This window comes from Affinirhizobium lemnae, from assembly GCF_022968395.1.
Taxonomy (GTDB): domain Bacteria; phylum Pseudomonadota; class Alphaproteobacteria; order Rhizobiales; family Rhizobiaceae; genus Neorhizobium; species Neorhizobium lemnae.
This window is the reverse complement of record NZ_JALJQZ010000002.1, coordinates 1-228,919: the sequence shown is the minus strand read 5'-3', so window position 1 is coordinate 228,919 and position 228,919 is coordinate 1. Positions and strand designations below refer to the sequence as shown.

At 58.7% G+C, this 228,919-nt stretch carries 217 protein-coding genes, 2 tRNA genes, 1 pseudogene and 3 riboswitches (1 of these 223 cut by a window edge); of the genes and pseudogenes, 96 read left to right on the top strand and 124 right to left on the bottom strand.

The window, feature by feature from the left end; genetic code table 11:
• From MUU53_RS02390 to MUU53_RS02370, 5 genes are all read left to right on the top strand, one after another.
• Positions 1 to 349, top strand: the 3' end of a protein-coding gene (locus MUU53_RS02390; protein ID WP_247259421.1) for an SDR family oxidoreductase. Its footprint begins 485 nt before the window's first position; only the last 349 of its 834 coding nucleotides appear in the window; the start codon falls outside the window, past its left edge; the stop codon is at positions 347 to 349.
• A 146-nt stretch (positions 350 to 495) separates the two neighbouring features.
• On the top strand, positions 496 to 693 hold the full coding sequence (locus MUU53_RS02385) for a twin transmembrane helix small protein (protein ID WP_137133715.1): 198 nt from the start codon (positions 496 to 498) through the stop codon (positions 691 to 693).
• Positions 694 to 695: 2 nt separating this feature from the next.
• Positions 696 to 1,274 (top strand): cob(I)yrinic acid a,c-diamide adenosyltransferase, encoded by a 579-nt coding sequence (locus MUU53_RS02380; protein ID WP_247259420.1) that lies wholly within the window; start codon positions 696 to 698, stop codon positions 1,272 to 1,274.
• A gap of 188 nt (positions 1,275 to 1,462) precedes the next feature.
• Positions 1,463 to 2,212 carry an electron transfer flavoprotein subunit beta/FixA family protein gene (locus MUU53_RS02375; protein WP_062556021.1) on the top strand — a complete coding sequence of 250 codons (750 nt, stop codon included), beginning with the start codon at positions 1,463 to 1,465 and terminating at the stop codon, positions 2,210 to 2,212.
• A gap of 24 nt (positions 2,213 to 2,236) precedes the next feature.
• The gene (locus tag MUU53_RS02370) at positions 2,237 to 3,166 is read left to right on the top strand and encodes an electron transfer flavoprotein subunit alpha/FixB family protein (protein ID WP_247259419.1); all 930 of its coding nucleotides are present in this window, start codon (positions 2,237 to 2,239) and stop codon (positions 3,164 to 3,166) included.
• Positions 3,167 to 3,240: 74 nt separating this feature from the next.
• On the opposite strand, the gene MUU53_RS02365 is transcribed toward MUU53_RS02370, so the two are convergent.
• The 4 genes from MUU53_RS02365 to ftsE form a co-directional block, all read right to left on the bottom strand.
• The gene (locus MUU53_RS02365; RefSeq protein WP_247259418.1) at positions 3,241 to 4,035 is read right to left on the bottom strand and encodes a lysophospholipid acyltransferase family protein; all 795 of its coding nucleotides are present in this window, start codon (positions 4,033 to 4,035) and stop codon (positions 3,241 to 3,243) included.
• 94 nt (positions 4,036 to 4,129) lie between these two features.
• A complete protein-coding gene (locus MUU53_RS02360; protein ID WP_247259417.1) occupies positions 4,130 to 4,825 on the bottom strand; it encodes a YdcF family protein in 696 nt (231 codons plus the stop codon).
• A 91-nt stretch (positions 4,826 to 4,916) separates the two neighbouring features.
• The gene (locus MUU53_RS02355; protein WP_156379304.1) at positions 4,917 to 5,867 is read right to left on the bottom strand and encodes a cell division protein FtsX; all 951 of its coding nucleotides are present in this window, start codon (positions 5,865 to 5,867) and stop codon (positions 4,917 to 4,919) included.
• Positions 5,868 to 5,967: 100 nt separating this feature from the next.
• Positions 5,968 to 6,627: a cell division ATP-binding protein FtsE gene (gene ftsE / locus MUU53_RS02350; RefSeq protein WP_062556281.1), complete on the bottom strand. Its 660-nt coding sequence runs from the start codon at positions 6,625 to 6,627 to the stop codon at positions 5,968 to 5,970.
• A 213-nt stretch (positions 6,628 to 6,840) separates the two neighbouring features.
• Here ftsE and MUU53_RS02345 point away from each other — a divergent pair, with 213 nt between their 5' ends.
• The 3 genes from MUU53_RS02345 (at position 6,841) to MUU53_RS02335 (ending at position 8,756) form a co-directional block, all read left to right on the top strand.
• On the top strand, positions 6,841 to 7,569 hold the full coding sequence (locus tag MUU53_RS02345) for a hypothetical protein (protein WP_247259416.1): 729 nt from the start codon (positions 6,841 to 6,843) through the stop codon (positions 7,567 to 7,569).
• A gap of 143 nt (positions 7,570 to 7,712) precedes the next feature.
• Positions 7,713 to 8,258 (top strand): hypoxanthine phosphoribosyltransferase, encoded by a 546-nt coding sequence (hpt, locus tag MUU53_RS02340; RefSeq protein WP_247259415.1) that lies wholly within the window; start codon positions 7,713 to 7,715, stop codon positions 8,256 to 8,258.
• 123 nt (positions 8,259 to 8,381) lie between these two features.
• Positions 8,382 to 8,756: a response regulator gene (locus MUU53_RS02335; RefSeq protein WP_062556026.1), complete on the top strand. Its 375-nt coding sequence runs from the start codon at positions 8,382 to 8,384 to the stop codon at positions 8,754 to 8,756.
• 159 nt (positions 8,757 to 8,915) lie between these two features.
• Here MUU53_RS02335 and MUU53_RS02330 read toward each other — a convergent pair whose 3' ends face one another.
• The 4 genes from MUU53_RS02330 to argH all read right to left on the bottom strand — a co-directional run bounded on the left by MUU53_RS02330 (position 8,916) and on the right by argH (position 14,786).
• Positions 8,916 to 11,648 (bottom strand): TIGR02302 family protein, encoded by a 2,733-nt coding sequence (locus tag MUU53_RS02330; protein WP_247259414.1) that lies wholly within the window; start codon positions 11,646 to 11,648, stop codon positions 8,916 to 8,918.
• A gap of 174 nt (positions 11,649 to 11,822) precedes the next feature.
• A complete protein-coding gene (gene lysA / locus MUU53_RS02325) occupies positions 11,823 to 13,091 on the bottom strand; it encodes a diaminopimelate decarboxylase (RefSeq protein WP_247259413.1) in 1,269 nt (422 codons plus the stop codon).
• Positions 13,092 to 13,106: 15 nt separating this feature from the next.
• Positions 13,107 to 13,304, bottom strand: coding sequence for a hypothetical protein (locus MUU53_RS02320; RefSeq protein WP_247259412.1), 198 nt, complete (start codon positions 13,302 to 13,304; stop codon positions 13,107 to 13,109).
• A gap of 78 nt (positions 13,305 to 13,382) precedes the next feature.
• Positions 13,383 to 14,786: an argininosuccinate lyase gene (argH, locus tag MUU53_RS02315; protein ID WP_247259411.1), complete on the bottom strand. Its 1,404-nt coding sequence runs from the start codon at positions 14,784 to 14,786 to the stop codon at positions 13,383 to 13,385.
• A 23-nt stretch (positions 14,787 to 14,809) separates the two neighbouring features.
• Here argH and tlpA point away from each other — a divergent pair, with 23 nt between their 5' ends.
• Positions 14,810 to 15,469, top strand: coding sequence for a thiol:disulfide interchange protein TlpA (tlpA, locus tag MUU53_RS02310; protein WP_247259410.1), 660 nt, complete (start codon positions 14,810 to 14,812; stop codon positions 15,467 to 15,469).
• A gap of 25 nt (positions 15,470 to 15,494) precedes the next feature.
• Here tlpA and MUU53_RS02305 read toward each other — a convergent pair whose 3' ends face one another.
• Both MUU53_RS02305 and MUU53_RS02300 read right to left on the bottom strand, forming a co-directional pair.
• Positions 15,495 to 16,367, bottom strand: coding sequence for a 3-hydroxybutyryl-CoA dehydrogenase (locus MUU53_RS02305; RefSeq protein ID WP_165134287.1), 873 nt, complete (start codon positions 16,365 to 16,367; stop codon positions 15,495 to 15,497).
• A 177-nt stretch (positions 16,368 to 16,544) separates the two neighbouring features.
• Complete coding sequence (locus MUU53_RS02300; protein WP_247259409.1) at positions 16,545 to 17,090, bottom strand: gamma-glutamylcyclotransferase; 546 nt, start codon at positions 17,088 to 17,090, stop codon at positions 16,545 to 16,547.
• A gap of 51 nt (positions 17,091 to 17,141) precedes the next feature.
• On the opposite strand from MUU53_RS02300, the gene MUU53_RS02295 reads away from it, so the two are divergent.
• Positions 17,142 to 18,146: a DUF2125 domain-containing protein gene (locus MUU53_RS02295; RefSeq protein ID WP_247259408.1), complete on the top strand. Its 1,005-nt coding sequence runs from the start codon at positions 17,142 to 17,144 to the stop codon at positions 18,144 to 18,146.
• A 15-nt stretch (positions 18,147 to 18,161) separates the two neighbouring features.
• On the opposite strand, the gene MUU53_RS02290 is transcribed toward MUU53_RS02295, so the two are convergent.
• From MUU53_RS02290 to MUU53_RS02280, 3 genes are all read right to left on the bottom strand, one after another.
• Entirely contained in the window at positions 18,162 to 19,091 is a 930-nt protein-coding gene (locus MUU53_RS02290) for a prephenate/arogenate dehydrogenase family protein (RefSeq protein WP_247259407.1), read from the bottom strand.
• Positions 19,088 to 20,194 carry a histidinol-phosphate transaminase gene (gene hisC, locus MUU53_RS02285; RefSeq protein WP_247259406.1) on the bottom strand — a complete coding sequence of 369 codons (1,107 nt, stop codon included), beginning with the start codon at positions 20,192 to 20,194 and terminating at the stop codon, positions 19,088 to 19,090. Before hisC ends, MUU53_RS02290 begins: the two co-directional genes overlap by 4 nt.
• Positions 20,195 to 20,297: 103 nt before the next feature.
• Positions 20,298 to 21,041: a class I SAM-dependent methyltransferase gene (locus tag MUU53_RS02280; protein WP_137133733.1), complete on the bottom strand. Its 744-nt coding sequence runs from the start codon at positions 21,039 to 21,041 to the stop codon at positions 20,298 to 20,300.
• Between the two features lie 88 nt (positions 21,042 to 21,129).
• On the opposite strand from MUU53_RS02280, the gene gloB reads away from it, so the two are divergent.
• Together gloB and MUU53_RS02270 are read left to right on the top strand one after the other, a co-directional pair.
• Positions 21,130 to 21,903, top strand: coding sequence for a hydroxyacylglutathione hydrolase (gene gloB, locus MUU53_RS02275; protein ID WP_247259405.1), 774 nt, complete (start codon positions 21,130 to 21,132; stop codon positions 21,901 to 21,903).
• A complete protein-coding gene (locus MUU53_RS02270) occupies positions 21,900 to 22,322 on the top strand; it encodes a cupin domain-containing protein (RefSeq protein WP_247259404.1) in 423 nt (140 codons plus the stop codon). The genes gloB and MUU53_RS02270 overlap by 4 nt, the downstream gene beginning before the upstream one ends.
• 3 nt (positions 22,323 to 22,325) lie before the next feature.
• On the opposite strand, the gene yddG is transcribed toward MUU53_RS02270, so the two are convergent.
• Both yddG and MUU53_RS02260 read right to left on the bottom strand, forming a co-directional pair.
• Positions 22,326 to 23,216: an aromatic amino acid exporter YddG gene (gene yddG, locus MUU53_RS02265; RefSeq protein WP_247259403.1), complete on the bottom strand. Its 891-nt coding sequence runs from the start codon at positions 23,214 to 23,216 to the stop codon at positions 22,326 to 22,328.
• A gap of 48 nt (positions 23,217 to 23,264) precedes the next feature.
• Entirely contained in the window at positions 23,265 to 24,041 is a 777-nt protein-coding gene (locus MUU53_RS02260; RefSeq protein WP_062556040.1) for a DUF3108 domain-containing protein, read from the bottom strand.
• Between the two features lie 250 nt (positions 24,042 to 24,291).
• On the opposite strand from MUU53_RS02260, the gene rpmB reads away from it, so the two are divergent.
• On the top strand, positions 24,292 to 24,582 hold the full coding sequence (gene rpmB, locus MUU53_RS02255; RefSeq protein ID WP_062556041.1) for a 50S ribosomal protein L28: 291 nt from the start codon (positions 24,292 to 24,294) through the stop codon (positions 24,580 to 24,582).
• A 114-nt stretch (positions 24,583 to 24,696) separates the two neighbouring features.
• Positions 24,697 to 25,332: a VUT family protein gene (locus MUU53_RS02250; protein WP_247259402.1), complete on the top strand. Its 636-nt coding sequence runs from the start codon at positions 24,697 to 24,699 to the stop codon at positions 25,330 to 25,332.
• Between the two features lie 1,939 nt (positions 25,333 to 27,271).
• Here MUU53_RS02250 and MUU53_RS02245 read toward each other — a convergent pair.
• From MUU53_RS02245 to MUU53_RS02230, 4 genes are all read right to left on the bottom strand, one after another.
• Positions 27,272 to 28,333: an esterase-like activity of phytase family protein gene (locus MUU53_RS02245; protein ID WP_247259401.1), complete on the bottom strand. Its 1,062-nt coding sequence runs from the start codon at positions 28,331 to 28,333 to the stop codon at positions 27,272 to 27,274.
• Complete coding sequence (gene cobT, locus MUU53_RS02240) at positions 28,284 to 30,185, bottom strand: cobaltochelatase subunit CobT (protein ID WP_247259456.1); 1,902 nt, start codon at positions 30,183 to 30,185, stop codon at positions 28,284 to 28,286. Before cobT ends, MUU53_RS02245 begins: the two co-directional genes overlap by 50 nt.
• A gap of 41 nt (positions 30,186 to 30,226) precedes the next feature.
• Positions 30,227 to 31,219 carry a cobaltochelatase subunit CobS gene (cobS, locus tag MUU53_RS02235; protein ID WP_062556043.1) on the bottom strand — a complete coding sequence of 331 codons (993 nt, stop codon included), beginning with the start codon at positions 31,217 to 31,219 and terminating at the stop codon, positions 30,227 to 30,229.
• Positions 31,220 to 31,291: 72 nt separating this feature from the next.
• Positions 31,292 to 31,915, bottom strand: a complete 624-nt coding sequence (locus MUU53_RS02230) for a J domain-containing protein (RefSeq protein WP_062556044.1) — start codon at positions 31,913 to 31,915, stop codon at positions 31,292 to 31,294.
• Between the two features lie 107 nt (positions 31,916 to 32,022).
• Between MUU53_RS02230 and MUU53_RS02225 the strand changes: the two genes are divergently transcribed.
• The gene (locus MUU53_RS02225; RefSeq protein ID WP_247259400.1) at positions 32,023 to 32,304 is read left to right on the top strand and encodes a BolA family protein; all 282 of its coding nucleotides are present in this window, start codon (positions 32,023 to 32,025) and stop codon (positions 32,302 to 32,304) included.
• Between the two features lie 14 nt (positions 32,305 to 32,318).
• On the opposite strand, the gene MUU53_RS02220 is transcribed toward MUU53_RS02225, so the two are convergent.
• Genes MUU53_RS02220 through MUU53_RS02210 form a run of 3 tightly spaced genes read right to left on the bottom strand, consistent with a single transcriptional unit; the run spans position 32,319 to position 35,359 of the window.
• Positions 32,319 to 33,623: an HlyC/CorC family transporter gene (locus tag MUU53_RS02220; protein ID WP_247259399.1), complete on the bottom strand. Its 1,305-nt coding sequence runs from the start codon at positions 33,621 to 33,623 to the stop codon at positions 32,319 to 32,321.
• Positions 33,623 to 34,756 (bottom strand): 3-dehydroquinate synthase, encoded by a 1,134-nt coding sequence (gene aroB / locus MUU53_RS02215; protein ID WP_247259398.1) that lies wholly within the window; start codon positions 34,754 to 34,756, stop codon positions 33,623 to 33,625. The genes MUU53_RS02220 and aroB overlap by 1 nt, the downstream gene beginning before the upstream one ends.
• A 3-nt stretch (positions 34,757 to 34,759) precedes the next feature.
• A complete protein-coding gene (locus MUU53_RS02210) occupies positions 34,760 to 35,359 on the bottom strand; it encodes a shikimate kinase (protein ID WP_244484794.1) in 600 nt (199 codons plus the stop codon).
• Positions 35,360 to 35,533: 174 nt separating this feature from the next.
• On the opposite strand from MUU53_RS02210, the gene MUU53_RS02205 reads away from it, so the two are divergent.
• The 5 genes from MUU53_RS02205 to MUU53_RS02185 all read left to right on the top strand — a co-directional run bounded on the left by MUU53_RS02205 (position 35,534) and on the right by MUU53_RS02185 (position 39,470).
• Entirely contained in the window at positions 35,534 to 35,725 is a 192-nt protein-coding gene (locus tag MUU53_RS02205; RefSeq protein ID WP_062556287.1) for a hypothetical protein, read from the top strand.
• Entirely contained in the window at positions 35,722 to 36,669 is a 948-nt protein-coding gene (gene xerD, locus MUU53_RS02200) for a site-specific tyrosine recombinase XerD (RefSeq protein ID WP_247259397.1), read from the top strand. The genes MUU53_RS02205 and xerD overlap by 4 nt, the downstream gene beginning before the upstream one ends.
• A 39-nt stretch (positions 36,670 to 36,708) precedes the next feature.
• Positions 36,709 to 37,662: an acetyl-CoA carboxylase carboxyltransferase subunit alpha gene (locus MUU53_RS02195; RefSeq protein WP_247259396.1), complete on the top strand. Its 954-nt coding sequence runs from the start codon at positions 36,709 to 36,711 to the stop codon at positions 37,660 to 37,662.
• A gap of 189 nt (positions 37,663 to 37,851) precedes the next feature.
• The gene (locus MUU53_RS02190; RefSeq protein WP_247259395.1) at positions 37,852 to 39,237 is read left to right on the top strand and encodes a L,D-transpeptidase family protein; all 1,386 of its coding nucleotides are present in this window, start codon (positions 37,852 to 37,854) and stop codon (positions 39,235 to 39,237) included.
• 8 nt (positions 39,238 to 39,245) lie between these two features.
• On the top strand, positions 39,246 to 39,470 hold the full coding sequence (locus tag MUU53_RS02185) for a sulfurtransferase TusA family protein (protein WP_247259394.1): 225 nt from the start codon (positions 39,246 to 39,248) through the stop codon (positions 39,468 to 39,470).
• A gap of 36 nt (positions 39,471 to 39,506) precedes the next feature.
• Here MUU53_RS02185 and MUU53_RS02180 read toward each other — a convergent pair whose 3' ends face one another.
• Together MUU53_RS02180 and MUU53_RS02175 are read right to left on the bottom strand one after the other, a co-directional pair.
• Positions 39,507 to 40,703 (bottom strand): CobW family GTP-binding protein, encoded by a 1,197-nt coding sequence (locus MUU53_RS02180; protein ID WP_247259393.1) that lies wholly within the window; start codon positions 40,701 to 40,703, stop codon positions 39,507 to 39,509.
• A 23-nt stretch (positions 40,704 to 40,726) separates the two neighbouring features.
• Positions 40,727 to 41,788, bottom strand: coding sequence for a D-alanyl-D-alanine carboxypeptidase family protein (locus MUU53_RS02175; protein ID WP_247259455.1), 1,062 nt, complete (start codon positions 41,786 to 41,788; stop codon positions 40,727 to 40,729).
• A gap of 202 nt (positions 41,789 to 41,990) precedes the next feature.
• Here MUU53_RS02175 and MUU53_RS02170 point away from each other — a divergent pair, with 202 nt between their 5' ends.
• Together MUU53_RS02170 and MUU53_RS02165 are read left to right on the top strand one after the other, a co-directional pair.
• Positions 41,991 to 43,154 (top strand): M20 aminoacylase family protein, encoded by a 1,164-nt coding sequence (locus tag MUU53_RS02170; RefSeq protein WP_247259392.1) that lies wholly within the window; start codon positions 41,991 to 41,993, stop codon positions 43,152 to 43,154.
• Positions 43,155 to 43,219: 65 nt separating this feature from the next.
• Positions 43,220 to 43,296, top strand: a tRNA-Arg gene (locus MUU53_RS02165).
• A 41-nt stretch (positions 43,297 to 43,337) separates the two neighbouring features.
• Here MUU53_RS02165 and MUU53_RS02160 read toward each other — a convergent pair.
• From MUU53_RS02160 to MUU53_RS02150, 3 genes are all read right to left on the bottom strand, one after another.
• A complete protein-coding gene (locus MUU53_RS02160) occupies positions 43,338 to 43,970 on the bottom strand; it encodes an exopolysaccharide biosynthesis protein (RefSeq protein ID WP_247259391.1) in 633 nt (210 codons plus the stop codon).
• Between the two features lie 181 nt (positions 43,971 to 44,151).
• Positions 44,152 to 44,499: a hypothetical protein gene (locus tag MUU53_RS02155; protein ID WP_247259390.1), complete on the bottom strand. Its 348-nt coding sequence runs from the start codon at positions 44,497 to 44,499 to the stop codon at positions 44,152 to 44,154.
• Positions 44,500 to 44,792: 293 nt separating this feature from the next.
• Positions 44,793 to 46,016, bottom strand: coding sequence for an FAD-dependent oxidoreductase (locus tag MUU53_RS02150; protein ID WP_247259389.1), 1,224 nt, complete (start codon positions 46,014 to 46,016; stop codon positions 44,793 to 44,795).
• Positions 46,017 to 46,152: 136 nt separating this feature from the next.
• Between MUU53_RS02150 and dxr the strand changes: the two genes are divergently transcribed.
• Complete coding sequence (gene dxr, locus MUU53_RS02145; protein WP_247259388.1) at positions 46,153 to 47,319, top strand: 1-deoxy-D-xylulose-5-phosphate reductoisomerase; 1,167 nt, start codon at positions 46,153 to 46,155, stop codon at positions 47,317 to 47,319.
• A 3-nt stretch (positions 47,320 to 47,322) separates the two neighbouring features.
• Here dxr and scpA read toward each other — a convergent pair whose 3' ends face one another.
• Positions 47,323 to 49,461 (bottom strand): methylmalonyl-CoA mutase, encoded by a 2,139-nt coding sequence (gene scpA / locus MUU53_RS02140; RefSeq protein ID WP_247259387.1) that lies wholly within the window; start codon positions 49,459 to 49,461, stop codon positions 47,323 to 47,325.
• 106 nt (positions 49,462 to 49,567) lie between these two features.
• On the opposite strand from scpA, the gene MUU53_RS02135 reads away from it, so the two are divergent.
• Both MUU53_RS02135 and MUU53_RS02130 read left to right on the top strand, forming a co-directional pair.
• Positions 49,568 to 49,837, top strand: coding sequence for a type II toxin-antitoxin system ParD family antitoxin (locus MUU53_RS02135; RefSeq protein WP_247259386.1), 270 nt, complete (start codon positions 49,568 to 49,570; stop codon positions 49,835 to 49,837).
• Positions 49,827 to 50,186 carry a type II toxin-antitoxin system RelE/ParE family toxin gene (locus tag MUU53_RS02130; RefSeq protein WP_247259385.1) on the top strand — a complete coding sequence of 120 codons (360 nt, stop codon included), beginning with the start codon at positions 49,827 to 49,829 and terminating at the stop codon, positions 50,184 to 50,186. The genes MUU53_RS02135 and MUU53_RS02130 overlap by 11 nt, the downstream gene beginning before the upstream one ends.
• A gap of 26 nt (positions 50,187 to 50,212) precedes the next feature.
• On the opposite strand, the gene MUU53_RS02125 is transcribed toward MUU53_RS02130, so the two are convergent.
• The 5 genes from MUU53_RS02125 to MUU53_RS02105 all read right to left on the bottom strand — a co-directional run bounded on the left by MUU53_RS02125 (position 50,213) and on the right by MUU53_RS02105 (position 55,575).
• Positions 50,213 to 52,225 carry an acetyl-CoA carboxylase biotin carboxylase subunit gene (locus MUU53_RS02125; RefSeq protein WP_247259384.1) on the bottom strand — a complete coding sequence of 671 codons (2,013 nt, stop codon included), beginning with the start codon at positions 52,223 to 52,225 and terminating at the stop codon, positions 50,213 to 50,215.
• A 4-nt stretch (positions 52,226 to 52,229) separates the two neighbouring features.
• Positions 52,230 to 52,604: a hypothetical protein gene (locus MUU53_RS02120; RefSeq protein ID WP_247259383.1), complete on the bottom strand. Its 375-nt coding sequence runs from the start codon at positions 52,602 to 52,604 to the stop codon at positions 52,230 to 52,232.
• Between the two features lie 4 nt (positions 52,605 to 52,608).
• Positions 52,609 to 52,986 (bottom strand): hypothetical protein, encoded by a 378-nt coding sequence (locus MUU53_RS02115; RefSeq protein WP_247259382.1) that lies wholly within the window; start codon positions 52,984 to 52,986, stop codon positions 52,609 to 52,611.
• Between the two features lie 73 nt (positions 52,987 to 53,059).
• Positions 53,060 to 53,953 (bottom strand): glutathione-dependent disulfide-bond oxidoreductase, encoded by an 894-nt coding sequence (yghU, locus tag MUU53_RS02110; protein WP_247259381.1) that lies wholly within the window; start codon positions 53,951 to 53,953, stop codon positions 53,060 to 53,062.
• 89 nt (positions 53,954 to 54,042) lie between these two features.
• Positions 54,043 to 55,575 (bottom strand): acyl-CoA carboxylase subunit beta, encoded by a 1,533-nt coding sequence (locus tag MUU53_RS02105; RefSeq protein WP_247259380.1) that lies wholly within the window; start codon positions 55,573 to 55,575, stop codon positions 54,043 to 54,045.
• A 131-nt stretch (positions 55,576 to 55,706) separates the two neighbouring features.
• On the opposite strand from MUU53_RS02105, the gene MUU53_RS02100 reads away from it, so the two are divergent.
• On the top strand, positions 55,707 to 57,116 hold the full coding sequence (locus tag MUU53_RS02100; RefSeq protein ID WP_247259379.1) for a helix-turn-helix domain-containing protein: 1,410 nt from the start codon (positions 55,707 to 55,709) through the stop codon (positions 57,114 to 57,116).
• A gap of 57 nt (positions 57,117 to 57,173) precedes the next feature.
• On the opposite strand, the gene hemA is transcribed toward MUU53_RS02100, so the two are convergent.
• The 4 genes from hemA to MUU53_RS02080 all read right to left on the bottom strand — a co-directional run bounded on the left by hemA (position 57,174) and on the right by MUU53_RS02080 (position 62,372).
• A complete protein-coding gene (gene hemA / locus MUU53_RS02095; protein WP_247259378.1) occupies positions 57,174 to 58,388 on the bottom strand; it encodes a 5-aminolevulinate synthase in 1,215 nt (404 codons plus the stop codon).
• Positions 58,389 to 58,605: 217 nt separating this feature from the next.
• Complete coding sequence (locus MUU53_RS02090; protein WP_247259377.1) at positions 58,606 to 59,403, bottom strand: FAD binding domain-containing protein; 798 nt, start codon at positions 59,401 to 59,403, stop codon at positions 58,606 to 58,608.
• Positions 59,404 to 59,418: 15 nt separating this feature from the next.
• Complete coding sequence (locus tag MUU53_RS02085) at positions 59,419 to 61,782, bottom strand: xanthine dehydrogenase family protein molybdopterin-binding subunit (protein WP_247259376.1); 2,364 nt, start codon at positions 61,780 to 61,782, stop codon at positions 59,419 to 59,421.
• 98 nt (positions 61,783 to 61,880) lie between these two features.
• Positions 61,881 to 62,372 carry a (2Fe-2S)-binding protein gene (locus tag MUU53_RS02080; protein ID WP_247259375.1) on the bottom strand — a complete coding sequence of 164 codons (492 nt, stop codon included), beginning with the start codon at positions 62,370 to 62,372 and terminating at the stop codon, positions 61,881 to 61,883.
• A 266-nt stretch (positions 62,373 to 62,638) separates the two neighbouring features.
• Here MUU53_RS02080 and MUU53_RS02075 point away from each other — a divergent pair, with 266 nt between their 5' ends.
• From MUU53_RS02075 to MUU53_RS02055, 5 genes are all read left to right on the top strand, one after another.
• Positions 62,639 to 62,902 carry a glycine zipper domain-containing protein gene (locus MUU53_RS02075; RefSeq protein WP_137133768.1) on the top strand — a complete coding sequence of 88 codons (264 nt, stop codon included), beginning with the start codon at positions 62,639 to 62,641 and terminating at the stop codon, positions 62,900 to 62,902.
• 182 nt (positions 62,903 to 63,084) lie between these two features.
• A complete protein-coding gene (locus tag MUU53_RS02070; RefSeq protein WP_377307165.1) occupies positions 63,085 to 65,001 on the top strand; it encodes an autotransporter assembly complex protein TamA in 1,917 nt (638 codons plus the stop codon).
• Between the two features lie 64 nt (positions 65,002 to 65,065).
• Entirely contained in the window at positions 65,066 to 71,158 is a 6,093-nt protein-coding gene (locus MUU53_RS02065) for a translocation/assembly module TamB domain-containing protein (RefSeq protein ID WP_247259374.1), read from the top strand.
• A gap of 194 nt (positions 71,159 to 71,352) precedes the next feature.
• Positions 71,353 to 71,829 carry a chemotaxis protein CheW gene (locus tag MUU53_RS02060; RefSeq protein ID WP_247259373.1) on the top strand — a complete coding sequence of 159 codons (477 nt, stop codon included), beginning with the start codon at positions 71,353 to 71,355 and terminating at the stop codon, positions 71,827 to 71,829.
• A gap of 137 nt (positions 71,830 to 71,966) precedes the next feature.
• Positions 71,967 to 72,815: an asparaginase gene (locus MUU53_RS02055; RefSeq protein WP_247259372.1), complete on the top strand. Its 849-nt coding sequence runs from the start codon at positions 71,967 to 71,969 to the stop codon at positions 72,813 to 72,815.
• Between the two features lie 116 nt (positions 72,816 to 72,931).
• On the opposite strand, the gene MUU53_RS02050 is transcribed toward MUU53_RS02055, so the two are convergent.
• The 15 genes from MUU53_RS02050 to MUU53_RS01980 form a co-directional block, all read right to left on the bottom strand.
• Positions 72,932 to 74,584 carry an OFA family MFS transporter gene (locus tag MUU53_RS02050; RefSeq protein WP_247259371.1) on the bottom strand — a complete coding sequence of 551 codons (1,653 nt, stop codon included), beginning with the start codon at positions 74,582 to 74,584 and terminating at the stop codon, positions 72,932 to 72,934.
• A gap of 163 nt (positions 74,585 to 74,747) precedes the next feature.
• Positions 74,748 to 75,092, bottom strand: coding sequence for a formate dehydrogenase subunit delta (locus tag MUU53_RS02045; protein ID WP_247259370.1), 345 nt, complete (start codon positions 75,090 to 75,092; stop codon positions 74,748 to 74,750).
• The gene (fdhD, locus tag MUU53_RS02040; protein WP_247259369.1) at positions 75,082 to 75,906 is read right to left on the bottom strand and encodes a formate dehydrogenase accessory sulfurtransferase FdhD; all 825 of its coding nucleotides are present in this window, start codon (positions 75,904 to 75,906) and stop codon (positions 75,082 to 75,084) included. Before fdhD ends, MUU53_RS02045 begins: the two co-directional genes overlap by 11 nt.
• 6 nt (positions 75,907 to 75,912) lie before the next feature.
• Complete coding sequence (gene fdhF / locus MUU53_RS02035) at positions 75,913 to 78,795, bottom strand: formate dehydrogenase subunit alpha (protein WP_247259368.1); 2,883 nt, start codon at positions 78,793 to 78,795, stop codon at positions 75,913 to 75,915.
• A gap of 210 nt (positions 78,796 to 79,005) precedes the next feature.
• Positions 79,006 to 80,562 (bottom strand): formate dehydrogenase beta subunit, encoded by a 1,557-nt coding sequence (locus MUU53_RS02030; protein ID WP_247259367.1) that lies wholly within the window; start codon positions 80,560 to 80,562, stop codon positions 79,006 to 79,008.
• Positions 80,559 to 81,038 (bottom strand): formate dehydrogenase subunit gamma, encoded by a 480-nt coding sequence (locus tag MUU53_RS02025; RefSeq protein ID WP_247259366.1) that lies wholly within the window; start codon positions 81,036 to 81,038, stop codon positions 80,559 to 80,561. The genes MUU53_RS02030 and MUU53_RS02025 overlap by 4 nt, the downstream gene beginning before the upstream one ends.
• A 120-nt stretch (positions 81,039 to 81,158) precedes the next feature.
• Entirely contained in the window at positions 81,159 to 82,094 is a 936-nt protein-coding gene (locus MUU53_RS02020) for a LysR family transcriptional regulator (protein ID WP_247259365.1), read from the bottom strand.
• 84 nt (positions 82,095 to 82,178) lie between these two features.
• Positions 82,179 to 83,111 (bottom strand): L-lactate dehydrogenase, encoded by a 933-nt coding sequence (locus tag MUU53_RS02015; protein WP_247259364.1) that lies wholly within the window; start codon positions 83,109 to 83,111, stop codon positions 82,179 to 82,181.
• Positions 83,112 to 83,326: 215 nt separating this feature from the next.
• A complete protein-coding gene (locus tag MUU53_RS02010) occupies positions 83,327 to 83,734 on the bottom strand; it encodes a F0F1 ATP synthase subunit epsilon (RefSeq protein WP_062556085.1) in 408 nt (135 codons plus the stop codon).
• 74 nt (positions 83,735 to 83,808) lie between these two features.
• Positions 83,809 to 85,239 carry a F0F1 ATP synthase subunit beta gene (gene atpD / locus MUU53_RS02005; RefSeq protein WP_062556086.1) on the bottom strand — a complete coding sequence of 477 codons (1,431 nt, stop codon included), beginning with the start codon at positions 85,237 to 85,239 and terminating at the stop codon, positions 83,809 to 83,811.
• Between the two features lie 21 nt (positions 85,240 to 85,260).
• The gene (locus MUU53_RS02000) at positions 85,261 to 86,136 is read right to left on the bottom strand and encodes a F0F1 ATP synthase subunit gamma (RefSeq protein WP_062556087.1); all 876 of its coding nucleotides are present in this window, start codon (positions 86,134 to 86,136) and stop codon (positions 85,261 to 85,263) included.
• 27 nt (positions 86,137 to 86,163) lie between these two features.
• Positions 86,164 to 87,693, bottom strand: a complete 1,530-nt coding sequence (atpA, locus tag MUU53_RS01995; protein ID WP_247259363.1) for a F0F1 ATP synthase subunit alpha — start codon at positions 87,691 to 87,693, stop codon at positions 86,164 to 86,166.
• Positions 87,693 to 88,259 (bottom strand): F0F1 ATP synthase subunit delta, encoded by a 567-nt coding sequence (locus MUU53_RS01990; RefSeq protein WP_156379294.1) that lies wholly within the window; start codon positions 88,257 to 88,259, stop codon positions 87,693 to 87,695. Before MUU53_RS01990 ends, atpA begins: the two co-directional genes overlap by 1 nt.
• A 258-nt stretch (positions 88,260 to 88,517) precedes the next feature.
• A complete protein-coding gene (locus tag MUU53_RS01985; protein ID WP_247259362.1) occupies positions 88,518 to 88,901 on the bottom strand; it encodes an AGROH133_08824 family phage infection protein in 384 nt (127 codons plus the stop codon).
• A 60-nt stretch (positions 88,902 to 88,961) separates the two neighbouring features.
• Complete coding sequence (locus MUU53_RS01980) at positions 88,962 to 91,193, bottom strand: primosomal protein N' (RefSeq protein ID WP_247259361.1); 2,232 nt, start codon at positions 91,191 to 91,193, stop codon at positions 88,962 to 88,964.
• Positions 91,194 to 91,364: 171 nt separating this feature from the next.
• On the opposite strand from MUU53_RS01980, the gene MUU53_RS01975 reads away from it, so the two are divergent.
• On the top strand, positions 91,365 to 92,300 hold the full coding sequence (locus MUU53_RS01975) for a tyrosine recombinase XerC (RefSeq protein ID WP_247259360.1): 936 nt from the start codon (positions 91,365 to 91,367) through the stop codon (positions 92,298 to 92,300).
• 183 nt (positions 92,301 to 92,483) lie between these two features.
• A complete protein-coding gene (locus MUU53_RS01970) occupies positions 92,484 to 93,494 on the top strand; it encodes a TraB/GumN family protein (RefSeq protein WP_377307178.1) in 1,011 nt (336 codons plus the stop codon).
• Here MUU53_RS01970 and MUU53_RS01965 read toward each other — a convergent pair.
• The 16 genes from MUU53_RS01965 to sdhC form a co-directional block, all read right to left on the bottom strand.
• Positions 93,491 to 93,985, bottom strand: coding sequence for a cytochrome b (locus MUU53_RS01965; RefSeq protein ID WP_247259358.1), 495 nt, complete (start codon positions 93,983 to 93,985; stop codon positions 93,491 to 93,493). The two genes, MUU53_RS01970 and MUU53_RS01965, sit on opposite strands and share 4 nt — an antisense overlap.
• Before the next feature lie 201 nt (positions 93,986 to 94,186).
• Positions 94,187 to 95,593: a dihydrolipoyl dehydrogenase gene (gene lpdA, locus MUU53_RS01960; RefSeq protein WP_062556093.1), complete on the bottom strand. Its 1,407-nt coding sequence runs from the start codon at positions 95,591 to 95,593 to the stop codon at positions 94,187 to 94,189.
• 27 nt (positions 95,594 to 95,620) lie between these two features.
• On the bottom strand, positions 95,621 to 96,373 hold the full coding sequence (locus tag MUU53_RS01955) for an SDR family oxidoreductase (RefSeq protein WP_247259453.1): 753 nt from the start codon (positions 96,371 to 96,373) through the stop codon (positions 95,621 to 95,623).
• A 22-nt stretch (positions 96,374 to 96,395) separates the two neighbouring features.
• Positions 96,396 to 96,809 (bottom strand): MAPEG family protein, encoded by a 414-nt coding sequence (locus tag MUU53_RS01950; RefSeq protein WP_247259357.1) that lies wholly within the window; start codon positions 96,807 to 96,809, stop codon positions 96,396 to 96,398.
• Between the two features lie 132 nt (positions 96,810 to 96,941).
• On the bottom strand, positions 96,942 to 98,162 hold the full coding sequence (odhB, locus tag MUU53_RS01945) for a 2-oxoglutarate dehydrogenase complex dihydrolipoyllysine-residue succinyltransferase (RefSeq protein WP_247259356.1): 1,221 nt from the start codon (positions 98,160 to 98,162) through the stop codon (positions 96,942 to 96,944).
• 60 nt (positions 98,163 to 98,222) lie between these two features.
• Positions 98,223 to 101,219 carry a 2-oxoglutarate dehydrogenase E1 component gene (locus tag MUU53_RS01940; RefSeq protein ID WP_247259355.1) on the bottom strand — a complete coding sequence of 999 codons (2,997 nt, stop codon included), beginning with the start codon at positions 101,217 to 101,219 and terminating at the stop codon, positions 98,223 to 98,225.
• Positions 101,220 to 101,406: 187 nt separating this feature from the next.
• Positions 101,407 to 102,309 carry a succinate--CoA ligase subunit alpha gene (sucD, locus tag MUU53_RS01935; RefSeq protein ID WP_247259354.1) on the bottom strand — a complete coding sequence of 301 codons (903 nt, stop codon included), beginning with the start codon at positions 102,307 to 102,309 and terminating at the stop codon, positions 101,407 to 101,409.
• A 17-nt stretch (positions 102,310 to 102,326) separates the two neighbouring features.
• Positions 102,327 to 103,520, bottom strand: a complete 1,194-nt coding sequence (gene sucC / locus MUU53_RS01930) for an ADP-forming succinate--CoA ligase subunit beta (RefSeq protein WP_062556099.1) — start codon at positions 103,518 to 103,520, stop codon at positions 102,327 to 102,329.
• Between the two features lie 33 nt (positions 103,521 to 103,553).
• Positions 103,554 to 104,516, bottom strand: a complete 963-nt coding sequence (gene mdh / locus MUU53_RS01925; RefSeq protein WP_062556100.1) for a malate dehydrogenase — start codon at positions 104,514 to 104,516, stop codon at positions 103,554 to 103,556.
• A gap of 175 nt (positions 104,517 to 104,691) precedes the next feature.
• Positions 104,692 to 105,858, bottom strand: coding sequence for a cell division protein ZapE (zapE, locus tag MUU53_RS01920; RefSeq protein WP_247259353.1), 1,167 nt, complete (start codon positions 105,856 to 105,858; stop codon positions 104,692 to 104,694).
• A gap of 219 nt (positions 105,859 to 106,077) precedes the next feature.
• Positions 106,078 to 106,620, bottom strand: a complete 543-nt coding sequence (locus MUU53_RS01915) for a protease inhibitor Inh/omp19 family protein (RefSeq protein ID WP_247259452.1) — start codon at positions 106,618 to 106,620, stop codon at positions 106,078 to 106,080.
• Between the two features lie 170 nt (positions 106,621 to 106,790).
• A complete protein-coding gene (locus MUU53_RS01910; RefSeq protein ID WP_062556102.1) occupies positions 106,791 to 107,570 on the bottom strand; it encodes a succinate dehydrogenase iron-sulfur subunit in 780 nt (259 codons plus the stop codon).
• Entirely contained in the window at positions 107,563 to 108,489 is a 927-nt protein-coding gene (locus MUU53_RS01905) for a glycosyltransferase family 25 protein (protein WP_247259352.1), read from the bottom strand. The genes MUU53_RS01910 and MUU53_RS01905 overlap by 8 nt, the downstream gene beginning before the upstream one ends.
• Positions 108,490 to 108,492: 3 nt before the next feature.
• Positions 108,493 to 110,334 (bottom strand): succinate dehydrogenase flavoprotein subunit, encoded by a 1,842-nt coding sequence (gene sdhA, locus MUU53_RS01900; protein ID WP_247259351.1) that lies wholly within the window; start codon positions 110,332 to 110,334, stop codon positions 108,493 to 108,495.
• A gap of 6 nt (positions 110,335 to 110,340) precedes the next feature.
• Complete coding sequence (gene sdhD / locus MUU53_RS01895; protein WP_062556105.1) at positions 110,341 to 110,721, bottom strand: succinate dehydrogenase, hydrophobic membrane anchor protein; 381 nt, start codon at positions 110,719 to 110,721, stop codon at positions 110,341 to 110,343.
• 11 nt (positions 110,722 to 110,732) lie between these two features.
• The gene (gene sdhC / locus MUU53_RS01890) at positions 110,733 to 111,125 is read right to left on the bottom strand and encodes a succinate dehydrogenase, cytochrome b556 subunit (RefSeq protein ID WP_247259350.1); all 393 of its coding nucleotides are present in this window, start codon (positions 111,123 to 111,125) and stop codon (positions 110,733 to 110,735) included.
• Between the two features lie 294 nt (positions 111,126 to 111,419).
• Here sdhC and MUU53_RS01885 point away from each other — a divergent pair, with 294 nt between their 5' ends.
• Entirely contained in the window at positions 111,420 to 111,890 is a 471-nt protein-coding gene (locus tag MUU53_RS01885) for a hypothetical protein (protein ID WP_247259349.1), read from the top strand.
• Here the strand turns inward: MUU53_RS01885 and MUU53_RS01880 are convergent, their stop codons facing one another.
• From MUU53_RS01880 to tsaD, 5 genes are read right to left on the bottom strand one after another with little or no spacing between them, the layout of a single operon-like run.
• Entirely contained in the window at positions 111,891 to 112,544 is a 654-nt protein-coding gene (locus MUU53_RS01880; RefSeq protein WP_247259451.1) for a class I SAM-dependent methyltransferase, read from the bottom strand.
• A gap of 7 nt (positions 112,545 to 112,551) precedes the next feature.
• Positions 112,552 to 112,995: an EVE domain-containing protein gene (locus tag MUU53_RS01875; protein WP_247259348.1), complete on the bottom strand. Its 444-nt coding sequence runs from the start codon at positions 112,993 to 112,995 to the stop codon at positions 112,552 to 112,554.
• Between the two features lie 5 nt (positions 112,996 to 113,000).
• Complete coding sequence (locus MUU53_RS01870; RefSeq protein WP_165134154.1) at positions 113,001 to 113,297, bottom strand: YciI-like protein; 297 nt, start codon at positions 113,295 to 113,297, stop codon at positions 113,001 to 113,003.
• A 24-nt stretch (positions 113,298 to 113,321) separates the two neighbouring features.
• The gene (locus MUU53_RS01865) at positions 113,322 to 114,311 is read right to left on the bottom strand and encodes an NAD(P)H-dependent glycerol-3-phosphate dehydrogenase (RefSeq protein WP_247259347.1); all 990 of its coding nucleotides are present in this window, start codon (positions 114,309 to 114,311) and stop codon (positions 113,322 to 113,324) included.
• Complete coding sequence (gene tsaD, locus MUU53_RS01860; protein WP_247259346.1) at positions 114,308 to 115,402, bottom strand: tRNA (adenosine(37)-N6)-threonylcarbamoyltransferase complex transferase subunit TsaD; 1,095 nt, start codon at positions 115,400 to 115,402, stop codon at positions 114,308 to 114,310. The genes MUU53_RS01865 and tsaD overlap by 4 nt, the downstream gene beginning before the upstream one ends.
• An 81-nt stretch (positions 115,403 to 115,483) precedes the next feature.
• Between tsaD and hemC the strand changes: the two genes are divergently transcribed.
• The 6 genes from hemC (at position 115,484) to MUU53_RS01830 (ending at position 121,462) form a co-directional block, all read left to right on the top strand.
• Positions 115,484 to 116,413, top strand: coding sequence for a hydroxymethylbilane synthase (hemC, locus tag MUU53_RS01855; protein WP_247259345.1), 930 nt, complete (start codon positions 115,484 to 115,486; stop codon positions 116,411 to 116,413).
• Positions 116,414 to 116,431: 18 nt separating this feature from the next.
• Complete coding sequence (locus MUU53_RS01850) at positions 116,432 to 117,118, top strand: uroporphyrinogen-III synthase (protein WP_247259344.1); 687 nt, start codon at positions 116,432 to 116,434, stop codon at positions 117,116 to 117,118.
• A gap of 88 nt (positions 117,119 to 117,206) precedes the next feature.
• Positions 117,207 to 118,574: a COG4223 family protein gene (locus tag MUU53_RS01845; protein ID WP_247259343.1), complete on the top strand. Its 1,368-nt coding sequence runs from the start codon at positions 117,207 to 117,209 to the stop codon at positions 118,572 to 118,574.
• An 11-nt stretch (positions 118,575 to 118,585) separates the two neighbouring features.
• Positions 118,586 to 120,202, top strand: coding sequence for a heme biosynthesis protein HemY (locus MUU53_RS01840; RefSeq protein ID WP_247259342.1), 1,617 nt, complete (start codon positions 118,586 to 118,588; stop codon positions 120,200 to 120,202).
• Positions 120,203 to 120,210: 8 nt separating this feature from the next.
• Positions 120,211 to 120,687, top strand: coding sequence for a tellurite resistance TerB family protein (locus MUU53_RS01835; RefSeq protein WP_247259450.1), 477 nt, complete (start codon positions 120,211 to 120,213; stop codon positions 120,685 to 120,687).
• Positions 120,688 to 120,700: 13 nt separating this feature from the next.
• Positions 120,701 to 121,462, top strand: coding sequence for a glutamine amidotransferase (locus tag MUU53_RS01830; RefSeq protein ID WP_247259341.1), 762 nt, complete (start codon positions 120,701 to 120,703; stop codon positions 121,460 to 121,462).
• Between the two features lie 3 nt (positions 121,463 to 121,465).
• On the opposite strand, the gene MUU53_RS01825 is transcribed toward MUU53_RS01830, so the two are convergent.
• Positions 121,466 to 122,704, bottom strand: coding sequence for an MFS transporter (locus MUU53_RS01825; RefSeq protein WP_247259340.1), 1,239 nt, complete (start codon positions 122,702 to 122,704; stop codon positions 121,466 to 121,468).
• Between the two features lie 135 nt (positions 122,705 to 122,839).
• On the opposite strand from MUU53_RS01825, the gene MUU53_RS01820 reads away from it, so the two are divergent.
• Positions 122,840 to 123,133, top strand: a complete 294-nt coding sequence (locus tag MUU53_RS01820) for a YggT family protein (protein ID WP_062556119.1) — start codon at positions 122,840 to 122,842, stop codon at positions 123,131 to 123,133.
• A complete protein-coding gene (locus tag MUU53_RS01815) occupies positions 123,130 to 123,453 on the top strand; it encodes a DUF167 family protein (RefSeq protein ID WP_247259339.1) in 324 nt (107 codons plus the stop codon). The genes MUU53_RS01820 and MUU53_RS01815 overlap by 4 nt, the downstream gene beginning before the upstream one ends.
• Here the strand turns inward: MUU53_RS01815 and ppa are convergent, their stop codons facing one another.
• The 5 genes from ppa to MUU53_RS01790 form a co-directional block, all read right to left on the bottom strand.
• Positions 123,454 to 123,987, bottom strand: a complete 534-nt coding sequence (ppa, locus tag MUU53_RS01810; protein ID WP_062556121.1) for an inorganic diphosphatase — start codon at positions 123,985 to 123,987, stop codon at positions 123,454 to 123,456.
• 102 nt (positions 123,988 to 124,089) lie between these two features.
• On the bottom strand, positions 124,090 to 124,596 hold the full coding sequence (locus tag MUU53_RS01805) for a GNAT family N-acetyltransferase (RefSeq protein ID WP_062556122.1): 507 nt from the start codon (positions 124,594 to 124,596) through the stop codon (positions 124,090 to 124,092).
• 171 nt (positions 124,597 to 124,767) lie between these two features.
• Complete coding sequence (gene typA, locus MUU53_RS01800; RefSeq protein ID WP_247259338.1) at positions 124,768 to 126,588, bottom strand: translational GTPase TypA; 1,821 nt, start codon at positions 126,586 to 126,588, stop codon at positions 124,768 to 124,770.
• 144 nt (positions 126,589 to 126,732) lie between these two features.
• Complete coding sequence (locus MUU53_RS01795; RefSeq protein WP_247259337.1) at positions 126,733 to 128,313, bottom strand: alkaline phosphatase D family protein; 1,581 nt, start codon at positions 128,311 to 128,313, stop codon at positions 126,733 to 126,735.
• Positions 128,314 to 128,473: 160 nt separating this feature from the next.
• Positions 128,474 to 130,567 carry a M3 family metallopeptidase gene (locus tag MUU53_RS01790; RefSeq protein ID WP_247259336.1) on the bottom strand — a complete coding sequence of 698 codons (2,094 nt, stop codon included), beginning with the start codon at positions 130,565 to 130,567 and terminating at the stop codon, positions 128,474 to 128,476.
• 149 nt (positions 130,568 to 130,716) lie between these two features.
• Between MUU53_RS01790 and MUU53_RS01785 the strand changes: the two genes are divergently transcribed.
• Genes MUU53_RS01785 through MUU53_RS01775 form a run of 3 tightly spaced genes read left to right on the top strand, consistent with a single transcriptional unit; the run spans position 130,717 to position 132,922 of the window.
• Entirely contained in the window at positions 130,717 to 131,160 is a 444-nt protein-coding gene (locus tag MUU53_RS01785; RefSeq protein ID WP_062556125.1) for a hypothetical protein, read from the top strand.
• Between the two features lie 51 nt (positions 131,161 to 131,211).
• Positions 131,212 to 131,691 (top strand): MarR family winged helix-turn-helix transcriptional regulator, encoded by a 480-nt coding sequence (locus MUU53_RS01780; RefSeq protein ID WP_247259335.1) that lies wholly within the window; start codon positions 131,212 to 131,214, stop codon positions 131,689 to 131,691.
• Positions 131,692 to 131,710: 19 nt separating this feature from the next.
• A complete protein-coding gene (locus tag MUU53_RS01775) occupies positions 131,711 to 132,922 on the top strand; it encodes a multidrug effflux MFS transporter (protein ID WP_247259334.1) in 1,212 nt (403 codons plus the stop codon).
• 55 nt (positions 132,923 to 132,977) lie between these two features.
• On the opposite strand, the gene MUU53_RS01770 is transcribed toward MUU53_RS01775, so the two are convergent.
• Positions 132,978 to 134,201 (bottom strand): argininosuccinate synthase, encoded by a 1,224-nt coding sequence (locus MUU53_RS01770; protein WP_247259333.1) that lies wholly within the window; start codon positions 134,199 to 134,201, stop codon positions 132,978 to 132,980.
• A 196-nt stretch (positions 134,202 to 134,397) separates the two neighbouring features.
• On the opposite strand from MUU53_RS01770, the gene MUU53_RS01765 reads away from it, so the two are divergent.
• Together MUU53_RS01765 and MUU53_RS01760 are read left to right on the top strand one after the other, a co-directional pair.
• The gene (locus tag MUU53_RS01765) at positions 134,398 to 135,255 is read left to right on the top strand and encodes an SDR family NAD(P)-dependent oxidoreductase (RefSeq protein WP_247259332.1); all 858 of its coding nucleotides are present in this window, start codon (positions 134,398 to 134,400) and stop codon (positions 135,253 to 135,255) included.
• A gap of 60 nt (positions 135,256 to 135,315) precedes the next feature.
• Entirely contained in the window at positions 135,316 to 135,957 is a 642-nt protein-coding gene (locus MUU53_RS01760; RefSeq protein WP_062556128.1) for a LysE family translocator, read from the top strand.
• A gap of 57 nt (positions 135,958 to 136,014) precedes the next feature.
• Here MUU53_RS01760 and MUU53_RS01755 read toward each other — a convergent pair whose 3' ends face one another.
• The 9 genes from MUU53_RS01755 to MUU53_RS01715 all read right to left on the bottom strand — a co-directional run bounded on the left by MUU53_RS01755 (position 136,015) and on the right by MUU53_RS01715 (position 143,360).
• Positions 136,015 to 136,809 carry an ABC transporter ATP-binding protein gene (locus tag MUU53_RS01755; protein WP_247259331.1) on the bottom strand — a complete coding sequence of 265 codons (795 nt, stop codon included), beginning with the start codon at positions 136,807 to 136,809 and terminating at the stop codon, positions 136,015 to 136,017.
• A complete protein-coding gene (locus MUU53_RS01750) occupies positions 136,806 to 137,687 on the bottom strand; it encodes an ABC transporter permease (protein ID WP_247259330.1) in 882 nt (293 codons plus the stop codon). The genes MUU53_RS01755 and MUU53_RS01750 overlap by 4 nt, the downstream gene beginning before the upstream one ends.
• A 172-nt stretch (positions 137,688 to 137,859) precedes the next feature.
• Complete coding sequence (locus MUU53_RS01745) at positions 137,860 to 138,813, bottom strand: ABC transporter substrate-binding protein (protein ID WP_165134109.1); 954 nt, start codon at positions 138,811 to 138,813, stop codon at positions 137,860 to 137,862.
• 158 nt (positions 138,814 to 138,971) lie between these two features.
• A complete protein-coding gene (gene rlmN, locus MUU53_RS01740; protein WP_479683721.1) occupies positions 138,972 to 140,198 on the bottom strand; it encodes a dual-specificity RNA methyltransferase RlmN in 1,227 nt (408 codons plus the stop codon).
• A gap of 274 nt (positions 140,199 to 140,472) precedes the next feature.
• A complete protein-coding gene (locus tag MUU53_RS01735; RefSeq protein WP_247259329.1) occupies positions 140,473 to 140,982 on the bottom strand; it encodes an invasion associated locus B family protein in 510 nt (169 codons plus the stop codon).
• Positions 140,983 to 141,264: 282 nt separating this feature from the next.
• Positions 141,265 to 141,675 (bottom strand): YkvA family protein, encoded by a 411-nt coding sequence (locus tag MUU53_RS01730; protein ID WP_247259328.1) that lies wholly within the window; start codon positions 141,673 to 141,675, stop codon positions 141,265 to 141,267.
• 58 nt (positions 141,676 to 141,733) lie between these two features.
• Positions 141,734 to 142,036, bottom strand: a complete 303-nt coding sequence (locus tag MUU53_RS01725) for a 4a-hydroxytetrahydrobiopterin dehydratase (protein ID WP_247259327.1) — start codon at positions 142,034 to 142,036, stop codon at positions 141,734 to 141,736.
• Positions 142,037 to 142,040: 4 nt separating this feature from the next.
• Positions 142,041 to 142,628 carry an RNA 2',3'-cyclic phosphodiesterase gene (gene thpR, locus MUU53_RS01720; RefSeq protein WP_247259326.1) on the bottom strand — a complete coding sequence of 196 codons (588 nt, stop codon included), beginning with the start codon at positions 142,626 to 142,628 and terminating at the stop codon, positions 142,041 to 142,043.
• Between the two features lie 87 nt (positions 142,629 to 142,715).
• Complete coding sequence (locus tag MUU53_RS01715; RefSeq protein ID WP_247259325.1) at positions 142,716 to 143,360, bottom strand: arylesterase; 645 nt, start codon at positions 143,358 to 143,360, stop codon at positions 142,716 to 142,718.
• 88 nt (positions 143,361 to 143,448) lie between these two features.
• Here MUU53_RS01715 and MUU53_RS01710 point away from each other — a divergent pair, with 88 nt between their 5' ends.
• The 3 genes from MUU53_RS01710 to MUU53_RS01700 all read left to right on the top strand — a co-directional run bounded on the left by MUU53_RS01710 (position 143,449) and on the right by MUU53_RS01700 (position 147,608).
• Complete coding sequence (locus MUU53_RS01710) at positions 143,449 to 144,159, top strand: ABC transporter ATP-binding protein (RefSeq protein WP_247259324.1); 711 nt, start codon at positions 143,449 to 143,451, stop codon at positions 144,157 to 144,159.
• Positions 144,156 to 146,702, top strand: a complete 2,547-nt coding sequence (locus MUU53_RS01705) for an ABC transporter permease (protein ID WP_247259323.1) — start codon at positions 144,156 to 144,158, stop codon at positions 146,700 to 146,702. Before MUU53_RS01710 ends, MUU53_RS01705 begins: the two co-directional genes overlap by 4 nt.
• Before the next feature lie 168 nt (positions 146,703 to 146,870).
• The gene (locus MUU53_RS01700) at positions 146,871 to 147,608 is read left to right on the top strand and encodes a Bax inhibitor-1/YccA family protein (protein ID WP_247259322.1); all 738 of its coding nucleotides are present in this window, start codon (positions 146,871 to 146,873) and stop codon (positions 147,606 to 147,608) included.
• A gap of 323 nt (positions 147,609 to 147,931) precedes the next feature.
• On the opposite strand, the gene MUU53_RS01695 is transcribed toward MUU53_RS01700, so the two are convergent.
• Positions 147,932 to 149,203 (bottom strand): MFS transporter, encoded by a 1,272-nt coding sequence (locus MUU53_RS01695; RefSeq protein ID WP_247259321.1) that lies wholly within the window; start codon positions 149,201 to 149,203, stop codon positions 147,932 to 147,934.
• Between the two features lie 183 nt (positions 149,204 to 149,386).
• On the opposite strand from MUU53_RS01695, the gene MUU53_RS23160 reads away from it, so the two are divergent.
• The 15 genes from MUU53_RS23160 to MUU53_RS01625 all read left to right on the top strand — a co-directional run bounded on the left by MUU53_RS23160 (position 149,387) and on the right by MUU53_RS01625 (position 166,016).
• Positions 149,387 to 149,509 carry a hypothetical protein gene (locus MUU53_RS23160; RefSeq protein WP_281434953.1) on the top strand — a complete coding sequence of 41 codons (123 nt, stop codon included), beginning with the start codon at positions 149,387 to 149,389 and terminating at the stop codon, positions 149,507 to 149,509.
• A gap of 71 nt (positions 149,510 to 149,580) precedes the next feature.
• Entirely contained in the window at positions 149,581 to 150,990 is a 1,410-nt protein-coding gene (gene leuC / locus MUU53_RS01690; protein WP_247259320.1) for a 3-isopropylmalate dehydratase large subunit, read from the top strand.
• Positions 150,991 to 152,602: 1,612 nt separating this feature from the next.
• A complete protein-coding gene (locus MUU53_RS01685) occupies positions 152,603 to 153,208 on the top strand; it encodes a ParB/RepB/Spo0J family partition protein (protein WP_247259319.1) in 606 nt (201 codons plus the stop codon).
• A gap of 192 nt (positions 153,209 to 153,400) precedes the next feature.
• Positions 153,401 to 153,976 carry a DNA-binding protein gene (locus MUU53_RS01680; protein WP_247259318.1) on the top strand — a complete coding sequence of 192 codons (576 nt, stop codon included), beginning with the start codon at positions 153,401 to 153,403 and terminating at the stop codon, positions 153,974 to 153,976.
• Between the two features lie 10 nt (positions 153,977 to 153,986).
• Positions 153,987 to 154,433, top strand: a complete 447-nt coding sequence (locus MUU53_RS01675) for a hypothetical protein (RefSeq protein ID WP_247259317.1) — start codon at positions 153,987 to 153,989, stop codon at positions 154,431 to 154,433.
• Between the two features lie 420 nt (positions 154,434 to 154,853).
• The gene (locus MUU53_RS01670; RefSeq protein WP_247259316.1) at positions 154,854 to 155,381 is read left to right on the top strand and encodes a hypothetical protein; all 528 of its coding nucleotides are present in this window, start codon (positions 154,854 to 154,856) and stop codon (positions 155,379 to 155,381) included.
• A 124-nt stretch (positions 155,382 to 155,505) separates the two neighbouring features.
• On the top strand, positions 155,506 to 157,785 hold the full coding sequence (locus MUU53_RS01665) for a phage tail tape measure protein (protein ID WP_247259315.1): 2,280 nt from the start codon (positions 155,506 to 155,508) through the stop codon (positions 157,783 to 157,785).
• The gene (locus tag MUU53_RS01660; protein ID WP_247259314.1) at positions 157,782 to 158,354 is read left to right on the top strand and encodes a helix-turn-helix domain-containing protein; all 573 of its coding nucleotides are present in this window, start codon (positions 157,782 to 157,784) and stop codon (positions 158,352 to 158,354) included. Before MUU53_RS01665 ends, MUU53_RS01660 begins: the two co-directional genes overlap by 4 nt.
• Positions 158,354 to 159,244 carry a Mu-like prophage major head subunit gpT family protein gene (locus MUU53_RS01655; protein ID WP_247259313.1) on the top strand — a complete coding sequence of 297 codons (891 nt, stop codon included), beginning with the start codon at positions 158,354 to 158,356 and terminating at the stop codon, positions 159,242 to 159,244. Before MUU53_RS01660 ends, MUU53_RS01655 begins: the two co-directional genes overlap by 1 nt.
• 11 nt (positions 159,245 to 159,255) lie before the next feature.
• The gene (locus MUU53_RS01650) at positions 159,256 to 160,179 is read left to right on the top strand and encodes a phage protease (RefSeq protein ID WP_247259312.1); all 924 of its coding nucleotides are present in this window, start codon (positions 159,256 to 159,258) and stop codon (positions 160,177 to 160,179) included.
• An 804-nt stretch (positions 160,180 to 160,983) separates the two neighbouring features.
• Positions 160,984 to 161,886 carry a diaminopimelate epimerase gene (gene dapF, locus MUU53_RS01645; protein ID WP_247259311.1) on the top strand — a complete coding sequence of 301 codons (903 nt, stop codon included), beginning with the start codon at positions 160,984 to 160,986 and terminating at the stop codon, positions 161,884 to 161,886.
• Positions 161,883 to 163,157 (top strand): tRNA (N(6)-L-threonylcarbamoyladenosine(37)-C(2))-methylthiotransferase MtaB, encoded by a 1,275-nt coding sequence (gene mtaB / locus MUU53_RS01640; protein WP_247259310.1) that lies wholly within the window; start codon positions 161,883 to 161,885, stop codon positions 163,155 to 163,157. Before dapF ends, mtaB begins: the two co-directional genes overlap by 4 nt.
• A gap of 16 nt (positions 163,158 to 163,173) precedes the next feature.
• Positions 163,174 to 164,721 carry a signal recognition particle-docking protein FtsY gene (gene ftsY / locus MUU53_RS01635; protein ID WP_247259309.1) on the top strand — a complete coding sequence of 516 codons (1,548 nt, stop codon included), beginning with the start codon at positions 163,174 to 163,176 and terminating at the stop codon, positions 164,719 to 164,721.
• 57 nt (positions 164,722 to 164,778) lie between these two features.
• Positions 164,779 to 165,426 (top strand): septation protein A, encoded by a 648-nt coding sequence (locus MUU53_RS01630; protein WP_165134078.1) that lies wholly within the window; start codon positions 164,779 to 164,781, stop codon positions 165,424 to 165,426.
• Positions 165,423 to 166,016, top strand: a complete 594-nt coding sequence (locus MUU53_RS01625; protein ID WP_247259308.1) for a DUF2585 domain-containing protein — start codon at positions 165,423 to 165,425, stop codon at positions 166,014 to 166,016. Before MUU53_RS01630 ends, MUU53_RS01625 begins: the two co-directional genes overlap by 4 nt.
• Positions 166,017 to 166,022: 6 nt before the next feature.
• Here the strand turns inward: MUU53_RS01625 and MUU53_RS01620 are convergent, their stop codons facing one another.
• From MUU53_RS01620 to ccmA, 5 genes are all read right to left on the bottom strand, one after another.
• Positions 166,023 to 166,631, bottom strand: coding sequence for a DsbE family thiol:disulfide interchange protein (locus MUU53_RS01620; protein WP_247259307.1), 609 nt, complete (start codon positions 166,629 to 166,631; stop codon positions 166,023 to 166,025).
• A complete protein-coding gene (gene ccmD / locus MUU53_RS01615; RefSeq protein WP_062556154.1) occupies positions 166,628 to 166,804 on the bottom strand; it encodes a heme exporter protein CcmD in 177 nt (58 codons plus the stop codon). The genes MUU53_RS01620 and ccmD overlap by 4 nt, the downstream gene beginning before the upstream one ends.
• A 3-nt stretch (positions 166,805 to 166,807) precedes the next feature.
• Positions 166,808 to 167,566: a heme ABC transporter permease gene (locus tag MUU53_RS01610; protein WP_247259306.1), complete on the bottom strand. Its 759-nt coding sequence runs from the start codon at positions 167,564 to 167,566 to the stop codon at positions 166,808 to 166,810.
• Positions 167,567 to 167,609: 43 nt separating this feature from the next.
• Complete coding sequence (ccmB, locus tag MUU53_RS01605; RefSeq protein WP_247259305.1) at positions 167,610 to 168,269, bottom strand: heme exporter protein CcmB; 660 nt, start codon at positions 168,267 to 168,269, stop codon at positions 167,610 to 167,612.
• A gap of 288 nt (positions 168,270 to 168,557) precedes the next feature.
• Positions 168,558 to 169,202 carry a heme ABC exporter ATP-binding protein CcmA gene (gene ccmA / locus MUU53_RS01600; protein ID WP_247259304.1) on the bottom strand — a complete coding sequence of 215 codons (645 nt, stop codon included), beginning with the start codon at positions 169,200 to 169,202 and terminating at the stop codon, positions 168,558 to 168,560.
• 266 nt (positions 169,203 to 169,468) lie between these two features.
• Here ccmA and acnA point away from each other — a divergent pair, with 266 nt between their 5' ends.
• The 3 genes from acnA (at position 169,469) to MUU53_RS01585 (ending at position 173,869) form a co-directional block, all read left to right on the top strand.
• Complete coding sequence (gene acnA, locus MUU53_RS01595; RefSeq protein ID WP_247259303.1) at positions 169,469 to 172,165, top strand: aconitate hydratase AcnA; 2,697 nt, start codon at positions 169,469 to 169,471, stop codon at positions 172,163 to 172,165.
• Between the two features lie 228 nt (positions 172,166 to 172,393).
• Complete coding sequence (locus MUU53_RS01590; RefSeq protein WP_247259302.1) at positions 172,394 to 173,170, top strand: DUF1223 domain-containing protein; 777 nt, start codon at positions 172,394 to 172,396, stop codon at positions 173,168 to 173,170.
• Between the two features lie 309 nt (positions 173,171 to 173,479).
• Positions 173,480 to 173,869 carry a DUF2794 domain-containing protein gene (locus MUU53_RS01585; RefSeq protein WP_247259301.1) on the top strand — a complete coding sequence of 130 codons (390 nt, stop codon included), beginning with the start codon at positions 173,480 to 173,482 and terminating at the stop codon, positions 173,867 to 173,869.
• Positions 173,870 to 173,873: 4 nt separating this feature from the next.
• Here the strand turns inward: MUU53_RS01585 and MUU53_RS01580 are convergent, their stop codons facing one another.
• Together MUU53_RS01580 and rplS are read right to left on the bottom strand one after the other, a co-directional pair.
• Entirely contained in the window at positions 173,874 to 174,431 is a 558-nt protein-coding gene (locus MUU53_RS01580) for a GNAT family N-acetyltransferase (protein ID WP_247259300.1), read from the bottom strand.
• Positions 174,432 to 174,540: 109 nt separating this feature from the next.
• On the bottom strand, positions 174,541 to 175,059 hold the full coding sequence (gene rplS / locus MUU53_RS01575) for a 50S ribosomal protein L19 (RefSeq protein ID WP_062556162.1): 519 nt from the start codon (positions 175,057 to 175,059) through the stop codon (positions 174,541 to 174,543).
• Positions 175,060 to 175,356: 297 nt separating this feature from the next.
• Between rplS and MUU53_RS01570 the strand changes: the two genes are divergently transcribed.
• Entirely contained in the window at positions 175,357 to 176,103 is a 747-nt protein-coding gene (locus tag MUU53_RS01570) for a sulfite exporter TauE/SafE family protein (RefSeq protein WP_247259299.1), read from the top strand.
• Here the strand turns inward: MUU53_RS01570 and trmD are convergent.
• The 5 genes from trmD to ffh form a co-directional block, all read right to left on the bottom strand.
• A complete protein-coding gene (gene trmD / locus MUU53_RS01565; protein ID WP_247259298.1) occupies positions 176,085 to 176,783 on the bottom strand; it encodes a tRNA (guanosine(37)-N1)-methyltransferase TrmD in 699 nt (232 codons plus the stop codon). The genes MUU53_RS01570 and trmD overlap by 19 nt on opposite strands.
• 9 nt (positions 176,784 to 176,792) lie before the next feature.
• The gene (rimM, locus tag MUU53_RS01560) at positions 176,793 to 177,401 is read right to left on the bottom strand and encodes a ribosome maturation factor RimM (protein ID WP_247259297.1); all 609 of its coding nucleotides are present in this window, start codon (positions 177,399 to 177,401) and stop codon (positions 176,793 to 176,795) included.
• Between the two features lie 128 nt (positions 177,402 to 177,529).
• Positions 177,530 to 177,883, bottom strand: coding sequence for a 30S ribosomal protein S16 (gene rpsP, locus MUU53_RS01555; protein ID WP_062556166.1), 354 nt, complete (start codon positions 177,881 to 177,883; stop codon positions 177,530 to 177,532).
• A gap of 70 nt (positions 177,884 to 177,953) precedes the next feature.
• Complete coding sequence (locus tag MUU53_RS01550; protein WP_062556167.1) at positions 177,954 to 178,274, bottom strand: chorismate mutase; 321 nt, start codon at positions 178,272 to 178,274, stop codon at positions 177,954 to 177,956.
• 18 nt (positions 178,275 to 178,292) lie between these two features.
• Positions 178,293 to 179,855, bottom strand: coding sequence for a signal recognition particle protein (gene ffh, locus MUU53_RS01545; RefSeq protein WP_247259296.1), 1,563 nt, complete (start codon positions 179,853 to 179,855; stop codon positions 178,293 to 178,295).
• 352 nt (positions 179,856 to 180,207) lie between these two features.
• On the opposite strand from ffh, the gene MUU53_RS01540 reads away from it, so the two are divergent.
• The 6 genes from MUU53_RS01540 to MUU53_RS01515 all read left to right on the top strand — a co-directional run bounded on the left by MUU53_RS01540 (position 180,208) and on the right by MUU53_RS01515 (position 186,605).
• A complete protein-coding gene (locus MUU53_RS01540; protein WP_247259295.1) occupies positions 180,208 to 181,284 on the top strand; it encodes an MBL fold metallo-hydrolase in 1,077 nt (358 codons plus the stop codon).
• Between the two features lie 104 nt (positions 181,285 to 181,388).
• Positions 181,389 to 181,519, top strand: a riboswitch (TPP riboswitch).
• A 90-nt stretch (positions 181,520 to 181,609) separates the two neighbouring features.
• Entirely contained in the window at positions 181,610 to 183,436 is a 1,827-nt protein-coding gene (gene thiC / locus MUU53_RS01535) for a phosphomethylpyrimidine synthase ThiC (RefSeq protein ID WP_247259294.1), read from the top strand.
• The gene (gene thiO, locus MUU53_RS01530) at positions 183,433 to 184,410 is read left to right on the top strand and encodes a glycine oxidase ThiO (RefSeq protein WP_247259293.1); all 978 of its coding nucleotides are present in this window, start codon (positions 183,433 to 183,435) and stop codon (positions 184,408 to 184,410) included. Before thiC ends, thiO begins: the two co-directional genes overlap by 4 nt.
• Positions 184,407 to 184,604, top strand: coding sequence for a sulfur carrier protein ThiS (gene thiS / locus MUU53_RS01525; RefSeq protein ID WP_247259292.1), 198 nt, complete (start codon positions 184,407 to 184,409; stop codon positions 184,602 to 184,604). The genes thiO and thiS overlap by 4 nt, the downstream gene beginning before the upstream one ends.
• Before the next feature lie 2 nt (positions 184,605 to 184,606).
• Positions 184,607 to 185,383 carry a thiazole synthase gene (locus tag MUU53_RS01520; protein WP_247259291.1) on the top strand — a complete coding sequence of 259 codons (777 nt, stop codon included), beginning with the start codon at positions 184,607 to 184,609 and terminating at the stop codon, positions 185,381 to 185,383.
• Between the two features lie 388 nt (positions 185,384 to 185,771).
• Positions 185,772 to 186,605, top strand: a complete 834-nt coding sequence (locus MUU53_RS01515; RefSeq protein WP_247259290.1) for an EamA family transporter — start codon at positions 185,772 to 185,774, stop codon at positions 186,603 to 186,605.
• Positions 186,606 to 186,857: 252 nt separating this feature from the next.
• On the opposite strand, the gene MUU53_RS01510 is transcribed toward MUU53_RS01515, so the two are convergent.
• The gene (locus MUU53_RS01510; RefSeq protein ID WP_247259289.1) at positions 186,858 to 188,852 is read right to left on the bottom strand and encodes a PhoX family protein; all 1,995 of its coding nucleotides are present in this window, start codon (positions 188,850 to 188,852) and stop codon (positions 186,858 to 186,860) included.
• A 100-nt stretch (positions 188,853 to 188,952) separates the two neighbouring features.
• The gene (locus tag MUU53_RS01505) at positions 188,953 to 189,495 is read right to left on the bottom strand and encodes a L,D-transpeptidase family protein (protein WP_377307177.1); all 543 of its coding nucleotides are present in this window, start codon (positions 189,493 to 189,495) and stop codon (positions 188,953 to 188,955) included.
• Positions 189,496 to 189,613: 118 nt separating this feature from the next.
• Here MUU53_RS01505 and MUU53_RS01500 point away from each other — a divergent pair, with 118 nt between their 5' ends.
• The 3 genes and pseudogenes from MUU53_RS01500 (at position 189,614) to MUU53_RS01490 (ending at position 191,953) form a co-directional block, all read left to right on the top strand.
• Complete coding sequence (locus MUU53_RS01500) at positions 189,614 to 190,297, top strand: response regulator transcription factor (protein ID WP_062556175.1); 684 nt, start codon at positions 189,614 to 189,616, stop codon at positions 190,295 to 190,297.
• Positions 190,298 to 190,309: 12 nt separating this feature from the next.
• Positions 190,310 to 190,738 (top strand): annotated as a pseudogene (locus MUU53_RS01495) (cyclic nucleotide-binding domain-containing protein); the annotation flags it as partial.
• Positions 190,739 to 190,843: 105 nt separating this feature from the next.
• The gene (locus MUU53_RS01490) at positions 190,844 to 191,953 is read left to right on the top strand and encodes a helix-turn-helix transcriptional regulator (protein ID WP_247259287.1); all 1,110 of its coding nucleotides are present in this window, start codon (positions 190,844 to 190,846) and stop codon (positions 191,951 to 191,953) included.
• On the opposite strand, the gene MUU53_RS01485 is transcribed toward MUU53_RS01490, so the two are convergent.
• From MUU53_RS01485 to tesB, 6 genes are all read right to left on the bottom strand, one after another.
• Entirely contained in the window at positions 191,943 to 192,743 is an 801-nt protein-coding gene (locus tag MUU53_RS01485) for an exodeoxyribonuclease III (RefSeq protein WP_247259286.1), read from the bottom strand. The two genes, MUU53_RS01490 and MUU53_RS01485, sit on opposite strands and share 11 nt — an antisense overlap.
• 387 nt (positions 192,744 to 193,130) lie before the next feature.
• The gene (locus MUU53_RS01480) at positions 193,131 to 193,727 is read right to left on the bottom strand and encodes an outer membrane lipoprotein carrier protein LolA (protein WP_376748627.1); all 597 of its coding nucleotides are present in this window, start codon (positions 193,725 to 193,727) and stop codon (positions 193,131 to 193,133) included.
• 218 nt (positions 193,728 to 193,945) lie between these two features.
• Complete coding sequence (locus tag MUU53_RS01475) at positions 193,946 to 196,594, bottom strand: FtsK/SpoIIIE family DNA translocase (protein WP_247259284.1); 2,649 nt, start codon at positions 196,592 to 196,594, stop codon at positions 193,946 to 193,948.
• A 266-nt stretch (positions 196,595 to 196,860) separates the two neighbouring features.
• Complete coding sequence (locus MUU53_RS01470; protein ID WP_247259283.1) at positions 196,861 to 198,285, bottom strand: ammonium transporter; 1,425 nt, start codon at positions 198,283 to 198,285, stop codon at positions 196,861 to 196,863.
• A 29-nt stretch (positions 198,286 to 198,314) separates the two neighbouring features.
• Entirely contained in the window at positions 198,315 to 198,665 is a 351-nt protein-coding gene (locus tag MUU53_RS01465) for a P-II family nitrogen regulator (RefSeq protein ID WP_062556182.1), read from the bottom strand.
• 212 nt (positions 198,666 to 198,877) lie between these two features.
• Positions 198,878 to 199,762, bottom strand: coding sequence for an acyl-CoA thioesterase II (tesB, locus tag MUU53_RS01460; RefSeq protein ID WP_247259282.1), 885 nt, complete (start codon positions 199,760 to 199,762; stop codon positions 198,878 to 198,880).
• 86 nt (positions 199,763 to 199,848) lie between these two features.
• On the opposite strand from tesB, the gene MUU53_RS01455 reads away from it, so the two are divergent.
• Positions 199,849 to 201,063 (top strand): ubiquinone biosynthesis hydroxylase, encoded by a 1,215-nt coding sequence (locus MUU53_RS01455; RefSeq protein WP_247259281.1) that lies wholly within the window; start codon positions 199,849 to 199,851, stop codon positions 201,061 to 201,063.
• 15 nt (positions 201,064 to 201,078) lie between these two features.
• On the opposite strand, the gene MUU53_RS01450 is transcribed toward MUU53_RS01455, so the two are convergent.
• The 5 genes from MUU53_RS01450 to MUU53_RS01430 form a co-directional block, all read right to left on the bottom strand.
• Complete coding sequence (locus MUU53_RS01450) at positions 201,079 to 201,267, bottom strand: Trm112 family protein (protein WP_247259280.1); 189 nt, start codon at positions 201,265 to 201,267, stop codon at positions 201,079 to 201,081.
• Between the two features lie 16 nt (positions 201,268 to 201,283).
• Entirely contained in the window at positions 201,284 to 201,946 is a 663-nt protein-coding gene (locus tag MUU53_RS01445) for an LON peptidase substrate-binding domain-containing protein (protein ID WP_247259279.1), read from the bottom strand.
• 93 nt (positions 201,947 to 202,039) lie between these two features.
• Positions 202,040 to 203,023, bottom strand: a complete 984-nt coding sequence (gene trxA, locus MUU53_RS01440) for a thioredoxin (RefSeq protein ID WP_247259278.1) — start codon at positions 203,021 to 203,023, stop codon at positions 202,040 to 202,042.
• A gap of 55 nt (positions 203,024 to 203,078) precedes the next feature.
• On the bottom strand, positions 203,079 to 203,603 hold the full coding sequence (locus MUU53_RS01435; RefSeq protein ID WP_247259277.1) for a prolyl-tRNA synthetase associated domain-containing protein: 525 nt from the start codon (positions 203,601 to 203,603) through the stop codon (positions 203,079 to 203,081).
• The gene (locus MUU53_RS01430; RefSeq protein ID WP_247259276.1) at positions 203,600 to 203,842 is read right to left on the bottom strand and encodes a hypothetical protein; all 243 of its coding nucleotides are present in this window, start codon (positions 203,840 to 203,842) and stop codon (positions 203,600 to 203,602) included. The genes MUU53_RS01435 and MUU53_RS01430 overlap by 4 nt, the downstream gene beginning before the upstream one ends.
• Before the next feature lie 152 nt (positions 203,843 to 203,994).
• Here MUU53_RS01430 and MUU53_RS01425 point away from each other — a divergent pair.
• The 5 genes from MUU53_RS01425 (at position 203,995) to nadC (ending at position 208,846) form a co-directional block, all read left to right on the top strand.
• Positions 203,995 to 204,069: transfer RNA gene (locus MUU53_RS01425), tRNA-Gly, on the top strand.
• Positions 204,070 to 204,466: 397 nt separating this feature from the next.
• Positions 204,467 to 205,399: an NUDIX hydrolase gene (locus MUU53_RS01420; protein ID WP_247259275.1), complete on the top strand. Its 933-nt coding sequence runs from the start codon at positions 204,467 to 204,469 to the stop codon at positions 205,397 to 205,399.
• A 67-nt stretch (positions 205,400 to 205,466) separates the two neighbouring features.
• Positions 205,467 to 206,441 (top strand): quinolinate synthase NadA, encoded by a 975-nt coding sequence (nadA, locus tag MUU53_RS01415; protein WP_247259274.1) that lies wholly within the window; start codon positions 205,467 to 205,469, stop codon positions 206,439 to 206,441.
• Positions 206,438 to 207,973 (top strand): L-aspartate oxidase, encoded by a 1,536-nt coding sequence (locus MUU53_RS01410; protein WP_247259273.1) that lies wholly within the window; start codon positions 206,438 to 206,440, stop codon positions 207,971 to 207,973. The genes nadA and MUU53_RS01410 overlap by 4 nt, the downstream gene beginning before the upstream one ends.
• 15 nt (positions 207,974 to 207,988) lie before the next feature.
• Positions 207,989 to 208,846 (top strand): carboxylating nicotinate-nucleotide diphosphorylase, encoded by an 858-nt coding sequence (gene nadC, locus MUU53_RS01405; RefSeq protein ID WP_247259272.1) that lies wholly within the window; start codon positions 207,989 to 207,991, stop codon positions 208,844 to 208,846.
• A gap of 30 nt (positions 208,847 to 208,876) precedes the next feature.
• On the opposite strand, the gene MUU53_RS01400 is transcribed toward nadC, so the two are convergent.
• The 4 genes from MUU53_RS01400 to MUU53_RS01390 all read right to left on the bottom strand — a co-directional run bounded on the left by MUU53_RS01400 (position 208,877) and on the right by MUU53_RS01390 (position 211,431).
• The gene (locus MUU53_RS01400) at positions 208,877 to 209,332 is read right to left on the bottom strand and encodes a hypothetical protein (RefSeq protein WP_247259271.1); all 456 of its coding nucleotides are present in this window, start codon (positions 209,330 to 209,332) and stop codon (positions 208,877 to 208,879) included.
• Positions 209,332 to 209,781, bottom strand: a complete 450-nt coding sequence (locus tag MUU53_RS01395) for a Panacea domain-containing protein (protein WP_247259270.1) — start codon at positions 209,779 to 209,781, stop codon at positions 209,332 to 209,334. The genes MUU53_RS01400 and MUU53_RS01395 overlap by 1 nt, the downstream gene beginning before the upstream one ends.
• Before the next feature lie 308 nt (positions 209,782 to 210,089).
• A complete protein-coding gene (locus tag MUU53_RS23155; protein WP_281360845.1) occupies positions 210,090 to 210,212 on the bottom strand; it encodes a hypothetical protein in 123 nt (40 codons plus the stop codon).
• 103 nt (positions 210,213 to 210,315) lie between these two features.
• On the bottom strand, positions 210,316 to 211,431 hold the full coding sequence (locus tag MUU53_RS01390) for a citrate synthase/methylcitrate synthase (protein ID WP_247259269.1): 1,116 nt from the start codon (positions 211,429 to 211,431) through the stop codon (positions 210,316 to 210,318).
• 97 nt (positions 211,432 to 211,528) lie between these two features.
• On the opposite strand from MUU53_RS01390, the gene MUU53_RS01385 reads away from it, so the two are divergent.
• The 5 genes from MUU53_RS01385 to MUU53_RS01365 all read left to right on the top strand — a co-directional run bounded on the left by MUU53_RS01385 (position 211,529) and on the right by MUU53_RS01365 (position 215,435).
• On the top strand, positions 211,529 to 212,713 hold the full coding sequence (locus tag MUU53_RS01385; RefSeq protein ID WP_247259268.1) for a citrate synthase family protein: 1,185 nt from the start codon (positions 211,529 to 211,531) through the stop codon (positions 212,711 to 212,713).
• A gap of 63 nt (positions 212,714 to 212,776) precedes the next feature.
• Entirely contained in the window at positions 212,777 to 213,325 is a 549-nt protein-coding gene (locus tag MUU53_RS01380) for a sigma-70 family RNA polymerase sigma factor (RefSeq protein WP_062556196.1), read from the top strand.
• Entirely contained in the window at positions 213,312 to 214,085 is a 774-nt protein-coding gene (locus tag MUU53_RS01375; protein ID WP_247259267.1) for an anti-sigma factor family protein, read from the top strand. The genes MUU53_RS01380 and MUU53_RS01375 overlap by 14 nt, the downstream gene beginning before the upstream one ends.
• 29 nt (positions 214,086 to 214,114) lie before the next feature.
• Complete coding sequence (locus MUU53_RS01370) at positions 214,115 to 214,825, top strand: Bax inhibitor-1/YccA family protein (protein ID WP_062556198.1); 711 nt, start codon at positions 214,115 to 214,117, stop codon at positions 214,823 to 214,825.
• Between the two features lie 34 nt (positions 214,826 to 214,859).
• Positions 214,860 to 215,435: a DUF2076 domain-containing protein gene (locus tag MUU53_RS01365; protein WP_247259266.1), complete on the top strand. Its 576-nt coding sequence runs from the start codon at positions 214,860 to 214,862 to the stop codon at positions 215,433 to 215,435.
• A 59-nt stretch (positions 215,436 to 215,494) separates the two neighbouring features.
• On the opposite strand, the gene MUU53_RS01360 is transcribed toward MUU53_RS01365, so the two are convergent.
• A complete protein-coding gene (locus MUU53_RS01360) occupies positions 215,495 to 216,664 on the bottom strand; it encodes an aminotransferase (protein WP_247259448.1) in 1,170 nt (389 codons plus the stop codon).
• A 167-nt stretch (positions 216,665 to 216,831) separates the two neighbouring features.
• On the opposite strand from MUU53_RS01360, the gene speB reads away from it, so the two are divergent.
• On the top strand, positions 216,832 to 217,875 hold the full coding sequence (gene speB / locus MUU53_RS01355) for an agmatinase (RefSeq protein WP_247259265.1): 1,044 nt from the start codon (positions 216,832 to 216,834) through the stop codon (positions 217,873 to 217,875).
• 44 nt (positions 217,876 to 217,919) lie between these two features.
• Here the strand turns inward: speB and MUU53_RS01350 are convergent, their stop codons facing one another.
• From MUU53_RS01350 to MUU53_RS01335, 4 genes are all read right to left on the bottom strand, one after another.
• Positions 217,920 to 218,939: an aldose epimerase family protein gene (locus MUU53_RS01350; RefSeq protein WP_247259447.1), complete on the bottom strand. Its 1,020-nt coding sequence runs from the start codon at positions 218,937 to 218,939 to the stop codon at positions 217,920 to 217,922.
• A gap of 70 nt (positions 218,940 to 219,009) precedes the next feature.
• Positions 219,010 to 220,191 carry a vWA domain-containing protein gene (locus MUU53_RS01345; protein WP_247259264.1) on the bottom strand — a complete coding sequence of 394 codons (1,182 nt, stop codon included), beginning with the start codon at positions 220,189 to 220,191 and terminating at the stop codon, positions 219,010 to 219,012.
• Positions 220,192 to 220,197: 6 nt separating this feature from the next.
• Entirely contained in the window at positions 220,198 to 221,118 is a 921-nt protein-coding gene (gene metA, locus MUU53_RS01340) for a homoserine O-acetyltransferase MetA (RefSeq protein ID WP_247259263.1), read from the bottom strand.
• Between the two features lie 67 nt (positions 221,119 to 221,185).
• A riboswitch (SAM riboswitch) is annotated at positions 221,186 to 221,263 on the bottom strand.
• A 57-nt stretch (positions 221,264 to 221,320) separates the two neighbouring features.
• Complete coding sequence (locus MUU53_RS01335; protein WP_247259262.1) at positions 221,321 to 222,160, bottom strand: AAA family ATPase; 840 nt, start codon at positions 222,158 to 222,160, stop codon at positions 221,321 to 221,323.
• A 118-nt stretch (positions 222,161 to 222,278) separates the two neighbouring features.
• Between MUU53_RS01335 and MUU53_RS01330 the strand changes: the two genes are divergently transcribed.
• From MUU53_RS01330 to MUU53_RS01305, 6 genes are all read left to right on the top strand, one after another.
• Positions 222,279 to 222,932, top strand: coding sequence for a thiamine diphosphokinase (locus MUU53_RS01330; RefSeq protein WP_247259261.1), 654 nt, complete (start codon positions 222,279 to 222,281; stop codon positions 222,930 to 222,932).
• 5 nt (positions 222,933 to 222,937) lie between these two features.
• On the top strand, positions 222,938 to 224,764 hold the full coding sequence (locus MUU53_RS01325) for an ABC-F family ATP-binding cassette domain-containing protein (RefSeq protein WP_247259260.1): 1,827 nt from the start codon (positions 222,938 to 222,940) through the stop codon (positions 224,762 to 224,764).
• 151 nt (positions 224,765 to 224,915) lie between these two features.
• Complete coding sequence (locus MUU53_RS01320) at positions 224,916 to 225,368, top strand: response regulator (protein WP_247259259.1); 453 nt, start codon at positions 224,916 to 224,918, stop codon at positions 225,366 to 225,368.
• A gap of 44 nt (positions 225,369 to 225,412) precedes the next feature.
• A riboswitch (TPP riboswitch) is annotated at positions 225,413 to 225,522 on the top strand.
• Between the two features lie 39 nt (positions 225,523 to 225,561).
• Positions 225,562 to 226,572, top strand: a complete 1,011-nt coding sequence (thiB, locus tag MUU53_RS01315; protein WP_247259258.1) for a thiamine ABC transporter substrate binding subunit — start codon at positions 225,562 to 225,564, stop codon at positions 226,570 to 226,572.
• A 6-nt stretch (positions 226,573 to 226,578) separates the two neighbouring features.
• A complete protein-coding gene (thiP, locus tag MUU53_RS01310; protein ID WP_247259257.1) occupies positions 226,579 to 228,195 on the top strand; it encodes a thiamine/thiamine pyrophosphate ABC transporter permease in 1,617 nt (538 codons plus the stop codon).
• Positions 228,192 to 228,848 (top strand): thiamine ABC transporter ATP-binding protein, encoded by a 657-nt coding sequence (locus tag MUU53_RS01305; protein WP_247259256.1) that lies wholly within the window; start codon positions 228,192 to 228,194, stop codon positions 228,846 to 228,848. The genes thiP and MUU53_RS01305 overlap by 4 nt, the downstream gene beginning before the upstream one ends.
• The last annotated feature ends 71 nt before the right edge of the window (positions 228,849 to 228,919 follow it).

Below are 228,919 nucleotides of genomic sequence, written 5' to 3'. Positions count from 1 at the left end.
GCGCATGGAACTGGATGGCAGCGGCATCTTCGTCAGCCTCATCGAGCCGGGACCAATCGAATCACGCTTCACCGCCAATGCGCTTGCCGCCGTTCAGGCACATATCGATGTGAAGAATTCGGCCCATGCGGAGGAATACAAGCGACAGCTCGCGCGGCTGGATGGGTCAGGCCCGGTGAACAAACACAAGCTGGGCCCGGATGCCGTGCATGAGGTGCTGCGGCATGCCTTGACCGCCCCTCGTCCAAAGCCACATTACATCGTAACGAAGCCTGCGAAGAAGGGCGTTCTGGCCAAGCGCCTGCTGCCTGCAGATCTGCTGTACCGGCTTCTTCGTAAGATGGACTGACCAAAGCAATCCAATGCAACACGGCAAAACCGGTTTTGCATCAGCAATTGACCGAAAACGAATGAGAAATACGGATCGAAGACGCGCCCCTAAACTGAAGGGCACCCTTCGTCAGCGACACCTTTCAGGGGGAAGGCTTTAAAACCATGTCGAGTTTCACCACCGTTCTGGCTCTGATCGTCATGGGCCTCGTGGTCCTTGTTCTGATCAAGGGCCTGATGAATATGGTCAAGGGTCAGGACGTAAACCGTTCGAACAAGCTCATGCAGATGCGCGTCATGCTGCAGGCTCTTGCCATCATCCTCATCATGCTGACCCTATGGCTGACCGGTGGGGGGCGCTGATCATGGTAAAGTTGAACAAGATCTACACCCGCACCGGCGACGATGGAACGACAGGACTGGTTACGGGCCCTCGGCGATTGAAGCATGACCTTCGCGTTGATGCCTATGGCACGGTCGATGAAACCAATTCGGTGATCGGCGTCGCCAGACTGCATACGGGCGCCTATGCCGATCTCGACGCCATGCTCTTTCGCATTCAGAACGATCTTTTCGATCTGGGCGCAGATCTCGCGACACCGGACACCGGAGAGAAAGTCGAGTGGGAACCGCTACGTATCGTGCAGTCGCAGGTGGATCGCATCGAGGCAGAGATCGACCAGTTGAATGCAGCGCTTGATCCGCTTACTTCCTTCGTCCTGCCCGGCGGCTCCGCTGCTGCTGCCCACCTGCATGTGGCGCGCACCGTGTCGCGCCGTGCGGAACGGTTGATGGTGGAGCTCTCGAAGGCCGACGGTGAAATTGTTAGCCCGGCTGCACTCAAATATATGAACCGGCTTTCCGACTTCCTCTTTGTCGCGGCACGGTACGTCAACGACAACGGAAAGGCCGTCATTCTTTGGGTGCCCGGCAAAAATCGCTGAGCCCCGGAAACACTGCACAGCCAGGCTCTAATGTCGCTCTTGGAATGGGAGCATGACAATTCCACATCTACGAAGAGCTGAAAACTCTTTGTGTTCGGTGCAAAAATGCGTATCCATGTCGCCCATTGACAATCAGCGGTTCGGGAGAGGCCGCATTTTCCCCATCAGTCGAATTGAGGAAGGAAGTCATGAAGATCCTGGTGCCTGTAAAGCGGGTAGTTGATTACAACGTAAAGATCCGTGTGAAGGCGGATGGTACGGGCGTCGAGCTTGCAAACGTCAAGATGTCGATGAACCCGTTCGATGAGATCTCGGTGGAGGAAGCCCTGCGGCTCAAGGAAGCCGGCAAGGCAGAAGAGATCGTTATCGTTTCCATCGGTCCAGCCAAGGCGGAAGAAACAATCCGCACGGCACTCGCCATGGGTGCCGATCGCGGCATCCTGATCGAGACGGATGAAGCCGTGGAACCGCTGGCCGTTGCCAAGCTTCTAAAGGGCGTGGTCGAAGCAGAAAATCCTGGTCTCGTCATTCTTGGAAAACAGGCCATCGATGACGATAGCAACCAGACCGGCCAGATGCTGGCAGCCCTGCTGAAATGGGGTCAGGCAACCTTTGCGTCGAAGGTCGAGATCGGTGAAGGGTCTGCGAAAGTTACGCGCGAAGTCGATGGTGGCCTCCAGACGATCGACGTGAAGCTACCCGCCATCGTCACGACGGACCTGCGCCTCAACGAGCCGCGTTATGCTTCTCTGCCAAACATCATGAAGGCCAAGAAGAAGCCGCTCGACAAGAAGTCTCCCGCCGATTTCGGCGTTGACCTCGCGCCGCGTCTCAAGGTTCTGAAAACCGAAGAGCCGGGTGGCCGCAAGGCGGGGATCAAGGTCAAGAGCGTGGCCGAACTCGTCGAAAAGCTCAAAACCGAAGCTGGCGTCCTCTAAGGATACGAAAGGGAGAAATGTAAAATGGCTATTCTTCTTCTCGCGGAACATGATGGCGCAAGCGTCTCCGATCAGACCGCAAAGGCACTGACTGCCGCTGCCAAGATCGGCGGCGATGTCCATGTGCTGGTGGCAGGCGCGGGCGCCAAGGGCGCGGCGGATGCTGCTGCGAAACTTTCCGGCGTATCGAAGGTGCTGCTCGCCGACGATGCCGCCTATGCAAACAACCTGGCGGAACCGCTCGCCGATCTCGTCGTATCGCTCTCCGGCTCCTACGATGTCATCATCGCTGCAGCGACCGCATCGGCCAAGAACGTCATGCCGCGCGTGGCCGCCCTGCTGGACGTGATGCAGATTTCGGAAATCATCGAGGTCGTCTCTGCCGACACCTACAAGCGTCCGATCTATGCCGGTAACGCTGTCCAGACCGTACAGTCCACCGACGCCAAAAAGGTGATCACCGTTCGCACGGCAGCCTTCGCTGCAACGGCCGAAGGCGGCTCAGCTTCAGTGGAAGCCATTTCGGCAGCGGGCAATCCGGGCGTCTCCTCCTTCGTGGAAGATGCTCTGTCGTCGTCCGATCGCCCTGAACTGACCTCCGCCAAGATCATCGTGTCCGGTGGCCGCGCGCTTGGTTCGTCCGAGAAGTTCCAGGAAGTCATCCTGCCGCTCGCAGACAAGCTGGGTGCAGCCGTTGGCGCATCGCGCGCCGCGGTCGACGCTGGCTATGCCCCGAACGACTGGCAGGTTGGCCAGACCGGCAAGGTAGTTGCACCCGACCTCTACATCGCCTGCGGCATTTCCGGTGCCATCCAGCACCTTGCAGGCATGAAGGATTCGAAGGTCATCGTCGCCATCAACAAGGACGAGGAAGCCCCGATCTTCCAGGTAGCTGACTACGGCCTCGTGGGCGATCTGTTCGAACTTCTGCCGGAACTGCAAAAGTCACTCTGATCCAAAATCAATTGAGACAAAAATGCCGCGTCAATGACGCGGCATTTTTTATGCAGTCCTGCAGCTTTGAAAGGTTATGGCTCGCCAGTCTGCTGACGCAGTTCCGCAACGCGCTTGGCGGCAGTCGGCGGCAGCGGCAAATTGGGGTTGCGCTCCACGGCATGTAGCAGCACCTCATCGCTGGCCTTTTCAAGCACTTCGATCAGATGTTCGAAAAAGGCATCCGGGTCCATGCCGGGCTGAATGGCAGGAAGAATACGAACTTTGAAATGGCCGGGATAGCGCATGGTGCTGCGGCGAGGCCAGAAAAGGCCCGGCTGCATGGCAATCGGCACGACCGGCACCTGTACATCGCGGTAAATCCGCGCGATGCCATAGCGATAGGCGGGCTCGGCACCCGGTGGACGGCGCGTTCCTTCGGGATAGATGATCAACTGGCGGCCTTTGTTCATTTCAAGCTTGGTACGTCGCATCACATCGACCATGACCTTGCCGCGCGCACCGCGATTGACCGCAATCATCCGCTGCTTCTTGAGATACCAGCCGAACAGCGGAATCCAGGTCAGTTCTCTTTTCAGGATGTAGACCGGGTCGCTCATCCACGGCAGCAGGGCATAGGTATCCCAGAAGCTTTGATGCTTTGGCGCGAAAATGCAGCCTGTCTCTGGGATGTTTTCAAGCCCCTCGATCTCGAAGGTCGTCCCGACGATCTTTTCCATCAGCCAGTTATTGGAACGTGCCCAGGCTTTTGGGATCGCATAGGCCTTTTTGCGCGGCAGCATAAAATACACCGGCGTCAGCACAATCATGCGGACAATCAGGTTTGCATAGAACAAGACATTGAAGAGTTGCGAACGCAGAGCAAGCATCAGGCGCTTCCGAATGGCAGAATGGCCCGTCCCTACACCATGAGCCGCCGAAGCGAAAGCAGATCCCATCAACCGCAAGGGATAATCAGAATACTCAACGCCGCGGCTGCGTGCTCTCGGTCTCGATTTGCTGCTCGGACCGCAACCCGTCGCTCTGGCTGTAGCCAATCACGGCCCGCATGCTGGCCGCTGCCATCTTGCCATATTCGGCCAGCATCAGGCGCAGGGCGTCCGGTTCCGTAAACCAGGCCTTTCGCGAGAGATCGGCATTGATGACCGGATAGGGAATGAATTCCGTTCGATGGTCGCGCCGTCGCAGTTCCAGCAAGGTTCGGGGCATGTGATAGTTGTTCGTTACGACCAGGACGGACCGATAATCATGGTCGCTGATCCAGCGGGTGATCTCGTTGGCATTACCGATGGTATCGAGTGCTTCGTAGCCGATATCCACGCAGCACCTGAACAGATCGGGCGAGGCCTGTGTCGCGCGACGGATTGATCCGGGAGAAGCTGCAGGATGCGCACCCGAGATCAACAATCTTTGCCCCGCCTTGTCCCGGAGCAGACCGACCGCCTGGTCAACCCGCTGATATCCTCCGGTCAGCACCACGATGGCATCTGCTTTCACGCCATCCGGCGCCTTCAGCGAGGTGACCGTATCAGCAAACCACAGGAATCCACCGAAGAGCAGCGCAATCACCAGAAGCAGAAAAATGCCGATATAGCGCAGCATACGCCGCAAGGGCCCATGTCGACGAAACCATCCGCGCTGCCCCGGTTGCGTTAACATCTGTGGAATCCCGGTACTCTGCTTTGCTTCGTCACCTCTCATTTTCCGTAGATAGCCCGAGTTGATTGAGGAAAACAGAGGTAATCATCTCTCACGATGACGGTATGCCATCGGAACGACCCGGGTCGGACCGGATCAGGTCAATTTCGTCGATCGTCCGCATCACCGTAAAGCGCGCCGTCAGCGTGGTCAAAAGCGCAATCACGATCATGGTTGCGACAATTCCCAGATATCCGAAAAAATCGATCGTAAAGGTTCCAAACAGGGCTGTTGCCTGATCGCTCTGCGGCGTAGCCAGCGAATTGCTCTGCCAAAGGCTGGCTGACGCAAACAGAAGCGCAGCAAGCGCCCCACCGGCAGCCGATCCCTTCAGGCTGATTTTCAGGAAATGCTTCTGGAATTCGCTGGCCACGAAGCCGCTCTCGGCGCCCACGAAATGCAGAACCTCCACGATATGGCGGTTGCCGGAAAGGGCTCCGCGCGTGGCAAAGATGACAGTCAGGATCATGGCCGTGAAAACCAGAATCAGAATGCTCATTCCGATCAGGACCGTCGTATGCGCCATGGAAACGAGCCGGTCCACCCAGGTGCGGTGATCGTCGAGAAAGGCCTGCGGCACCTCCGCCTTGAGCAGATCACGCATTCCAGCGAAGTCCGGCGGGTTTGCCTCGTCGATGGTGATGATGACGAGGCGTGGGACCGGCAGTTCCTTCAGGTCAAGCCCTGCGCCCAACCACGGCTCCAGCAGACGCGCGGTCGCCGCATCATCCATGATGGTGCCCTGCTTGGTGCCGACAAAGGTCAGTGCAAGATCCCGCGCCTTCTTGAGCGCCGCATCCATATCCAGCCCGTCCTGCGGCTTGATCTGGATGGTGATTTCACGCGAAATCTGGCTCTCCCAGCTCGAAGCGGTGGCTCGAACCATGCTGACCCCGCCGAACGTGAGGCAGGCGAGAAATGACATGATGGCAATGACGACCATCAGCGCATTGCCCTGAATATTCGACGGCGGTAATATCGGGCCGGTTGGACGAACACGCATCTCCGTTCTGCGCCCGCCGGAGCTCGAACTATGAGGCGTGGCCGTTTTCTTTTCCGGTTTTGAACCGGATTTCTTCAGCGCGTTTTTCAGGCGGTTCAGGTCATTCATAGATGTCAAGCCGCCCTTCGGTCAGAATCATGCGTCGCGCATCCACCTGATCCATCAGCCCCAGATCATGGGTGGCGATGACCACGGCCGTGCCCAGCCGGTTCAGTTCCAGAAACAGATTCAGCAGACGCCGTGCCATGGGTGGATCCACGTTGCCGGTTGGCTCGTCGGCAAGAAGGATCTCCGGTCGATCCATCAACGCCCTGGCAATGGCCGCGCGCTGCTTCTCTCCGCCTGAGAGAACCGGAGGTAACACGTTTATGCGCTCACCCAGCCCCACCCATTTCAGAAGCTCTATGACATCTGTCCGATAGCTTGCCTCATCCTTGCCCCGGACACGAAGAGGCAGAGCAACGTTTTCATAGGTCGTCAGGTGATCCAGAAGGCGGAAATCCTGGAAGACAATACCAACCCGCCGGCGCAACATGGGCAATTCAGCGCGTGGTATCTGCGAGAGATCCCGGTCGAACATGCGAATCAGTCCGCGTGTCGGCTGTAGCGACATGAACAGAAGCCGGAGCAGCGTCGTCTTGCCTGCCCCGGATGGTCCCGTGAGAAACTGAAACGATCGCCGCGGGATATCGAAGGTCAGATCCCGCAGGATTTCGGGTCCCATGCCATAGCGCAGGCCGACATTTTCGAAATGAATCAATGCGACATCCAGTGTGAGGGCGTTCGTGTTCGGGTGACGATGACTCGACCGTTCGTAAACGGCAAGGGTTGACGGATCCTTTCTCGCCGATGGCAAAGCCTGCCGTCGCCTGATCCGTTTGCAAAGCATTAACCATATGATTTTACGACTGTCAGGAAGAGGTTTCAATGCCTACGGTTCACGAAGCCGTGGATCGAGAGCACGGAGAAAGCTATGGATGCATTCCGCTCACGGCGTGCGAAGTCCGAAAACAGCTACGATATCCTGCCTCCCGATTCGCTCGGATCAAAGTCAGTCCGTCGTGCCTTGAGCCGCGGAATCGTGGAAGATGCCGAGTTTGTAACTGTACGCGACAGCGCCACACAAACATCGCGGGAGCAGGAAACCCGTCGCACCCCCACCGGCTTTCACAATGACAACGCAACCAGACCGAAGACCGCCCGTCCAAAGCCCGCCAGACGCCCTGATATTGCTGCTCGAAACCAGTCAGCGCTTTCCCCAAAGGCAAGCCTGATCGAGCGGATCGAGCAGAAACTGATGCGAATGTCAGCGGACTTTTTTTCCGCCGTTGTCGCCTTCATTTTCGTCATGGTCTTCGGCTTTTCCGGCGGCTTCTCGCTGATTTCGGCAGACACTCCCAAGGCAGCACAAGGCCTGGACATCACGAATGTCTCGCTCGCCAATCACGATAGCGGCGGCATGCAGATCCTGCAGATTTACGGCATCATTGAAAATCGCGGAATGGTGAGCCGGAAGGTACAGCCCATGCGGGCCGACCTGATGGTGGGAGACAAGGTGGTCTTTACCACGGTCATCCAGCCTCCGGCCCCAGAAATTGGCCAGCACCAAAGCCGCGGCTTCACGGCCCGGATCCCCCATCCTGGTGGAAAAAACCCGCAATTGAAGCTTTCATTCATAGAACCGGGTGCCATAGACTCCTGATTGTGCTATCCGGTGCCTTGAACGGAGCAGGAAAGGCGCAAGATGGCGCCGCCCCACCTGCTCCGATTTTCGTTTTGGAGATGCACGCCCCTTCACAGCGAGCAGATCCTCAAGAACCGCACCGGAAGTCCAAGGAGACGCTGATGCCTGTCGTTCGTGGCAAGACTATCGAGCCGCTGTTCACCGCCGAAATGATTGCCGAGCGCAACCGCAGCATGGCAAAGCAGATTGCCGAAGGCCCAACAAAAGACCTGCTGGTGATTGCCGTTCTGAAGGGCTCGTTCATCTTTGCGGCCGATCTGCTGCGCGCGCTGCATGATACCGGTCTTGCGCCGGAAGTCGAGTTCATCACCCTCTCCAGCTATGGCGCGGGCACCGTGTCGCAAGGCGTTCGGATCGTCAAGGATATCGATTCCGACGTGAAGGACCGCGACGTTCTGCTGATCGACGATATTCTGGAGTCCGGTCGCACCCTGAAGTTTGCGAAGGAACTGCTCTATGAACGCGGCGCGCGTCACGTCACAATCGCCGTGCTTCTCGACAAGAGTGTGAAGCGCAAGGAAAAGCTGGAAGCGGATTATGTGGGCTTCGAATGCCCGGATTACTTCGTTGTCGGCTACGGCATGGATGTCGCCTACGCCTTCCGCGAACTGCCATTCGTCGGCGTCGTCAAGGGCGATACAGAATAGAACAGAGGCTCGGAAAGACACGGGGCGTTAACCATCAACACCCCGTGCCGGCAAATCTTTACTCCTCGAAAAGGAAAAACAGGTCATCTGGGTCCCGAATTGATGCACGGAGTAACCCAAGCCATGGCCAAGATCCTGATCACCGAAGACGAAGATTCGCTGCGCTCCTTCGTTGCTCGCGCGCTCCGTCTCGACGGCCATGAGACCTATGAAGCTGCCGATGGTGCAGAGGGGCTGGAACGTCTGAATGAGGACAGTTTCGATCTGCTCCTGTCGGATATTCGCATGCCGGTCATGGATGGCATCGAACTGGCACACCGTGCCGCAGATCAGTTTCCGCAACTGAAAATCCTGCTGATGACCGGTTATGCCGAACAACGTGAACGCGCCGACGACCTGATGGCAAAGATCATCGATGTCGTTGACAAGCCCTTTGCGCTTCCCGATATCCGCCGCGCCGTAGCGCAGGCCTTGGCAACAGCATCCCGCGCCGCTTGATAAAGACGGATTAGCTTGAATGGCAGGAAGCCGCTGCCCGTCCGCGGCTCTTTTAGCATGTCGCGCAAAAGTGTGCAGCGGTTTTGCGATGACAACATGCGACAAACCAAAGAGATAAAAGCGTCAGGAGCGAATCTGAAAGATCGCGACCCGCTTTAATCACCGCGTCTCCAGCAAACGCTCTAGATAGCGGCGTTCCATATCGTTGAACATCGGATTGCCGATCGTGCCCTGAAGCGTATCGTTCAGCTTTTCGCGAATGGCATCGAGAATGCGCCGCGCCTGCTGCGCATCGATTTCATCCGGCACCCGCAGACGCGTATCCGGCAAGCCATCCGTACCGCCCGTCTCGCGACCGAGTGGATCACGACCCTGCTGGTTGCCCTGGCCAGCCTGTCCCGGACCTTGGCCCTGCCCCTGGCCCTCGCCGGGCTGCTGTCCGCGCATGGCCTGCATCATCTGGTTCATCATGTTCTGGGCGCCCTGCCGCAAGGCGTTCAGCGCATTGCCCTGGCCTTCTACGGCCTGATCACCCTCGGCATTGCCAAGCGCCTTGCCGGCATTGCCCATTTCTTTCTGGGCCTGACCAAAGTTCTGGCCGGGATCCATGCCGAGTTCCTTCAGGCCCTTTTGCAACTGATCCAGCTTCTGGCCGAGCCCCTCCTGCTGCGCCCGCAACTGCTTCAACGCCTCGCGCAACTGCTGCTCGGTCATTTGCTCCGGTTGCTGCTGCCCATTCTGGCCCTGTTGGCCCTGCTGCTGGCCTTGTTGTTGACCTTGCTGGTTCTGGCCCTGCTGGTTTTGACCCTGCTGATTCTGCCCTTGATTATAGGGCTGGTCCGGGTTGCCGCGCTGCATGCGATCCCGCAGGGCCTCATTCAGGCGGTGCGTCTGGTCCATCAGCCGCTGCTGCTCCTGCATGATCTCGCCGAGACGGTCGATCTGCTCACGCATCGGATTGCTTTGCTGCTGTTGACCCTGCTGCGGGCGCTGCATCCGCCCAGCCTGCAGATTGTTCATCATCCGCTGCAATTCGGAAAGCATCTGCTGCGCGGCGTCGCGGTTGCCGGAACGGGCGAGATTTTCGATCTGGTCCATCATCCGTTGCAAATCGCGCTGGCGGATCGTGTTCTGCGCCTGCATGTTCTGCTGCGACTGCGGCATGTTCTGCATGCGCTGGGCAAGCTCGTTCATGAAATTCTGCATGGCCTGACGCAGTTCCTGCATCAGCTTTGCGATTTCCTGTTCCGAAGCATTGTTCTGCAATGCGTCCTGAAGCGCCTGCTGCGCATCGCGCAACCTGCGTTCCGCCTGCGAGAGATCGCCATCCTCGATACCAAGCGCGATTTCCCACAGATAGGCTGCGGTATCCTTCAACTGCTCTTCCGTTCGGGCAAGCTTCATGCGCTCGCGGGCTGAACGAATGAGCAGATAGTGGCTTAGGTTCGGTATCGTTTCGTCCGGACGCAGCGAAAGCGCCTGGTTGAGCGCCAATGCGCGCGGCATCTGTCGCGTATCGAGCGCGAAGACTTGCCTTTGCTCTGCCACCGCTGCGGCGAGAGGCTCCACAAAGCGCTTGCCGGGCATGATCATTTCCACGGACGCACTGCGCCCTTCCTGCCCTGCGCCGTCCGTTGCAACGAGCGTGATGCGAACCCGCTTGCCTGCGAGCGGATGTTCCGTCAGGTCCCGGCTCGTGGTGCTGCGGATCTCCGGCTCCTTGCCGCGCCGGGGCAGCGTCAGCCGGAATTCTGGTACAGGAAACAATGGCTTCGCGCCTTCTGCGGGCCGTTCGACCGGTTCAATCTTGGCCTCGGCCTTGACGATCCCGTAATCATCTTTCGCCACGGCCATCACCTCCAGCGCACCGTTGACGGCGCGCCTCGGCGGCTTGTCGAAGGCGATTTCCGGCACCTTGTCCGGAATGACGTCAAACAGCCACTGCTGACCGTTGACAGAGAGATCGCCGCTTTCATTGATCTTCATGGCATATGTGCGTGGCGCATTCACAGGGCTGGCGGGCGCGGGGGTCGCCTGTGCTGTCGACTGCGGTTGCGAACCGGGTGCAGTCTGGCCCGGCCTTGCCTGCTCATCCTGCAAGGGAACCGGACGCTGCGCGCCACCTTCCACGGGCAGGAAATTGACCGACTCGGCACCTTCGCCACCGGTTACTCGAACGGTCAGCTGCGAAAATTGCGGCACCATGATCTTGTCCAGCGTCGGCGATTGGTTGCCCGTCAGGAAGATCGGGGCGCGACCGGTATAGGACGGCGGCGTCAGCCACGCATCGATGCGCAGATCCGGATCCGTCTTGGCGGGCGGAGCAGACGGACTGACGATGTCTGCAACAGAACCGCCGCCATTCGAATAGGAATAGGCAAAGGCCACGAAAACCAGAAGCGCCGGAATGGCGCGCAGCGCATAGCGGTCATGGCTTGCGATATCCGGCTGCGGCAGTCCGGCATCCAGATCCGCAATCCTTTGCGCCATGCGGATCTGGTGTTCTTTCCAGAGCGCCCGGGCAAAGGGAGAATCAAAGGCCGGTTCATCTTCCTGCACGCCCACGGGCTGGTGCGGCAGATGATTGCGCTTTTCCAGCAGCCGGTCAGCATCCGCAGCGGCAGGCCAGCGAAGGCGCGAGAGCGGCAGAAGAGATGTCAGGAAGGCAAAAATGAAGATGAAGAAGACGGCCCAGCGTGCAATGTCTGGCATAAGCCGGAACAGGCCAAACCACGCAACAGACAGCGCCAGAGCCAGAATGGAAAGCGGCGCGAGAAGCTTTGGCGCCAGCCGTTCGAGGAAGAGAACGAGCCGCGCAAAGAAGCGCTTGGTTGCGACTCGGCGCGCCAAGGCCGGATGCGTTTCAAAGGCGCCCTTGCGGGAAAGGCTCATGCGGTCCGTCTCCTGAAGCTGGCGGCGTCAACCGGCGATTAGCGACGCAACCAGAGCGCCGCCGCTTGGCCAGAAGATACCAGCCTTTGTGGCGAAGACGAGGGGAAGCGCCAAACTTGATGCCGCTTTCCCGCCATTTCTCTGAAATGTGAACGGTCGGACAGAAAAAACCGCTCAGGCCAGCCAGGCCGGAACACTGTCCAGGCCGATCAACTCCTCATAGGTTCCGCGCGGTCGAATGACGTGGAACTGATCACCCTTGACCAGAACCTCTGGCACCAGCAGGCGTGAATTATAAGTTCCCGCCTGGACTGCGCCATAGGCACCGGCAGAGCCAACCGCGAACAGATCGCCCGGATTGGGCTTCGCAATATCGCGATCAAGCGCCAGATAATCCCCCGTTTCGCAGACAGGACCGACCACATCGGCCTTGATATGTTCCACATCGGCGGCGGGAAGCACGACCGGGCGAATGCCGTGATAAGCTTCATAAAGGGTTGGGCGAATAAGATCGTTCATCGCGCCATCCACGATGACAAAGGTCTTCTCGCCCGCATCCTTCACGAAGATAACTTCGGTGACCAGGATACCTGCATTGCCGACGATCAGACGACCGGGCTCAGTCACGATCCTGCAATTGAGGCTTCGCAGTTGCGCCTTGACAATATCGGCGTAGGCATCCGGCAGCGGCGGTGGCGAATTGTCTTCGCGGTATGGAATGCCGAGCCCACCGCCAATATCCACGTGCTCGATCGCGTGACCGTCAGTTCGCAGCGTCTCGACGAGTTCGCGCAGGAGACGGAACGCATCTTCAAACGGCTGAAGCTCGGTGATCTGGCTACCGATATGCATGTCGATGCCGCTGACATGAATGCCGGGAAGCGTTGCCGCATGGGCATAGACTGCACGCGCCCGCTCATAGGAAATACCGAACTTGTTTTCCTTCTTGCCGGTCGAGATCTTCGCATGGGTGCGCGCATCGACATCCGGGTTGATGCGGAAGGAGACATGCGCCTTGCGGCCCATTTTCTGCGCCCGGACGTTCAGGATTTCGAGTTCCGGCTCCGATTCCACGTTGAAGCAATAGATGCCTGCCTCAAGCGCCAGATCCATTTCCGCAGGCGTCTTTCCGACGCCGGAGAACATGATGCGGCTCGCCGGAATTCCAGCCGCCAAAGCGCGACGCAATTCACCGCCGGAAACAACATCGACGCCTGCCCCCAGCCGACCGAGCGTCTTCAAGACCGCCTGGTTGGAATTGGCCTTCATGGCATAGCACACCATGGCATCCACATCGGCAAAGGCTTTCGAAAATACCTTGTAATGCCGCTCCAGCGTCGCCGTGGAATAGCAATAAAAGGGTGTGCCAACGGCCTTGGCGATGTCCGGAATGGCAACGCCTTCGGCGTGCAACACGCCGTCGATATACTGAAAATGGTTCACGGCAATAACTCGGATTTAGAGAAGCGGATCAAGCAGGAAGGGACGATCCGGAGCCGTATTCTGCTGCGGCTGGCTGCTGTTTTTGCGCAGGTTCTGCTGCTCGATCGGCGTGCTGGGTTTGTCCAGATTGCCCTTTCGGCCACAAGCGGTCACGACGATACCAGCAATGCACATCACAGCGGTGATGCGAACGATTACGCGCAAGGTGGACATTCCAAATCCTTCAAAACAGCAGTTTCAGCCTGTTCATAGCGAAGTTCTTGCCGCTTGTGCAGTCACTTCTTCACGTCTTCAGTTGCGTCCGCGCCACCAGGCAATCTGCTTGCGCACTTCCGACGGAGCGGTTCCGCCGAAGCTGATGCGGCTTGCCACGGAGGCATCGACCGTCAGAACGTCGAAAACCTTCTCGGTAATAGCCTCATGGATCGACTTCAGGTCTTCGAGGCTGAGATCGGCGAGATCGCATCCCTTCTGTTCCGCAAGCGCCACGGCGCGACCGGTCACGTGGTGTGCGTCGCGGAACGGCAGACCCGCCTCCCGCACCAGCCAGTCGGCAAGGTCGGTCGCGGTCGAAAAGCCCGAACCGGCGGCAGCCCGCATGCGGTCCACACGCACCGTCATGTCACGCACCATGCCAGCCATGGCCGCAACGGCAAGTTCCAGGTTCTCGGCGGCGTCGAACACCTGCTCCTTGTCTTCCTGCATATCCTTGGAATAGGCGAGCGGAAGTCCCTTCATGATGGTGAGCAAGGCCACCAGCGAACCATTGATGCGGCCGGTCTTGGCGCGCACCAGTTCGGCGGCATCCGGGTTCTTCTTCTGCGGCATGATCGAGGAGCCGGTCGAAAATGCATCCGACAGGCGGATAAAGCCGAACTGCGGCGTCGACCAGATGACGATTTCCTCGGCAAAGCGCGACAGATGAACCGCGCAGATGGAGGCGACCGAGAGGAACTCCAGCGCGAAATCGCGGTCGGACACCGTATCGATCGAATTGCGGGTCGGCGAACGGAAGCCGAGCGCTTCTGCCGTCATGTGGCGGTCGATCTTGAAGCCGGTGCCGGCCAAGGCGGCGGCACCGATCGGGCATTCGTCCATGTGGTCGATGGCGTGGCGTACACGCGAACGGTCGCGGCCGAACATTTCCACATAGGCCATGCAGTGATGACCGAAGGTAACCGGCTGCGCCGTCTGCAAATGCGTGAAGCCTGGCATCACGGTATCGGCGTGTTCTTCCGCCTTGTCGAGGAGCGCTGTAATGAGGTCCGTCAGCGCAGCATCCGTCTTGACCAGCTCTTCCTTCACCCAGAGGCGGAAATCCAGCGCCACCTGATCGTTACGGGAACGCGCAGTGTGCAGGCGTCCGGCCGCCGGGCCGATCAGCGTTGCAAGGCGTGCCTCGATGTTCATGTGAATGTCTTCGAGCTTGCGCGAGAATTCGAAACGGCCCGCCTCGATCTCTGACAGGATCGTGTTCAGACCTTCGACGATCTTGTCTTTATCTTCGCCGGAAATAATGCCTTGTTTCGCCAGCATGGTGGCATGCGCGATTGAGCCGCGGATATCCTGAGCGTAGAGCTTCTTGTCGAAGCCGATGGAGGCGTTTATCTCCTCCATGATGGCATCTGGACCGGAGGCAAAGCGCCCGCCCCACATCTGGTTGGAGGAACCCGCATCCTTCGTGCCGTCAGCCATGATTATCCGTCCTGGAGTCGTAAATGTCGAACAAAAGACCCTTGGGTCTACCATCCGCCCGCTTGGTTATCGTCGCAGCCATCGCCGGGATCCTGGCGGGTGCGGTTGCGGTATACGTGAAGCATGACCCCTCTGGCAATGCCACAGAAATAGCAGGTGGCCAGTGCGAAGGAGCAATCGAACAGGCAAAGCTTGTCTCTGAGCTGGCGACGGGCGAAATCGCGGCCATGAAGGGCGTCGATAGTCCAAGGCCGTTGCAGTCACTCGCCTTCAAAGGGCCAGCGGGGCAGGATCTGAAACTGCCGAATTTCGAAGGCAAGACGGTTCTCGTCAACCTCTGGGCAACCTGGTGCGTGCCCTGCCGGGAAGAAATGCCGGCACTCAACAATCTGCAGAAGGCCAAGGGTAGCGATCGGTTTGAAGTCGTTGCCATCAACATCGATACCGGCAGTGATGAAAAACCAAAGGCCTTTCTTCAGGAAACAGGCGTGCACGATCTGGCCTATTACCGGGATAGTTCCATGGGTGTCTTCAATGCGCTGAAAAAGGAAGGCCTTGCTTTCGGCCTGCCTGTCACACTCATCGTCAACAGGAAGGGCTGCCTCATCGGCGCCATGAATGGCCCCGCCCACTGGGATAGCGATCGGGCCAAGGACATGATCGCAAAAGTGTCGGCGCTCTGAAGCGCCGACACTTTCAGCTGAAAAGTCAGCGCGTTGGAACCGGCACTTCGCCACGGTAATCGTAGAAGCCGCGACCGGACTTGCGGCCAAGCCAGCCAGCCTCGACATATTTGACCAGCAGCGGACACGGACGATACTTGCTGTCGGCAAGGCCGTCATAGAGAACCTGCATGATGGAGAGACAGGTATCGAGACCGATGAAATCCGCCAGTTGCAGCGGTCCCATCGGATGGTTCGCGCCCAGTTTCATGGCCGTGTCGATCGCCTCGACCGAGCCGACACCCTCATAAAGCGTATAGATCGCCTCGTTGATCATCGGCAAAAGTATGCGGTTGACGATGAATGCCGGGAAATCTTCCGCAACCGTAACTGTCTTGTCGAGAGAAGCTACGAATTCCTTGGCCTTGGTGAACGTTGCCTCGCCGGTTGCAATACCACGCACCAGTTCCACCAGCTTCATAACCGGCACCGGATTCATGAAGTGAATACCCATGAAGCGTTCGGGGCGATCGGTTGCGGAAGCAAGCCTCGTAATGGACAGCGACGATGTATTAGTTGCCAACAGGGCTTCGGGCTTCAGAACGGGGCAGACTTGCGCGAAAATCTTGCGCTTGACGCTCTCGTCCTCTGTAGCCGCCTCGATCACCAGATCGGCGGAAGCGAAGTCGTGCACATCGCCAGTCCCACGAATACGGGACAGGGTCGCGCGGCGATCCTCGTCGGAAAGCTTGCCATTGCTGACCTGCCGCGCCAGGTTTCCGTTGATGGTGGCAAGACCTGCCTCGATCCGCTCGGCGGAAAGGTCATAAAGCGTGACTTTGTAGCCTGCCAGCGCGCAGACATGCGCAATGCCACACCCCATCTGTCCCGCGCCGACAATTCCTACATTCGTGATCATGATGCCCCATTCTCATTGAAAGCGGTTTTGAAGAGACCCGCATGTGATGCGCAGCCGTACAACTTGCGTGCGCAGATAAGCTTTTGGCCCCTGTACAAGTGATAATGCCCGAACCAGCAATTTACCAGCCCTGTTGCAACGCCGCATGAACAACAAGTCGTATTGTTGGCGCCATGATTAAAATGATAAAAGATCACCTTTCATGGTCCGGGTCACACAATGCGCCACCCCTTCCAGCCAGGCATCGCGAATCCCCATGTCACGCATGTGCTCCACTGTATTCGTCACGTAGGCGTGGTTCGGACCCGACTTGCCTGTTGCCCCTGCAATGATCCGGGCCGCCTCATCGATTTCGAGCGAACCGGCATATTGGGGGTGAGTTCTGTCGATCACGTAGCCCGTCGCGCGAACCTTTCGTCCATCGAGCAACACGAGCGGCAGTGATTTTTCGAGATAGACGTTGGTCACCAGCTCTCGCTCGCGAAGATAGGCCAGCACCTCCGGCCAGTCGCCCTCAGCCACCCGGAAAGCCACGCCCTTGCAGGAACCACCCCGATCAAGCCCCAGCACCAGCCCCGGCTGCTCGGGCGTTCCCCGGTGAACATAGGAGCGAACGCAGAGCGAGCGGCGATAGCCGAAGGTCAATGCATTGATCCGCTCTTGAAAGGCAAAGCCGGGGTTCCACATCAGGGAGCCGTAGCCAAAGACCCAAAATTCGTCCATATCGCACGCCACATCGCATAATTATTTTGCAAAGCACCATTGGAGATCATCATGGCAGCGTCAAGCCGAAGCAACGTGAGTGCAAAGATTTGGGCGCTCGCAGCCGGCATTCTCCTGGTGATCGGGCTCTACACGGCCGGGTGGTTCTATGCGGCATCAATGCTGAAGGAAAAGACGCTTGCGCTACTTGGCGATCAGCAGCGCCATGGCGTTACTGCTGTCTGCCAGGATGCGGAATATCGCGGCTATCCGTTCCGGATCGGCCTGTTCTGCTCAAAGGTATCCATCGATGACAAAACTAACGGTGTTGCGGCCACCTTTGGTGCATTGCGCTCCGCAGCACAGATTTATCAGCCAAGCCACATCGTTTGGGAACTGGATGGTCCGGCGGAAACACGCACCGGCACCGGCATTGCGGCATCCTCGCAATGGGAAAGCCTGCAGTCCAGCCTCGTCACCACGCTGGGCGGTGTAGATCGTAGCTCCACAGTCATCAAGGGTCTGATGACCGGTATCGTTTCGACCCAGACAAGCCAGGCCTTCGACGTCAAGGTCGGCCATACTGAAGCCCACCTGCGCCAGAACGGAAACGACCTTGATGCGGCCATTACGCTGCAGGATACGGATGTCTCCGCAAAGGGCGTCCCGCAGATCGTGCCGCGCTTTACGGCAGTGGGTGATGTGACGCTTGCCGGAAAAGCAGCCCTGCTCGCCGGTCAGGATCCGGGTCGAGGTATCTATGGCACCAAGGGCGAAATGCGCCGCCTTGGCATCGACCTTGGCAATGGTCAGGCGCTGTCGATCAGCGGGCCATTCTCCGTGGGTGACGATGGCCGCATTTCCGGAAAACTGCGGGTGGAAGTCGACAAGCTGAGCGCCTGGCGTGACCAGATCAAGGCTAGCGCCCCGCAATTGGCCAAGACGGTCGACACGGCCACCAAGATGCTCTCCGCCATGACCGGCGGCGGCGACAGAGCTGCCATCGATCTTACACTGAACAATGGCAAGGTCATCCTCGGCGGGTTCATCGCGATTGGCGAGATCCCGCCGCTATAACGGCTTCGTATCTCGTCAGGCCTTCGGGTCCAGCGCGTGGCGGCCAAAGTCGGGCGCGTCCACGTCCTGGCCCGCCTGAACGATGGAACGGCGAATGGTACGGGTGCGCGAGAACAGTTCGAACAGCTTGTCGCCCTCGCCCCAGCGGATTGCCCGCTGCAGATAGGCCAGATCCTCGGAGAACCGCGCCAGCATTTCGAGGATGGCATCCTTGTTATGCAGGCACACATCCCGCCACATCGTGGGGTCTGACGCCGCCAGACGGGTGAAGTCACGGAAACCGGACGCGGAATATTTGATGACTTCCGATTCCGTTACGGTCTCCAGATCGTCCGCCGTGCCCACGATATTGTAGGCGATGATGTGCGGCAGGTGAGAGACAATCGCCAGCACCTTGTCGTGATGCTGCGGATCCATCTCGTCGATCTTGGAACCGAGCGCGATCCAGAAATTCCGCAGACGTCCCAGGGCCGCCTCATCCGTCTCTGGCAGAGGTGTAAAAATGCACCAGCGTCCGCGAAACAGGCCTTCGAAACCGGCGTCCGGACCGGATTTCTCCGTACCCGCCAGCGGGTGACCCGGAATGAAATGAACGCCTTCCGGCACATGCGGTGCCATCTGCGCGATCACGGAGGCCTTTGTCGAGCCGACATCGGTAAGGATCGCACCGGGCTTCAGGTTCGGCGCGATCTGCTCCGCCACAAGGCCGGAAGAACCGACCGGAACGGAGACGACAATGAGATCCGCATCGCGAACCGCCTCTGCCGCTGAGGTCGTGTAGCGATCGCCGAGTGCAAGCTCTTCGGCGCGCTTCAGCGTTTCGGGGCTGCGGGTGGAGATCACCACTTCGCCCGCCAGACCCAGCGCCTTGATGTCGCGCGCAATCGATGAGCCAATCAGACCGATGCCGATCAGCGCGATCCGGTCAAACAGAAGGTCGCTCATGCCTTGCCCAGAAATTCGCGCATTGCGGCAATCACACCGAGATTGGCTTCTTCCGAACCCACCGTCATGCGCAGCGCATTCGGGAAACCATAGCCCTTTACGGCACGCAGAATGTAGCCGCGGCTGGTGAGGAACTCATCGGCGTCCGGCGCACGCTTGCCATCGACATCCGGGAAATGGAGGAGAACGAAATTGGTCACCGACGGCGTAACAGTCAGCCCCATTTCCTCGAAAGCCTTGGTGAGCTTGGACAGCCATTCATCGTTGTGAGCAACAGCCTTTGCGATGAAGGCCTGATCGCGCATGGCAGCGGACCCTGCGGCAATGGCAGGCGCATTCATGTTGAACGGCCCGCGAATACGGTTCAGGGCATCGAGGATATCGGCAGGGCCGTACATCCAGCCCACGCGCAGTGCGGCCAGACCGTAAGCCTTGGAGAAGGTGCGGGTCATCACAACATTCTGGCTGGACGAAACGAGCTCGATACCCGCTTCGTAATCATGCTCGTGTACATATTCAGCATAGGCGGCATCAAGAACCAGAATCACATTCTTCGGAAGGCCCGCATGCAGACGGCGCACTTCCGCAGCAGGAACATAGGTACCGGTCGGATTGCCGGGATTGGCGATGAACACCATCTTCGTCTTCGGCGTGACGGCTGCAAGAATGGCGTCCACGTCAACGCGGGCCTCTTTCTCCTTCACCGTGACCGGCGTGGCACCGGCACCCATAATCTGGATCTTGTAGACGAGAAAGCCGTGCTCGGTGATGATCGCCTCATCGCCCAGGCCGAGATAGACGTGGCACAGCAAGCCCAGAAGCTCGTCCGAGCCGTTGCCGCACATCAGGTTCGCCGGGTTCAGGCCGTGCGTTTCGGCAATCGCGCCGCGCAACTGGTTCGCCTGACCGTCCGGATAGATTTCCAGATGGCCCGCTGTCTGACGAAACGCATCGATGGCGCTTGGGCTGGCACCCAGCGGCGTCTCGTTGGAGGAAAGCTTGAACACGCGGGCCACGCCCGGCGCATGTTCCTTACCCGGCACATAGGCGGCGATATCCATGATTCCGGGGCGGGGAACGGGCTTCAGCACGGCTGTATCCATGGGACAGGAACCTTCCATAAATTAGACCCTTCGCCCTTAATCCCGTCAGCCGCTTTTGTCGAGGCCAGACGAGGCCGGGGCCGACTTCAACTCAGGCATGACCTCAACTGCGGCTTCTGGTCGTCGGAACGCCCTGTGCGCCAAGCACGGGCACGAAGACGCGACGGGATGCGCGTGCCGCGACAGGAAGCCCCTGATAGAGGCGCTTCTGCGCTTCCAGAATGAGAACGCCGGAAAAAGCAGGCCAGAGCCTCCGGCCAATGCGTTCCAGACCGTGACGAAGCTTGAGGACGGCTCGCACTTTCGACGGCGGAAAGAATAGCGCTTCTGCACTGGCGGCGGGGGTGAAATTCGTCTCCCGCAGCAGGTTCGTCAGTTGCCGGCGGGAATAGGGCCGTCCGGAACCGAAGGGCGTATGCTCCATGCGCGCCCAGACCCCGCGACGGTTCGGCACGACGATGACCAGCCGCCCACCCGGCGCCAGCACCCGCCACATCTCCTTCAGGGTCTCGCGCGGATTTTCGGCAAATTCCAGCGAATGCACCATCAGGATCCGATCGATGGAGGAATCCGGCAACGGCAGCTCCTCCTCGAAAACCAGCGCCGTCGAGGAAAGATCGCCGACCGGCCAGTTTACCGCCCCCTGCCCTGCCGGCATGAAGGCAAATGTCCGCTCCGTATCGGCCTTGAAGCGCTCGATATAAGGCACCGCGTAGCCAAGGCCCACCAGCCGCTCTTCCGGAAGCCGCGCCCAGAGCGAACTCAGGGCCATACCGATGGAATGCTCGGCAAAGGCACCCAGGGGCGAATGATAGAATTCTCTGAGATCGACAATATCGGCGTGCATTTCCCAAACCTGACCGATGGGAGGTTGGACTTCAAGTCGTCTGTCTCTACATTGTGTCGCAAACAGTGCAGCGCAACGGGTCTGGCGAATGAAACCTCTGGAAATCGAAGTCTTTACATGCCGAAGCGATAATTATGGCGTTCTGGTTCACGATCCCGAAAGCGGATTGACGGCCTGCATTGATGCTCCCGAGGAAGGGCCGATCGTCAACGCAGCAGAAAAACGCGGCTGGAAGATTACCCACATTTTCACCACCCATCACCACACCGATCACGTCGAGGCCAATCTGGCGCTGAAGGAGCGCTATGGCTGCGAGATCATCGGCCCGATCAACGAAGCGGTTGCCATTCCGGGCCTTGATCGCACGATAGGGGATGGCGATGAGTTTCAGTTCGGCGAACATCCGGTGCGGGTGTTCGAAACGCCGGGGCACACCGCGGGCCACATCTGTTTCCATTTCCCTGAAGACAAGATTCTGTTTGCCGCCGATACGCTTTTCGCGCTGGGCTGCGGGCGCCTGTTCGAGAGAACCGCCGCCGATATGTGGCATTCCTTCCAGAAGCTGGCCGTGCTGCCGGATGAGACGGCCATCTACTTTGGCCATGAGTATACGCAATCCAATGCCCGCTTTGCGCTCAGCGTGGATGCTGGCAACGAGGTGCTTCAGCGACGCGCCCGCCAGATCGATGAATTGCGCGCCGAGGGGAAGTTCACGATACCCACCATGATGGGGCTGGAAAAGGAAACCAATCCCTTCCTGCGCGTGGCAGATCCCGATATCCGCCGCCATCTGGTGATGGAAGGCGCCACCAATGAGGATGTCTTTGCCGAACTGCGCAAGCGCAAGGACAACTTCAAGTGACAGCAGCCGAGATCATTGAGACACTCGGCATGCAGCGTCACCCGGAAGGTGGCTGGTATGTCGAAACCTTCCGAGACACGAATGGCGGGCAGCGAGGACACTCGACTGCCATCTACTATCTGCTGGAACAGGGTGAGCGTTCGCACTGGCATCGGGTCACGGACGCAGTCGAAGTCTGGCATTTCTATGCGGGCCATCCGTTGAAGCTTCGGCTGGCAAAGCATGGCGAGAACCCGCGTGAAGCCATTCTCGGTCTGGATCTGCAACAGGGCCAGAGACCTCAGGTCATCGTCGAGGCCAATGAATGGCAGTCGGCCGAACCCATGGGTGCCTTCACCCTCGTCGGCTGCACCGTTTCACCCGGCTTCGAATTTTCGAAATTCGAGATGGCCGCACCCGGCTGGGAGCCGGGCACATAACGTTTATTCAGCGGGGGCTTCGCTTAGCTTAGGCTTCCGCCGGATCATCTCCTTTGCCGCCAGCATGGCACCACCGGTAATCAGCAGGCAGGCGAGACCAATCCTGAGACTTGGTTCCGCAAAGCCGAAGAGCGTGAGGATGAGGGTCGAGAGCAGTGGTGCTGCATAGCTGGCTGCACCCAGAATCTGGATATCGCCGTTTTTCACGCCGTAATCCCAGGCGTAGAACGCAGCGCCGACCGGCAGAAGACCAAGGCCGATGACGGCGGCCCATTCGCTGCCATTGGCAGGCCAGACGGTCGTTTCCAGAGCCAGATGGCAGAGGAAGGAAAGCGCTGATGTGGCGAGGCAGAAGCCGGTCACGACATCGGTGGAAACCGCCTCGAAACGCCGGGTCAACAGCGAATAGCCGGACCAGGTGAAGGCGCAGAGAAAGGCCGCACCATAGCCCACGAGATAGGCCTGATCGAAATTGAGGCCCGAGCGGGAAATGATGGCGAAGGTTCCGGCAAGACCGGCAATCGCACCGGCCACATGGAACCAGCGCAGGCGTTCACCCGGCAGAAGCGCCGAACCCACCACGATCAGCAGCGGCCAGAGATAGGCGATCAAACCCGCTTCGACCGCCGGAGCGTTTCGAAGCGCCGTGAAATACAGCGCGTGATAGCCGAACAGTCCGCCAATGCCGATGAGCCAGACCTTTGGCGGCTGCCTCAAAAGCTTGATCCGCTCCGGCTTGACCGCCAGCAGCAAGACGCCCGGCAGGCTGCCGATGGCAAAGGTGATTGCAGCCAGTTGAAACGGTGACATGGTGCCGGAGGCGGCAGTCATCAGCGCCAGCAGCGACCACATGATAATGGCCGTAAAGCCAATCAGCGTTCCCCGAACCTTCATCCCCGCCCCTTCGATCTGCCCCATCAGGCGGAACGGGCACAGGCACCCTTAACCGCCGTATTTCGTTGCCGTGACATAGACATCGCCGACCTTGGTCGGAATGCGTGCATAGACGGGAGCATATACATTAGCGCCCTCTGCCTTTGCAAACCAAACTTCCATGCGCTGCTTCTTCAGGAACTCGATATCGCTGCGCCCCTTGCGATAGCCCGCTTTCGGTTCATAGCGCACCTCGCAAACCAGCGCATCGCCCTTGAAGCCCTTGGTCGAGAACGGCTTCGAACCCTTTGGCGAAAGCACGAGATCCATGCGCGACTCACCGTCATAAACCTGCATGCGCGATGGGCAGACCGATGCACCATCCGGGAAAATCAGACCCGAAATCGGGTCCATGACCGAACGAAGGTCCGCTTCGGTGACCGGCACCCAACTGGCCGGGCGCGTGCCCGGTTCAGGCGAAATGGAGGTGGAGACCACATCGCCATTCCGATAACCCACATTGTAGATGCGGGTTTTCTTCCCACGCGTATAGGTGAGTTTGTAGCTGCCGGTCTGCAGCTTCTTGCCCTGCACAACCCCCGTCACATCGGTATCGGCGGAGATGCGGCTGAACAGGTTAACGAGCCCCGCAGACTTGAAGGATCCGGCGATCTTGTAGTCTTTCGCGTTGAATTCGCTGGCAAAAGATGCAGTCGCAATCGGCAGCAGGCCAAGCGAGATGTCGTATTCGCTGACATGGCGGATGGAGGCGGGCACCGCCGGTTGCGCAGCCAGACCCAAGGCAGCGACAGTCAGGATGAGAATGCTTCGGCCTTGCTTGAGCATGGTCTACTCTTCAAAAACGGATGATGTTAACAATTCTATAACCTTTGCACTGTGGCAACAAAATAGCGAAGCGAAGCGGCCAAGTGCCGGATTTCTGAGTCATTTAAGGATGTTTGTGCCCAGGAATGACTTGACGGCACCGCACCCACTGACTATAGAACCGCAACTTTCCAATCAGGACCAGTTGGATCGGCAGGCCGGATTTTGTCCGAAACCCCATTCAATTGCAAAGAAGAACAAAGGTGTACCCATGTCCCGTGTTTGCGAATTGACCGGTAAGGGCGTCCAGTCGGGCAACAATGTCAGCCACGCCAACAACAAGACGAAGCGTCGGTTCTTGCCGAACCTGTGCCACGTTACGCTGATTTCCGATGCTCTCGGCCAGCGTTACCGTCTGCGCGTTTCTGCCCATGCCCTGCGCTCTGTTGAGCATCGTGGCGGCCTCGATGCTTTCCTTCTGAAGGCTGACGAGACAGAGCTGTCCATGCGCGCTCGCCTGCTGCGCCGCCAGATCGTGAAGAAGACGGCTGAAGCCGCTTAATTCACGTTCGCGATAGCATCCGAATTTCAGTGAAGGCTTGGCGGTTCGTCCGTGCAGGCCTTTTCTGTTGTCTATTGTCGTCCTCCAGCTGGTGGCATCACCCAGGGTAAAAAAATGCAGTATCTGCGCGCGACCTCCATCTACATTGCCCTGATGACGCTTGTCGTCGTCTCGTCGAATTACCTCGTCCAGTTTCCGATGCCGGGCACAGTCCTCGGCATCAATCTGAGTGACCTTCTGACCTGGGGCGCTTTCACCTACCCCGCAGCCTTCCTCGTCACAGACCTGACGAACCGCCAGTTCGGGCCAAAGATTGCCCGCCGCGTGGTGTTCGCCGGTTTTGTGGTCGGTGTTGCGCTCTCCTTCTACACATCCATGCCCCGTATCGCGATGGCATCCGGCACGGCCTATCTGGTCGGGCAATTGCTGGATATCTCCGTGTTCAACCAGCTGCGCCGTCAGAGCTGGTGGCAGGCGCCGCTGGCCGGTTCCATGTTGGGTTCGGCGCTGGATACGCTGCTGTTCTTCTCGCTCTCCTTTGCGCCGGTCTTCGGCTTTCTGGGCGCGAATGATGACTTCGCTATCGGCTCCGCGCCGATTCTGGGCGTCTTCGCCACGGAAGCACCGCGCTGGATCTCCTGGGCCATTGGTGACTTTGCTGTGAAGCTGATCGTCGGGCTCCTGATGCTCCTGCCCTATGGCGCCCTGATGAGCGTCCTGAAGCCCATGCCTCCGGCAAAGACTGTCTGAACAGAACTGGCGATCCCTGACTTCGGGAATAGCTTCTGGATCTGTTGTCTAAGAACCCGCGTCCATTCCGGGCACGTTCTCGTATTCACGCGGCAGAACCTGCCCGTGGTGTGAGGGTCAGTTCGGGCCCGTATCCGTGTGAGTGATACGGGTTATGCGGTCGGGGCGCTGAAAGCTGCCTCGTAGAAGTAGTATAGGTGACACCTCTCAGCGCCCCGTTCAGCGGTTTATGCCCGCGACTTCGGTCTCTCTGCCTAGAATGATGATTTAAGCTCTTAACCACCGCCTGCCCGGATAAAACCGGACGGACCACAGGCGGCGAAGCCCAAACCACCATTCCCCATGTGTGCCACACAGGCACGCCTGACGCGCCAGTTCGGAGATGAAACGGGAGGCTGACGTCCGAAGCCCTGCCATTTCCCCCGTGTCGTCAGAGGGAGACCATTTTCCGCGAACCCGGAGGTGAAGGTTTTGCGTCTACCCCTTCACGCCCGCGCCGGTCCCGCATCGCCAGCACGCCTGCTGGTGTAACCGTTGCGGAACGGGAGCAGTGAAACATGAGTGCGAGGGGGTGGCGGAGTGAGGGGCGAAAAAATATTGGCGAAGGGCGACGATTTTTTCAAACGTCGGTGGGTCGGATCGGATCAAGGCATGTCGATGCGCGATGAAGATCCCCTCCCCAACCCTCCCCACAAGGGGGAGGGAGCAGGTTGAGTACGCCGCAGCCATGGTAATTTACGAAAAGAAAACGGGGGCTTGCCCAGGATGCGAGTGGACTCCCTCCCACAAGGGGGAGGGCGCAGGTTGAGTACGCCGCAGCCATCGTAATTTACGAAAAGAAGATAGGGGCTTACCAAGGATGCAGGTGAACTCCCTCCCACAAGGGGGAGGGCGCAGGTTGAGTACGCCGCAGCCATGGTAATTTATGAAAAGAAGACAGGGGTTTGCCAAGGATGCAGGTGAACTCCCTCTCACAAGAGGGAGGGAGCAGGTTGAGTACGCCGCAGCCATGGTAAATTACGAAAAGAAAACACGTGTTTGCCCAGGATGCGAGTGGACTCCCTCCCCCTTGTGGGGAGGGTTGGGGAGGGGCCTTATCTAAAAGCCAAGCCATTCGGGCCGTGTACCATGGGGCTGAACCTGCCTCCATCTCTCAACCAACTGATTGCATGCGCATGCACGGAATAAATCCCCCACATCTTGCAATTGCAGCTGCAACCTTGGCGGCATAGACTGACCGCGGGACCGGAAGTAACGGGCCGGTTCCGGGGTGTCGAAACCTCTCGTACGTTGGACTGGCATCCGCTAAACGAGATGTCCTCTCAGTCACTGGTTGGTGGCTGAGTGATTGAGCTTGGCTTATAAGCTATCCACCTTCTATGGCTGGGGAGGCCCTGACGTATGTTCAAGGTGCTTGCACCTAAAGGTCAGGGCAGTCGTACGTACGCGATTTTCGAACTCCCCGGCCGCCAGAGGCCACGGCTACGTCAGCCCTCAGTCGGAAACGATTGAGGGCTGACGTAGCCTGTCTGTCGTTCACGGTGTCCTTTGCGCGAATGGATCTCGCGCGGCACCTTGGGCAACCTTGGCCTTTGGCGCGCCATCCCCCCGTTTCAAACGATGCGATGCGGCGTGTCGGTGGGCGGGCTTTTGATCGTTCACCGGCTGCCCGCGCTCCACGCCTTGAAGACGCAGAGACCGGGAGGCGTCAAAGCCATGGACAATTACAATCTCGCTGCCGACCTGCTGGCCACTTTCCGAGCCTCGCCGGATATCATAAAGGCGCTGCTGGTCATTATACCGCCTGCCTTCTGTCTGGCTCTTTTGAAACTTCTGCTTTCCGCGCGAACCAGAAAAAGGCCGGTTGTCACTACGCCAAAGGCAGAGGGTCTGGACGGGGAAATTCTGCTGCCCGCAATTGACCGGGACCGTTTCCCTCTCAGCCCTGTTCGGCCAGACGAAATTCCAGAAGCAGATTGCGCTGAAGGATGGAGTGATTGTCGTCCGAAATCAGGATCAGATGCGGGCGGCCATCCGGGCCGGTGACCACATCGAGCCCCTCCATATTGTCGATCTGGTCGTTCTGATCGGCCTCCAGAAGCACCGGCCCATCGATAACGGCACCGGGCCTGATGCTATCCCCGGCAATGCGGCGAATGCGCATGCCGACACCACCGATGAAACTGAACCGCCGCTCCAGAAGCAGCAGATCGCCGCCGGGCAGAAACGCGCCATCCGTGACATCCCACGGCTCATCGCGCTTCACCTTGAACTGCCCCTTCAACGGGCCTTCAAGGATGGCGGCGTAAAGACGGCCCTGCTTGTCCACGCTGCGCTCGGCAATCGTCAGAACGGCGCCCTTGAGCGGACTTGGCTCCGGTGCCACGACAACCGTTTCCAGAGAGCCATTGCCGCGCAATTCACCCTTGGGAATGAGAATGTCGAGCGTGCGAGACGGTTTCGCCGCTTCAAAACCGGGATCAGGATAGATATCGACGCGGTGCCTTCGCTCGAAACTGACGATAACCTGGCCATCCCGAAGCGTTACGCCTTCGGCATCGATATCGCCTTTGCCGGAGGGCTCGTCACCGCTCGCGTCCCGCATCGCCGTGATTTTGAAATTGGACAGTCCGGAAGGCCGACCATTGCCGTCACGATCCAGCTCACCCGTCAACCAATGGCCCGTATCGAGAACGGAGACGAAGCTCTTGCCATCCGGGCGAAAACGGATGCTGGATATGGAGCCCAGCAGGGATTCCTTCGAGGTGAACTCCAGACCGCCGACGAATTCAAGGCCTCCGAAGCGTGTCTCGGTCGATCCCGGCTTGAACGTCGCGATCTGGCGCACCTGCACCGGCGCATCCACCGCTTCCGCCGCCTGCCCTGCCAGCGGGAGAACCAAACCCAGTAAACCGGCCAGAAGAGCGAGCGGTTGCAACCCGCGCTTCTTCTTAGCCTGCACGGCGCACGCCGCGACCACGTCCACGTCCGGAATTCTCATCGAACAATGCCGCCAGCTGCTCGGTCATGGCACCGGCCAGCTCGTCCGCATCCACGATGGTGACCGCGCGCTGGTAATAGCGTGTGACATCGTGGCCGATGCCGATGGCCAGAAGCTCGACCGGCGACTTCGTCTCGATCTGCTCGATGACGGCCCGCAGGTGGCGCTCCAGATAATTGCCCGGATTGACCGACAGCGTGGAATCATCCACCGGCGCGCCATCCGAAATCATCATCATGATCTTGCGCTGCTCGGGACGACCGATCAGGCGATTATGCGCCCACATCAGCGCTTCGCCATCGATGTTTTCCTTCAGCAAACCTTCGCGCATCATCAGGCCGAGATTGCGGCGCGAACGACGCCATGGCGCATCTGCCGACTTGTAGACAATATGGCGCAGATCGTTGAGACGGCCCGGTGTCGGCGGCTTGCCGCTGGCCAGCCACTGCTCACGGCTCTGGCCACCCTTCCACGCCTTCGTGGTAAAGCCGAGAATTTCCACCTTGACGCCCGAACGCTCCAGCGTGCGCGCCAGAATATCAGCGCAAGTTGCCGCAACGGTGATGGGGCGTCCGCGCATCGAGCCGGAATTATCGATGACCAGCGAAACAACCGTATCGCGGAACTTCGTATCGCGCTCGCGCTTGAAGGAAAGCGGCTGCATGGGATCGATCACGAGGCGCACAAGGCGCGCCGGATCGAGATAGCCCTCTTCCAGGTCGAATTCCCAGGAGCGATTCTGCTGTGCCATCAGGCGGCGCTGCAGCCGGTTTGCCAGGCGGCCCACAGCACCTTGCAAATGGGCAAGCTGCTTGTCGAGGAAGGCACGCAGACGGTCGAGTTCCGCCTCGTCGCAAAGTTCTTCCGCTGTGATTTCCTCGTCGAATTCCTGCGTGAAGATGTTGTAATCCACCTTCTCGTTGAAATCGTCGAATGGCAGGTTCGGACGCTTGGTTTCTCCGGGCGTTTCCGACTGGTCCGCATCTTCGTCGGTCATGTCGTCGTCGGAAATTTCCGCGCCGTCCATTTCGCCTTCGTCGAGCTGCTCCTCCGCGGCCTGGCTTTCCTCAGCAGGGGCGGCATCGGAACCAGCGTCTTCTTCTACCTCTTCGTTCTCGGTCTCGTTGCTGCGCGGCTGCTCTTCATCATCCGGATTTTCCATCTGTTCCGGATCGTTTTCCTCGTCGCCATAGTCTTCCGCCATCTGCATGGAGGACAACATGTGGCGCACCAGCTTGCCGAAGGCCTGCTGGTCGTCGATGACCGTTTTGAGATTATCAAGATCGCCCGCAATCGTCTGCTCGAAATACGGACGCCAGAGATCCAGCACCTTGCCAGCGGAGGCGGGCGGAGCGGTGCCCGTCAGCTTTTCGCGCACCAGCATGGCCATGGCTTCGCCGATCGGCGCATCTTCCTGCCGCTGCACGCCTGAGAAATTCGCCTTCGAATATTTCTCGGCATTCATGCTGTTGATGTTGCTGGCAACGCCTTCCATCCGCAGCGAGCCGATGGATTCAACGCGGGCTTGCTCGACGACATCGAACACGGCGCGCGCATCCGTGCCCTGCGGCGACATGGCCGCATGCACGCTCGTATCGTGGCAGGCAAGCCTGAGCGCCATGGAATCGCCCAGGCCACGGGTCACGGCCAGTTCATGCGCGGTAGGCCGCTTCGAAAGTTCGGGAAGGCGGATACGATCTCCCGCCATGCCCGGACGTTCATTGGCGAAGGAAACCTCCACCTCGCCATTGCCCGCGATGGAGCGCACGCAACCGGTGATCGCGCGACGCAACGGCTCGGTATCCACCGGTCCGCCCGTCTTCGCCTTGGTGTTGTCGCCGCGGCCTGCCATGCTCATCTACCTTGCTGCCTGCGCTACCTGCCTCTCGGCACTCAAGCCCCGAGAACGATGTTCGCGGCGCTTTCCTTCAGTTCGACGCCGAAGGCACGCTGATATTGTTCTGCCACCAGCGTCCGCTCCAGCTCATCACACTTGTTGAGGAAGGTGATGCGGAACGCGAAAGCGACGTCGCCGAAGATGGCCGCATTTTCCGCCCAGGTGATGACCGTACGCGGGCTCATGACCGTGGAAAGATCGCCGTTCATGAAGGCCGAGCGCGTCATGTCCGCCACGCGCACCATCTTGGATACGGTTTCGCGACCCTGCGCCGAACCACCGAATGCCTTGACCTTGGCAGCGACAATATCGACTTCCTTGTCATGCGGCAGATAGTTCAACGTGGTGACGATCGACCAGCGGTCCATCTGCGCCTGGTTGATCTGCTGCGTGCCGTGATAGAGGCCCGTGGTATCGCCGAGGCCGACCGTATTGGCGGTTGCGAAAATGCGGAAGGCGGGGTGAGGACGGATGACGCGGCTCTGGTCGAGAAGCGTCAGGCGACCCGAGCTTTCCAGCACGCGCTGGATGACGAACATGACATCGGGACGGCCCGCATCATATTCATCGAACACCAGTGCCACATTGTGCTGATAGGCCCAGGGCAGGATGCCATCCTTGAACTCGGTGACCTGCTTGCCATCCTTCAGGACGATTGCGTCCTTGCCGACGAGATCGATACGGCTGACATGGCTATCGAGGTTGATACGCACGCACGGCCAGTTGAGGCGCGCGGCGACCTGTTCGATATGGGTGGACTTGCCGGTGCCGTGATAGCCGGACACCATGACGCGTCGGTTATGAGCAAAACCGGCCAGGATTGCAAGCGTCGTATCCCGGTCGAAGAGATAGTCGGGATCGAGTTCCGGCACGTAGGGGTCGCCATTCGAATAGGCGGGAACCTGAAGGTCCGTGTCGATGCCGAAGACATCCCGGACAGAAACGGTGGTATCCGGAAGATTGGTTATATCAAGATCGATTTTGCTCATCACCACTCCACGCCGAACCGGCTAAGGTCCGGTCGCAATCCTCTCTGTCATGTTGCCTTGCACCAGAACGGCTTAGCAGAAACCGGACTGCTTTAACAATTGGTAGGCCTGTATCACAGCCCTAAATCGTTCTTCCGAACCGCGATCGCCGCCATTTGCGTCCGGGTGGTGCTTCTTGACCAGTTCCTTGTAGCGGCTCTTGATTTCTGCCGCTGTTGCGGCTGCCGTCAAGCCCATTGTGTCAAAAGCTTTCGCTTCCAGCGTCTTTACCTTGCGAACCGCAGTCTGCGCACCCGCAGACGCACCGCCGTCACGGACGAAACCGAACGGATCCTTCACCCGGTTGAAGCTGGCCGCTGAACCGGATCGCGTGGACGCATGACGCGGCGCATCCTTCGCCGCCTTGTTGACGCCGATGGTCCAGGTCGGGCGATGGCCAGTGATCGCTTCCTTCTGATAGCGCGCAATCTCGCTGTCCGACAGGCCGGAGAAATAGTTGTAGCCCTTGTTGTATTCCTTCACATGCTCAAAGCAGAACAGAAAGAACTGGTTCTCGGCGTTGCGTCCCACAGGCGCACGGTGAGCCCCCGGCTTGTCGCACCCGTCCCACTGGCAGGTCGGCGTTTGCGGTGCCGCATCCTGCTCACGTTTCCGGCGCGTCCGGATGCGGTCGAAATATTTGGAATCGAGTTTCATATGGCCACATTATGGGGTGCGCGACGGGTCAGAACAAGAATTGACAAACCCCTTTGTTGCTGCTTTTTGGACCGCCCTTTTTGTACGTTCACACGAGGTTTTGGATCATGTCCGTTCGCGTCCGCATTGAAGCCGTTCTCACACAAAACCTCACTCCCCAGCGGCTGGAAGTGATCGACGAAAGCCATCATCACGCAGGTCACCAGCCGGACATCACCGGCACAGGAGAGACGCATATGCGAGTGCGGGTGATCTCAGATCGTTTCACGGGCATGACCCGCCTTGCAAGGCACCGGCTGGTGAACGAGCTTCTGAAACCGGAGCTGGATGCGGGCCTGCATGCGCTGGCGGTTGAGCCTGCCGCACCGGGTGAAGCGACCCGCTGGTAGCAATGCGACGGTGATTACTGGCCGGGGGGCAGATCTTCCGCCGGCCGGATGCGCAGCTTGGTAATGCGGTTCTTCTCGCGCTTCATGATGATGAAACGCTTGCCGTGGAAGGTGAAGGTCTGCCGCTCCTGCGGGATCAGCTTTGATTCGTGGATGACGAGACCGGCGATTGTCGTCGCCTCCTCATCCGGCAGCCGCCAGTCGAGCGCCCGGTTGAGGTCGCGAATCGGCACCGAACCATCGACGACAATCGATCCGTCCGCTTCCTGACGAACGCCCTGGATTTCCAGATCGTGTTCATCGGCAATGTCGCCGACAATTTCCTCCAGAATATCCTCCAGCGTCACGATGCCCTGAACCTCGCCATATTCATCCACGACAACGGCGAAATGGATCTTGCGCCGAAGGAAGGCGTTCAACTGGTCCTTGAGGCTCGTCGTATCCGGCACGAACCACGGCTTCTGCGCGATTTTGCCGATGTCGAGGTCACGCGGCTCCATGTTCGGTTCGGCGAGCGCGCGCAGCAGATCCTTGGCATGCACGATGCCGATGATGTTTTCCGTGGAGCCGCGCCACAGCGGCATGCGCGTGAACGGACTCTCCAGCACCGTGCGCACGATGACTTCCGGTGGATCATCCGCATTGATCGCCCGCATCACCGTGCGGTGCTTCATGACGTCGGAAACTTCTAGCTCTTCCAGATCCAGCAATCCGCCCAAACGGTCGCGATCCGCTTTGATGACTGAGCCTTCGCGATGCAGGAGGTCGAGAGCGCCGCGCAGTTCCTCATGCGCCGTCAGCATCGAAACGCCACGCGACAGATTGATGCCCAAGAGCGACAGGATGAAACGGACGATAGCATTGACAGCGCTGGAAAGCGGCCCCGCGACTGCAACGAAAAGACGGACAGCGGGCGCAACGGTGATAGCAAAACGGTCCGGTGCTGAAATCGCCCAGCTTTTCGGCAGAACCTCGGAAAAAATTACAAGCAGGACGGTCATCACGATAATTGCTATCACCACGCCCGACTGACCGAGCAGACCGAGGAAGAAGCTGGTGGTGAGAGACGAGGCCAGGATTTTGACGAGATTGTTGCCGATCAGCAGCGCACCGATCAGCCGGTCACGGCGCTCGATCAGTCGGCTCACGAGCCCTGCGCGTTCGTCGCCATTGGCTTCCAGCGTATGCATGCGGGAACGGGACGCCGCTATCAGTGCCGTTTCGGAGCCGGAAAAGAACGCCGAGAGCCCGATCAGCAACAGGATCGAGATCAGCGTCAGCCAGTATTGCGCGAGGAAGCCATACAGCTGGTCAAACATTACCGCGCCAAGGTCTCCTTCAGGAAGAGCTCGACCTCCGATGCCGCAACATCATTGGCCACGAAACTCTGGCCGATCCCATGGGTCAGGATGAAGGTAAGCTTGCCGCTCTTGACCTTCTTGTCCTGTGCGATCGCATCCATCAGCACTTCCCTCGGTGGCAATTCGCCCGGAATATCTGAAATCTCTGTAGGCAGTCCAACGGCCTTCAGATGTGCTTCCACGCGTTTGGCGTCATCGGTGCTGGCAAGATTGAGGCGCGCCGAAAAACGATGTGCCAGAACCATGCCGATGGCAACACCCTCGCCATGCACGAGACGGCTGCTGTCATACTGCGTGGCCGCTTCCAGAGCATGGCCGAAGGTATGCCCAAGGTTCAGCAGCGCGCGGCGGCCGGTTTCGCGCTCGTCCTCCACGACGACATCCGCCTTGGACTGGCAACTGATGGCAATGGCCTCCGCCCGCGCAGGTCCACCCGCGAAGACGTCGCGCCAGTTCTTTTCCAGCCACTCAAAGAAGTCTGGCCGATCGATGAGACCATATTTGGCAACTTCAGCGTAACCGGCGCGAAATTCACGCTCGCTGAGGCTATCGAGTGCACTCGTATCCGACAGCACGAGATCCGGCTGATGGAAGACACCCAGCAGGTTCTTGCCGTGGCGCGAATTGATGCCGGTCTTGCCGCCGACGGAGGAATCCACCTGCGACAGAAGCGACGTCGGGATCTGCACGAAGCGAACACCGCGCCGCACGATGCCCGCCGCAAAGCCCGCAAGATCACCGATCACGCCGCCACCCAGCGCGATGATGGCATCGTTGCGCTCGATGCGGGCCGAAAGCGCCATGTCGCAGACGGCGGCCAGCGGCTCAAGGCTCTTGGTCTTTTCGCCCGGCGGCAATGTCAGCGAGACAGTCTCGACGCCATCGGTCTGGAGGCTGTCCACCAGCCGGTCCAGATACTGGCTTGCGACATTCTCATCCGTCACGATGGCTGCCTTGCGAACCTTCAGGCGCGACGTGATTTCACCACCGGCATGACTGATGAGATCCGGGCCGATCAGGATATCGTAGGCCCGATCTCCCAATGGCACATGAACCACACGCTCGTTTTCACGCGATAATGTCACAGTCACTTCTCAACGCCCCTCGCCCAGCGACGCAACCGCCGCCAGCACTTCATTCGCAACGATTTCCTTGCGCACATCGCGCGATTCCACCGTCAGATCGGATTCGGAATAGATCGGGTAACGCTGGTTCATCAGGTTTTCCAGCGTCTGCTTCGGATTTTCGGTTTTCAGCAGCGGACGATGATCGCGCTTGTTGACACGCTCCCAGAGAATGTCGAGATCAGCCCGCAGCCAGACGGAAACGCCACCGCGCTTGATAACACCACGCGTCCGCTCATTGATAAAGGCGCCGCCGCCCGTCGAGATCACGCGCGGTCCGCCTTTCAGCAGTCGCTCGATCACACGGGTTTCCAGCGCGCGAAACTCCGGCTCGCCATAGCTCGCAAACAGTTCGGAAATCGTCATGCGCGAAACGCGCTCGATTTCCACGTCCGTATCGATGAAGGGCAGCGACAACTGCTGGGCGACCATGCGGCCGATGACGGACTTACCAGCCCCCATCAAGCCGATGAAAATGAGATTGCGACGACCGAGAGCCGCGCGCGCCTGCTCGACCAGCGGATTGATGCCGAGGGCAGGCTTCGTGATATCGGGCATCGAATTGGGCATGGGCCTCTCAATAGTCCACAAGATCAGAACCCTATCGACAAATGATTGTTCAGCGTCAAGCACCGGCACAGGGCTTCAGACCATAATCACGCCAAAACTCTCATATCTTGCATGTGGCCTTGCACCTTTGGGCATCAATGCCGATAAATGCGCGGCGACAATCCGGAGCGCTCCATGCCAACACTCTTCCGCTTCCTGTTCACCATTGGCGTCATTGTCGGCCTCGTCTATGCGGGACTTTTTGCCTTAGCCATCTTCGTGGAACCGCGCGAACGTGACGTGACGGTGCGAATTCCCTCGGAGCGGCTGAACCCTGCCCAGACGCCACCCGCGGCACCGGCAACGCCCGCCACAGGTTCACCATGAGCGATCGCTCCCACGCGCATCTGGAAGCCTTTCTGGAAATGATGAGCGCCGAGCGAGGCTCGGCTGAAAACACGCTGTCTTCCTATGAGCGCGATCTGGATGATCTCTCCTCGTTTCTTTCCGAGAAGAAGACCTCTCTTCTGAAAGCAGACAGCAACGATCTTGGCGCCTACATCGCTCACCTCGCCAAACAGGGCTTTGCTGCATCCTCACAGGCGCGACGGCTCTCGGCCATACGGCAGTTCTACAAGTTTCTGTTTGCGGAAAATATTCGCGGCGACGACCCGAGCTCCATTCTCGATGCGCCGAAAAAACCGCAGTCCATTCCGAAAGTCCTGAGCGAGGCCGATGTGAGCCGCCTTCTGGAGCGGGCGCAGGCAGAAGCATCCGAAGAGGGACCGGGCAGGCTGCTTCGACTTCGCATGCTGGCGCTTCTGGAACTTCTCTATGCCACGGGCATGCGCGTGAGCGAACTCGTGTCTCTCCCCGCAAAGGTGCTAGATCAGGAGGGCCGTTTCCTCATTATCCGCGGCAAGGGCAACAAGGAGCGGCTGGTTCCGTTATCGCGATCCGCGATGAAGGCGCTGGCTGACTATGCAGACGCACGGCGCGCGGCGATTGCGGCCGGTGATATCGACAGTCCTTGGTTGTTCTCAGCCAAAAGCGAACAAGGCTTCCTTCCCCGCCAGATTTTTGCCCGCGACCTGAAGAGTCTGGCCGGACGGGCGGGCATCCGGGCCGCATCTATCTCGCCACACGTACTGCGCCATGCCTTTGCCAGCCATCTTTTGCAAAACGGTGCAGACCTGCGCGTTGTGCAGGAACTCCTTGGACATTCAGATATTTCAACCACTCAAATCTATACGCATGTACTGGAAGAAAGGCTCAGAGAAGTGGTTGAAACGCATCACCCTCTTGCAAAAGGCGCGAAAAACCCTGATTAGAGCGCGGCACGGCCGCCAAACGATCGGAAAACGGAGCTCATGCATAACGATCTCGACTTCGAAAAGCCCATCTCTGACCTGGAGGCGAAAATCCACGAGCTGAAGAAGCTCGCGGCGGAAGATGAGAGCATCGATACGTCCGAAGAAGTTCAGCGCCTGGAACAACGCATCCAGGAAGCGACACGCGACGTGTACTCCAAGTTGACGCCTGCGCAGAAGACGATGGTGGCCCGCACGGCCCGCCGTCCGCATTTTCTGGATTATGCGAGCCGGCTGTTCACGGAATTTACGCCCCTAGCCGGCGATCGCTCTTTCGGCGAAGACGCAGCCATCCAGGCAGGCCTTGCCCGTTTCCATGGCCAGCCCGTTGCGGTGATCGGCCAGGAAAAAGGCAACGACACAAAATCGCGCATCAAACATAATTTCGGCAGCCCCCGTCCGGAAGGATACCGCAAGGCAATCCGCGTGATGGAAATGGCAGACCGCTTCGGCCTGCCGGTGATTTCACTGGTCGATACGGCTGGCGCCTATCCGGGCGTCGGCGCTGAAGAGCGCGGACAGGCGGAAGCCATCGCTCGCTCGACCGAGATGTGCCTTGGCATCAAGGTGCCTATGGTATCGGTCGTGATCGGCGAAGGCGGCTCCGGCGGCGCAATCGCCATTGCCGCGGCCAACAAGGTCTACATGCTGGAACACGCGATCTATTCCGTCATCTCGCCGGAAGGTGCAGCCTCGATCCTGTGGCGCGATGCGACCCGCGCACGCGAAGCGGCAACGGCCATGAAGATCACCGCGCAGGATCTGAAGGCGCTCGGCGTGATCGATGACATCATCCCGGAGCCGCTGGGCGGCGCACATCGTGATCCGGAAGCCGCCATCGATGCGACGGACGACGTGATCAAGGCTGCTCTCGCGGATCTTGGCAAGCTTTCGCCCGAAGCCGTCCGGAAAGCACGTCGCGAGAAATTTCTGGCTATTGGCCGCAATCTTTGATGAAATATCGGAAAGATCCGGGAAACCCGGGTCTTTCACCCTGCCCGGGCGAAAGCTTGCAAGCATGTCAGCACACTTAACCGTGCTGAAGCGGTTAAGAGAATGTAAAGCTTACCGCTTTATTATCGTGAAAATACTGGGTATTAGGATGAACCTGTACCTGTAGCCCGATTGACGTGATCAGTTCCGATGCGCTTGAAACATATCGCCTACATTCTCCTGATGGCCACCGCGCTGGCTGGTTGTAACGATACGATCGATACGGCCACCATTGACCTGTCGAAGGTCAAGAACAAGACGGAGCAGCCTCTGCCCGACCGCCTCGTTGCGGAAATGCAGAAGCGCAACATGCCGCGCAATTCCCCCATCATGATTCGTGTCTTCAAGGAAGAAGGCAAGATGGAGATCTGGAAGGCGCGCGCGGACAACCGCTTCGAGAAGATCACCGATTACGACATCTGCGCCTGGTCCGGCAAGCTGGGCCCCAAGGTGAAGGAAGGCGACCGGCAGGCGCCTGAAGGTTTCTACAACCTGACGCCTGCGCACCTGAACCCGAATTCCAAATATTATCTCGCGATCAATACCGGGTTCCCGAACCGTTATGATGCAGCCAATGGCCGCACCGGTTCGAACCTCATGATCCACGGCGCCTGCTCGTCTTCGGGCTGCTATTCGATGACCGATGAGCAGATCCTTGAGATCTACGCCTTCGCCCGTGACGCCTTCAAGGGCGGCCAGTCCAGCGTGCAGTTGCAGGCCTTCCCCTTCCGCATGACTGCGGAAAACATGGCGCGGCATCGCACCAGCGAGAATTATGATTTCTGGAAGATGCTGAAGGTCGGCTACGACAATTTCGAGGTCACCAAGCGTCCGCCGGACGTGGACGTCTGCGGCAAGAAATACGTCTTTAACCAGGAAATGCAGGGAACGCCGTCCGCCAGTGCCGCCTGCCCGCCAATGTCGACCCCGCCTGCCCTGTCTGCGGCACTGTCCGCCTACGACAAGCAGTATGAGGTGGCCTATGCCAAAGCTGTCGAAAAGCTTGACGGCATGGTGTGGTACGAGCCGACGGAAGCAGAACGCAAGGCCGTGGTTGCAGACAAGCGCAAGGGCAAAGATATCGCCTATGCGCCGACCGGCACATCGCTTGCAGCCGGAAAGCTGGTCAAGCAGGAAGAGTTTGACGTGCTGATGGCCGCTCGCCTGAACAAGGCGGCAAAGCCTGCACCGGGCACCATGCTTGCTTCTGCCCAGCCGGGCGGGGCTGCAGCAAAGCAGGGCCGCGTGACGATGACGGGTTCGGTTCCCGGCCAGCGCTCCACCATGAGCGTAGCGAGCGCCATGGGCACGGGAACTGCACCTCAAGCGGCGAGCCCTATTGCGGTCAGCGGACCCTCGAACGCACAGCTTGCCTCCATGCAGAAGCAGCCGGGTGCCGGACAATCGTCCGGTAACGCCGCCGCCAGGTCCGCAGGCCAGGTGCCGGTTCCAGCGCAGAACCCGATGGCCTATGCCTCGGTTCAGCAGACAGCCACGCAGGAAGACGCCAAGAAGCCGTTCTGGAAGTTCTGGTAAGCACCTCGATGCCGGGAGAGATCTACGATCTGCGCGGGCTGAAATGCCCGCTCCCGGTACTCAAGGCCCGCAAGAAGCTCTTACGCATGCCAAGCGGCAGCGAACTCATCATTGACACGACAGATCCATTGGCCGGGATTGATATCCCGCATTTCTGCCGCGAAGACGGTCACATCCTGCTCTCGACCGAGCGGACCGAGGGCGGCCATCGCTTCATCATCCGCAAGGCCTGATCGATAGCCGACCATCCTGTCTGCCGACCTGGACTATCAGAAGCGCATTCCGGGCACAGCGAGCGGATTATCCTCAAGCGCTGCGCGATCCGGCCGGTCAATCTTCGGCTGACCCGTAAAGGCCGCGAAAAGATCCTGAACGAATTCTTCCGCCAATCCTTGCGTGATCAGAACCATCCGCGTGCGCCGTTCTGCCCCTTCCGGCCAGCGGGCAAGCCGCTGCGGCGGATGGAAGATGCTCTGCACGCCGTGCAAGACCAGCGGACGCTCCGGATTGTCGGAAAGCTGGACGATGGCTTTCATGCGCAGGAGTTTGTCCCCATGCGCGGAGCGCAGGAGATCGACGAACATCTCCACTGCCAGAGGGTCGATAGGCTCATCATGGAGGATCGAGAAAGAGCGGATATCGTCACCATGCCTGTTCACATCATGATGGTGATGATGCGCGTGGCCATGTTCATGGCCGTGCCCGTGCTCATGAGCGTGATCACCATGATCGTGGTCGTGGTCGTGGTCGTGGTCGTGGTCGTGGTGGTCATGATGCTCGTCGCCGTGCTCCCGCTCCTCCTGCAGCCAGCGGGCAACATCTGGCACCTTGCTTTCGGGATCGTAGAGACCGTTGACGAGAAGATCGATGGTGCTTGCGGCATGCAGATCGCCGTCGAGAATCTGCGCTCGCGGGTTCAGGTCGTTCAGGCGGCGAAGAACAGCGGAAATGGTCGCGGCATCCGCGAGCGTCTTCTTGGTCAGAACGAGTCGGTCGGCGACGGCCACCTGCTTCACCGCCTCGGGATGGCGCTGGATCGTGGAAACGCCATGCACCGCATCCACAACGGTCACGACGCCATCCAGGCTGAAGCTTTGCGCGATGACGGGATTGCCCATGACCGCCTGCATGACGGGGGCGGGATCGGCAAGACCTGTCGTTTCGATCACGACGCGGCGGATAGGCTTCAGGCGACCGGTCTGGATCTGATCCACCAGCGAGGCGAGCGTCTCTACCAGTTCACCGCGCACCGTGCAGCAAAGGCATCCGTTCGACAGTTCAAGCAGCGTATCTCCCGAAGACTCCACCAGGAAGTTGTCGATACCGACTTCGCCAAACTCGTTGATGATCACGGCCGTATCGGACGCAGCCGGATCCTTCAGGATCCGGTTCAGCAACGTGGATTTTCCCGCGCCCAGAAACCCTGTGAGAATGGAGACCGGAATAGGTTGGCGCGGGGAGGACATCGGCAAGTCTTTCTGGAACACCGTCACAGCGCGGCTGGACGGGGAATGGGAACAGGTACGCTGGCAGGCTGACCCTTCGCGCCTTTTGCAGGCTTCTCGGGCTCCACGACTGGCACAACGCCTGCAAAAGTGAACTGCGGCGGACGTGTCATCTCGTGCACATAGGGCGAATGCAGAACCATGCGACCGGCATCATCGCGCCCTTCACTGCGCACCTTTGCTGCCTTCGGATTGCAGATTTGCGCACTGATGTCCACAACCTGATCCTGATCCGGCCCATAGGGAGCAAGCGATGCCAGCGGCACGCCCTCGTTGGCAGGCGCCGTCAGCCCCGCCTGCAAAAGTTCAGCAGAATCGTCAGCCCGTCCTCCTAGACTGTCCGAACCCAGCACGACCGAGATCACGCTGCGGCCATTGCGCGTGGCGGACGAGACCTGATTGAAGCCCGACGCACAGATGAAGCCTGTCTTCATGCCGTCGGCACCGTCAAAACGGCCAATCAGCATGTTGAAGTTCGGATATTCCTTGGCGCCGGTCGTGACACCTTCCAGAGAGAAATAGCTCTGATATTCCGGAAAATCGCGCTTCAACTGCAATGTCAACACAGCGAGGTCGCGCGCCGTCGTGTACTGGCCCTGACCTGGAAGCCCGTGCGGATTGACGAAGCGGCTGGAACGCATGCCCAGTTGCTGTGCCTGCGCGTTCATCATGGCGACGAACTGATCGTTGGAACCGCCGACTGTTTCCGCGACCGCGACCGCAACATCATTGGCCGACTTCACCATCAGGATCTTCAGGGCTGCATCCAGCGTCATGGATGACCCCGGCTTCAGAAACAGCTTGCTTGGCGGCTGGTCCGCCGCCTTCTTGCTGAAGACGACCGGCGTATCCATGGACACCTTGCCCGACTTGATGGCCTTGAAGGTGACATAGATCGTCATCAGCTTGGTCAGCGAAGCGGGATACCATTTTCGGAAAGCATCCTGATGCGAGATCACGCGGCCACTGCGCACATCCACCACGATCTTGGGGTTGGCGAGCGCCTGCGTGCTGGCAATGCAGGTGGAAAGAGCCAGCGACAGCATCAGGGAAATTGGCTTCGGGAAACGAAGAAGGCGAGTGGACCGGTTCGGCAAGGGATCAGACCTCGTCTGGGACTACGCGTGCGACGTCTTCGCTTGGAACGCGTGAATGAGGCCTAGCAATGGCAAAGATGATTGATTCCGTCAATTCCGCGGCGCAATATGCGCGCTTCGATACTATCGTCACAGTCCTACAGGAAGCGTAATGCCCGTTCTCAATAGAGCAGCCGAACTGCAGCACGAAGTTACCGAATGGCGCCGCCATATTCATGAAAATCCTGGTATTCTTTATGAGGTCGAGGAAACAGCGGCTTTCGTGGAAGCCCAGCTTCGAGCATTCGGCGTTGACGAGATTGTGACAGGGCTCGGACGTACGGGCGTCGTGGGGATCATCCGCGGGCGTCATCCCGGGCAGGGCGTGATCGGGCTCCGGGCCGACATGGATGCGCTGCCGCTGGAGGAAATTACCGGAAAACCCTATGCATCGAAACTGCCCGGGAAGATGCACGCCTGCGGTCACGACGGACATACGGCCATGCTTCTGGGAGCGGCCAAGTATCTGGCGGAGACCCGCAACTTCGCAGGCTCTGTCGCCCTCATCTTCCAGCCTGCCGAGGAAGGCGGTCGTGGCGCGCTGGCCATGGTGGAAGACGGCATGATGGAGCGCTTCGGCATCCGGGAAGTCTATGGCATGCACAACATGCCGGGCATGCCGCTTGGCACCTTCGCAATCCGCAAGGGTGGCATCATGGCGGCTCCGGACAAGTTTTCGATCAAGATCACCGGCTGCGGCGGTCACGCGGCAGAGCCCCATCGAACTGCGGATCCGATTGTGATCGGATCGCAGATCGTCAACGGCTTGCAGATGATCGCGGCACGCAATGCCAATCCCCTGCGCTCTGTCGTGGTTTCCATCACGCAGTTCCATGCCGGAACCACGCACAACATCATCCCCGAGGAAGCCTATCTCACCGGAACCGTCCGCAGCCTGGACGAGCAGGTACGTGATCTTGCCGAAAAGCGGATCCGCCAGATTGCGGAAGGTATCGCGAGCGCCAATGATGCGATTGCCGAAGTTGACTACGAGCGCGCATGCCCTGTGACGGTCAACCATCCGGAAGAGACCGTCCATGCCGCGCGGGCAGCAATTGATATCGTCGGCGAGGCGAATGTAAACACCGAGGTCGACCCCAGCATGGCGGGCGAGGACTTCGCTTTCATGCTGCAGGCCCGCCCCGGCGCCTATATCATGATCGGCAATGGCGATACGGCAGCACTCCACAACCCCGCCTACGACTTCAACGACGACGCAATCGCCTACGGAATTTCCTATTGGGTGAAGCTGACCGAACAACGCCTTGCGGCATAAGCGCCGATGTAAGCCTCAATCCGGGCTTGTTCCCGGGAATAGGCTGCGGTATGACGAAAGAGCGTGTCCACGTAGCTCAGCAGGATAGAGCACAGGATTCCTAATCCTGGGGTCGGAGGTTCGAATCCTCTCGTGGACGCCACTTCTCCAACTGTAGAAACTATCGAAGCAGTTCACGGTGAATTAGGCTGGCGGTGGGGATGCGGCGCCCCAGCCGAACCAATCGCTGATCAGCCACCAGCCACCCAGGAACAGGAATGCGGTAAAAACCAAAGCGCCCAGGCCGAAGCCCCAACCAATGAGCACTGTTGCCCCGTCCCTCTGCGCCAAACCTATGCCGATGAGAAAGATGGCAACTCCCGGAAGCACGTTGCCGAACGGAATGGGAAGCGCAATCAGAACCGCCATGACAAACACGAACAATCCGTGCAAACGCAAGACACCATCGTGACACAACAACGGCATACGGGGCCGCATCCAATTCTCCAACCAGGCAAGCTTTGGCACCAGCCACGCTAGCATACGCTGCAGCAGGCCCTGCGGCAGGGTCGTGCTTGCCAGTATTTTCGGCAGCAAAAACTCGCGCCCGCCAGCAACGAGTTGGAGAGAGAACACTGCAAGTGCGCTTCCAAAAATCATTCCCGCCGGAATACCCGGCGTCGGGATAATCGCTGGAATGGCAAATATAACGAGAACTACAGCCGTAGCTTGGTGACCCAGCCGGTCTAACAGATCGCCCAGCGTTACGTTTCGACCGTCAAAAGCCGCAATTAGATCTGCCAGGACGACGGATATCGGCTTGTGTCGGTCAAACAAAGTCAAAATCCGTGAATTTCACCGGAGAATCGATTTGCGTCAGATCTAACGCATGCGAACGGGTATGGGAGGGCAAGTGTATCTTCATACGAGCGATGTAGTGTCGCTCAAGACGATCCGCCAGAGGAAACGGTATCCCACACGCCGATGAATCAAAATGACAGCGCTATCATAATCGACATCAAGGTCGGTCGGCGGCGCGCAATGCTTCCATGAATGCCCTGCTCTGCTCACTCAAGCGCGCTTCATCCATAAATGCATCCAGGCACTCAAGAAGACGCCCACGTCGACGGGCAACCTCCAGCTCCGGCAGCGGGCTGCGGTTGAAAGCACCGATCCCCATAAGGAAAGCCTGTGCTGCCGCGCTCAACGAAGGGAGGAGATCGATGAGGTAAACATTTGGTTCACGGCTGCTCAGCACGGAGCTGATATAGGAAAACAGGGCCTTGGGAACATGGGTTGCATCCTGAAGGTCACAGGAGGCAACCAGTTGGCGAACCAGCGCGCCATCAAAATGATCTACGCTCATTGAAATCCCTCAGCATGGACTACGCAAATCAAAAACACATCCACGTTTGAAGCCTTTCATTGCTTCAGTTACCGGTTCTCGCCCGCCTTCCAAAGAAGGACGGCAAGACGATTGAGAGGCACCATTTTACACAATGGTAAATAATTCAGAAAAATATTAGTATTACAAAGTGGGTGTATGTCAATAACATACTACCTCAAGGTCTATATTAAGTGATTATCGTGTCAAAATAGAACATACTCGTCACCACTGCCCGTTTTGTTTTAAATCAAAGCGCCTCAGGATTGTACATTTCAAAGTAAAGACTTCGTTCGTACGTGCTCCATTCGAAAGCCAAGGCCCATCAAGCGACCCGCAAGATGAGCCAACAATGGAAAGCGGGCAATATTGCGGATGAAGGCAGGTGGGCCTTTCTTACGCTCCTCCTGCACCAACTCCTTGCGACGATTGGAGCGCATCATCAGTTGTAATTTCTGGGTTGCTTTCGTAGGGAAGAGGCGCCGCTTCTCCACAGCTGCGAGATGCGCATCCTGCAAACGATGCCCTGCCAGCGGTTCCGCGAGAATGTTGGCGGCGGCAACGGCGTCCTGAATCGCAAGATTGACGCCCACGCCGCCAATAGGAGACATGGCGTGCGCCGCATCACCGATCGCGATCAATCCGGGTTTCCACCACTGCTTCAGCCGGTCGATACGCACCTGCAGCAGACTGACATCGGACCAATCCTGAAGTTCATTCATCCGCTCGGCTGGCAAGGGAGAGACGGCGCGCACCTTGTCGCGGAATTCTTCCAGATCCCGATGCCTGATTTCTGCGAATGTCTCGCCGCGGACGATATAGCCGCATTGCCAGTAATCGCCGCGATCAATCAGCACGAAACCCTGGCGCGGACCTGCATGGCCCATGGTTTGCGCCGGATCACCCGCCTGCTTGGAAAGCTTCATCCAGACAACTTCGCTGGGGCTGCCGAAGCTTTCTACCTCAAGCCCTGCCTTCTCCCGAACCACGGAATTGCGGCCATCGGCGGCAACGACCAGATCGCTTTGTAGTGTCAGAACTCCCTCATCGGTTTCCAGACGCAGGCCACGCACCCGACCGTCCTGTTCCAGCACGTCAGTGACTTTGGCGCTCATCAACAGCCGGAAATTGGGATAGCGCGCGGCGTGGGCAGCCAGGAAATTCAGAAAATCCCATTGCGGCATGAAGGCAATGAAGCGGTTGCGCACGGGAAGGCGCGAGAAATCCGCCATGGTAATGGTCTGGCCACCCATCTCAGCGGAAAGCTTTGGCGCGCGTGTGTGTGGAAGCTTGAGAAATTCCTCTTCAAGACCCAGTTCGTAGATCACCTCCAGCGTAGACGGGTGGATCGTATCGCCGCGAAAATCGCGCAGGAAATCATTGTGCTTTTCGAGAACGGTCACATCGACGCCGGCGCGCGCCAGAAGAAGCCCCAGCATGAGACCGGCAGGGCCGCCACCTGCGATGGCACAGGATGTGTTCAGAACTTTTTCCACCATGCACGATCTCCCGATTCGCTTGCGGCCCAACTCTGCCATCTGGCAATGAAACAGGGGAAATTCAATGCGACTTGATAAGCTCTTGTGAGGGGCATGCGCCGCCTGTAAACGGGCAGGTGAATGAGGACGGGAAAGAATGACTTCTGCCAGACGCAGCATTTCCATCTTGGGTTCGACGGGCTCCATCGGCACCAATACGCTGGATGTGCTGACGCACCTCGATGAGGCGGACGGTTTCGAGGTTGTCGCCCTAACTGGCGCAGGAAACATCGAGCTTCTGGCCGAACAGGCAAAGGCGCATCGGGCAAAGCTCGCCGTCACGGCCGATGAAAGCCAGTATGTGGCGCTGCGCGATCTGCTTTCCGGCACCAGCATTGAAGTGGCCGCCGGGCAGACCGGGCTTCTGGAGGCCGCCAGTGCTGAGGCCCAAATGGTGATGGCCGCTATCGTCGGCACGGCAGGGCTTGGCCCCACGCTGGCAGCGGCCAAACGGGGTGCCGATATCGCGCTCGCCAACAAGGAATGCCTCGTTTCTGCCGGTGACCTGTTCATCTCAGCCGTCAAGGCTGGTGGCGGTCGTCTACTGCCCGTCGACAGCGAACATAATGCCATTTTTCAGGTGTTGGAGGAGAACCAGCGCCACGCCATCGAGCGCGTCATCCTCACCGCATCCGGCGGGCCGTTCCGCACCTTTACGCGCGAACAGATGGCGGGCGTGACGGTGGAGACGGCACGCGCGCACCCCAACTGGTCCATGGGCCTGAAGATTTCGATCGACAGTGCCTCCATGTTCAACAAGGCGCTGGAGATGATCGAAGCGAAACACCTCTTCGGCCTCTCGCCGGAACAGGTGGAAGTGATCATTCACCCGCAGTCCATCATCCATTCCATGGTGGGTTATGCGGATGGCTCGGTCCTTGCGCAACTTGGCTGCCCGGATATGCGCCACGCCATAGGCTATGCCCTGCATTATCCCCGCCGTGGGAAGCTGCCGGTGGAGCGGCTGGATTTCGCCAAGCTCTCGCGGCTGGATTTCGAAGCACCCGATGAGACCCGTTTTCCGGCGCTCCGTCTGGCGCGGCTTGCCATGACGCGCGGCGGCGTGCAGGGCGCTGTGCTGAACGGTGCCAAGGAAGTGGCACTGGAGGCCTTCATTGCAGGCGAGCTTCCTTTCCTCGCCATGGCGGAGATTGCCGAAGCCGTGATGGAAGAGCTGGTGCAGCTGCCGCCAGCCACAACCATGGACGATGTGTTTGCTGCCGATCTGGAAGCGCGCCACCGGGCGAAGGCGAAGTTACCGTAAAGATCAGGCGTTGCGCCGCCGCCCTTCCATCAGGTCCAGAATGGCACGCGCCGCATCCAGCACATTGGTGCCCGGTCCAAAGACGGCAGCAACGCCGGAATCCAGCAGGAACTGGTAATCCTGCCGGGGAATGACGCCGCCAACCACAACGATCACATCTTGTGCACCCTTGGCCTTCAAGGCCTCGACAAGCTGCGGCGCCAGCGTCTTGTGACCGGCCGCCAGCGACGACATGCCGACCACTTGCACCTTTTCCGATACGGCAAGAGATGCCGCCTCTTCAGGTGTCTGGAACAGCGGACCGGCAATCACCTGAAAACCAATATCGCCGAAGGCAGAGGCAATGACCTTCGCGCCGCGATCATGCCCATCCTGCCCGAGCTTCGCGACCAGCATCTTCGGCTTGATGCCCGTTGCCTTGGCAAATTCCGAGAGACGCCCGGTCAGCGTCTGATATTCGGGATCATCCGCATATGCCGGACCATAGATATCGGTGACCACTTCCGGTACCGCCGTATGATCTCCGAAGACGGCGCGCATGGCATCGGAAATTTCACCGACACTGGCGCGGGCGCGGGCAGCCTCGACCGCCTTCTCCAGAAGATTGCCCTCTCCGGTTTCCGCAACTCTGGTCAGCGCTGCCAGTGCTTCCTCAACGCGTTTCGGATCGCGTTGGCGACGGATTTGCTCAAGCCTCTTGAGCTGCGAATTGCGGACAGCGGTGTTGTCGATGTCGAGAATATCGATTGGCTCTTCATTCTCCAGCCGGTACTTGTTGACGCCGACGATGATCTCCTCGCCGCGATCCACACGCGCCTGACGTCGCGTTGCCGCCTCCTCGATCAAGCGCTTCGGCAGACCGTCAGCCACGGCCTTGGTCATGCCGCCGAGGGCCTCGACCTCTTCGATCAGCGCCCAGGCCTTGTCCGCCAGTTCCTTCGTGAGGCTCTCGACATAGTAGGAGCCAGCCAGCGGATCGACCACCTTGGTGACGCCCGTTTCATGCTGAAGAATAAGCTGTGTGTTGCGGGCAATACGCGCAGAAAACTCGGTTGGCAGGGCAATCGCCTCATCTAGCGCATTGGTGTGGAGAGACTGCGTGCCGCCGAGCACCGCCGACAGCGCCTCATAGGCCGTACGGATGACGTTGTTATAAGGGTCCTGCTCCTGAAGCGAGACGCCCGAGGTCTGACAGTGGGTGCGCAGCATCAGCGAACCCGGCTTCTTGGGTTCGAACTCTTCCATGATGCGCGACCAGAGCAGGCGCGCGGCACGAAGCTTCGCCGCTTCCATGAAGAAATTCATGCCGATGGCGAAGAAGAAGGAAAGACGCCCGGCGAACTCATCAACGTTCAACCCACGCGCCAGAGCGGCCCGCACATATTCCCGACCATCCGCCAGCGTGAAGGCCAGTTCCTGCACCAGCGTCGCGCCCGCTTCCTGCATGTGATAGCCGGAAATCGAGATGGAGTTGAAGCGCGGCATTTCCTTGGCCGTATAGGCGATGATATCCGCAATGATCCGCATGGAAGGCTCCGGCGGATAGATGTAGGTGTTGCGGACCATGAACTCCTTCAGAATATCGTTCTGAATGGTGCCCGAGAGCAGATCCCGCGAAACGCCCTGCTCCTCCCCCGTCACGATGAAGTTCGCGAGGATCGGAATGACCGCGCCGTTCATGGTCATGGAAACGGAAATATCCTGCAAGGGAATGCCGTTGAACAGGATCTTCATGTCCTCGACACTATCGATCGCCACGCCAGCCTTGCCGACATCGCCCACCACACGCGGATGGTCGGAATCGTAACCGCGGTGGGTGGCGAGATCGAAGGCGACGGACACGCCCTGCTGACCGGCGGCCAGCGCCTTGCGATAAAACGCATTGCTTTCTTCCGCCGTCGAAAACCCCGCATATTGGCGGATCGTCCAGGGACGGCCCGCATACATCGTGGCGCGCGGACCGCGTACAAACGGCTTGAAGCCCGGCAGGCTCTCCAGATGCTCGACACCGTCAAGATCTTCGGCCGTATAGAGCGGCTTCACCGGAATGCCCTCCGGCGTGTTCCAGACCAGTCTGTCCGATGATGCTTTTAGTTCCTTCTCGGCCAGCACCTGCCAGTCTGCAACGGTTTTCTTGCTCATCGGGCTGATCCTCCAGAGGCCGACATCACAGTCAGCGCGGCGTTGAGATTGACGAGATTGCTACTCAGTAGCATATTGAACGCATTCTTCACGGGAGCCTTGAGCCATGACCGTAAAAGCATCCGTTTCCATTTCCGACCAGCAAGACGCCTTTGCCCGCCGACTGGTTGAAGAAGGCCGCTATTCCAGCGTGAGCGCCGTGGTGCAGCAGGGGCTGGAATTGTTGCGCGAGCAGACGGAGATGAAGGAAGCGGAATTGGCGGCTTTGAAGGCTCTTCTTGATGAGCGCCGCAAAGGCCCCTTCCTGACAATGGAAGAGAGCCGCGTTCAGATTCAGGAGATGCTTGCAAGAAAGAAGGCCGCTCTTGGTCTATAAAATCAATCCGGCAGCGGCGGTTAGTACCGACTTCGACCACATCTTTGATCATTTCTTGGCCGCCTATCTGGGAATTGGCGATTCGGTTGAAGAAGCCTATAACCGAGCGGCGGGACGCGTGAACGCCATTACTGACGACCTGGCAAAACTTGCGCGGCAGCCCCATCAAGGAACGCTCCACAATGACCTTCAACCGGGTCTGCGGCACGTCACGAAGGACCGAGCGATCTTCTATTTCTGGATCGATGAAGAAAATCACGTCGTCAATGTTCTGGCCGTTTTCTTCGGCGGACAGGATCACCGACGTCATATGCTGGAACGGCTGAGCAAGCCGACGACAAACGCCTGATTGCCTGGACGCTCCTGCACTCCACATTACTCGAACTCCATGATCAGTTCGTCCACCGCCAAACTCTGACCGGCACTGGCGGCAACACGCTTCACCACGCCTTTGCGCTCGGCTTTCAGAACGTTTTCCATCTTCATGGCTTCGACGGTGGCGAGCGTCTGTCCGGCTTCCACCGTATCGCCAACCTTGACCGCCACAACAGTAATGACGCCCGGCATGGGGCAGAGCAGCATCCTGGAGGTATCCGGCGGCAGCTTGACCGGCATCAGCTTTGCCAGTTCCGCCACACGTGGGCTGCGGACGCGAGCCGAGACATCTATGCCGTTGGCACGCAGGCGAATGGCGGATCCGACAAGATCCACCTTCACGCCCAGCTTTTGCCCGTTCAGCAGAAAATGCCCGTGCGTCTGGCCCGGATTCCAGGAACCGACGACCGTGACGCTTTCGCCGCCTTCGGTGAACGTGACGACCTGCGCATCCGCACCGCCGGAGAGCGAAACGGCATGGCTGACATCGCCCAGCTTCACCACCCAATCCTTGCCGACCTTGCGGGCATGGTTGCCGATGGTGCCGGAAATCTGCGCCGCACGGCTCTGCACATGGGCATTGATGACGGCGGCGATGGCGGCCAGTTTCTGCGAGGAGGCAGCATCCGGCGTGACACCGGAAAAGCCCTCGGGAAATTCCTCCGCGATATAGGCTGTCGTCAGCTTGCCGGAACGAAAGCGCTCCTGCCCCATGACGGCGGAGAGGAACGGCAGGTTATGGCCAATGCCTTCCACCTCGAAATCATTCAGCGCCGCCTGCATGGCATCAATCGCCACCTCACGCGTTTCACCCCAGGTGCAGAGCTTGGCGATCATCGGATCGTAATACATCGAGATCTCGCCGCCCTCATAGACGCCGGTATCGTTGCGCACCACGGTGCCATCAGCCTGCTTACCCTCGACAGGCGGGCGATAGCGGCTGAGACGACCAATGGAGGGCAGAAAGTTGCGGAACGGATCTTCCGCATAAAGACGGCTCTCGATAGCCCAGCCGTTCAGCTTCACGTCGTCCTGAGCGAGCGCCAGCTTCTCACCGGAAGCGACACGGATCATCTGTTCCACGAGGTCGATGCCGGTGACGAGTTCCGTGACCGGATGCTCCACCTGCAAACGGGTGTTCATCTCGAGGAAGTAGAACTTGTTGGCCTTCCCATCGACGATGAATTCCACCGTGCCCGCCGAGTGGTAACCGACAGCTTTCGCCAAAGCCACGGCCTGTTCGCCCATGGCGCGACGGGTCTCAGGTGTGAGGAACGGCGACGGAGCCTCTTCGATAACCTTCTGGTTACGGCGCTGGATGGAGCATTCGCGCTCGCCAAGATAGAGGCAGTTGCCGTGCTTGTCGCCCAGCACCTGGATTTCGATATGGCGTGGTTCGGTGACGAATTTCTCGATGAAGATGCGGTCGTCGCCAAACGAGCTTTTCGCCTCGTTCTTCGAAGACTGGAAACCTTCGCGGGCTTCCGCATCGTTCCAGGCAATGCGCATGCCCTTACCGCCGCCGCCGGCAGAGGCCTTGATCATGACCGGATAACCGATGGAGGCGGATATCTTCACGGCCTCATCCGCATCCTCGATCAGGCCCATATGGCCGGGAACGGTGGAAACACCAGCTTCCGCCGCTATCTTCTTCGAGGTGATCTTGTCGCCCATGGCCTGAATGGCACCAACCGGGGGACCGATGAAAGTCACGCCTGCCTTTTCCAGCGCTTCGGCGAATAGCGGATTTTCAGAGAGAAAGCCGTAGCCGGGATGCACGGCATCCGCACCGGTCTGGCGGATCGCCTCCATGATCTTGTCGATCACGATATAGGATTGCGAAGAGGGTGCGGGGCCAATATGCACCGCCTCATCCGCTTCGCGCACATGCAGCGCGTTGGCATCCGCATCGGAATGGACGGCAACCGTCTTGATGCCCATTTTCTTCGCCGTGCGGATAACGCGGCAGGCGATTTCGCCACGGTTCGCAATCAGGATCTTCTGGATCGGCATCGTGTCACCCCTGACCTAAATCTTCAAATGCACTCGGGAAATTTTTCCGTGCGGCGGCCTCGTTGATCTTCAGCAGCGCCGTATAGGATGAGGGATCGAAGCCACGCTCGGCGGCAATGACTTCCCGTCCGAACAGACGGCCGAGCCGCTCGCCATCCAGATTGCCGCGCTCGAAGGGTTCCGCTCCGAAAAACTGCCACAGCGCTTGCAGGAAACCGGCATCCGCCAGCGCCACCGTCTGGTCCATGGTGCGATGGCGCGGCATGGCCGTGAGCTTGGTCACCTTGGAATTGGCGCGGCGCAGCGTGTACTGCCACTGTGTTCCGGGAAGGCCCAGCGGGAAACCGCGATGCTTCGGCATTTCAGGGGTCTTGGCCATGGCTCTAGACCTCAAACACGTCTTCGAAGGATTCGGGGAAATTCTGACGCGCCACGCGTTCATTGATCTGCAGCAGCGCCTCATAGGATTGCGGATCGAAAGCCTTGTCGACAGGCACAACTTCGCGCCCGAACAGCAGGCTGAGGCGGGCGGCATCCAGATTGCCGCGCTCAAATGGCTGATCGCCGAAATGATGCCACAGCGCATGCAGGAACGCCGCATCAATGCGGTGTTCCTTGGTGCCGGGGCGGGCCTTGCGCGGGATAGCCTTCAGCGGTGTCACGCCCTTCGGGTTCGCGCGTCGAATGGTGAACTGCACGCCGGTGCCCGGCATTCCGCCCGGAAAGCCTCGGTGTTTCGTCATTTCGGGCAGGTTGGCCACGGGCAGTCTCCAGTTTATTCTTATGTGTCGATGGCCTGCCCGTTCCGAGGAAGAGGCAGGCCGATGTGTATGATCAGACGTTTAGACCGTTGAAGTCGGATGCATCGTGACGCTCAGGCAGGAAGGAGCCCGGATCGCCCGAGGCCTTGTTGACGATGCCGCCGCGTTTGACGCCCGGACGTGCCGCCAACTGCTTGGCCCAGCGCACCACGTGTTCGTATTCAGCGGTTGACAGGAATTCGCCTGCATTCGGATAGGACGAATCCAGCGCAAGGCGACCATACCAGGGCCAGATGGCCATATCGGCAATGGTGTATTCGCTGCCACCGACAAACTCATTCTCGGCCAACTGCCGGTTCAGCACATCCAGCTGGCGTTTGGTTTCCATGGCGTAGCGATCGATGGCATACTGGATCTTCATCGGAGCGTAGGCAAAGAAGTGGCCGAAACCGCCACCGACGAAGGGTGCTGAACCCATCTGCCAGAACAGCCAGTTCATGGCCTCGACACGGGCCCGCAGATCGCTGGGCAGAAACGCGCCAAACTTTTCCGCCAGATAGACGAGAATGGAACCGGATTCGAACAGGCGCACAGGCTCGCCGCCGCCCTTCGGCTGATGGTCCATCAAAGCCGGGATCTTGGAATTCGGATTGACGCCGACAAAACCGGAGCCGAACTGGTCGCCTTTGCCGATATTGATCAGCCAGGCATCATATTCGGCCCCCGCGTGACCCGCTTCCAGCAGTTCTTCCAGCAGGATCGTGACCTTCTGGCCATTTGGTGTGCCCAGCGAGTAAAGCTGCAGCGGATGCTTGCCGACCTTCAATTCTTGCTCGTGCGTGGACCCGGCGATGGGTCGATTGGTGCTGGCAAAGGCGCCGCCATTTCCAGGCTCCCAGGTCCAGACCTTGGGCGGTTCATAGCCGGCTGGCAGGTTCTTTTCCGGCGGAAATTTGGAATCACTCATGGAATTGAAATCCTTGTTTCAAGAGGCTGACGCCGTGGAGGAAGGGCGTAACCCGCAAGATATAAGTGTTCACACTGGATACGCGAGCCTCAAAGCGGGATCGTGTCGTGCTTTTTCCAATGGGTGTTAATCTGCTTGTTGCGCAGAGAGGCGAAAGCCCGCGCAATGCGGCGGCGCGACGAATGCGGCATGATGACCTCGTCGATGAAGCCGCGCTCCGCCGCCACGAAGGGATTGGCAAACCGCTCCTCATATTCATTGGTGCGCGCCGCAATCTTGTCCGCATCGCCCAACTCAGAGCGATAGAGAATTTCGGTTGCCCCTTTGGCTCCCATCACGGCAATTTCCGCGCTCGGCCAGGCATAGTTGACGTCGGCGCCAATATGCTTCGAGGCCATAACGTCATAGGCGCCGCCATAGGCCTTGCGGGTGATCAGTGTCACCATCGGCACAGTCGCTTCCGAATAGGCGAACAAAAGCTTCGCGCCGTGCTTGATGACGCCGCCATATTCCTGCGCCACACCCGGCAGGAAGCCAGGTACATCCACCAGCGTCAGGATCGGGATCGAGAAGGCATCGCAGAAGCGCACGAAACGTGCCGCCTTACGCGAGGCATCGATATCAAGGCAGCCCGCCAGCACCATCGGCTGGTTGGCGACGACGCCCACCGTCTGTCCTTCCAGACGGATGAAGCCGGTGACGATGTTCTTTGCAAAGGCTTCCTGAATTTCGAAGAAATCACCCTCATCCGCAATCGCGTAGATGAGTTCCTTCATGTCGTAAGGCTTGGTGGCCGAATCCGGGATCAGGCTATCGAGCCGCATTTCCACCCGGGCCGGATCATCGAAGAAGGGCCGCACCGGTGGCTTGTCGCGATTGTTGAGCGGCAGGAAATCGAAGAGCTGGCGTACCGCTTCCAGCGTTTCGATATCGTTCTCATAGGCTGCGTCGGCCACGGAAGACTTCTTCGTATGGGTGGATGCACCGCCCAGTTCTTCCGCCGTCACGATTTCGTTCGTGACCGTCTTCACCACGTCCGGGCCAGTGACGAACATGTAAGATGAATCGCGCACCATGAAGATGAAGTCGGTCATGGCAGGCGAGTAGACAGCGCCACCCGCGCAAGGTCCCATGATGACGGAGATCTGCGGAATGACGCCGGAGGCTTCCGCATTGCGGCGGAAGACTTCCGCATAACCGGCCAGCGACGCCACGCCTTCCTGAATGCGAGCACCGCCCGAATCGTTCAGGCCGATGACCGGCGCGCCGACACGTACCGCCATATCCATGATCTTGCAGATCTTTTGCGCATGGGTTTCAGACAGCGATCCGCCGAGAACGGTAAAATCCTGGGAGAACACGTAGACCTGCCGCCCGTTGATCGTGCCCCAGCCGGTGACGACGCCATCGCCCGCGACCTTCTGGCTTTCCATGCCGAAATCGACGCAGCGATGCGTGACATACATATCATATTCTTCGAAGGAGCCTTCATCGAGCAACACCTCGATGCGTTCACGCGCCGTAAGCTTACCCTTGGCGTGCTGCGCATCGATTCGCTTCTGGCCGCCACCAAGGCGTGCCTCTGCCCGCCGTGCTTCCACTTCGCTCAAAACTGCGCGCAATGCCGCCTCCCTTGAATTTGTCTTGCTCTTGTATCGCGTTGACCCTGCAGGCGAAACATGGATTTTGGTTGAAGAGGTGGCAATGTGTAATCTATAAATATGCAAACTGCATTTTGCGAAGTTGCAAATTCATGGCGATTGGCAAGCTCTATATCGGTCGAAAAGTTCGGGATGTGCGGGAGGGCGCGCGGGCAACGCAATCACAATTCGCGGAACGGCTTGGGATTTCGACCAGCTACCTGAACCAGATTGAGAACAATCAGCGTCCCGTATCCGCTGCCGTTCTGCTGGCGCTGGCGGAAAAATTCGGTGTCAGCATTGCTGATCTCTCTTCCGGCGAAGGGGACCGGCTTCTATCGGCCCTGTCTGAAGCACTGTCCGATCCGTTGTTCGAAGGTTATACCGGCAGCCTTCAGGATCTGAAGCTGGTGACGCAGAACGCACCGGCCATTGCCCATGCACTGATTGCCGCGCATCAGGCCTATCGCCGCTCCAGCGAGCAACTGGCCAGCATGGATGACCGGTTGGGTCGCGCGGCACTGAGCGAGACTACGCCCTATGACGAGGTGCGCGACTACTTTCATTTCGTCGACAACTACATTCACGAACTGGACGTCCTGGCCGAGCGCCTGGCGGAGGAAATCGGTCTCGGCGGCGGCGAAAATCATGCGGCGCTTCAGCACTTTCTGCTGCATCGCTTCGGGGTTCGCGTGGAACGAACGGCCCTGAAGGATGAACTGATCCGCAGCTTCGATCCTGCGACAAGACGGCTTTCCCTCAACGCCTATGCGACACCCGCCACCCGTGATTTCCAGATGGCGCTTCAAATTGCCCAGCTCTTCGCGGCAGAACCGATTGATCGCACTGCCCGCGAGGCCGGTTTCCGAACAGCCGAAGCGGTGGAAATCTGTCGCATCGGCTTGGCAAACTATTTCGCTGGCGCACTGCTTCTTCCTTACGAAAGCTTCCTGAAACGCGCCCGCGATCTGCGCCATGATCTCGACCTGCTCTCGGCCCATTTCGGCGCCAGCCTTGAACAGATCTGCCACCGGCTGAGCACGCTGCAAAGACCGGGGCAGAAGGGCATTCCGATTTTCTTCGCGCGGGTGGATCGGGCGGGAAACATTACCAAGCGCCATAGCGCCGCCAAGCTTCAATTCGCGCGCTTCGGTGCCGCCTGCCCCTTATGGAATGTGCATCAGGCTTTCGAGATGCCGGGACGCATTATTCGGCAATTGGCAGAAACGCCGGACGGCGTGCGATACCTCTGTCTCGCTACGCAAATCACCAAGGGCAGCGGTGGCTTTCGCGCCGTGCAGCCACGCTATGCCTTGGCGCTCGGCTGCGAGATTTCCTATGCGGACAGCTTCGTCTATGCCGACGATCTGGATCTCGACAGCCGCGCCGCCTTTGAGCCCATCGGTATTTCCTGCCGCATTTGCGAGCGTCATAACTGCCCGCAAAGGGCCATGCCACCGCTCAAAAGCAGGCTCGCCGTGGACCACGACAACCGGTCGATCGTGCCTTATCGGATTGTGTGAAACGAAAAGCGGACCGCGCTGCCACGATCCGCTTCTGAATTTCAGATCTTCGAATGCTCAGGCCACCGCACGCGCCAGTGCGCAACGCGACCAGAGCTGATGCAATGCGCCGACCAGGTGCTCGATATCAGCATCTGAATGCAGTGGCGTCGGCGTGATGCGCAGACGCTCGGTCTTGCGCGGCACCGTCGGGTAGTTGATCGGCTGAACATAAATGTCCGAGTGATCGAGCAGCAGATCCGAGATCCACTTGCACTTGGCCGCATCACCCACCATGACCGGCACGATATGGCTCGGGTTCATCATGTGCGGAATGCCACGGGCATCCAGCGAAGCGCGCAGCTTGCGGACGCGATCCTGATGGCGAGCGCGCTCGAACGGGCTGTTCTTCAGGTGACGAATGGAAGCGACCGCACCGGCAGCCAGCGCTGGCGGAATAGCCGTCGTAAAGATGAAGCCAGATGCAAAGGAGCGGATGAAATCGCACACAGCGTTTGAGCCGGTGATGTAACCACCCATGACGCCAAAGGCTTTGCCCAGCGTACCTTCGATGATCGTAATACGATCCATCAGACCTTCGCGCTCGGCAATGCCGCCACCACGAGGACCATACATGCCAACGGCATGCACCTCGTCCAGATAGGTCATGGCACCGAATTCATCGGCAAGATCGCAGATTTCCTTGATCGGCGCGATATCGCCATCCATGGAATAGACGCTCTCGAATGCGATGAGCTTCGGAGCCTTCGGATCCGAAGCGGCCAGCTTGGCGCGCAGATCATCCAGATCATTATGCTTCCAGATGACGCGTTCGCATTTGCCGAAGCGAATGCCTTCGATCATCGAAGCGTGGTTCAGAGCATCCGAGAAGATGATGAGGCCCGGAATCTTGGCGCCCAAGGTGCCGAGCGTTGCCCAGTTCGAGACATAGCCCGAGGTGAAGATCAGAGCGGCTTCCTTGCCGTGCAGATCGGCAAGTTCCTGCTCAAGCAGAACGTGATAGTGGGTGGTTCCAGAAATATTCCGGGTGCCGCCAGCACCCGCGCCACAGTGATCGATCGCCTCATGCATGGCTGCAATCACCGCCGGATGCTGGCCCATGCCGAGATAATCGTTGGAACACCAGACGGTGACATCGCGTTTGCCTTCCGGAGTGTGGCGCGTTGCCCGCGGAAAGTTTCCACGGTGACGCTCGAGATCGGCGAACACACGATAGCGGCCTTCCTGATGAAGGCTGTCCAGCTCGCCCTTAAAAAATGCCTCGAAATCCATTCTTACACTCCAGAACCTGCAGCCCGTTTTGGGTGTTGAGGTTTGTCCCGTCAAGCCTGCAACCAGCGATTCCATGCCACCTGCGGCATTTGGCGCATTTTTTTGAATCATTCCAATATGAATTTATGAAAGGTGTCATAAGAAAAAATTGATTCACATCAAGCAAAGATAAAAAAGGGGCGGTTTTCACCGCCCCAAGTGGTTTTAAGCGAAGAAATTACCCCGCGGCCTGCACCGCCCGCTTCGCCATGACCTTGACGAGATTGGCGCGGTAGTCCGGCGTGGCGTGCATATCTTCCATCATCTGGCTCGCATCGACAGTGACAGACGACACTGATTCGGCAGACCAGTTTGCCAAAAGTGCAGCCTCCAGATCCTTTACGCGGAACACACCGTTAGAGCCCGCCCCGGTGACGGCAACGCGAACGCCGGAGCCACTCTTAGCGACAAACACGCCGGTCAGGGCATAGCGCGAGGCCGGATTGGGGAACTTTGCATAACCAGCTTTTTCCGGCGCTTCGAAGGTGATGGCGGTGATCAACTCGCCCTCTTCCAGTGCCGTATCGAACATGCCCTGGAAGTAATCGTCGGCCGAAATCTCCCGGCGATCCGTCACGACCGTGGCATTGAGCGCGAGCACGGCGGAAGGATAATCCGCCGCCGGATCGTTGTTGGCCACGGACCCGCCGATCGTTCCCATGTGGCGCACATGCGGATCACCGATCATGCCAGCCAGATGGCAGATAGCGGGGCAGACGGCCCGAAGCGCCGACGACGAAGCGACTTCCGCATGGGTTGTGGCGGCTCCGATACGCACCTTGCGCCCTTCGACCGAGATCCCCTTCATGCTGGCCACATGCCGCAGATCCACCAGGTCGGAAGGCGCGGCAAGCCGCTGCTTCATGGTGGCGATCAGCGTCATGCCGCCGGAAAGATAGCGGGCCTCGTCCTGCGAGGACCGCAGCTTCACAGCCTCTTCGACCGAGGAGGCGCGGTGGTAATTGGTATCATACATGCCTGATCCCTCCCCTTATTCGGCAGCCATGCGCGGCTCAGCAGATTGAAGCGCCTGCCACACCTTGAGCGGCGTTGCTGGCATGGTGATCTCCACACCGATGGCATCGGTAATGGCATTGATCAGCGCAGGAGGCGAACCGATGGCACCCGCCTCGCCACAGCCCTTGATGCCAAGCGGATTGCTGGGGCACGGCGTGTTCTGATGCGAGAGCTTGAACGAAGGCAGATCGTCGGCCCGCGGCATGGCGTAATCCATGTAGCTTGCCGTCAGAAGCTGGCCGCTCACCTCGTCATAGCGCACCTCTTCCAGAAGCGCCTGACCAATGCCCTGCGCCAAGCCCCCATGCACCTGCCCCTCGACGATCATCGGATTGATGATGTTGCCGAAGTCGTCGGCGGCCACGAACTGGATGATTTCCGTCTTGCCGGTATCCGGATCGATTTCCACCTCTGCTATGTAGCAACCCGCCGGGAAGGTGAAGTTGGACGGATCGTAGAAGGCGGTTTCCTTCAGGCCCGGCTCCATGCCCGAAGGCAGGTTGTGGGCAGTGTAAGCGGCAAGTGCTACCTGGAACCAGGGCAGCGTCTTGTCGGTGCCCGCTACCTTCAGCTCGCCATTTTCGATGACGATGTCGCTCTCGTCAGCTTCCATCAGATGCGCGGCAATCTTCTTCGCCTTCATCTCGACCTTGTCGAGCGCCTTGACGATGGCCGACATGCCGACGGCACCGGAACGCGAGCCGTAGGTGCCCATGCCCATCTGTACCTTGTCGGTATCGCCATGCACGATGTTGACGCTGGCGAGCGGTACGCCGAGCCGATCCGCAACCAGCTGGGCGAAGGTGGTTTCGTGGCCCTGCCCATGGCTGTGCGAACCGGTGAGAACCTCGATGGTGCCAACGGCATTCACCCGCACTTCCGCCGATTCCCAAAGGCCGACACCGGCACCAAGAGAACCGACTGCTTGCGAGGGTGCGATGCCGCAGGCCTCGATATAGCAGCTCATACCGATGCCGCGCTTCTTGCCTCGCCCCTCTGCCTCGGCACGACGCGCGGGGAAGCCGTTCCAATCCGCCGCGTCCATCGCCGCTGTCAGGGATGCATCATAATCGCCCGCGTCGTAGTTCATGATGACAGGGGTCTGGTACGGGAAGCTGCGAATGAAGTTCTTGCGGCGAAGCTCAGCGGGTGAAACGCCAAGTTCTCGCGCCGCCACTTCCATGGTGCGCTCCAGCAAGTACGTCGCTTCTGGACGCCCTGCCCCACGATAGGCATCGACCGGAACCGTATTGGTGTAGACCGTGCGGACATTGGCATGGATGGCGGGAATGGCGTACTGGCCCGACAACAACGTCGCATAGAGATAGGTCGGCACCGCCGACGAGAAGAGCGACATATAGGCGCCGAGATTGGCGATCGTATCCACCTTCAGACCGATGATCCGGTGATTCTTGTCGAAGGCCATCTTGACCTTCGAAACATGATCGCGGCCATGGGCATCTGTCAGGAAGGCTTCGGTACGGTCCGACGTCCATTTCACCGGAACGCCGGTCTTTTTCGAGGCCCAGAGACAGACGATTTCTTCCGGATAGATATAGATCTTGGAGCCGAAACCGCCGCCGACATCCGGCGCAATGACGCGCAGCTTGTTTTCGGGCGCGACATTATAGAAGGCGCTCATGACCAGACGCGCCACATGCGGGTTCTGGCTGGTGGTGTAGCAGGTGTAATGGTCCTCCGCCTCGTCATAGACGCCGAGCGCCGCGCGCGGCTCCATCGGGTTGGGCGATAGACGATTGTTCAGGATCTCAATTTCGGTGACATGGGCCGCTTCGGCAATGGCCTTGTCGGTCGCCGCTCCGTCGCCGATCTGCCAGTCGAAGATCAGATTACCTGGTGCTTCCGGATGAATTTGCGGCGCTCCTGCTTCGAGTGCCGCTACGGACGTGATGACAGCGGGAAGTTCCTCATAATCGACCGTTACGACTTCCGCCGCGTCGCGCGCTTCCGCAACGGAATCGGCCACCACGATGGCGATGGCATCGCCCACATAGCGCACCGTATCCACAGCCAGCGGACGCCATGCGCCCATTTTCATCGGAGACCCATCCTTGGAATGGATCATCCAGCCACAGATGAGATTGCCGATCCCGTCTGCCTGCAACTGCTTGCCATCCAGAACATCAATGACACCCGGCATGGCCTTGGCTGCTGAAACATTGATGCCGGTAATCTTCGCATGCGCGTGCGGACTACGCACGAAATAGGCATATTTCATGCCCGGAACGACCATATCGTCAGTGTAGCGACCCTTGCCCGTGAGGAACCTCTTGTCCTCCTTGCGGGCGACGCGCGCACCAATCCCTTCCATACCCATGTCATCTCCTCCAGATGAAAGCGATAGAACAGCATTGAAAGGCCACGGCGAAAGCTGCCATCGAGGCAGGAAAGATCCGCCGGATGCCGGTTCGAAATCTACTCGGCAGCCTGGCGCGATGCGCCATGCATCTCTTCATTGGCGGAGAGCACGGCCTTGACGATATTGTGGTAGCCGGTGCAGCGACAGATATTGCCCTCCAGTTCGTGCCGAACCGTCTGCTCGTCCAGTTGTCCACCGTGACGATTAATCATATCGACCGCCGTCATTACCATGCCAGGCGTGCAGAAGCCGCACTGAAGCCCGTGGTGCTGGTTGAACGCCGCTTGTACAGGATGCAACTCGCCCTGAGATGCAATGCCTTCAATGGTGGTGACGGTGGAACCTGCGGCCTGCACCGCCAGAATGGAACAGCTCTTGACCGACTTTCCATCCATATGCACCACGCAGGCACCGCATTGAGTCGTATCACATCCCACATGGGTGCCGGTCAGGCCCAGTTTATCCCGGATGAAGTGTACGAGCAGAGTGCGATCGTCACACTCGCTCGACATCGTCCGGCCATTCACCGTCAACGTCACTTTCGCCATGATTTCCTCCCAAAATCCCCGAACGGGGTACATGTCTCCTCAAACACGTGGGGTGCATCATTGGTCTTTTTTGAGCAGTGAGCAACAGATAGTTTTTTCCTGCGACATCAAATCAATGCGGATCGAACAAACTTCTTAAGAGAACCTCTAGACTTCCTGGATTTGAGTCATATCCTCCCGTTCAAGCTGGGTTAATCTTGGCTGTTGTTAGCCTGGACGGGACCGGCCTAAGAGCTGGAAACGATCGTTCAAAGTTGGAGAAAGTAATGAAGAAGGCAATTATGCTTCTCATGGTGGGCGCGACCCTTGCAGGCTGCACCGCCACAGAACGCGGCGCCGGCATTGGCGCGGGCGCAGGTGCCGTCATCGGCGGTCTGGCGACCGGTAATGTTCGCGGCGCCGCCGTCGGCGCTGCCATCGGTGGCCTTTCGGGCGCTGTCATCGGATCCGTTTCCGAGCAGCCTGGCCAGTGCTATTACCGCGACCGTTATGGCCGCCGCTATGTGGATGCCTGCCCGCGCGGCTACTGAGTTCTTCAGCGGCAGCTCGTTGATCAAATGGATTGGCCCCGGATTCGATCCGGGGCTTTTTTCTGACAGTGTGACATATAAGCGGTACCCTAGGATACCGAATACAGTTACGTTAGAGAATTAGAGTCTGGACGCTCGCGTCTGAACGGGTGGGAAGAGCCGAACTGATTACGAGCAAGACGATGTGCGTACCGGTCCGCATGATGGTGCAGCGGAAAAGAAGTCTCGCAGTTCTTCTGGCGGCGGGCGTAGCCATGACTTTGGGATTCGCCGAACCGGCCCATGCTTTCAAGCTATTCGGAATACATCTGTTCGGAAGCGATGAGGAAGAAGTCGGCGGCGTCATAGACCCTGTCCGTTACAGCACCACCTTGAACCTAACGACGGCAACCGGCGACCTGAAGGATCGGCTGGAGACGACGAGCGCTCTCAAGTCGGACGAGAAGCAACCGGTCTCAGGTGATCTCGGCCTCGTCATCAAAGCGCGCGAAGATCGCGACCGGCTTGTGGCCGTTCTTTATGAAGAGGCACGTTATGGCGCCGTCGTGCGCATAACGATTGCGGGCCAGGAGATCGACAGGCTTCCGCCGGTTCCCGTGTTCGACCACAGCCGGCCCGTCCCTGTTGTCGTGACGGTCGAGCCTGGACCCGAATTTGCACTTGGCAAGGTAACGCTGGAGGGTGATGCAGCCGGGATCGATCCGAAATCCGTAGGCCTGGAACCGGGCAACAAGGCGGGCTCCGTATCTATCATTCAGGCAGGCGAGCGGATCGTTCGCGACCTCAAAAAGCAGGGAAGGCCGCTTTCGAGGATTGGCAAGCGCGACGTCATCGCCGATCATGCGACGAACACCGTTGCGGTAAAAATCAGCGCCACAAGCGGGCCTGTCGCACCCTTTGGTACTGTGACTGTACGAGGCTCTGAGGGTGTCGATCAGGACTTCATCCGCCGCTATTCCCGCCTCGACAGACGCGAGACCTATTCCCCGGAACAGCTTAAAAAAGCTGGTGACCGATTGCGGGAACTCGGCGTTTTCTCGAGCGTGACCATCCGCGAGGCCGATGCACTGGCGCCAGACGGTTCACTGCCGCTCAGCATCGAGGTTGCTGACGGAAAGTTCCGCTACTTCGGTTTCGGTGCCGATTTCTCTTCCATCGATGGCGCAGGCGTTTCCGGTTACTGGGGACACCGCAATCTGTTCGGCCAGGCGGAATCGCTGCGGATAGAGGGACAGGTTTCCGGCATTGGTGCGACGACCGACCTCAACACCTTCGATTACTCGGCAGGCATCATCTATTCGGAACCGGGCTTCAAGATACCGGAGATGACCTTTGATGCCAGCCTGCGGGCAAAGCGCGAGACGCCGGACGTCTATACGGCCAACACCATTACCGCACTTGCGACCCTGACCTACGAACTGAGCGAGCAGGACAAGGTGAAGGGTGGCGGCGAAATTGCCTGGAGCGAGAGCGAAGACGTGTTTGGCCGCAACCGTTACCTGACCTTTTCGCTGCCCATCGAGTTCGAACGTGACGCCCGCGATAACAAGTTGGAGCCGACCGAAGGCTATCGCCTTACCGCATCGGCAAAACCAAGCTACGAGACCTATCGCGGCTCGATATTCTCCTCCTTCGAAGGATCGATTTCCGGATATCTGGGACTGGGCGAAGAGAACCGGGTTGTTCTGGCAGGCAGGCTGTCGGCGGGCACGATCGTCGGCACCGACAATCTGCAGGATATTCCGACCATCAGGCGCTTCTATATGGGTGGCGGCGGATCGGTGCGTGGCTACACCTTCCGGGAAATTGCGCCCTATGATGCACAAAACCGTGCGCTCGGTGGCCGCTCCTATACGGTTGCGAACCTGGAAGCACGCGTCAAAATTAACGACAAGATCGGAATTGTGCCATTTTTTGACGTTGGAACCGTTTCCACCGAAATCGCGCCCGATTTCTCCGATATCCGCATGGGCGCCGGAATCGGGGTTCGCTACGCAACTCCGTTCGGCCCTCTGCGGTTAGACATCGCATTGCCGTTGAACCGCTATCCGGGCGGGAGCCAATACGGTATCTACGCTGGCATTGGACAATCATTCTGATGTCGCCAAACAACGAGGATCAGGATAAGGAATCCTGGACCGTGCCAAGGATGAACCCGCACCAATGACATCGTCATCGCGTGCCAAAAGCTGGATATTGCGCACCGCGCTTGCCGTGGTAACGATCCTGCTCGTCAGTATCCTGGGATTCGTAGTGTTCCTGGGCTTCGTCCCAGCGGGCAACCGTATGGCCGGAAACCTTATCTCCTCCGCGATTTCGTCGCCCGACCAATCCATTTCCGTATCCGGCCCGAAAGGGTTGCTGACGGGCCAACTGAAAATCGACCGTATCGCACTGTCGGACCGAAACGGCGTGTATGCCGAGGCAAGCAATATACAGGTGGACTGGTCTCCGCTTTCGCTGTTGCGGCGTACCTTTCACGCGGACCGGATCGAGATCGCCGAGCTTAAGGCAATTCGTCCTCCGGTTCCGGCGCAGCAGCAGCCCGCAACAGGCTCCAGCAATGGCGGCTTCTCATTACCTGTGGCCATCGAAATCGATCGCTTCGCCCTGCCGGATATCGAGCTTGAGCCTGCGATTACCGGGCGTCGCTTCGAGCTTTCCGCAGAGGGCTCTGCAAACGCGACCGGCGAGAGCGTGGCGCTGCAGCTTGCCGCGCGGCGCAAGGATGTACCAAACGCACTTGCAAAGACAGACCTCGTCTTCGCGCCGCAGCAGAACGAACTGAAGCTTCAGGCCCTTGTTTCGGAACCGCAGGGCGGACTGCTGGCGCGGCTCCTGCATTTGCCGGGTGCACCTTCGCTCGCGCTGGCGCTGGATGGACAGGGACCGTTATCGAACTGGTCCGGGCAATTGCGTGGCACGGTGGACAACAAGCCGGTGATCAGCATCGATGGTCGGCATGAATTGTCTGCTCAGGGTGTGCACCAGCTTCAGATCCATGGCGGCGGCCAGCTTTCCGAGCTTCTGCCCCCGGCATTTCGTCCGCTTTTCATCGGTCGCACGGATGTCAATCTGGGCGCCCTGATCAGCCAGAGTGGGCGGATCGAAATCAAGAAGGGCGAACTGGCAACCGGTTCCATGAAGGTGCAGGCATCGGGAGCGCTGGACCCTTCTGGCGACAACAGCCTGACCGGCAGCGCGACGGCGACCAATGGCTCGATCAATCTCGAATGGCCTATGCAGCCGCAAGCCGCGCGCTTTGCGATCGACAACCTGAACTTTACATTGACCGGACCGGCTGAAGGATCGCGTTTCAATGCGACGGCGGCGCTAAAGTCTATCAATGCAGCAGGAGCTTCACTGGCTCAGGTGCGGCTTCAGGCGGAAAGCGAAGACCTGAACCTTGTCGAGCAATCCGGCAGCGTTCGCACACGGCTCAGCATCGCCCAGGCCGATTTTGAAAATCCAGATCTGGACCGTCTGATTGAGGGACCGATCCGGCTTGACGCGCCGATAAGACTGGCGCCGCCAGCCATCGGCCTTGATGCATCGACTTTTGAAAGCAGCAAGGCATCCGGCACTATCAGCGGCGCTTTCAATACGGCGAAGCAGTCGGTGACAGGCAATATCCGCATATCGCTGAACCCAACCGGTCTGCCGATTGCCGCAGCGCGTTACTTCGATGACGGGATCGGTGTCGAAGGCTATGTCGATGGCGTCATCGGCGGCCGGATCAGTCTCGAAAACCTTGTCGTCAAATCCAGCACGATCGAAGGCCACGGCAATGTGCTGTGGGACGGCACGAAACTCAATGCGCATCTAGCCGGGCGCGTGCCCGAGATTGGACGTTTCCAGCCTAATGCCAAGGGCGCAGCAGGCTATGACGTTGTGCTCGACGGTCCGCTGAACGCGATCGGCGTCAAGGCGGTCGTGAATTCCGCAGAGGCCCGCTACAGCGGCCGGACGCTGGAGGCCGTCAGTGCCCGCTTTGACGGTACGGTCGGCACGTCTTCCATTGGTGGCATGGCGCTCGTATCGGGCCGCGTGGACGGCAAGCCGCTGAAACTCGATGCTGAGGTGCGCCGCGAAAATGGCACCATTCGTCTGCCGAGACTGGCGCTGGATGCCGGTGCGAACCGGCTGAGCGGAAACATTGCTTTATCTCCCGACTTTCTGCCGCAAGGGCAACTTGCATTCGATTGGCCGGATATCGGTCTGCTTGCTTCACTGGCAGGCCAACAAGCGGGCGGCGACCTTCGCGGCTCCTTGAGCCTCGGCCAGTCGAACGGCAAGATCTCCGCGACGATCAACGCGACGGGTCAATCCGTTTCTTACGGCACGACGGTGATCGAGGGTCCTGCTCTCAACATCACGAGCAAGGATCTTCTTGGACTGTCGGTCGATGGTGTCATTCGCGCGGCCAAGCTGAACGCAGGCGGACAAATACTGGCCGATACGGCGCTGACGCTCGCCGACAGGTCTGGCATTCTCGGCTTTAACCTTGCAGGCCGCTATTCCGACGCGCCACTCGTCATGACGGGCACCTTTGATCGCTCTCATCCGGACGGCATGACGTTCGCCCTGGATCGTCTTGAGGCAAAGCCCTCCGGATTGAATCTTGCACTGGCGAACCCGGCGCAGGTGACGATTTCCGACGGCGTTGCAAATCTCGGCAGCATCGTCCTGAACGCAGGCGGTGGCCGTCTCGTCATTGAAGGCAGTGCAGGTCCCCAATTGAATGTGGCGCTCCGGCTGAGCGACCTGCCAGCGGCCATCGCCGACGAATTCCGTCCGGGCCTCGGCGCGGAGGGCATGATCGGTGGCGCAGTCACAGTCTCCGGCGCCACGTCCAGCCCCGTCATTCGATACAGTCTGGGTTGGCAGAACGCGCAAATCGCGGAAACAAAGGGACGCGGCATAGATGCCTTGTCGATCTCCAGCCGGGGGCGTTTCCAGAACGGCACGCTGACGCTGGAACAATCGACATTGACCGGCGGTAACGGTCTTTCCATCAATGCCGGTGGAACGCTGGGAACCACGACGCCGCAGAGTCTCGATATCCGCGCCAATCTGGTTTCGGTACCCGCAAGCCTTGCCAATGCTTTCGTTGCGGATTTCGACGCACGCGGTCAATTGACGGGCACCGTCACGATTTCAGGTTCGGCAAGCGCTCCCGAAGCCGCCTTTCAGGCGAAGCTTGCCGATGCGTCAGTCGCTCAAACGCGTGCTGCCAAGATAAACCGTATCGACTCCGATCTCTCGGGTCGCTTCTCCGGCAATATCGTCATGATCGACCGGCTGTCAGTAACCGGCGAGCAGGGCCTTTCGGCGGAAGGGAGTGGCACGATTGCCGTGAGCAACGGCAATGCCTTGGAGCTCCAGGCAAAGCTGAATGCAATTCCGGCCAGCCTTTTGAATGCCTTGCGCCCTGACATCGGCGCAGAGGGCGTGCTAACCGGGACAATCAACGCAAGCGGTTCATTGAGCACGCCTGCCGCTATCTTCGAGATGGCTGTGAAAGACCTGACGCTCAAGCAGACCCGCGATGCTGGAATGTCACCGCTTGGCTTGACCGCAAGCGGACGCCTTGAAAACCAGGTTTTCAACCTGTCGAACGCCAACCTCACCGGAGCCAACGGGCTCTCCCTGAGAGCTTCCGGAACAGCAGTACTGGCAGGCGACAAGGCGCTCAATATGACGGCAAATATCGCCAATTTGCCGCTTTCACTCGCCGATGTGCTGCGTCCGGGTCTACAGGCCGGGGGCCTGTTGAACGGCTCCATCACGCTATCCGGCCGCATCGATGCACCCGCGGTTCAATATCAGCTGCAAGGTTCCGACCTTGCAATTGCCCAGAGCCGCCAGACCGGCGTTCGCAACATGACGTTGCGCGCTACCGGCAGCTTCGAGAATGGTACTCTTACCCTCGGCGATACATCCCTGACCGATCCTTCAGGCCTTTCCGTCAATGCCAAGGGGCGCGTCGTCGTCACTGGTACGCAAGGACCGGCCATCGACGTGAACGCATCGATCGCTGCCCTGCCTGCAGCCTTGGCGAATGCATTTGCACCCGGTCTTGATGCCGGTGGGATCATTTCCGGCACTGTTTCCTCGACCGGCACCCCTGAAGCGCCTATTGCCAACTTCAAGCTGCGCTGGGCGGATGTCGCAACAGCACAAACACGCACAGCTGGCCTTGGCGGGCTTAACCTCGACGCAGATGGACGTCTGGCCGAAGGAATGTTGAGCCTGAATGATGTGCAACTGACAGGGCCGCAAGGACTATCAGCGTCCGCAAAGGGTACGATTGGCCTGGCAGGCGAGCGTCCGCTGGATCTGACCGCCGAGCTTGCCGCACTTCCAGCAAGCCTCGCCAATGCCTTTCTTCCAGGCGTGCAGGCATCCGGTTTAGTGTCCGGTTCGGCAAACATTGCCGGAACTGCTGCCTCACCGTCCGTCCGCTATGACGTTCAGTGGGCTGACGGCGCAATTCGGCGTCAGGGTGACGCCGCAGTTGGTCCCCTCAATCTGCGGGCAGAAGGCTCCTTCTCAAACAACCGCCTGACACTTGGCACAACGCGTCTCACTGGCCCCAGCGGTCTTTCGGTCACCGCTGGCGGTGATGTATCGCTGCCGCAGGGCGGTCAGGGAGCCCCTGCCCTCAACCTTAACGCCGACATCAATGCGCTACCTGCCAATCTCGCCAATGCCTTTGTGCCGAACCTCGGCGCTTCCGGCACCATTTCGGGGAAGGTTTCGGCGCTTGGCAGTGGCGGCATGGGCGCCCGGTTCAATCTTGCCTGGAATGATGCATCGCTTGCACAAACCAGAAGCGCCGGGCTGCAAGGGTTCCGCATCACCACGGACGGTACGTTTACCGACAATCGCGTCAGCTTCCAGACGACGCTTGGCGGCGCTGGCGGTTTGAACCTGTCCGGCGGCGGAAGCGTGGGACTGGCCAGTGCAAAGCCGCTGGATCTGCGCTTTCAGGGCACACTGCCCTTTGGCCTTCTGGCGAGCCAGCTTTCAGCACAGGGCTTTGTTCCGGAAGGCACGGGCACCATCAACGTGTCGGTCTCCGGAACCGCATCGGCGCCACAGATAACCGGCAACGCTTCCACCAGCGGAGCCCGCCTCATCGATGTTCGGCGGAACCTGGCTCTCAACAACATCAATGCCCAGGTGAATCTCAATCGCGATCGTGCAGAAATCGCGACAATCTCTGCATCGCTGTCGACGGGCGGCACAATTTCAGCACAGGGCAGCGTTGGGTTGAAGGACGGCTTTTCCGCCGACCTTCGCATTGCATTGAATAACGCCACCTATGTAGACGGAACCTTGTTCAACGCCACCGCCAACGGCAATCTGACTGTGACCGGTCCTTTGCTGCAAAATCCGACGCTCGGCGGAACGGTGACCCTCACGCGTGCAAACATCACGGTTCCTGCAAAGCTTCCGGCTTCTCTGGCAGAAATCAATGTCAAGCATCGCAACACGCCGCCAGATGTGCGAGCACTTCTCGCTGCACTGGCGCCGAAGGGGGGCGAAGGCACAAAAAGCAATCTTTCCCTCGATCTGGTTCTGAATGCTCCGAACGGGATCTTCGTGCGAGGACGCGGGATCGATGCGGAACTTGGCGGCAATCTCACCATTCGTGGCTCTGCGTCAGACCCTGTCGTCGCCGGTGGTTTTGAAATGCGCCGCGGGCGTATCGTCATCCTCAGCAAGCGCCTCGATTTTACCAGCGGCAAGATTACATTTGGCGGCAGTCTGATCCCCGTACTGGATATGGCCGCCGAAACCAGTTCGAACCAGACGACCATCACCATTACCGTGACCGGTGTCGCCAACGATCCAGATATCGCCTTCACCTCTTCCCCCTCCCTTCCGCAGGATGAAGTTCTGGCGCGCCTGATCTTCGGCCAATCCATGTCGCGTCTTTCTGCCCTTCAGATCGCCCAATTGGCGGATGCCGTCAGCCAGCTTGCCGGCGGTGGGGATAGTTCGCTGTTCCAGACCTTGCGCGGCAAGCTGGGTGTGGACGACCTGGACCTTAAAACAGACGATAATGGCCAGACCAGTGTCTCACTGGGACGGCGCCTGAATGACAAGACCTACTTCCAGGTAGAACAGGGCGGCAGCAGCGGAGCCAAGGCCAGCATCAACCTGGATGTGGGCCGTGGCGTGAAGCTCAAGGGCTCCGCCGGGAGCGGAGGCGGTTCGGCCGGCATCTTCTACGAAAAAGAATACTGATGCCGCACGTCCGAGCAATCATTGAACTTGAATTTCGGTCGATTGATTCAGCATTAAGAAACAATCTTCCCTTAATTTTAACGAAAGGCCGTCGCGAGACAGAGATTCGTCCCGCTCAAGGCGATCATTTTAACAGCTTGCTGCACTCACGAGGGGTGAGTGCAGGCTTACGGCAACGCTTAAGGAAATCCGGAATGGCGACGATCACTTCCAACAGCTTTAGCTGCGACACACTTGAGATCATTGCATTCCGCCTTCACGATCAAGAATTTTGCGTGAAGACGACAACGATCCGCGAAATCCGCGGCTGGGCTCCCTCCACACCGATACCGCATGCTCCGGCAGATGTCATCGGCGTCATGAACCTGCGCGGCTCCGTCATTCCGATCATCGATCTGTCCTATAAGCTCGGCATGAAAAGCACTGTTGCGAACGAACGATCAGCGATCGTTGTCACGGAGGTTCACAATATGGTTATCGGCATGCTGGTGGATCGCGTGTCCGACATCCTGACAATCTCCTCCAGCCAGATACAGCCTGTCCCGGAAGTCTCTGCCTCGTTCGACAAATCGTTCTCCGAAGGAATTATCGCATCGGAAAGCGGTATGATCTGCTTCTTGAACCTCTCAAAGATGTTTAAGGGTAGTGAAATCGACGATCTAGCCGCTTAATTTAGAAGTATCGAAAGTATAAAAGGCAGCTAGTGGGCTGCCTTTTATTATTAACGTTATTTTAAGCTTGATAAACAATGTATTGATATTGCCTAGAGTGTTCGATACGAAACTCCTGGGTTCAGGAGGATGATCCGTTGAGCAAACTGCTTCTCATTCATACCGGTGGCGCAATCGGAATGGCTCCAGGTCCTAAAGGCCTGACGCCGATGAGGGGACTCGTTGAAAGCGCACTGAGCGCTCGGCTTCCCGCGGATATGAAGCTGGTTGCCAATGTTTTCAGCCCGCTGCTCGACAGTGCGAATGTCGGTCCAATCCACTGGAACGCCATGTTGGAAGCGATCCGCACCCATCCCGGATTGCCGGTTATCATCACCCACGGGACGGATACGATGTCTTTCACCGTTGCCGCCCTTTCCCAGACACTGGTAGGCGAAGGCAGACGCGTGATCCTGTGCGGATCAGTCGTACCATTGGGCGAAGATGGAGATGCGGAGGCAAACCTGACACTGGCGATTGAAGCGGCCATGCAGGAGGGCGAGGGCGTCTTCCTTGCTTTTGGTGGCAAGCTCCTGCCTGCCGATGGACTGGTGAAACATCAGAGCGCGAATTCCGTTCATCGCAACACCCAACAGAATGAAAAGCTCGAACCTCCCCGGTTTCGTACCTTCACAGAGCGGAGGCTGGCGATCCTGACACTGACACCCGGCATGCCGGGGGAATTTCTGTCTGCCGCACTCGCGACTTTGGACGGTGCAGTCCTGCGCGTCTTCGGATCTGGCACCGTGATGGCCAATCCTCTCGTGCTCGAAGCGATCAAACAGGCCATTGCTGACGGCAAACGCGTCCGCGCCGTGAGCCAATCTGAGGATGGCGGCATCATTCCGGGCTATTTCGCAGCAGGTGCTGCGCTTTGGGATATCGGCGTTGAGAATGGTGCCGATGAAACACCGGAAGCAGCTCTGATCAAGCTCTGGCTGAACTGACATCATCCTGCGGCTATGCAGAAAGGGCATCTTTGTTGAGAACGCCCTTTTGCTGCGATCCAGACATGCCAGCAAGCGACTGCTCGGTCTCGCTGGCACGACGTGTTTTCAAAACCTCATCCAAACAGCGCGAAGCTGCTTCTGAGCGTCACCCACACACCCCACAGAAGCGGAAGCCCAACCACCGCCCAGGCAAGTATGGCCTTGGCATCCAGTCCGCCCTTGCCGATCCCAAAAGAACCTGTCGGACCAGCATTCGCTGCGGCTGATTTGGCTTGGAGGGAGGCTACTTCCTCATCCGACATGAACCACTTGTCAGACAGTGGCTTGACGAAAGCATTGGCGACGAGACCCAGCGCCAGCATGCCCGCGAGGATGTACATGGTGCTGGTGTAGAGCGCAGGGCCCGGTGCCACGCCAGCGGCGATCTGCGCTTCACGGATGTAGTTCACCACCACCGGACCAACGATGCCGGCCGTCGCCCAGGCGGTCAGCAGGCGTCCATGGATCGCGCCAACGAACTGCGTTCCAAAGATATCGGCGAGATAGGCGGGGATGGTTGCGAAACCGCCGCCATACATTGACAAAATGATACCGAAGGCGAGAACGAACAGCGCCTTGGAACCCATCATGGCAAGTGTTGGTGCCAAAGCATAAAGCACGATGCCGAGAATGAAAAAGCAGAAATAGGTGTTCTTTCTACCGATCTTGTCGGACATCGAGGCCCAGAAGAAGCGACCACCGATGTTGAAGAGCGAGAGAAGACCGGTGAAGCCTGCGGCGATTGCGGCAATCTGCGCCTTCTGCGCCGCGTCGAGCTGGGCGAATGCAACGCCTGGCTGACCAATCAGCGAACCCGCAAAGATTTCCTGAAGCATGGGCGAAGCCATGCCGATAACGCCGATGCCTGCCGACACATTGAGGCAGAGCACCGCCCAGATGAGCCAGAACTGCTTGGTCTTGTGTGCATCACGCAAGTGAACGTGGCGGGTCGTGATCATCGAGCTTTTCGCGACAGGCGGGGTCCAGCCTTCAGGACGCCAGCCAGCCGGAGGAATGCGGTATCCGAACGTGCCGCCCATCATGAAAACGAAATAGATAAGCGCCATGACGACGAAGGTCTGCCAGACACCCGCTGAACCATCCGTCTTGAAATAGGCCATCAGCAGGTTCGCCAAGGGCGCGCCAATCATCGCGCCGCCGCCAAAACCCATGATCGCCATACCGGTCGCCATGCCACGCCGATCAGGGAACCACTTGATGAGAGTGGACACCGGCGAAATGTAGCCGAGACCGAGGCCAATACCACCGATCACACCGGCACCAAGCCACATGAGCCATAGCTGGTGGAACATGACGCCGAGTGCTGCGACGAGAATACCGCCGCACCAGCAGCAGGCCGATACAAAGGCCGCCTTGCGCGGACCGACCCTTTCCAGCCAGCCACCCCAGATGGCCGCCGAGCAGCCAAGAAGCACGAAGAACAGCGTGTAGATCCAGCCGAGATCGGCCACGCGCCAGTTGCAGGCGGTGGTGAACAAGGCTCCGGCCAAGGTCAACGTCGAGCAGCTTGGATCCGTTGTTGGTAGCGCCTTGCTGAGCGGCAGCCAGAAGACGCTGAAGCCGTAGGCCATTCCGATGCAAAGATGAATGGCCAAAGCGGCTGGCGGAACCAGCCATCGATTGAAACCCGGTTGAGCGATGATCCGCTCGCGATCAAGAAGACCGGCCTGCGCCACGCCTCCGCCAGTTACGCCTGCTACCGCCATTGCGAAAACCTCCCTTGCAATGTCAGAACAAAGAATATCGATCCGGCACACGCCAGTGCGCCGGTTCGGATGATGTGACGATACGCACTACGTTGCTCGTCTATGGCTTCGGAAGCCTGCTCCCCGATCCGCAATCCCCACTGCGGATCTCATCAGGGAAAAGTCAGGTAGAGCCCGCCGGAATACTTGGTTCCGACAGGGATTCGCCGGCAATCGGTCCACGACCTCGGGGTGCGCCATGAGCCGCATCCTGGCCGAGGCCGACAGCATTTGTAGTAACAGCGTTTGGCCGCTTGATCTTCGAGGAGGCCTGGACGACAAGCGGAAGAAATCCGCCGATACCCTGGTCGACCATCTCGAAGAACCGGCGGCGCATACGAGGTTCCCAGAACTTGTTGATGTGGGTGGCAACGCCATCCACCCGCATATCCTCCGGCTGCGACAGGAAGAAAGTCGCGATCTGGTTCGCCATCCGAACCAGCTTTTCATCGGTGTGATTAAGCGACATGGGCAGCCTCCCCGGACATGAAACGATCGGGCCTTGTAAACACTTCGAATTCATCTCCCCGGGCGATTCCAATCAGGGTCATGCCCGCTTCATTTGCCGTATCGATTGCAAGCGCTGTGGGTGCGGAAATCGCAATGAGAACCGGACAGCCAAGTATGGCGGTCTTTTGCACCATCTCCACCGACAGACGGCTGGTCACCACTACGGCGCCATCGCGCGCCGCCTCGCCTTCGCGGACGAGAGAACCAACAAGCTTGTCCAGCGCATTATGCCGACCGACATCCTCCCGCAACGCTATCAATCCTCGACCCGGGCGATAGAAACCTGCGCCATGCACTGCGCGTGTTGCGCGGTTGAGTTTCTGGGCGTCGCCAAGCATCCGCACTGCCGAGGCAACATGATGGGCGGACAGCCATGGCAAAGGCTCCGGAACCGTCACGACCTGCCGCGCAGCCTGCTCTATGGATTCGATGCCGCACAGACCACATCCAACCGGCCCCGCCATCTTGCGCCGGCGCGCGGTCAGAGCATCGGCAGTGCTCTCCTTCAGGGTGATCTGGACATCGATGCCAGCGCCAGCTTCGACACTCTCGACGGCGACGATATCCTCCCTTGAGCGAATGATCTCTTCCGCCAGCGAAAAACCGTAGGCGAAATCCACCAGATCGGACGGGGTCGCCATCATGACCGCATGGGTGGATCCGCCATAGGAAAAGGCGACCGGAACTTCCTCAGGCACCAGACGAGAGGCTTCGGAAAGCCGCCCCTGCCGGAAGCTCAATACGCCTATTCTGCGGCTCGTCTCTCCCGCCATCAAAGCTTACTCCGCCGCTTCAAGCTTGCCGGCAATCCGGCGTGACTTGCGGCTGAGTTCCTCATATTCCTCCTGCCATTCCGTCGGCCCATTGGACGGCGAGATCTGCACTGCCGTGACCTTGTATTCCGGACAGTTCGTCGCCCAGTCCGAGAAGTCCGTGGTGATGACATTGGCCTGTGTCGTCGGGTGGTGGAAGGTTGTGTAGACGACCCCTGGCGCAACACGATCCGTAATCAGCGCCCGCAACGTGGTATCGCCTGAACGGCTGGCGAGCTTGACCCAGTCACCATCCTTGATGCCACGCTGTTCGGCATCATGCGGATGGATCTCGAGCAGGTCCTCCTCATGCCAGACGACATTGGCCGTGCGCCGCGTCTGCGCACCGACATTATACTGCGAGAGAATGCGGCCGGTGGTGAGAAGCAGCGGAAAACGCGGGCCGGTGCGCTCATCCGTCGCCACATATTCTGTACGTATAAACTTACCTTTCCCACGCACAAATCCGTCCACATGCATGATGGGCGAACCGTTCGGAAACTTCTCATTGCAGGGCCACTGGACCGAGCCCTTTTCCTCAAGATAGGCATAGGAAACACCGGCAAAGCTTGGCGTGGTGGCCGCAATCTCGTCCATGATCTCGGATGGATGGCTGTAGGCCCATTTCAAGCCCATGGCTTGCGCCATCTTCTGGGTTACTTCCCAATCCGCATAGCCGTTCTTTGGCGTCATTACTCGGCGCACGCGGTTGATACGACGTTCGGCATTGGTGAATGTGCCATCCTTTTCCAGGAAGGTCGAACCCGGCAGGAAGACATGCGCATAGTTGGCGGTTTCGTTCAGGAACAGGTCGTGCACGACGACACATTCCATGGCCGCCAGACCGGCAGACACATGCTTGGTATCCGGGTCGGACTGAAGAATATCCTCGCCCTGGATATAGATGCCCTTGAACGTGCCTTCGACGGCGGCATCCAGCATGTTCGGAATACGCAGGCCCGGCTCGTTGTTCAGCGTAACGCCCCAGAGCTTTTCGAAGATCTCGCGCGTGGCATCATCCGAGATGTGGCGATAACCGGGAAGCTCGTGCGGGAAAGAGCCCATATCGCAGGAGCCCTGCACATTGTTCTGGCCACGCAGCGGGTTAACGCCCACGCCCGGACGACCGATATTGCCTGTCGCCATGGCAAGGTTGGCAATTGCCATCACGGTGGTTGAGCCCTGGCTGTGCTCGGTCACGCCGAGACCGTAATAGATCGCGCCATTGCCACCCTTGGCATAAAGCCTCGCGGCTCCACGCAGGTCGTCGGCCGGTACGCCGGTAAACTTCTCCGTCTCTTCCGGAGAATGCTGTGCTTCGGAGACGAAAGCTGCCCAATCCTCGAATTCGGACCAATCGCAGCGTTCGCGAATGAACCGTTCGTCAAACAGGCCCTCGGTCACGATGACATGCGCAAGCGCCGTCAGCACTGCCACATTGGTACCGGGCTTCAACGGCAGGTGATAGGAGGCTTCGATATGCGCAGAGCGAACGAGATCGATACGGCGCGGATCGATGACAATCAGCTTCGCGCCCTGACGCAGGCGCTTTTTGAGGCGCGAACCGAAAACCGGATGACCGTCTGTTGGATTGGCGCCGATGACGATCACGACATCCGTATGCTCGACGCTGTCAAAATTCTGCGTGCCCGCCGATGTACCGAAGGCTTGGCCCAGACCATAACCGGTTGGCGAATGGCAGACACGGGCGCAAGTATCGACATTGTTGTTGCCGAAACCGGCGCGGATCAGCTTCTGGACGAGGTAGGTTTCCTCATTCGTGCAGCGCGACGATGTGATGCCGCCAATGGATTCGCGGCCATACTGATACTGGATGCGCCGGAATTCGGACGCAACATGGGCAAAGGCTTCCTCCCATGTCACCTCGCGCCACGGATCAGAGATCTTTTCGCGGATCATCGGGTTGAGGATACGGTCCTTGTGGCTTGCGTAACCATAGGCGAACCGACCCTTGACGCAGGAGTGACCGCGATTGGCCTGGCCGTCTTTCCACGGCACCATGCGCACCAGCTCTTCACCGCGCATTTCAGCTTTGAAGGAGCAGCCCACACCGCAATAGGCGCAGGTGGTCACAACGGAATGTTCCGGTTGGCCGATCTCGATAACGGATTTCTCGGTCAGCGTGGCTGTCGGGCATGCCTGCACGCAGGCACCGCAGGATACGCATTCCGACGAGAGGAACGCCTCATGTGCGCCGGGAGAGACGCGGCTGTCGAAGCCGCGACCTTCAATCGTCAGTGCAAACGTACCCTGGACTTCCTCGCAGGCACGAACGCAGCGCGAGCAGACGATGCACTTGGAAGGGTCATAAGTGAAATACGGATTGCTCTCATCCTTCGGCATCCACTGGGCGTTGACCTCGCCCACCGCAGATCGTGCCTTGACGTGGTTTTCGCCTTCATAGCCATAGCGAACATCACGAAGACCGACCGCGCCCGCCATATCCTGCAACTCGCAATCGCCGTTGGCGGCACAGGTCAAACAGTCCAGCGGATGGTCGGAGATATAAAGCTCCATCACGCCCTTGCGGATCGCCTTCAGCCGCTCCGTCTGTGTGTGAACCACAAGTCCGGCAGCAACGGGCGTCGTGCAGGAGGCGGGGGTGCCGTTGCGGCCCTCCACCTCGATGAGACAGAGGCGGCAGGATCCAAATGCATCGACCATGTCGGTCGCACAGAGTTTAGGCACCTGGATACCGGCCTCCATGGAGGCCCGCATGATGGAGGTTCCGGCTGGCACCGTGACCTCGCGACCATCGATGGTCAGCGTTACCATCTCGCTGGCTCTGGATGCGGGTGTACCGTAATCTATTTCAGGAACGAGGGGCATGGTTGGCCTCCTGAGCAAAATAGGCAATGACGCAAGACGAACGAGAGAAAATTCCCCCTCTGGCCTGTCGGCCATCTCCCCCACAAGGGGGGAGAAAACCAGCCGCACCGCCGGCACTCAAAAACAGGCGAGCGGGTGCTGCGCGCTGAGCCCTCCCACCTGTGGGGAGGGCGGCGAGCAAAGCGAGCGGGAGGGGTCGAGAACCATCACTCATTCTGCCGCCTCCCTCACTGGTGCAGGTGCGAAATCGTCCGGGAAATGTGTCAGCGCGCTCATGACCGGATAGGGCGTGAAACCACCCAGCGCACAGAGCGAACCGAACTTCATGGTGTTGCAGAGATCTTCCAGCAGCACCTTGTTTTTCTCTGGCTCGATGCCGCGCGCGATCTTGTCAACGGTCTCGACGCCGCGGGTCGAACCAATCCGGCACGGCGTGCATTTGCCGCAGCTTTCAACCGCACAAAATTCCATCGCAAAGCGGGCCTGCTTGAGCATATCCGCCGTATCATCGAAGACGACCACACCGGCATGACCGATCAAGCCGCCTGCCACCGCAAAAGCCTCATAATCGAAAATGGTCTCGAAGAGCGACGGCGGGAAATAGGCACCCAAAGGCCCGCCGACCTGCACTGCCTTAACCGGACGCCCGGAGATCGTCCCGCCACCGATTTCGTTGATCAGTTGGCCGAGCGGCAGGCCAAACGCGGTCTCGTAAAGCCCGCCATGCTTCAGATTGCCGGCGAGCTGGATCGGGATCGTACCATGGGAACGACCGACGCCGAAGTCACGATAGAAAGCGGCGCCCCGGTCCATGATGACCGGGATCGATGCAAGGGACATGACATTGTTGACGACAGTGGGCTTACCGAACAGGCCCTGAAGCGCTGGCAATGGAGGCTTGGCACGTACGACACCGCGCTTGCCTTCGAGGCTGTTCAGCAGGGATGTTTCCTCGCCGCAGACATAGGCTCCCGCGCCAACGCGCACCTCCACGTCGAATGCGTAAGCAGATCCTAACACAGACGTGCCAAGAATGCCTTCCTGGCGGGCGATTTCGATTGCCTCGCTCATGATTGCAATCGCATGCGGATATTCGGACCGGGTATAGATGTAACCCTTGGTCGCTCCTACGGCGATGCCCGCGATCACCATGCCTTCGATCAGGACGAAGGGGTCTCCTTCCATGATCATCCGGTCAGCGAACGTGCCGCTATCACCCTCGTCTGCATTGCAAACGATATATTTCTGGTTGCCGACAGCATCCGCAACCGTCTTCCATTTGATACCCGTCGGAAAACCTGCACCACCTCGACCGCGCAGGCCACTATCGGTTACCTGTTTCACGATATCTGCAGGCGCCATCGCAAGCGCGTTGGCCAGACCCTTCATGCCCTGGTAATGCCGGTAATCCTCCAGCGACAACGGATCCGTCACACCACAGCGGGCGAAGGTCAGCCGCGTCTGGCTTTTGAGGAAAGGGATCTCCTTGGTCAGCCCATGAGACAGCGGATGATCTCCGCCACTCAGAAAATCGGCATCGAACAGTGACGCCACGTCGGACGCTTTTACCGGTCCATAGGCGACGCGGCCCTGGGAGGTGCGGACCTCAACCAGAACTTCCAGCCACAGCATGCCGCGCGAACCGTTGCGGACGATACGGATATCCACGCCACGCGCGGCAGCTTCCTTCTCAATTGCCGCAGCAACCCTGTCAGCACCAACAGCCAGGGCGGCAGCATCGCGAGGAACGAAAACGGTGACACTCATCGGCGTGCCTCCGTCAGGATTTCGCCAAGACAGTCTTCGTCCAGGCGGGCATAGACATCGCCATCCAGCATCGCGGCAGGGGCCTGCGCACAGAGGCCAAGGCAGAAGACCGGTTCAAGCGTGATCGCACCGTCCGAAGTCGTCCCATGCCAATCCACGCCCAGCTTTGCCTTGATCTGCTCCGCCAGAGACTCGCAGCCCATCGACTGGCAAGCCTCGGCGCGACAGAGCTTCAGCGTATGCCGTCCGGCAGGATGATCGCGAAAATCATGGTAGAAGGTCACGACACCGTGGACCTCGGCCCGTGAGAGGTTGAGGGCTTTGGCAATGACCTGCTTTGCGCTCTCGGGAATGAAACCGAATTCAGCCTGCACCTTATGAAGAACAGGAAGAAGCGGCCCTTCCAGATGGCGACAGCTTTCAACGATCTCGGAAACCCGTGCTGCCTCATCCACGGCAACGGCACGAATGTTCATCAGTCAGTCCTCCCAAACCGACAAGACCCAGGTCGTCTCGGAGAGCTTCCTGTTAAGTCGGCTCGCTCATCTGCGACGACGTATATTTGTCTTTTGCGAAGAATGGCGAATTTGCCGATACTAGGTCAATAACGGCTTTCCGTCGCTCGATAGGAGATTTCTATCAAAATCCAATGCTGCAGCGCGCAATCGCGCCTCGTGCAGCAGGGCAGAGACCAGCGGAGTATGTGGTTCGCGATGCGTTGCAACCAGCCCAACCAGATGTTCGGCATCTGGTTCCACGATCGGAACCATGCGGATCTGCTCCGGAAAACCGAATGATTCCGCGACGTTACGCGGCATGATCGATGCCCATTGGCCGGTTCTAATATGGGAAAACAGCACGATCATCGAATTCGATTCAAGCGTTGGCTTGGCCCAGACACCAGCCTCCGCCATGTGCTTATTGATGATGCGGCGGTTTTGCATGTCGGGCGTCAATAGGCAAAGCCGAAGAGTGGAAACTTCTTTCCAGGTCACCGATTCCTGGTCTGCCAGTGGTGTTCCGGTTGCGGCAATCAGGTGATACCGCTCCGAATAGAGCGGAACCGTCGTCACGCGGCCAAGTGGTTCGTTGTCAAGGTAGGTGATGCCGGCGTCGATCTCGAGATTTTCCAGCTGGCTGAGAACCAATAGCGAAGTGCGCGACGTGACCGAAAATGTCACGGCCGGATGGCGCGCCTGAAACGGCTCCGTGAGGCGTGGCACCATGGCCAGCGCTGTGGGAATAACGGCAAGCCGGATATGACCGGCGAGACCCTTCCGCGCGGCCCGCATCTCTTCGCGCATGGTGCGCGTATCGCTGACGATCCGTCGCGCCCATTCCAGCACGCGCTGTCCCTCGGGTGTAAGGCCCTGATAGCGGGAACCGCGCACGACGAGAATGACGCCCAACTGGTCTTCAAGCTGGCGAATGGCCGCCGAGAGCGTTGGCTGGGAGATCCCACACTCCTCCGCGGCGCGACCGAAGTGACCAGCACCGGCCAGGGCAATGAAGAATTCGAGCTTATCGATCATGCCTGTCTGGACCCCATTCGCTTCCTGACGCAACAGTTCCACACGGTGCCAGGATCGACAACAGAAGAAGTCGCCGTTTTCGCGCTACAATGCGAGCTTTCCAGACAAATCCTTCAACATCTCGGCACTTCTCCTGAGCCCTTCCCTCTCCTCGTCGTCCAGGTCGGGATGAAGATCGAGATGGACTCCGGCCCGACCGATCACGCGGGGCAAGGATAGCGTGACATTCTCGATGCCCTCGACAACATCTGTGGTGGTCGAGACAGAGAGGATGGCCTGCTGATCCTGCGCTATGGCTTTCACGATCCGGGCAAGGCCACCGCCGATCCCATAATAGGTAGAACCCTTCCCCTCAATGATGCGATAGGCCGCGTTACGGACATCGTGATCGATTGATTGACGCAGCTCCCGTGTCAGAGGACGGCCGACCTGTTCGGCGAAAGCACTGAGCCCGATGGAACCGGCACGTGCATTCGACCATGTCAACACCTCGCTGTCACCATGTTCCCCCAGCACATAGGCGTGCACGGATTGAGGGGAGATGCCGAGGTGACGGCCGATGAGGCTCCGGAAGCGCGCCGTATCCAGAATGGTTCCAGACCCGATGACCTTGCTTCGCGGCAGGCCGGAAAGCCGAGTTGCAACATGGGTCATGATATCGACCGGGTTCGACGCGATCAAAAGAATAGGCTCAGAAACCACAGCCAGCACAGCGCCGACGACAGCACGAAATACCTCCGTATTCCGTTCGAGGAGGGCCAGACGCGTCTCACCCGGCTTCTGGCTGACGCCGGCTGCGAGGATGACGATGTCGGCGCCTTCCAGCGCGTCATAACCGCCCGATGTGACCTTGGTCGCCGAATGGAACGGGGTCGCGTGGGAGATATCTTCTGCCTGCGCCAGCGCAAGTGCGCGGTTCTGATCGACGAAAACGATCTCGCTGGCGGTCCCTGCGAGCGCGAGCGCAAAACCTGCCGCACTGCCGACCATTCCTGCCCCCACGATGCCGACTTTCATGCCCTACCTCTCATACTGACCATGGGGATAGGTACACGAACGGCGGCGGATGACAACCAAAGGATGGATAGTGCTTTCACTGGCAGTCGCCGCCCCGATCCTCGACAGACAATCCGGCGCGCTTGGCCTGGCGAAAGTTCAATAAAGCGAATCCGCCCAAATGAAAAAGGCGGCCCAATGGACCGCCTTCACAACAATCAGACTTGCTCCGCCCATCAACCAGGCAGAATCGAATGGTTGAGATGCGTGAGTTCGGCCAGCATGTGCTCGAGCTTCGTGCGATGCTCGTCCGTGGGCGCATCCGAGATATCGGCGCGCAGAGCTTCAATCCGCTGCTGGAAGAGATCGCGATTAGCGTCTTCCTGGGCAACAGCAGACTCCGCCAACACGGTGCAGCCCGAAGGCAAAATGTCCGCGAACCCGCCGAACACGACGTACTTCTTGACCTGGCCAGAAACCAGCTTGACGGTCAGCACGCCTGGCTTGATCGTCGTCATCGTCGGCGCATGCTTCGCCAACACGGTCATCTCACCGAGAGTTGCCGGAATGATGACTTCCGTCACCTTTTCCGAAACCAGCAGGCGCTCGGGAGACACCAATTCAAAATCAAAAGAGTCGGCCATGACGGTCCACTTCTCCGGGCGTTATGCAGGATGGAGAAGCGCGCCCAATCAGGGCGCGCCTTCCGTCGATGACATTAGGCAGCAGCTGCCAGCTTCTTCGCCTTCTCGATGGCTTCCTCAATGGAGCCAACCATGTAGAAAGCAGCTTCCGGCAGGTGGTCGTATTCGCCGTTGACGAGACCCTTGAAGCCCTTGATCGTGTCTTCCAGGGCAACCAGCTTGCCCGGAGAACCGGTGAAGACTTCAGCAACGAAGAACGGCTGCGACAGGAAGCGCTCGATCTTACGGGCGCGGGCAACCGTCATCTTGTCCTCTTCGGACAGTTCGTCCATGCCGAGGATGGCGATGATGTCCTGAAGCGACTTGTAGCGCTGCAGAGTCGTCTGCACCTTACGGGCAACTTCGTAGTGCTCTTCGCCGACAACCATCGGGTCAAGCATACGGGACGTGGAGTCCAGCGGATCCACAGCCGGGTAGATGCCCTTTTCAGCGATCGAGCGCGACAGAACGGTCGTTGCGTCCAGGTGGGCGAACGAGGTCGCCGGAGCCGGGTCGGTCAGGTCGTCGGCAGGAACGTAGATAGCCTGAACCGAGGTGATCGAGCCCTTCGTCGTGGTCGTGATGCGCTCCTGCATCTGGCCCATGTCGGTCGCCAGCGTCGGCTGATAACCAACGGCCGAAGGAATACGGCCCAGAAGAGCCGACACTTCGGAACCAGCCTGCGTGAAGCGGAAGATGTTGTCGACAAAGAAGAGAACGTCCTGGCCCTTGTCACGGAAGTCTTCAGCGATCGTCAGACCCGTCAGAGCAACACGTGCACGTGCGCCCGGCGGTTCGTTCATCTGACCGTAAACGAGAGCAGCCTTGGAGCCTTCGCCACCACCGTGCTTGTTAACGCCGGACTCGATCATTTCGTGATAAAGGTCGTTTCCTTCGCGGGTACGCTCACCAACGCCGGCGAAGACCGAGTAACCACCGTGCGCCTTTGCGACGTTGTTGATCAGTTCCATGATGAGAACCGTCTTGCCAACGCCGGCGCCGCCGAAGAGACCGATCTTACCGCCCTTGGCGTAAGGAGCGAGAAGGTCTACGACCTTGATGCCGGTGACCAGGATCTGGCCTTCCGTCGACTGCTCCACGTAAGCCGGAGCTTCCTGGTGGATGGCGCGGAGCGTGGACGTGTCCAGCGGACCAGCTTCGTCAACTGGCTCGCCAATGACGTTCATGATACGGCCGAGCGTCTGGTCACCAACCGGAACCGAGATCGGAGCGCCTGTGTCCTTGACCGGCTGACCACGAACCAGACCTTCGGTCGAGTCCATAGCGATGGTGCGGACAGAGTTTTCGCCGAGGTGCTGCGCAACTTCGAGAACAAGGCGGCTGCCATTGTTGTCTGTTTCAAGCGCATTCAGGATCGGCGGCAGGTCGCCATCAAATGCGACGTCAACGACGGCGCCGATAACCTGCGTCACCTTGCCGAGGGACGAGCCCGTTGCGATAGCCATGATTCTTACCCTCTTTGTTCCTTAGAGCGCTTCCGCGCCCGAAATGATTTCGATGAGTTCCTTCGTGATCTGCGCCTGACGCTGACGGTTGTAAGACAAGGTCAGCTTATTGATCATGTCGCCAGCATTACGTGTCGCGTTGTCCATGGCGGACATCTGCGCACCGTAGAAGGAAGCGTTGTTTTCCAGCAGGGCACGGAAAATCTGGACCGCGATGTTGCGCGGCAGCAGTTCTTCCAGGATCTCCTGTTCGCCCGGCTCGTACTCATAAAGTGCAGCAGTCGCTGGCACTTCCGCCTGATCGAACTTGGCCGGAATTATTTGCTGCGCCGTCGCCACCTGCGAGATCACGGAAGCGAAGCGGGCATAGAACAGCGTTGCGACGTCGAACTCGCCGGCGTTGAAGAGGGCCAGAACCTTCTGGGCCACTTCATTCGCCTGTACGAAGCCAAGCTGCTTGACTTCGCGGAACGTGACGTAGTCGACAATGTTCTCACGGAAGCTGCGGCGCAGGATATCGTTACCCTTGCGACCGACAGTCAGGATCTTGACGGTCTTGCCTTCCGAAAGAAGCTTCAGCGCATGGTCACGAGCCAGACGGATGATGGAGGAGTTGAAACCTCCAGCCAGTCCACGCTCACCCGTGGCAACGATCAGCAGGTGGGTCTGGCTCTTGCCGGTACCGGTCAGCAGCAGCGGTGCCTCTGCGCTATTGGCAGAGGCGGCGCTGAGGCCGGCAAGAACGCGGTTCATCCGTTCCGCATAGGGGCGGGCCGCTTCGGCCGCCTCTTGCGCACGGCGCAGCTTCGCCGCGGCGACCATTTTCATCGCCTTGGTGATCTTCTGCGTCGCCTTGACGGAGGCGATCCGGTTTTTCAGATCCTTAAGTGAAGGCATCCGTTATCGGTCCTTGAGCTTGTCCGTTCAGGCGAAAGTCTTGGCGAAGGTATCCAGCGCCGACTTCAGCTTTGCACGGGTGTCGTCAGACAGCTGCTTTTCCGCACGAATAGCGTCGAGGATCGACTTGCCGTCGTTGCGGAGGTAAGCGAGCAGGCCCTGTTCGAACTTGCCGACCTGGTTGACAGGCAGCTTGTCGAGGTAGCCGTTGACGCCAGCGAAGATCACTGCAACCTGCTCTTCCGTCTTGAGCGGAGAGAACTGCGGCTGCTTGAGGAGTTCCGTCAGGCGCGCACCACGGTTCAGCAGGCGCTGGGTGGAAGCGTCGAGGTCGGAACCGAACTGAGCGAAGGCCGCCATTTCGCGGTACTGGGCCAGTTCACCCTTGATGGAGCCGGCAACCTGCTTCATGGCCTTGATCTGCGCAGCAGAACCAACGCGGGAAACCGACAGACCGACGTTAACGGCCGGACGAATGCCCTGGTAGAACAGGTCGGTTTCAAGGAAGATCTGACCGTCGGTGATCGAGATCACGTTCGTGGGAATGAACGCCGAAACGTCGTTACCCTGCGTTTCGATAACAGGCAGAGCCGTCAGCGAACCAGCGCCACGCTCGTCGGAGAGCTTGGCAGCGCGCTCGAGAAGACGCGAGTGCAGATAGAAAACGTCGCCCGGATAAGCTTCGCGGCCCGGAGGACGACGCAGCAGAAGCGACATCTGACGGTAGGCAACAGCCTGCTTGGACAAGTCGTCGTAAGCGATGAGAGCGTGCTGGCCGTTGTCACGGAAGTACTCGCCCATGGCGCAACCTGCGAATGGGGCGAGATACTGCATCGGAGCCGGGTCAGAGGCAGTCGCGGCAACAACGATCGAGTACTGCAGAGCGCCACGCTCTTCCAGAACCTTCACGAACTGCGCAACAGTCGAACGCTTCTGGCCGATAGCCACGTAAACGCAGAACAGCTTGTCGTTCTCGGGACCATTGTCGTGAATTGCCTTCTGGTTGAGGAAGGCGTCGAGAATGATCGCGGTCTTGCCGGTCTGACGGTCGCCGATGACCAGCTCGCGCTGACCACGTCCAACCGGGATCAGGGCGTCGATAGCCTTGAGGCCCGTCGACATCGGCTCATGAACCGACTTGCGCGGAATGATGCCCGGAGCCTTCACGTCAACGCGCGAGCGGCGCGAAGCATTGATCGGGCCCTTGCCGTCGATCGGATTGCCGAGTGCGTCGACAACGCGGCCGAGCAGTTCCGGACCAACCGGAACGTCCACGATAGCGCCAGTCCGCTTGACGGTGTCGCCTTCCTTGATGTCGCGGTCGGAACCGAAAATAACGACACCGACGTTATCAGCTTCGAGGTTGAGCGCCATGCCGCGGATGCCGCCGGGGAACTCGACCATTTCGCCGGCCTGAACATTGTCCAGACCATAAACACGGGCGATACCGTCACCTACGGAAAGAACCTGGCCGACTTCGGAAACCTCAGCCTCCTGGCCGAAGTTCTTGATTTGATCTTTGAGAATTGCGGAAATTTCCGCGGCGCGGATATCCATCAGCCAACCTCTTTCAGTGCAAGCTTAAGCGTGGAAAGTTTGGTGCGGAGAGACGTATCGATCTGACGCGAACCGACCTTGACGATCAGCCCACCCAGGATCGACGGATCAACGGATACGTCGAGAGTGACATCCTTGCCCGTTACGCCCTTCAGCGTCGATTTCAGTTCATCTTCCTGCGCCGAAGAAAGCGCATGGGCCGAGACAACCTCGGCAGTCACTTCGCCCTTATGCTGGGCGACGAAGTCGCGATAAGCGCGGATCATGCCCGGCAGGGCAAACAGGCGGCGGTTGCCCGCAACGACCTTGACGAAGTTTGCAACGAGACCGGAAATTCCAGCCTTGTCGCAGAGGGCCGCGATGGCACGCGCCTGATCTTCCGAAGAGAAGACCGGGCTGGCGATCAAACGCTTGAGATCATCGCTTTCGTCGATCATTGCCTGAAAACGGTCAAGATCGGCGCGCACTGAATCGATGGAATTCGACTGCAGAGCAAGCTCGAAGAGCGAAGAAGCGTAGCGTTCCGCTACGCCGGAAGTCCGATGGGATGTGTCAGCCACGGGCACGAATTCCCTGATTTCTATTCAAATTACCAGCCAGTTTTCGGAATTCAGGCAAGCATCTGAATTTGCTTCTTTTTCTCAACACGGCCAGAGGCCCCCCTCCGCCGTTCTCCGAAATTCGCGGTTCGTCTAGCATAGGAGTTCAACAGGCGCAACACGCCGAAGGGCGCAAATCGCCTGAGAGGCAAGGCGTTAAAACGATTTTCTCGCTTTTCACAGCGTCCGGTTCCCTTACCGGACGATACCTCTCAAATGCCTTGCTTAGAAATAACCGAAGACATAGCCCAATGGCAGAGCCGCAATCACAATCTGGGCGAGAAACTGCACAATATTTCTAGCGGTCACGCCCCGATCAAAGATCAGTGAGATGAGCCGCCCAAGTGCCGCCACTCCGGCAGAAACGCCAAGGGCCAGATAGGTCCAGTCCTGAGCCAGAAAAAGCGCCGTCAGGCCAAGGCCGAGCTGCAAACCGCCATTGGACCGGATTGCAGCATAACCTTCAGGTGTCACTTCTCCGACGGTAAATCCGAAAAGCTTGAGCGCCGTTGAAGGCAGGGCGAACTGAAGGAGGCCATGCAGCGCAAGAAGACACGCACCCAGATAGGCCAGCCGTTCAGGAAGTTCGGTTGGAAAGTAAAGTTCCATGTCATCCTGCCATGTTTAAAGAATCGCAAGCCTGCGAAATATCAGGGGAAGCCCGGATTTTCAAAGAAAGCTTTGCGGATCCACATCCAGCTGAACCTGCACCGAGCCGCGTGGCTTCGGTCCGCTGGACAGCATCGCTCTCAGGAAGCCCTGCATGTCGCTGTTGCGGCGTCCATGCACCAGCAGACGGAACCGGTGGCGCCCACGCACGATGGCAAGTGGCGCCTCGGCAGGTCCAAGCACGGTGACGCCAGACATCTTCGGCGCAGCATTGCGAAGTCCTCGCGCATGTGTTTCGGCATCGAGGCGCGTGTCGGCGGAAACGATGATGGAGGCGAGGCGCCCGAAGGGAGGAAGCAGTGCCTTTTCCCTCTCGCCAATCTCGCGCTCGTAGAACGCCGAGGCATCGCCGGATGCAATTGCCTGCATGACAGGATGCTGCGGCTGATAGGTTTGCAAGAGCCCGTAGCTCTTCAGTCCGGTTCTCCCGGCGCGACCGGTGACCTGACTGAGCAGCTGAAACGTGCGCTCGGCGGCGCGCGGATCGCCATTGGCAAGGCCAAGATCCGCATCGACAATCCCGACAAGCGTCATCAGAGGAAAGTTGTGACCTTTGGCAACGAGCTGCGTACCGATAACGATATCCGCCTCCCCCTTGGCGATGGCTTCCAGTTCCAGTCGCATGCGCTTCACGCCACCGAGGAGATCGGACGACATGACGATGGTTCGGGCATCGGGAAAATGACGCTCCACCTCCTCGGCAATCCGCTCAACGCCCGGACCGCAGGCGACCAGGTGATCGAAGGTGCCGCATTCGGGACAGGCCTCCGGCGTTTTCTCCGAATAGCCGCATTGATGGCACTGGATCTGGTTGCGGAACCGATGCTCAACCAGCCAGCTCGAACATTGCGGACACTGGAAGCGATGCCCGCACACACGGCAGAGCGTCAGCGGCGCATATCCACGCCGATTGAGAAACAGAAGCGCCTGCTCCTTCTTCTCAATCGTCTTTCCAATGGCCCGCAGCATGACGGGCGAGAGAAAGCCGCCCTTGGCAGGTGGATGCCGCCGCATGTCAACGAGATGCAGGTCCGGCATGGCCGCATCGCCAAATCGCGTCGGCAGGTGAACGACATGATATCGACCGCTCTGGCCGTTGACCTGGCTTTCAACGGACGGCGTGGCCGACACAAGAACGATTGGAAACAGGCCAATGCGGGCCCGCACGACAGCCATGTCGCGCGCATTATAGAAGATACGGTCTTCCTGCTTATAGGCGGGATCATGCTCTTCATCGACAACGATCAGACCAAGCTCCTCGAAGGGAAGAAAGAGAGCGGACCGCGCTCCGGCCACGACACGCACCTCGCCGGTCACGACACCGCGCCACACTTTCTCACGCATGCGGGGCGCAAGATCTGAATGCCACTCGGCAGGCTTTGCCCCGAAGCGATCCTGAAAGCGTTCGAGAAAGCTGGAGGTCAGCGCAATTTCCGGCAACAGGATCAGAACCTGTTTTCCCAGACGCAGGGCTTCGGCAATCGCTTCGAAATAGACTTCCGTTTTCCCCGACCCGGTCACGCCATCGATCAAAGAGGCCGAGAAGCCAGCCGTCTGAACCGCTTCCACCAGTTCGGAGGCCGCCTGCTTCTGCGGTCCATCGATCCGCGGCGCGACATAGTCCGGATCGGGAACAGCAACGACCGGCGGTGGCGGAAGAAAAACAGTCTCGAACAGTCCCTGTTTCACCAGACCGTCCACGACGCTCAGCGAAACACCGGCAGCATGCGCAAGGCCGCTCCTCGTCCAGGGAATATCCTCTTCCAAGGTCTGAAGCACGCGTTGACGTGCCGGGGTTACGCGATCAGGTTCACCGCCTGTGAACCGCAACGCCTCGATCATCGGCTCTGGTTCCAGTGCCGCAGGAGCACGGATCGCCATGCGGGCCACCAGTCCGGGCGGAGACAGCGTATAAGCCGATACCCATTCGATGAATTCCCGCATGTCTTTCGTCAGGGGTGGACAATCGAAAACCTGCTCGATCGCCCGCAGCTTCCTGGGATCGAAAGACTTGTCGTCACCTCGGGCCTCCGGCTCGTCCCAGACGACACCAATGTGCTGGCGCGGGCCGATCGGCACCTGCACGACAGAACCGGCTTCGACCGCCATGCCTTCCGGCACGGCATAGCTGTAGGCTTCCGGCACCGGCAGAGGCACCAGAACGGGTACAACGCGCTTGGACGCTGGTGTGTCAAACAGGGCGCCGAACAGGCTATGCGAATCTTGCGTCATCGGGCTGGACCATGCCCCGAAGAAGAACAAAAGGGAACCATGACAAGGCCGCTTTTTCCACCGGGGACTGAGGATCGACCCAGGCAGCAACGGCAAATTTGAAATGCTTAATCAAATTGTAATGCTCAATTGTGACTCTGCGAGCCAATGTCGGACACATACGGAGCGACGATGAACGAGATCCTCATTCTGGCGACGCCCGAACTTCTGGACCATCGGCGGCAATGGCTGGACAGCCTCGCCAACGAGAAACGCTTCTCTGAAAACACGCTGACGGCCTATGAGCGCGATACACGTCAATTCCTTCAGTTCCTGACCGTCCATTTCGGCAACCCACCGGGCCTTGCCGAGATTCATACGCTGCGCACGGCGGATCTGCGCGCTTTTTTGGCACAACGGCGAAGGGATGGATCGGGTGCCCGGTCCCTTGGGCGTCACCTCGCCGGTCTGCGGTCGTTCCTGCGCTATCTCGAGCGAAAGGGCCTTATCAATGCAGCGGCCGCTGGCGCCATCCGGGCGCCGCGCCAGCCCAAATCGCTTCCCAAGCCCCTCACCGATCGGCAAGCCCTTGAAGTGGTCAGCACACAGGCGCAGTTGCAGGAAGAGGGTTGGATTGCCGCGAGAGATTCAGCGCTCCTGACACTTCTCTATGGCTGTGGCCTGCGCATTTCCGAAGCCCTTTCGCTGACGCCCATCGACCTGCCACCGGACGCAAAATCGATCCGGATCACCGGCAAGGGAGGCAAGACCCGGCTCGTTCCGCTGCTGGAGATCGTTCTGGATGCCATCGCGCGGTACAAGACGCTTTGCCCCTTTGAGCTGGAGGCAGAGAAACCACTGTTTCGTGGCGCACGGGGTGGACCGCTGCAGCCCGCAATCATTCAACGCGAAATGCAGAAGCTGCGCGGAGCCTTGGGACTGCCGGACAGCGCAACGCCCCACGCCCTTCGCCATTCCTTCGCAACACATCTTCTGGCCGGCGGTGGCGATTTGCGAACGATCCAGGAATTGCTGGGCCATGCCAGCCTTTCCACCACCCAGGTGTATACCGGCGTGGATGCCGCTCGTTTGCTGGAAGTCTATGATCGTGCGCATCCTCGCGCATGAATTTTCTCGATTCCTGCGCGGATGATCGCGTGGCCACGGCATTAACCATATCCGTTAAGACTGCAGCGATCTTGGGACACTAGGGTGACGATCATGAACACGCGCGCACCCCATTTCTTCGTCCTCCGTCGTCTCCTGACCCGGGGTCTGCATCAATCCGTCATCAGCAGCGGTGCCCTCGGCATGATCGCCCTGATCCACGTATTGGCTCTGATTTCCTTCTTCGTCGTGCTGGGTTTCGCCGCCCAGGCAAGATCGGCAGAGGACATTTGCCGGGGTAGCAATCTGCTCACCGAGATGGAGCGAACTGATCCGGCACGTTACCGGTCCATTCAGGCCGAAGGTGCCGAGGTGGCGAACGGCAAGGGTGTCTTCTGGAAGGTAGAGAAGCCGGGTACCGCACCGTCCTGGCTGCTGGGCACCATGCATGTGACGGATCCGAGCGTCCTGAAGCTGCCGACAGGTGCGCCCTATGCGCTCTCCAAGTCCAAGGTCGTCATCATCGAGTCCGATGAAATCCTGGATGAAAAGAAAGCCATGGCGGGAATGCTGGCACGTCCGGAACTGACGATGATGATGAATGGAAAATCCATCCAGGATTTTCTCGCGCCGGAAGACAAGGCGAAACTGGAGGCGGCTCTCAAGGAGCGAGGCATACCGCTGGCGGCCGTATCGCGCATGCAGCCGTGGATGCTTTCCAGCTTTCTGGCGCTGCCGGCCTGCGAGCTCAGCCGGAAAGCAAAGGGCGCCGCCTTCCTGGACAAGAAGATCGCCGACGACGCGATGAGGGCCAATATCCCGGTCAAAGGCCTTGAAACCATGCAGGAGCAGCTCTCCGCGATGGCGTCTATCCCGACCGACTTCCATATCAAGTCGCTGATCGAGATGATCGGGCTTGGCTCCAAGATGGATGATGTCAGCGTCACGATGCGCGACCTGTATCTGGCAGGCGACATTGGCATGACGATGCCGATGCTGAAATCCCTGGCCCCCGACGGAGCCGAAGGCGAAGGCTATGCCGAATTCGAAGAACGGATCGTCCGTCAGCGCAATCACACCATGGTGGACCGCGCCCTTCCCATGCTGAACGCAGGCGGTGCATTCATGGCCGTTGGAGCCCTGCATCTGGTGGGTGACGAAGGCCTCGTTTCTCTGTTGAGAAAGCAAAGCTTCACCGTCACCCGCGCGGACTAAACACCCCGCGTCATTCGAGCCAGAACATTGGTCTTCCAATAGAACTGATGGACCAGTGCGCCAGCAATGTGCGCGCCGAGCAGAAGCCACAGAACCACCTTCAGCACGTCGGCATGCAAGTCACCCGCTGAACCGATGTTGAAGTAATAGGCAGCAGCACCACTCAGCGGCATGGCGAAAAGAAGCACGTAAAGTAAGCCATGCGTCGCCTGCGCCACGAGTTTGAGCAGCGGTGGCTCTTGCGCAGGCGGCTGCGGCGCGCCCTGCACCAGACGCAGACCAATGCGCACGACAGCCAGCACCAGAATGGCGATCCCGACGTAAGCGTGAATATTCGCGCTTGCCAGATCATCCGGCGTTACAGTCTGGCCTCGTTTCACCAGGTGGTGCCAATGCTCCATGCCTTCCGTGAAAAGCAGATTGAAGAAAATCAGCGCTGCCATGCCCCAATGAAGCGCCCGCTGGGGAATTGAATAAGAAACCGGGTCCATACATCACCTTTACAAATACAGTCGATGTCTCTCGGAGCCAGAACCAGACGCCCAGCGCCGGAAGGCGCAGACGATTGGTTGGCTTCAGCAATCGGGTTATGGCCGTAAAACCTGCAATCTGGCTGAACGCAGAACGCAAAACACCCCGCCTGCGTGAGCCGGCGGGGTGTCTGGCATATGACCTTCGATGAGGCCGGTCGATTACATGTGGAGCGGCTTGAAGAACGTGGCCAGGGCCGCTTCCTTCACGGCTTCGGACATGGTCGGGTGCGCGTGGCAGGTACGACCCAGATCTTCGGACGAACCGCCGAACTCCATCAGCACGGCTGCTTCGTGGATCATTTCACCCGCACCGAAGCCGATGATGTGAACACCCAGAACGCGATCCGTTTCCTTGTCGGCCAGAACTTTCACGAAGCCTTCAGTCGCCTGCATGGCGCGCGCACGGCCATTGGCCGTGAACGGAAACTTGCCAACCTTGTAGGAAGCACCGGCGGCCTTCAGCTCTTCTTCCGTCTTGCCGACCGAAGCCACTTCCGGCTGGGTGTAGACGACGCCCGGAATGACGTCGTAATTCACATGGCCATGCTGACCAGCGAGAATTTCAGCCAGTGCAACGCCCTCGTCTTCCGCCTTGTGCGCCAGCATCGGTCCCTTGACGACATCGCCAATGGCATAGATGCCGGCAACATTTGTGCGGTAGTGAGCATCGATCTCCACGCGACCGCGGTTATCGAGAGCAACGCCTGCCTCTTCCAGACCAAGGCCAGCCGTGTAGGGCTTGCGGCCCGTTGCAACGAGCACGACATCGGCATCGATGGTCTGCGCTTCACCGCCCTTGACAGGCTCGAAGGTGACCTTTGCGCCAGCTTCCGTCTTTTCAACGCCGGTAACCTTGGCACCGAGATTGAAGGTCACGCCCTGCTTACCGAGGATGCGCTGGAACTGCTTGGACACTTCACCGTCCATGCCGCCGAGGATCGTGTCGAGATACTCGACGACCGTTACCTTCGCGCCGAGGCGAGACCAAACGGAACCAAGCTCGAGCCCGATCACGCCACCGCCGACGACAACCATATGGCCCGGCACCTTTTCGAGCGCGATACCGCCCGTGGAGGACACGATAACTTTCTCGTCGATTTCGACGGCAACGCCCGGAATGCCAGCCACATCAGAACCGGTCGCGATGACGATGTTCTTCGTCTCGATCTCCTGGACCTGACCGTCGGCGCCGGTGACAGACACCTTGCCAGCGGAAACGATCTTGCCGGTGCCGATGAAGCTATCGATCTTGTTCTTCTTGAACAGGAAGGCCACGCCATCGACGTTCGCCTTTACGGTCGCGTCCTTGTGACCCATCATCTTTTCAAGGTTGAGGGTTGTGCCAGACACTTCGACACCCAGATCCGCCATGCCGTGCTTGGCATGCGCGAAGACTTCGGAGGCATGCAGCAAGGCCTTGGAGGGGATGCAGCCGACATTGAGGCAGGTACCGCCAAAGGTCGCGCGCTTTTCGACGACGGCCACCTTCATTCCGAGTTGTGCTGCCTTGATTGCGCAGACATAGCCGCCAGGGCCCGTACCGATAACGACCAGATCATATGCCATTGATCAAATTCCTCTGCTTAAGACGGCTTATCTGCCGCCGCTCACGTTCATGATTGTGCCAGTCACATAGGATGCCTGAGGCGAGAGCAGGTATAGAACCGCCTCCGCCACTTCATCTGCCGTTCCGGCGCGTTGCATTGGCACGCTGGGTGCCAGATCTTTTGCGCGATCCGGTAGCCCACCGGATGCATGGATATCAGTATCGATAATACCGGGACGGATTGCATTGACCCGCACACCCTCGGCAGCAACTTCCCGCGCAAGGCCCACGGTAAACGTGTCCACCGCGCCTTTGGCAGCGGCGTAATCCACATATTGACCCGGACTGCCGAGAACCGCCGCCATCGAGGACAGATTGACGATGCTGCCGCCCTGCCCGCCATGACGCGTTGACATCCGCTTCACCGCTTCCGAAGCACAACGGATCTTGCCCACCACATTAATCGCAAACATGCGGTCCAGCCGCTCGCGTGACATCTCGTCGACTCGGGCCGTCTGATCGACAACGCCTGCATTGTTGGCGAGGCCGTCGAGCCTGCCAAATCTCTCGTCAACCGCACGAAAGATCGCCGCTATTCCATCTTCAGTACCGGTATCGCCCTGTACGATCTCGGCAGCCCCACCCAGGCTACGGATCTTCGCAGCAACAGCATCTGCTGCCTGAGCATTCGAGACATAGTTGATGAGCACGGACCAGCCCTGTTCGGCAGCCTTCAGCGCAACCGCAGCACCAATACCCCGGCTTCCACCCGTGACCAGCAGAACTTTTTCGTGCGTCATCATCGCTCCTCCAGACTGAGTTCTAGACCATCAGTCCGACGACCATCATGGCGATACCGAGCAGCGAGACCATCCAGATCAACGAGCGGACTTTTGGAATACCTTGAAGGTAAAGCGGGATGTAAGCGATGCGCGCCAGGAACCAGACCCATCCACCGATCAGACCGATACCGCGGGCATCGCTGTAAAAGGCCAGAGCCAGGATCAGTGCCACAACGGCTGGATAGGTTTCGCGGTAATTCAACGAGGCACGCTCGGCGCGACCGGCGATCGGAGCCTTGGGCTTCAGACCTTCATCGCGCGGACCGGCATTCCATTTCGGCCCCAGTTCACGGGTCGCGAAGAAGCCTTGCAGCATGACATGAACGATCAGCAGCACGACGCTGCAAACCAGAAGCGCCATGTAGGGCGTTGCATGCGCAGCAATCGGATCCATTCTGTCTACCTCGTTTTCGGCGTTCGAACGACCATGAAGCCCGCAGCAGGCGCAGCTTCTTCGATATCAGACAATCGAATTGAGAATGACGAGACGCCCGCGAACACTCTTCGCGGGCGTCTTATTCAAAGATTAGAGATCGAGAACCAGACGCTCCGGATCTTCCAGGCTTTCCTTGACGCGTACGAGGAAGGTCACCGCTTCCTTGCCGTCAACGATACGGTGATCGTAGGACAGCGCGAGATACATCATCGGACGAATGACGATCTGGCCACCGACCACGACCGGGCGATCCTGGATCTTGTGCATGCCCAGGATACCGGACTGCGGCGCATTCAGGATCGGCGAAGACATCAGCGAACCGTAGACGCCACCATTGGTGATGGTGAAGGTGCCGCCCTGCATGTCTGCCATGCCCAGCGAACCGTCGCGTGCTGCCTTGGCGAGACGACCGAGTTCCTTCTCGACGCCGGCAATCGACAGCTGGTCCGCATCGCGGATGACCGGAACGACAAGACCCTTGTCCGTGCCGACAGCCATGCCGACGTGGCAATAGTTCTTGTAGATGATGTCCGTGCCGTCGATTTCGGCGTTGACGGCTGGCAGTTCCTTCAGGGCGTGCGTGACAGCCTTGGTGAAGAAGCCCATGAAGCCAAGCTTTACGCCGTGCTTCTTTTCGAACACGTCCTTGTAACGGTTGCGCAGGTCCATGACCGCCTTCATGTCCACCTCGTTGTAGGTGGTCAGCATGGCAGCCGTGTTCTGCGCATCCTTCAGACGCTTGGCGATCGTCTGGCGCAGACGGGTCATCTTCACGCGCTCTTCGCGAACGGCATCGTCCGTGGAAGACGGTGCGCGCGGAGCAGCAGCAACCGGAGCCGGTGCGGAAGCCACCGGACCCTTGGCAATCGCCGCCAGCACATCGCCCTTCAGCACCTGGCCGCGCTTGCCGGAACCATCGACATCCGCCGTGTTGATGTTGTTGTCGGCAGCAAGCTTTGCAGCAGCCGGAGCAGCAGGCATCGAGGACGTTGCAGGCGCAGCTGCGGCTGCAGGCTGGGCAGCCGGGGCCGGAGCCGCGGCAGCGGCAGGCTGAGCCGAAGCAGAACCGGCAGCACCTTCGGCAATCTGGCCGAGCAGCGCGCCGAGACCGACGGTCTCGCCGGCCTGAGCGACGATTTCCGTCAGAACGCCGGATGCCGGCGCCGGAACCTCGACAGTAACCTTGTCGGTTTCCAGTTCGACGATCGGCTCGTCAGCCTTGACCGTGTCGCCCACCTTCTTGAACCAGGTGCCGACGGTTGCCTCGCTGACGGATTCGCCAAGAGTAGGGACGCGAATTTCGGTGGCCATGATCTGTTTCCGTTTTAAATCCGATATCGTGTTTTACGAGTGAAGGCGGGGCGGCTGAAATCAGCCGCCGAGCGCGTCTTCGAGGAATGCTTCAAGCTGTGCGAGGTGCTTGGACATCAGGCCCGTTGCCGGAGAAGCGGCTGCCGGACGACCCGTGTAGCGAACGCGCTGGTACTTGGCGTCGATATGCGCCAGAACCCATTCGAGATACGGATCGATGAATGCCCACGCACCCATGTTCTTCGGCTCTTCCTGGCACCAGACCATTTCGGCATGGCGGAAGCGGGACAGCTCGTTGATGAGCGCCTTGGCCGGGAACGGATAGAGCTGTTCCAGACGCAGCAGGTAGATGTCATCAATGCCGCGCTTTTCACGCTCTTCCAGCAGATCGTAATAGACCTTGCCGGTGCACATCACGACACGGCGGATCTTGTTGTCCTTCTGGAGCTTGATCGGGCCGTCCTTGATCACTTCCGCATCATCCCACAGCAGACGGTGGAACGAGCTTTCGCCCGCCATTTCCGCCAGTGAGGACGTTGCGCGCTTGTGGCGCAGCAGCGACTTCGGCGTCATCAGGATCAACGGCTTGCGGAAATCACGCTTCAACTGACGGCGCAGGATGTGGAAGTAGTTGGCAGGCGTCGTGCAGTTCGCGACCTGCATGTTGTCTTCCGCGCACATCTGAAGCCAACGCTCGAGACGTGCCGAAGAGTGTTCCGGACCCTGACCTTCATAGCCGTGCGGCAGAAGGCAGACGAGACCGGACATGCGAAGCCACTTGCGCTCACCCGACGAGATGAACTGGTCGAATACGACCTGCGCACCGTTGGCGAAGTCACCGAACTGGGCTTCCCAGAGCGTCAGGGCGTTCGGGCGTGCCAGCGAATAGCCGTACTCGAAGCCGAGAACCGCTTCTTCCGAAAGCATCGAGTTGATGACCTCGTAGCGGGCCTGGTTTGGAGCCAGGTTTGCCAGCGGAATGTAACGCTCTTCCGTGTCCTGATCGTAGAGAACCGAATGACGCTGCGAGAAGGTGCCGCGCTCGCAATCCTGACCGGACAGACGGATCTTGTGGCCTTCCGTGACCAGCGAACCGAAGGCCAGCGCTTCCGCCATTGCCCAATCGATTCCTTCGCCGGTCTCGACCATCTGCGAACGGTTTTCCATGAAGCGCTTGATCGTGCGGTGCGCGTTGAAGCCGTCCGGAACGGTCGACAGCTTGCGACCGATTTCCTTGAGGCTCTTCATCGGCACGGCCGTCTTGCCACGACGCTGTTCATCGGCATTGTCAGCCGAACGCAGGCCGGACCACTGACCATCCAGCCAGTCGGCCTTGTTCGGCTTGTAGCTCTGGCCAGCCTCGAATTCCTGCTCCAGATGGGCGCGCCAGTCGGCCTTCATCTTCTGGAATTCGCCGTCGGTGATCAGACCCTCCGCAATCAGACGCTCGGCATAGAGTTCCGTCACCGTCTTGTGGGCGCGGATGACCTTGTACATCTTCGGCTGCGTGAACGCGGGCTCATCGCCTTCGTTGTGGCCGAAGCGGCGGTAGCAGAACATGTCCACAACAACCGGCTTGTGGAACTTCATGCGGTATTCGGTTGCGATCTTGGCCGCGTAGGTCACCGCTTCCGGATCGTCGCCGTTGACGTGGAAGATCGGGGCTTCGATCATCTTGGCAACGTCGGACGGATAGGGCGACGAACGGGAGAAGGCCGGGTTCGTCGTAAAGCCGATCTGGTTGTTGATGATGAAGTGCATCGTACCGGCCACGCGGTGACCGCGCAGGCCGGACAGGCCGAGAATTTCAGCGACGACACCCTGACCAGCAAACGCCGCATCACCGTGGATCAGTAGCGGCAGAACCTTGGCGCGCTCCTTGAGCGGAATGATGTCGCCATCCCAGCTCTTGGTCAGCATGTCCTGCTTGGCACGCGCCTTGCCCATGACGACCGGGTTGACGATTTCCAGGTGCGACGGGTTGGCCGTCAGCGACAGGTGAACCTTGTTATTGTCGAACTCACGGTCAGAGGAAGCGCCGAGGTGGTACTTCACGTCGCCGGAACCTTCGACTTCATCCGGCTTGAAGGAACCGCCCTTGAACTCGTGGAACACAGCGCGATGCGGCTTGTGCATGACGTTCGTCAGAACGTTCAGACGGCCACGATGCGCCATGCCGAGAACGACTTCTTCCAGACCGTCCTGGCCGCCGCGCTTGATGATCTGCTCAAGAGCCGGAATGAGCGCTTCACCACCGTCGAGACCGAAGCGCTTCGTGCCCTTGTACTTGACGTCGATGAACTGCTCGAAGCCTTCGGCCTCGATGAGCTTGGACAGAATTGCCTTCTTGCCGTTCGCCGTGAATTCGACGCCCTTGTTGGGGCCTTCGATGCGCTCCTGAATCCAGGCCTTTTCCTCGGGGTTGGAGATATGCATGAATTCAACGCCGAGCGTCGAGCAGTAGGTCCGCTGCAGGATCTCCAGCATCTCGCGGATCGTGGCATATTCCAGACCCAGCACATTATCGATGAAGATCTTGCGGTCGTAATCGGCTTCCGTGAAGCCATAGGCCGTGGGGGACAGCTCGTTGTAATCCTCGACCGGTGCGGCAAGGCCAAGAGGATCGAGCTTTGCATGCAGATGGCCGCGCATGCGGTAGGCGCGGATCATCATGATGGCGCGAACGCTATCACGCGTTGCCTGCAGGACTTCCGTCGCATCCACTGGCTTTCCGGCGGCGGCTGCGGTTGCCTCGGCCTTGGCCTGAACCTTCTTCTCGATGGCCTTCTCGACGACCGGCCAGTTTCCATCCAGCGCGGAAACCAGTTCCCCGTTTGCCGGAATAGGCCAGTTCTTGCGCTGCCAGGAGGCGCCCTTGGCGGCCTTTTTCACGTCTTCCGGATTATCGGCAAGCGCCTTGAAAAAGGACTGCCATTCCGGACCGACCGAATTGGGATCGTCCTCGTACTTCGCATAGAGCTGCTCGATATAGGCAGCATTCGCGCCGTCGAGGAACGAGGTGATAAGGAACTGCTCGTTGGCTTCTTGCCGTGCCATGGTGCTACCGCGGACGTAACGCCCGCCTCCTGACGTAATCTTGAAACCGGATCTTCAAGCGCCGGTTATCGCTTTCCTTCGTAGTGCCGCGGGCGTAACTGCGGAACAGGCCCTTTTTGCGGCTGAGGCAGGCGAACCATCGACTGATTCGCCTGCCTAAAGCTTGATACTCGCAACTTATCTGGCGTTAGCCCTTGAGGACTTCAACCAGCGTCTTGCCGAGACGTGCCGGAGAAGGCGAAACCTTGATGCCAGCCGCTTCCATCGCAGAGATCTTGGATTCCGCATCACCCTTGCCGCCGGAGACGACAGCACCGGCATGACCCATGGTGCGGCCCTTCGGAGCGGTGCGGCCTGCGATGAAGCCAGCCATCGGCTTTTTGCGGCCCTTCTTGGCCTCGTCGATGAGGAACTGAGCTGCATCTTCTTCGGCCGAACCACCGATTTCGCCGATCATGATGATCGAGGTCGTGGCTTCGTCGGCGAGGAACATTGCCAGCACGTCGATGAACTCGGTGCCCTTGACCGGGTCGCCGCCGATGCCGACAGCCGTCGTCTGGCCAAGGCCTTCATTCGAAGTCTGGAACACGGCTTCGTAGGTCAGCGTGCCGGAACGGGAAACGATACCGACCGAACCCTTGCGGAAGATGGAGCCCGGCATGATGCCGATCTTGCACTCTTCCGGTGTCAGGATGCCCGGGCAGTTTGGTCCCAGCAGGCGCGACTTCGACTTGTCGAGCTTCGCCTTGACGCGCACCATGTCGGCAACCGGAATGCCTTCGGTGATGCAGGTGATGAACGGGATTTCGGCATCAATCGCTTCGATGATGGCGTCGGCTGCGCCTGCTGGCGGAACATAGATCACGGTCGCGTCAGCGCCGGTCTTTTCCTTGCCTTCGGCAACGGAGGCGAAGATCGGCAGGGTTTCACCCTTGGAACCGGTCCAGTTGCTGCCGCCCTTGGACGGGTGGATGCCGCCGACCATCTGCGTGCCGTAATAGGCCAGCGCCTGTTCGGTGTGGAAGGTGCCGGTCTTGCCGGTCAGGCCCTGTACGAGGACCTTTGTGTTCTTGTTTACAAGAATGGACATCGAATAGGTTCCTCAGATTAGCCGTTGATCGCCGCGACGATCTTCTTGGCCGCATCGTCCAAGTCGTCAGCTGCGGTGATGGCAAGGCCGGATTCGTTCAGCAGCTTCTTGCCGAGTTCGACGTTCGTGCCTTCGAGGCGGACGACGAGCGGAACCTTCAAGCCCACTTCCTTCACGGCGGCAATCACGCCTTCCGCGATGACGTCGCACTTCATGATGCCACCGAAGATGTTGACGAGGATGCCCTCGACCTTCGGGTCAGCCGTGATGATCTTGAACGCAGCCGCAACCTTCTCCTTGCCGGCGCCACCGCCGACGTCACAAAAGTTTGCCGGCTCCTTGCCGTACAGCTTGATGATGTCCATGGTTGCCATGGCAAGACCGGCGCCGTTGACCATGCAGCCGATGTTGCCATCGAGAGCGACGTAAGCGAGATCCCACTTGGACGCTTCGATTTCCTTGGCGTCTTCTTCCGTTTCGTCACGCAGTGCGCGAACGTCTTCGTGGCGGAACAAAGCATTGCCGTCGAAGGAAACCTTGGCGTCGAGAACGCGCAGATTGCCGTTGGTCATGACGATCAGCGGGTTGATTTCGAGAAGGGCCATGTCCTTCTCGACGAAGGCCTTGTAAAGCGCCGGGAAAAGCGACTTCGCATCTTCCGCAGCAGCGCCGTCGAGGGCGAGAGCGGCAGAAATCTTCGCCACATCGTCAGCTGTTACACCCGTTTCCGGGTCGATGGCGATCGTGTGGATCTTCTCGGGCGTATCATGCGCAACCGCTTCGATATCCATGCCGCCTTCCGTCGAAACGACGAAGGCAACGCGACCGACCGAGCGGTCAACCAGCAGCGAGCAGTAAAGTTCGCGGGCAATGTCGGCACCGTCTTCGATGTAGAGACGGTTGACCTGCTTGCCGGCTTCGCCCGTCTGCGCCGTTACCAGCGTGTTGCCGAGCATGTCCTTGGCGTGGGCGACGACTTCGTCGATCGACTTTGCAAGGCGAACACCACCCTTGGCGTCAGGGCCGAGTTCCTTGAACTTGCCCTTGCCGCGGCCGCCAGCGTGGATCTGGCTCTTCACGACATAAAGCGGACCCGGAAGCTGCTTTGCAGCCGCTGCGGCTTCGTCTGCGGAGTGAATCGCCACACCCTGGGCGACCGGCGCACCAAAGCCCTTCAGGAGAGCCTTGGCCTGATATTCATGAATATTCATCGTCTGGTCCTTAAATCCTGGTCCGCGAACGGATTACTTCAGAGAAGGAGCGATGTTGGTGCAGGCTTCGCAGAGACCGGCGACAGCACCGACGGACTTTTCGAAGGCTTCCTTCTCGTCCTTGTTCAGGTCGATTTCGATGATGCGCTCAACACCGCCAGCGCCAATGATTGTGGGTACGCCGACATACATGTCGTTGACGCCGTACTGGCCGGAAAGATGTGCGGCGCATGGCAGAACGCGCTTCTTGTCCTTGAGGAAGGACTCAGCCATCTCGATAGCCGATGCAGCAGGTGCGTAATAGGCAGAGCCGGTCTTCAGCAGGCCGACGATTTCCGCACCGCCGTCACGCGTACGCTGAATGATCTGCTCCAGACGCTCAGCCGTGACCCAGCCCATCTTGACGAGGTCGGTCAGCGGGATGCCGGCGATCGTGGAATAGCGAGCGAGCGGCACCATGGTGTCGCCGTGACCACCCAGAACAAAGGCCGTCACGTCTTCAACGGAAACGTTGAATTCTTCAGAGAGGAACAGGCGGAAACGAGCGGAGTCGAGAACGCCAGCCATGCCGACGACCATGTTCTTCGGAAGACCGGAGAACTTCTGCAGAGCCCAGACCATTGCGTCGAGCGGGTTGGTGATGCAGATGACGAAGGCGTTCGGTGCGTACTTCTTGATGCCGGCGCCGACCTGCTCCATGACCTTCAGGTTGATGCCGAGCAGGTCATCGCGGCTCATGCCGGGCTTGCGGGCCACACCAGCGGTCACGATGCAGACGTCTGCGCCTTCGATGGCCGCATAATCGCTGGCGCCGGAAAGCTTAGCATTGAAGCCTTCAACCGGACCGGACTGGGCGATATCGAGACCCTTGCCCTGCGGAACGCCGTCGGCGATGTCGAACAGGACGATGTCGCCCAGTTCCTTCAGGCTGGCCAAATGCGCCAGCGTGCCACCAATCATGCCGGAACCAATAAGTGCAATCTTCTTGCGAGCCATTGAGATGCTTCCTCTCTATTCGAAGGCACGGCCGGCATGAGACCTGTCGACCGATCTGGGCATCCGCATAGCTCTAATGCTTGAAATTGGCAAACGATTATTTCGGAGCCAGTATTTTCAATCGGTTAAAGCATTAAATTCTTACGTAAACGTAAGATATTTCGTCATGATCCCGTCAGATTTGCTTATGCTTTTCCTGATGAAGTGCCAGATAATCACGGCTACGCATTTCGAAGAGACGAGAAACCGTTCGGTCGAACTCGAAGCCTTCGGTGCCATGGCGTTCCACAAGTAAGGATTCCGCAGGCGCTTCCGCTGTGATGAACACCCGAACTGTCCGATCGTAGAATGTATCGATGAGATTAATGAAGCGCTTGGTTTCGTTGCGCTTGTTGAGACCGAGCCTCGGCACACGCTCGATGAAGACGATGTCGAAGCGCTTTGCAATCTCCAGATAATCGGCAGCACCCAGAGGCTTTTCGCAAAGATCGGAGAAGCTGAAACGGGCAACGCGCCCGACCGCACAGGGAACGGGGATCACTCGCCCCTTGCGCGGAATTTCCGTCGCCTCGAGCTTCCTGCCATCGGTTATCTGATGCCAGGCCGATTCCATCGCTGCTTCCGAGCGCCCATCAAGCGGTGAAAGATAGACCGGCAGGCTCGCTGTTTTTTCCATCCGGTAATCGGTCGGTGAATCGAGCGTCACCACGTCGACATATTGCTTCAGGAGCTCGACGAAGGGCAAAAACAGCGAACGATTCAGGCCATCCTTGTAGAGATTATCCGGCGCGACGTTGGACGTTGTCACGAGAATGCAGCCCAGTCGGAACAGTTCCGTAAAGAGGCGCCCCAGGATCATTGCATCGGCAATGTCCGTGACGGAGAATTCATCGAAGCAGAGCAGTTCCGCCTCGGCAAAGATACTGGCGGCAACCGGCGGAACCGGATCCGTTTCCTTCGTTTCCCCATTCTTCAGCTTCTGCCGGTGGGCATGGATCCGTCCATGCACATCCGCCATGAATTCATGAAAGTGGCAGCGTCGCTTGGCGGCAACCGGAGCCTTGGCAAAGAACATGTCCATCAGCATGGTCTTGCCACGACCCACCGAGCCGTGAACATAAAGACCGCGTATTGCCTGATCCGAGCGCTTGCTCTTCTTGGCGAACAGCCAGCCAAGTGCGCTCGTCTTTTTCGCCGGCACGCGACTGCGCAACTGCGAAAGTACCCGATCCAGATGACCGGCAACAGACAACTGCGCCCTGTCAAGTTGCAGCGAACCGGCAGCCGTGAGACTTCCCAGTTCATCAGTTACGCTGTTGTTGTAATCAGGCAGTTTGGCCATGCATGTTGCTCATTGCGCCAACCAAACCAGCGATCTCAAACATCATCGGACAAACACAGCCAGAGCAGGTCCAGCAAAAGTGCGTCAGCGGTTTTGCGTCCGGGCTACGTAAAGCAGAAAGAGAGAGCATTTCAGGCGATCCCGTTTTGCCGAAATGCTCTAGTCGGATGCTCAATGAGACGGCAAGCGGTGGCGTTTGTCCGATCTGGTCAGATTTGTTTATCGGCTCAGGCTGATCGCCTGGCCGGAATTCGTTGTGCCGTCAAAACGTGTATCGGCGCTTTTGTAGACGCGGCCGATGACATCACCATTGCGGTTCTTGAACAGCACGTTCTTGCCGGAGACTTCCCACGAGCCCATGGTGGTGAGTTCGCCTGCACAGCCACGTGTGCCGCCGCGCGAACCACTGCCGAGGTTGGTGAGCGTGAGGAACATGTCGCAGCTCGTTCCGCCGCTGTTGACACGCCAATTGCCGACCATCGACTCCTTGGTCACGTCAAGCGCAGTAGCAGGTGCCTGCCCACCGCCCGGCGGCAAGGATGCAACAGCTGTGCCTGCTGCGCCAGTGTTGGGGGCCGCCGGGAACTGCGACGGATCCGATGCACCCGGAGGAGGCAACTGGTTGGCCTGTACCGATGGAACCGGCTGCGCCTGCAAGGGAGCGGGGCCAGGCAGATTGCTGTAGGGGCTTGAAGAGGTTCTCTGGCAGCCGGCCAAGGACACTGCGACCAAAACGCCGGTCACCACATATCTGAACTGCATCATTAAGCTCCCAAATCTCCGCTTCGCTCAACCGACACCTGTGCGGCGCACAAGGATTATCGCTGATGATTGTCTCAAATCAAGTCATTGCGCATGAATGAACCATGCATTCATGCGTTTGCCTCGCCCAAATGGTGCATTTGAGGGCGAGGTCAACCATGAAGACAAATCTAGATACGGCGCTCGACCATCATCTTCTTGATCTCGGCAATTGCCTTGGCGGGGTTTAGACCCTTCGGACAGGTTTGCGCGCAGTTCATGATGGTGTGGCAACGGTAGAGGCGGAAGGGGTCCTCGAGATTGTCGAGACGCTCACCCTTGGCTTCGTCGCGGCTGTCGATCAGCCAGCGGTAGGCCTGCAGAAGGACAGCCGGACCGAGGTAACGGTCGCCGTTCCACCAGTAGGACGGACACGAGGTCGAGCAGCAGGCGCAGAGAATGCACTCATAGAGACCGTCGAGCTTCTGGCGGTCTTCATGGCTTTGCTTCCACTCCTTGGCAGGGGTCGGCGATACCGTCTTCAGCCACGGCTCGATCGAGCGATGCTGCGCATAGAAATTCGTCAGATCCGGCACCAGATCCTTCACCACCGGCATATGCGGCAGCGGGTAGATCTTGACCGTCCCGTTGATGTCGTCCATGCCCTTGGTGCAGGCCAGCGTGTTGGAGCCATCAATGTTCATGGCGCAGGAACCGCAAATGCCTTCACGGCACGAACGGCGCAGCGTCAGTGTCGGGTCAACCTTGTTCTTGATGTACAGAAGCGCATCCAGAACCATCGGCCCGCAATCGTCGATATCGACGAAATAGGTATCGATCCGCGGATTCTGGCCATCATCCGGATTCCAGCGATAAATGCGGAATTCGCGAACATTGGTAGCACCGGTCGGCTTCGGCCAGACCTTGCCTTCGGTCATCTGGGAGTTCTTTGGAAGAGCGAGTTCAACCATTTTTGGACCTTCGATCCTCGGCGGTAACCGCCTGACTGTTCATCTTGATATAATCATTCGGCGCCCATTGCGCCAATGCTGCATTTGCCATCTTCCAGGGCTTGCCATCGGTGGCAGACCAAAGAAGCAGAAGTCTTTCCAGGCCACGGCGCACTGCCATCCAGACATTGCGTCCTGGCGGAGGCACCCGATCCGCCTTCTTGGCAGCGCGATCGGTCGCAATGACGCTCGCCGCACCGGATTGCATCACGACCCACGGAGAGAGATCAGCGATCTTCAATCCGTGCCAGGACGGCGCCCAGAGGAAGTCATCCGCTGGCAGAAGCACATCACCGATACGATCCAGCAACCGCTGTGCTGCCTTGCGCGTCAGCATATAGGCTGCTGCCCCCGAACACGGACGCAGAGAACGCACGAGCACCCGATCTCCGGCATTGCCGAGTCTGAGCGCTTTTCGCGCACCCGGCCGGTAGATGCCCTCAAGCTTGACGATATCCACATCAAATCCCTGCCGGAGCAGAGCCTCGATAGCGGCCTCGAACCCTTGCTGCGGCATGGCATCGTCTTCAAGGACGATGCCGTGGTCGAAATCGGATTCCAGAAACGTTCGCCATGCCAGAATGTGTCCGGCCAGGCAGGCCTCCTCCGTCAGCATGAACAAGCGGTTGCGATGCGCGTTCCATCCCAGAGCATGGGGCGGAACCCGCAACGGCAAACGTCTGACGGCCAGAACCGCTGCCGGGTCAAGCCGGGCGTCGATCCCCGCAATCCGCTGCAAGGGCCATGGCAGGCTGCCGAACCCTGCCTCGATCTGCCGCCAGCGATCCGGCGACCGATCGAGATTGATTGCGAACAGGCCAAGTGGCCTCCCACCAGAAGCGCTATTCACTGTTCCGGGAAAGGAGACCACCATGCTCATCGATCAGTACACACGCGCCTTTGGCGCGATCTTTGCATCATCGATGCCGTCGGCGATCAGGTCTGTGTGAACCGGACGATAGTCCAGCTTCACATCACCGTTGTCGGCAACCCAGGCCAGTGTATGCTTGCGCCAGTTTTCGTCATCGCGACCGCCCATCGGACCATCCTTGTAGTCCTCACGGGCATGCGCGCCGCGGCTTTCCTTGCGGGCTTCCGCGCCATAGACCGTTGTGATGGCATTGGCCATCAGGTTCTGCAGTTCCAGCGTTTCCACCAGATCCGAGTTCCAGATCATCGAACGGTCAGTGACCTTCAGATCCTTCATCTCGCCCCAGATCGCAGAGAGACGCTGGCAACCGCTTTCGAGCGATTCCTGTGTCCGGAACACGGCCGCGTCTTCCTGCATGGCGCGCTGCATCTTGTCGCGCAGCACCGCCGTCGGCGTCGCACCGGAGGCATGACGCAGCGCGTCGAAGCGATCCATGATCTTGTCGCAGGCAGCAACATTCAGAGCCGGGATCGGCTCGTCGCGATTGACGACCTGTGCTGCACGGATCGCAGCGGCGCGACCAAACACCACAAGGTCGATCAGCGAGTTGGAGCCGAGGCGGTTGGCACCATGAACCGATGCGCAGCCGGCTTCGCCAACAGCCATCAGACCGGGCAAAATACGATCCGGATTATTGGAGTCGGCGTTCAGCACTTCGCCCCAATAGTTCGTCGGAATGCCACCCATGTTGTAGTGGACCGTCGGCAGAACCGGGATCGGCTCACGCGTCACGTCAACACCTGCGAAGATCTTGGCGCTCTCGGAAATGCCCGGCAGACGTTCATGCAGTACAGCCGGATCGAGGTGGTCCAGATGCAGGAAGATGTGGTCCTTGTTCTTGCCAACGCCACGACCTTCACGAATTTCCAACGTCATGCAGCGGGACACCACATCACGCGATGCCAGATCCTTGGCGGATGGGGCATAACGCTCCATGAAGCGCTCGCCTTCGGAGTTGACGAGGTACCCGCCTTCGCCGCGCGCACCTTCGGTGATCAGGCAGCCTGAACCGTAGATGCCGGTCGGGTGGAACTGAACGAATTCCATGTCCTGAAGCGGGAAACCGGCGCGGGCCACCATGCCGCCGCCATCGCCCGTGCAGGTGTGCGCAGAGGTCGCGGAGAAGTAGGCACGGCCATAACCGCCGGTCGCCAGCACGACCATCTTGGCTGCAAAACGGTGAATCGTGCCGTCATCGAGATTCCAGGCCACGACGCCGGTGCAGCGACCGTCATCGGACATGATCAGATCGAGCGCGAAGTATTCGATGAAGAATTCCGCATTGTTTTTCAGCGACTGGCCATAGAGCGTGTGCAGGATGGCGTGGCCCGTACGGTCAGCGGCCGCGCAGGTACGCTGCACCGGCGGACCGGCGCCGAAGTTCTGCATGTGGCCGCCGAACGGACGCTGGTAGATCTTGCCTTCCTCGTTACGTGAGAACGGCACGCCATAGTGCTCAAGTTCATAGACCGCCTTTGGCGCTTCCATGACCATGTACTGCATGGCATCCACGTCGCCCAGCCAGTCGGAACCCTTCACGGTGTCGTAAAGGTGCCACTGCCAGCTGTCCGGCGTCATGTTCTGCAGCGAGGCCGCAATACCGCCCTGCGCCGCAACGGTGTGGCTGCGGGTCGGGAAAACCTTGGTGATGCAGGCCGTCTTGAAGCCCTGCTCGGCCATGCCGAGTGTGGCGCGAAGACCGGCGCCGCCAGCGCCCACGACAATCACGTCATAGGAGTGATCGACGTAGGTATAGGCCTTACCGTTCTGCGCAATAGGTGTGATCGAAGCCATTGGATGTTATCCTGCGAATGCGATCTTCAGGGCGGCGAAAAGACAGAGTCCACCGGCCAGAAGCGAAAAGAAGGAATTGAGGATCAGAAGCGCAAACTTTGTGCCTTCGGTGTGAATGTAATCCTGAATGATTTCTTCCATGCCGAGCTTCATGTGGACGATCGAGGCAATGATCGTCAGCGCATTGATCGTCGCGATGAACGGGTTGGACAGGGCTGAAACAACCTCTGCGTAGGGCTTGCCCGCATACATGATCAGAAAGCCGACATAAAAAAGCAGAAGCGGAACCAGTGCGATCGACGTTGTCCGCACTTTCCAGAAGTGCTCCGTGCCGCTCTTGGCGGAGCCAAGCCCGCGAACCTTGCCGAGTGGAGTACGCATATCCATAAGGTGTTTCCTTACCGTACGATCAGAACCACGATCCACACAAGAACCGTGAGCGCGATCGAAGCAACCAGATTGGCCTTGGCGAGCTTTGCCGAGAATTCCTTCTCGAAACCATAGCCCAGATCCCACATGATGTGGCGCAGGCCACCCAGAAGATGATGCAGCATGGCCCAGGTGTAACCGAACAGGATAAGCTGTCCTACGATGGAACCGAAGAACCAGTTCACCTGATTGAAGGCGTGCTCGCCGGAGGCGGCGGCAACGAGCCAGGCAGCCACCAGAACCGTGCCGAAATACAAGGCGCCACCGGTAATGCGGTGGACGATCGACATGGCCATGGTAGGAATAAAACGATAGACCTGAAGGTGCGGCGACAGTGGCCGCTTGTTTGTTACATTCGCCATCATAATCCTCGCGGCGTTCGTGCGTGATTGAAACGGGCACGGTCCCGGCGCAGCATGCTCACCATAGAGTATGTGCATCGCATCATCGGCTGATTTACCCATCGATGTGGCATATCACAAGCCGGATTCAGAAGGTTTTTAAATTTAATCGATTGTGGAGACTGCGCATTCTGTCGCAAGCATCATGCTTCCCATCACCTCTTTCTACGATCGAACGAGATGACGGGTTGATCAATGCAACTTTCTGCCAATACTATGGTTAACTTACTCTTAAATTCGAGAGGAAAAGCCATGATGGCTGGACTGATAAAGCATGCGCTTATTGTCGCAATCTGCCTGACAGCGCCGCTGGCGAGTGCGCGGGCAGATACGGTCTGGGGATCTTCACCCAACACCCTCGCAAAACAGTCTGGTTCGTCTGATCGTCACGGAAGCTGGACAAACCACCGTTCACCGCGAAACGAATATCGCTTCAGCGCTCAGAATACCTATCATTATCAATCCGGCCATCAGCGGCGTGACATCGTGGGCGGCAACGGTCTGCCTTCCTACGTCCGCGGCCTCGGCACATTCGCAGGCGGGCTGAGCGCCGTTCGCTTCCGCGGAAACGGCATCTACTTCTTTGCAGATGGCATCGGGAATGGGAGCGCATCCAATGTTGGCCCCGGCGCCAAGATCATCACTGTGTCCCCGACGGGCAAAACAAACGGGAAATCGGCCTGCGCCATGGAACATGGGGTCTGCGTGGTGCGCGGCTCGCCGTAATCATTCGGAAGGCAGAAATCGCCATACCGTCGTCCGCTTGATCTCGCTGTCTTCCAGCGCCCGCGTAACCGGCACCTCATAGGTGCCGAGCGCCTCCAGTCGCCGCTTGGGGAGGTAGTAGCGACCGGGATCGCCGACGATGATATCCTTTCCCTGCGCCAGAAGGTCATCGAACCAGACGGTTATGCGCGCCGCAAATTCGCGATCATAGAAAACGTCTCCGGCAAGCACGACATCCTGATCGATCGGGTGTCCCACCAGATCTTCAGCGGAAAAATCAAGCTCGACGCCATTGACCTCAGCGTTCAGCGCGATTGCACTTTTCGCCCAAGGGTCGATATCGACAGCGAGTACGGATCTTGCTCCCGCCATGGCCGCCGCTATTCCCACCAGCCCCGAACCCGACGCAAAATCGAGAACAGACTTGCCCGACACACAGTCCGGATGATTGAGCACATGCCGCGCGAGCCCCTGCCCTCCCGCCCAGGCAAAGGCCCAGAACGGCGGCTGCAGACCTATCTGCTGCAGCTCATCCTCTGTTTTCAGCCATAGATCATGCGCTTCATCGGCAAGATGCAGGCGTATCTCCGGCACATGCGGCGGCGCCGTCAGGCTGGTATTGGCAAGGATGAACTCAACCGGGTCGGTTTTCAGGCGTCACCTATTCAGAAGGAGAAAGCGGCGGATTATCGAGCCCGCCCATCCGGCAAACCTCGAACCACTCCTCTTCCGTCACGGGCTGCACGGAGAGCCGCATGGACGTGACGAGAGACATCTTGGCGAGCTTCGGGTTCGCCTTGATATCCTTGAGCGAGACGGGCTTCGGCATATCGCAGACGGCGCGTATATCCACGCAGTCCCAGCGCAGATCGCCCTCGGCAGTCGAATCCGGATGAGAAAGCGCGCAGACCTCGGTTATGCCGACGACTTCCAGCCCTTCGTTCGAGTGATAGAAGAAGCCTTTGTCACCAATCTTCATGGCCCGCATATTGTTGCGCGCCAGATAGTTGCGAACGCCGGTCCATTCTTCGCCTTCTGCGCCCTTGGCCTTCTGCATCTCCCAGGACCACTTGAAGGGTTCGGACTTGTACAGCCAGTAAGCCATGCCGCTTACGCTCCCGGCTTGTTGAAGACCCAGTTATAGGGCTTCACCTCGACAGAGGAAAACAACCCAGCCTTGGCATAAGGATCGGCATCAGCAAGCGCCTGCGCCTCTTCAAGCGTCTCCGTTTCGACAATGATCAGGCTGCCATTCGGCTTGCCTTCAGCATCCAGAAACGGACCGGCGATCTTCAGGATGCCCTTGTCATTCAGCGCATTGAGGTGATCGAGATGCGCCGGACGCGTCTCCATGCGCACATTCAGGTGGCCGGGTTTATCGGTGCAGAGAAAGGCGAAAAGCGCCATGGTTCATGCTCTCCTGTCGAAAAATCATTCGGTTGTAATGGGGCGGCTCATCAGCCGCTCCAGCGCAGTGGTGACATCCAGCCTGCCCTCGATGATGGCGGCAACTGCATCGGTGATTGGAAGCTCGACGTGATGGCGCGAGGCAAGATCCGAGGCAATCGCGGCGGTAAACGCACCTTCCACCAGCGCACCGCCAGCCATATCCGCCGGATGCCCCTGCCCCAGCGAAATGCCGAAGCGCAGGTTGCGCGATTGATGGCTGGTGCCGGTCAGCACCAGATCGCCCAGACCGGAAAGCCCGCGGATCGTCTCTCCCCGACCGCCAAGCGCTTCCGCAAGGCGTGACATTTCCGCAAGCCCACGCGAGATGAGCGCGGCTCGTGCCGATTCACCCAGACCCGCCCCCTCTGCAATGCCGCAGGCAATCGCCAGCACGTTCTTCAGCGCTCCACCCAATTGCACACCAATCGGATCGGCTGACGCATAAAGACGGAAGGTGCGACCGGAAATCACGCGTGCCAATCGCTCCGCCAGCGCCGGATCGGCAGCAGCGACGGCCATTGCAGTCGGCAGACCGCGGGCAATATCCGCCGCAAAGCCTGGACCGGAGAGAACGGCAGCCGAGTGATGCGGCAATTCATGACCCAGCACCTCCGTCAGCAAACGCCCCGAAGAACGCTCGATCCCCTTGGCGCACGAAACGATGACGGTCTCGGACCGGATATAGGGCCCATAGTGGCGTGCCGCATCCGCATGCGCCTGGGAGGGCATGGCAAACAGCACGATGCTTGCCTCTTCCAGCGCATCGGGCTCAGCGGAAAAGACAAGATTATCCGGCAGCGGCACGCCGGGAAGCGCTGAATTGTGGACCCGATCATTGCGCAGATCCGCCATCAGGGATGGATCCCGTCCGATCAACGTCACCGGCACGCGGCCTTCCAGCGCCACAACCGTTGCCAGCGCCGTTCCGAAGCTGCCTGCTCCGACGACGACAATGTTTTCCCGTTCGCTCATGCCTTTGCTCCCCGCTTGCCGGACCCGATAAGGGCGGCCGCTTCATTGTCGAGTGGCCAGCGAGAGCGCGGAGCAACAGAAATCGGATCGGCGGGAAGACCCGCCGCCATACGCTCCAGCCCGGCCCAAGCAATCATGGCGGCATTGTCTGTACACAGGTTCAATGGCGGCGCGATGAAGGCAAAGCGATGCTCGTTGCACAGATCCTGCAGCGTGGACCGGATAACCTGATTGGCCGCCACGCCGCCCGCCACCACAAGCGAAGGCTCGGAAAGCGTGGGAAAACGCTCGCGAAAGCGCGCAAGCCCACGTCCGATACGGTCCTTCAAGGTTCGTGAGATGGCGCGTTGGAAAGAGGCACAGATATCGGCGATATCCTGCTCCGTCAGCGGCTGGATGGCGGTCGCCGCCTGCCGCACCGCCGTCTTCAGACCTGAAAACGAGAAATCGAGCCGCGCTTCTCCGACGAGCGGGCGTGGAAAATCAAATCGCGTGGCATCGCCGTTGCGTGCTGCTTTCTCCACTGCCGGACCGCCGGGATAGGGAAGCCCAAGAAGCTTGGCCGTCTTGTCGAAGGCCTCGCCGAGCGCGTCATCGATCGTCGTACCCCAGCGCTCGTAATCGCCAACGCCCTTCACCAGCACCAGCTGGGTGTGACCGCCGGAGACGAGCAGCATCAGATAGGGAAAACCGAGACCATCCGTCAAACGTGCCGTCAACGCGTGGCCTTCCAGATGGTTGACCGCATAGAGTGGCTTGTTGGCTGACATGGCAATAGCTTTGCCGGTCATCAGCCCCACCAGAAGTCCGCCGATAAGGCCAGGACCGGCCGTCGCTGCAACCGCATCGACATCTGACAGTTTGATACCCGCGCGGGAGAGAGCTTCCTCGATCAGGCCATCAAGAGCCTCGACGTGGGCACGCGCCGCGATTTCAGGCACCACGCCTCCGAAAGCGCTGTGCTCTTCCAGCTGCGACAAAACGACATCGGAGATAATCTCGCCGCGCCCATCCGCATGGCGCACCACAATGGAAGCAGCTGTCTCATCGCAGCTTGTTTCGATGCCGAGAATGCGAAGAGGGCGTATCATAAAGGCCAGACGTCTTTGGATGAATTGCGATGCGGGCGAAACCTGTTTACGAAGCTATCGCGTAACAATGGATGACGACAGATGCAAACAAAACCTTTCCGCATTGGCACCCGCGGCAGCCCGCTGGCACTTGCACAGGCTTCCGAAACGCGCGCCCGCCTGATGGCTGCGCACAACCTGCCGGAAGAGATGTTTGAGATCGTCGTTCTCTCCACCAAGGGTGACCGCATCACCGACCGGTCGCTGGCGGAAGTCGGCGGCAAAGGTCTGTTCACCGAGGAACTGGAGGCACAACTCCTGACCGGAGAGCTGGATTTTGCCGTGCATTCCTCCAAGGATATGCCAACTCTCCTGCCTCCCGGGCTTGAGATCTCGGCCTATCTGCCGCGCGAGGATTTTCGCGATGCCTTCATCGGTCGCACGGCACCGACGCTGATGGAACTGCCAGAAGGTGCAACCATCGGCTCCTCGTCGCTGCGCCGTCAGGCCCTAATTCGCCGCCGCCGTCCGGATATCTCGGTCATCGTCTTCCGCGGCCTGGTGGAAACGCGTCTGCGCAAGCTGGAGGAAGGTCAGGTGGATGCGACGCTTCTGGCACTCGCCGGATTGAATCGTCTGTCCATGCCGGATGTTGCCACCGAATTGATGAACCCGGCCGAATTTCCGCCAGCACCGGCGCAAGGCGCGATTTGCATCGAAAGCCGCATCGGCGACCGGCGTGTGCTGGAACTGCTCGATGCCATCAATCATCGCCCCACCTGGGATGCCGTTTCCTGCGAACGTGCCTTTCTTGCCGCACTGGATGGCTCCTGCCGCACACCCATCGCCGGCTATGCGATTTGCGATGGCGATAACCTGAAGTTCTCCGGCCTGATCCTGACACCGGATGGCACGAAAGAGCACGCTGTTCAGATGGAAGGTCCGCGCATCGATGCGGGCACCATCGGCGTCAAGGCCGGAACGACGGTACGCGAAGCGGCTGGCACCGGTTTCTTCGAAGGCTGGGTATAGTCCGATATGCGGGTATTGGTGACCCGACCACGGCAGAGTGCTGAACGCACGGCAGAGAGACTGCACAAGCTTGGTCATCAACCTCTCATCCTGCCGCTCACACGCCCGCATCATCTGCCTGAAGACGCAGGAAAAGCGCTCGCCCGCCCCTATTCTGCGCTGGTCGTCACCAGCGCTGAAGCGGTACGGGCGATTTCCAAACTCGACCTTTCCGCATATCTCGGCGTTCCGGTGTTTGCGGTCGGCTCTGCAACGGCAGAGGAGGTGCGTCACGCCGGATTTCGCACCGTCACGGTGGCATATGGCACCGGCGAAGGCCTTGCCCGTCTGCTGATTGACCTCAACCGTCAGGATCTTCTCTATCTGGCAGGGCATCCGCGTTCACCGGATCTTGAACAGGGCCTCACCACTGCGGGCATCCGCTTCTCCACCACCGTCTGCTATGAGATGCTACCGCGTGTCTGGACACGTTCTGAGGAGCAAGTGCTGGAAACAGCCCCCGATGCGGTGCTTCTATATTCCAGCGAAGCAGCGCGGCTGTTCATGGAGCAACCATTGGTTAGGGATAATCCTGACTTCTGGCAAAACTGCCGCGCAATATGCCTCAGCCGTAAAGTTGCCCGCAGCCTTGGCGAAGCGACGAAAATGAAGGTTTCGGTTGCCAGCCAACCAACGGAAGAGGCGCTGTTGGCTCTCCTTTCTTGAACAACCGGAACCAAAATCCCTCGAGCCCCTTTCCATCATCCATCCGGCTGACTAGTTTTGAGCTGGAACAGTTCTAGAAGAGGTTGCCATGGTTTCGGATAAGCCGCCCCGCCGCTCCCGTTCGGGAAAGACCCCAGTCACACTTGATCTGGCGGCCGAGGACAAGGGCATCATCGCCGAACCCGTGCGCGCCAACGACACGGACGAGCCGACTGCGAGCATACCGGTCGACCCCGTGGCCGACCATGCGACCGCCGACACCATCACGCAAACCACGTCGGCAGCAGACGATGCGCCTGCACAAAGCGCTCCGGCAGCAGGCGAAGCAACGGCTCCTGACGCACAACCGGCAAAACTCGGATCAGACGCCGATCCGGCCTCCTCCGCCGACGCGCCAGCAACGTCGAATGACACGCTGAAGTCTGCGGACATCCCCTCCGCCGAGCAAAATCCGTCGCCCTTCAGCCAGGCCGCGGAAACACAGCCTGAAGCGCCGGTGTCGCCTGCATCACCGACGACTGCGCCTCTGGCTTCCAATCACGCAGGCGAGACCTCGAAAAAATCACCCTCCACATCTGCCATGATCGCCGCTGGCATTGCAGGCGGTCTTGTTGCGCTTCTGCTTGCCGGAAGCATGCAATATGCGGGCATTATTCCGGGTCTCGGCCCGCAAGGGCGTGGCGATGCAGCGGCTATCGACCAATTGCGTCAACAGGTCGCCGCTCTCCAGACCGCCAAGCCTCCGGCAGATCTGACCGCGCGCATTGCGGCACTTGAAAAGAACGGTGGCGGGAATGCGCAGCTTGCCCAACAGGTGGAAAGCCTGCAGCGAGATCTGGCTGCAGCCAAATCCGCCAGTGCCGCCATGGGCGATAACAGCGCCAAGCTTGGCCAGCGCATGCAGGCGCTTGAACAGCGGATCACCCAGCCGGGCCGGGAGCAGGCCATTGCCCGCGCACTGGCTGCGGCAGGACTGAAGGCCGCAACGGACAGAGGCGGCTCGTTCAAGGCTGAACTCGATACCTTTGCGAGCGTGGCAACCGACGATCCGGCAGCCTCGAAACTGCAAGCCTATGCGGACAAGGGTGTACCGACCCGCGCCGATCTGGTCCGTCGCTTTCCTGCCGCTGCAAATGCCATGATCGATGCCATTCACCAGCCCGCCGCTGACGAAGGCATACCAGCGCGCCTGATGTCCAGCGCCATGCGCGTGGTGAAAGTTCGTCCGGTTGGCGATGTCGACGGCGATACGCCGGAAGCGCGCGTGGCCCGCATGGAGGAGCGCATCAAGAATGGCGACCTGAAGGCGGCAGCAGCGGAGTTCAACGGCCTGCCGGATGCAGCGAAGCAGGCAGCCTCAGCCTACAAGCAGGCACTCGATGCGCGCATAGACGTGGATGAACTCGCTGCCGGCACGCTGACACGTGCCATGGCTGCCAGTGGTTCGAACGGTTGAGGAGCATCTGAATGATCCGTCTGTTTATCTTCGCGATCGTTACTCTTGCCCTCGGTTGGGGCTTTTCCTGGCTGGCAGATCGCCCCGGCCTGATTGCCATCACCTGGCAGGACCAGTTGATCGAAACCAGCATCATGGTTGCCGCCACGGCGCTGGTTGCGCTGATCGGCGCGGTGATGTTCGTCTGGTGGCTGATCCAGACCATCTGGACCTCTCCGCATTCGGTGCGCCGCTTCTTCCGCGCCCGTAAGCGGGATCGTGGCTATCAGGCGCTCTCGACCGGCCTCATTGCCGCCGGTGCTGGCAACGCCCTTCTGGCGCGCAAGATGACCGCTCGCGCCCGTGGCCTGCTGCGGGCGGATCAGGAGCCGCTCATTCACCTGCTGGAAGCACAGACGGCGCTCATCGAGGGTCGTCACGAGGAAGCCCGTGAGAAGTTCGAGCGAATGGCCGATGATCCCGAGACGCGGGAACTGGGCCTGCGCGGCCTTTACATGGAAGCACGTCGGTTGGGCGCCAACGAGGCGGCGCGGCAATACGCCGAAGCAGCCGTCGAGAATGCCCCCTATCTGCCCTGGGCCGCTGAGGCGACCCTCGAATACCGCTCGCAGTCTGCCCGATGGGAGGAGGCCATTCGTCTGCTCGACCAGCAGAAGGTGGCCAATGTCATCGAGCGCAAGCGGGCAGACCGTCTGAAGGCCGTGCTCCTGACGGCGCAGGCGACAGAGCGTCTTGAAGGCGACCCCAAGGGGGCAAAAGACGATGCAAATGCTGCTTTGAAGCTCGCGAAGGATCTTGTTCCGGCGGGCATTATCGCCGCCAAGGCTTATCTGCGGGAAGACAATCTGCGCAAGGCTGCAAATGTCCTTGAGGGTCTCTGGAAACACCAACCCCACCCGGATGTGGGCATGCTCTATCTCCGCGCCCGTCCCGGCGACAGTGCGGCGGATCGCATGTTGCGCGCCGAGCGGCTGGAGAAGCTCAAACCCAACAACCCGGAATCGCTTCTGATCATGGCGCAAGCCGCGCTGGACAAACAGGATTTCAAACTTGCCCGTGAGAAGGCGCAAGCAGCACTTCGCATGGATCCGAGAGAAGGCATCTATCTGCTTCTGGCCGATATCGAGGATGCAGAAACCGGTGATCAGGGCCGCATTCGCCATTGGATGGCGCAGGCGGTTCGCGCCCCGCGCGACCAGGCCTGGGTGGCAGATGGTTTTGTATCGGATCATTGGCTGCCGGTCTCGCCCGTAACCGGACGGCTTGATGCGTTCGAATGGAAGCGTCCCTTCGGACAACTCGAAGGCCCGGTTGAGGAAGGCACGGTCACAGCCGAAACGGCCATCGCAAACCTTCCGCCGGTCATTGCTGAATCGAGCAACGGGGAGCAGACACCCGAATCCGAACCGTCGACGGTATCTTCAGCCATCAAGCCAGCACCACAAAAGCCGGTCAAACTGGAGGTCATCCAGCCTTCCGCCGCAAGTCCCGCCCATTCAAAACCCTCGACCCAACCCGTGGAAGAGGTAAAGGCGCCGGATCCGTTCAACGGTCGTCCGCCAGATGACCCGGGCGTCAAGGATGAGACGGCTTCCACTTCAAGCGCAACCAGACTGCGGCTGTTTTGACCATGCTGATGTTCGAGCGAATTCAGGAATTTTTTCAGGAACTCGGGGTTGGGCGTCCGGAGGATGCCTATTCTCCAGACGATCCGCGTGTGGCCTTCGCAGCCCTCTGCTTCCAGGTGATGGAGGCCGATGGCTCCATTTCAGACAAGGAGAAACTGCGCCTGGAAGATATGCTGCGCGAACGCTACCAGCTGGACAAGTCGCATCTCGATAGCCTGATGGAGGCAGGGCGCTCCGCAGGGTCGGAAGCGGTTGACTATTATCGTTTTACCTCCGATCTTAAGCGACATCTAAATCCCGACGAATGCGTCGCACTGATCGGAGCCCTCTGGGATCTGGTCTATGCCGATGGCGAGCGCAGCGAGATGGAGGACCATGTGATCTGGCGTATTGCCGATCTTCTGGGGGTCTCCGCGCGGGATAGAGTAACGGAGCGGCAGAAGGTTGCCGCTAGAACTGTTGGGAGAGACGCGGGAGGAGATTGAGGATTCGTATTCCATGCTGATGGTGCCTGACCGTCGAACTGAAAAGCAACCCATTCTCGTCGTTCTGCATCAGGAACGCTCTTCTCCCGGTCGCGTCGGCCAGATGCTGACGGAAAAGGGCTACACTCTCGACATTCGCCGGCCAGTTCTTGGCGATCCGCTGCCTCATACCTTGGCCGCCCACGCAGGCGCGGTCATCTTCGGCGGCCCGATGAGCGCCAACGATCCGGAACCTTTTGTAAAGACTGAGATCGACTGGATCTCTGTTCCCCTGAAAGAAAACAAGCCCTATCTCGGCATCTGTCTCGGCGCGCAGATGATGGTGAAAAACCTGGGCGGACATGTTGGTCCGGACCGGGAAGGCATGACCGAGATCGGCTGGTATCCCATCCGCCCCACAGCGCATGGCCGTCTGCTGATGGACTGGCCATCCATGGTATACCATTTTCATCGAGAAGGTTTCGATGTCCCACGCGGGGTCAAGCTTCTGGCAGAGGGCGATGCCTATCCGCATCAGGCCATCCGCTATGGCGAAAACGCCTGGGGCGTCCAGTTCCACGCAGAACTGACACGGGCCATGATGCACAGCTGGGTGGTGCGCGGCGCATCGCGATTCACCATGCCCAATGCGCAGCAAGGCCGGGAGCATCTGGAAGGCCGGATGATCTTCGATGCACCCTTACGCGCATGGCTCTGGAATTTTCTCGATCTGGTCTTCGATAAGCCCGCTTTTGAGGCATCCCGCTCAATCAAACCAAAACTGGAAAACGTGTAGGCGCTACCGATCGCTCGGAGCATCGAGATTATCGATCCGGCGCAGTTTCGGGAAACCAAGCGCCCAGATAACGGCGACCGCGAGAGTTCCGAAACCGCCGACCACGACCGCCGGGACAGCGCCGATCAAATGCGCCATTGTGCCCGCACGGAATTCGCCAAGCTCGTTTGAGGCACCGACAAAGACCATGTTCACGGCGTTCACCCGGCCGCGCACCTCATCCGGCGTCCACAGCATGATGAGGCTCTCACGCACATAGACTGAGATCATGTCCGACGCACCCATCAGCATCAGCGCAGCGATCGAGAGCCAGGCGACTTGCGACAGACCGAATACAATGGTCCCTGCCCCGAACAGTCCGACGCCGACAAACATCAGCAGGCCGGCATGGTGGCGGATTGGGTAGGCAGCCAGAAGCACGGCGACCACAAGCGCCCCGATGCCGGGAGCTGCGCGCAGCAAGCCTAGACCCCAGGGTCCGAGCGCCAGAATATCCCGGGCGAACACTGGCATGAGAGCAACAGCACCGCCCAGGAGAACCGCAAACAGATCGAGCGATATCGCCCCCAGCACCACCTTTTCGCTGAAGATGAAGCGGAAACCTGCAAGGATCGTGTTCCAGCTGACCGCCTTCGACGCCGTGCGCTGGTTCGGCTTCGGGATGCTGATGATCAACACCATTCCCGCTGCCATGAAGAAGAGAGCGACGCTGTAGGCGGCAACCGGGCTGACACCGTACAGCAGGCCACCGGCGACAGGCCCAAGGATCGAGGCCGTCTGCCAGGAGGAAGAGTTCCAGGCAACAGCATTGGGCAGGTCCGCCTCCGGCACAAGGTTCGGCGCGAGCGACTGCACCGCAGGCCCCATGAAGGCGCGCTCTATACCGAACACCACCAGGATCCCGAAAACAGGCCAGGGCGAGAAGCTGTGCGTCAGGGTCAAGCCCAGCAAGGCCGCCGTGCACAAACCACCAATCCCGAGGCAGATCGCGACGATGGCGCGTCTGTTGTAGCGATCTGCCACGGAGCCCGTTACGAGGATCAGCAAAAGCGACGGCAAGAACTGGAACAGGCCGATGAGCCCGAGATAGAGAGCATTGCCGGTCACATCATACATCTGCCAGCCGACGGATACGCTGACGATCTGGATCGCAAAGGCTGCCAAGAAGCGCGAAAAGAAGAAGCGCGCATAGGCGGAATGCCGGAATGCGGCAAAGCGATCAGCTGAGGCGGTAATGGACATGGATGCTTGGCTTTCGCAACGCTCCCGACAGAAACGGAACGCCGTTCACTATGATTCGCAATGGGCCGAGGGTCAGCCCTTGTGGCTTAAGTCGTCAATAGCTAAATGTCTGTCAACCGAGAAATGGAGATATGAATGCTCGCGCTGTTTCAGACCATCGATCTGGCTTTGAACCTTTATACCTGGGTCCTGATCCTCAGTGCCATCTTCTCGTGGCTGTTTGCGTTCAACGTCATCAATTCGAGCAATCAGGTCGTCAATACCATCGGAACGATGCTGTATAACCTGACCGAACCGGCTCTGCGTCCCATTCGTCGCTTCATGCCGAACCTCGGCGGTATCGACATCTCGCCGGTGATCCTGCTGCTCATCATCTTCTTCCTCCGCTCGCTGCTCTGGACATCCATCGCTCCGATGTTCATTCGGTGAGAGAGGCAGGCCATCCGGTCAGCGCCTATGCTGACCACATTCGTCTGAGTGTGAGGCTGACGCCCAATGCCTCACGCGATGCCGTCGAGGGGCGAGAGACCGGCGATGGTGGCGAGTGCTGGCTGCTCGCCCGCGTGACTTCGGTCCCGGAAGATGGCAAGGCCAACAAGGCGCTGGTCCAGCTGCTTGCCAAATGGCTTCGTGTTCCAAAAACCTCGATCTCATTCATTTCCGGCGAAACAGCGCGCAAAAAAATCCTTCGGATCGAAGGCGACCCGGAGGATTTGCAAAGCAAGATCAAGAGCCTTCTGGCTGACTGATCACTTCTGTGCGTTGTAACGCTCGATCGCTTCGACGATCAGCCGCTTGGCAACCGTCACATCCTGCCAGCCACCGATCTTCACCCACTTGCCGGGCTCCAGATCCTTGTAGTGCTCGAAGAAGTGTTCGATCTGCTTCAGCGTGATTTCCGGCAGATCGGTGTAGTTCTCGATCTTGTCATAACGGCGGGTCAGCTTCGGCACCGGCACGGCAATGATCTTCTCATCCTTGCCGCCATCGTCTTCCATGATCATGACGCCGATCGGGCGAACATTGATCACGCAGCCCGGGATCAGCGGGCGAGTGTTGCAGATGAGAACGTCGACCGGATCGCCATCTTCAGACAACGTATGCGGCACGAAACCGTAGTTCCCCGGATAGGTCATCGGGGTGTAGAGGAAGCGGTCAACGATCAAAGCGCCTGCATCCTTGTCCATCTCATACTTGATAGGATGGCCGCCGACTGGCACTTCTACGATGACATTCACGTCGTCCGGCGGGTTCTTGCCGATCTTGATCGCATCGATACGCATGGTTCTCCCCGAGTGCGTTGAATAGTGACGCCTCGATACTGGGAAAACCGCCGCATTGCAACACGACCATGTGCGAAGAAGCGGCTTTGAACCGCTGCAGTGTCAGGACCAGACGAAGCCCAGCTTTCGCAGGTTCACCTCGCCGAAACCTTCCATGCCTTCGACCATATCCTGGCCTCCGTGCCGACGGAAGAAACGCACGGCATGCTCGCTATCTTCAAGGCACCAGACCACGAGACCCTTGCAGCCCAGCGAGCGCAGAAGACGGCAGGATTCGCCAAACAGCTTGCGGCCCATGCCGATACCCTGAAACTCAGGACGCAGATAGATCTCGTAGATTTCACCGTCCTGCGGCAGTGCCCGTGCGCGATTGAGACCAACCGTTGCATAGCCTGCAATCGTACCTGCAACGTCCAGCACCAGTAGCGTTGCCGGTCCCCGTGTCGCCCGACGCCACCAGGCTTCACCGCGACGCTCCAGCATCTCCGTCAATTGCCTGTGCGGAATGAGGCCTGCATAGGCCTGGGACCACGCTTCCCGGTGAACCTCGGAAACCGCTGTCGCATCGTTGGGTTCTGCGCGTCGGACGTCAATGGTTAGTGTCTTCATGACCGTGCTCACTCATTCTGACGCATTCCAGGTGCGCCGCACGCATCATCCGTGCCCCATGAAGTTAACGCATTCTTAACCGTCCCCACAAGACGGGAGCGACCACTGCCCACGAAAAAGGGCTCCGGTTGATACCGAAGCCCTTCCACAATTCAAACCTGTCGAAATCGATCAGGCGATCTTCTGCTTCTCGAAACGCTTGCGATCGTTCGGGTCGAGATACATCTTGCGCAGACGGATCGACTTCGGCGTCACTTCCATCAGCTCGTCGTCCTGGATCCAGGACAGCGCGCGGTCCAGCGTCATGCGGATCGGCGGCGTGAGCTTGACGGCTTCGTCCTTGCCGGCAGCGCGGATGTTGGTCAGCTGCTTGCCCTTCAGCACGTTCACTTCCAGATCGTTGTCGCGGGAGTGAATGCCGATGATCATGCCCTGATACACTTTTTCACCCGGCTCGATGATCATCGGGCCGCGATCTTCCAGGTTGAACATGGCGTAGGCAACCGCTTCACCGGAACCGTTCGACAGAAGAACACCGTTGTTGCGGCCAGCAATGGCGCCCTTGAACGGCTGGTAGCTGTGGAACAGGCGGTTCATGATCGCGGTACCGCGGGTATCCGTCAGCAGTTCCGACTGGTAGCCGATAAGACCACGGGTCGGTGCCAGGAATTTCAGGCGGATGCGGTTGCCGCCGGAGGGGCGCAGTTCGGTCATTTCGGCCTTGCGCTCGGACATCTTCTGCACGACCACGCCGGAATGCTCTTCGTCGACGTCGATAACGACTTCTTCGATCGGCTCCATCGTTTCACCGGTCGCTTCGTCCTTGTGCATGACGACGCGCGGACGCGACACGGCCAGTTCGAAGCCTTCGCGACGCATGGTTTCGATGAGAACGGCGAGCTGCAATTCGCCGCGGCCGGACACGAAGAAGGAATCCTTGCCTTCGGCTTCTTCGATCTTCAGGGCGACGTTGCCTTCGGCTTCCTTCAACAGACGGTCGCGGATGACGCGGCTCGTCACCTTGTCGCCTTCCGTGCCAGCCAGCGGGCTGTCGTTGACGATGAAGGACATGGTGACGGTCGGCGGATCGATTGGCTGGGCCGTCATGGCTTCCGTGACCGACGGATCGCAGAACGTGTCGGCAACCGTTCCCTTGGAAAGACCGGCGATGGCGACGATATCGCCCGCATGGGCTTCGTCGATTGCCGTGCGCTCGATACCACGGAAGGCCAGAATCTTGGAGATGCGACCGGTTTCGATCGTCTTGCCGTCCTGACCCAGAACCTTCACCGCCTGGTTCGGCTTGATGGAACCGGACGCGATACGGCCGGTGATGATACGGCCGAGGAAGTTGTTGGCTTCCAGGATCGTGCCGATCATGCGGAACGGACCTTCTTCGACGGTCGGCTCCGGCACGTGCTTCAGCACGAGATCGAGAAGCGGTGCGAGGCCCTCATCCTTCGGGCCTTCCGGATTGAAGTTCATCCAGCCATCGCGGCCCGAACCGTAGAGAATCGGGAAGTCGAGCTGCTCGTCCGTTGCGTCCAGGTTGGCGAACAGGTCGAACACTTCGTTGATGACTTCCTCATGGCGGCCATCCGGACGGTCGATCTTGTTGATCGCCACGATCGGACGAAGACCAACCTTCAGAGCCTTGGAAACGACGAACTTCGTCTGCGGCATCGGGCCTTCGGAGCTGTCGACCAGCACGATCGCGCCGTCCACCATCGAGAGAATACGCTCGACTTCACCGCCAAAGTCGGCGTGGCCGGGGGTGTCGACGATGTTGATGCGAACACCCTTCCACTCGACGGAGGTCGCCTTGGCAAGAATCGTGATGCCGCGCTCTTTTTCCAGGTCGTTGCTGTCCATCACGCGTTCGGCAACGCGCTGGTTTTCACGGAAGGAGCCCGACTGTTTCAGGAGTTCGTCGACGAGGGTCGTTTTCCCATGGTCAACGTGCGCGATGATCGCGATGTTGCGTAGTGCCATATCAAAAATCTCTGAAGCTGCGGCGCTTGAACCATCAATAATGAGAACGCGCCAATTTTCGTTGGCGCGCTCATAGCCTGTTTTTCGCAAACGCGAAAGGGGGCGGGACCGGAACAGTTAATTCCGGCCCGTCCGCCCGCTAAATCATGCCCTGCGAACCGGATCGAGCGTCACCTTGTAGAGTTCCACGTCGTCACGATCCATCAACCGCACGGTCAATTGCTCGGTCTGGCCGTCCACGTCCACAAGGCCAAAAAACTGCAGACCGGCGGATGGCGGCAGGTTCTGTCCCTGTTCGGCGGTCGGTGCCTTGATGAACTTCAGCTCAGGACCGAACGTCATGTCGAGGTCGTTCGGGCCGAATGTTCCCGCATGCAACGGACCGGAAATGAATTCCCAGAAGGGTTCGAAATCCTGGAACTTCGCCTTGTCGGGATTGTAGTAATGCGCGGCGGTGTAGTGCACATCCGCCGTCAGCCACACGGTGTTGGAAATCCCCGCCGTCTTGATGAAGCGGAGCAGATCGGCGATCTCCAGTTCGCGGCCCTTCGGCGCGCCATTGTCACCCTGGGCAACCGCTTCCGTACCCTTCCGGTTGGCAAAATCATCCCAGACGATGACACCGAGCGGCATGTCCGCAGCAATGATTTTCCATGTCGCTTTGGAAGCGGAAAGCTCCTGCTTCAGCCAGGCCACCTGTTGCTCGCCCAGAATGCGCGATTCCGGCGTCTGCTCCGTCTCCATGCCGTCGTGGTTCGAACCGCGATAGCTGCGCATATCGAGGAAGAAGACATCAACCAGCGGACCATAGGCAATCTTGCGATAGACCCTGCCCGGTTCGGCGGGCGTATAGCGGATCGGCGACATTTCGTGGAAAGCACGGGCGGCGCGCGCCGTCAGCAGGGAAACCGATTTTTCCTTGTAGCGGTCATCCGCCATCAGGTTCTTGCTGGAGGACCAGTTGTTGACGACTTCATGATCGTCCCACTGGTAGAAGGTCGGACAGACGGCGGAAAGCTCCCGCACATGCCGGTCCATCATATTGTATTTCCACTGGGCACGGTATTCGTCCAGCGTCTCTGCCACCTTGCGCTTTTCGTCGATCAGCACCGTGTTTTTCCAGGTGGTCCCGTCCTTGAAGGCGACCTCGTCCTTCATCGGGCCATCGGCATAGATCGTATCGCCCGAATGGATGAAGAAATCCGGCTGATGCCGCGCCATCGTCGCATAGGTCTTCATGCCCGTTTCGTCGATACCCCAGCCCTGACCGGCCGTATCGCCCGACCAGACGAAGCGCACGGAACGGCGCGAAGACGGCGCCGTGCGGAAACGTCCGGTGATCGGCTCGGAGACGCTGTTTATGTGAGCAAGGTCGGCTGCAACGAAACGATAGAAAATGTCCTGATCGGACGGCAGGTCGGCAAGCAGACGTTTGACTGCAAAATCCGTTTCGGCCAGCGCGTCCATTGGCGCAAGTCGCACCGAGTTCTTGAAGCTCTCGGTGGTGGAATATTCCATCATGATGCGCGACGGGCGATCGACACGCGTCCAGATCATGCCGGATGACACATCGACATCACCCGATTGTACGCCATGGGTGAAGGTCGGGCGATCGGCGCTACGGGCATAGAACGGAACAGCGAGACCTGAGCCTGCGACAAGCCCGGTTGCAGCTGTGGAAACGAGGAAGGAACGGCGTGACACCTGTCCGAGTGTGTTGCGCATGAAACTCTCCTGGAATTTGATCGGTGAAAGCGGTCGGTGCGAAAACTCGCTGACCGGAACCCACCATGCGCACGTGTCAGATTCATCATGCCTAAATGAAGGTTTGTTGATGTTTCCGTGACGGCCAGAAATGCCGCCACGGAAGCGCAGCCTCAAACCGTCAGGCGTCGCTGCCGGAAAGTTCTCCCACCATGGCAAGGCCCTTCTTCTTCAGCATGGCCTCGGGATCCGGAAGCTTGCCGCGGAATGCCTTGTAAGCCTCTTCCGGATCGATGGAGCCGCCAACGGAATAGATGTTGTTCTTCAGCTTGCGCGCCATGACGGGATCAAACGCATTGCCTGTCTCCTCGAAGGCCGCAAAGGCATCCGCATCCAGCACTTCCGACCACATGTAGGAATAGTAGCCAGCCGAATAGCCGTCGCCAGAAAAGACATGCTGGAAGTGCGGCGTCGCATGGCGCATGACGATCGAGGACGGCATGCCGATGTCCGAAAGAATCTGAGCCTGCACCTTCATCGGATCGTCTACCGCCCCACGCGTATGGAAGGCCATGTCCACCAGGGCCGACGAGGTGAATTCTACCGTATTGAACCCGGCATTGAAGGTGCGAGCCGCCAGCACCTTGTCCAGCAGCGCCTTTGGCATGGGTTCACCGGTCTCGTAATGAACGGCATAGCGGGTGAGAATTTCCGGTACCGTCAGCCAGTGTTCGTAGAGCTGCGATGGAAGCTCGACGAAATCGCGCGAGACACCCGTGCCCGAAACGGAAGGATAGGTCACGTCCGACAGCATGCCATGGAGACCGTGGCCGAATTCGTGGAACAATGTGCGCGCATCATCCAGCGAAAGAAGCGCGGGCTTTCCGGGCGCGGGTTTCGCAAAATTGCAGACATTATAGATGATCGGCAGTTCGCCCTCGGCACCGTTCTTCAGAGGCAGCTTGTGCTGGCTCTGGAACGAACTCATCCAGGCACCCGAGCGCTTGGAGGAACGCGCGAAATAATCGCCCAGGAACATCGCCTTCAGTGTTCCCTCCGCATCGCGAACCTCGAAGACTCGCACGTCTGGATGATAGGCGGCAATGCCCTTCGTTTCGGTGATGGTGATACCGAACAGGCGATGCGCAACGTCAAAGCAGGCTTCGATGATCTTTTCGAGCTGCAGATAGGGCTTCAGTTCCGACTCGGAAAAATCGAACATACGCTCGCGCAGCTTCTCCGCATAATAGCGCCAGTCCCAGGGCTGAACCTTCCCGTTGATGCCATCTTCCGCCATCAGACCCTGCAGCGATGCCTCTTCTTCTGAAGCCTTGGAGCGCGCCTTGGCCCACACCTTCATGAGAAGATTGTTCACATTGGCGGGTGTCTTCGCCATTGTATCATCCAGCTTGTAGGCGGCGAAATTCTCGTAGCCCAGCAGCTTGGCCTTTTCGAGCCGCAGCGCCAGCACCTGCCGGACGATAGCGACATTATCCCGCTCGCCACCATTCTCGCCACGCTTCACCCAGGCATGAAACGCCTTCTCGCGAAGGTCGCGGCGGCTGGAAAACGTCAGGAATGGCTCGATAATCGAACGCGACAGCGTTACCGCATAGGCACCTTCAGGCGCGCTGCGCTCGCGGGCGGCAGCCGACATCGCATCCTTCAGGAAGCCCGGAAGACCGGCCAGATCCTGCTCCTCGGTCAGAACCAGCGACCAGTCCTTCTCGTCACCCAGAACATTCTGGCCGAACTGCGCGCCAAGGCCCGCCAACGTCTCGTTGATGGAAGCCAGACGCTCCTGCTGTTCGCGCGAAAGCTTTGCACCGGCGCGTACGAAACCCTTCCAGTGGCGTTCCAGGACCCGTACTTCCTCGACGGTCAGGCCAAGCTCCTGGCGCTTTTCCCACAGGCTGTCGACACGGCGAAACAGGGCCTCGTTCATGGCGATGCGCGAATAATGCCGGGACATTTTCGGCGCGATCTCCCGCTCCAGGGCCTGGATCGCATCATTGGTATGAGCGCCTGCGCGGTTCCAGAACAGCGCCGATACGCGCGACAGCTCGTCACCCGCAATCTCAAGCGCCGTGATTGTATTCGAGAAACTCGCCGCCTCTGTATTGTTTGCGATCGAATCAATTTCAGCATCATGCAGTTTCAACGCAGCATCGAAGGCCTGTCCGAAGTCTTCGTCCCGCACACTCTCGAAGCGTGGCAGACCGTTCGGACCGCTCCATTCGACAAGAGCCGGGTTGATTTGCGAAGCCATAGTCATCGATCGATTTCCTTCTTGTGAAGCATGCCATCATCCTCGCCAAAATGGCGATTCTGGGAAGCGAAACAACAAGGAATAGAAGAAATATTAACTAATTATTGACAGTTGACCGATTCGTAACTGGCGCTAGTGTGCGGCATACTATCCAAATGATGATGGATATGGCCGACGTGGAAATCACTTCCCTTCACTGGTCGAGCGGTTTGTTTCATCGCGATCAAACTCGTGACGCCAGGGCAGAAAAACCGCAGTTCTCCGTACCCTCGGAAGCAACACCTGCTTTCGAGGTGCCTGCCGTTGACGAGAAGGCACTGGATTATTCCGCCATAGCACCGCGTCTGCTTCGGGAAGTCGCCCTTCAGCACTATGTTGCGGGCGACATCGACCAGAACACCTACATCGCGCTGGCGCAAGAACTGCCCATGCAGATTTCTGATACTGCTGGAAACGTTCTCGACCTCTCGTCTGTGACCGATGACACGGAGTTCGATTTCGCGGCCTATTATACGGATCAACGCGAACTGGCTATTTCGCTGGGCGATGATGAGAAGGCAGCGACGCTGACCTCCGTCCTTAAATTTCTGAATTCCTGAACTTCTTTCGGCCAGCGGCTGTCATGTAATCCCTGTTGGTGATATTAAGTCATGCTTATTATCACAGGTCAGGGCATGACAGACAGTATCGGCATTCACGGTTTGGGCTTCCTGTTGATCGACAGCGCACGCTGGTTGAGGCTCGCGTTCGAACGCCGTATCGCGGAAGCTGGCTTGGGCATTACGGCTGGCGAAGCAAGGACGATCCTCAACCTGCATGCCATGCAGGCCTGTCGCCAGATGGATCTGGCACAGCGCATGGGCGTAGAACCCATGACCGTCTGCTCGTTTCTTGATCGTTTGCAGAACCTCGGCTTCATCGAACGGCAGACAGATCCGACGGACCGGCGTGCCAAACGCGTCACGCTGACCGAGCGCTCGCAGCCCTTGATCGCAGCGCTGGAAGAAGAGCTCGACCATCTGCTGACCCAGGCAACTCAGGGATTGGATGCTCAGGAAACATCGGCCCTGAAGCGCGCGCTTCAAATGGTGATCACCAATTTGCAGGGCGAACTTGCCAATTCGATGTAAGAGGCGAAATCAGCCTGACATGCAGGATATCACAAGGCCCACTGCCGTGATGAGCGAACGGCGCGTGACATTCGTCGGCGCGCTTCTGACCACGCTCGGGCCGATTTCCATGGCCATCTATACGCCCGCCATGCCGCAACTCGTGCAGGCTTTCGGCACGACGGAAGCCGCGATCAAACTCAGCCTGTCGCTCTTCTTTGGCGGTTTTGCCGTCGCACAACTGGTGGCAGGCCCGCTGTCGGATGCGCTTGGCCGTCGAGCGGCAACGCTGATCTTTCTGGCGATCTATCTGGTCGGCTCTGCGCTCGCCTTCGTCGCGCCAACGGTAGAGGCGATCCTCCTTGCACGGCTCGTGCAAGGAATTGGCGCCTCGGTCGGCGTGGTGATCGGTCGGGCTATAGTCCGCGATCTCTACACGGGCGCCAATGCGGCACGTATTCTCAACATGATCGGCATCTTCCTGGCCATAGGTCCGGCCCTTGGCCCGACACTCGGAGGCCTTGCGCTCGCCGCCTTCGATTGGCATGCCGTTTTCGTCCTGATGATCGCCTTCGGCGTGGTAGCGACAGCCTGTACCTTTTTCCTGCTGAAGGAAACGGTCGTCCCGGACCCCTCACGGCTGGAACCGAAACAGTTGATCGGGAACTATGCGGAAGTGGTTCGAAAGCCGATCTTCCTTGCAACCTCTCTCGTTCTCAGCGGCACCATCGGCGCGCTTTACGCACAAGCGACCATGCTGGCCTTCATCCTGATCAACCGCGTCGGACTGACACCGACCCAGTTCGGGATCGGCATGCTGATGCAATCCGGTTTCTTCCTGCTTGGCTCGATCACGCTGAAGATGCTGTCTGCCAGACTGGGCAATCTTGTCTGTGCGAGAGTGGGGATCACGCTTTGCGGTATCGGCGCAATTGTCATGGCGCTTTCGGTCGCGTGGCTTGAGCCGTTCTTCCTGTCGATCATGGGGCCGGTCGCGATCTGCGCCTTCGGGCTGGCGCTCGTATCGCCCTATGTCGTGACCGTCGGGATGGCGCCCTTCCCCCATATTGCCGGATCCGCCTCCGCCCTGACCGGCTTTCTGCAGATGGCGGGCGGCTTCGTAGGCGGTTTTCTCGCCGCATCCTTGGGCGATCCTCTGACGGCGTTCGGGATCATCATCCCCGCCATGGAAATAATGGCCTGCGCCGCATTCCTCTGGCTGACCTATCTTCTGAAGCACCAGAAGGCATAGAAAAACCCGCCTCCAACACTGAAGGCGGGTTAAAGATTCTCGCGAGATGCAGGCGTTACTTGCCGAGATTGCGCTTGGCCAGCGTGCGAAGACGCAGAGCATTGAGCTTGATGAAGCCCGCCGCATCCTTCTGGTCGTAAGCGCCCTGATCGTCTTCGAAGGTCACGAGCTTGTCGGAGTAGAGCGACTTGGCAGACTCGCGACCGATGACCATGACATTGCCCTTGTAGAGCTTCAGCGTCACTTCGCCTTCCACATGCTCCTGGCTCTTGTCGATCAGAGCCTGCAGCATTTCGCGCTCCGGCGAGAACCAGAAGCCGTAATAGATCAGCTCCGCGTAACGCGGCATGATCTCATCCTTCAGGTGCGCTGCACCCCGGTCGAGCGTGATCGATTCGATCGCGCGATGGGCCGAAAGCAGGATCGTGCCGCCGGGGGTCTCGTAAACGCCACGGCTCTTCATGCCGACGAAGCGGTTCTCGACCAGATCGAGACGGCCGATGCCGTTGTCGCGGCCGTAATCGTTCAACGTCTTCAGAAGCGTTGCCGGGCTCATCTCCACACCGTTGATCGAGCAGGCATCGCCCTTGCGGAAGCCGATCTTGATCGTGGTTGCCTGATCGGGTGCCGCTTCCGGCGAAATCGTGCGCATATGCACGTATTCCGGCGCTTCCTGTGCCGGGTCTTCCAGAACCTTGCCTTCGGAGGACGAGTGCAGGAGGTTGGCGTCGACGGAGAAAGGTGCTTCGCCTTGTTTGTCCTTGGCAACCGGGATCTGGTGCTGTTCAGCGAAGTTCAAGAGATCTGTACGGCTCTTGAAGGTCCAGTCGCGCCATGGAGCGATGATCTTGATATCCGGGTTCAGCGCGTAGGCCGAAAGCTCGAAACGCACCTGGTCATTGCCCTTGCCGGTGGCGCCATGCGCGATGGCGTCTGCGCCAGTCTTCTTTGCAATGTCGATCAGATGCTTCGAGATCAGCGGGCGTGCGATAGACGTGCCGAGCAGGTAGACACCTTCATAGACGGCATTGGCGCGGAACATGGGGAACACGAAGTCACGGACGAATTCTTCGCGCACATCCTCGATGAAGATTTCCTTGATGCCCAGCATCTCGGCCTTCTTGCGTGCAGGCTCAAGCTCTTCGCCCTGCCCGAGATCGGCCGTAAAGGTCACGACTTCAGCGCCAAGCTCCGTCTGGAGCCATTTCAGGATGATCGAGGTGTCGAGACCGCCGGAATAGGCAAGGACGACTTTCTTCACGTCTTTCGGGAGTGCCATATCGAAAACTTCCGTCTGGAGGGGGCGGTTTGACTGGCAAATCCGCCTTCAGGTTTTGAATGGCGGCACTTTTAGCGAGTTTGCGGCGCGGTTCAAGTGCAGGCAGCCAGATGGCCGGAACTTCGCTCCTTCCGTTGAAACCCCACGGAAAGGCCCCATATGCCTTTGCCGACCCTATCGTTCGAAGAGGATCACCATGAGCATTCAACATCCTGCATTTGCGAAGGGCCATGTGGCCGTCATCACGGGTGCCGCCTCCGGCATCGGCCTTGCTGCGGCCAAGGAATTTGCACGCAACGGTTTGTGTGTCGTGCTGGCAGATCTGGAGGGCGACAAACTCGATGAAGCCTGCCGAGATGTGCAGGCTCTGGCCGAAGGCGGCGAGGCCGATGTCGTGGCAATCGCGACCGACGTGTCGAAGCCGGATCAGCTCGAATCTCTGGAACGGGCAGTCATCCAGCGGTTCGGACGCGTTCATGTCCTCATGAACAATGCAGGCATTCAGCCGGGCAGCAGCCTGTTCGGGCCACAGGCCAATTGGGATAGCGTTTTCGCCGTCAACCTGATGGGCGTCGTTCATGGAACCCGGATTTTCGCCAACGACATGATGGCGCACAACGACCCGGCGGTCATCATCAACACCGGCTCGAAACAGGGCATTACAACACCACCCGGCGATCCGGCATACAACGTGGCAAAGGCAGGCGTGAAGGCGTTTACCGAGGCGCTTCAGCATGAGCTGCGCAACACCGAAGGCTGCCATGTTGAGGCTCATCTGCTCATTCCGGGCTTCGTCTACACCGGTCTGACAGCAAACGGCCGAACAGAAAAGCCATCCGGTGCCTGGACGCCGGAACAGACCGTCGACTTCATGCTGAGAAGCATCGAACGCGGCGACTTCTATATTCTCTGCCCGGACAACGACGTGGACCGTCAGACAGACGAGCGTCGGATTGCCTGGGCCGCAGGCGATATCATCGAAAACCGCCCGCCCTTGTCGCGCTGGCACAAGGACCACGCTGAAGCGGCAAGCGCCTTCATCGCCAAGCGCTGATTGGCAAATTAGGCAAGGCAGGATAAAGCTTCGGAACAATCACTGTTCCGAGGCCGTCCCATGGATTTTCTGCCCAGCGCCGCCACCCTGATCACATTCACCGGAATGTGCCTGCTGCTGGCCATCACGCCCGGTCCGGACATGACACTGTCCATCAGTCGCGCGCTTTCCCAAGGCAGCAAGCGGGCACTTTATGTGGTGCTTGGAACGACCATCGGCATCATGATCCATACGCTGCTGGTCGCCTTCGGCGTTTCGGCGCTCATCACCGCTTCGCCAACAGCCTTCTTTCTGCTCAAGACAGGCGGCGCAGCCTATCTGCTGTGGCTCGCCATACAGGCTGTTCGCTATGGCTCGAACCTGAAGGTGGAGGCCGTCGAAGGCGAGAAGACATCCGTCTGGAGCAATATCTCGACAGGCCTCTGGGTCAATCTGCTGAACCCGAAGGTCATCATCTTCTTCATGACCTTCCTGCCGCAATTCGTGACGGCAGGGGATCCGGCGGTAACGCAGAAGCTGATTTTCCTCGGCTTCTTCTTCATCTTCGTGGGTAGCCCCATCAACGTCCTGGTGATTTTTGCCGCCGACCGTCTGGCAAAATGGCTGCAGGCCAATCCGAAAATCCTGCGCGGCATCGATTACACCTTTGCCGGTGTGTTCTCGGTCTTCGCGCTCAAGATCTTCATGACACAGGCAAAGTGAGGAAAAGGGCGAAGTGACAAGAGATGGGTCGCAAGGCGGAAGACCCGCCTCGCCGTGTCATCCAATCAGCAGCTCGTCGTCGTCCAGCTTCTGGCCACGAATCTTGCGGAACATCTCGATCAGGTCTTCCACCTGAAGATCCTTCCGGCTGCCTCCGGACACATCGAGAACAATCTCGCCGCCATGCAGCATCACGGTGCGGTCGCCGTAGTCGAGCGCCTGACGCATGGAATGCGTTACCATCAGCGTCGTCAGCTTGCGCTCTGTGACCACCTGATCCGTCAACTGCATGACGAATTCCGCCATGCCCGGGTCGAGCGCCGCCGTATGCTCGTCCAGCAGCAACACGTCTGACCCGGCAAGCGTTGCCATGACGAGCGATACCGCCTGACGCTGCCCGCCGGACAGAAGATCCATGCGGTCCTTCAGCCGATTTTCGAGCCCCAGGTTTAGCGAGGCAATGCGCTCCTTGAAGAATTCACGCCGCTTTGAGCCGAGCGCAGGCATCAGCCCCCGCACCTTGCCACGCGCCGCCGCCAGCGCCAGATTTTCCTCAATGGTCAGCGCGCCGCAGCTTCCGGCCAAGGGATCCTGAAACACGCGCGCCACCTGTCCGGCGCGCGCTGCCGTCGGCTTGCGGCTCACATCCACATTGCCGATGGTTACGCGGCCTGCCGTTGGCAGAACATCGCCCGCCAGCACGCCCAGCAGCGTGGACTTGCCGGCGCCGTTCGATCCGATCACGGTTACGAAGGAACCTGTTTCGATCGTGAGTTCAATCTTCTTCAACGCCTGCTTTTGCAGCGGCGTCCCGCGACCAAACACCACCTGGATATCGCTGAGCGAAATCATGCGGCACCTCCCGAGCGCCGCAGGCGCGGCAGAATGAGGGCGATGGCAACCAGCACGGCCGTGACAAAGTTGAGATCGGAGGCTTTCAGACCCAGCGCATCGCTGGACAATGCAAGCTGGATGGCCAGACGATAGGCGATGGAACCAAAGACACAGCCAATCAGCGCCAGAAGAATGCCACGGGCACCCAGCAGCGTCTCACCTATGATGACGGCAGCCAGACCGACGACGATTGTTCCGACACCGGACGTAACGTCAGCAAATCCGTTGGTCTGCGCGAACAGCGCGCCGCCGAGAGCGACGAGGGCATTGGAGAGCGCCATGCCGAGATAGATCTGGCCGCCGGTATTGACACCCTGTGCCCGCGCCATGCGGGAATTGGCACCTGTCGCCCGCATGGCAAGGCCCGCATCGCTTTCCAGAAACCGCCAGACGAGAACCACCGCCACGATAACCAGCAGCCCGACAAAGATGGGACGCACGAGATATTCCGGCACGCCCTGCCCGAAAAAGGCCGAGAGCATCGTATCCTGGTTCAGCAGCGCGACATTCGGTTTGCCCATGACACGCAAATTCACAGAGAAAAGCGCAATCATCGTCAGGATCGAGGCGAGCAGGTTCAGGATCTTGAAGCGCACATTCAATGTGGCTGTCACGAGACCGGCAGCCGCACCGGCCACCATGGCAACCGCAGTCGAAAGCCACGGGTCGAGACCGCTGATGATCAATACCGCAGCAACAGCGGCACCGAGCGGAAAGGATCCGTCCACGGTGAGGTCCGGAAAATCGAGAATGCGGAAGGCGAGATAAACCCCGATCGCGACGAAGGCGAAGACGAGGCCCAGTTCGACAGCGCCCCAGAATGCAATTTGGCTCACAGTCAAGTCCTTGATGGGCAGGAGGAAGAGGCCTCGGGTAAGGACCCAAAGCCTCTTCTACAGCATGTTGCGTTCAATCGTCCTCGATTGAACGATAACGTACATGCGGCAAGAAAAGATCGAAAGTGCGGCTCTGTTGTATCCAATAAGGTGCGCCGCGCTTTAAAGTCAGTTATTCGATGATCTTGGTGGCGCGCTTGGTGGCACTTTCCGGGAAGGTGACCCCGATTGCACTGGCGGCCTTCTTGTTGAGAACGAGATCGGTACCAACGGCAACCTTGGCCGGAATGTTACCCGGCTTTTCGCCCTTCAGAACCTTGACGACGATGGCGCCCGTCTGCTTGCCGACATCGAAGTAGTTGAAGCCAAGAGCAGCAATTGCACCGCGCGCAACAGAATCCGTATCGGCGGCATAGAGCGGAAGCTTCGCTTCTGCGGCAACGCCGGCGGCCGCTTCGAACGCGGAGACGATGGTGTTATCGGTCGGCACGTAGATGACATCCGCCTTGCCGACGAGCGCACGCGTTGCGCCCTGCACTTCGGCAGATTTGGTCGCAACCGATTCCACAACCTTCAGGCCGGACTTTTCAGCAGCAGCCTTCAACGCAGCAAGTGTCGAAACGGAGTTGGCTTCGGCGGAATTGTAGATATAGCCAATGGTCTTCGCGTTTGGCGTAATTTCCTTGATCAGCGCCAGATGATCGGCAACCGGCAGCATGTCGGAAAGTCCGGTCACGTTGCGACCCGGCTTTTCCATGTCCTTGACCAGTTGGGCGCCAACCGGATCAGACACGGCTGTGAAGACGATCGGAATATCGCGTGTTGCCCCGACGACAGCCTGCGCGGACGGTGTGGAAATCGGCACGATGACATTGGGAGCATCGCCGACGAACTGGCGTGCGATCTGCGCAGCCGTTCCAGGATTGCCCTGTGCCGACTGATAGACAAACTTGAGATTTTCGCCTTCCTTGTAACCGGCTTCGGCAAGGGCCTGCTTCACGCCATCACGAGCGGCATCAAGCGCCGGATGCTCGACGATGGCAGTCACGGCAACGGTCACATTTTCCGCATGGGCGGGAAGGATAAAAGCAGTTGCGGCTGCAAGAGCCAGGATCAGGCGGCGCATGGGTGTCCTCCGGTTGTTGTCATTGCGGCTGTCTTTTAGGCCGCAAGACAACCGGAGGAAAGCGGTTTCACCTCACCTTTGCGCGATATCTGCACAAATTTGCCGCAGCGCGCCTCAAGAAGGAGCACATCAGGAAGAGCTACAGCAATTTACTGCAATCAATCGTCGTCTTCGCCATGACCGGCAATCATCATGGCCTCGAAGGCAAGTCGCTCCGTCTTGCGCATGCGTTCCGATTCGGACTTCAGCTGTCCGCAGGCCGCAAGGATATCGCGACCACGCGGCGTGCGGATCGGCGAAGCATAACCGGCCTGATTGATGAAATCGGCAAACTTCTCGATCGTCGCCCAGTCGGAGCACTGGTAATTGGTACCCGGCCAGGGGTTGAACGGAATGAGGTTGATCTTCGCCGGAACACCCTTCAGCAGCTTGATCAGTTCCTTGGCATCTTCGAGACTGTCGTTGACGTCCTTCAGCATTACATATTCGAACGTGATACGGCGAGCATTGGAGAGGCCGGGATAGTTGCGGCAGGCTTCGATCAACTCCTTCAGCGGATACTTCTTGTTGATCGGCACCAGCATGTCGCGCAATTCGTCACGCACGGCATGAAGAGAGATGGCGAGCATGACGCCGATCTCGTCACCGGTGCGATAGATTTCCGGAACGACGCCCGAGGTCGAAAGCGTAATGCGGCGCTTGGAAAGCGAGAGGCCGTCTCCGTCGGATGCGATCAGCAGCGCGTTCTTCACGTGCTCGAAATTGTAGAGCGGTTCGCCCATACCCATCATGACGATGTTGGTGACCTTGCGATCCCCCGTTGGCACGAAGGCGCCCGGCGGCGTATCCGCACCAGGAAAATCACCCAGACGATCGCGCGCCAGCAATAGCTGGGAAAGAATTTCTTCAGATGTCAGGTTGCGGACCAGCCGCTGGGTCCCCGTGTGACAGAAGGAACAGGTCAGCGAACAACCAACCTGGCTGGAAATGCACAGTGTGCCGCGACCTTCTTCAGGGATATAGACGGTCTCGACCTCGACCGGACGCCCGGCACCGCGCGGTGGAAAACGCAGCAGCCATTTGCGGGTGCCATCATTGGAAACCTGCTCTTCCACGACTTCCGGACGGGCAATGGTGAAATGCTGCTTCAGCATCTCGCGCATGTCCTTGGCCACATTGGTCATGGCATCGAAATCGGAAACACCGCGAATATAGAGCCAGTGCCAGAGCTGGCTCACCCGCATGCGCACCTGCTTGTCCGGCACACCCTTTTGCCGCAAGGCGTCTGCCAACTGCTCACGTGTCAGACCAATCAGCGAAGGTTTGCCGGACAGAAGATCCGGGTTCGCCACCAGCGGTGCCTTCACGAGATCCGCAACTGCCATCACGTTGGAAACAGTCATTCCAAAAATCCTATCCGAGCGGGCCAAATCATAACCCGGTTGCGGCCAGCCTGCCAGATGCGCAGCCAGACGCATTGCGTGACCCGATGTCGTGAGTGAAATGCGAACGAGTTCCGCTCCGCGCAAGGGGAATTCACAAGAACCCCCGCAGATTGGCTCGCAGGGCCGCGCTTTAGCACTGTTTTGACCATTCGTCACCCCCAACGCAAAAAGGCCGGAGCGACCGGCCTTAAAGCAAAAAAGCGGGAATAGAGGCTTACTTGCAGGTTTCGATCTGCTTGAGCGCTTGCGAGAGGCCTGCCAAGGAATAGGAATAGCTGGTGCCTGTTCCGCGGAGCGAGGTGGCCTTGACGGTCATGTTGGATCCGCTTTTCATGGCAGCGACGAGTGCAGGTTCTTCGGCGGCATTTTCCACCCAGGCAGCCTTATCCTTCACGAACATTACGAAGTTCTTCTTGTCGACGGTGACATTCACCTTGGAGTCGGCCTTGAGGGGGTATCCCATCATGGCCTGTGGCTCGTAGGAAATGTTCTGACCCGGACGCTGGGAGATAATGAAGAATATATCGCCATGATCAACGCTTGCCGGCTCCTTCGATGTCGGAACGGACAAGACATAGCAGACGGTGGAATTGCCGGACTTGTAGGAATAGGCGCCCCAGGCCTTGAATTGCTGGATACGCGTCGGAGACGGTGCCTGCGCTGCAGCGACACTTGCGCCAGCGAGCAAGAGAGTCGACGCGATGGCGATCTTCTTAAGAAACATGTTGTCCTGCCAGTGTTCTGATGAAAGGCCGACCGCACGACATGGCCGGGCCTCAGGGGTCGCGATCAGTTAGACTTTGACTTAATTCTGGTTACCAAACCGTCAACGCCGCATTCAATAAAAACAGCTATCCCGGCTCGAAAGGCTGATCACGAACCAAACCGAGGCATTTGCCTCCATTATGTCCCGTAATCTCTCCCGCTAACGAAAGATGCGATGATTAGGGCAGGAATTTGACATCATGAACCAGCAGCACACACGACGCCGAAAATGCAACCCCGGTCAGGGTCTGGAGCCGTCTGATGTTGTCGCCTCAGCCATGGCGGGATCGGGGGCGAGAGCCTCATCGGCCGCCTCGTAATGACGATCCTTGATATGCGTCTGTATCATTCGAAAAGCGGCCGCCAGAACAGCCACATCGTCCGTAAAGCCGACCACCGCCAGGAAATCCGGCACGACATCGATGGGGAGGACGAAGTAGCCGAGGGCTGCGAGCAGCACGCCGCGAACACGCGTGGGCGTCGCCGGGTCCGTTGCACAATAATAGGCAGCCACCACATCGCGGCTGAACGGAACATAGCGGGCGGCACGCTTCATCGTTGGCCAGAACTTCGAGCGGACGGACTTTTCCCGTTTGGTTTGCGTCGCTTCGTCACCGGGAAGCAGAATCTCGCCAATCTTGACATCGTCCATCGTGATCTCCGCTGAAGCCTTGCACGTGCCTCCTATATGGGTTCGCCCATCCCGGCATTCAAATCCGGTGCATGCTGGCCTGCTCCATGGCCTGAGCCAATTTCACATCCAGCTCCGTCACCCCCTGCGCATCATGGGTGGTGAGCGTCACATCCACACGCGAGTAGACGTTGAACCATTCAGGATGATGATCGAGCTTTTCGGCAACCAGCGCACTTTCCGCCATGAAGCCGAAAGCTTCGACGAAATTGCGAAATTTGAAGGTCTTGGAGATAGCAAGCCCGTCCTCCCGCAGCTTCCAGCCGGACAGGGAGGCAAGCGCCGTTTCGATTTCCGATGATTTCAGTCTCGATCTGGACATAGGATCAGAACACGCTGCTTTCGCTGGCCAGTTCACCAGCCGCGTAGGATGCCAGACTTTCTTGAAGCGGGAAGACCTCTTCCGTCAGATAAGGCCCGCCGCCAACCGATTCCTTGGACGACATCAGCACGAAACGCGGAACCGTGAATGACATTGTATGAAAGTTTCCGCGCCCTGACAGGTATTGCACTACGTCGTCCAGACGGGAGTTTTTGAGGCGGGCCAGCGTTACATGCGGCGTGAATTTGCGCGGATCCGGCGCAAGCCCCACCCGCATGCAGATGCGGTCGATCTCGCCTTGCAAGGCCTGAAGTTCCGGAGATGGAGAGACGCCAGCCCAGATCGAATGCGGCTTCTTCGATCCGAAAGAACCAATTCCCGTCAGCGTCAGTTGGAATTCCTCGCGATCGATACGATCCAGACGATCGACGATCTCATCGGCAGTTCGTCCGTCGACGTCGCCGATGAAACGCAAGGTGATGTGGTAGTTATCGACATCGATCCAGCGCGCTCCTGGCAATCCGCCCCTCAGCAGGGAGAGGCTGAGGGCAATATGGCGCGGGATTTCGAGGGCGGTGAAAAGTCTCGGCATACGCGAACCTCCTCGAATCTAATGCAGTATCAACAGCGGAACACGCAATTGCGTTCCGTGCAAGCCGCTTTTTTTGTCCCGCAAAAATCACCTGTGGGCGGGAAGCGATTTTATAAAGCTTTCAATGGTAGGAAGACTGCGCTCAACCATCACGGCCACGCCTTTTGCGTTGGGATGCATGCCATCCTCCAGCTGAAGATTTGCCTGCGTCACGACTCCATCCAGAAAGAAAGGATAGAGCGGCACGCCGTATTTTTGTGAAAGCCGCGGATAAATACTGTTAAAGCGATCCTGATACTCCTTGCCGAGGTTTGGCGGCGCCAGTATGCCCACCAAAACCACCGGAATATTGCGCTCCTTCAGCCGCGCAAGCATGGCATCGAGATTCTTCTCGGTCTGGTCCGGCGAGATACCGCGCAGGGCATCATTGGCACCCAGTTCGAGAATGACACCCTTTGTGCCGTCCGGGATAGACCAATCGAGCCGCGCAAGACCTGCCGATGTGGTATCGCCGGACACACCGGCATTGGTAATCATGACGTCGATCCCCTTGGCCTTCAATGCCGCCTCAAGCTGTGCGGTGTAGGACTCATTCTGGGGCAGTTGATAACCGGCCATGAGGCTGTCGCCGAAGCCCACAATCTGCAGGCTTTCTGCCCGCGCAGAACCGAGCCCGCCGAGAACGGTCGAGACGATGACAATCACGTGAAGCAAAGCCGCTTTGAATTTCATGAACCCACTTCCTAGATTGGTCAGGTTGCCGCGAGGCGACAAACCTTGCTGAATAAGATGTTCCCGCCTCGATATAGGACCGATTTTCGTGAGCAACACCATCATCGAATTGAAGAAGGCCGATTTGACCCTGGGCAGTGCTGCCGCCTCGGTCCACGTTCTGAAAGGGATCGACCTCAAGATTGATGAGGGTGAAGCCGTTGGTATCGTTGGCCCTTCTGGATCGGGAAAATCGACTCTTCTGATGGTCCTTGCGGGTCTTGAGCGGCTCGATTCCGGCGAGATTCACATTCGCAACACGCCGCTTCACAATCTCGGTGAGGATGCGCTGGCGGATTTCCGAGGCCGCAACATCGGCATCGTATTCCAGTCGTTCCATCTCATTGCCAATATGACGGCACTCGAAAACGTCGCCGTGCCGCTGGAACTGGCCAATGTTTCCAATCCCTTCGACATTGCCAAGCGAGAGTTGACGGCCGTCGGTCTCGGTGAGCGGCTGAACCATTATCCAGGGCAGCTTTCCGGTGGCGAACAGCAGCGTGTGGCGATCGCCCGTGCCTTGGCGCCCTCTCCGGCCGTTCTCATCGCCGATGAGCCGACAGGCAACCTGGATACGGAAACCGGCAAGCAGATTGCGGACCTTCTTTTCTCCAAGCAGACGGAACGCAAGATGACGCTGCTGCTGGTGACCCATGACAATGCGCTCGCCGCCCGTTGCTCTCGTCAGATCCGCGTTCGCTCGGGCGAGATTGCAGGCGACAGCCGGGAACCCTCCAAGCCTGTGGCGGCATTCGCATGACTGCGGCAAAACTCCCTCGCTTTTCCATTGCGTTGAAGCTTGCCTTGCGCGAACTACGCGGCGGCCTGTCGGGCTTCTACATTTTTCTCGCCTGCATTGCGCTCGGAACAGGCGCGATTGCTGCGGTGAATTCGGTATCCCGTGGCATCACCGATGCCATTGCCAGTCAGGGCCAGACCTTACTGGCGGGCGATATCCGGTTTGAGCTCAACAATCGTCTCGCCAATGATCAGGAGCGCGCCTTCTTGGAAAGCCTCGGACAGGTTGCTGTCTCCACCGGACTTCGATCCATGGCCCGGATGCCGGACGGTTCTCAGCAGGCTCTTGTCGAGGCGAAGGCCGTCGATGGCGCCTACCCGCTCTACGGCACCGTTGAAACCGAACCGAAGGCCCCGCTGAAAGACCTCCTCGCCAGCGCTAATGGAAGCTTCGGGGCTCTTGCTGCACCGCTTCTGCTGGAGCGGCTGAACGTGAAAGTGGGCGACGAACTCCTGCTCGGCAGTGTTCGACTGCGCATTTCAGGCATTCTGGTCACCGAGCCGGATGCCCTGTCTGAAGGTTTCGGCTTCGCGCCGCGCCTTCTTCTGTCGCAGGAAGCGCTGCAGGCATCGGGTCTTATCCAGACCGGAAGCCTGGTCGAGCACGCCTACAAGATCAAGCTGAATGATCCGTCGATCCGCAACACGCTGGGGGCGCGTGCCAACCGCGAGTTCCCGGCAGCGGGATGGTCCATTCGCACCGCCGATCGCGCCGCACCGTCGCTGACGGAGAATGTCGACCGGTTTTCGCAATTTCTGACATTGGTGGGCCTGACAGCGCTCATCGTTGGCGGTGTGGGCGTTGCCAATGCCGTGCGCGCCTTTCTGGACTCAAAACGGACCAGCATCGCCACCTTCAAGTGCCTTGGCGCCCCTGCTTTCGTCGTAACCCTCATCTACCTGTTCCAGATCATGCTGATCGGCTCGCTGGGCGTCATCATCGGTCTGGCGCTTGGCGCTGTCGCTCCCTTTGCGGCGTTCGGCTTCCTTCGGGAATTTCTGCCGATTTCCGCCGACGCCACCCTCTATCCCGGAGCGCTTGCTCTGGCCGCCGCCTTCGGTCTGCTGACGACCTTTGCCTTTGCGGTCCTGCCGCTTGGCCATGCCCGTGAAGTGCCTGCCACAGCGCTTTTCCGCGAACAGAGCTTCGACCAGACCAGATTGCCGTCCTGGCCCTATCTGCTGGCAGCAGCCGTCGCGCTCGGCGGTCTGGCAGCCCTGGCGATCTTTGCCGCAGACGACCGCCGCATTGCCGTGATCTTTCTTGCCGCCGTTGCAGGCGCCTTCGTCCTGTTGCGTCTTGTTGCAGCAGCCATCTCCGCACTTGCCCGCCGCAGCCCTCGCGTCAACTCACCTGCCCTGCGACTTGCCATCGGCAATATTCATCGTCCCGGCGCTCTCACGCCGTCCGTGGTGCTGTCGCTCGGTCTCGGTCTTGCGCTCCTCGTGACGCTGGCTCTGATCGACGGCAATCTGCGCCGCCAGCTGACCGGTGCGATGACCCAGAATGCGCCGAACTTCTTCTTCGTCGACATCCAGAGCAATGAGAAGGAGGGCGTGGTCGAAACCGTCAAGCGATTGGCGCCGGACGGAAAGATCGTTCAGGTTCCCATGTTGCGCGGGCGGATTCTCGCCTTCAACGGCCAGGATGTTGCCCGGATGAATGTGCCGCCTGCCGGTCGATGGGTGCTGCGCGGCGATCGCGGCCTGACCTATACCCAGAACCTGCCGGAAGGCTCCAGCCTTGTCGAGGGAACCTGGTGGGATAAGGACTACAGCGGCGAACCGCTCGTCTCCTTCTCGGAGGAAGAAGGCAGGGAGCTTGGCCTGAAGCTGGGCGATACGGTCACCGTCAATGTTCTGGGCCGCAACATAACCGCCAAGATCGCCAATTTCCGCAAGGTCGAATGGCGCTCGCTGTCCATCAACTTCGTGATGGTCTTCTCGCCCAACACCTTCAAAGGTGCACCCCATGCCTGGCTGGCGACCCTGATGGACAGCACCGCCACACCGGCCAAGGAAGGCGAAATTCTGCGCGCGGTCACCACCGCCTATCCCACCGTCACCACTGTCCGCGTGAAGGATGCGCTTGATATTGCAAGCCAGTTGCTCGGTCAGCTGGCCACCGCCATTCGCGCGGCCGCAGCCGTCGCACTGGTCGCCTCCGTCCTCGTTCTGGCGGGCGCGCTCGCCTCGGGCAATAGGGCCAGAACCCATGATGCGGTCATCCTCAAGACACTGGGCGGCACCCGCTCCATGCTGATGCGTGCGTTCAGTTACGAATACATGATCCTGGGCTTCGCCACCGCGGTCTTTGCGCTTGTGGCGGGTGGAATTTCCGCCTGGTTCGTGGTCAGCCGCATCATGAAGATGCCGGCCACCTTCCTGCCGGATGTGGCAATCATGACGGTGATCGGTGCACTCGTCCTCACGGTCGGCATCGGACTCGCCGGCACCTGGCGCATCCTCGGACAGAAGGCGGCACCGGTTCTGAGAGAGCTTTGACGGACAAGATCGGCGGATTAAATTTTTGTCACTTCGCGGAATGGGGCGCAAAGGGCTTGAACCATTCCGGCTAAGCTCGCATATTTGGATCATGCTTGCTGAGCTCCGCAGCGGCGACCGGGATGTTCCCGACACCGTAGCAACACCGGAGCTTGAGAGGACAAACTGATGTCTGACCGTTTCAACTACGACAACCGAGCAGTACGCGGCGGCGTGCAGTCCGGCGCAATGATCGATGAAGGCCTTCGCTCCTACATGCTGAAGGTCTACAATCTCATGGCCTTGGGCTTGGCTATCACCGGTATCGCGGCTTACGCCACTTTCGCGCTTGCCACCACCAGCCCTGCTTTCGCAACGGCAATCTACGGCTCGCCGCTTCGCTGGGTCGTGATGCTGGCTCCGCTCGCCCTCGTCTTTTTCCTGAGCTTCCGCATCGACAAGATGAGCGTTGGCGCGGCACAGACGACATTCTGGATCTACGCCGCCCTGATGGGTCTTTCCCTGTCGTCGATCTTCCTGGTCTACACGGGCCAGTCGATCGTGCAGACCTTCTTCATCACGGCAGCTTCCTTTGGTGCCCTGTCCCTCTTCGGCTACACGACGAAGCGTGACCTGTCGGCCATGGGCTCGTTCCTGATGATGGGTCTGTTCGGCCTGATCATCGCCTCTGTCGTCAACATCTTCCTTGCCTCTTCGGCCCTGGCCTTTGCCGTGTCCGTCATTGGCGTGCTGATCTTCGCCGGTCTGACGGCCTATGACACGCAGAAGATCAAGGAAATGTACTATGTCGGCGATGATGCCTCCATGGCGGGCCGCAAGGCAATCATGGGCGCCCTCACCCTCTACCTCGACTTCATCAACCTGTTCATGTTCCTGCTGCAGTTCCTCGGCAACCGTAACAATTGATCTGGGTCGGCATTCTGTGCGAAAGGCGGTCTTCGGGCCGCCTTTTTCTATTGCCCGCGGTCCAGACGACATGCTGCCAGCAAACCATGGTCCCGAAGCAGCGCTTCGAATTCTGGGCAAAAAAAAGGGCCAGCGGAAAACCGCGGCCCATAAAGTTGTGAAGGTTAAAACCTCCAGAGGGGAACAGCTGCTGCGGCGGAACTGGGAGGAAGACCGCCATGTGCATCAGCTGTGGGCATTATGCTGAATTTTTGATCTTTTGGAAAACATTTATTGTGCAATGCAGCTATGCAAAATCATTCAGTTTTGCAATGCAGCAAACTTCACGCTGCCCGTGCAGACAGCATGCGCCCGACGATGATGACCAGAACGCCTGCCAGTGCCAGGCAAACGGACAGGAAGAACATCGGCGCGATGGTGCTTCCCGTCGAGTCCTTGATCCAGGGTACGACGTTCTGGGCAATGAAGCCGCCGAGATTACCGACCGAATTGATGGCGGCGATCCCGGCTGCGGCTCCGGCCCCTTTCAGGAAACGGCCGGGCAGGCTCCAGAAGACTGGTTGTCCGGCAAAGATACCGACCGCGGCGATGCATAGAAGCGCAAATTGCAGGATCGGGGCTGAAATCACTGCCGAGAGGGCAAGGCAGATCGCGCCGATGAAGGCTGGACCGACGATATAGGGCGTCTTGTTCTCCGTCTTGTCCGCGGCGGAAGGAAGGATCCAGAGCGCCAATGCCACGATCAGCCAGGGGATGATGTTGATGACGCCGTTCATGCTGTTGGAGACGCCGAAGCCCTGCACGATGGTGGGCAGCCAGTAGCTGAGCCCGTAAGCAGCCAGCGGAAAGCCGATATAGCAGAGCGACATCAGAAGAACGCGCGGATTGATCAGCGCCTTGAAGCCATTGTCGGCATGTTCGTCCATGCCTGCATTTTCCTGTGCCAGACGGTCAGCCAGCCATTGCTTTTCTGGCTCGGTGAGAAACTTCGCGCTCTGCGGCGTATCGTCCAGATAGAGGAACGTCGCGATGCCGGCGATGACCGCAGGAACACCGGTTGCAAGAAACACCCATTCCCATCCGGCCAGCCCCAGCACACCATCCAGATCCAGCAGCATTCCGCCCAGCGGTGCGCCAAGTGCGTTGGCAAAGGCGCTGAAGATCATGAACAGGCCAACCATGCGGCCACGGTAGTCCTTCGGGAACCACAGCGTCAGCAGATAGAGAACGCCGGGGAAAAAGCCTGCCTCCGCAACACCCAGCAGAAAGCGCAGGATGTAGAACATCGTCGGGCTCTGGGTGAAGGCGAGCGCAATGGTGATGAGACCCCAGGTCACCATGATGCGGGTGAACCAGACACGCGCGCCGAAGCGGTTCAGGAACAGGTTACTCGGCACCTCGAACAGGAAATAACCAACGAAGAACAGCGAGGCACCCAAGCCATAGGCATATTCGCTGAGACCCAGCGCATCCACCATCTGCAGCTTCGCATACGACACGTTCTGGCGGTCGATATAGGCGATGAGATACAGAAGGCCGAGAAAGGGCATAAGCCGCCAGGTGATCTTCGCGATCAGCGATTTTTCAGAAACCACGGGGTTCCTCCAGAGAATGCGAAACAGGGAAAGAGGCTCCCAAGCCTTCCGGTTGCACATAGAGGATCACTCTCGTGAAACAAGATTGATTGTCAGTTTCAGGGAGGCGAATGGTCACACAGCATTAGCTGCCGCTCGCGCTTCATGTTGCCCGCGGCTTCGAAAACTGCTAGATAATATGCCATGGGATCGAAATTCGGATGTCTCGCGAACCAGTTTATCGTGCTGCAGGACCACAAGCGTCTGCCGGCACGTTTCTTCGCGCGCATTTCCGGTGCTCTGAACAGCCGACTTCGTCGCGTCTGACACTTCGTCGTCGGTGGCCGATGCTGCCGAATTCATATCCCCTCATTTCCAAAATCAAATGGATGGCAGCCATGAGCGCACCTCGTACTCTCTATGACAAGATCTGGGATGATCACGTCGTCTCGACCGATGAAACCGGCACCTGTCTTCTCTACATCGACCGTCACCTCGTGCATGAAGTGACGAGCCCGCAGGCATTCGAAGGTCTGCGCATGGCGGGTCGCAAGGTTCGCGCGCCGGAAAAGACACTGGCCGTGGTAGACCACAACGTTCCCACGACCATGGATCGCTACACCGGTATCCAGAACGAGGAAAGCCGCATCCAGGTGGAAGCGCTGGCCCAGAACGCCCATGATTTCGGCGTCGAATATTACTCGGAAAAGGACAAGCGCCAGGGCATCGTCCACATTGTGGGACCAGAGCAGGGCTTCACGCTTCCGGGCATGACCATCGTCTGCGGCGATAGCCACACCTCCACGCATGGCGCGTTCGGCGCTCTGGCGCATGGTATCGGCACGTCGGAAGTCGAGCATGTTCTGGCTACCCAGACACTGGTGCAGAAGAAAGCCAAGAACATGCTGGTGCGTGTGGATGGCAAGCTGCCGGCAGGTGTTACCGCCAAGGATATCATTCTCGCCATCATTGGCGAAATCGGCACGGCAGGCGGCACCGGCCACGTCATCGAATTCGCAGGCGAAGCCATCCGTTCGCTCTCGATGGAAGGCCGCATGACGGTCTGCAACATGACGATTGAAGGCGGTGCCCGCGCCGGTCTCATCGCGCCGGACGAAACCACGTTCGAATACATCAAGGACAAGCCGCGCGCGCCGAAGGGCAAGGCCTGGGACATGGCGCTCGACTACTGGAAGACGCTGCATTCCGACGAAGGCGCGCATTACGATCGCGTCGTCGTTCTCGATGCCGCCAACCTGCCGCCGATCGTGTCCTGGGGTTCTTCGCCGGAAGACGTTATTTCCGTTCAGGGCGTCGTGCCGAACCCGGACGAGATTGCCGATGAAACCAAGCGTACCTCCAAGTGGCGCGCTCTGGAGTACATGGGCCTGAAGCCGGGCACCAAGATCACCGATATCGCGGTCGATCGCGTCTTCATCGGTTCCTGCACCAATGGCCGCATCGAAGATCTGCGCGCTGCTGCAAAGGTTGTCGAAGGTCACAAGGTGGCGTCCACCGTGTCCGCCATGATTGTTCCGGGTTCCGGCATCGTGAAGGAACAGGCGGAAGCTGAAGGTCTGGACAAGATCTTCAAGGAAGCCGGTTTCGAATGGCGCGAGCCGGGTTGCTCCATGTGCCTGGCCATGAACGACGACCGCCTGAAGCCGGGCGAGCGTTGCGCCTCCACCTCGAACCGCAACTTCGAAGGCCGTCAGGGCTACAAGGGCCGCACGCACCTCGTTTCGCCTGCCATGGCCGCAGCTGCTGCCATCAAGGGCCACTTCGTCGATATTCGCGAGTGGAAGTAAGCGGCTAACGCTTCAGTCTGATTGACCAAATGCCGGGTTCGGAAGAGTCCGGCATTTTTGTATGTCGGCAAAACAGCACATGATGGAGTTAAAAGATCCCCTCCCCAACCCTCCCCACAAGGGGGAGGGAGCAGGTTGAGTAGGCTGAAGCCATTGTAATTTACGAAAAGAAAACGGGGGCTTGCCCAGGATGCAAGTTGACTCCCTCCCCCTTGTGGGGAGGGTTGAGGAGGGGATCTTCATCGCGCATCGACATGCCTTGATCCGATCCGACCCACCGACGTTTGAAAAAATCGTCGCCTTCTCCAATATTTTTCGCCCCTCACTCCGCCACCCCCTCGCACTCATGTTTCACTGCTCCCGTTCCGCAACGGTTACACCGGCAGGCGTGCTGGCGATGCGGGACCGGCGCGGGCGTGAAGGGCAAGACGCAAAACCTTCACCTCCGGGTTCGCGGAAAATGGTCTCCCTCTGACGACACGGGGGAAATGGCAGGGCTTCGGACGTCAGCCTCCCGTTTCATCTCCGAACTGGCGCGTCAGGCGTGCCTGTGTGGCACACATGGGGAATGGTGGTTTGGGCTTCGCCGCCTGTGGTCCGTCCGGTTTTATCCGGGCAGGCGGTGGTTAAGAGCTGTAACCCGCAATATCAGATGGCATTTATGGGATTACGTTGGATTATCCGAGATCCTGTGGTTTAAGCTGGTGATTTGGCGGAAGAAAATCAAAAAAATCGGGAATTTCTGAGTGCAGGTAAGAGGGTGGCGGACGCAAGATCAAATGGCAGGCTGATCGAAAATTGACGCCGTAAAACAGCCTTGAAGCCGGTGAAGTCCGAGCCACATTCGGACTTATCTGGGAACATTGTTCCTAGAAGAAAATGCAATAGAATCAATTACAAGAGAAATATAACCGGGAACGGTTTACGTGTGAAAACTCCGAAAAGGGTCGACCAGTAACTCTGTCCTGAGGACACAGTTAGCGTAAAGGCGCTTTACGCTAAGCAAAATGCGGCCAAGATGATTTAAAAAATCTTTATTTTCATTGACATAAATGGTTAACGGAAAGGGTGACTTACATCAGGAAATGTAAACTCTAACAGTGACCTACTCTTGCATTAATTCGTTGCAACATTGTTGGAACAAATAGGGCCATCTTAGCGGTACATTCTGCTGCCCCAAATGTGGCGTTACAGTGTGAATAAATTAGGGTCAAATCTGACCCCAATTCGTGCGTCGGAATTAATAGCACATCTGCTACCAATTAAGATTCGCAATTAGGGGCAAGCTTGCCCCTAATCCGCTGAAGTCGGCATTAACGATTGTATCTTGGCAAATCGGCCTGCCCGCGCTATGTCTGTTTCCAGAGCTTGAAAACTCTATGCTGGTGGTTTGCGCTACCAAGGCCGGTTTCAGTGGAAGCCATGCCCGAACGGCGCTTTTTTTTATACCCGATTTACGGGTTCGGCTGCTATTGCGGCCGGGAGGACATGGCGTATGTCCAGGGCGTAAGCCTAAAGGTCATGTTGCCGTCCAGCACGGTTTTCAACTCCCGGTCCCTGCGCCGTCCGCAGGGTTTCGAAGTGCCTTGAAAAGCACGCTGGAGACAAAGTTATGCCAACCGACATTCATAAATCTGACGCACTATTTCGGTTCGAAATGACGCGGGCCTCTTTGAATGCACTAACTTCCATGATTAGCGCCACGATGTCTCAGGGTGATGGTCTCGATGCTATTGCCATGGGTGTTTACAATCTTCTCAGCGACCAATGCGATGAACTCCAGACAATCGAAAACGCTTTCAGAGAGGACTTCCGTCGCATACGGCAAGGTCTTGAAGCCGTACAGGAGCTACCGGGCGCTGAGTATTATGAGCAGACAATGGCGCTTGTAGCGAAGCTGATGTCGGAGGGAAAAACTTTGACCCAAATCGAAGCTTTGACGAAGTTGAGCAAGAGCACGATTGTCGAATTTATAGATGACATGCCTGATTCAATGAAAGAACAGGCGATAGCGGAATCTAAGAAAGCGGACCCAAGAGAACTGCGCAAGGATTTCATCGCCTCGAAGGTCAATGATGGCGTGGATGCTGGTGCAATTGCCAACGCTCTGAATCTGAAACGAGAGACCGTCGAAAAGGTCATTCGACAATTGAAGGCAAGCACCGACTCTTCGGCGATCTCTAACAGTTCCAGCGACCAACGCAGCGCCCACGGTTGAAGCGCCGGTAATATCGTTCTGATTTCGAGCGGCGCGGGATGCTGCGCCGCCGAATGCCGAGAGGCTACTAAGGTCCGTTTAAACAGCGTTTCAATCAGGTTTGCAGCGACGGTTACTCATCTGGAAAGTTGAGTCTAAAAGACCAGTCTAAAATTTAGACTCGCGGTCTGCCGTGCGCCGGGAGTGTGTAGCATGCGTAATTCCTTAGACCTTCATGTATCGGTTCCAGCCGATGAATTTGCCTATCTCAAGCGCCGCGTGGTGTATCTTGAAGCCGTGTTGATGCGGGTCGTTCGCGATAGCGAACTGATGCGAGAGTGGTTTGCACCGGCAGAGATTGCGGGAATGGGGCTTCCCGGTTTGCCGGATACGCCGGAAGGCGTGACCCGGAAGGCAAACAAGGAACGATGGCGGCGGCGCAAGACGCGGGTTCGCGGATCGTGGATGCAGGTCATTCACGTGACAAGCCTTCCGGCCCGCGCATTCGATGCTCTTGTGTCGATGATCCTTGAGTTACCCGATATCAACGAGACTGCCCCACTGGTGGATGTTCTGCCACCGCCGCCGATACCCAAGCCAGCCATCAGCGATGCTAACACAGCGCCGCCGTGGGTGCTGCCGCTAATGCGGATCATGAAACGGGAAACATCTGGCAACCTGTCCGAGGCATGGCAAATACTACCGGAACGCTTGCCCCCTGACGTGGCTTTGCCGACTGTGGAAGAGGCAGCGGCGGTGCTGGTGCGATTCGGTTTGGCAGGCAAATGAAGGAGCAAGCATGCAGGTAGTGAGACGTGAGCATTCGGGAATGGCGGGCGGCACGGAATGCCTGATCTGGCTGACGCCGCGCCCTGACGAAGACTTTCCCAACCGGCTACTGAATGAGCTTCTGGCGATCTCCAGTCCCGTTGGTCTTGGCAATATTGAAGCCGCTAGTCGCAGGCGCGATGCCTTGAACGCAATCATCATTCAGGGCGTTGGAATAGCCAGTCTCAATAATCACGGGGAACGCCGCTCGGATGAAAGCTATTATTTCGACTATGTGAATGGTCACCGGATCAAGGTCTTTTACTACCCGAACGGAATCCCCGTGACGGGGGATGAGACCGACGAAGATATGCTCTATCTGCTGCATAAGGGACAGGCTTGCATCGTGTCTCTGGAGTTCGAAAAAAGCTATGGTGAAGGTGCGCTTGAGAACGCCGTACGGTTGGCACTGATGTAAACGCTCACCCGTCAAAGGGCGTTGCTTGACAGGTGGGTGCGCGGTTGGTGGAATCGCGCATGCACGTGAAGAAATCTCTGCCAGCGGCAAAAGCGGGCGAGGACATGGCTTCGAAATCGTTTTTGAAGCCGATTTGAAGGCCGCTGACGCGGAGTCAGCCCCAAGGGCGGGCAATGCCCTGTATCAATCAGGCAAAAGCGCCTGATGATGCGCCTTCGCAAAGCTTCCAAATCAGCCATTCATTTTTGCCGCAGGTAGACCCTGACAGCCGTCATCAGTGACATTTGTCACCCTGGTGTAAAACCGTTTCTGCAAGGGCTCGTCGGGTTTCCGAGTCCTTTGGGAGTTCTCCAGCTCCCCTCAGAGGCGGCGGTTGATGGCACTGGGCCGCCGCCTCTTTCACTTTCAAAGAGGCGACAGATGGACACTCCCGCAATCAAAGCAACCGTTTTAGAACCGCAGTCGAAGGATGATCGCAGCGACCTCAAGGCGCTTGAAATTACGCTGCCTCCACCGGAAATGTGGGCAGAGCTTGATAATGCGACACCAATCGCCGCCAAGTCGGAACAGGCTGCCCAGGCAACTGCCGTTCAGGCGGAAAAGCCTTCGCGCAAGATCGAACGTCTCACATTTGTCGGTGCGCAGGCCACGCGGGAAATTCCGCTGGAATATCCTTTCGAGCACCCCTCTACGGGTATTGTGGAAGCGATCACGGTTCGCCGTCTGACGGTTGGCGAAGTCGGAAACCTTCTCGACAACCGCAATCCTGACGAACCCGACAATTTCGATATCTACGCGATCATGACGGACATTCCCGCCCCGATCCTTCGCGGCCTTGTCGATATCGACGGCGAGGAGGTATCGCAGGTCTGCTTTGATTTTTTGCCCCGCCTCTTCCGTCCTCAGAGGATCGAGCCTTCATCGACCTCACCAAATGGCGAGACGTGATCGCGCTCATGTCCGCACTTTCGCATACACCCTTGCCGATTCTGCTTTCGATGTACTGGGATGATGCCTTACGCTGGTATCCGTCCATTCGTGCGGCATGGTCTCAGACATGGGGACTGGAACGATGACCGGTATGGACGTTTCCTTACGCCTTCGCCTTGAGAACCAGCTTTCCCGCCCAGCAGATCAAGCCAGGCGCGATCTGAACGAGGTACGCCAAACGGCGGAACGGCTTGGACGTACCAAAGCCGGTGAACAGCTTGGCCAAGGTTTGAGGCAAGTTGGAAGCGATGCCGACAAGGCGCGTGAACGCCTTGGACAACTGGAAAGGTCGGCCCGCGCCGTTGATAAGGCCACCGGGCAGATTTACGGCGGCTCACTTGCCAAGCTGAAAGTGGATGCGGGACAGGCCGAATGGGCGATCCGGTCCATAAAGTCGGAAGCAACCGAACTAAAGGCCGCATTGGGCAATGTGGATAATAACGCATTCGCGGGCCTGAAAAGCGATGCAACACAAGCAGAAACGGCGATTGGCCGTGTTGCGCAAGCCGTCGCGAACCTGAAGCAGAAACTCACAGGCGTGAATGCCGGTGGACAAGTCGCCCCGCATACCGGTGCTCCCTATCGTCAAGGTGCAAGCGTTGCGCCGCGCACTGGTATCATGTCCGCCATTGAAGGTGCCGCTGATCAGATCGCCGTCCCTTTGGCTGTGACGGCAGGCGGTGCTTACCTTATGGGGGCAGTTCCGGCAGGCGTGGCCGTTGCCGGTGTCGCGACGGTCAAAGCCGCCGCCAACGATGAACAGCGAAGCGATGCGTTGCGCGTGACTGGTGAGTACGATGCAGCCGAACAGCGCCGCATTGATGCCATTCTTGGCCGCGCCGGTGCAGTTTACGGCGTTGGCACAGCAAAAGCGCAGGAAACATTCGGCACACTGATCAGCAATGGTGTTGAGGCCAAAGATGCCGCGACGATGACGGAAGGCGTGATCAAGGTCGGTAAGGCCACAAACGCCGATCCGGTTGACGTTGCCGGAACAACCGTTTCCATGCGGGAGATCATGGGGCTCAAACCGTCTGACATGCCCGCTGGTTACGAAAGCATCGCGGTCGGCGGCAAAATGGGCAAGTTCGAAGTGAAGGACATGGCACAGCATGGGCCTTCGCTCTTCGCTGCTATGGCCGGACAAGGCTCAACGGGCCTCAGAGGCGTTCGTCTTACATCTGCCATGGTGCAGTCTATTGCCCGTGAAGCCGGGAGCAACGATCAGGCCAAAACGTCCTATGAAGCCATGCTGACCGATATGGTTTCGCCTGATGTGGCTGGCCGCTTCGAAGAGGAGTACGGCCAGAACATCTACCAAATCCGCAAGGATGCTATCGCGGCTGGGAAAGACCCGGTTCTGGAATCCTTGCGCGCCTATCAAAAAGCCGTCCAGGGAGACGAAGAGAAGACACGCAGCCTCTTCCGGAACTCCGAGGCTTACAAAGGTTACAATGCGGTCTTCAAGGATTTGGACCTCATCGTCAAACGCAGGGAGCAAATGGAAAATGCTGGCGGCGTTATCGACGGTGACTATGGGACCAATACCGACAACCTGAACTCCCAAACCGATAGGGTAACCGCTGCAATCGCCTACCTTATGAAACGGTTCGCGGAGCCTGTCCTGCCCGTTTTGACGGAAGCAATGCGAGGTACTGCTGACAACCTGATGCGTGAGGGTGAGCGGCCCAGCAATCAAGACCTCTTCATGCAGGAATGGCGCAGGCGCTACCCGAACGGGGCGAATAAGAACGGGCCAAGCCTTTGGCAACGTTTTCTATACGGCAAAGGTGCTGATGCAGACTTCAGTTTCCGCGATCATCTGGGCATCAGCAGGGGTGGCGTACCCATTCCAACCGAAAGGCCAGAGCGTCCGGGAGACCTTGGCCGTTCAACCGGGCAAATCCCTGTTCCTTTAGCGCGTCCGCAAGACGCGGCTTACAGCAAATCCGGCGATGTTTCCGGTGTGGCATCAGGCGTGAAGGAAAAACTTGGCATCGACATGAAGCCCGCTGCCGAACAGTCTATGCAGGCTTATCGGGACGGATTGATTGAACAGGGTAAGATTGCGGAAGGCGATGCTCGCGGCATTGTCGAGCGTCTTATGGGCATTTTGAACTTCCACGTTAGCCCGACGATCACACCGACGATTGTTGATCCCGGCCAGCCGCGACAGGCGCAAACCGCCGCCGATCCGCAGAAGCATACATCGCTGCAACAGTCATCGAACATCAGGCTCACACAGAACATCACCACACCGAACCCGAAGCTTGCGGCGCTCAAAGCGCGGCGCGATCAGGCACGCGCAATTCAGCAGGCGAGAGCGCGCTCTCTGCACGATGTGGGAAGGGGCCTCGCATGACAAAGAAAAAACTGGTCTCCTTTGTAGGCCAAGATGAAGATGACAGTGTTTTCGCTCAAATCAGAGATGTGTGTGGCGAGGAAGTAGCCGATCAACTCTCCGCTGTGTTTGGGGGAGAACGCCTCTGCATTCCTTCCATACAGATCTTCCATCCAGAGCACGTGTTTGCGATCAGGCTTGGTTACGATCTGGCTTCAAAGGTGGTCGAAGCTGCCGCCACCTGGAAGCCGTCGGGATGGTTTTTTGTTCCGATGAATACGGATAAGCGCATCCAAGCCTTGCTGGAACAAGATGGTCTATCGACGCGAGAAGTCGCGCAGAGGACAGGTGTTCACATGCGCACTGTATGGCGGCACAAGCAGCGGATGCGCGCACAAGGTCGCCGTTTGGGCTGCCCCTACTCTCCCCGAACCTATGTCCATTCGCCGGAAGAGCAGAAAGGGATCGAGTTCGTTCGAACCCTTCTCCTCGAAGGTCACTCACCCTCTCAAATTCGCGACATCCTCAATGTGCCTGGAACAGTCGTTTTGACGATCCGGGCGGAACTTCTCAAACAAGGTAAAATCTGATGCTGATCAGCAATGAAAATCTCGACCTCGTCTTCAAAGGCTTCAAAACGATCTACACAGAGAGCTTTGACGCCACACAGAGCTACAAAGACACTCTGGCGATGACGGTAAGCAGCAACACCAGCGAAGAGCAATACGGCTGGCTTGGCCAGTTTCCTGACCTTCGCGAATGGGTTGGCGACCGTCAAATCAAGGAACTGGCAGCCCACGGCTTCAGCATCAAGAACAAGAAGTTCGAAAGCACCGTAAAGGTGAAGCGCGACGATATCTCGGATGACAAGGTCGGCATCTACAAGCCGATGGTCCAAGAGATGGGCCGCGTTACAAAAATCCACCCGGATAAGCAGCTATTCTCCCTGTTGTCTTCCGGCTTTTCCACTACGTGTTTCGATGGTCAGAACTTCTTCGACACAGACCATCCTTATGCCCGAACCGAAATGGTGACCGAGTCGGTTTCCAATATGCAGGCCGGGACGGAATCACCTTGGTTCCTGCTTGATCTGTCCAAGGCAATGAAGCCGATGATCTGGCAAGAGCGCGAAAAGTACGAGTTCCAATCGATCACAGACCCGCATGATTCTCGCGTCTTCATGACAGATGACTATGTCTATGGCATCCGCGCCCGCGTGAACTGTGGCTTTGGCCTGTGGCAGCTCGCCTTTGGTTCGAAGCAAGAATTGACGGCGGCAAACTATGCTGCTGCACGCCAACAAATGGCAGCATTTGCCGGGGATCGCGGCCAGAAGCTCGGCATCACGCCAACGCACCTGGTCGTACCTGCAACGCTGGAAGCGCGGGCACGAACTCTGCTTCTTTCCGATCAGATCGAAGGTTCTTCCAATATCTGGAAGGGAACCGCTGATCTGATCGTTACGCCCTGGCTGAGTTAAGGAGCACGTCCATGCAAGTCATCTCCAACGTGGTCACCTTCGCAACCACTGGCACAGAAGCAGGACCGCCCGACTGGATAAAGGTTGCTCCTCGCGGGCGCTTTACTGCTCGCGATGGCCGGACATTCGAGGTAGTACCCGAACTCCTGATAGAGCGGTTCAAGTCGGATGCTATCTCCATCCCGGTAGACATCAACCATTCGACCATCCGTAAAGCGGCGACCGGCGATGAAACGCCTGCATATGGCTGGATTGAAGAACTGGAAGCGCGGGAGGATGGCCTATACGCCCGCGTAAATTGGCTTGATCGCGGGAAAACGGTGCTAGCCGAGAAGTCTCACCGCTACATCTCTCCAGCCTTTGGGTCTTTGGACGCCCAGGATAGGGCAACATGGCTTCATTCCGTCGCGCTCGTGGCAACGCCAGCGGTTGCTATGCCAGCCCTTGCTTCCGCTGAAACCAATCACAAGGAACCGCTCACAGTGTTTGAGAGCAAGATAGCCGCCGCTCTGGGATTGGACATCGACGCGACTACGGAAGAGATTGCTTCCAAGGTTGCCACGCTTACCGCGAAGGCGGACGGCACTGAGGCCATCATAACCGGCCTTCAAGGCGTCATGAAAACCCTTTCAACAGAGGTTATAACGGCGCGAAACAGCCGCGTAGAGGCTAAGGTTGAACAGGCTATAAAGCTCGGCACGGTAACGCCAGCATTGAAAGACTTTTGTGTCACCATCGCAAATTCCAGCGAGACGCTCTTCGATGAATTTTGCACAAAGATGGGTACGCCGTTCGCCTATCTTTCCAAACCTGCAATCACCCGTGAAATGGAAGTCGCGGCGAATGGCTTCGTTGCTGAAAAACCGGTGACCCTAAACACAGAAGCGAGTCGGCTTGCGGCACAGCTTGGCATTGACGTGAAGAGCCTGCTGTAGCGAAGGCAGACGGAAGACACCCACAGTGAACAGGCAATCCAAGAGCAAAGCAGTCGTGGAAGATATCGGAGGCGTTCGTGTCGTAACGATACCGATAAGCGACTACGCCGACCTTTTGGATTGCAAACGCCGTCTAACCGAGAGTACGCTTAGCAATAACCTCATGTTGACGCCGTGCAGGTCGCCCATAGAGCGGGATGGCGAAGTAGCCAACTTCCTTGCGCAGCAGTTTGGTCTAATGCCACTCGCGGAGATTTTGAGGCAGTGCAGACGCGAATTCGGTAAGCAGCGAACCCCATCAAGATCAGCCGCTCACCGCTATTGGGAACGGCTCAGAATCCGCGCTCGAAGAGGCTCAAGAATCGATCCAACTGAGAGCCCAAAACGAGTGATAAATAGGCGGCAAAAAGGCAGCCAGAATCGCTCATAAAGTTGCTGCCAATCGATTTTGCGCGTCCTGCCAGCCGATTTTGCGCGCTACAAGAGCTTAAATCATCATTCTAGGCAGAGAGACCGAAGTCGCGGGCAAAAACCGCTGAACGGGGCGCTGAGAGGTGTCACCTATACTACTTCTACGAGGCAGCTTTCAGCGCCCCGACCGCATAACCCGTATCACTCACACGGATACGGGCCCGAACTGACCCTCACACCACGGGCACTCTGTGCCGCGTGAGCGCGAAGTCGCGTCTGCGTTCTGACGGCGCTGTTCTGGTGCCGATTTCCGGGATGGACTGGAAATAAATGTCAATTTCCGCCATATAGGCATCAATATGCAGGAAAGCCCGCAAGACCAAGGTGGCGTCGATGGCTGATACGGTAGAATTCGCGAAGATGAACGGGCTTGGCAACAAGATCCTCGTCGTCGATATGCGTGGCCGCAAAGATCGCGTTACCCCGGAAGCGGCCATTGCGCTGGCTGCCGATCCGGCAACGAACTTCGATCAGATCATGGCGATCCACGATCCGAAGCTTGCCGGAACCGATGCCTATATCGATATCGTCAATTGCGATGGCACGCGGGCGCAGGCTTGCGGCAATGGCACGCGCTGCGTGGTGCAGGCGCTTTCCGCTGAGACGGGTCGCAAGGCTTTCACCTTCCAGACGCTGGCGGGAATCCTGAATGCGCAGGAGCATCAGGACGGCACAATTTCCGTCGATATGGGCAAGCCGGTATTCCAGTGGGACAAGATTCCCCTGTCGGAAGAGTTTCACGATACCAGCCGCATCGAATTGCAGATCGGGCCGATCGATAATCCTGTGCTGCATTCGCCTGCCGTCATGTCCATGGGCAATCCTCACGCCATCTTCTGGGTGGGTCGCGACCCGATGTCCTTCGAACTGGAGCGTTTCGGTCCTCTGCTCGAAAATCATCCGATGTTCCCGGAAAGGGCCAATATCACCCTGGCACAGGTCATCTCGCCAACGGAAATGGTCACCCGCACCTGGGAGCGTGGCGCGGGCCTCACGCTTGCCTGCGGTTCTGCTGCCTGTTCAGCAGGTGTTTCCGGGGCGCGCACAGGCCGCACCGAGCGCAAGGTCGATATCGTCGTCGCCTCCAGCCCAAATCGCGGCAAACTTTCCATTGAGTGGCGGGCCGACGATCACGTCATCATGACGGGACCGGCTGAATGGGAATGGTCGGGCACGCTCGATCCGGTTTCCGGCAGTTTCACACGGGATGCGGAGCCTGAGGTGCAGGCGCAGTGAGTGGTGTCGAAGTCATCACCTTCGGCTGCCGTCTGAACACTTACGAATCCGAGGTCATGCGGGCAGAAGCGGAGAAGGCAGGGCTGAACAATGCCGTGCTCGTCAACACCTGCGCTGTTACCGGGGAGGCCGTGCGTCAGGCGCGCCAAGCCATTCGTCGTGCGCGGCGGGAAAACCCGCATGCCCGTATCATCGTCACCGGTTGCGCGGCCCAAACGGAAGCGGCAACATTCGGCGAAATGCCGGAAGTGGATGCTGTTCTCGGCAATGAGGAAAAGCTGAAAAGCGCCTCCTACCGTGCCTTGCCGGATTTCGGCGTGTCAGCCGAAGAGAAGCTGCGCGTCAACGATATCATGAGCGTGAAGGCCACCGCCCCGCAGATGGTGAAGCACATCGACGGGCATGTGCGGGCTTTCATTCAGGTGCAGAACGGCTGTGATCACCGCTGCACCTTCTGCATCATTCCTTATGGCCGCGGCAATTCCCGCTCGGTGCCCATGGGGGCCGTCGTCGATCAGGCGCGCAAACTGGTGGCGGAAGGCTATCGCGAAGTGGTGCTGACCGGCGTGGATGCCACCAGCTACGGTGCCGATCTGCCGGGCACGCCGACCCTCGGGCTTTTGGCCAAGACACTGTTGAAGCAGGTTCCGGAGATCCTGCGGCTGCGACTTTCATCCATCGATAGCATCGAGGCAGACAGCCATCTGTTTGACCTTCTGGCCGATGAGCCGCGCTTCATGCCGCATCTGCATCTCTCGCTTCAGCATGGCGATGACATGATCCTGAAGCGGATGAAGCGGCGGCATTCCAGCGCCGATGCATTGGCTTTCATCAATCAGGTGCGCAGCCTGCGGCCCGAGGTCAGCTTCGGTGCCGATATGATTGCAGGCTTTCCGACCGAGACCGACGAGATGTTCGCGAATGCGGTTCGTCATGCGCAAGACTGCGGGCTTTCCTTCCTGCATGTCTTCCCCTACAGCCCGCGACCCGGCACACCGGCGGCGCGCATGCCGCAACTGGATCGGGCGCTCGTGAAGGAACGCGCGGCACGAATGCGGACCGTTGGCGAAGGTCTGCTTGTCAGCCATCTCGACAAGATGGTGGGAACGCGCCACATGATCCTTGTGGAGCAGAGCGGCTTTGCCCATACGGAAAACTTCTCGCTGGTTGCGGCTCCCGGTTTGAAGCCGCGCAATATGGTGCCGGTGAAGATGACCGGTCACAACGGCAAACATCTGACAATGCAGGTCGACGCTGCCGCTGCGGCGTGACGGAACGGAACATTTTATGGCGCTGGGGTTCATCAAGAAGGTCTTCTCGTTCGGCAAGGAAAAGCCTGCGGAGGAGAGCAAGGCATCGGACGCTCTGACGGCTGACGACAAGGCGTCCATAGAGGCGGAGCTTGAGCCGCATTCGCGCGAAGAGGACCTCCCGGTTTCGCCTGTCGATCCTGTCGCCCCCGTCGAGATGGAAACCGCAGGCGGCCCCGCTGATGACGCGGCAGAGGTTGATGAGCCGGTGCTGCTGGCGTCCACAGAGATGCCGGGTGAGCTGGGCGTCGTTCCGCTTTCGCTGCTAGAGGCTGAGGCTGAAGCTGAAAGCTCTGATGGCGATCAAAGCCCACCCCCCTCTGTCCTGCCGGACATCTCCCCCTCAAGGGGGGAGATCGACTCGCTGCGAAATGACCATCCTCTCGTTGATGTTGCGGATGCTGAACCGCGCTTACAAGTAGGGGGTTCTTCTCCTAAGCAGGATGTAGGACAATACAGAAGCTCGGAATCGATCTCCCCCCTTGAGGGGGAGATGTCCGGCAGGACAGAGGGGGGTAAGGTCACAACCTCCACCGAACCCGTCCTTCCCAAAGGCTTTGCCACCCGCAAGGAAGCCGCTCCGGTCGAAGCTGCGCCAGAGGTGAAGCTTTCCTGGTTCCAACGGTTGCGCGAGGGTCTTTCGCGCACATCCGCGCAACTGACCGGCCAGATCGCGGCCCTCTTCACCAAGCGCAAGCTGGATGAGGCGACGCTGGAGGAGTTGGAAGATTTGCTTATTCAGGCGGATCTTGGCGTAGAAACGGCGATGCGCATCACCGATACGCTGTCGTCCGAACGCTATGGCAAGGATGTGACAGGCGACGACGTGTCGCGCATCATGGCGAGCGAAATCACCAAGGTTCTGAAGCCGGTGGCAAAGCCGCTCGAGCTGGATCTTTCCCACAAGCCGCATGTCATTCTCGTCGTCGGCGTCAATGGCACCGGCAAGACCACAACCATCGGCAAACTAGCCGCCAAGCTGTCCGGTTCGGGCCTCAAGGTCATGCTGGCGGCGGGCGATACCTTCCGTGCCGCTGCCATCGAGCAGTTGAAGATCTGGGCGGATCGTACGGGCTCGGAATTCATCGGCACCAAGCTTGGCGCGGATGCGGCCGGTCTCGCCTATGATGCCTTCGAGCAGGCCAAGGCGAAGAAATGCGACGTTCTGATCATCGATACGGCCGGACGTCTTCAGAACAAGGCCGAGTTGATGGCCGAGTTGGAAAAGATCGTCCGCGTTCTGAGCAAGCTCGACCCGGATGCGCCGCATACGGTCCTCCAGACCCTTGACGCAACGACCGGCCAGAACGCGATGAACCAGGTGGAAATTTTCCGCAACGTGGCTGGCGTCAGCGGTCTCATCATGACCAAGCTGGACGGAACAGCACGCGGCGGCATCCTCGTTGCCATTGCCGCCAAGCACAAGCTTCCGGTCTATTTCATCGGTGTTGGCGAGGGGATCGACGATCTTGAACCATTTGAGGCGGAAGATTTTGCAAGCGCCATTGCGGGTGTGTCGCATTGATGCCACAGAAAACCGCTTTGCACCTATTCTTTCAACACCTTCATAAAGACGCGCCCAATGCCAAGCCTTGAAAGCGATACGACGCCGACGCGTCAGGAAAAGGAAAATCCGGGCCTGAAAATGGCGCTGGAACTCGGGCCTTTGCTTGTGTTTTTCTTCGCCAACCTGCGGGGCGAATGGCTGGTGTCCAAGTTTCCTGCGCTCTCAGCGCTGGGCGGGCCGCTGCTGGTGGCGACAGGTCTGTTCATGGCGGCAACGGTTATTTCGCTGATCGTCTCCAAGATCGTTTTCAAGCATCTGCCGGTCATGCCCTTCGTCTCCGGTATCGTGGTCATGATCTTTGGCGGCCTCTCCATCTGGCTGCAGGACGAGACCTTCATCAAGATGAAGCCGACCATCGTCAACACGCTGTTCGGCGTTACGCTGCTGATTGGCCTGTTGTTCGGCAAGTCCCTTCTCGGCTATGTCTTCAACGCAGCTTTTCAGCTGACGGATGAGGGCTGGCGGAAGCTGACGCTCCGTTGGGGCATTTTCTTCCTGTTTCTTGCCGTGCTGAACGAAGTGGTCTGGCGCAATTTTTCCGACGCCGTCTGGGTCAACTTCAAGGTTTGGGGCACCATGCCCATCACCATCGCCTTCACGCTGGCGCAGATGCCGCTGATCATGAAGCATTCGCTTGAGCCGAAGTCTGAGGATGGCAAGTGAGCACGGCGGACGCCTATCCCGCCCGCAACGGCAGCAGCGGCCATTACTGGTTTGCGGTCGCACTCATCATTCTGCTGGCACAGATCGTCGCCGAGCATTTCATGGGGCGGGTGTGGATCTGCACCTGCGGAACTGTGAAGCTGTTTGAGCCGGGTGTGAACACGCCGGGCAATTCCCAGCATCTGGCGGATTGGTACACGCCAAGCCACATCATCCATGGCTTCCTGTTTTATGGCCTCGGCTGGCTGGTGCTGCGCAAGGCTTCGTTTGCCAAGCGTCTGACGCTTGCCACCTTCATCGAGGCGGCCTGGGAGCTTCTCGAAAACTCCCCCATCATCATTGACCGCTATCGATCCGCCACCATGGCCATCGGCTATGAAGGCGATAGCATCCTCAATTCGGCCATGGACACTATCTTCATGGCGCTCGGCTTTCTGTTTGCCGCACGCCTGCCGGTCTGGGTCACGGTACTTGTCGCGATCATTTTCGAGATCTTCACCGGCTGGCTGATCCGCGACAACCTGACCCTCAACGTGCTGATGCTGGTCTACCCGCTCGATGCAGTAAAGGCGTGGCAGGGGGCGTTGTAAGCACTATCAGCTATTGGACTTGAGGGCTTTTTCGATGGCGGGCAGTAGATCCTGGCTGACACTGCGCTCATCGAAAGGCCCGACGCGCTTGTAGAGGATCGTGCCATCCGGAGCGACGAGATAGCTTTCCGGAATGCCATAGACGCCCCAGTCGATCGCGGCCTTGCCGTTCGGATCAACGCCGATGGCCTTATAGGGATTGCCGAGTTCGCCGAGGAAGCGTAGCGCGTTGTCGTTACGATCCTTGTAATTGATGCCGACGATGGTGAGGCGCTGATCCTTCGCGAGCTCCTTCAGGAGCGGATGCTCCTGACGGCAGGGTACGCACCAGGACGCAAACACATTCACCAGTGTCAGCCTGCCTTTGATGGCGGCATCGGTAAGCGCAGGCGTCTGCGATCCTTCCAGCGGCGGCAGGGCAAGTGAAGGCGCGTGTTTGCCGATCAGAGCCGAAGGAATGGCAGACACATCGCGTCCATTCACATCCTGATCATACAACATTTTTCCCGCCACTGCGGCAAAGCCTGCGAAGATCACCAGCGGAATGAGGGCAAAGGCATAGCGTCCGAGGCCACGCTTTTCCGGCGTTTCCTCCGTTTGCAGGGGAGCCGTCATGCCTGTTTGCCCTCAGTCACGGGAGGAGAGGACCGACGACGGATGCCAGCGGCTTCCAGCTCAGCCATTTCCCTCCGGCGGGCGCGGCCATCCAGAAGGGTCCAAGCTATAACGGCAAGCGTAATCAGCGCCGTCACACCGTAGGAGGTATAGATATAGAAAGCGTGGCTCATCTCTCATACCTCCCGGCTGGCCGTGCGGGCTGCCAGACGCCGCTGGGTCGCAATGCGACGACGCCAGATTTCATTGCGCATAGCCGTGATATGCAATGTGAAAAACAGCAGCGTGTATGCCATGGCCATGACCAGCAGCGGACGCAAAAACTCTCCGTCGATGGTCGGTCCACCCATACGGATGACGCTGGCTGGCTGATGCAGCGTGTTCCACCAATCGACCGAGAACTTGATGATTGGAATATTTACAAAGCCCACGAGGATCAGCACCGAAGAAACCCGCGCAGCCTTGGACGGATCGTCCATGGCGCGGTTGAGCGCAATGATACCGAGATACATCAGGAACAGGATGAATACGGATGTGAGCCGCGCATCCCACACCCACCAGGTTCCCCACATGGGTTTCCCCCACAGCGAACCTGTAACCAGCGCGATCAGCGTAAAAGCGGCACCAAGCGGAGCCGCGGCCTTATGGGAAACATCGGCCAGCGGATGACGCCAGACCAGCGTGCCAATAGCCGACAGCGCCATGACGGAATAGCACATCATCGAAAGCCAGGCGGCAGGCACATGGATGTACATGATCCGCACCGTATCTCCCTGCTGGTAATCCCCCTCAGTCGTGAAGGCGAGGTACAGCCCGGCTGCAAAGAGCAGGCAACAGAGGCCAGCCATCCACGGCAAAAGGCGTTCCGCAAGCGCAAGGAACCGCGTCGGGTTGGCAAGGTCGCTGAATTTGCGGATGGCGAGGCTTTCGGTCATGGAATCCTTTTAGGGGTGGTTCCCCGGCTTTCCTTGATTCTAGTCAATCCCCGGCATTGCGCAACGCCAGCGCAGCACCGAGCGGGCCAATGACTGCAAAAAACATCGTGATGGCAACAAGAATCAGAAAAGGCGGCAGGAAGGGTGCCGGATCTTCCACCGCTGCATAGGATGCGCTGACGCCAAAAATCAGCACGGGGATCGTCAATGGCAGAACGAGGATCGAAACCAGAAGCCCGCCTCTTGGCAGCGTTACAGCAACGGCGGCTCCGACCGCACCAATAAATGCCAGCGCCGGAGAGCCGACCAGCAGGGTCAGCATGACGGCACCGATCGCCACCTCGCTCATATTCATGAACAGGCCGAGCAACGGAGAAGCGATCACCAGTGGCAGAACGTTGGCCAGCCAATGCGCCAGGCATTTCACCAGAATAGTTAGCACCAACGGATGCTCCTGCATCAGGAGCAGATCCAGCGAACCATCATCGCGATCAGCCTGAAACAACCGGTCAAGGCCAAGGAGTGCAGCAAGCAGCGCGCCGATCCAGACGATAGCAGGGCCGATGCGCGATAGGAGGTTGAGATCCGGCCCGACACCAAAAGGGATGACCGCCACGACCGTCAGAAAAAACAGAATACCGATCAACGCTCCACCGCCAGCGCGGAATGACAGTTTAAGATCGCGGAGCAGGAGGGCGGTCATAGGTGTTGCCCTTCGGAAACAACAGGCTTCTCTGGTTTACCGAAACACCCCCTCTGGCCGGCCGGCCATCTCCCCCACAAGGGGGGAGACCAACCGCAGTTCCGCCCCGCAGAAATTGGGGTGCTGAGGATGCGGCAGATTAAGCCCCTCTCCTTTATGGGGAGGGGTTGGGGAGGGGTGAGGCTGTTGTACGATGGGCTCGCCTCTTGCTGATCTCCCCCCTTGTGGGGGAGATGCCCGGCAGGGTAGCGGGGGGTGCAGTGAGTGGTCCAGATTTTTGAAGCCATCTTAATCCTCATCCCCCGCCGCGAACTCGAAACCCTTCATTTCCAACCTCTTCACATCGAGAAGCTCAAGCGGCTGATGGGTCGCGGCGAGAATCACGCCGCCTCTGACCTGATGTTCTCGCATAAGGCGAGCCAGCAATGCTTCAGCGCTGACATCCAGCGCTGCGGTGGGTTCGTCGACGATCCAGACCGGGCGGTAGCCAACGAGGAGCTTGGCAAAGCTCATGCGGCGCTGCTGGCCAGCCGAGAGATAACCAAAGGGGAGATGCAGAACCTGTTCGAGTTCGACGGCCCGCGCCGCATCGACAACAGAGTAGCCCGTGCCGCCTGCGGCATCGCGCAAAAAGTCCTTCCAGAAAGCGAGGTTCTCGCGCACCGTCAGTTCGGTTTTCATCGCATTGCGATGGCCGAGATAATGCGCGACCTCGCCGAGATTATGGGCCTTGCGCGCCGCATCGTACCAAAAGCTAATGGTGCCGGAAGCAGGCCGCAAAAGCCCCGCCATAACCCGCAGAAGGGTGGATTTCCCGGATCCGTTTCGACCTGTAAGAATTAGTGCCTGACCTTCCTTTAACTCAAAGGAAATATTGGAGAATATCAGATCTTCGCCACGGTGCGCAGACAGGTTTTCGGCCAGCAGCCGCATGGGTAAAGCCTTTGGTTACTCGGTTGCGCGTCCACCCGAAAAAAATCGCGTCGATGACCGCGGATGGTCTGGAACACTTCTTAGAAATTATCTATAAGCTTCGCAACCACGCCAGCGGCCGGCGTGATTTTCACTTTGCGCCGGACCTGAAGATTTATCTTCTCGTGCGGACAGCGGAAATGGTCGTACCCGCATCCTGATGTGCATGAAGTGCATAGGCGTCCGCACGCGCGTGTTGGCTCTTGATATCAGCGGGGTTACTTCTCGTGTCTAAATCTCTCGACAGCTTCAATTGCCGGTCTGTACTGACCGTCAATGGCAAGGATTACGTCTATTACAGCCTGCCGAAGGCAGAGGCCAATGGTCTTCCGGGCGTTTCCAAGCTGCCCTTCTCGATGAAGGTTCTGCTGGAAAACCTGCTGCGCTTTGAAGACGGCAAGTCGGTCACCAAGGAGCACATCCTTTCGGTCGCCGAATGGCTGAACAACAAGGGCAAGGTCGAGAACGAAATCGCCTATCGTCCGGCTCGCGTTCTGATGCAGGACTTTACGGGCGTTCCGGCAGTTGTTGACCTCGCCGCCATGCGCGACGGCATCAAGGCGCTAGGCGGTGATCCGGAAAAGATCAACCCGCTCGTTCCGGTCGATCTCGTCATCGACCACTCGGTTATCGTTGACGAATTCGGCAACCCGAACGCTTTTGCCCGCAACGTGGAACTGGAATACCAGCGCAATGGCGAGCGCTACCGCTTCCTGAAGTGGGGCCAGCAGGCATTCAAGAACTTCCGCGTCGTTCCTCCGGGAACAGGTATCTGTCACCAGGTGAATTTCGAATATCTCGGCCAGACGGTCTGGACGAAGGACGAAGACGGCGAAACGGTCGCCTATCCTGACACCTGCGTCGGTACCGATAGCCACACGACCATGATCAATGGTCTGGGCGTTCTGGGCTGGGGCGTTGGTGGTATCGAAGCGGAAGCCGCCATGCTCGGCCAGCCGGTTTCCATGCTTCTGCCGGAAGTCATCGGCTTCAAGCTGACCGGCACGCTGAAGGAAGGCGTGACCGCGACCGACCTGGTTCTGACGGTCGTCCAGATGCTGCGCAAGAAGGGCGTGGTTTCCAAGTTCGTCGAATTCTACGGCACGGGCCTCGACACGCTTCCGGTTGCCGACCGCGCGACGATCGGCAACATGGGTCCGGAATACGGCGCGACCTGCGGCTTCTTCCCGGTCGATTCCGCCACCGTTGGCTACCTCGACATGTCGGGCCGCACGAAGGACCGTATCGCTCTCGTTGAAGCCTATTCCAAGGCTCAGGGCATGTGGCGTCAGGGCGATGGATCCGACCTCGTCTTCACCGACACGCTGGAACTCGATCTCGGCGACGTTGTGCCGTCCATGGCTGGCCCCAAGCGTCCAGAAGGCCGTCTGCCGCTCGAAACCATTGCTCCGAACTTCGCAACCGCTCTCGAAGGCGATTACAAGAAGCCGGGTCAGCTCGATACGCGTTGGGCTGTTGAAGGCACAGATTTCGATCTCGGCCATGGTGACGTTGCAATCGCCGCCATCACGTCCTGCACCAACACTTCGAACCCGAGCGTTCTGATCGCGGCAGGTCTTCTCGCCCGCAACGCCGTTGCAAAGGGTCTGAAGTCCAAGCCGTGGGTCAAGACCTCGCTTGCACCGGGATCCCAGGTTGTTGGGGAATATCTCGAGAAGTCCGGCCTGCAGAAGGAACTGGACGCGCTCGGCTTCAACCTCGTCGGTTTCGGCTGCACCACCTGCATCGGCAACTCGGGCCCACTGCCAGCACCGATCTCCAAGACGATCAACGACAAGGGCATCATTGCCGCTGGCGTTCTCTCCGGTAACCGCAACTTCGAAGGCCGTATCTCGCCGGACGTTCAGGCGAACTACCTGGCTTCCCCGCCGCTGGTTGTTGCCTACGCTCTCGCCGGTACTGTCCAGAAAGACCTGACCAGCGAGCCGCTCGGTGAAGACCGAGATGGCAACCCGGTTTACCTGAAGGACATCTGGCCGACCTCTGCCGAAGTGCAGGAGTTCATCCAGAAGTACGTGACCCGCGAACTGTTCGAAACCAAGTATGCAGACGTCTTCAAGGGCGACGCAAACTGGCAGGCTGTGCAGGTTCCGGAAGGCCAGACCTATGCCTGGGACGACCAGTCGACCTATGTACAGAACCCGCCCTACTTCGTCGGCATGCCGAAGCAGGCTGGTGTCGGCACCGACAACATCGTCAACGCCCGCGTTCTCGGTCTCTTTGGTGACAAGATCACCACCGACCATATTTCTCCGGCCGGTTCGATCAAGGCGCAGTCCCCGGCTGGTGCCTACCTGCTCGGCAACGGCGTATCCGTTGCGGACTTCAACCAGTACGGTACGCGCCGTGGCAACCATGAAGTGATGATGCGCGGCACGTTCGCCAACATCCGCATCCGTAACTTCATGCTCGGCCCGAACGGCAAGGAAGGCGGTTACACCGTCCACTATCCGTCCAAGGAAGAGATGTCGATCTACGACGCTGCCATGAAGTACAAGGCCGAAGGCACGCCGCTGGTCATCTTTGCAGGCGTTGAATACGGCAACGGTTCTTCGCGTGACTGGGCTGCCAAGGGCACCAACCTGCTCGGCGTTCGCGCTGTCATCGCGCAGTCCTTCGAGCGTATTCACCGCTCCAACCTGGTCGGCATGGGCGTTATCCCGTTCGTCTTCGAAGAGGGCACGAACTGGCAGACGCTGGACCTGAAGGGTGACGAAACGGTCACGATCGAAGGTCTCAACGGCGAAATCAAGCCGCGCGAGTGGAAGACGGCCAAGATCACCTATGCAGACGGTACGGTGAAGGAGATCAAGATCCTTTGCCGCATCGACACGCTGGACGAAGTGACATACGTCAACAATGGCGGCATCCTGCAGACGGTTCTGCGCGATCTCGCGGCCTGATCGGCTTTGGATTGCGCTGCTCGAAAGGTGGCGCAATCTCTTGGCCTGATGCAGGGTTCACCGTCTGGATAAGACGAATATTCAAGGAAGCCGCCGGACAGGCCTTGTCCGGCGGCTTCTTTATGCGCAAATCTGCACATACAACTCTCACCCGCTTGTGACTTCCGCTTGATGGAGGTTGGGGGGTAGGTTGCAGACCAGACCCGCTTCTCATGCCCCAAAGACACCATGCGCAACACACAAGTCCATCATTGGCATACACTGACATCCGCCTTCTGGCTCACCGTCAGCTTTCTGGTTGCAGGTACTGCATTGGCGGGCGACATTTCGTCTCCGAAAGGTGTGGTGGAACTGTTTACGTCGCAAGGGTGCTCCTCCTGTCCGCCCGCCGATGCCGCCCTGAAGCAGATCGTCGATCAGGGAGATGTGGTGGCGCTGTCTTACCACGTCGATTACTGGAACTATCTTGGCTGGACCGATACGCTGAGCTCCAAGGAAAACACGGAGCGCCAGTACGGCTATGCGCACAGCATGGGCCGCAGCGGGGTCTATACGCCACAGGCCATCATCAATGGCAGGGCGCATGTCAAAGGCACCGATGTCGCAGCAATCAATGGGAAGATCAGCCAGTTGCACGGAGAGGGCCAAGGCCTGACCGTTCCGATTACAGCCCGAATGAACGGCGAGGAAATGGAAATCTCCATCCCGGCCGGCGAGGGTCGAGCAGACGTGGTTGTCGCCTATTTCACCAAGAAGGAGGCAGTCACCGTCGAACGTGGCGAGAACAGCGGGCGCCAGATGGAATACTGGCATAATGTCTATGATGTTCAGACAGTCGGCATGTGGGAAGGCAAGGATCTGAAGATCACCCTGCCTGCCAAGGCCATGGGTCGCTCCAAGAAGGATGGATGCGCGATCCTTCTCCAGGCATCGGGGCCGAAGGGCGAACCTGCTGCAATCATGGGTGCCGCCGTCTTGATGGCAGGACGAAAGCGTCCTCAATAGCGGTGTTTTTCGTCAAAGAAGGTCCGGCCCGAAGCGTCGGGGGCTGGGGGTAAGGTCAACGCCTGGGACCGGACCTGATGGCGCTGTGCGCCAACTGCATGACACTAATCTGGCGCGCGATTCGGGCACGGGTTTGTTCGAATTCAGGCGGAAAACGGCATTTAAGAAAAATCAAATAATACAGATAGGAGCGCTGAAACTCCGTCGGGGAGAATGCGTTTGCCTGTCGAACGCGCTTGCTTTTTGGCAGGCGTAGGGCACACTGTCACGCAGCCGTCATCAAAAACGGCCTTGGATTGAGGAGCTTTGATGAGCGATCAGCCAGAGACAGGAGGGCGGCTTTCCAGTTCGGATGGCGCCAACGTGATCGAACTCAACCAGTACCGGCAGAGCAATGACGTCATTCCCGTGATGTTCCATCGCCGGGAACTGGATGCCATCTTGAGAATTTACGGACGCATGGTTGGAGAGGGTGAGTGGAAGGACTACGCCATCGATCAGTTGCGGGACCGGGCAGTTTTTTCAGTTTTCAAGCGTTCGGGGGAGATGCCACTATACCGGATCGAGAAGAATCCAAAGCTCGCGGCCAAGCAAGGAGCCTTCAGCGTTACCAATACCCATGGCATGATCCTGAAGCGTGGCCATGACTTGCAGCAGGTTCTGAAAGTCTTCGACAAGGTATTGAAACTGATCGACTAGAACGTCAGCCCACGAAAAGTGTACCAGGATAGGCGCCAAGATCCGGCGGTGTTGTGGTACCATCCCCCAGTTCCCGCTGCATGAAGATCGTATCGAGCCACTGGCCGTGCTTGAAACCGGTCCCTTTCATGGTTCCGACCATTTCGAAGCCGAGCGCTGCATGCAGGCCGGTAGAGGCAGAGCTTGCGCCGCCGATGACCGCTGCCATCTGCCGGAAACCGAGACCTGTACAGCGCTCTATGAGTTCCTTCAGGAGCACCTTGCCTAAGCCGCGGCCTCTGGCGAAGGGCGAAAGGTAGATCGAATCCTCGACCAGCCAGCGATAGGCAGGGCGGGTCCTGAACGCTGAGGCATAGGCGTAGCCGAGAAGCGTGCCGTCGGCATCTTCGGCCACCACATAAGGATACCCCTTCTCAGTGATCGCCCTGAAGCGCTGCAGCATTTCCGCCTCGTCTGGAGGCGTGATCTCGTAGCTGGCGCTGCCGTTCAGGACGCTATCGCGATAGATGTCTGTGATGGCGGGTATATCGGTGGGGCTCGCGTCGCGCAGATGATAGGTCATATCAGTTCAATCCGGATAAGGTCTTGCCTTGATAAGATCCATCAAGACTGAACTGCAACAAAAAAGGCGAGCCGAAGCCCGCCTTTTAAATCCAGAATGCGCAGAACTATTATTCTGCTGCACCTTCCGAAGCTGCTGCAGCGGCGGCTTCTGCTGCTGCCTTTTCGGCGGCGAGAGCCTGTGCTGCTGCAACCTTTTCCGCTTCGATACGTGCACGCTCTTCAGCAGCAGCAGCGCGTTCAGCTTCGTTGAGCTTGCGGGCGCGGGTGTTTGTGTTCTCGACGATACGAGCAGACTTACCGCGACGGTCGCGCAGGTAGTACAGCTTCGCGCGACGAACCTTACCGCGACGAACGACTTCAACGCTGTCGACCAGCGGAGAGTAAACCGGGAATACGCGCTCGACGCCTTCTCCGTAGGAGATCTTGCGAACGGTGAAGCTCTCGTTGATGCCGCCGCCGGAGCGGGCGATGCAAACGCCTTCATAGGCCTGAACGCGGGTACGGTTGCCTTCGCGAACCGTTACGTTGACGCGCAGCGTGTCGCCCGGAGAAAATTCCGGCAGCTTGCGCTTTGCTTCGATCTTGGCAGCCTGTTCGGCTTCCAGCTGAGCAATGATATCTGTCATGTTAACCTCTAGGTTCTTCTGAAACGACCAGAGCGCTCGACATCGGACCTTCGGACTTGCCTTGGAGCCGTGCTGGGAACCAAAAAAGGGAGTTCACAAGCAGGAGCGGATTCGCCATTCTTTGTTACGGTCAACGGGAGAAACTCCCATGTCCGCGTGGGCCTTTACACCACCAATCGCCATTTGTCACCCCTGTCGCGCAGGAATCTGAATTCAAGATCATCCTGATATGGCCTTGCAGCAGAACCCTGCAACCGATAAGCCGCTCGATCATCAGGTTGCAAGGGAGGGCACCGGGTGTCGATTTCGATTATTGTTTTACTGTTCGTCTCCGGCTTTTTATCGGGAGCGGTCAACGCCATTGCAGGCGGCGGCACATTCCTGACCTTTGGTGCGCTGACACTTGCTGGCCTGCCGCCGATTTCGGCCAATGCGACCTCGTCCATCGTGCAATTTCCCGGCTATGTGACCTCGACGCTCGCCTACAAGACCGAGCTGATGAAACGCTGGCGAAGCGCCGTCGCCCTGACCATTATTTCGGCGGTCGGCGGGCTCGCGGGTGCACTCATCCTGCTAGCGCTCGACAATCCTTCCTTTCGCGCCATGGTGCCTTGGCTACTGGCGGCGGCAACGGCCATCTTTGCGGCCGGTCCGCTCTTGAAGCCCAAAGCGTCTGCGGAAAGAACCGGCACATCGGCATCCTCGGCCATTGGCCAGTTTCTGACGGCGATCTATGGCGGTTTCTTCGGTGCAGGCATGGGCATCATGATGCTGGCCGTGCTGGGCCTGACAACCGGCGGAAGCTATCATCACCTCAACGCGCTGAAGAACCTGCTCGCCATGGTGATTGCTGCTGTCGCCATCATCGTCTTCGTCGGCGGCGGCGTCGTGGGCTGGGCGCAGGCCGTGATCATGATTCCCGCAGGCGCTGCCGGTGGCTATGCGGGTGTCTGGCTCGCACGGCGGGTTCCGCAAACCATCATGCGAATGCTGGTGGTTGCTGTCGGCACAGCGCTGACGGTCTATTACTTCGTCACCGGCTGAGCGTCTTGCTTTAGGAGATCGGGCCTGCGCGCCTTCGTTAGCGCCAGCGCTTGTTCATGGCGCCATTTTTCGATCGCGGCATGGTTGCCGGACGTCAGTACGGACGGGATGGCAACGCCTTCGAATTCCTGCGGACGCGTATAGTGCGGATGTTCCAGCAGGCCAGTCTCAAAGCTCTCATGCGTTCCGGACAATACATTCCCCATGACACCCGGCAGAATGCGCACGACGGCATCCAGAACGGTCAAGGCCGCCGGTTCGCCTCCGGATAGGATGTAGTCGCCGATCGAGACCTCTTCGAGCTGGCGACCGTCGATAACCCGCTGATCCACCCCCTCGAAACGACCGCAGACGATGACGACGCCCTCGCCTGCCGCCAGCTCTCGCACCCGTTCTTGAGTCAACGGCTTGCCGCGCGGGCTCATCAACAGGCGAGGACGCGAATCCTGAGCCAGCGAATCTATGGCTTGCGCCAGAATATCCGGTTTCAACACCATGCCCGCGCCGCCACCGGCTGGCGTATCATCCACCGTGCGGTGCTTGTCCTTGGCGAAATCACGGATCTGAACCGCTTCCAGCGACCAGTCGCCCCGCTCCATGGCCTTGCCGGAAAGGGAATAGCCAAGATGGCCCGGAAACATTTCAGGATAGAGCGTGAGAACCGTTGCGCGGAACGTCATGGCTGAAGCTCAATCCCGCTTCTTTTTCGGCGGGGACTTCTTCTCAGAAGCATCCGGCTTGCCATCGGGAATCTCGCCCTTCAGATCCTCGTCCTCCGGCAGATCAATCAGACCAGCAGCAACCGGATCAACCAGAAGCTTGCCGTTTTCCAGATCGATTTCCAGAACCGCAGCCTCCGTGAACGGAATGAGCGTCGGGCGCTTGTTGGGTGCCTTCAGCTCCAGGAGATCGCCAGCGCCGAAATCGAAAACACTGCTGACGACACCATAACTGATGCCATCGGAATCGACCGCCTCGAGGCCTTCGAGATCGGCATAGAAGAACTCGTCTTCGTCCAGTTCCGCATCGGGCAGGTTTTCGCGATCGATGAAGAGCTCTAGCCCATTCAGCGCTTCGGCGGCATTGCGATCATTGATGCCGCGAAAGCGCACGATGACGACATTTTTGGCTTCCCGGATTTCCAGAATTTCGAAGACCCTGCCATCCTCGCTGTGAAGATTGCCATAATCACCCAGCGCCAGCGGATCTTCCGTGAAGGAGCGCACCCGCACTTCGCCGCGCAAGCCCTGCGCCGCACCGACGGTCGCCATGAGGATAGGGTTTTCGAGCTTTGCCATGGTTTTATCCTGCCTGTCTTCGTCACTGCTCTAACCCGGATCAATGATCTTGAAAACACAAAGACCGGAAAAACAAAACGGACGACATGTCGCCATGCCGTCCGTTCTGTCAAATCTGAGGTAGACGCTTATTCAGCAGCGGCTTCAGCAGCCTTCTGAGCCTTCTCGGCAGCGCGCTCCTGAGCCTTCTTGCCCGGCTTGCCCTTTTCAGCGTTGTTGCGAGCAGCGCGCTCTGCAATGCCAGCTTCTGCCATGAAGCGCAGAACGCGGTCGGTCGGCTGTGCGCCCTTGGCAACCCAGGACTTGATACCTTCAACGTCGAGCTTCACGCGCTCAGCATTGTCCTTCGGCAGCATCGGGTTCCAGGAACCGAGCGTTGCGATGAAGCGGCCATCGCGCGGTGCGCGGGCATCAGCAACAACAACATGGTAGTAAGGACGCTTCTTGGAACCACCACGGGCCAGACGGATCTTCAGGGACATTTCAAACTCCTTCAGTTTTTTTCGGTAAGGGCCGTCTTCCTCGACGGTCCTGTTGTGTTAGAGGCCGCGCTCAGGCGGTCTTTTCAGTAACGCCGCCGTGTTCGGCAGCAATGGCTTCATGATGACGGATGACTTCCTTGATAATGAAATTCAGGAACTTCTCCGCAAAATCCGGATCAAGCTGCGCATCCTTGGCAAGGCGACGCAAACGCTCGATCTGGTATTCCTCGCGCGCCGGGTCTGCCGGCGGCAAATCGAACTGAGCCTTCAGAATGCCCACTTCCTTCGTGCAACGAAAACGCTCTGCCAGCATGTGCACAAGTGCCGCGTCGATGTTGTCGATCGACTGGCGGTACTTTCCGAGCTGTTCTTTGACCTTTGGATCAACCATGGCTTTGAGCGCCTCCCCTCACTTCTTTTTCGGAAAGCCCGGAAGACCCGGCAGGCCACCCAGACCCGGAAGCTTGCCGCCCAATCCTGGCATACCGCCGGGAAGACCCGGCATGGAACCCGACTTGAAGCCTGCGGCTTCCGCTTGCTTTGCCAGCGCTTCCAATTGCTTGGGGTCCATCTGCGACAGATCAGGCATACCGCCCATTCCACCGCCCATACCACCAAGACCCATTTTGCCGGCCAGACCGCCCATCATCTGTTTCATGATGCCGCCTTTGCCCTTGCCACCCATAGCCTTCATCATGTCCGCCATCTGGCGGTGCATCTTGAGAAGCTTGTTGATTTCGGCGGCATCGGTGCCGGAGCCGGCGGCAATACGCTTCTTTCGGCTGTGCTTGAGAAGATCGGGATTGGCGCGTTCGGCCTTCGTCATCGACGAGATGATGGCAAGCTGGCGGTCAAACACCTTGTCGGTCATGCCGGACGCTGCAAGCTTGTCCTTCATGCCCGCCATGCCAGGCATCATTCCCATGATGCCACCCATGCCGCCCAGCGATTTCATCTGCTTCAGCTGCTCGGCGAGATCGTTAAGGTCGAACTTGCCCTTGGCCATCTTTTCGGCCATGGCGCGCGCCTTTTCGGCGTCGATATTTTCGACAGCCTTTTCGACCAGCGAAACGATATCGCCCATGCCGAGAATGCGGTCGGCGATACGGCGCGGATGGAACTCGTCGAGTTCCGACATCTTTTCGCCGATACCGATGAGCTTGATCGGCTTGCCGGTGACAGCGCGCATGGAAAGGGCGGCGCCGCCACGGCCATCGCCATCCATGCGGGTCAGCACGAGGCCGGTAATGCCGACGCGCTCATCAAAGTTGCGGGCGAGGTTGACGGCGTCCTGACCGGTCAGCGAATCCGCGACCAGCAGAATTTCGTGCGGCTTGGAGCGGGCTTTGATCTCAGCCATCTCCGCCATCAGCGGCTCGTCGATATGCGTACGGCCTGCCGTGTCGAGAATGACGACATCATGGCCGCCAAGCTTCGCAGCCTGCACGGCGCGCGAGGCAATATCAGTCGGCGACTGGCCAGCGATGATCGGCAAAGTATCGACGCCCGTCTGAACGCCCAACTGACGCAACTGCTCTTGCGCGGCCGGACGGCGCGTATCGAGCGAGGCCATCAACACTTTCTTGCGGTCACGATCCGTCAACCGCTTGGCAATCTTGCCGGTCGTCGTGGTCTTACCCGAACCCTGCAGACCGACCATCATGATGACGACCGGCGAAGGAGCGTTCAGATCAATCGAAACGCCTTCTGAACCCAGCATCTCGATGAGTTCGTCATGAACGATCTTGACGACCATCTGGCCGGGCTTGATCGACTTCAGGACGGAGGCACCAACGGCCTTTTCACGAACGCGATCAGTGAAGGAGCGAACGACTTCCAGCGCCACGTCCGCTTCCAGAAGCGCACGGCGAACCTCGCGCATGGCCGCCGAGACATCCGCCTCGGAGAGCGCGCCACGGCCGGTCAGTCCACTCAAGATGGAACCAAGACGGTCCTGGAGGTTTTCGAACATCGTTTCATCCTTCTTGACGTTGCACAGTTCTGGCTGAGGCAAACGTCGGGTCTTTGCCGCCGAAAAACAAGACGCAAAGCCAAACGACACCCGAGGGCGCCACGCGCTGTCGAGTGTTGACCTCCGGGATCTCTTTATACCTTTACGGGTCCCGGTCGGCGGCTAAAGTTCTTGAAACTTTCAGCAGATGGCGGGCTTAAACAGCAACTGGCCCGCAAAGTCAAGACTGCCGGGGGTTTTTGCCATCTAGACCTGTCTGCACTATCAACCGACTGTGATGCCGCTGATCCGACATGCCACCCTATCGTAACGCTTCTTGATAGGTTCAACCGGGATACTTATAGATTTTATTATGAAGCGACGCAGTTTCCTGAAATGGTCAGCAATCGGCAGTCTCGCGCTTCTAGGCGGCGGGGTTGCAGCAGGGAGAGCCATGGCAGCCAACAAATATTACACGGGGCCGGTGTCCGACCATTTCGACGGAACGCGCTTCTTCAATCCTGGTGGCGAAGCGCCCAAAGGCTTTCTCAACCTTCTGAAATGGCGCTTCAACGGCAAGAGCATAGACTGGCCAGAGGCTTATCCAAGCCCCTTCGCCGGGACCGTGCCGGAAAAGCGCGTGACGGGCAATCGGATGGTGGTGACCATGGTCGGCCATGCCTCCATGCTGATCCAGGTTGCGGGACTGAACATCCTGACCGATCCTGTCTGGTCGGACCGCACCAGCCCTGTATCATTTGCAGGCCCGAAACGGGTGAACGAGCCGGGTATCAGGATCGAAGATTTGCCGGCTATCGATATCGTCATCGTCACCCACAATCACTATGACCACCTCGATATAGATACGCTGAAGCGTATTCACGCCGCCCATCGTCCGCGCTACATCACGCCTCTGGGCAATGACAAGATCTTCGGCCCCGAACTGGATGATCCGCGCATTACGGTCATGGATTGGGGGGCGAAGGATTATGTCGGCAAGAATGTGACGATCCACTGCGAGCCATGCCATCACTGGTCGGCCCGCGGGCTTGGAGACCGCAGCATGGCGCTGTGGGGTGCTTTCGTGATCGAGACGCTGGCGGGCAAAATTTATCACATCGGTGATACGGGCTTCCATCAGGGCATCAACTACAAGGCGGCGCAGGAAAAGCATGGCTCTTTCCGTCTCGCCATCCTGCCGATCGGCGCCTATGAGCCGCGCTGGTTCATGAAAGCGCAGCACCAGAACCCGGAAGAGGCGGTTGCTGGAATGCAGCTCGCCAAGGCTTCTTACGCCATTGGCCACCACTGGGGTACGGTAAAGCTCACCGATGAAGGCATTGAGGAGCCGCTGGCGGCGCTGCGCAATGCGCTTGCAGCGGCACAGATCAAGCCGGAACGGTTTCGTCCGCTTCGCCCGGGCGAAGCCTTTGACGTGCCGGAAGCGTAAGACCCTACATATGTTCGAATATTTCAATTTTTGAGCGATATGAAAATTTTCTGATCGCGAAAGATGCATCGTTGACTCTTGCCGCAGTTGGCTTCAGAATCCTGCGCATTCACCAGGGGTGTCCCGCAAGGGGCTGAGATTCCGCTGGGCTTGCCCGTTTAAGGGCGAGCAGCGCGGTGACCCGTTGAACCTGATCCAGTTCATACTGGCGTAGGGACGGTGCACGCGCGATTTCCGCAGGGTTATTCTATGCCTTGCGTCGGCGTATATCCATCTTTCCGGCTGACGTGACTGGATCTCCAAATTTAAATATTGGAGTTCCACGATGAACATTGCCCCGAATTTTCCACGGCCTGAAGTCACCACAGGGCCGCTGCCCGCTTCCACGAAAATTTATGTGCCCGGCGAACTGCATCCTGACATCCGGGTGCCGCTTCGACAGATTGCGCTTCATCCCACCTCCGGCGAGCCGCCGGTGAACGTTTATGATTCGTCCGGCCCCTATACCGATCCTTCTATTGCAATTGAGATCGAGAAGGGCTTGCCGCGCCTGCGGGAGAGCTGGGTGGCTGCGCGGGGCGATACGCAGCTTTACGACGGACGCGAGGTGAAGCCGGAAGATAACGGCTTTGCCAGCGGCGAGCGCCTGACGCCCGCCTTCCCCGTCCAGCCAAGGCCTCGTCGCGCAACGGGCGGCAAGGCGGTGACACAGTTGGCTTACGCGCGGGCGGGCATCATCACACCGGAAATGGAGTTCGTGGCAATCCGCGAAAATCTGGGGCGGAAAGCCCTCAAAGAAAAACTGGCGCGGGATGGCGAAAGCTTCGGGGCCTCACTCCCGGATTATGTGACGCCGGAATTCGTGCGGCAGGAAGTGGCGCTGGGGCGCGCCATCATCCCCGCCAACATCAACCACCCGGAACTCGAGCCGATGGCAATTGGCCGTAACTTTCTGGTCAAGATCAACGCCAATATCGGCAATTCCGCCGTCACCTCGTCCATGGCCGAAGAAGTGGAAAAGATGGTCTGGGCTATCCGATGGGGCGCGGATACGGTGATGGACCTTTCCACTGGTCGCAACATTCACAACATTCGCGACTGGATCATCCGCAATGCGCCGGTGCCAATCGGCACAGTTCCGCTCTATCAGGCGCTGGAAAAGGTGGGCGGCATTGCGGAAGACCTGACCTGGGACGTGTTCCGCGACACGCTGATCGAACAGGCGGAGCAGGGCGTCGATTACTTCACCATCCATGCCGGCGTTCGGCTTCACTACATTCCGCTCACCGTCAATCGTGTGACGGGCATTGTCTCGCGCGGCGGTTCGATCATGGCCAAGTGGTGCCTGCATCACCACAAGGAAAGCTTCATCTACGAGCATTTCGAGGAAATCTGCGACATCTGCCGTGCCTATGATGTGTCCTTCTCGCTGGGCGACGGCTTGCGTCCCGGCTCGATTGCCGATGCCAATGACGCCGCGCAGTTTGCAGAACTGGAAACACTCGGCGAACTGACCAAGATCGCCTGGGCGAAAGATTGCCAGGTGATGATCGAAGGTCCCGGCCATGTTCCCATGCACAAGATCAAGGAGAACATGGACAAGCAGCTGAAGGTGTGTGGCGAGGCCCCCTTCTACACGCTTGGGCCGCTGACGACGGATATCGCGCCTGGTTACGACCACATCACCTCAGGCATCGGTGCGGCTATGATCGGCTGGTACGGCACGGCCATGCTCTGCTACGTCACGCCGAAGGAACATCTGGGCCTGCCAGACCGCGACGACGTCAAGGTGGGTGTCATCACCTACAAGATTGCCGCCCATGCAGCCGATCTCGCCAAGGGACATCCGGCAGCGCAGGTGCGTGACGATGCTCTTTCCCGCGCGCGGTTTGAATTCCGCTGGGAGGATCAATTCAACCTCTCGCTCGATCCGGAAACCGCCCGTTCCTATCACGACGAGACCCTGCCGAAGGAAGCGCACAAGGTAGCGCATTTCTGCTCCATGTGCGGGCCGAAATTCTGCTCGATGCGCATTTCGCACGATATCCGTGCAGAAGCACAAAAAGAGGGGCTGGAAGCCATGGCGGCGAAGTTTCGTGAGGGCGGCGATCTCTATATGCCGATTACGGAAGATGGAGGGGCTGAGCTATGAGCATTCTGATCAAGGGGGCCGGCGTTGCTGGTCTCGTACTTGCCTATGAACTGCGCCGCCGCGGCCTGAACGTGGTGCTGAACGATGCGGCGCCACAGGCCGGTTTGGGCGCATCTCACTATGCGGGCGGCATGCTTGCCCCCTGGTGTGAACGTGAAGCAGCCAACGAGACAATCTTCGATCTCGGTCTATCGGCTGCCGACTGGTGGGATCAGGCTTTGCCCGGCATGGTCCAGCGACGGGGTACGATAGTCCTGGCACTGAACCGCGACCGCGCAGAACTCGAGCGGTTTGCGAGGCGCACCCATGGCTATCAATGGCTAGATGAAAAGTGCATCGCGGCGCTCGAACCGGCGCTGGAAGGACGCTTCACCCGTGCTCTCTATTTTGCCGGAGAGGCCCATCTCGACCCTCGAAAAGCCCTTCTCGCTTTGGAAGAAAAATTGGTGCACGCAGGGGTCACGCTTTCCTTTGGCCAGCCAATGACATCCCCCTTGCGTCGCTTCTCAAAGATTGTGGATTGCACAGGTCCATCCGCCATCGGCAACATCAAGGGACTGCGAGGCGTGCGAGGCGAAATGCTGATGCTGGAGACACAGGAAATCCAGTTGACGCGCACCATCCGCGTTCTGCATCCGCGCCACCCGATCTATCTCGTCCCGCGCGGCGAGGGCCGGGTGATGTTGGGTGCAACCATGATCGAAAGCAATGATGCAGGACAAGCTTCGGTTCGATCCACCATGGAACTGCTGAATACCGCCTACGCACTACACCCTGCCTTTGGCGAGGCTCGCATTCTGGAAACGGGTGCTGGCGTGCGGCCCGCCTTTATCGACAACACGCCCCGCATAGTCAAAACCAGAGACGGCATCGCCATAGCCGGGCTTTATCGTCACGGCTTTCTTCTGGCACCGGCGCTGGCCAGACAGGCAGCGGACATGATGCAACGCGACCGACGGAAGGGGGCCGCATGAAGGTAATCGTTAATGGTGAGGCTCTCGTGATTGCCTCCACGAACCTCGCAGACCTGTTGCAGGAACTGGACTACGAAGGCGAGTGGCTGGCAACGGCCGTCAATGCAGAACTTATCCATCGCGAGGAGCGGGGGACCCTGAAACTGAAACCGGATGACCGGATCGAAATTCTCTCACCTCGACAGGGAGGCTGACGATGGCATTAACGCTCTATGGAACAACGGTCCGTTCGCGCCTGCTGCTTGGAACCGCACGCTACCCCTCCCCGCTGGATCTGTCGGCTGCGGTGCGCCAATCCGGCACGGAGATCGTGACAGTTTCGCTCAGAAGAGAGACGGCAGGCAGCCGAACCGGCGGCACATTCTTCGAGCTCATTCGCGAACTCGGCGTGCATGTGCTGCCCAATACGGCAGGATGCCATACGGTTTCAGAAGCGGTGTTGACGGCAAAGATGGCACGCGATCTGTTTCGTACCAACTGGATCAAGCTGGAACTGATCGGCCATCAGGATACGCTGCAGCCGGATGTTTTTCAGCTGGTGGAAGCTGCCCGACTTCTGAGCGACGATGGTTTCGAAGTGTTTCCCTACACGACCGACGATCTGGTGGTGGGAGAACGATTACTGCGGGCGGGCTGCCAAGTGCTGATGCCCTGGTGCGCGCCCATCGGAAGTGCCATGGGGCCGCAGAACATCCTGGCACTTCGGTCCATGCGCGCCGAGTTTCCCGAGGTTCCGCTGATCGTCGATGCTGGTATGGGGCGTCCATCGCATGCGACGACCGTGATGGAACTGGGCTACGATGCAGTTCTCCTAAATACCGCCGTCTCTGGTGCAGGCGATACCGCCACGATGGCAAGAGCCTTCGCATTGGCAATAGAGGCGGGAAAACTTGGCCATGATGCAGGCCTTCTGGAACCACGAGACATGGCGGTGCCTTCCACGCCCTTGATTGGCAAGGGTGTGTTTGCGTGAGAGAATTGGACGCGCGATTTACCCCCCTCTGTCCTGCCGGACATCTCCCCCTCAAGGGGGGAGATCGACCAGACGTTGAACTTTCACCCTCAATTCTCTGAAATTCGAGCACATTCCCCGGTTTTCGAGGGATTAAGCGGGTCAGTCTATCCGATCTCCCCCTTGAGGGGGAGATGCCTGGCAAGGCAAAGGGGGGTGAGCTGCAGATTAAAAGTTTGCGTCGCATACGGTGAAGCTGAAAGATCGAAGTCAGCTGAAAACGGATCTGACCATAATGACTTACTGTCACCTGATTGACATAAAACAGCGGGCGTCACAGTGTTGGGGAAATCACTGGTTCCCCGATGCTCGCAATTCCAAGCTACCCATCATTTTCTGTGGCCATCCCATGAGCCCCGCCGTCATAGCTCTGGCGCTGACGGCTGCCGTCATGCACGCCAGCTGGAACGCGTTCCTGCGTTCCGGCGCCGACCGGCTGTGGTCCATTACCGTCATGGGCGTGACCGGCATTGCCGCAACCCTGCCGCTCATCCTCTTCTATTTTCCGCTGCCCAGTCTGACAGGCTTCGGCTTCATCCTCGCCTCATCGCTGCTGCAGGTGGCCTATAGCGTGTTCCTCGTTTTCGCCTATCGGCTGGGCGATCTCGGTCAGGTCTACCCCATCGTACGCGGCTCGGTGCCGCTGCTGGTCTCACTTGGAACTTTTCTCCTGACGGGTCAGATGCTGAGCTTCAGCCAGCTGATCGGCGTGTCACTGGTGGCCATCGGCATCATGAGCCTGTCCATCGGGCGGCACCGGGCACCAACCTCCTCCATTCTCTGGGCACTGCTGACGGGCGTGATCATTGCAACGTATGCCACCGTCGATTCGACCGGGGTTAAACATTTTGCTGATCCGAAGGCCTATGCGGCCTGGGTGCTGTTTACTTACGGCGTGTTGCTGATCGTGGCCTACATAGCCATGCGCGGGAAGTTCACCATGAACCTTTCCGACCGCGAAGGCCGCAAGGCGCTGCTGGCGGGCATTTTCGTACTGATCGCCTATGGTGTCGTGATCATCGCCTATTCCATGGGACCGGCCGGGCCGATCACCGCCATTCGCGAGACAAGCGTTGTCTTCGCCATGATCATCGGGCGGCTATTTCTGGGTGAAACACTCACGCCCAAGCGCATTATCGCCTGCCTGATCGTGGCGGCTGGGGCGATTGCGATTGGCAGGTAAGCCGACATCGAAGAAAAGACAACGATCCTATGCAAGAGAACACCCCTCCCCAGCCCTCCCCACAAGGGGGAGGGAGTTCGTTGAGAACCTGGCAAGCTCCTGTTTCAAATCAACAATCCTTGATGCCGCAACGTTGGCAACGGTTTCAACCTGCTCCCTCCCCCTTGTGGGGAGGGTTGGGGAGGGGATTTTTTGATTGGTTCTATGCCTCAAGGCCACACGAAATGATCGCGAGGCCCCTCAATTCAAATCTTATACAGCGATCTTGCCGCCGCCGATCTTGGTGATGGCGACGACCGCCGGACGGGTCGGCATATCCGGCTTGAAATCCGGCCAGCGGGTGGAGAGATCCTCGTAATAGGACGGACGGCCATGGCCTGCCCAATCTTCACCGCCATCACCCGGATGCTGCACGGCAACGAAGGCCGTCTCATCATCCGGCGTAAACAGCGGGCCGCACATTTCCGCACCGACAGGCACACGGAAGAACAGCTTGGAGGTGGCGCGGGCTGAACCTTCCGTATCGACGGCCCACAGACCATCGGTCCGGCCCGTACCCTTCGGGCTGTTGCCATCGGTCGCGACCCATAGGCGACCGGCGCTATCCACCGCACAGTTATCCGGCATACCGAACCAACCGTTCTTCGTGGTTTCCGTCGAGAAGGTGGCACCCACTGCCGCAACGGAGGGATCCCCACACTTCAACAGAACTTCCCATTTGCCAGCAGTCGCTGCGAAATCGCCATCCTTTTCGGTGATCTCGATGATGTGGCCGAAGGCGTTTTCCGCGCGCGGATTGGCGGCGTTGACCTGATCGGCCTTGCGCTTGGTGTTGTTGGTCAACATAACATAGACCTTGCCGTTCACACCGTTCGGCTGGATGTCTTCCGGGCGGTCCATCTTGGTGGCCCCCAGGAGATCGCCCGCCTTGCGGGTTTCGATCAGCACATCGGCCTGGGACTTGAAGCCGTTCGCCTCCGTCAGCGGGCCTTGACCATGCACGATCGGCAGCCACTGCATGGAGCCGTCTTCGCCGAACTTGGCGACATAGAGCGTGCCCTTGTCGAGCAGATCCATATTGGCCTTGCGATCAGCAGGGTTGAAAGTGCCATCGGTCACGAATTTGTAGACATAGTCGAAGCGCTCGTCGTCACCGAGATAGAAGACGACCTTGCCGCTTTTCGCCACGATGCTTTCCGCACCCTCATGCTTGAAGCGACCGAGAGCCGTGCGCTTCTTGGGCCTGGAGGTTGGGTCCATGGCGTCCACTTCCACGATCCAGCCGAAGCGGTTCGGCTCGTTCGGCTCTTTGGAAAGATCGAAACGATCGTAGAAATTGCCCCATTCGTAGGAGCCTTCCGGCACGCCATAGCGCTTGTAATTGGCGGCTTCCGCATGGCCTTCTGGTAGTTTGCCCTGGAAATAGCCGTGGAAGTTTTCTTCCGCCATGATGTAGGTGCCCCACGGGGTGACCCCGCCCGCACAGTTGTTCAGCGTGCCGAAAACTCGTGTGCCAGTCGGATCGGCAGCAGTCTTCAGGCGATCATGACCGGCAGCCGGGCCGGTGATCTGCATCGGCGTATTGGAGGTGATGCGGCGGTTCAGCTTACCATCGGCAATGACCTGCCACTTGCCGCTCTGCTTGCGGATTTCAACGATGGTGCCACCATGGGCCGCCATCTCCACATCCACCTGCTCCTTGGAAAGCTTGTTTTGGCTAACCTTGCCGTCGACGATCTTCACGAGGCCCGGAAACATCAGATGCGGATTGGTGTATTCATGGTTCACCACCAGCAGACCATGGGTGGAGGAGCCTTCCAGCGGGATGAAGCCGACGTAATCATTGTTGTAGCCGAACTGCTTGGCCTGCGCCTCTGCCGACTGCTTCAAGGGGTCAAAGCTCGGCGCGCCCGGCAGAACCGCATCGCCCCAGCGCAGCAGCACATCTGCATTATAGCCATCCGCTACGTGATGCTTGGCATCGACGCCAGCTTCGATCTCGTTGAAATTGAAGGCAGAGCTGGCTTTGCCTGCCGCGCGCGCCTCATCGGCGCTCATCAGCGCAACGGGGCTAACGGTCGCTGCGATGGCGGAAACAGCAAGCGATCCTTGCAGGAAGTTACGGCGCGAAAACCGCTTCGAGATGATTTCACCCATCGTGGCGTTGTCGCTGGCATTGTGGCCTTCGCCATCGGCCTCTTCCAGAAGCGAGGTCGGAAAGGGGTTTTGCGTCACATGTTCGTTCATCGAACCGTCTCCTGATTGTTCTCTTTTAGAGGTTTTCCAATCTAGGCATGCCATGTTTCAGGGATACGACAGTTTCCCCAGACCTCCTCCCTCAAGGTGTCTATAAAACCCGCAGCCTCGTCCCCTTACGGATATGTGGCAGAAGTCGCTGCATGTCTTTCAAGGACACTGCGATGCAGCCAGCCGTCGGCTCGTAGCCCGGTCGAATAAGGTGGAAGAATATCGCCGAACCCCGGTAACGGGCGCGCGACCGAATGTTCCAGTCGAGCACCAGACAGATATCGTAAAGCCCGTCCTTGCAGCTCATCTCTTCGTGACTGGGTTTGAAAGGCGCCCTGACGAGCCGATTGTAGCTGGGGTGACGTGGCTCATCGCACCACACCATGGATTTCGCGATGCGTCTCATAGGCAGCGCGGTCCCCAAACCCTTCAGCCGATCGCCCCGCAGGAAGCCATAGAGAACCTGCATTTCGGCTATGGGCGTTGCCCCATCCCCCTCCCGTTTGCGGCTTGTGCGACCGGACCTTCCGATGGCCGCAGGCACCGTCACATTGCCGAATGACACCATGGCGCGGGAGCGACTGACGGGGCTGTGATGTACCGTGATGATGGCACCCTTGCGGTTGGCCTTTTTCCCACCCATTTTCTCTCACACAGAATTGCTTTGGATATGATTTCGGTCGGAATCATAGCATGATGGAAGATGAATCGAAGCCTGCCGAATTTCTTCGGCGATCAAACCAAGGAAGGCGTAGATATCGATGGCAGCGCGGACTGTACTGCTGGTGGATGATGATAACGATCTGCGTGAAACGCTGGTCGAGCAACTTTCACTGTACGAGGAATTCAGCCTCTTGCAGGAAGCCACGGCAACAAAGGCCATGGCAACCGCCAAGGCAGCCCAGGTCGATCTTCTGATCATGGATGTCGGCCTTCCCGATATGGATGGTCGCGAAGCCGTGAAGCTGATGCGCAAGGGCGGCTTCAAGGCGCCAATCATCATGCTGACTGGCCATGATACGGATTCCGATACCATACTGGGATTGGAAGCGGGCGCCAATGACTATGTCACCAAGCCGTTCCGCTTCGCCGTGCTTCTGGCCCGCATGCGCGCACAGCTTCGCCAGTACGAACAGAGCGAAGACGCCACATTCACCGTCGGCCCTTACGTCTTCAAGCCGAGCCAGAAACTTCTGACCACTGATGACGGCAAGAAGATCCGTCTGACGGAAAAGGAATCGGCGATCATCCGCTACCTCTATCGCGCAGGCCAGAAGGTCGTGACCCGCGATATTCTTCTCGAAGAAGTCTGGGGCTACAATTCCGGTGTCACGACGCACACGCTGGAAACCCACGTCTATCGTCTTCGCCAGAAAATCGAACGCGATCCTTCCAATGCCGAAATTCTCGTGACAGAGAACGGCGGCTACAAGATCGTGCCCTGAAGGTGAATTGAAATGGCGCTCAGCGATGATATCCAGCTTCTGGCCCAGGTGCCGCTTTTCCAAGGGCTGGACAGCGATCAGTTGCGGCTGATCGCCTTCGGTGCCGAGCGCCGCAACATCCAGAAGGGCCAGGCGCTGTTTCGCGAACATTCGCCAGCGGAATGCGCCTTCGTCGTCTCCCGGGGCCATTTCGACCTTTACGTTGAAAGCCGAGCGGGCGAGCTTGAATTCCGGGATCGCGCCGGTCCCGGAACCCTTCTCTCCGAACTTGCTCTTGTGACCATGGTGGAGCGCAAGTTCACGGCCATCGCCTCGGACGATGGTGAAGTGGTACGCATTCCCCGCACGCTGTTTCATCGCCTGCTGGAGGAATATCCGCAGGTCGCAGGACTAATGGAATCACGCATTCGCCAGAACATTGTGGATCTGGCGCTGGCCGCCACCCGCATGGCGGGCCGGTTTGGGTGATAAAACAAGGTTTAACTAAATTTACATTTTAATATAGTGGAGCAATGATCAAAGAGGTCGAGATAGAGTTACTTAGTGATGGATTTACCGACAGCAGATCAGTTTTACGAAGCTGTTTTTTTACCAGAACTATGGCCGTCCGCCTGTGAGGCACTTGCAAAAGAGGTTGATGCATCCACAGCGACCATATTCGCCATAGATGAAAAAGGAGGCTATCGCTTCGTGTGTACCCCAAACATCTGGGAAGGCATTATGCGTTTCTCTTCAGATCCTCGTCGATTTGACAACCCGCGCCCAGCGCGTGCGTTGGAGCGATTTCCATTCACGTTCACAAGAGAACTCGATCTTCTTTCCGAAGAAGAATACGAAAATGATGTAGTTTTAACTGAATTTATACGCCCTGCCGGCATGAACTGGTCAGCCGGCTGTGTATTTCAGGAGCCATCAGGACATCTGATCATGTTTGATTTGCTCCGTCGGAAAGGGATGGAGCACTATAGCGATGGCGAGATAAACCATCTGAACGCATTGAAGCCAGATTTAGCTCGGGCCGTCTTTCTGGCATCTCGTCTTGCTTTCTCAGAAGCCAAAGTGATGTCCAACACTCTTTCCTCGCTCGGACTAGCTGCCTTCGTACTTGGGGCAGATATGAAGGTAATGGCGATGAACGGAGAAGCCGAAGTCCTGTCACCGCGGATTACAACCGGATATCGTGAACGGCTCGTCCTTGAGAGTAAGGCTACAACTTCGTTGCTCACTGCCGCTTTCCTGGCTGTAACCTCATCAGTAATGGGCACAGTCCAATCCTTGCCATTGATGTCTGCGAATGGACAGGAGCCTCTGATCCTCCATTTGCTACCCGTGCGGCGGGCTGCACATGACGTTTTCGGCCGCGGCTTGGCCATACTTGTTGTTACCGCGCCAGGTAAGCAAGGTGCGCCCGATATGCGGGTTCTATCGGGTCTCTTCGACCTGACACCTTCCGAAGGAAAGATTGCCCGTGAGCTGGCAAAAGGTCTTTCAATTGAAGAAATTTCAAAGCTGCATAGTATATCGATGGATACGGTCCGTACACATGTAAAACGAATCTTAACGAAGACGGGCACGAATAGACAGCCGGAACTTGTGGCTTTATTGCTTGGCCTGTCGTTACCCCAGCAGGAAAGCAATCATAGTCTCAGAACTTGAATGTTGCCGTTACCGGCACGTGGTCTGAGGGGCGGTTCCAGCCTCGGGCCTCTTTCAGCACTTCGATCTTGTCGAGGAACGGGCCGAGATCGGGGGAAGACCAGATGTGGTCCAGTCTGCGGCCGCGGTCTGCGGCTTCCCAATCCTTGGCGCGGTAGCTCCACCAAGTGTAGAGCTTTTCGGACGCCGGAACATGCTGACGCATGAGATCCAGCCAGCCGCCCTTCTCCATCACTTGCGTCAGGCCTTCCGTCTCGACCGGCGTATGGCTTACGATCTTCAGCATCTGCTTGTGCGACCAGACATCATGCTCCAGAGGTGCGATGTTGAGATCGCCGACGAGGATGGAGGAAACGCCGGGGGACGAGGCCTTCAGCGCCTTCATCTCTTCTACGAAATCCAGCTTGTGGCCGAATTTCGGGTTGATGCTGCGGTCCGGCTCGTCGCCGCCGGCAGGCACATAGAAGTTATGAATGCGGATGCGGCGAGAACCGCGCTCGAAGATCGCCGAGATGTGGCGCGCATCGCCCACCCCGCAGTAATCCTGACGATGATCTTCGCTCAGCGGCACTTTTGAAAGAATGGCAACGCCGTGGTAGCCCTTCTGTCCGTGCAGGATGATGTGCTCGTAGCCCATGGCCTTCAGCGGCTCGAGCGGGAACTCCTCCGCGCGGCACTTGATTTCCTGCAGGCAGAGAATGTCCGGCTTTTCGCCCACGATGAACTGCTCGACGATCGGCAGCCGCAGGCGTACCGAATTGATGTTCCAGGTGGTGACGGAAAAGCGCATACGAAAAGACCTCAGACGTTACGGGCCGAGGTTTAGGCTGTTTTGATGGTCGAGGGCAAGGGGAGAGAAGGCCCCCTCTGGCTGCCGCCATCTCCCCCACAAGGGGGGAGACAGAAGGAGGCGAAGTCTTGCCATCCCATTGATAAAAATTATTTACAGAGTACTCGACCAAACCTGATCATCCCGCAACCGTAACCCTAACTTTCTCCCCCCTTGTGGGGGAGATGGCGGCAGCCAGAGGGGGTTTGATGACCCGCCAGCCGCAGCCAGAATTTCTGATGGCGTGGCGAAAATGGTGATTTCGAGAACCGGAGCGGAGCGTACTTAAATGTCGTCAAGCACCGGAAGCGAAGAAATTGCCATTTGCAGCCCGCCAGCAGGAATTCTTTAAAGCTTGTGGACTTCGTTATAGGGAATGGTGAATACCTTATCGTCGAAACGAACGCCGTTCTGGACGTTGTAGATCATGACGGAGGTGTCCTTGCCCTGCACGTCGGTGATCGTCCATTGACGCAGATCGAAAGTTTTCGGGTCGAACATCATGGTGATGGTCGAATCGCCGAACACCGTCTTATTGCCAAGCACGATCGTGACGAGGTCAGACTCCTGCTTGACGTTGCGCACCATCTGGTTTGACAGATCGATCTTGTTGGCCAGAAGCAGGCTGAGCGGTGTCTTTGAGAGCGGGTAGATGTCCCAGGTCTTGAGCTTCAGATTACCAATGACGACATTGTCGCCATCCGAGATCACGCGAATCGGAGACGGATCCTCAAAGTTGAAGCGCAGCTTGCCCGGACGTTCGATGAAGAATTTGCCACCGGTCTGCTCACCCCGCGGACCGAACTGCACGAACTCACCCATCATGGTTTTTACCGATGAGAAGTGATCGGCAATCTTCTGCGCGGCTGCAGCACCCACGGCATCCTGAGCCAGCGCTGGCAGACCGGCAAATGCGGTGACACCGAGGCTCGCCAGGCCTATCATGAGGTTGCGACGATCAAGAACTGCGGTGGACACACGGGTCGACATGTTTCTTATTCTCCTTCACCTGCCTTTTCGCCAACAAAGGCGGCGTCTCTATGACGCGACATAGCGATTGAACCTTGAGCCAGACCTGTTCCCTCACATTTTCGAGCGGGAGCGGATACTGCAGAGCCACGGGAACGGCTGAACTTCATCCGGGTTCCCGGCAAAATCGAGGATTACCGATCGATGATATCGGCTTCCGTCGGCACGAGGATCTCGCGCTTGCCCGCATGATTGGCGGGCCCGATCAGGCCTTCGCTTTCCATTCGCTCGATCAGCGAGGCAGCCCGGTTATAACCGATGCCCAGTCTTCGCTGGATATAGGACGTCGAAGCCTTGCCGTCGCGCAGGACGATAGCGACCGCCTGATCGTAGGGATCATCGGAATCGGACAGGTTGCCGGTTCCGGCTGGACCGCCACCGCCCTCATCGTCCTCGTCATCATCCGCCGTAATGGCATCGAGATATTGCGGCGCGCCTTGTGTCTTGAGGTATGAGACGATCTCTTCCACTTCCGTATCGGAAACAAAGGGGCCGTGAACGCGCTGGATGCGCCCGCCTCCCGCCATGTAGAGCATGTCGCCCATGCCGAGGAGCTGTTCTGCACCCTGTTCGCCCAGGATGGTGCGGCTGTCGATCTTGGAGGTAACCTGGAAAGAAATACGTGTCGGGAAGTTGGCTTTGATCGTGCCGGTAATGACATCAACAGACGGGCGCTGCGTTGCCATGATGACGTGGATGCCCGCCGCACGCGCCATCTGCGCCAGACGCTGGACTGCACCTTCGATGTCCTTGCCCGCCACCATCATCAGGTCGGCCATTTCGTCGATGATGACGACGATATACGGCATGGGCTTCAGGTCGAATTCTTCTGTCTCGTACATGGCCTCGCCCGTCTGGCGATCGAAACCGGTCTGCACGGTACGGGTCAGCACTTCACCCTTGGCAATGGCCTGCTCCACGCGGCTGTTGAAGCCATCGATGTTGCGAACACCGATCTTGGACATCTTCTTGTAGCGCTCTTCCATCTCGCGCACGGTCCATTTCAGCGCAACGACCGCCTTTTTCGGATCGGTGACGACCGGCGAGAGCAGGTGCGGAATACCGTCATAGACCGACAGTTCCAGCATCTTGGGATCGATCATGATCAGTCGACACTTCTCCGGCGAAAGGCGATAGAGCAGCGACAGGATCATGGTGTTGATGGCAACGGATTTACCGGAACCGGTGGTCCCGGCGACCAGCAGATGCGGCATCTTGGCGAGATCGGCAATGACAGGTTCGCCACCGATGGTCTTGCCCAGCGCCATGGCAAGCTTGGCCTTGCTGCTGTCGAAATCCTGGCTGCCGATCAGTTCACGCAGGAAAACCGTTTCACGCGTCTGGTTAGGCAGTTCGATGCCGATGGCATTACGGCCCGGGACGACAGCCACGCGTGCGGCGATCGCGCTCATCGAGCGGGCGATGTCGTCAGCCAGGCCGATGACACGGGAAGATTTGATGCCCGGAGCAGGCTCGAGCTCATAAAGCGTTACCACGGGGCCAGGACGCACATGAATGATCTCGCCCTTGACGCCGAAATCCTCCAGCACGCCTTCCAGCATTCGCGCATTCTGTTCCAGTGCATCGGCGGAAAGGGTCGCATCGCGCGCCACGTGTCGCGGCTCCGCCAGCAGATGAACGGATGGCAGCTCGAAACCTTCAGGATCGATGAACGAGCGCTGACCTTCCCGCATGGTACGGCTCGCTTGCCGGGGCTGGGATGCAGCAGGCGTCACACGGGCAGAGGCCCTTAGGCCGCGCGGCGCGTCGTCCTCATCGTCGGGGAGGATGCCGAACGGACGCATCGGCATATCGTCGTCCATGTCCTCTTCATCCTCAGCGACAAGCGAGGCTGGAGACAGACGCCGTCTGGCCGCCATGACGCCGGACATGGAATTATCGAGCGACGGCTCCATGCGTCCGCCTGCCCGAGCCTTTGGCCGAACAGGCTCGTTCAGCTTACCGAACTCGTCCTCGTTGAAATCATACGGTGCCTCGAAAGCATTGGATGTCGCCTTCGGCTTCAGGCGGAACAGGCGGCGCAAGCGCGCCTGCGTCGTGTACCACATATGCGCAAGAGCACCGAAGGCGACAAAATCGGTGAAGCGAAACCCTTCTTCCTCATCGCCAAAGTCCGCGGCTGTCGGCACGCGACGGCGGGGCTCCTCCGGCATGTCGTCTTCATCCTCTTCCTCGATAAGCAACTCTTCGTTGCCAATGAGACCCGCAGCAAAGGCGAGAAAACCTGCCGTCGGCAGTATAAAAATGCTGCCAAGGACAATCGCGACCATGCCGGTCGGATAGGTACCGACGAACAATGCGGGAAAGCGCAGGATCATATCCCCGATCACCCCACCGATGCCATTTGGGATGGGCCAGGTCAGGGGAGCGGGAAAACATCCAAGCGTTGCCGCACCCATGAAGGTGCCCACGGCCCAGGCGGCAAGGCGCGCCGGGATGCGCGTAATTGGACGCCCCACGATCAGGGCAAGCGCCCAGGCCAGCAAAGGCATCAAAGCCAGAAGGCTTGCAAGGCCCAGAAACTGCATCATCAGATCGGCAAAGGCAGCTCCGGGAAAACCCAGGATATTGGTCGGAACGTTGTCCGTGGCATAGGAAAAGCTCGGATCGGCCACATTCCACGTCGCCATGGCTGCAACAGCCAGCGCCAGAAGGATAAAGATTGCAAATCCGCATAGTGCAAGGATCTGTCGCACGAAGAACGCGACGAGCGCATGGCGGGTTGAGGTGTGCGCCATGACTGCTGAACTGCTTCTGCTCATCGTTTCTTGCCCGAACATCCCGTTGAGGAGGGTGGACACCAGGCGCGTGGCAGAATCCACGCGCAAAGCAGCCCTGTACGGGAAGGGTACCCCTGTTTGGTTAACGAGCCTTTAACCAAACCTGGAAGTCGACCGTTCACCGACAACAAAAAAAGCCCGGCATTGGAGGGGCCGGGCAAAGTGAGCGGTAAACCGCCATGGAAGGAAGTAGAGAACCGGCGGCGAAACCGCCGGTATAATGCCTGGAAACCCGTTTCCCCTGGTGATCAGGAGTGATACGCAGCCTCGCCATGCGAGGCGAGATCTAGACCTTCGCGCTCTGCTTCGACTGGAACACGCAGGCCGATGACGACGTCAACGATCTTGTAGAGGATTGCCGAACCGATACCTGTCCAGAGGATCGTCACGAGAACACCCTTCAGCTGGGCGTAAACCTGCGTTGCCGTGCCGGCGTAAGTGGCTGCGAAGTCAGCCGTGGAATAATCCACGATGCCTGCGCCGCCGAGAGCAGGGTTGACGAAGACACCGGTGAGCAGCGCGCCGATGATGCCGCCGATGCCGTGGATGCCGAACACGTCAGCCGTATCGTCGTAACCGAACTTGTTCTTCACCGTGGAGCAGAAGAAATAGCAGATCGGCGAAACGGCGAGACCCATGACTATAGCGCCCATCGGACCAACGAAGCCGGCAGCAGGCGTGATGACGACGAGACCGGCAACGGCACCGGACACAGCGCCTAGCATGGAAGCCTTTCCGCGCGTCATGGCTTCGACCAGCGACCAGGACAGAAGAGCCGCCGCGGTTGCGACGAAGGTATTGATCATGGCAAGCGCCGTATAGGCGTTGGATTCAAGGTTAGAACCAGCATTGAAGCCGAACCAGCCAACCCACAGAAGACCGGCGCCGATCAGCGTCATGGTCATCGAGTGAGGAGCCATCATGTCCTTGCCGTAGCCTATACGCTTGCCAATCATGATGCAGCCGACGAGACCTGCGATACCAGCATTGATGTGAACGACGGTGCCGCCCGCGAAGTCGATAGCGCCGAAGCCATAGATCAGGCCGGTCGGATCGGTATAGGCGCTCGGGCCACCCCAGAACCAGACCATATGGGCAATCGGGAAATAGATGAAAGTAAGCCACAGGGCCGTGAACAGGATGACGGCGGAGAACTTGATACGCTCTGCAAAGGCGCCGATAATCAGAGCTGGTGTAATGGCCGCGAACGTCATCTGGAAGCAGACAAAAACCAGTTCCGGGATGGCCACACCCTTGGTGAAGCTCTCCGTCATTGTGGTGACATCAACGCCCTTGAGGAACATCTTGGAGAAGCCGCCGACGAAGGAGTTGAGGCCACCACCGCTGGTGAAGACAAGCGAATAGCCGTAGATGACCCAGATGATCATGGCGACCGCTGCGATCGTCGTTACCTGCATGAGAACCGAAAGCATGTTCTTTGCACGGACAAGACCGCCGTAAAATAGGCCGAGACCTGGCACGGTCATCAACAGGACCAGCAGGGCCGATACCAGCATCCAGGTGGTATCACCCTTGTTGACCGTCATGGCAGGTGCCACAGCTGCGGCAGCGGCTGGTGCCGCATCCTGTGCGAAAGCAACGACCGGCGCGAGAAGCGCAACCGACGCCGCTCCGAGCCGCACGAGCGTGGTTTGGAACGTGTTGAACGACATGTAGAAAAACTCCCCTGGATCAACCGTGCTTAAAGCGCTTCTGTATTGGTTTCGCCGGTACGGATGCGCACGGCCTGCTCGATCGAGTAAACAAAGATCTTGCCGTCACCGATCTGGCCTGTCTTAGCGGCCGATGCGATGGCTTCCACGGCCTTGTCGACGACGTCGGACGCGACCGCAATCTCGACTTTCAGCTTTGGCAGGAAGCTGACGGCATATTCGGTGCCACGATAGATTTCGGTATGTCCCTTCTGGCGCCCGTAACCCTTAACCTCGGTTACGGTCAGGCCCTGAATGCCGACAGCCGTGAGGGCTTCGCGCACCTCATCCAGCTTGAATGGCTTGATAATGGCCATCACGATTTTCATGTGGTTTCCCATCCTTTGTTAATCGGCGAGCAGCCGAACTCTCCTGGCCGCTGGCTGAAGCGTGAGCAGCGACTGAGCGATTACATTCAAGGGCCGTGCCAGATTCTCGCCACAAAAATAAGTTATTGAATTATAAAGAGAAGATCGTTGTCGAGGCAACAAAATGCAAATGAGCGCCAAATAGGCGCTCATTTAATAGGCGAATTTTTTGATTTGCATAAATTTTATTCAGTTGCTCGTTTCCGAATCAGACCTTCCTGCGCAACCGAGGCAATCAGCTCACCGGAACGGGTAAACAACTGCCCGCGCGTCATGCCCCGCGCCCCGGAAGAACTCGGACTGTCCTGCGTATAAAGCAGCCAGTCATCGAGCTTCGAAGGCCGGTGAAACCACATGGCATGGTCGAGACTGGCCGCCTGGATGGACGGATCGAAAATCGTTCTTCCATGCGGATAGAGCGAGGTATCGAGCAATGTCATATCCGAGAGATAGGCAAGAACTGCCGCCTGATAATGCTGATCATCCGGCACCTCTCCGGTCGCCCGCACCCAGATGTGCTGCTCGGGTTTGAGCTTTTCCTGTGACACATAATGCACGAGCGAAACGGGACGGATCTCCACCGGACGCTTGCGGCCCCAGTATTTTTTCACCGGCTCCGGCGCATGGGCCAGAAACATCTTCTGGAACTCATCTTCAGACATCAACTGCTCTGGCTGCTTCACGTCCGGAATGGTTGCCTGATGCTCGTAGCCGGGTTCTTCCAGCTGGAAGGACGCAGACATCGCAAAAATGGCCTTGCCGTGCTGGATGCCGGTAACGCGCCGCGTGGTGAAGCTGCCGCCGTCGCGCAAGCGCTCGACCTGATAGACGATCGGCACCTTGGGATCGCCCGGCAGCAGAAAATAACCGTGCAGCGAATGGACCAGCCTGTCGGCGGTGACAGTACGCTGCGCCGCCATCAGGGCCTGGGCAATGACCTGCCCGCCGAAGACACGCTGCCAGCCGATCTGCGGGCTCTCGCCCCGAAACAGGTTTTCCTCCAGCCGCTCAAGGTCCAGTGTTTCGATCAACTGATCGATTGGCGATAGATGTTCGTTTGCCTGCGGCATTTTTAACTGTCTCCAGCGGTAGGAAGCGCGTGTTCGATGATCTATATACCCATCAGACCATTCTCAAGTGCGGCAGGAGCGAACCCATGCTGGATATGCTGATTGTTGGCGGCGGATATGTTGGCCTCTCGGTTGCTGTGGCCACGAAGCAGGCGGCGCCGCATCTCAGCGTCGAAGTGATCGAAGCCGCGCCGGAAAGCGTGTGGCAGAAGGACGAGCGCGCCTCGGCCATCATTGCCGCTGCAACGCGCATGCTGGAAGTGCTGGGCGTATGGGATGAAATTCTTCCTCATTCGCAGCCCATCACCAGCATGATTGTGACTGATTCGCGCACGTCCGATCCCGTTCGTCCGGTCTTCCTGACCTTCGATGGCGAAGTGGAAGAGGGCCGACCCTTTGCCCATATGGTTCCCAACGTCGAAATGGTCCGCGCCCTCCGCGGCGCCTGTGAACGGCTCGGCATTACGATCCGTCACGGTGTGTCGGCCACGGGCTTTGCTGCGGGTCCGCATTCCGCAAACCTGACGCTTTCCAATGGCGAGGTTCTGGAAACCAAGCTTGTGGTGGCTTGCGATGGCGTGCGCTCCAAGCTGCGCGACATGGCGGGCATCAAGACCGTTCGATGGGATTACGGCCAATCCGGCATCGTGACCACTGTCGAGCATGAGCGCCCGCATAACGGCTGCGCAGAAGAACATTTCCTGCCCTCCGGCCCCTTCGCCATTCTGCCGCTGACCGGCAATCGCTCCTCGCTGGTGTGGACGGAGCGGACAGGCGATGCCGACCGCCTCGTTGCCTCCGACGACCTGATTTTCGAAGAAGAACTGCAGCGCCGCTTCGGCCGCAAGCTGGGCGCAATCACGGTGGTGGGCGGACGCAAGGCTTTCCCGCTTGGTCTCACCCTGTCCCGCGCATTCGTAGCGCCCCGCCTTGCATTGGCAGGGGACGCAGCCCATGGCATTCACCCGATTTCCGGACAGGGCCTGAACCTTGGCTTCAAGGATGTGGCCGCTCTTGCAGAAACGATCGTCGAGGCGGACCGTCTGGGCCTCGACATCGGCGCCGTGCATATCCTGGAACGCTACCAGTCGTGGCGTCGTTTCGATACATTTCGTATGGGCGTGACGACCGATGTGCTGAACCGCCTGTTCTCCAACGACATTGCGCCGATCCGGATTGCCCGCGATTTCGGTCTGGGCGTCGTCGAGCGGTTGCCGAAGCTGAAGTCCTATTTCATCGGAGAAGCAGCTGGCACCAAGGCCAAAAACAGCCCCCGCCTTCTGATGGGCGAAACAATCTGAATCCCACGAACCATTTCAGTCTTCGAGGCGACGAGCCTCGGAGACCAGCATGATGGGAATGCCGTCGCGGATGGGATAGGCAACCTTCGCGGCCTCGGAGATAAGTTCGTTCGTCTCGCGATTGTAGACGAGCCGTGATTTTCCGAGCGGACACACCAGAAGATCCAGCAGCTTCGGATCAACTTTCGCCAGTTTCTCGTCCATCCTGAAAGCCTGCCGATTATTGTAGCGTTGTCTCGGAACCGCCGCTGGCGAGGAAGATCTCGGTTATGGCGATGAGCGTATCCGCCCGCGTTTTAAGGTCAGGCGCTTCAAGCAAAGCCTGCTTTTCAGCAGGGCCGAAGGGCGACATCATCGATAGCGAATTCACGAGCGTCCTGTTGCCGGCTCTTTCCACACTGTCCCAGTCAGCCTCAAGCTTGTTGGCATCGAGATAGGCCCGGAAAACGCGTAGGAGTTCCGGGCGATCAACGGTCGAATCATCTTCCTCAGAGGAAAGGTCGCTCATAAACGGCATGAAGCGCACGGTGCGATAAGGATGGCCTTCGCCGACCTCCTCCATCAGCCGGAAACGGCACACACCACTCAACGACGTGATGTAGCGACCGTCGCCCGTTTCTGCAAACGAGGTAATCCGCCCGATGCAACCCACGGAACTGAGAGCCGGGCGAATACCTTCGCCACCCTCGCCGAGAACCGGCTGGATCATGCCGATCAAGCGGTTACCCGCCAGTGCCGCATCGAACATGGCGAGATAGCGCGGCTCGAACACGTTGAGCGGCAATTGACCACCGGGGAGCAAGAGCGCCCCCGTCAGCGGAAAGACCGGGATGGTTTCCGGCAGATCCTCGCGTTTGACGTATCTGGCGTTGCCGACATGCATGAGCCCATCTTCCTCCAGAACCGAATAAATTCCACACCCTATCTGGGGCGCCAAGCCTGCTTTCACAAGGCTTTGTGCCGATATCGAAGCCGATCAGGAAAACAGGATGGACGAAAGCTTGCGCCGGGCCGCAATCGTCGCCGGATCCTTGACACCCCAGGCTTCGAAGAATTCCAGCAACTGGCGGCGCGCGCCGTCATCATCAAAGGCACGATCCTTACGCATGATGTAGAACAGGTGCTCGGCGGCTTCGTTGCGATCACCTTGGACGTTGAGGATCTTCGCAAGCTTCATGCGCGATTCGTGATGATCCGGATTGAGTGACAGCTCATGCTCCAGCGCCTGTGGATCACCCAGCTTACGGGCTTCGGCAATCTGGTTGAGCTTCAGCGAAACAGCCTGCACCTCCGGCTGCTTGGAAATGTCTTCCGGCAGCGAATCCAGCATTTGCTGCGCCCGTTCCGTCTGGCCAAGGTTGAGAAGGCACTCGATCATGCCGGCAACTGCTTTGCCGTTTTCCGGATCCGCCTGCAGAACCGCCGCGTAAAGCTGGGCCGCACCATCCGTATCGCCAGAAGTGAGAAGCCCCTTCGCCTCTTCCAGGACGGATTCGATTTCTGCAGCCTCATCCGCGCCGGCGGGACCGCCGATCTTGTCGATGAACTGGCGGATCTGGCTTTCGGGAATGGCACCCATGAAGCCATCCATCGGACGACCGTTCACGAAGGCGATGACCGCCGGGATGGACTGAATGCCCAACTGACCGGGAATGGACGGGTGATCATCGATATTGAGCTTGACCAGCTTGACCCGGCCCTGCGCTTCGTTGACCACCTTCTCGAGCGCAGGCGCGAGCTGCTTGCAAGGACCGCACCAGGGCGCCCAGAAATCAACCAGCACTGGCTGACGACGGGATTCTTCCAGCACGTCCTTGGTGAAGCCTGCCGTCGTCGTATCCTTGACGAAGCCGCCGGCAGCAGAACCGGCAGGCGTTGCCGCCGGGGAAGATCCAAAACTCATCGTTCCGGTCATCTGGCTGCCATAGCCATTGCTATACGGATTGTTCGGACCGCTCATGAATGTCTCCCCAGACGGTAAGTGTCATGCGACTTGTGCTTGAACAGATCGTATGTCAGTCCGCGACTTTCAAGACAAGCGGATCGTGACCCGTCGCCTTCAAGAAGCAAATGAGGTCGTCCCGCCCGATCGAGGTCGTCGCGTCATTGCGCAGAGGGTGGCCGTTGATGATGTCGTACTGCATCAAGCCCTCATCCAGCACGAATGTAACCTTGTTTTGCGTATCGTTGATGGCGCCGAACACGGTGACCGACCCCGGCACTACGCCCAGATATTCCAGCATCTTTTCCGGGCTGCCGAAGGACACGCGGCTGGAAGCGCCGATAATCTTGTGAATCTGCTTCAGATCCACCGTCGCACGCTCTTCCACTGTGACGACGAAGAACTGGTCCTTCTTGTCCTTCACGAACAGGTTCTTCGTATGCCCACCCGGGATCTCATCGCGCAGACTTTCCGACTCGGCGACGGTGAAAACCGGCGGATGGTTCTTGGTGCTGTGCTGAATGCCAAGCTCATCCAGAAAGGCGAAAAGCTGCTCGGCGGTCTTGGGATGGTCGGCGGTCGGGGAAGGCGTGATCATGACAAATGCAATCCGAACTCATTCAAGGGTGTCGTGGGCAGGAAGAACCTGCCGCTTTGCGCCGGACTATAGAACATCTCGCTGACGACGCCATCAGGAGAAGTGTCATATGACAGGCGCCAAACCGGCAAAATCGCAGGAAGGAAGTTTACGATCTTCGAGAACCGTCTCAGAGCGGCCAAACCTTGATTTGGTGACTTCATAAAAGCACCAGCCCGATTGATGCGAAAAATATTCATTAGTTTCAATTTCTTAGAAGAAAAAAACAAAAAATCACGCCTCGATGTCATTTCCCTGTTGCATTCAAAAAGCAGTTAGGCCATATAGCCCTCGTCGCCGCAAGACAGCGACCAACGGCCTAGCGATCTACCCCAGGCTGTTGAATTGGTGAGCGGGTGTAGCTCAGGGGTAGAGCACAACCTTGCCAAGGTTGGGGTCGAGGGTTCGAATCCCTTCGCCCGCTCCAATCCTCTCATAGGTTAAAATAAGATTGAATTGGACCTCCGCCTGAGCGGGGACTTTGCTATTTGCTCCAAACTGCTGAACCTGTAGGGTGAGGACCCCATCATCTTGTTGAAATGGTGTGAGGCGATCCGGATGAGATACGAGGCGAAAAACGCAGGCGATACTAAAGTATCGGCGAGGCTTTTCAACGATGTAGATCGCCGGATCGCCCACATTCGAAGAACGCGTGAACGGCTTCGATCTGCTGTGTCGAAGCCCTTGAATGGGTCTGGAACCCATCCATGCGTGCTTCTCCTTGCATATCTTTGCCGTTCATCGCGCCATTTCAAAAATATGATGAGGTCCTCACCCTAATCAACGTAAGCTCTCTTCTGACCCAAGATGACGACTGCCGTTGAATGACGGTTCATTTTGCCTTGAGGTTTTTCGTGCCGACCGGACTTGCCCATGCCGAGCTGATTGCCGTGCTTGCCGCCGTCACTGGTGATGAGCCGCGCGTGATGACGATTCGGTCTGGTGACGCCCTGCCCTCCGGTCCGTTTGAGCTTGCACATCGCAGCCTTCAGGCAGGACTTCGCGAATGGGTGGGCGACCAGACGGGCCATCCCGTTGGCTATCTCGAACAGCTCTATACCTTTGCAGACCGTGACCGCACCCAGGACACGGGCTACTCGCGCACCATTTCCATCAGCTATCTGGGCCTTGTGCGCGAACAGGCAGCGCCCGGTGCCGGAAAACCGGGCTGGCACGGCTGGTATGAGTATTTTCCATGGGAAGACCACCGCAAGGGCGCACCTGATTCCCTGCAAGCAATCGCGGAACATCTGCAACGCTGGGCGGAACGGGACACCTCCCGCCGAGACCATCGCCGCCGCCGTATTGAATTTGCCTTCGGGCTGCACGGCGCCGCCTGGAACGAAGACCTGACGCTTCAACGCTACGAGCTGATGTATGAGGCGGGGGTGGTTGCCGAATCAGGCGGCGAAGAATTCGTTGCAACCGGCCGGTCCATGTTTGCCGATCATCGTCGCATTCTCGCCACCGGCATTGCCCGTCTGCGTGCCAAGATCAAATATCGCCCCGTTGTCTTTGAACTCATGCCGGAAAGCTTCACTCTGCTGCAATTACAGCGCACCGTGGAGGCCTTGGCGGGCCTTACCCTGCATAAACCAAACTTCCGCCGCCTGATCGATTCGCAAGACCTCATAGAGGAAACCGGTGACGTAACCAGCGAGACCGGTGGACGCCCTGCCAAGCTTTTCCGCTACCGCCATGCGGTTCTGGAAGAGCGTGCTTTTTCCGGCTCGAAACTTCCCATCTCCCGCAATTGACATAAACTCCAAATGAGAATATCTCTGCGCCCGCGATATACTCAAGTCGAGTATAAAGGAGGTCGCGATGAATTCTCCCGTTTCCGTTTCTACGCTGTATGAGCGGGTCAGCCGGATCATGCCCAAGGCCGAATGGATGGCGCATGAGGCCGACGTTGGAGCCATCCTTGAATTGAAACGCACGAAGAACGCGGTCATTCTGGCGCACAACTATCAGACGCCCGAAATCTTCCACGGCGTGGCAGATATCGTAGGCGATAGTCTGGCGCTGGCCCGCAAGGCCATGGACGTCGATGCCGATATCATCGTTCTGGCGGGCGTGCATTTCATGGCGGAAACCGCCAAGCTGCTGAACCCGTCGAAGACTGTTCTGATCCCGGATATGCGGGCTGGCTGTTCGCTGGCCGATTCCATCAAGCCGGAAGATATCGCCCTTTTGCGACAGGCACATCCGGGCGTTCCCGTCGTGACCTATGTGAACACATCGGCTGCCGTAAAAGCCGCTTCCGATATCTGCTGCACCTCCGGCAATGCCAAGGAAGTGGTGGAATCACTCGGCGTTCCGAAAGTCCTGATGTTGCCGGATGAATATCTGGCGCAGAACGTGGCCCGACAAACCCATGTCGAACTGATTGCCTGGAAGGGCCACTGCGAGGTTCACCAGCTTTTCACGCCGCAAGATATTCGCGACCTGCGCGAGGCGCATCCGGGCGTTATCGTGCTTGCCCACCCGGAATGTCCGCCAGAGGTGGTGCTGGAAGCGGATTTTGCCGGATCGACCGCTGTGATGTCCGATTATATCGCCAAAGAGAAGCCGCCGCGCGTGGTACTTCTGACCGAATGCTCCATGAGCGACAATGTGGCGGCCAACAACCCGGATGTGGAATTCATACGCCCCTGCAATCTCTGCCCGCACATGAAGCGCATCACGCTTGCCAATATTCGCGAGGCGCTGGAAACCGGCACGCATGAGGTGACCGTGGACCCGGCGGTCGCGGACAAGGCGCGCCTTGCGGTCGAGCGTATGCTGGCCGTGAAATGAGCACGCAAAGCCCAGACCTTCCGGTCATCGTCGTTGGCAGCGGCATTGCGGGCCTGACGACAGCCCTGGCAATGGCACCGCGCAAGGTTCTGCTGATCACCAAGGCAGGTCTTGGGCAGCAGACCTCCAGCGCCTGGGCGCAAGGGGGCATTGCCGCAGCCGTCGGCCCTGATGACAGCGCAGAGCTTCATCTCTCTGATACGCTGGCCGCTGGCGATGGTTTGGTGGACGAAGAGGCGGCACGCTTCATTCTCACCCGTGCTGCCGATGCCATCCACTGGCTGGAACGTCAGGGGGTGCAATTCGACAGAACGTCAGATGGCGAATTCTCGCTCGGGCTCGAAGCCGCCCATTGCCGTCGTCGTATTGTGCATGCCAGCGGCGATGCCTCCGGAGCTTCCGTCGTCAATGCCTTGATCCGACAGGTGCTGGATACGCCTTCCATAACCGTGATGACAGGAGCGCAAGCGCAGCGCCTGCTGGTGGCGGAAGGCCGGGTTGTGGGCGTGGAAATTTCCGCTGGCGGTTCAACCGAAACGCTCCTCGGCAGCACCGTGGTGCTGGCAACCGGCGGCATTGGCGGGCTTTACGAGGCAACGACCAATCCAACCGGCAATTTTGGCCAGGGCATTGCGCTTGCCGCGCGCGCCGGTGCCACGCTTGCCGATATGGAATTCGTTCAGTTCCACCCCACCGCACTTGCCAGCCCGCGCACGCCGCTTGCTCTCATCAGCGAGGCGGTGCGCGGCGAAGGTGCGGAACTGCGCAACGAACGGGGCGAGCGCTTCATGGCCGACGTGCCGGGTGCTGAACTTGCCCCGCGCGACGTGGTGGCGCGTGCCATCAGCGCGGAAATTGCCCGTGGCGGGCGCGTGTTTCTCGATGCGCGGCCAGCCCTGGGAAATCGCTTCGCGGCCCGTTTCCCCGGCATTACAGCCCTCTGCCATGAGGCCGGTATCAATCCTGCACGGGAGGCAATCCCCGTCCGCCCCGCTGTTCACTACCACATGGGTGGCGTGGCAACCGATCTCGCCGGACGCACCAGCGTGGAAGGTCTGTGGGCCGTGGGCGAAGTGGCGGCAACCGGCCTGCATGGCGCAAACAGGCTGGCCAGCAACTCGCTGCTGGAAGCAACGGTGATGGGACTTGTAGCGGCAGGAGACATCGCCCGCACCCCGCCGCATCCGGCACCGGCCTATCTGGAACCGCTGGAGGCCCGGCGCGTGGCACCACCCGATGCAAATCTTCGCGGATTGGTCTCGCGCAGCCTCGGCGTGCTGCGGCATGAGACGGGATTGAAGCAGGCGCTCCACCAGCTCCGGCCACTGGCGCTGGCACAGGGTTCGGATGCTGCGCTTGTTGCACTTGCTATCGCCGCCTTCGCGCTCAACCGGCGGGAATCGCGTGGTGCCCATGCGCGGACGGATTTTCCGCAAACCTCGGACCAACCAACCCGCCAGTTCCTCACCCTGCCCGAAATCATCGAACGCACGCGGACGCTAGAAAACGCACCGCTACCACTCACCGCCTGAGACAAGGTTTTCACAATGCAGCTTGCCCCCCTGCCCCGCCCGGTATTCGAACCGGCTGTTCGTCTGGCGCTTCAGGAAGATCTGGGCGCTGCGGGTGACATTACCTCCGCCGCCGTCGTACCGGCAGGCCACCGCTCGCGGCTGGAATTTCGCGCCCGTCAGGCCGGGTGCCTTGCGGGCGTGGATGTGGCAGCGCTCGCCTTCGAACTCATCGACCCCACCATTCGCATGCTAAGCCATGTAAAGGACGGTGAGCGGCTGGAACCCGGCACGCTGATTGCGACCGTCGAAGGTTCATCCCATGCGCTTCTAACGGCGGAGCGCACGGCTCTGAACTTCATGGGGCATCTTTCCGGCGTGGCGAGCGTCACGCGCTCCATCGTCGATACGATTTCGGGCACCAAGGCAAAGCTTGCCTGCACACGCAAGACGACACCGGGCCTGCGGGCGCTGGAAAAATACGCCGTGCGGGCGGGCGGCGGCATCAACCACCGCTTCGCGCTTTATGACGCCATCCTCATCAAGGACAATCACATCGCCATTGCAGGCGGCGTGAGAGCCGCGATCCACAGCGCCAAGGCCGCCGCAGGCCACATGGTTAAGATCGAGATCGAGGTGGATACGCTCGATCAGCTGCGTGAGGTGCTGGACGAAGGCGTCGATGCCGTGCTGCTCGACAACATGACGTCTGCGCAGCTTGCGCAAGCCGTGGCGCTGGTGGATGGCCGCGCACTCACCGAAGCCTCCGGCGGCATCACACCCCACACCGCCCGCGCCATTGCCGAAAGCGGCGTCGATCTTCTCTCCGTCGGCTGGATCACCCACAGCGCCCCGACACTCGATATCGGGCTGGATTGGCAGGCGAATGGGTGAGAAGACATGGGCGGACGCCGATACAATAAATCAGTTCGAGGGAGTAGCCACGGTTTTGATCGCCTCTGCCATCAAGCTTGGCACATTCACGTTGTCCATATCCTCATCTTTAAAACGCCTAAACGCACCAATCATTAGCATGATTGTTATAGCGCTTATCGAAAGAAGCGGAGCAACAAATAGGCTCACCATTACTAGGCCCGGAACGAACACGACGGGACCCACAAGCAATTGCTTAAAGACGTGATACGACATAACTGACATACCTACAATCACAAGAATAGCTATCGACACTGCCATATAGCGCATCAAGATACGCTGACGGATCTCGCGAATTACAAGAATGCGTTGATGGGCATCGGCATCTAGGGACGTCGCTTCTAAGCGGGACTCTATCTCGTTCAAACGCTTTTTGAGCCCGACCAACTCTTGCGAATCAGTTGGCGCAGTATCGACAGGCAATTCAACAGGGAGGTCGCTAGCCATTACCGGGGATTTGCCCGTTTAAATTCGTAATGAGCTTGAATGAGGTCATTCGGGATCGGCGCGAAGTAACCCCATCGCCTTGTTGACATGTCCCAAGGACCATTTGGCTCATGGGTTAGATCTGAAAGCCTCATGGCGGTCATATGTCCATAAATTCTGTAAATCTGCTCTAGCAGATTATCGTCGTGAGGCGCAATCGGTGCCTGCGGGACAGCAACCTCAGAAACGGCATCAATACCTTGTACGCGGAAGGCGTTATAAACATCGGGTATTACAGGCCCATACTTCCAGGCTTCAATTTTATTATAGATTAAAGGTGCCTTGCGCATTTCAAGATGCCAACCATGAGAAATGTAAACCAGCTTTAGAAGCTGCATGATAGACAATACCCGACCATCGCGTTTCGCCCGTTCAACGAACCAGTTGGCTATCTGTCGTGCGTCGTACATCTAACCCTCCTGTTCAAGATCGCAGTTTATCGATTTATATGGTGTACATGGTGAACACTTCAAATCACCATTCAACACGAACGATATGCGTCCGCAGCCGTTCACCTCTAACACCTTTCATATACCCTTTGAAGTATCAGGACACATATTGCGAAGAACTCATATGGACTACTCTCTTTCAGTCCGCCCTCTGCCCACATAACGCGATTGCCGGCGAATGCGGCGGCAGGTCTGTTCTTGCTCCAGCACATGGACCTTCAACAGCGCCCAAGCCATCGCAGGTCATATTACCCCTCGAGAACTTGCTATTACTTCTTCTTCGCCTGATCGTGGTGCCATTTGATGGCGTAGAACATGCCGATGCCAAGAACGAGGATCTTGAACGGAAAGAAGACGTAAGGGAACCAATCCCAGACAGAGGCGGATTGCATGCGCATATCTCTGCACTATTGAGTACGCGGACCAGTAGCCCGAAACATCAGCCTTCGACATTGGCCATGTTGACGCATATCAAATCCAGGACGGTAGGGAAGCCTAGAAGCTCCCCGCCCTTTGCCCGATGTAACGCGATTGCGGGCGAATGAGGCGGCCGGTCTGTTCCTGCTCCAGCACATGGGCCGTCCAGCCTGCCATGCGGCCAGCGGCAAACACGTTCGTGAAGCTTTCACGCGGGAAGCCGACCGCTTCCAGCACCAGGGCTGTGTAGAACTCCACATTGGTTTGCAGCGGGCGAAGCGGCTTCTTTTCCTTCAGAAGTTCCAGTGCAACAGCCTCCACCTTGCCCGCAAAACCGATGCGCTCTGATCCCTCCTTGAGCCTCGAGACAGCACCCTTCAGCACATTGGCGCGTGGATCGCGCACGCGGTAGATGCGGTGCCCGAAGCCCATCAGCCTCTCGCCGCGTGCCAGCGTATCTGTCAGCCAGGGCCGGATGTTCTTCTCCGTGCCGATAGCGTCCAGCATATCGAGAACCGGCCCCGGCGCGCCGCCATGCAGAGGCCCTTTCAGAGCACAGAGCCCACCAACGACGGAAGAGAACATTCCGGCCTTGGTCGAAGCAATGACCCGCGCCGTGAAGGTGGAGGCGTTCAGACCGTGATCCGACACGGTGGCGAGATAGGTGTCGAGCGCTGTAACCTTGTCGCTCGTGGGCATTTCATTGCGCAGGAGCTTGAGAAAATCCTCCGCATGCGAGAGGGAGGCATCCGGCGCGATGGGTTTGAGGCCCGATGCTTGCCGCGCAATGGCCGCCGTGAAAACCGGCACCGCGCCAACCGCCATGACGTGATGCGGCAGGTGTTCCTCATCTGGTAGGGCAGAGAGCAGAAGGCGCAAGCGTTCGACCGCGTTGAGGTGGGCGAGACCCGGCAGAAGCGGCTGCATCAGCGTGTGCGCCCGCACCCGCGCCTTGCCGAGAGCCTCCCGTATGCGAGCCGCATCCATTGGCTCCGGTGTCAGGTCGCGCCACAAGAGTTCCAGCACCTGCTCGAAGGACCAGTCAGCAAGCTGATGAAGATGAAAACCGCTGATGATGAGTTCACCCGCCTGCCCATCCACATGGCTGAGGCGGGTTTCCGCCGCCACGACATCATCCAGACCCGCAGCAACCGACTGACCTGCAAGGGTTTGTGCAACAGCGTTGATCGTCATCTCTCTACTCCTCAAACATATCGAATTGCCTTGAGGATGTTGCAGTGCAACTATATGGTCAATCTTGATCGATATAATCAATGTCAGAATATTTATCATGGCCGACAAGTTCATCACCGCCGATGCCGCCGCCGCCGAACTCGGCATAAGCCGCGCCACGCTTTACGCCTATGTGAGCCGCGGCCTGGTTCAAACGAGTGGAACGGCGGATGATCCACGCCGCAGGCTCTACAGCGTGCATGACATCGAGGCACTGAAGAAGCGCAAGAGCGTGGGCCGCAAGCCGAAGGAGGCGGCAGCGCAGGCTCTGGATTGGGGCCTGCCGGTGCTGACATCCTCCATTACGCGGATTTCCGATGCCCGTCTGGCCTATCGCGGGCAGGATGCGGTGGAACTCGCGGAAAGTGCTGCGCTGGAAGATGTGGCTCGCCTTCTCTGGCAGTGCGGTGAGTTCGATCCCTTTGAAGATACGAAGGCGCAGCCGAATGCCTGGGAGCCGGAGCTTCTGGCGCTGACCGAGCCTCTGCCACTGACGGAACGCTGCCAGACTCTGCTGCCTTTTCTGGATGCAGGCCGCATGACCGCCTGGAAGCGGGACAACCGTCGCCTATGGCCCAGTGCGAGCGCCCTTTTGCGCGGCATTGCGGCAGCGTCCGTCAATGCTCAGTCAAGTATCAAACCTCTCCATCTGTTTCTCGCAGAACACTGGGGCTTAGATGATAAAGAGGCCGATCTGATACGGCGAGCTCTCGTTCTTCAGGCCGATCATGAGCTGAACGCCTCCGCCTTTGCCGTGCGGGTTGTCGCTTCTACCGGTACATCCCTCGGTGCCTGCCTTAATGCCGGGCTTTCCGCCCTGAGCGGCCCCATGCATGGCGGCATGACCAGCCTTGTGGAACTGCTGTTCGATGAGCTGGAACGGGTGGGCAATGCGGAGCAGGTGGTGGAGGAGCGTTTGCGGCGGGGCGAAAGCATTCCTGCCTTCCACCACCCGCTTTACCCCAATGGCGATCCGCGCGCGGCTGCCCTTTTGCCGCATCTGCCTGCCGATCCTTTGAGAGACGATCTTCTGCGGGTCATGCTGGAAACGGCGGGCCAGCTGCCCACCTGCGATGTGGCGCTGGTGGCCCTGCGGCGCAGCCTCAGGCTTCCGCGCGGTTCCGCCCTGGCGCTTTTCGCCATTGCCAGAACCGTGGGCTGGATTGCCCACGCGCTCGAACAGCGGCAGGATGAGAAGCTCATTCGTCCCCGCGCTCGCTATGTCGGCCCGGAAATTTCGTAAGCACTGCGAAAAAAATCGCATCCGCTTCGGAATAAATTTCATTGCCGCTGCGTATATTGGGGCATGAGCGACAAGAGAAACCCGTTCGATGTTCTAAACCAGCTGGCAACGCTTCGGCGTTATGCCCGTTCGCTCGTTCGCAACGCGGACGATGCGGAAGATCTGGTGCATGATGCATTGGTGCGCGCCTACGAGAAGAAATCGACATTCCGCACCGGCGGCAACCTGCGCAACTGGCTGCTCTCCATCGTTCACAACACGCATATCGACCGGCTGCGCCGTCAGCGTTCGACGGACAACCGGCACAATGCAGCAGCCGAGGTGGCGGAAACCGCGCATCATCCGGACCCGGATCAATCCATCCGGCTGAAGCAGTTGCGGGAAGCCTTCTTTGCTTTGCCGGAAGAGCAGCGCGATGCGCTGCATCTGGTGGCCATTGAAGGGCTTTCCTACCAGGAAGCCGCCAATGCGCTGTCCATTCCCGTCGGCACGCTGATGTCGCGCATTTCCCGCGCACGCCAGCGCCTGCGGGAGTTCGAAGAAAGCGGCCGCAAGCCGCTGGATGCCAATCACCTGAGACTAATTGAAGGGGGCCGCGATGACACCCGTTGACCCGATCCAGAGTTCCGATCTCGAAGCCTATATCGACGACCAGCTGACAGCCAGCCGTCGGATCGAGGTTGAATCCTATCTGTCGGAAAACCCGGATGTGGCCGCGCGCGTCATGGCGGATCTGGCGATCCGTGGCGAACTTCGCCTGGCTTTGTCGAGCGGGCGTAACCATGGTCGGGCCGAAACGCGGGAGGCTGCACGCCGCCTTCAATCTGCCCTTTCGCGAGGTGCCTACCTGCGCACGTTTCAGCGAATGGCGGCAACGGTGGCGCTGGTGGCGGCAGGATGGATGCTGAGCCAGCATTACGGCCCGCTGACCATTTCCAAGGTAGAGGCTTCCACCCCGGCACCGGCCTTCGTGGAAGAGGCCATACGGGCGCATGATACTTCGCAGCTGCGGGAAACAATGCCCTCCCAGGCAGGCTCGTCGCGCTACGATGCGGCGGAAATCCGCTCGGCAACCGCCATTGTGATCCCGCAGATCCCGAAGGAGTGGAAGGTCAGCGACGTGCAGATTTTCCCATCCGCCTTCGGTCCGAGCGTCGAGATGTCGCTGACGGATGAAGAAGAGAGGAAGCTTTCGCTCTTTGCCGTGCGTCCCGGCTTTTTTGCCGTGCAGCAGGTGGCGCAGGCCCGAGAAGGCGGCACGCAAGCCTCCTACTGGCAGATTGGCGAAGTGGCCTATGCGCTGGTTTCGGAGCGGCAGGATGCCTCCCGCCTCAACCAGGAGGCGGAGCGCCTTGCCCGCTCTCTCTACTGAACATGAAGAACAACCAACAGGAGTAAGCCATGAATCCGCGTTTTGGATACAATCCGGCCATCCAGTCCCAGGCCGCCTTTGACGAGGGACTGCGCAAGCACATGCTGCGCGTTTACAACTATATGGGCCTCGGCCTCATCATCACCGGTATCGTTGCCTTCATCGTCGGCACGACGCCTGCCCTGTACGTGCCGATCTTCTCCAGCCCGCTGAAGTGGGTGGTGATGCTGGCCCCGCTCGCCTTCGTCTTCTTCTTCTCCTTCAAGCTGCAGACGATGTCGGCCTCCGCCGCGCAAATGACCTTCTGGGCCTTCTGTGCCGTCATGGGCCTGTCGCTCGCTTCCGTGTTCCTCGTGTTCACCGGCGCCAGCATCGCACGCACCTTCTTTATCGCCGCCACCATGTTCGGCGCAACCAGCCTCTACGGCTATGTGACGAAGCGTGATTTGGCAAAGTTCGGTTCGTTCCTGATCATGGGTCTGATCGGTGTGATGATCGCCTCGATCGTCAACATCTTCCTCGGCTCCAGCGCGCTACAGTTTGCTGTCTCCGTTATCGGCATCATCGTCTTCGTCGGCCTGACTGCCTGGGACACCCAGAACATCAAGGAGCAGTATGCCGAAAACTTCGACCAGGAAAGCCAGCAGAAGCTTGCCGTGTTCGGCGCTCTCTCGCTCTACCTGAACTTCGTCAACATCTTCCAGCTTCTGCTGAGCCTTACGGGTCAGCGCGAAGAGTAACCAAGTCCAAACAACCTCAAGGAGGAACTCTACAATGGACTACAACGACCGCCAGGCGATCGAGGGTTTGTTCGGCAAGCTTTCCCACGTGGAAAGCCAGTCCGGACCACGCGATGCGGAAGCGGATGCCTTCATTCGTGATCGCATCGCCAGCCAGCCCGGAGCACCCTATTTCATGGCGCAGACGATCGTTGTGCAGGAACAGGCGCTAGACCAGGCGCAGCGGCGGATCGAGGAGCTGGAATACCAGCTTTCGTCCCGCCCTGCGTCGGGCGGCGGCTTCTTCTCCAGCCTGTTCGGCAGTTCGCAGCCCGCACGCACTGCACCGCAAGCATCGCATCAGGGCATGATGCCAGGTGGCATGCAGGCTGGCCCCCGCAACCCCGGCAATCCCTGGGGTGGCCAGCAGCAGGGCTATGGTCACGCGCAACCGGCCCGTGGCGGCGGCTTCCTCGCCGGTGCTGCACAGACAGCCATGGGCGTGGCTGGCGGCGTGCTTCTAGGTAACGCCATTGCCGGCATGATTGGCGGCGACGAGGCGCAGGCAGCCGAAACTCCCACCGAGGAACCGGCAGATGATGCAGGCATGGAAGAAGACATGCAGTTCTGATTTCTATCCCTCTTGATAGACGGACTTGAACTTGCCCGGACTGAAAGGTCCGGGCATTTTTATAGCGTGAAACCGCTCAACCTTTGAGCCAGCATCGTGAGCCCGTCCACATCGGCATTGGCAACGGCAAAGCGTAGATACTGCTCCTGACCGGGCCCGAAATAGCTGCCTGGAATGCAAGAAACACCAGCCCTTTTGGCGAGCGCTTCAGCGACCTGTGCCGATTGCATACCTTCGAAAGGGTGCCGCACGAAGGCGAAATAGGCCCCCAACGCATCGAGCTTCCAGTCCGAAACGCTGTGCATGACGTAGGACAGGGCCCTTGCGCGTCTCAGAATTTCCTGTCTGTTCTCCTCCCGCCAATCGGCAAGAAGCGGCAACGCGGTAGCCACGGCAGCCTGACCCGCGCGCGGCGCACAGATCTGCAGATTATCCATGACCTTCGCCACCTGCGCGATGAAAGCGGGACCAGCCGTGATGGCACCGAGCCGATGGCCGGGGATACAGAAGCTCTTTGAGAAACTGTAGAGCGAGACGATGGAACTTTCCCAGTCCGGACGTGAGAAAAGCGCATGGGGTGCGGCACCGGCTGAGGGCAGAAAATCCCGATAGGTTTCATCGAGGATCAGCCAGATACCACGGGAATGGCAGAGATCCGCAATCTCGGCCAACAACTCGGGCGGATAAATGGCACCCGTCGGATTATTGGGTGAAACGAGAGCAAGCGCCTTTACATCCGGACCAATCTGCGCCTCGATATCCGCCGCCGTCGGGAGGAAGCCGTTCTCCGCCCGGCACTCGACAAGCTTGGTTGCGATCCCCAGCATGGCGAGCGTGGTCTGGTGGTTGAAATAGTAGGGATTGGTCATCAGGACGGTATCGCCTGCACCAGCAACAGCCATGATTGCGCAGATGAAGGCCTGGTTGCAGCCGGACGTGATGTGCACATGTCCCGGCGAGAGAGACGCCCCGTAAACCTCGCTGACATGCGCAGCGTAAGCCTCCCGCAAAACACCATCGCCCTCGATTGGGCCGTAGCCGGTCGAGGCGCGCGAGGATGCCGCTTCGCCCAGAAGCTGAAGCATTTTCGGGTGCGTAGGATAGCCCGGTACCGCCTGCGACAGGTCAATCAGTGGACCTTTTGCACCATCATAGGCCCGCGCCCAGGCCTGCACGGAGGGTACTGGCGGAGGTGAAATCTGTTCGATCAAAGGGTTGAAGGCGGGCACGGATGACATGGTGTTCAGCAATCTCAGTTCAGACTCTCTGGCCAGCACCAGCATGGCTCAACGCCAAAATGTCAATTGATTTAGAAGATCTTTTCGTTCGATATTGCTGAAAGCGAAGGCAGGATAGTCCGTCGCCCATTTTTACAGCAGCAATCGGGATTGTGGTCATGGTCTGGAATGATGAGAAACTGGCGGCACTGCGGGCAAAGTATGGAGAGGGCAGCGAGATCTTCGATCCGGCCTTTGCCAAGGTCGGCACCAAGGTTTTCAAGAACGGAACGCGGGCCGCTCCCTATGCCGGCATCCCCACTCTCCTCTACGCACCACACCTTGCCGTCGCAGCCGACAACCCGGATTTTCAGGATCTTCAGGTCGCCCTGATCGGCGTCCCGATGGATCTTGGCGTCACCAACCGTCCCGGCTCACGCTTCGGGCCACGCGCACTCCGCTCGATCGACCGCATCGGCCCCTATAACCACGTGCTTGGCTGTACACCGGTGCACGAGTTGCGGGTTGCCGATATCGGCGATGTTCCCTTCCGCAGCCGATACCGGCTCGAGATGAGCCACGAGGATATTGAAAAGCGCTTCAACCAGATCGTCGATGCAGGTGTTGTACCGCTCGCCGTTGGCGGCGATCACTCGATTACCCATTCCATTCTCAAGGCAGTCGGCAAGAACAGGCCCGTCGGACTGATCCATATCGATGCCCATTGCGACACCGGTGGCTCTTTCGACCAGACGAAATTTCATCATGGCGGGCCGTTCCGCAATGCCGTTCTGGATGGCGTGCTGGATCCAACCCGAACGATACAGATCGGCATTCGCGGTTCATCGGAATATCTCTGGGAGTTTTCCTACGAGAGCGGGATGACGGTCATTCATGCCGAAGAGGTGACCGGGCTCGGGCTTCCAGCCATCATCGAAAAGGCGCGCGCCATCGTCGGCGACGGCCCAACCTACATGTCCTTCGATATCGATAGCCTCGATCCGGCTTTTGCACCTGGTACAGGCACGCCGGAAGTGGGAGGCCTGACGACGCGCGAAGTTCTGGAACTACTGCGCGGCCTGAAGGGCATCAACCTTGTCGGCGGCGACGTGGTGGAAGTGGCGCCCGAATATGACGCCACTCACAATACGGCTCATGCGGGGGCACAGGTTCTGTTCGAACTGCTGAGCCTGATGGCCTTCAGCCCTGCATTGAAAACCTGAAAAGGAAGCTGGCCGTTGACCGAAACGGCCAGCTTGATCCTCAATCAGCTCTTGGAGAAGACGTAATCGGTTTCCTGGCGAAGCACTTCGCCGGGGCGCAGCACCGCATTCGGGAAGCCCGGGTGATTGATGGCATCCGGCCAGATCTGCGTTTCCAGGCAAAGCCCCGCATAAGGACCGTAGAGCTTGCCGGAGAGACCGGGAACGGTCGGCTTCAGCTTGAAGCCGCCATAGAGCTGAACCCCCGGCTCCGTGGTGCGGACTTCCAGAGAAACGCCGGAATTGACGCTGCGTACCAGCGCGACAGACCGCTTCTCCACACGTTGGCTGGAGAGGCAGTAATTATGGTCGAAATCCACCTGCGCGCCGTTTTCATCCGTGCGGCGCAATGAGCCAAGCTGTCGCAGATCCATAGGGGTTCCTGCCACAGGCAACTGCTTGCCTGTCGGCACCTGATGTTCGTCGAGCTCCAGATAATGATCGGCGGCAATCATGATGTCGTGGCCCAGCGTATCGTCCCGGCCATCGAGGTTGAAATAGGTGTGCTGGCAGATATTCGCGAGCGTCGGCGCGTCCGTCACGCTCTCATAGACCACGTTCAGAACACCCTCATCCTTCAATTCATAGGTCGCGGTGACCGTGCAATTGCCGGGATAGCCGCCGCGGCCATCGGGATCGGTGACTTGCAGGATAACCTTGTTTTCGGCATGCGCAACAATCGTCCAGTTGGTCTTGCCCAACCCATCGCTGCCGCCATGCAGATGCGTATTGCCGTTCTGGTTCAGATCCAGCTGATAATGCCTGCCATCCAGCGTGAACTGGCCTTTGCCGATGCGATTGGCGACACGCCCCGGTGTCGCACCAAAATAGGAGGAATACTTAGGATAATCATCGAAATTGTCGAAGCCCAGCACCAGCGGTGCGTCGTGTCCTTCAAGGCGCAGATCCTGAATGACAGCACCCCAGGTGATGACATGGGCGGTCAGCCCGCCGCCGGAAATCTTCACCCGGTAAACCGTTTCGCCCTTGGGAGTGGTGCCGAAGATTTCGCCCTGCGTCGTCATCATTATCGTCCTTTCGAATTTGCGCGGCAAACTGCGTCAAAATCCTGCGCTTCGCAATCCTTGAAATATATCAGCGGGCGAGTTGCCGCGTTGCCTGCTCCAGCCCCTGCAAAGTCAGCGGAAACATGCGGTCATTCAGCAGCTGACGCATGATGACAAGCGATTGCGTATAGTCCCAATGCCCCTGCGGCACCGGATTGATCCAGGCGACACGATGAAAATGCCCGGTCATCCGGGCGATCCATGCGGCTCCCGGCTCCTTATTCCAGTGCTCGACGGAACCACCCGCATGGGTGATCTCATAGGGGCTCATAGTGGCATCACCGACGAAGATGACCTTATAGTCCGGGCCATAGCTGCGCAGGATATCGGTAACCGGCAGACGCTCGGACCGGCGGCGATTGTCGCGCCACACGCTCTCGTAGAGGCAGTTGTGGAAGTAGAAATGCTCCAGATGCCGGAACTCGGAGCGGGCCGCAGAAAACAGTTCCTCGACCACCATGACATGATCGTCCATTGAGCCGCCGACATCGAAGAACATCAGCAGCTTCACAGCGTTGCGCCGCTCCGGCCGCGTCTGCACATCGAGATAGCCGTGTTCAGCGGTAGAGCGAATGGTGCCGGCAAGATCCAGCTCGTCCGCAGCCCCTTCGCGTACCCAGCGGCGCAGGCGCTTCAAAGCGATCTTGATGTTGCGGGTGCCGATTTCGCGGCTATCGTCGAAGTCGAGGAACTCGCGTTTGTCCCACACCTTCACCGCCTTGCGGTGGCGCGAGCCTTCCTGGCCGATCCGAACGCCTTCCGGGTTATAGCCATAGGCACCGAAGGGAGAGGTTCCGGCGGTGCCGATCCATTTGGAGCCGCCCTGATGGCGGCCTTTCTGCTCTTCCAACCGTTTTTTGAGCGTTTCCATCAGCTTGTCGAAGCCGCCAAGCGACTCGACGAGCGCCTTCTCTGCCGGCGTCAGATGCTTCTCGGCCAGCTTGCGCAGCCAGTCTTCCGGCAGCGTTTCGACATCGACGCCATCTGCACCTGAGATAGCCGTCAGACCCCGAAAATGCTGAGAGAACACCTGATCGAAACGGTCGATGAACCGCTCATCCTTCACAAGCGCCGTTCGCGCAAGGAAATAGAAGGCTTCGACATCGAAATCCGCAAGCCCTGCTTCCATTCCTCCCAGCAGATCCAGGAATTCCCTGAGCGTCACCGGGACCTTCGCTTGTCTAAGCTTCAGGAAGAAGGGGATGAGCATGATGCCTTACCGAATTCCAATCTGCTCCAGATCATAATGCGTGGTCTGGTAGATCTCGTTGATCCAGTTGCCGAAAAACAGATGCGCATGGCTGCGCCAGCGGTTCTGCGGCGTCAGTGTAACATCGTTATGCGGGAAATAATTGTGCGGCATCTTGATCGGCACGCCCGCGTTCACATCCCGGAAATATTCGTCCGCCAGCGAGGTGGAGTCATATTCCACATGGTTGAACATATAGAGCCGGTTGCCGCGCTTCTCGTGCACGAGGCAAACGCCCATCTCATCGGATTCCATCAGGATTTCCAGACCCGGCACCTTTTCGATATCGGCTCGGCGCACCTCCGTCCAGCGGGACACCGGCACCTGGAAATCATCCGAGAAGCCATTGAGATAGATGGAGGACGGGCAGAGATTGCGGTGACGATAGACGCCGAACGCCTTGGTCTTCAGCTCATGCTTCGGCACCTTGTGGAAGTGGTAGATGGCCGCCATCGCGCCCCAGCAGACATTCAGCGTTGAATGGACATTGGTCTCCGTCCAGTCGAAGATCTGCTGCATCTCGTCCCAATAGGTCACATCTTCATATTGCAGCGTTTCGACCGGCGCGCCGGTGATGATGAAGCCATCGAACTTGCGGTGCTTCACCTCTTCCCAAGTCTCGTAGAAGGATAGAAGGTGCTCTTCAGAGGTGTTCTTTGCCTTGTGGCCACCGATCCGTACAAGAGACAGCTCTACCTGCAAGGGAGAAGCGCCGACCAGGCGTGCCATCTGCACTTCGGTCTTGATCTTGTTCGGCATGAGATTGAGCAGGCCGATCTGCAGCGGGCGGATATCCTGCCGCACGGCCACCGTCTCGGTCATGACCCGAACGCCTTCATTGACCAACGTCTCAAAAGCGGGAAGCGTATCTGGAATCTTGATCGGCATGGTTCGAACTCGACAAAAACAAAAAAACCGGTGGCGATAGTCGCGACCGGTCCGGGGAAAAGGATTTGTCTCTCTTCTCGCGGCCCTTTAGCGACTTATTTAACGTGGCTGCAAGCCGACCGGCCAAATCACCACGATGAGCCTTCTAAATAGGCCCTTATTCCGCCGAGGTCAATGAGGGGGTGGGAGACGCACTCCCCGCCTACCGCTCGCGCCTCGCCATGAACGCCAGCCGCTCGAAGAGATGCACGTCCTGCTCGTTCTTCAGAAGGGCACCGTGCAACTTTGGCAGCGCGTTCTTCACGTCGGCGCGCAGATCGTCCGGATCCACATCGTCGGAAACCAGAAGCCGGATCCAGTCGAGCGCCTCGGATGTTGAGGGCTTCTTCTTCAGCCCCGGCATCTCGCGGATCTCGTAGAACTGGGTCAGCGCCGCGCTCACCAGTTTCTGCTTGATGCCGGGATAGTGCACTTCCACGATGCGCGACAGCGTCTCGGCATCCGGAAAGCGGATATAATGGAAGAAGCAGCGACGCAGGAAGGCATCCGGCAGCTCCTTCTCGTTATTGGAGGTAATGATGACAATGGGCCGCACCTTGGCTTTCACGGTCTCGCCTGTCTCGTAGACGTGGAATTCCATGCGGTCGAGTTCCTGAAGAAGGTCGTTCGGAAACTCGATGTCGGCCTTGTCGATCTCGTCGATCAGAAGCACGATCTTTTGTTCTGCGGCGAAGGCCTGCCACAACTTGCCGCGCCGGATATAGTTGGAAACCTCGTTGACACGCGGATCGCCCAGCTGGCTATCGCGCAGGCGCGAAACGGCATCATATTCATAGAGCCCCTGCTGCGCCTTGGTGGTGGATTTGATGTTCCACTCGATCATCTCCAGACCGAGCGCCGCCGCCACCTGTCGCGCCAGCTCGGTTTTGCCGGTGCCGGGTTCACCTTTCACCAGAAGCGGGCGTTCCAGCCGGATCGCGGCATTGACGGCGACCATCAAATCCTTGTCGGCAATGTAGTCGGCGGTTCCGGTAAACTGCATCTCTCATTCTCCCTGCTGGCCGCGAACCTAATAAGTGAGATGACGTGAAGCAAGAGTGCCGGAAAACCGGCGAATCCCGCTTTCCTTCTACGCCGCGAATAGGCTATGGGCAGACCCCATGAGCACACCGACATTTTCCATTCTTCTGGGCGGCAACATTACCGTGACGGACCGGCTGCGTGCCGTGACGAAAGGCAGCCGCGTGATCGCCGCCGATAGCGGCATTCGCCACGCAAGCGCGCTGGGCCTGATACCGGAAATATGGGTCGGGGATTTCGATTCCAGTGACGATGCGCTGAAGGCCGCCTATCCGAAGATCGAGCGCCGCGCCTACCCCGCCTCCAAGGCCGCGACGGACGGAGAGATCGCGATTGCGGAAGCGATTTCACGCGGCGCGGAGCGGTTGATCCTCGTTGGTGCGCTGGGTGGAGAACGGTCGGACCATGTGCTGCAACACTATCTCTCGGCCCTCAGCCTTGCTGAAGACAATTTCGAGGTCATGCTGACCTCTGGCGAGGAAGAAGCCTTCCCGCTGTGCAATGATGCGGGAATGGAGCTGGACCTGCCCAAGGGTTCGCTGTTTTCGGTGCTCGGCTTTACGGTGCTGGAAGGATTGACTGTCCGCAACGCGCGCTATCCTTTGAAGAATTTCAAACTGACCTTCGGCTCCTCCCGGACCATCTCGAATATTGCAGAAGGGATGATTTCGGTCACGCTCTCCAAGGGTCGCGCCATGCTGCTGGCCCGCCCCTATGACATGTCGGGAGCCTGACGCACATGGCACCTCCCATTCTCAAGCTCGATGACATTCGCTTAAGCTTCGGTGGCACACCGCTGCTCGACGGCGCCAACTTTCAGGTTGAGCCCGGCGACCGTATCTGTCTTGTGGGACGCAACGGTTCAGGCAAATCCACCCTGATGAAAATCGCTGTGGGGCTTGTGGAAGCGCAATCGGGCGAAGTCTTCCGCCACCCTTCCTCCACCATCCGCTATCTGGAACAGGCGCCGGATTTTGCCGGATACACGACGGTGCAGGCCTATTGCGAGGCGGGACTGGGGCCGGGTGACGACCCGTACCGCGTGACCTATCTGCTCAGTCATCTGGGCCTGACGGGTGAGGAAGATCCGCGCCGTCTGTCCGGTGGCGAAGCACGCCGTGCGGCACTTGCCCGTGTCATGGCGCCGGAACCCGACATCCTGATGCTGGACGAGCCGACCAACCATCTGGACCTGCCGACCATCGAATGGTTGGAAGGCGAAATGCTGAAGAGCCGCAGTGCACTGGTTCTCATCTCGCACGACCGCCGCTTTCTCGAAAAGGTTTCGACCGCCGTCGTCTGGCTGGATCGCGGCACCTCGCGCCGCATGGATCGCGGCTTTGCCCATTTCGAAGCCTGGCGCGATGAGGTGCTGGAAGCGGAAGAGCTCGAACAACACAAGCTGGGGCGGCAGATCGAGCGCGAGGAGCATTGGCTTCGCTACGGCGTAACCGCGCGCCGCAAGCGCAATATGCGCCGTCTGGGCGAACTGCAGAGCCTGCGAGCGGAATACCGCGGCCATCGCGGTCCGCAAGGCACCATTCAGGCGAGCGCCACCGAGGGCAAGGAAAGCGGCAAGCTGGTGATCGAGGCGGAAGCCATCACCAAGCGGTATGAAGAGCGCCAGATCGTCGCGCCTTTCTCCATCCGCGTTCATCGTGGCGACTGCATTGGTCTTGTCGGCCCCAATGGCGCAGGCAAGACGACGCTTCTAAAGATGCTGACGGGACAATTGGAACCGGATTCCGGCACGATCAAACTCGGCACCAATCTGGAAATCGCAACGCTCGACCAGAAGCGCGAGGACCTGAACCTTGATGACACGCTGAGTCACTACCTGACAGATGGACGCGGCGAGAACCTGCTGGTGAATGGCGAGCAGCGCCACGTCGCTGGTTACATGAAGGACTTTCTGTTCCAGCCGGAGCAGATGCGCACGCCGATCCGCAACCTTTCCGGTGGCGAGCGCGCGCGCCTCATTCTGGCCCGCATCATGGCACGGCCCTCGAACCTGCTGATCCTCGACGAACCGACCAACGACCTCGACATCGAGACGCTGGATCTCTTGCAGGAAATCGTCTCCGGCTTCAGCGGCACCGTCATCCTTGTCAGCCACGATCGTGACTTCCTCGATCGCACCGTGACATCCACCATCGCGCCGGCAAATCCGGAAGCGCCTGACGGACGCTGGATCGAATATGCCGGCGGCTATACGGACATGATGGCGCAGCGCAAAGGCGCGCTGGAGGAAAAGCGCAAGGCCGAGAAGGAGAAGGCCAAGGCGGAAGCCGCTTCCGCACCGGCTCAAGCCTCGACACCCAAAGCGCAGGGCAAGCTTTCCTATAAGCAGAAATTCGCGCTCGAAAACCTGCCAAAAGAGATGGACAAGATCGGCAAGGACATTGCCGCCCGCGAGGCGAAGATGGCCGATCCCAACCTCTTCACCAAGGATCCGGCCGCCTTCAACCGCCTCGCCTCAGAGATGGAAGCCCTGCGCACCAAGCTGACAGCCATAGAAGAAGAATGGCTGGAGCTCGAAATGCTGCGGGAAGAGCTGGAAGGCTGAACTCGCTTAAGTTTGTGTTAAGATTAATGTTTCGTTAGTTTTCCGGAATTGAGTCACGTCCCGGAACAAATCCCATATTGGCACGTTCGGAGGCTACAGGGTCGGAAATGCGGTTCCGGCTATGTTAGCGTTCAACGAAGGGATGTCCCCCATGTCGGCTCAAGTTATGCGTCGTCGGCTGGAAGATACAGCCATGGATCAAAGAGTTCTGATTGTCGAAGATGAATTTCTGATCGCTCTCGATATCGCCGAGACCATTGAGGAAATGGGATTGACGGTAGCCGGTTTTGCCAGCGGTCGAGACCATGCTTTGGCGCTGGCCCCGCACGCGGATATCGCCTTCGTCGACGTTAACCTGTCCGACGGTGCGACCGGTCCCTCCATCGGACGCGAGCTGGCAGAGCGGTTCGGGATCACCGTTGTCTTCATGACGGCTAACCCGGAACAACTGGAAGGTCAGGACGTGCGCCCGCTCGGTGTCCTGACGAAACCCGTCATGCCGCATATCCTGCAGGATACCGTTTCCTATGCCATTGCAAACCGCATCGGCAGCATTGCGGCTATGCCACAGCAGTTGCGGACTTTGACTGCGGCCAACCGTTAAGCGCGGACCGCTTGCCAAACAGCGAGCCGCCCGATACATGTTTCGACGCTCTAACGGGGTGCCATGAAGATGGCTGAGAGGTTTTCGATCTGGAAGCCAACCCGCGGAACCTGATCCGGTTAACACCGGCGGAGGGATTAGACCGTTCAAATCGACGCCTATTCCCTGAACTCTTTTGGTCGAGGTGGCGTTGATGAAATCTCCCCTAGGAATTTTTTGTGGTCTTCTCGGTCTGTTGCTGGCACCAACCAGCAACGCTCAGGAAGCGAAAAGCCTCACAGTCTATACCTATGAAAGCTTCATCTCGAAGTGGGGCCCCGGACCGAAGGTCAAGGCGGCTTTCGAGAAGACATGTGGCTGCACGGTCACCTTCGTCGGCGTTTCGGATGGCGTGGCGCTGCTGACGCGGCTGAAGCTGGAAGGTCAGACGTCGAAGGCCGATATTGCCCTCGGCCTCGACACCAATCTCATCGAGGAAGCCAAGCAGATAGGCCTTTTTGCACCCCACGGCATCGATACGGCCTCCGCCAAGGTTCCCGGAAGTTTCAAGGACGACGTCTTCGTTCCTTATGACTACGGGCATTTCGCCGTCGTCTACGATACACAAGTCCTGAAAACGCCGCCAAAGAGCCTGAAAGACCTGGTTGAGGGCGATGCCTCACAGAAAATCGTGATCCAGGATCCACGCACGTCAACGCCCGGTCTCGGCCTGCTTCTCTGGGTCAAATCGGTCTATGGCGACAAGGCACCGGAGGCCTGGGCAAAGCTGAAGAACCGCGTTCTGACAGTCACGCCCGGCTGGTCGGAAGCCTATGGCCTGTTTACCAAGGGCGAGGCGCCGATGGTGCTCTCCTATGTCACCTCGCCCGCCTATCACATGGTCGAGGAAAAGACGGATCGCTATCAGGCTGCCAAGTTCGAAGAGGGACACTACATTCAGATCGAAGTGGCGGGCATGCTGAAGGCAAGCCAGAATCAGGATCTGGCCCGCAAATTCCTCTCCTTCACGCTATCGCCCGAGTTTCAGGTGATCATTCCGACGACAAACTGGATGATGCCAGTGGCGCCGACATCGAGCCCCCTGCCGGACGCCTTTTCCAAACTGCCGCAGCCGGAAAAAACCTTCCTGATGCCGTCAGCCGAGGTTGCCAAGAATCGTCAGGCCTGGATCCGAGAGTGGCAGACGGCCATGAGCGCAAAGTAAGACCGAATGCTGACACGGTCTGAACAGCAGCGCGGGCTGGCGGGTGGCGTTGCGGCACTGACCGTCATCGCTCTGCTCGTTCTGGTGCCCGTGGCCGTTCTTCTGGCATTCGCTCCCACCGGTCTTGTCCAGGGCAGTGTGGTGGACGACTATACCCTCAGCCTGCTGCGTTTCACTTTATCGCAGGCTATCCTCTCCACTGCGCTTTCCCTGTGTCTTGCGCTGCCGGTCGCCTTGGCGCTGGCTCGGCAGACGAAATTCCCCGGGCGTATCTGGCTCGTGCGCCTCATGGCCTTGCCCATGGGACTGCCTGTTCTTATCGGTGCGCTCGGCCTCATTGGCATCTTCGGGCGACAGGGACTTGTGAACAAGGCGCTTCTAGCTTTGGGTCTTGAGCAACCCATCAGCATCTATGGCCTGAGCGGTATTCTGATTGCCCACGTCTTTTTCAACCTGCCGCTTGCAACACGCATGATGCTGGCGGCCTTGGAGCGACTGCCCCAGGAATACTGGCGGTTGACGGCAAGTCTCGGCATGAGGCGCCTGTCTATTCTTCGCTACGTGGAGCTACCCGCTCTCATGCGTGTCATTCCGGCGACCGGCGGGCTTATCTTCATGCTCTGCGCCACCAGTTTCACGCTGGTGCTGGTTCTGGGCGGCGGCCCTGCCGCCACGACGCTCGAAGTGGCCATCTATCAGGCACTGCGTTTCGATTTCGATCCGCCGCGCGCAATTGCACTTGCTTTGATGCAGATGGCGGTGACTACGATCATATTACTCTGCTTAAACCTGCTGCCGAAGGCGAAAGACACGGCCGTCGGCGAAGGGCGATTGTGGAACCGCTATGATGGCCGCTCGCGCCTTGCCCGCAGCAGCGACGCCATCATCATTCTCCTGGCCACCGCTTTTCTGATTCTGCCGCTTGCGATGATCCTCGTGTCCGGACTGTCGGCTGACCTTGTGCGGCTCGCCCTGGAGCCAGATTTCCGGCAGGCACTGCTCACCAGTCTTTCTATCGCTTTCTGCGCAGGCGCGTCAGCGGTCACCATCGGTTTCGGGATCATTGGCGCCGATCATGTGCTTAGCGCTCGAAGAACGAACTCCCGGTCCTCTCGCGTGCTTGGGTCAAGCCTTTCGGCAGCATCTTCCCTCGTGCTGCTCGTGCCGCCGGTGGTGCTGGGAACCGGCTGGTTCCTGTCACTGAGGCCCTTCGGCGATGTCAATCTCTTCGCACCGGCGATCATCGCCGCCATCAATATGCTGATGGCGCTTCCTTTCGTGATCCGCGTGATCGAGCCTGCCATTAGGGCGCATGCAGCACAGACGGACAGGCTCTGCGCCCATCTTGGCCTGACAGGGTGGGCCCGCTTCCGGATCGTCGATTGGCCAATCCTTTTCAGGCCAGCCTTGACGGCACTCTCCTTTGCCATGGCGCTCTCACTGGGCGATCTGGGGGCCGTGGCGCTCTTCAGTTCACAGGATCTACTCACCCTTCCGTGGCTGGTCTACAGTAGCATGGGCAGCTACAGAACCGCCGATGCGGATGGGTATGCGCTGCTGCTGGGCCTAGTCTGCCTGGGCTTCACGATCCTTGGCACCGTAGGCAACAGGCGACAGAGATGAGCAAACACAGTCCCGGTCTTGAGATGCGCGCTGTTCGCCTCACGCTCGGAGCGACGAAATTCCACTTCGACTGCTCTGTCAGACCGGGCATCATAACCGCCATCACGGGACCATCCGGGTCAGGCAAATCGACGTTCCTGAATCTCCTGGCCGGTTTCGAACAGCCGGATAGCGGTCAGGTCATCATCAATGGTCGTGATCTATCGAACGCACATCCCGCCGAGCGGCCGATCTCCCTTGTCTTTCAGGATAACAACCTCTTCACGCATCTCGACCTCTTCACCAATATCGGCCTTGGAATCGATCCGGCCCTGAAACTGACCGCGCAGGACAGGCGCGCGGTCAGTGATGCACTGGATTGGATAGGACTATCAGGCATGGAGAAGCGCAAACCCGCGACCCTGTCCGGCGGCGAGCGACAGCGGGTGGCCTTCGCCCGCGCTCTTGTGCGTAAGAAACCGCTTCTATTGCTGGACGAGCCATTTGGGGCGCTGGACCCTGCCCTCCGTGCGGACATGGGAACTCTGCTGCTGAAACTGCATCGCGAAACTGCAAATACCGTGCTTCTCGTCAGTCACAACCCGGATGATATCAGCCGTCTGGCGCAGGACATCATCCATATGGAGAACGGCGAAGTTGTGCAGCGCCTCTAGGTCGTGGTGATGATTTAAGGATTGGGATTCCCAAAAGAGCGCAAATCGGATTCAAAGCTGATTTTGGAGAT

Coding starts and splice junctions, on each gene's coding strand:
- MUU53_RS01455 (WP_247259281.1), top strand. CDS start 199,849: ATGCTGGATATGCTGATTGTTGGCGGCGGATATGTTGGCCTCTCGGTT.
- MUU53_RS01665 (WP_247259315.1), top strand. CDS start 155,506: ATGACCGGTATGGACGTTTCCTTACGCCTTCGCCTTGAGAACCAGCTT.
- MUU53_RS02380 (WP_247259420.1), top strand. CDS start 696: ATGGTAAAGTTGAACAAGATCTACACCCGCACCGGCGACGATGGAACG.
- MUU53_RS02180 (WP_247259393.1), bottom strand. CDS start 40,703: ATGTCCTCCCCGCGCCAACCTATTCCGGTCTCCATTCTCACAGGGTTT.
- MUU53_RS02195 (WP_247259396.1), top strand. CDS start 36,709: ATGCATAACGATCTCGACTTCGAAAAGCCCATCTCTGACCTGGAGGCG.
- ccmA (WP_247259304.1), bottom strand. CDS start 169,202: ATGCGGCTGCTGGCCGAAAACCTGTCTGCGCACCGTGGCGAAGATCTG.
- MUU53_RS02170 (WP_247259392.1), top strand. CDS start 41,991: ATGCCCGTTCTCAATAGAGCAGCCGAACTGCAGCACGAAGTTACCGAA.
- MUU53_RS02065 (WP_247259374.1), top strand. CDS start 65,066: ATGACATCGTCATCGCGTGCCAAAAGCTGGATATTGCGCACCGCGCTT.
- MUU53_RS02330 (WP_247259414.1), bottom strand. CDS start 11,648: ATGAGCCTTTCCCGCAAGGGCGCCTTTGAAACGCATCCGGCCTTGGCG.
- MUU53_RS02335 (WP_062556026.1), top strand. CDS start 8,382: ATGGCCAAGATCCTGATCACCGAAGACGAAGATTCGCTGCGCTCCTTC.
- cobS (WP_062556043.1), bottom strand. CDS start 31,219: ATGAGCAAAATCGATCTTGATATAACCAATCTTCCGGATACCACCGTT.
- MUU53_RS23160 (WP_281434953.1), top strand. CDS start 149,387: ATGGGATCGAAATTCGGATGTCTCGCGAACCAGTTTATCGTGCTGCAG.
- MUU53_RS01420 (WP_247259275.1), top strand. CDS start 204,467: ATGACGGTTCATTTTGCCTTGAGGTTTTTCGTGCCGACCGGACTTGCC.
- MUU53_RS01970 (WP_377307178.1), top strand. CDS start 92,484: ATGATCGCCCTGATCCACGTATTGGCTCTGATTTCCTTCTTCGTCGTG.
- MUU53_RS02010 (WP_062556085.1), bottom strand. CDS start 83,734: ATGGCCGACTCTTTTGATTTTGAATTGGTGTCTCCCGAGCGCCTGCTG.
- MUU53_RS01345 (WP_247259264.1), bottom strand. CDS start 220,191: ATGCTCATCCCCTTCTTCCTGAAGCTTAGACAAGCGAAGGTCCCGGTG.
- MUU53_RS01670 (WP_247259316.1), top strand. CDS start 154,854: ATGGACACTCCCGCAATCAAAGCAACCGTTTTAGAACCGCAGTCGAAG.
- MUU53_RS02375 (WP_062556021.1), top strand. CDS start 1,463: ATGAAGATCCTGGTGCCTGTAAAGCGGGTAGTTGATTACAACGTAAAG.
- gloB (WP_247259405.1), top strand. CDS start 21,130: ATGAAACCTCTGGAAATCGAAGTCTTTACATGCCGAAGCGATAATTAT.
- MUU53_RS02020 (WP_247259365.1), bottom strand. CDS start 82,094: ATGATCGATAAGCTCGAATTCTTCATTGCCCTGGCCGGTGCTGGTCAC.
- MUU53_RS01865 (WP_247259347.1), bottom strand. CDS start 114,311: ATGAGCGAACGGGAAAACATTGTCGTCGTCGGAGCAGGCAGCTTCGGA.
- MUU53_RS01965 (WP_247259358.1), bottom strand. CDS start 93,985: ATGGACCCGGTTTCTTATTCAATTCCCCAGCGGGCGCTTCATTGGGGC.
- MUU53_RS01975 (WP_247259360.1), top strand. CDS start 91,365: ATGAACGAGATCCTCATTCTGGCGACGCCCGAACTTCTGGACCATCGG.
- MUU53_RS01485 (WP_247259286.1), bottom strand. CDS start 192,743: ATGCGCTTTTCCGTCACCACCTGGAACATCAATTCGGTACGCCTGCGG.
- MUU53_RS01465 (WP_062556182.1), bottom strand. CDS start 198,665: ATGGGAAACCACATGAAAATCGTGATGGCCATTATCAAGCCATTCAAG.
- rlmN (WP_479683721.1), bottom strand. CDS start 140,198: ATGGCAGTTGCGGATCTCGTGAAGGCACCGCTGGTGGCGAACCCGGAT.
- MUU53_RS01775 (WP_247259334.1), top strand. CDS start 131,711: ATGCAGGATATCACAAGGCCCACTGCCGTGATGAGCGAACGGCGCGTG.
- scpA (WP_247259387.1), bottom strand. CDS start 49,461: ATGAGCAAGAAAACCGTTGCAGACTGGCAGGTGCTGGCCGAGAAGGAA.
- tlpA (WP_247259410.1), top strand. CDS start 14,810: ATGTCGAACAAAAGACCCTTGGGTCTACCATCCGCCCGCTTGGTTATC.
- MUU53_RS01370 (WP_062556198.1), top strand. CDS start 214,115: ATGAATCCGCGTTTTGGATACAATCCGGCCATCCAGTCCCAGGCCGCC.
- MUU53_RS02030 (WP_247259367.1), bottom strand. CDS start 80,562: ATGAGTGTCACCGTTTTCGTTCCTCGCGATGCTGCCGCCCTGGCTGTT.
- MUU53_RS02190 (WP_247259395.1), top strand. CDS start 37,852: ATGCGCTTGAAACATATCGCCTACATTCTCCTGATGGCCACCGCGCTG.
- MUU53_RS02075 (WP_137133768.1), top strand. CDS start 62,639: ATGAAGAAGGCAATTATGCTTCTCATGGTGGGCGCGACCCTTGCAGGC.
- atpA (WP_247259363.1), bottom strand. CDS start 87,693: ATGGATATCCGCGCCGCGGAAATTTCCGCAATTCTCAAAGATCAAATC.
- cobT (WP_247259456.1), bottom strand. CDS start 30,185: ATGGCAGGCCGCGGCGACAACACCAAGGCGAAGACGGGCGGACCGGTG.
- MUU53_RS01840 (WP_247259342.1), top strand. CDS start 118,586: ATGATCCGTCTGTTTATCTTCGCGATCGTTACTCTTGCCCTCGGTTGG.
- hisC (WP_247259406.1), bottom strand. CDS start 20,194: ATGGATACAGCCGTGCTGAAGCCCGTTCCCCGCCCCGGAATCATGGAT.
- MUU53_RS01510 (WP_247259289.1), bottom strand. CDS start 188,852: ATGAACGAACATGTGACGCAAAACCCCTTTCCGACCTCGCTTCTGGAA.
- MUU53_RS01805 (WP_062556122.1), bottom strand. CDS start 124,596: ATGAAGACACTAACCATTGACGTCCGACGCGCAGAACCCAACGATGCG.
- ftsY (WP_247259309.1), top strand. CDS start 163,174: ATGGCGCTGGGGTTCATCAAGAAGGTCTTCTCGTTCGGCAAGGAAAAG.
- thiC (WP_247259294.1), top strand. CDS start 181,610: ATGAACATTGCCCCGAATTTTCCACGGCCTGAAGTCACCACAGGGCCG.
- hemC (WP_247259345.1), top strand. CDS start 115,484: ATGCAAACAAAACCTTTCCGCATTGGCACCCGCGGCAGCCCGCTGGCA.
- MUU53_RS02360 (WP_247259417.1), bottom strand. CDS start 4,825: ATGTTAACGCAACCGGGGCAGCGCGGATGGTTTCGTCGACATGGGCCC.
- MUU53_RS02090 (WP_247259377.1), bottom strand. CDS start 59,403: ATGTATGATACCAATTACCACCGCGCCTCCTCGGTCGAAGAGGCTGTG.
- MUU53_RS02155 (WP_247259390.1), bottom strand. CDS start 44,499: ATGAGCGTAGATCATTTTGATGGCGCGCTGGTTCGCCAACTGGTTGCC.
- MUU53_RS01955 (WP_247259453.1), bottom strand. CDS start 96,373: ATGACGCACGAAAAAGTTCTGCTGGTCACGGGTGGAAGCCGGGGTATT.
- ccmB (WP_247259305.1), bottom strand. CDS start 168,269: ATGACCGCCCTCCTGCTCCGCGATCTTAAACTGTCATTCCGCGCTGGC.
- nadC (WP_247259272.1), top strand. CDS start 207,989: ATGCAGCTTGCCCCCCTGCCCCGCCCGGTATTCGAACCGGCTGTTCGT.
- MUU53_RS01505 (WP_377307177.1), bottom strand. CDS start 189,495: ATGGGTGGGAAAAAGGCCAACCGCAAGGGTGCCATCATCACGGTACAT.
- MUU53_RS01390 (WP_247259269.1), bottom strand. CDS start 211,431: ATGACGATCAACGCTGTTGCACAAACCCTTGCAGGTCAGTCGGTTGCT.
- MUU53_RS02100 (WP_247259379.1), top strand. CDS start 55,707: ATGGCGATTGGCAAGCTCTATATCGGTCGAAAAGTTCGGGATGTGCGG.
- MUU53_RS01325 (WP_247259260.1), top strand. CDS start 222,938: ATGGCACCTCCCATTCTCAAGCTCGATGACATTCGCTTAAGCTTCGGT.
- MUU53_RS01730 (WP_247259328.1), bottom strand. CDS start 141,675: ATGGACGATGTCAAGATTGGCGAGATTCTGCTTCCCGGTGACGAAGCG.
- MUU53_RS01940 (WP_247259355.1), bottom strand. CDS start 101,219: ATGGCACGGCAAGAAGCCAACGAGCAGTTCCTTATCACCTCGTTCCTC.
- MUU53_RS01675 (WP_247259317.1), top strand. CDS start 153,987: ATGCAGGTAGTGAGACGTGAGCATTCGGGAATGGCGGGCGGCACGGAA.
- speB (WP_247259265.1), top strand. CDS start 216,832: ATGGTCTGGAATGATGAGAAACTGGCGGCACTGCGGGCAAAGTATGGA.
- MUU53_RS01580 (WP_247259300.1), bottom strand. CDS start 174,431: ATGACCTATCATCTGCGCGACGCGAGCCCCACCGATATACCCGCCATC.
- tsaD (WP_247259346.1), bottom strand. CDS start 115,402: ATGATACGCCCTCTTCGCATTCTCGGCATCGAAACAAGCTGCGATGAG.
- MUU53_RS01870 (WP_165134154.1), bottom strand. CDS start 113,297: ATGGCGCTTTTCGCCTTTCTCTGCACCGATAAACCCGGCCACCTGAAT.
- MUU53_RS01915 (WP_247259452.1), bottom strand. CDS start 106,620: ATGCAGTTCAGATATGTGGTGACCGGCGTTTTGGTCGCAGTGTCCTTG.
- fdhD (WP_247259369.1), bottom strand. CDS start 75,906: ATGGCGGGAGAGACGAGCCGCAGAATAGGCGTATTGAGCTTCCGGCAG.
- MUU53_RS01520 (WP_247259291.1), top strand. CDS start 184,607: ATGGCATTAACGCTCTATGGAACAACGGTCCGTTCGCGCCTGCTGCTT.
- dxr (WP_247259388.1), top strand. CDS start 46,153: ATGACTTCTGCCAGACGCAGCATTTCCATCTTGGGTTCGACGGGCTCC.
- yddG (WP_247259403.1), bottom strand. CDS start 23,216: ATGAAGGTTCGGGGAACGCTGATTGGCTTTACGGCCATTATCATGTGG.
- tesB (WP_247259282.1), bottom strand. CDS start 199,762: ATGCCGCAGGCAAACGAACATCTATCGCCAATCGATCAGTTGATCGAA.
- ffh (WP_247259296.1), bottom strand. CDS start 179,855: ATGTTCGAAAACCTCCAGGACCGTCTTGGTTCCATCTTGAGTGGACTG.
- MUU53_RS01705 (WP_247259323.1), top strand. CDS start 144,156: ATGACTGCGGCAAAACTCCCTCGCTTTTCCATTGCGTTGAAGCTTGCC.
- MUU53_RS01660 (WP_247259314.1), top strand. CDS start 157,782: ATGACAAAGAAAAAACTGGTCTCCTTTGTAGGCCAAGATGAAGATGAC.
- thiP (WP_247259257.1), top strand. CDS start 226,579: ATGCTGACACGGTCTGAACAGCAGCGCGGGCTGGCGGGTGGCGTTGCG.
- MUU53_RS02205 (WP_062556287.1), top strand. CDS start 35,534: ATGCCAACACTCTTCCGCTTCCTGTTCACCATTGGCGTCATTGTCGGC.
- MUU53_RS01985 (WP_247259362.1), bottom strand. CDS start 88,901: ATGGAACTTTACTTTCCAACCGAACTTCCTGAACGGCTGGCCTATCTG.
- ppa (WP_062556121.1), bottom strand. CDS start 123,987: ATGCGTATCGATGCGATCAAGATCGGCAAGAACCCGCCGGACGACGTG.
- thpR (WP_247259326.1), bottom strand. CDS start 142,628: ATGCCGAGACTTTTCACCGCCCTCGAAATCCCGCGCCATATTGCCCTC.
- MUU53_RS01745 (WP_165134109.1), bottom strand. CDS start 138,813: ATGCGCCGCCTGATCCTGGCTCTTGCAGCCGCAACTGCTTTTATCCTT.
- yghU (WP_247259381.1), bottom strand. CDS start 53,953: ATGAGTGATTCCAAATTTCCGCCGGAAAAGAACCTGCCAGCCGGCTAT.
- MUU53_RS01470 (WP_247259283.1), bottom strand. CDS start 198,285: ATGTCGTTCAACACGTTCCAAACCACGCTCGTGCGGCTCGGAGCGGCG.
- MUU53_RS01830 (WP_247259341.1), top strand. CDS start 120,701: ATGCTGATGGTGCCTGACCGTCGAACTGAAAAGCAACCCATTCTCGTC.
- MUU53_RS02050 (WP_247259371.1), bottom strand. CDS start 74,584: ATGGCGGTAGCAGGCGTAACTGGCGGAGGCGTGGCGCAGGCCGGTCTT.
- MUU53_RS01835 (WP_247259450.1), top strand. CDS start 120,211: ATGTTCGAGCGAATTCAGGAATTTTTTCAGGAACTCGGGGTTGGGCGT.
- MUU53_RS02175 (WP_247259455.1), bottom strand. CDS start 41,788: ATGCTGTCGCTGGCTCTTTCCACCTGCATTGCCAGCACGCAGGCGCTC.
- MUU53_RS02045 (WP_247259370.1), bottom strand. CDS start 75,092: ATGTCGCTTAATCACACCGATGAAAAGCTGGTTCGGATGGCGAACCAG.
- MUU53_RS01650 (WP_247259312.1), top strand. CDS start 159,256: ATGCAAGTCATCTCCAACGTGGTCACCTTCGCAACCACTGGCACAGAA.
- mdh (WP_062556100.1), bottom strand. CDS start 104,516: ATGGCTCGCAAGAAGATTGCACTTATTGGTTCCGGCATGATTGGTGGC.
- MUU53_RS01475 (WP_247259284.1), bottom strand. CDS start 196,594: ATGAGCAGAAGCAGTTCAGCAGTCATGGCGCACACCTCAACCCGCCAT.
- MUU53_RS02125 (WP_247259384.1), bottom strand. CDS start 52,225: ATGCCGATCCAGAAGATCCTGATTGCGAACCGTGGCGAAATCGCCTGC.
- MUU53_RS01430 (WP_247259276.1), bottom strand. CDS start 203,842: ATGAATATTTTTCGCATCAATCGGGCTGGTGCTTTTATGAAGTCACCA.
- lpdA (WP_062556093.1), bottom strand. CDS start 95,593: ATGGCATATGATCTGGTCGTTATCGGTACGGGCCCTGGCGGCTATGTC.
- MUU53_RS01680 (WP_247259318.1), top strand. CDS start 153,401: ATGCGTAATTCCTTAGACCTTCATGTATCGGTTCCAGCCGATGAATTT.
- MUU53_RS23155 (WP_281360845.1), bottom strand. CDS start 210,212: ATGCAATCCGCCTCTGTCTGGGATTGGTTCCCTTACGTCTTCTTTCCG.
- atpD (WP_062556086.1), bottom strand. CDS start 85,239: ATGGCTATCGCAACGGGCTCGTCCCTCGGCAAGGTGACGCAGGTTATC.
- MUU53_RS02280 (WP_137133733.1), bottom strand. CDS start 21,041: ATGCACGCCGATATTGTCGATCTCAGAGAATTCTATCATTCGCCCCTG.
- metA (WP_247259263.1), bottom strand. CDS start 221,118: ATGCCGATCAAGATTCCAGATACGCTTCCCGCTTTTGAGACGTTGGTC.
- MUU53_RS02320 (WP_247259412.1), bottom strand. CDS start 13,304: ATGTCCACCTTGCGCGTAATCGTTCGCATCACCGCTGTGATGTGCATT.
- MUU53_RS02120 (WP_247259383.1), bottom strand. CDS start 52,604: ATGGCCAAGACCCCTGAAATGCCGAAGCATCGCGGTTTCCCGCTGGGC.
- rplS (WP_062556162.1), bottom strand. CDS start 175,059: ATGACAGATATCATTGCTCAGCTGGAAGCCGAACAGGCTGCCAAGATC.
- MUU53_RS01490 (WP_247259287.1), top strand. CDS start 190,844: ATGGATTTACCGACAGCAGATCAGTTTTACGAAGCTGTTTTTTTACCA.
- hpt (WP_247259415.1), top strand. CDS start 7,713: ATGCCTGTCGTTCGTGGCAAGACTATCGAGCCGCTGTTCACCGCCGAA.
- MUU53_RS01610 (WP_247259306.1), bottom strand. CDS start 167,566: ATGACCGAAAGCCTCGCCATCCGCAAATTCAGCGACCTTGCCAACCCG.
- thiO (WP_247259293.1), top strand. CDS start 183,433: ATGAGCATTCTGATCAAGGGGGCCGGCGTTGCTGGTCTCGTACTTGCC.
- MUU53_RS02080 (WP_247259375.1), bottom strand. CDS start 62,372: ATGGCGAAAGTGACGTTGACGGTGAATGGCCGGACGATGTCGAGCGAG.
- nadA (WP_247259274.1), top strand. CDS start 205,467: ATGAATTCTCCCGTTTCCGTTTCTACGCTGTATGAGCGGGTCAGCCGG.
- MUU53_RS02025 (WP_247259366.1), bottom strand. CDS start 81,038: ATGAACATTCGTGCCGTTGCCGTGGATGAGGCAGCACGGGTTTCCGAG.
- MUU53_RS01790 (WP_247259336.1), bottom strand. CDS start 130,567: ATGACTATGGCTTCGCAAATCAACCCGGCTCTTGTCGAATGGAGCGGT.
- xerD (WP_247259397.1), top strand. CDS start 35,722: ATGAGCGATCGCTCCCACGCGCATCTGGAAGCCTTTCTGGAAATGATG.
- zapE (WP_247259353.1), bottom strand. CDS start 105,858: ATGGCCAAACTGCCTGATTACAACAACAGCGTAACTGATGAACTGGGA.
- MUU53_RS02085 (WP_247259376.1), bottom strand. CDS start 61,782: ATGGGTATGGAAGGGATTGGTGCGCGCGTCGCCCGCAAGGAGGACAAG.
- MUU53_RS01540 (WP_247259295.1), top strand. CDS start 180,208: ATGAAGCGACGCAGTTTCCTGAAATGGTCAGCAATCGGCAGTCTCGCG.
- MUU53_RS01785 (WP_062556125.1), top strand. CDS start 130,717: ATGATGATGGATATGGCCGACGTGGAAATCACTTCCCTTCACTGGTCG.
- MUU53_RS02345 (WP_247259416.1), top strand. CDS start 6,841: ATGGATGCATTCCGCTCACGGCGTGCGAAGTCCGAAAACAGCTACGAT.
- sucC (WP_062556099.1), bottom strand. CDS start 103,520: ATGAATATTCATGAATATCAGGCCAAGGCTCTCCTGAAGGGCTTTGGT.
- MUU53_RS02150 (WP_247259389.1), bottom strand. CDS start 46,016: ATGGTGGAAAAAGTTCTGAACACATCCTGTGCCATCGCAGGTGGCGGC.
- ccmD (WP_062556154.1), bottom strand. CDS start 166,804: ATGAGCCACGCTTTCTATATCTATACCTCCTACGGTGTGACGGCGCTG.
- MUU53_RS01435 (WP_247259277.1), bottom strand. CDS start 203,603: ATGATCACGCCTTCCCCGACCGCCGACCATCCCAAGACCGCCGAGCAG.
- MUU53_RS01400 (WP_247259271.1), bottom strand. CDS start 209,332: ATGGCTAGCGACCTCCCTGTTGAATTGCCTGTCGATACTGCGCCAACT.
- MUU53_RS01330 (WP_247259261.1), top strand. CDS start 222,279: ATGAGCACACCGACATTTTCCATTCTTCTGGGCGGCAACATTACCGTG.
- rpmB (WP_062556041.1), top strand. CDS start 24,292: ATGTCCCGTGTTTGCGAATTGACCGGTAAGGGCGTCCAGTCGGGCAAC.
- sdhA (WP_247259351.1), bottom strand. CDS start 110,334: ATGGCTTCGATCACACCTATTGCGCAGAACGGTAAGGCCTATACCTAC.
- MUU53_RS01620 (WP_247259307.1), bottom strand. CDS start 166,631: ATGACGGCTCCCCTGCAAACGGAGGAAACGCCGGAAAAGCGTGGCCTC.
- fdhF (WP_247259368.1), bottom strand. CDS start 78,795: ATGCCCCTCGTTCCTGAAATAGATTACGGTACACCCGCATCCAGAGCC.
- MUU53_RS01500 (WP_062556175.1), top strand. CDS start 189,614: ATGGCAGCGCGGACTGTACTGCTGGTGGATGATGATAACGATCTGCGT.
- MUU53_RS02260 (WP_062556040.1), bottom strand. CDS start 24,041: ATGCTCAAGCAAGGCCGAAGCATTCTCATCCTGACTGTCGCTGCCTTG.
- MUU53_RS01760 (WP_062556128.1), top strand. CDS start 135,316: ATGGATTTTCTGCCCAGCGCCGCCACCCTGATCACATTCACCGGAATG.
- rimM (WP_247259297.1), bottom strand. CDS start 177,401: ATGGCAAAGCTCGAAAACCCTATCCTCATGGCGACCGTCGGTGCGGCG.
- MUU53_RS01795 (WP_247259337.1), bottom strand. CDS start 128,313: ATGCGCAACACACTCGGACAGGTGTCACGCCGTTCCTTCCTCGTTTCC.
- thiB (WP_247259258.1), top strand. CDS start 225,562: ATGAAATCTCCCCTAGGAATTTTTTGTGGTCTTCTCGGTCTGTTGCTG.
- MUU53_RS02225 (WP_247259400.1), top strand. CDS start 32,023: ATGTCCGTTCGCGTCCGCATTGAAGCCGTTCTCACACAAAACCTCACT.
- MUU53_RS02210 (WP_244484794.1), bottom strand. CDS start 35,359: ATGCCCAATTCGATGCCCGATATCACGAAGCCTGCCCTCGGCATCAAT.
- MUU53_RS01380 (WP_062556196.1), top strand. CDS start 212,777: ATGAGCGACAAGAGAAACCCGTTCGATGTTCTAAACCAGCTGGCAACG.
- dapF (WP_247259311.1), top strand. CDS start 160,984: ATGGCTGATACGGTAGAATTCGCGAAGATGAACGGGCTTGGCAACAAG.
- MUU53_RS01590 (WP_247259302.1), top strand. CDS start 172,394: ATGCGCAACACACAAGTCCATCATTGGCATACACTGACATCCGCCTTC.
- MUU53_RS01550 (WP_062556167.1), bottom strand. CDS start 178,274: ATGGTTGATCCAAAGGTCAAAGAACAGCTCGGAAAGTACCGCCAGTCG.
- MUU53_RS01450 (WP_247259280.1), bottom strand. CDS start 201,267: ATGGACGAGAAACTGGCGAAAGTTGATCCGAAGCTGCTGGATCTTCTG.
- MUU53_RS01375 (WP_247259267.1), top strand. CDS start 213,312: ATGACACCCGTTGACCCGATCCAGAGTTCCGATCTCGAAGCCTATATC.
- MUU53_RS02070 (WP_377307165.1), top strand. CDS start 63,085: ATGTGCGTACCGGTCCGCATGATGGTGCAGCGGAAAAGAAGTCTCGCA.
- sucD (WP_247259354.1), bottom strand. CDS start 102,309: ATGTCCATTCTTGTAAACAAGAACACAAAGGTCCTCGTACAGGGCCTG.
- trxA (WP_247259278.1), bottom strand. CDS start 203,023: ATGAGCGGTCCGAACAATCCGTATAGCAATGGCTATGGCAGCCAGATG.
- MUU53_RS02365 (WP_247259418.1), bottom strand. CDS start 4,035: ATGCTTGCTCTGCGTTCGCAACTCTTCAATGTCTTGTTCTATGCAAAC.
- MUU53_RS01395 (WP_247259270.1), bottom strand. CDS start 209,781: ATGTACGACGCACGACAGATAGCCAACTGGTTCGTTGAACGGGCGAAA.
- rpsP (WP_062556166.1), bottom strand. CDS start 177,883: ATGTCCCTGAAGATCCGTCTGGCCCGTGGTGGTTCCAAGAAGCGTCCT.
- MUU53_RS01715 (WP_247259325.1), bottom strand. CDS start 143,360: ATGAAATTCAAAGCGGCTTTGCTTCACGTGATTGTCATCGTCTCGACC.
- MUU53_RS01950 (WP_247259357.1), bottom strand. CDS start 96,809: ATGGATCCGATTGCTGCGCATGCAACGCCCTACATGGCGCTTCTGGTT.
- MUU53_RS01410 (WP_247259273.1), top strand. CDS start 206,438: ATGAGCACGCAAAGCCCAGACCTTCCGGTCATCGTCGTTGGCAGCGGC.
- MUU53_RS01585 (WP_247259301.1), top strand. CDS start 173,480: ATGAGCGATCAGCCAGAGACAGGAGGGCGGCTTTCCAGTTCGGATGGC.
- MUU53_RS02135 (WP_247259386.1), top strand. CDS start 49,568: ATGACCGTAAAAGCATCCGTTTCCATTTCCGACCAGCAAGACGCCTTT.
- MUU53_RS01755 (WP_247259331.1), bottom strand. CDS start 136,809: ATGATTTCGCTCAGCGATATCCAGGTGGTGTTTGGTCGCGGGACGCCG.
- MUU53_RS01480 (WP_376748627.1), bottom strand. CDS start 193,727: ATGATAGGCCTGGCGAGCCTCGGTGTCACCGCATTTGCCGGTCTGCCA.
- MUU53_RS01770 (WP_247259333.1), bottom strand. CDS start 134,201: ATGGCACTCCCGAAAGACGTGAAGAAAGTCGTCCTTGCCTATTCCGGC.
- MUU53_RS01320 (WP_247259259.1), top strand. CDS start 224,916: ATGTCGGCTCAAGTTATGCGTCGTCGGCTGGAAGATACAGCCATGGAT.
- MUU53_RS01825 (WP_247259340.1), bottom strand. CDS start 122,704: ATGTCCATTACCGCCTCAGCTGATCGCTTTGCCGCATTCCGGCATTCC.
- MUU53_RS02185 (WP_247259394.1), top strand. CDS start 39,246: ATGCCGGGAGAGATCTACGATCTGCGCGGGCTGAAATGCCCGCTCCCG.
- sdhC (WP_247259350.1), bottom strand. CDS start 111,125: ATGGCGAATGTAACAAACAAGCGGCCACTGTCGCCGCACCTTCAGGTC.
- MUU53_RS01305 (WP_247259256.1), top strand. CDS start 228,192: ATGAGCAAACACAGTCCCGGTCTTGAGATGCGCGCTGTTCGCCTCACG.
- thiS (WP_247259292.1), top strand. CDS start 184,407: ATGAAGGTAATCGTTAATGGTGAGGCTCTCGTGATTGCCTCCACGAAC.
- MUU53_RS01445 (WP_247259279.1), bottom strand. CDS start 201,946: ATGCATGTCGGCAACGCCAGATACGTCAAACGCGAGGATCTGCCGGAA.
- MUU53_RS02300 (WP_247259409.1), bottom strand. CDS start 17,090: ATGGACGAATTTTGGGTCTTTGGCTACGGCTCCCTGATGTGGAACCCC.
- MUU53_RS01910 (WP_062556102.1), bottom strand. CDS start 107,570: ATGGTTGAACTCGCTCTTCCAAAGAACTCCCAGATGACCGAAGGCAAG.
- MUU53_RS02305 (WP_165134287.1), bottom strand. CDS start 16,367: ATGATCACGAATGTAGGAATTGTCGGCGCGGGACAGATGGGGTGTGGC.
- MUU53_RS02220 (WP_247259399.1), bottom strand. CDS start 33,623: ATGTTTGACCAGCTGTATGGCTTCCTCGCGCAATACTGGCTGACGCTG.
- MUU53_RS01885 (WP_247259349.1), top strand. CDS start 111,420: ATGGCTGGACTGATAAAGCATGCGCTTATTGTCGCAATCTGCCTGACA.
- MUU53_RS02295 (WP_247259408.1), top strand. CDS start 17,142: ATGGCAGCGTCAAGCCGAAGCAACGTGAGTGCAAAGATTTGGGCGCTC.
- MUU53_RS01725 (WP_247259327.1), bottom strand. CDS start 142,036: ATGTCCAGATCGAGACTGAAATCATCGGAAATCGAAACGGCGCTTGCC.
- MUU53_RS01385 (WP_247259268.1), top strand. CDS start 211,529: ATGGCCGACAAGTTCATCACCGCCGATGCCGCCGCCGCCGAACTCGGC.
- MUU53_RS01905 (WP_247259352.1), bottom strand. CDS start 108,489: ATGAGCATGGTGGTCTCCTTTCCCGGAACAGTGAATAGCGCTTCTGGT.
- MUU53_RS01515 (WP_247259290.1), top strand. CDS start 185,772: ATGAGCCCCGCCGTCATAGCTCTGGCGCTGACGGCTGCCGTCATGCAC.
- MUU53_RS01875 (WP_247259348.1), bottom strand. CDS start 112,995: ATGGCTTACTGGCTGTACAAGTCCGAACCCTTCAAGTGGTCCTGGGAG.
- odhB (WP_247259356.1), bottom strand. CDS start 98,162: ATGGCCACCGAAATTCGCGTCCCTACTCTTGGCGAATCCGTCAGCGAG.
- MUU53_RS02290 (WP_247259407.1), bottom strand. CDS start 19,091: ATGAGCGACCTTCTGTTTGACCGGATCGCGCTGATCGGCATCGGTCTG.
- MUU53_RS01765 (WP_247259332.1), top strand. CDS start 134,398: ATGAGCATTCAACATCCTGCATTTGCGAAGGGCCATGTGGCCGTCATC.
- MUU53_RS01655 (WP_247259313.1), top strand. CDS start 158,354: ATGCTGATCAGCAATGAAAATCTCGACCTCGTCTTCAAAGGCTTCAAA.
- MUU53_RS01365 (WP_247259266.1), top strand. CDS start 214,860: ATGGACTACAACGACCGCCAGGCGATCGAGGGTTTGTTCGGCAAGCTT.
- MUU53_RS01980 (WP_247259361.1), bottom strand. CDS start 91,193: ATGACGCAAGATTCGCATAGCCTGTTCGGCGCCCTGTTTGACACACCA.
- MUU53_RS02060 (WP_247259373.1), top strand. CDS start 71,353: ATGGCGACGATCACTTCCAACAGCTTTAGCTGCGACACACTTGAGATC.
- MUU53_RS01335 (WP_247259262.1), bottom strand. CDS start 222,160: ATGCAGTTTACCGGAACCGCCGACTACATTGCCGACAAGGATTTGATG.
- MUU53_RS01845 (WP_247259343.1), top strand. CDS start 117,207: ATGGTTTCGGATAAGCCGCCCCGCCGCTCCCGTTCGGGAAAGACCCCA.
- MUU53_RS02355 (WP_156379304.1), bottom strand. CDS start 5,867: ATGCGTGTTCGTCCAACCGGCCCGATATTACCGCCGTCGAATATTCAG.
- MUU53_RS02015 (WP_247259364.1), bottom strand. CDS start 83,111: ATGAAAGTCGGCATCGTGGGGGCAGGAATGGTCGGCAGTGCGGCAGGT.
- leuC (WP_247259320.1), top strand. CDS start 149,581: ATGAGCGCACCTCGTACTCTCTATGACAAGATCTGGGATGATCACGTC.
- typA (WP_247259338.1), bottom strand. CDS start 126,588: ATGGCACTACGCAACATCGCGATCATCGCGCACGTTGACCATGGGAAA.
- sdhD (WP_062556105.1), bottom strand. CDS start 110,721: ATGGATATGCGTACTCCACTCGGCAAGGTTCGCGGGCTTGGCTCCGCC.
- MUU53_RS02250 (WP_247259402.1), top strand. CDS start 24,697: ATGCAGTATCTGCGCGCGACCTCCATCTACATTGCCCTGATGACGCTT.
- MUU53_RS02000 (WP_062556087.1), bottom strand. CDS start 86,136: ATGCCTTCACTTAAGGATCTGAAAAACCGGATCGCCTCCGTCAAGGCG.
- argH (WP_247259411.1), bottom strand. CDS start 14,786: ATGGCTGACGGCACGAAGGATGCGGGTTCCTCCAACCAGATGTGGGGC.
- MUU53_RS01630 (WP_165134078.1), top strand. CDS start 164,779: ATGCCAAGCCTTGAAAGCGATACGACGCCGACGCGTCAGGAAAAGGAA.
- MUU53_RS01780 (WP_247259335.1), top strand. CDS start 131,212: ATGCTTATTATCACAGGTCAGGGCATGACAGACAGTATCGGCATTCAC.
- MUU53_RS01350 (WP_247259447.1), bottom strand. CDS start 218,939: ATGACGACGCAGGGCGAAATCTTCGGCACCACTCCCAAGGGCGAAACG.
- MUU53_RS02230 (WP_062556044.1), bottom strand. CDS start 31,915: ATGAAACTCGATTCCAAATATTTCGACCGCATCCGGACGCGCCGGAAA.
- MUU53_RS02245 (WP_247259401.1), bottom strand. CDS start 28,333: ATGAGAATTCCGGACGTGGACGTGGTCGCGGCGTGCGCCGTGCAGGCT.
- MUU53_RS02385 (WP_137133715.1), top strand. CDS start 496: ATGTCGAGTTTCACCACCGTTCTGGCTCTGATCGTCATGGGCCTCGTG.
- MUU53_RS01735 (WP_247259329.1), bottom strand. CDS start 140,982: ATGTTTCTTAAGAAGATCGCCATCGCGTCGACTCTCTTGCTCGCTGGC.
- hemA (WP_247259378.1), bottom strand. CDS start 58,388: ATGGATTTCGAGGCATTTTTTAAGGGCGAGCTGGACAGCCTTCATCAG.
- MUU53_RS01820 (WP_062556119.1), top strand. CDS start 122,840: ATGCTCGCGCTGTTTCAGACCATCGATCTGGCTTTGAACCTTTATACC.
- MUU53_RS01685 (WP_247259319.1), top strand. CDS start 152,603: ATGCCAACCGACATTCATAAATCTGACGCACTATTTCGGTTCGAAATG.
- MUU53_RS02370 (WP_247259419.1), top strand. CDS start 2,237: ATGGCTATTCTTCTTCTCGCGGAACATGATGGCGCAAGCGTCTCCGAT.
- MUU53_RS01700 (WP_247259322.1), top strand. CDS start 146,871: ATGTCTGACCGTTTCAACTACGACAACCGAGCAGTACGCGGCGGCGTG.
- trmD (WP_247259298.1), bottom strand. CDS start 176,783: ATGACGTTCCGCGCAACGGTTCTCACGCTCTATCCTGAAATGTTTCCG.